Origin of the sequence: Devosia sediminis (assembly GCF_016411825.1) — a bacterium.
In the GTDB taxonomy this organism is placed as follows: Bacteria; Pseudomonadota; Alphaproteobacteria; order Rhizobiales; family Devosiaceae; genus Devosia; species Devosia sediminis.
The window spans coordinates 942,167-1,161,629 of sequence record NZ_JAEKMH010000001.1; the positions used below are offsets into that span (position 1 = coordinate 942,167).

At 63.2% G+C, this 219,463-nt stretch carries 239 protein-coding genes, 6 tRNA genes and 1 riboswitch (2 of these 246 cut by a window edge); of the genes, 157 read left to right on the forward strand and 88 right to left on the reverse strand.

The genetic code is table 11. The features are described from left to right. From JEQ47_RS04890 to JEQ47_RS04900, 3 genes are all read left to right on the forward strand, one after another. On the forward strand, window positions 1-404 hold the 3' portion of the coding sequence (locus tag JEQ47_RS04890; protein WP_198875252.1) for an alpha/beta fold hydrolase. 367 nt of this gene lie to the left of the window's left edge; 404 of the gene's 771 nt are visible here — the last part of the coding sequence; its start codon lies beyond the left edge, outside the window; its stop codon occupies window positions 402-404. 81 nt (window positions 405-485) lie between these two features. Beyond that, on the forward strand, window positions 486-1,319 hold the full coding sequence (gene cysE / locus JEQ47_RS04895) for a serine O-acetyltransferase (RefSeq protein ID WP_198875253.1): 834 nt from the start codon (window positions 486-488) through the stop codon (window positions 1,317-1,319). Between the two features lie 109 nt (window positions 1,320-1,428). Further along, window positions 1,429-1,647, forward strand: coding sequence for a DUF3126 family protein (locus JEQ47_RS04900; RefSeq protein WP_198875254.1), 219 nt, complete (start codon window positions 1,429-1,431; stop codon window positions 1,645-1,647). A 58-nt stretch (window positions 1,648-1,705) separates the two neighbouring features. Here the strand turns inward: JEQ47_RS04900 and JEQ47_RS04905 are convergent, their stop codons facing one another. Next, complete coding sequence (locus JEQ47_RS04905) at window positions 1,706-2,386, reverse strand: hypothetical protein (protein ID WP_198875255.1); 681 nt, start codon at window positions 2,384-2,386, stop codon at window positions 1,706-1,708. A 113-nt stretch (window positions 2,387-2,499) separates the two neighbouring features. Here JEQ47_RS04905 and JEQ47_RS04910 point away from each other — a divergent pair, with 113 nt between their 5' ends. Beyond that, complete coding sequence (locus JEQ47_RS04910; protein ID WP_198875256.1) at window positions 2,500-2,817, forward strand: DUF6949 family protein; 318 nt, start codon at window positions 2,500-2,502, stop codon at window positions 2,815-2,817. 103 nt (window positions 2,818-2,920) lie between these two features. On the opposite strand, the gene JEQ47_RS04915 is transcribed toward JEQ47_RS04910, so the two are convergent. The 3 genes from JEQ47_RS04915 to JEQ47_RS04925 form a co-directional block, all read right to left on the reverse strand. Next, window positions 2,921-3,544, reverse strand: a complete 624-nt coding sequence (locus tag JEQ47_RS04915; protein ID WP_236020646.1) for a transglutaminase-like cysteine peptidase — start codon at window positions 3,542-3,544, stop codon at window positions 2,921-2,923. 155 nt (window positions 3,545-3,699) lie between these two features. Next, complete coding sequence (locus tag JEQ47_RS04920) at window positions 3,700-4,329, reverse strand: PilZ domain-containing protein (RefSeq protein WP_198875257.1); 630 nt, start codon at window positions 4,327-4,329, stop codon at window positions 3,700-3,702. Window positions 4,330-4,438: 109 nt separating this feature from the next. Continuing rightward, window positions 4,439-5,083: a PAS domain-containing protein gene (locus tag JEQ47_RS04925; protein WP_198875258.1), complete on the reverse strand. Its 645-nt coding sequence runs from the start codon at window positions 5,081-5,083 to the stop codon at window positions 4,439-4,441. Window positions 5,084-5,268: 185 nt separating this feature from the next. Between JEQ47_RS04925 and JEQ47_RS04930 the strand changes: the two genes are divergently transcribed. Then, a complete protein-coding gene (locus tag JEQ47_RS04930) occupies window positions 5,269-6,003 on the forward strand; it encodes a rhomboid family intramembrane serine protease (RefSeq protein WP_198875259.1) in 735 nt (244 codons plus the stop codon). Here JEQ47_RS04930 and hisI read toward each other — a convergent pair. From hisI to folE, 3 genes are all read right to left on the reverse strand, one after another. Then, window positions 6,000-6,452 carry a phosphoribosyl-AMP cyclohydrolase gene (gene hisI / locus JEQ47_RS04935; protein WP_198875260.1) on the reverse strand — a complete coding sequence of 151 codons (453 nt, stop codon included), beginning with the start codon at window positions 6,450-6,452 and terminating at the stop codon, window positions 6,000-6,002. The genes JEQ47_RS04930 and hisI overlap by 4 nt on opposite strands. 83 nt (window positions 6,453-6,535) lie before the next feature. Next, window positions 6,536-7,372, reverse strand: a complete 837-nt coding sequence (locus tag JEQ47_RS04940; protein ID WP_198875261.1) for an AraC family transcriptional regulator — start codon at window positions 7,370-7,372, stop codon at window positions 6,536-6,538. A 184-nt stretch (window positions 7,373-7,556) separates the two neighbouring features. Further along, the gene (gene folE, locus JEQ47_RS04945) at window positions 7,557-8,180 is read right to left on the reverse strand and encodes a GTP cyclohydrolase I FolE (RefSeq protein WP_198875262.1); all 624 of its coding nucleotides are present in this window, start codon (window positions 8,178-8,180) and stop codon (window positions 7,557-7,559) included. A 152-nt stretch (window positions 8,181-8,332) separates the two neighbouring features. Here folE and JEQ47_RS04950 point away from each other — a divergent pair, with 152 nt between their 5' ends. From JEQ47_RS04950 to JEQ47_RS04985, 8 genes are all read left to right on the forward strand, one after another. After that, window positions 8,333-8,785 carry an iron-sulfur cluster assembly scaffold protein gene (locus JEQ47_RS04950; protein ID WP_198875263.1) on the forward strand — a complete coding sequence of 151 codons (453 nt, stop codon included), beginning with the start codon at window positions 8,333-8,335 and terminating at the stop codon, window positions 8,783-8,785. Beyond that, the gene (gene yidD / locus JEQ47_RS04955; RefSeq protein ID WP_198875732.1) at window positions 8,785-9,117 is read left to right on the forward strand and encodes a membrane protein insertion efficiency factor YidD; all 333 of its coding nucleotides are present in this window, start codon (window positions 8,785-8,787) and stop codon (window positions 9,115-9,117) included. Before JEQ47_RS04950 ends, yidD begins: the two co-directional genes overlap by 1 nt. Beyond that, window positions 9,104-9,505, forward strand: a complete 402-nt coding sequence (locus JEQ47_RS04960; RefSeq protein ID WP_198875264.1) for a GFA family protein — start codon at window positions 9,104-9,106, stop codon at window positions 9,503-9,505. The genes yidD and JEQ47_RS04960 overlap by 14 nt, the downstream gene beginning before the upstream one ends. A gap of 156 nt (window positions 9,506-9,661) precedes the next feature. After that, window positions 9,662-11,629: a threonine--tRNA ligase gene (gene thrS, locus JEQ47_RS04965; protein WP_198875265.1), complete on the forward strand. Its 1,968-nt coding sequence runs from the start codon at window positions 9,662-9,664 to the stop codon at window positions 11,627-11,629. Next, complete coding sequence (locus tag JEQ47_RS04970; RefSeq protein WP_198875266.1) at window positions 11,629-11,853, forward strand: hypothetical protein; 225 nt, start codon at window positions 11,629-11,631, stop codon at window positions 11,851-11,853. The genes thrS and JEQ47_RS04970 overlap by 1 nt, the downstream gene beginning before the upstream one ends. A gap of 14 nt (window positions 11,854-11,867) precedes the next feature. Beyond that, a complete protein-coding gene (gene arfB, locus JEQ47_RS04975; protein WP_198875267.1) occupies window positions 11,868-12,299 on the forward strand; it encodes an alternative ribosome rescue aminoacyl-tRNA hydrolase ArfB in 432 nt (143 codons plus the stop codon). Between the two features lie 114 nt (window positions 12,300-12,413). Next, a complete protein-coding gene (locus JEQ47_RS04980; protein ID WP_198875268.1) occupies window positions 12,414-13,757 on the forward strand; it encodes a UDP-glucose dehydrogenase family protein in 1,344 nt (447 codons plus the stop codon). A gap of 19 nt (window positions 13,758-13,776) precedes the next feature. Continuing rightward, the gene (locus JEQ47_RS04985) at window positions 13,777-14,781 is read left to right on the forward strand and encodes an NAD-dependent epimerase/dehydratase family protein (protein WP_198875269.1); all 1,005 of its coding nucleotides are present in this window, start codon (window positions 13,777-13,779) and stop codon (window positions 14,779-14,781) included. A 31-nt stretch (window positions 14,782-14,812) separates the two neighbouring features. Here the strand turns inward: JEQ47_RS04985 and JEQ47_RS04990 are convergent, their stop codons facing one another. Continuing rightward, on the reverse strand, window positions 14,813-16,627 hold the full coding sequence (locus JEQ47_RS04990; protein WP_198875270.1) for an aq_1923 C-terminal domain: 1,815 nt from the start codon (window positions 16,625-16,627) through the stop codon (window positions 14,813-14,815). A 150-nt stretch (window positions 16,628-16,777) separates the two neighbouring features. Next, window positions 16,778-17,746 (reverse strand): RgsD C-terminal domain-containing protein, encoded by a 969-nt coding sequence (locus JEQ47_RS04995; RefSeq protein ID WP_198875271.1) that lies wholly within the window; start codon window positions 17,744-17,746, stop codon window positions 16,778-16,780. Between the two features lie 189 nt (window positions 17,747-17,935). Here JEQ47_RS04995 and JEQ47_RS05000 point away from each other — a divergent pair, with 189 nt between their 5' ends. From JEQ47_RS05000 to JEQ47_RS05015, 4 genes are all read left to right on the forward strand, one after another. Next, a complete protein-coding gene (locus JEQ47_RS05000; protein ID WP_198875272.1) occupies window positions 17,936-18,523 on the forward strand; it encodes a nitroreductase family protein in 588 nt (195 codons plus the stop codon). 63 nt (window positions 18,524-18,586) lie between these two features. Further along, entirely contained in the window at window positions 18,587-19,384 is a 798-nt protein-coding gene (locus JEQ47_RS05005; RefSeq protein ID WP_198875273.1) for a lysozyme family protein, read from the forward strand. Between the two features lie 99 nt (window positions 19,385-19,483). Next, entirely contained in the window at window positions 19,484-19,627 is a 144-nt protein-coding gene (locus tag JEQ47_RS05010) for a hypothetical protein (RefSeq protein WP_198875274.1), read from the forward strand. A gap of 104 nt (window positions 19,628-19,731) precedes the next feature. Continuing rightward, complete coding sequence (locus JEQ47_RS05015) at window positions 19,732-20,931, forward strand: DUF2336 domain-containing protein (RefSeq protein ID WP_198875275.1); 1,200 nt, start codon at window positions 19,732-19,734, stop codon at window positions 20,929-20,931. On the opposite strand, the gene JEQ47_RS05020 is transcribed toward JEQ47_RS05015, so the two are convergent. Further along, window positions 20,928-21,689: an NAD kinase gene (locus JEQ47_RS05020; protein ID WP_198875276.1), complete on the reverse strand. Its 762-nt coding sequence runs from the start codon at window positions 21,687-21,689 to the stop codon at window positions 20,928-20,930. The two genes, JEQ47_RS05015 and JEQ47_RS05020, sit on opposite strands and share 4 nt — an antisense overlap. A 329-nt stretch (window positions 21,690-22,018) precedes the next feature. Here JEQ47_RS05020 and cysD point away from each other — a divergent pair, with 329 nt between their 5' ends. Both cysD and cysN read left to right on the forward strand, forming a co-directional pair. Beyond that, the gene (gene cysD / locus JEQ47_RS05025; RefSeq protein WP_198875277.1) at window positions 22,019-22,927 is read left to right on the forward strand and encodes a sulfate adenylyltransferase subunit CysD; all 909 of its coding nucleotides are present in this window, start codon (window positions 22,019-22,021) and stop codon (window positions 22,925-22,927) included. A 2-nt stretch (window positions 22,928-22,929) separates the two neighbouring features. Continuing rightward, window positions 22,930-24,816: a sulfate adenylyltransferase subunit CysN gene (gene cysN, locus JEQ47_RS05030; RefSeq protein WP_198875278.1), complete on the forward strand. Its 1,887-nt coding sequence runs from the start codon at window positions 22,930-22,932 to the stop codon at window positions 24,814-24,816. A gap of 9 nt (window positions 24,817-24,825) precedes the next feature. Here the strand turns inward: cysN and JEQ47_RS05035 are convergent, their stop codons facing one another. Continuing rightward, window positions 24,826-26,058, reverse strand: coding sequence for an ROK family protein (locus JEQ47_RS05035; RefSeq protein WP_198875279.1), 1,233 nt, complete (start codon window positions 26,056-26,058; stop codon window positions 24,826-24,828). A gap of 225 nt (window positions 26,059-26,283) precedes the next feature. On the opposite strand from JEQ47_RS05035, the gene xylF reads away from it, so the two are divergent. From xylF to JEQ47_RS05070, 8 genes are all read left to right on the forward strand, one after another. Further along, window positions 26,284-27,318: a D-xylose ABC transporter substrate-binding protein gene (gene xylF, locus JEQ47_RS05040; protein ID WP_198875280.1), complete on the forward strand. Its 1,035-nt coding sequence runs from the start codon at window positions 26,284-26,286 to the stop codon at window positions 27,316-27,318. A gap of 111 nt (window positions 27,319-27,429) precedes the next feature. Then, complete coding sequence (locus JEQ47_RS05045; RefSeq protein WP_198875281.1) at window positions 27,430-28,749, forward strand: sugar ABC transporter permease; 1,320 nt, start codon at window positions 27,430-27,432, stop codon at window positions 28,747-28,749. Window positions 28,750-28,759: 10 nt separating this feature from the next. Continuing rightward, a complete protein-coding gene (locus JEQ47_RS05050) occupies window positions 28,760-29,542 on the forward strand; it encodes an ATP-binding cassette domain-containing protein (RefSeq protein ID WP_198875282.1) in 783 nt (260 codons plus the stop codon). A gap of 48 nt (window positions 29,543-29,590) precedes the next feature. Then, complete coding sequence (locus tag JEQ47_RS05055; protein WP_198875283.1) at window positions 29,591-30,331, forward strand: DUF1345 domain-containing protein; 741 nt, start codon at window positions 29,591-29,593, stop codon at window positions 30,329-30,331. Window positions 30,332-30,403: 72 nt separating this feature from the next. Then, entirely contained in the window at window positions 30,404-30,598 is a 195-nt protein-coding gene (locus JEQ47_RS05060; protein ID WP_198875284.1) for a hypothetical protein, read from the forward strand. Window positions 30,599-30,621: 23 nt separating this feature from the next. Beyond that, a complete protein-coding gene (locus tag JEQ47_RS05065; RefSeq protein ID WP_198875285.1) occupies window positions 30,622-31,515 on the forward strand; it encodes an SPFH domain-containing protein in 894 nt (297 codons plus the stop codon). A gap of 62 nt (window positions 31,516-31,577) precedes the next feature. Beyond that, on the forward strand, window positions 31,578-31,709 hold the full coding sequence (locus tag JEQ47_RS20925; RefSeq protein WP_268905701.1) for a hypothetical protein: 132 nt from the start codon (window positions 31,578-31,580) through the stop codon (window positions 31,707-31,709). Window positions 31,710-31,781: 72 nt separating this feature from the next. Beyond that, window positions 31,782-32,909 (forward strand): S-(hydroxymethyl)glutathione dehydrogenase/class III alcohol dehydrogenase, encoded by a 1,128-nt coding sequence (locus tag JEQ47_RS05070; RefSeq protein WP_198875286.1) that lies wholly within the window; start codon window positions 31,782-31,784, stop codon window positions 32,907-32,909. A gap of 131 nt (window positions 32,910-33,040) precedes the next feature. Here the strand turns inward: JEQ47_RS05070 and JEQ47_RS05075 are convergent, their stop codons facing one another. After that, window positions 33,041-33,394, reverse strand: a complete 354-nt coding sequence (locus JEQ47_RS05075; protein ID WP_407931775.1) for a cupin domain-containing protein — start codon at window positions 33,392-33,394, stop codon at window positions 33,041-33,043. Window positions 33,395-33,519: 125 nt separating this feature from the next. On the opposite strand from JEQ47_RS05075, the gene JEQ47_RS05080 reads away from it, so the two are divergent. The 3 genes from JEQ47_RS05080 (at window position 33,520) to JEQ47_RS05090 (ending at window position 35,400) form a co-directional block, all read left to right on the forward strand. Next, window positions 33,520-33,981 carry an AAA family ATPase gene (locus tag JEQ47_RS05080; RefSeq protein ID WP_328768446.1) on the forward strand — a complete coding sequence of 154 codons (462 nt, stop codon included), beginning with the start codon at window positions 33,520-33,522 and terminating at the stop codon, window positions 33,979-33,981. Continuing rightward, on the forward strand, window positions 33,974-34,438 hold the full coding sequence (locus tag JEQ47_RS05085; protein WP_198875289.1) for a YaiI/YqxD family protein: 465 nt from the start codon (window positions 33,974-33,976) through the stop codon (window positions 34,436-34,438). Before JEQ47_RS05080 ends, JEQ47_RS05085 begins: the two co-directional genes overlap by 8 nt. Window positions 34,439-34,650: 212 nt before the next feature. Further along, window positions 34,651-35,400, forward strand: coding sequence for a polysaccharide deacetylase family protein (locus JEQ47_RS05090; protein WP_236020647.1), 750 nt, complete (start codon window positions 34,651-34,653; stop codon window positions 35,398-35,400). On the opposite strand, the gene JEQ47_RS05095 is transcribed toward JEQ47_RS05090, so the two are convergent. The 5 genes from JEQ47_RS05095 to JEQ47_RS05115 all read right to left on the reverse strand — a co-directional run bounded on the left by JEQ47_RS05095 (window position 35,386) and on the right by JEQ47_RS05115 (window position 38,652). Next, a complete protein-coding gene (locus JEQ47_RS05095; protein WP_198875290.1) occupies window positions 35,386-36,636 on the reverse strand; it encodes an FAD-binding protein in 1,251 nt (416 codons plus the stop codon). The genes JEQ47_RS05090 and JEQ47_RS05095 overlap by 15 nt on opposite strands. Then, window positions 36,633-37,025, reverse strand: a complete 393-nt coding sequence (locus JEQ47_RS05100) for a hypothetical protein (protein WP_198875291.1) — start codon at window positions 37,023-37,025, stop codon at window positions 36,633-36,635. The genes JEQ47_RS05095 and JEQ47_RS05100 overlap by 4 nt, the downstream gene beginning before the upstream one ends. Next, entirely contained in the window at window positions 37,022-37,780 is a 759-nt protein-coding gene (gene rlmB / locus JEQ47_RS05105; protein ID WP_198875292.1) for a 23S rRNA (guanosine(2251)-2'-O)-methyltransferase RlmB, read from the reverse strand. Before rlmB ends, JEQ47_RS05100 begins: the two co-directional genes overlap by 4 nt. A 51-nt stretch (window positions 37,781-37,831) precedes the next feature. Continuing rightward, on the reverse strand, window positions 37,832-38,419 hold the full coding sequence (locus tag JEQ47_RS05110; RefSeq protein WP_198875293.1) for a hypothetical protein: 588 nt from the start codon (window positions 38,417-38,419) through the stop codon (window positions 37,832-37,834). A gap of 148 nt (window positions 38,420-38,567) precedes the next feature. Beyond that, window positions 38,568-38,652: transfer RNA gene (locus JEQ47_RS05115), tRNA-Tyr, on the reverse strand. A 199-nt stretch (window positions 38,653-38,851) separates the two neighbouring features. Between JEQ47_RS05115 and JEQ47_RS05120 the strand changes: the two genes are divergently transcribed. Further along, window positions 38,852-38,925, forward strand: a tRNA-Gly gene (locus tag JEQ47_RS05120). Window positions 38,926-39,049: 124 nt separating this feature from the next. Continuing rightward, a complete protein-coding gene (locus JEQ47_RS05125; protein WP_198875294.1) occupies window positions 39,050-41,365 on the forward strand; it encodes an NADP-dependent malic enzyme in 2,316 nt (771 codons plus the stop codon). A gap of 61 nt (window positions 41,366-41,426) precedes the next feature. On the opposite strand, the gene JEQ47_RS05130 is transcribed toward JEQ47_RS05125, so the two are convergent. From JEQ47_RS05130 to ytfQ, 5 genes are all read right to left on the reverse strand, one after another. Continuing rightward, entirely contained in the window at window positions 41,427-42,155 is a 729-nt protein-coding gene (locus JEQ47_RS05130) for a FadR/GntR family transcriptional regulator (protein ID WP_198875295.1), read from the reverse strand. A gap of 65 nt (window positions 42,156-42,220) precedes the next feature. Continuing rightward, window positions 42,221-43,189 (reverse strand): galactofuranose ABC transporter, permease protein YjfF, encoded by a 969-nt coding sequence (yjfF, locus tag JEQ47_RS05135; protein ID WP_198875296.1) that lies wholly within the window; start codon window positions 43,187-43,189, stop codon window positions 42,221-42,223. Beyond that, window positions 43,186-44,184, reverse strand: a complete 999-nt coding sequence (locus tag JEQ47_RS05140; protein ID WP_198875297.1) for an ABC transporter permease — start codon at window positions 44,182-44,184, stop codon at window positions 43,186-43,188. The genes yjfF and JEQ47_RS05140 overlap by 4 nt, the downstream gene beginning before the upstream one ends. Next, window positions 44,181-45,698 (reverse strand): sugar ABC transporter ATP-binding protein, encoded by a 1,518-nt coding sequence (locus JEQ47_RS05145; RefSeq protein ID WP_198875298.1) that lies wholly within the window; start codon window positions 45,696-45,698, stop codon window positions 44,181-44,183. The genes JEQ47_RS05140 and JEQ47_RS05145 overlap by 4 nt, the downstream gene beginning before the upstream one ends. A 165-nt stretch (window positions 45,699-45,863) precedes the next feature. Beyond that, entirely contained in the window at window positions 45,864-46,835 is a 972-nt protein-coding gene (ytfQ, locus tag JEQ47_RS05150) for a galactofuranose ABC transporter, galactofuranose-binding protein YtfQ (protein ID WP_328768211.1), read from the reverse strand. Between the two features lie 253 nt (window positions 46,836-47,088). Here ytfQ and JEQ47_RS05155 point away from each other — a divergent pair. Continuing rightward, a tRNA-Trp gene (locus JEQ47_RS05155) sits at window positions 47,089-47,164 on the forward strand. A gap of 49 nt (window positions 47,165-47,213) precedes the next feature. Here JEQ47_RS05155 and JEQ47_RS05160 read toward each other — a convergent pair. Next, complete coding sequence (locus JEQ47_RS05160) at window positions 47,214-47,615, reverse strand: superinfection immunity protein (RefSeq protein ID WP_198875299.1); 402 nt, start codon at window positions 47,613-47,615, stop codon at window positions 47,214-47,216. A 304-nt stretch (window positions 47,616-47,919) separates the two neighbouring features. Beyond that, a complete protein-coding gene (locus tag JEQ47_RS05165; protein ID WP_198875300.1) occupies window positions 47,920-48,189 on the reverse strand; it encodes a hypothetical protein in 270 nt (89 codons plus the stop codon). A gap of 257 nt (window positions 48,190-48,446) precedes the next feature. Between JEQ47_RS05165 and secE the strand changes: the two genes are divergently transcribed. The 9 genes from secE to JEQ47_RS05210 all read left to right on the forward strand — a co-directional run bounded on the left by secE (window position 48,447) and on the right by JEQ47_RS05210 (window position 61,221). Continuing rightward, entirely contained in the window at window positions 48,447-48,641 is a 195-nt protein-coding gene (gene secE, locus JEQ47_RS05170) for a preprotein translocase subunit SecE (RefSeq protein WP_198875301.1), read from the forward strand. 40 nt (window positions 48,642-48,681) lie between these two features. After that, the gene (nusG, locus tag JEQ47_RS05175) at window positions 48,682-49,212 is read left to right on the forward strand and encodes a transcription termination/antitermination protein NusG (RefSeq protein ID WP_198875302.1); all 531 of its coding nucleotides are present in this window, start codon (window positions 48,682-48,684) and stop codon (window positions 49,210-49,212) included. A gap of 109 nt (window positions 49,213-49,321) precedes the next feature. Further along, the gene (gene rplK / locus JEQ47_RS05180; RefSeq protein ID WP_198875303.1) at window positions 49,322-49,750 is read left to right on the forward strand and encodes a 50S ribosomal protein L11; all 429 of its coding nucleotides are present in this window, start codon (window positions 49,322-49,324) and stop codon (window positions 49,748-49,750) included. Between the two features lie 5 nt (window positions 49,751-49,755). After that, entirely contained in the window at window positions 49,756-50,448 is a 693-nt protein-coding gene (gene rplA / locus JEQ47_RS05185) for a 50S ribosomal protein L1 (RefSeq protein ID WP_198875304.1), read from the forward strand. Between the two features lie 458 nt (window positions 50,449-50,906). Continuing rightward, complete coding sequence (rplJ, locus tag JEQ47_RS05190; RefSeq protein ID WP_198875305.1) at window positions 50,907-51,425, forward strand: 50S ribosomal protein L10; 519 nt, start codon at window positions 50,907-50,909, stop codon at window positions 51,423-51,425. Between the two features lie 57 nt (window positions 51,426-51,482). After that, entirely contained in the window at window positions 51,483-51,860 is a 378-nt protein-coding gene (gene rplL / locus JEQ47_RS05195) for a 50S ribosomal protein L7/L12 (RefSeq protein WP_198875306.1), read from the forward strand. Window positions 51,861-52,267: 407 nt separating this feature from the next. Beyond that, entirely contained in the window at window positions 52,268-56,407 is a 4,140-nt protein-coding gene (rpoB, locus tag JEQ47_RS05200; RefSeq protein WP_198875307.1) for a DNA-directed RNA polymerase subunit beta, read from the forward strand. A 75-nt stretch (window positions 56,408-56,482) separates the two neighbouring features. Continuing rightward, window positions 56,483-60,667: a DNA-directed RNA polymerase subunit beta' gene (gene rpoC, locus JEQ47_RS05205; protein ID WP_198875308.1), complete on the forward strand. Its 4,185-nt coding sequence runs from the start codon at window positions 56,483-56,485 to the stop codon at window positions 60,665-60,667. 110 nt (window positions 60,668-60,777) lie between these two features. Continuing rightward, window positions 60,778-61,221 (forward strand): YdeI/OmpD-associated family protein, encoded by a 444-nt coding sequence (locus tag JEQ47_RS05210; RefSeq protein ID WP_198875309.1) that lies wholly within the window; start codon window positions 60,778-60,780, stop codon window positions 61,219-61,221. Between the two features lie 3 nt (window positions 61,222-61,224). Here JEQ47_RS05210 and JEQ47_RS05215 read toward each other — a convergent pair whose 3' ends face one another. Both JEQ47_RS05215 and JEQ47_RS05220 read right to left on the reverse strand, forming a co-directional pair. After that, window positions 61,225-62,319 carry an NAD(P)-binding domain-containing protein gene (locus JEQ47_RS05215; RefSeq protein ID WP_210337936.1) on the reverse strand — a complete coding sequence of 365 codons (1,095 nt, stop codon included), beginning with the start codon at window positions 62,317-62,319 and terminating at the stop codon, window positions 61,225-61,227. A 99-nt stretch (window positions 62,320-62,418) separates the two neighbouring features. Further along, the gene (locus JEQ47_RS05220; protein WP_198875310.1) at window positions 62,419-63,261 is read right to left on the reverse strand and encodes an aldo/keto reductase; all 843 of its coding nucleotides are present in this window, start codon (window positions 63,259-63,261) and stop codon (window positions 62,419-62,421) included. Between the two features lie 527 nt (window positions 63,262-63,788). Between JEQ47_RS05220 and rpsL the strand changes: the two genes are divergently transcribed. From rpsL to JEQ47_RS05380, 32 genes are all read left to right on the forward strand, one after another. Further along, window positions 63,789-64,160 carry a 30S ribosomal protein S12 gene (gene rpsL, locus JEQ47_RS05225; RefSeq protein WP_035080811.1) on the forward strand — a complete coding sequence of 124 codons (372 nt, stop codon included), beginning with the start codon at window positions 63,789-63,791 and terminating at the stop codon, window positions 64,158-64,160. 14 nt (window positions 64,161-64,174) lie between these two features. Beyond that, window positions 64,175-64,645 carry a 30S ribosomal protein S7 gene (gene rpsG / locus JEQ47_RS05230; protein ID WP_086469620.1) on the forward strand — a complete coding sequence of 157 codons (471 nt, stop codon included), beginning with the start codon at window positions 64,175-64,177 and terminating at the stop codon, window positions 64,643-64,645. A gap of 12 nt (window positions 64,646-64,657) precedes the next feature. Then, a complete protein-coding gene (gene fusA / locus JEQ47_RS05235; RefSeq protein ID WP_198875311.1) occupies window positions 64,658-66,748 on the forward strand; it encodes an elongation factor G in 2,091 nt (696 codons plus the stop codon). Window positions 66,749-66,814: 66 nt separating this feature from the next. Further along, a complete protein-coding gene (gene tuf, locus JEQ47_RS05240) occupies window positions 66,815-68,005 on the forward strand; it encodes an elongation factor Tu (protein ID WP_198875312.1) in 1,191 nt (396 codons plus the stop codon). Between the two features lie 68 nt (window positions 68,006-68,073). Beyond that, window positions 68,074-68,382: a 30S ribosomal protein S10 gene (gene rpsJ, locus JEQ47_RS05245; protein ID WP_035080820.1), complete on the forward strand. Its 309-nt coding sequence runs from the start codon at window positions 68,074-68,076 to the stop codon at window positions 68,380-68,382. A gap of 91 nt (window positions 68,383-68,473) precedes the next feature. After that, window positions 68,474-69,169: a 50S ribosomal protein L3 gene (rplC, locus tag JEQ47_RS05250; protein ID WP_198875313.1), complete on the forward strand. Its 696-nt coding sequence runs from the start codon at window positions 68,474-68,476 to the stop codon at window positions 69,167-69,169. Then, window positions 69,170-69,790: a 50S ribosomal protein L4 gene (gene rplD, locus JEQ47_RS05255; protein WP_198875314.1), complete on the forward strand. Its 621-nt coding sequence runs from the start codon at window positions 69,170-69,172 to the stop codon at window positions 69,788-69,790. Beyond that, window positions 69,787-70,080: a 50S ribosomal protein L23 gene (locus JEQ47_RS05260; protein ID WP_198875315.1), complete on the forward strand. Its 294-nt coding sequence runs from the start codon at window positions 69,787-69,789 to the stop codon at window positions 70,078-70,080. Before rplD ends, JEQ47_RS05260 begins: the two co-directional genes overlap by 4 nt. An 18-nt stretch (window positions 70,081-70,098) precedes the next feature. Continuing rightward, a complete protein-coding gene (gene rplB / locus JEQ47_RS05265; RefSeq protein ID WP_198875316.1) occupies window positions 70,099-70,938 on the forward strand; it encodes a 50S ribosomal protein L2 in 840 nt (279 codons plus the stop codon). Window positions 70,939-70,941: 3 nt separating this feature from the next. Continuing rightward, window positions 70,942-71,220, forward strand: coding sequence for a 30S ribosomal protein S19 (gene rpsS, locus JEQ47_RS05270; protein ID WP_086469614.1), 279 nt, complete (start codon window positions 70,942-70,944; stop codon window positions 71,218-71,220). 3 nt (window positions 71,221-71,223) lie between these two features. Beyond that, window positions 71,224-71,604, forward strand: a complete 381-nt coding sequence (rplV, locus tag JEQ47_RS05275) for a 50S ribosomal protein L22 (RefSeq protein WP_046141106.1) — start codon at window positions 71,224-71,226, stop codon at window positions 71,602-71,604. Next, complete coding sequence (gene rpsC, locus JEQ47_RS05280) at window positions 71,604-72,344, forward strand: 30S ribosomal protein S3 (protein WP_198875317.1); 741 nt, start codon at window positions 71,604-71,606, stop codon at window positions 72,342-72,344. The genes rplV and rpsC overlap by 1 nt, the downstream gene beginning before the upstream one ends. Window positions 72,345-72,359: 15 nt before the next feature. Beyond that, window positions 72,360-72,773, forward strand: coding sequence for a 50S ribosomal protein L16 (rplP, locus tag JEQ47_RS05285; RefSeq protein WP_046104453.1), 414 nt, complete (start codon window positions 72,360-72,362; stop codon window positions 72,771-72,773). 11 nt (window positions 72,774-72,784) lie between these two features. Beyond that, window positions 72,785-72,979 (forward strand): 50S ribosomal protein L29, encoded by a 195-nt coding sequence (gene rpmC / locus JEQ47_RS05290; RefSeq protein WP_086469611.1) that lies wholly within the window; start codon window positions 72,785-72,787, stop codon window positions 72,977-72,979. Between the two features lie 11 nt (window positions 72,980-72,990). After that, a complete protein-coding gene (rpsQ, locus tag JEQ47_RS05295; RefSeq protein ID WP_046104451.1) occupies window positions 72,991-73,224 on the forward strand; it encodes a 30S ribosomal protein S17 in 234 nt (77 codons plus the stop codon). Window positions 73,225-73,288: 64 nt separating this feature from the next. Then, on the forward strand, window positions 73,289-73,657 hold the full coding sequence (gene rplN, locus JEQ47_RS05300) for a 50S ribosomal protein L14 (protein WP_086469610.1): 369 nt from the start codon (window positions 73,289-73,291) through the stop codon (window positions 73,655-73,657). After that, complete coding sequence (gene rplX, locus JEQ47_RS05305; protein ID WP_198875318.1) at window positions 73,657-73,968, forward strand: 50S ribosomal protein L24; 312 nt, start codon at window positions 73,657-73,659, stop codon at window positions 73,966-73,968. The genes rplN and rplX overlap by 1 nt, the downstream gene beginning before the upstream one ends. Beyond that, entirely contained in the window at window positions 73,961-74,518 is a 558-nt protein-coding gene (gene rplE, locus JEQ47_RS05310; protein WP_198875319.1) for a 50S ribosomal protein L5, read from the forward strand. The genes rplX and rplE overlap by 8 nt, the downstream gene beginning before the upstream one ends. A gap of 30 nt (window positions 74,519-74,548) precedes the next feature. Beyond that, window positions 74,549-74,854 carry a 30S ribosomal protein S14 gene (gene rpsN / locus JEQ47_RS05315; RefSeq protein WP_198875320.1) on the forward strand — a complete coding sequence of 102 codons (306 nt, stop codon included), beginning with the start codon at window positions 74,549-74,551 and terminating at the stop codon, window positions 74,852-74,854. Between the two features lie 13 nt (window positions 74,855-74,867). Further along, window positions 74,868-75,266 carry a 30S ribosomal protein S8 gene (gene rpsH / locus JEQ47_RS05320; protein WP_198875321.1) on the forward strand — a complete coding sequence of 133 codons (399 nt, stop codon included), beginning with the start codon at window positions 74,868-74,870 and terminating at the stop codon, window positions 75,264-75,266. A gap of 47 nt (window positions 75,267-75,313) precedes the next feature. Then, entirely contained in the window at window positions 75,314-75,847 is a 534-nt protein-coding gene (gene rplF, locus JEQ47_RS05325) for a 50S ribosomal protein L6 (protein WP_198875322.1), read from the forward strand. Window positions 75,848-75,859: 12 nt separating this feature from the next. Then, complete coding sequence (rplR, locus tag JEQ47_RS05330) at window positions 75,860-76,222, forward strand: 50S ribosomal protein L18 (RefSeq protein ID WP_198875323.1); 363 nt, start codon at window positions 75,860-75,862, stop codon at window positions 76,220-76,222. Window positions 76,223-76,241: 19 nt separating this feature from the next. Next, window positions 76,242-76,775: a 30S ribosomal protein S5 gene (gene rpsE / locus JEQ47_RS05335; RefSeq protein WP_198875324.1), complete on the forward strand. Its 534-nt coding sequence runs from the start codon at window positions 76,242-76,244 to the stop codon at window positions 76,773-76,775. Between the two features lie 21 nt (window positions 76,776-76,796). Beyond that, entirely contained in the window at window positions 76,797-76,985 is a 189-nt protein-coding gene (gene rpmD, locus JEQ47_RS05340; protein WP_198875325.1) for a 50S ribosomal protein L30, read from the forward strand. Window positions 76,986-76,998: 13 nt separating this feature from the next. After that, window positions 76,999-77,502: a 50S ribosomal protein L15 gene (gene rplO / locus JEQ47_RS05345; protein ID WP_198875326.1), complete on the forward strand. Its 504-nt coding sequence runs from the start codon at window positions 76,999-77,001 to the stop codon at window positions 77,500-77,502. A gap of 131 nt (window positions 77,503-77,633) precedes the next feature. Beyond that, the gene (secY, locus tag JEQ47_RS05350) at window positions 77,634-78,974 is read left to right on the forward strand and encodes a preprotein translocase subunit SecY (protein ID WP_198875327.1); all 1,341 of its coding nucleotides are present in this window, start codon (window positions 77,634-77,636) and stop codon (window positions 78,972-78,974) included. Next, the gene (locus tag JEQ47_RS05355) at window positions 78,971-79,540 is read left to right on the forward strand and encodes an adenylate kinase (RefSeq protein WP_198875328.1); all 570 of its coding nucleotides are present in this window, start codon (window positions 78,971-78,973) and stop codon (window positions 79,538-79,540) included. The genes secY and JEQ47_RS05355 overlap by 4 nt, the downstream gene beginning before the upstream one ends. A 172-nt stretch (window positions 79,541-79,712) precedes the next feature. Beyond that, window positions 79,713-80,081 (forward strand): 30S ribosomal protein S13, encoded by a 369-nt coding sequence (gene rpsM, locus JEQ47_RS05360; protein ID WP_198875329.1) that lies wholly within the window; start codon window positions 79,713-79,715, stop codon window positions 80,079-80,081. Between the two features lie 154 nt (window positions 80,082-80,235). Beyond that, window positions 80,236-80,628: a 30S ribosomal protein S11 gene (rpsK, locus tag JEQ47_RS05365; protein WP_086469598.1), complete on the forward strand. Its 393-nt coding sequence runs from the start codon at window positions 80,236-80,238 to the stop codon at window positions 80,626-80,628. 100 nt (window positions 80,629-80,728) lie between these two features. Further along, the gene (locus tag JEQ47_RS05370; RefSeq protein WP_198875330.1) at window positions 80,729-81,748 is read left to right on the forward strand and encodes a DNA-directed RNA polymerase subunit alpha; all 1,020 of its coding nucleotides are present in this window, start codon (window positions 80,729-80,731) and stop codon (window positions 81,746-81,748) included. Window positions 81,749-81,780: 32 nt separating this feature from the next. After that, a complete protein-coding gene (rplQ, locus tag JEQ47_RS05375) occupies window positions 81,781-82,203 on the forward strand; it encodes a 50S ribosomal protein L17 (protein WP_198875331.1) in 423 nt (140 codons plus the stop codon). 75 nt (window positions 82,204-82,278) lie between these two features. Continuing rightward, on the forward strand, window positions 82,279-83,310 hold the full coding sequence (locus JEQ47_RS05380) for an NAD-dependent epimerase/dehydratase family protein (RefSeq protein ID WP_198875332.1): 1,032 nt from the start codon (window positions 82,279-82,281) through the stop codon (window positions 83,308-83,310). Here JEQ47_RS05380 and JEQ47_RS20580 read toward each other — a convergent pair. From JEQ47_RS20580 to JEQ47_RS05390, 3 genes are all read right to left on the reverse strand, one after another. Then, on the reverse strand, window positions 83,291-83,452 hold the full coding sequence (locus tag JEQ47_RS20580; RefSeq protein WP_236020648.1) for a hypothetical protein: 162 nt from the start codon (window positions 83,450-83,452) through the stop codon (window positions 83,291-83,293). The genes JEQ47_RS05380 and JEQ47_RS20580 overlap by 20 nt on opposite strands. Further along, entirely contained in the window at window positions 83,449-83,835 is a 387-nt protein-coding gene (locus tag JEQ47_RS05385; protein ID WP_236020649.1) for an AAA family ATPase, read from the reverse strand. Before JEQ47_RS05385 ends, JEQ47_RS20580 begins: the two co-directional genes overlap by 4 nt. A 126-nt stretch (window positions 83,836-83,961) precedes the next feature. Next, entirely contained in the window at window positions 83,962-85,146 is a 1,185-nt protein-coding gene (locus JEQ47_RS05390) for a type III PLP-dependent enzyme domain-containing protein (protein WP_198875333.1), read from the reverse strand. Between the two features lie 261 nt (window positions 85,147-85,407). Between JEQ47_RS05390 and JEQ47_RS05395 the strand changes: the two genes are divergently transcribed. Continuing rightward, on the forward strand, window positions 85,408-86,817 hold the full coding sequence (locus tag JEQ47_RS05395; RefSeq protein WP_236020650.1) for a Do family serine endopeptidase: 1,410 nt from the start codon (window positions 85,408-85,410) through the stop codon (window positions 86,815-86,817). 16 nt (window positions 86,818-86,833) lie between these two features. Here JEQ47_RS05395 and JEQ47_RS05400 read toward each other — a convergent pair whose 3' ends face one another. Then, window positions 86,834-87,400: an HI_0983 family protein gene (locus JEQ47_RS05400; RefSeq protein WP_198875335.1), complete on the reverse strand. Its 567-nt coding sequence runs from the start codon at window positions 87,398-87,400 to the stop codon at window positions 86,834-86,836. A gap of 109 nt (window positions 87,401-87,509) precedes the next feature. On the opposite strand from JEQ47_RS05400, the gene JEQ47_RS05405 reads away from it, so the two are divergent. From JEQ47_RS05405 to JEQ47_RS05425, 5 genes are read left to right on the forward strand one after another with little or no spacing between them, the layout of a single operon-like run. Next, complete coding sequence (locus JEQ47_RS05405; protein ID WP_198875336.1) at window positions 87,510-88,823, forward strand: replication-associated recombination protein A; 1,314 nt, start codon at window positions 87,510-87,512, stop codon at window positions 88,821-88,823. Then, a complete protein-coding gene (gene crcB / locus JEQ47_RS05410; protein ID WP_198875337.1) occupies window positions 88,824-89,207 on the forward strand; it encodes a fluoride efflux transporter CrcB in 384 nt (127 codons plus the stop codon). Next, window positions 89,204-90,193, forward strand: coding sequence for an RluA family pseudouridine synthase (locus JEQ47_RS05415; protein ID WP_198875338.1), 990 nt, complete (start codon window positions 89,204-89,206; stop codon window positions 90,191-90,193). The genes crcB and JEQ47_RS05415 overlap by 4 nt, the downstream gene beginning before the upstream one ends. An 8-nt stretch (window positions 90,194-90,201) precedes the next feature. Continuing rightward, entirely contained in the window at window positions 90,202-90,864 is a 663-nt protein-coding gene (locus JEQ47_RS05420; protein WP_198875339.1) for an HAD-IA family hydrolase, read from the forward strand. Further along, complete coding sequence (locus JEQ47_RS05425; protein ID WP_198875340.1) at window positions 90,857-91,639, forward strand: ATP12 family chaperone protein; 783 nt, start codon at window positions 90,857-90,859, stop codon at window positions 91,637-91,639. Before JEQ47_RS05420 ends, JEQ47_RS05425 begins: the two co-directional genes overlap by 8 nt. A gap of 24 nt (window positions 91,640-91,663) precedes the next feature. Here JEQ47_RS05425 and folK read toward each other — a convergent pair whose 3' ends face one another. From folK to rimO, 10 genes are all read right to left on the reverse strand, one after another. After that, on the reverse strand, window positions 91,664-92,095 hold the full coding sequence (gene folK / locus JEQ47_RS05430) for a 2-amino-4-hydroxy-6-hydroxymethyldihydropteridine diphosphokinase (protein WP_198875341.1): 432 nt from the start codon (window positions 92,093-92,095) through the stop codon (window positions 91,664-91,666). Next, window positions 92,095-92,475 carry a dihydroneopterin aldolase gene (gene folB / locus JEQ47_RS05435; RefSeq protein ID WP_198875342.1) on the reverse strand — a complete coding sequence of 127 codons (381 nt, stop codon included), beginning with the start codon at window positions 92,473-92,475 and terminating at the stop codon, window positions 92,095-92,097. Before folB ends, folK begins: the two co-directional genes overlap by 1 nt. Before the next feature lie 95 nt (window positions 92,476-92,570). Further along, a complete protein-coding gene (gene folP, locus JEQ47_RS05440) occupies window positions 92,571-93,419 on the reverse strand; it encodes a dihydropteroate synthase (protein ID WP_198875343.1) in 849 nt (282 codons plus the stop codon). A gap of 251 nt (window positions 93,420-93,670) precedes the next feature. Beyond that, window positions 93,671-94,483, reverse strand: a complete 813-nt coding sequence (gene cysW, locus JEQ47_RS05445) for a sulfate ABC transporter permease subunit CysW (RefSeq protein ID WP_198875344.1) — start codon at window positions 94,481-94,483, stop codon at window positions 93,671-93,673. A 196-nt stretch (window positions 94,484-94,679) separates the two neighbouring features. Further along, on the reverse strand, window positions 94,680-95,513 hold the full coding sequence (cysT, locus tag JEQ47_RS05450; RefSeq protein ID WP_198875345.1) for a sulfate ABC transporter permease subunit CysT: 834 nt from the start codon (window positions 95,511-95,513) through the stop codon (window positions 94,680-94,682). A 185-nt stretch (window positions 95,514-95,698) separates the two neighbouring features. Beyond that, window positions 95,699-96,682 carry a sulfate ABC transporter substrate-binding protein gene (locus tag JEQ47_RS05455; protein ID WP_198875346.1) on the reverse strand — a complete coding sequence of 328 codons (984 nt, stop codon included), beginning with the start codon at window positions 96,680-96,682 and terminating at the stop codon, window positions 95,699-95,701. 203 nt (window positions 96,683-96,885) lie between these two features. Next, entirely contained in the window at window positions 96,886-97,137 is a 252-nt protein-coding gene (locus JEQ47_RS05460) for a GlsB/YeaQ/YmgE family stress response membrane protein (protein WP_198875347.1), read from the reverse strand. Window positions 97,138-97,308: 171 nt separating this feature from the next. Continuing rightward, window positions 97,309-99,078 carry an SLC13 family permease gene (locus tag JEQ47_RS05465; RefSeq protein WP_198875348.1) on the reverse strand — a complete coding sequence of 590 codons (1,770 nt, stop codon included), beginning with the start codon at window positions 99,076-99,078 and terminating at the stop codon, window positions 97,309-97,311. A gap of 107 nt (window positions 99,079-99,185) precedes the next feature. After that, complete coding sequence (locus tag JEQ47_RS05470) at window positions 99,186-99,419, reverse strand: DUF6894 family protein (RefSeq protein ID WP_198875349.1); 234 nt, start codon at window positions 99,417-99,419, stop codon at window positions 99,186-99,188. A gap of 80 nt (window positions 99,420-99,499) precedes the next feature. Next, a complete protein-coding gene (rimO, locus tag JEQ47_RS05475) occupies window positions 99,500-100,825 on the reverse strand; it encodes a 30S ribosomal protein S12 methylthiotransferase RimO (protein WP_198875350.1) in 1,326 nt (441 codons plus the stop codon). A gap of 248 nt (window positions 100,826-101,073) precedes the next feature. Between rimO and JEQ47_RS05480 the strand changes: the two genes are divergently transcribed. Further along, window positions 101,074-101,451: a DoxX family protein gene (locus tag JEQ47_RS05480; RefSeq protein WP_198875351.1), complete on the forward strand. Its 378-nt coding sequence runs from the start codon at window positions 101,074-101,076 to the stop codon at window positions 101,449-101,451. Between the two features lie 161 nt (window positions 101,452-101,612). On the opposite strand, the gene JEQ47_RS05485 is transcribed toward JEQ47_RS05480, so the two are convergent. Both JEQ47_RS05485 and lipB read right to left on the reverse strand, forming a co-directional pair. Further along, window positions 101,613-102,218, reverse strand: coding sequence for a DUF4282 domain-containing protein (locus tag JEQ47_RS05485; protein WP_198875352.1), 606 nt, complete (start codon window positions 102,216-102,218; stop codon window positions 101,613-101,615). Then, window positions 102,215-102,985, reverse strand: a complete 771-nt coding sequence (gene lipB, locus JEQ47_RS05490; RefSeq protein WP_198875353.1) for a lipoyl(octanoyl) transferase LipB — start codon at window positions 102,983-102,985, stop codon at window positions 102,215-102,217. Before lipB ends, JEQ47_RS05485 begins: the two co-directional genes overlap by 4 nt. A 75-nt stretch (window positions 102,986-103,060) precedes the next feature. Here lipB and JEQ47_RS05495 point away from each other — a divergent pair, with 75 nt between their 5' ends. Together JEQ47_RS05495 and JEQ47_RS05500 are read left to right on the forward strand one after the other, a co-directional pair. Beyond that, complete coding sequence (locus JEQ47_RS05495; RefSeq protein ID WP_198875354.1) at window positions 103,061-103,294, forward strand: FliM/FliN family flagellar motor switch protein; 234 nt, start codon at window positions 103,061-103,063, stop codon at window positions 103,292-103,294. A 348-nt stretch (window positions 103,295-103,642) separates the two neighbouring features. After that, window positions 103,643-103,727: transfer RNA gene (locus tag JEQ47_RS05500), tRNA-Leu, on the forward strand. Window positions 103,728-103,789: 62 nt separating this feature from the next. Here the strand turns inward: JEQ47_RS05500 and JEQ47_RS05505 are convergent. From JEQ47_RS05505 to JEQ47_RS05515, 3 genes are all read right to left on the reverse strand, one after another. Beyond that, complete coding sequence (locus JEQ47_RS05505; protein WP_198875355.1) at window positions 103,790-104,128, reverse strand: nuclear transport factor 2 family protein; 339 nt, start codon at window positions 104,126-104,128, stop codon at window positions 103,790-103,792. A gap of 69 nt (window positions 104,129-104,197) precedes the next feature. Further along, complete coding sequence (locus JEQ47_RS05510) at window positions 104,198-104,617, reverse strand: nitroreductase/quinone reductase family protein (protein WP_198875356.1); 420 nt, start codon at window positions 104,615-104,617, stop codon at window positions 104,198-104,200. 73 nt (window positions 104,618-104,690) lie between these two features. Beyond that, entirely contained in the window at window positions 104,691-105,227 is a 537-nt protein-coding gene (locus JEQ47_RS05515) for a GFA family protein (RefSeq protein WP_236020651.1), read from the reverse strand. Between the two features lie 334 nt (window positions 105,228-105,561). On the opposite strand from JEQ47_RS05515, the gene ugpB reads away from it, so the two are divergent. From ugpB to ugpC, 4 genes are all read left to right on the forward strand, one after another. Further along, the gene (gene ugpB, locus JEQ47_RS05520; RefSeq protein WP_198875358.1) at window positions 105,562-106,881 is read left to right on the forward strand and encodes a sn-glycerol-3-phosphate ABC transporter substrate-binding protein UgpB; all 1,320 of its coding nucleotides are present in this window, start codon (window positions 105,562-105,564) and stop codon (window positions 106,879-106,881) included. Window positions 106,882-106,975: 94 nt separating this feature from the next. Further along, entirely contained in the window at window positions 106,976-107,860 is an 885-nt protein-coding gene (gene ugpA / locus JEQ47_RS05525) for a sn-glycerol-3-phosphate ABC transporter permease UgpA (RefSeq protein WP_198875359.1), read from the forward strand. A gap of 12 nt (window positions 107,861-107,872) precedes the next feature. Continuing rightward, window positions 107,873-108,715, forward strand: a complete 843-nt coding sequence (gene ugpE, locus JEQ47_RS05530; protein ID WP_198875360.1) for a sn-glycerol-3-phosphate ABC transporter permease UgpE — start codon at window positions 107,873-107,875, stop codon at window positions 108,713-108,715. Between the two features lie 5 nt (window positions 108,716-108,720). Beyond that, window positions 108,721-109,764: a sn-glycerol-3-phosphate ABC transporter ATP-binding protein UgpC gene (ugpC, locus tag JEQ47_RS05535; protein ID WP_198875361.1), complete on the forward strand. Its 1,044-nt coding sequence runs from the start codon at window positions 108,721-108,723 to the stop codon at window positions 109,762-109,764. Window positions 109,765-109,996: 232 nt separating this feature from the next. Here the strand turns inward: ugpC and JEQ47_RS05540 are convergent, their stop codons facing one another. After that, window positions 109,997-110,347: an MmcQ/YjbR family DNA-binding protein gene (locus JEQ47_RS05540; RefSeq protein WP_198875362.1), complete on the reverse strand. Its 351-nt coding sequence runs from the start codon at window positions 110,345-110,347 to the stop codon at window positions 109,997-109,999. A gap of 116 nt (window positions 110,348-110,463) precedes the next feature. On the opposite strand from JEQ47_RS05540, the gene mgtE reads away from it, so the two are divergent. The 3 genes from mgtE (at window position 110,464) to JEQ47_RS05555 (ending at window position 113,355) form a co-directional block, all read left to right on the forward strand. After that, window positions 110,464-111,879, forward strand: coding sequence for a magnesium transporter (gene mgtE, locus JEQ47_RS05545; RefSeq protein ID WP_198875363.1), 1,416 nt, complete (start codon window positions 110,464-110,466; stop codon window positions 111,877-111,879). A gap of 376 nt (window positions 111,880-112,255) precedes the next feature. After that, entirely contained in the window at window positions 112,256-112,933 is a 678-nt protein-coding gene (locus JEQ47_RS05550) for a glutathione S-transferase family protein (protein ID WP_198875364.1), read from the forward strand. Next, complete coding sequence (locus JEQ47_RS05555; RefSeq protein ID WP_210337937.1) at window positions 112,930-113,355, forward strand: DUF1489 family protein; 426 nt, start codon at window positions 112,930-112,932, stop codon at window positions 113,353-113,355. The genes JEQ47_RS05550 and JEQ47_RS05555 overlap by 4 nt, the downstream gene beginning before the upstream one ends. 223 nt (window positions 113,356-113,578) lie before the next feature. Here the strand turns inward: JEQ47_RS05555 and uvrA are convergent, their stop codons facing one another. The 4 genes from uvrA to scpC form a co-directional block, all read right to left on the reverse strand. Next, window positions 113,579-116,473, reverse strand: coding sequence for an excinuclease ABC subunit UvrA (uvrA, locus tag JEQ47_RS05560; RefSeq protein ID WP_198875365.1), 2,895 nt, complete (start codon window positions 116,471-116,473; stop codon window positions 113,579-113,581). After that, complete coding sequence (locus JEQ47_RS05565) at window positions 116,470-116,664, reverse strand: hypothetical protein (protein WP_198875366.1); 195 nt, start codon at window positions 116,662-116,664, stop codon at window positions 116,470-116,472. The genes uvrA and JEQ47_RS05565 overlap by 4 nt, the downstream gene beginning before the upstream one ends. 22 nt (window positions 116,665-116,686) lie before the next feature. Beyond that, window positions 116,687-117,328, reverse strand: a complete 642-nt coding sequence (locus tag JEQ47_RS05570; RefSeq protein ID WP_198875367.1) for a LysE family translocator — start codon at window positions 117,326-117,328, stop codon at window positions 116,687-116,689. Between the two features lie 136 nt (window positions 117,329-117,464). Next, window positions 117,465-118,964, reverse strand: coding sequence for a succinyl-CoA:acetate CoA-transferase ScpC (gene scpC, locus JEQ47_RS05575; protein WP_198875368.1), 1,500 nt, complete (start codon window positions 118,962-118,964; stop codon window positions 117,465-117,467). Window positions 118,965-119,276: 312 nt separating this feature from the next. On the opposite strand from scpC, the gene ssb reads away from it, so the two are divergent. The 8 genes from ssb (at window position 119,277) to JEQ47_RS05615 (ending at window position 128,725) form a co-directional block, all read left to right on the forward strand. Beyond that, window positions 119,277-119,792: a single-stranded DNA-binding protein gene (gene ssb / locus JEQ47_RS05580; protein ID WP_198875369.1), complete on the forward strand. Its 516-nt coding sequence runs from the start codon at window positions 119,277-119,279 to the stop codon at window positions 119,790-119,792. Between the two features lie 144 nt (window positions 119,793-119,936). Beyond that, on the forward strand, window positions 119,937-121,139 hold the full coding sequence (locus JEQ47_RS21005; RefSeq protein WP_198875370.1) for a tyrosine-type recombinase/integrase: 1,203 nt from the start codon (window positions 119,937-119,939) through the stop codon (window positions 121,137-121,139). Continuing rightward, window positions 121,132-122,688 (forward strand): site-specific integrase, encoded by a 1,557-nt coding sequence (locus JEQ47_RS05590; RefSeq protein WP_328768266.1) that lies wholly within the window; start codon window positions 121,132-121,134, stop codon window positions 122,686-122,688. Before JEQ47_RS21005 ends, JEQ47_RS05590 begins: the two co-directional genes overlap by 8 nt. Next, window positions 122,685-124,619 (forward strand): hypothetical protein, encoded by a 1,935-nt coding sequence (locus JEQ47_RS05595; protein WP_198875372.1) that lies wholly within the window; start codon window positions 122,685-122,687, stop codon window positions 124,617-124,619. Before JEQ47_RS05590 ends, JEQ47_RS05595 begins: the two co-directional genes overlap by 4 nt. 73 nt (window positions 124,620-124,692) lie before the next feature. Continuing rightward, window positions 124,693-125,670 (forward strand): nucleotidyltransferase family protein, encoded by a 978-nt coding sequence (locus tag JEQ47_RS05600; protein ID WP_198875373.1) that lies wholly within the window; start codon window positions 124,693-124,695, stop codon window positions 125,668-125,670. Window positions 125,671-125,755: 85 nt separating this feature from the next. After that, window positions 125,756-126,268 (forward strand): hypothetical protein, encoded by a 513-nt coding sequence (locus JEQ47_RS05605; RefSeq protein ID WP_198875374.1) that lies wholly within the window; start codon window positions 125,756-125,758, stop codon window positions 126,266-126,268. Further along, complete coding sequence (locus JEQ47_RS05610) at window positions 126,265-126,705, forward strand: VPA1267 family protein (protein ID WP_198875375.1); 441 nt, start codon at window positions 126,265-126,267, stop codon at window positions 126,703-126,705. Before JEQ47_RS05605 ends, JEQ47_RS05610 begins: the two co-directional genes overlap by 4 nt. 127 nt (window positions 126,706-126,832) lie before the next feature. Then, a complete protein-coding gene (locus JEQ47_RS05615; protein ID WP_198875376.1) occupies window positions 126,833-128,725 on the forward strand; it encodes an AAA family ATPase in 1,893 nt (630 codons plus the stop codon). A gap of 225 nt (window positions 128,726-128,950) precedes the next feature. On the opposite strand, the gene JEQ47_RS05620 is transcribed toward JEQ47_RS05615, so the two are convergent. Beyond that, entirely contained in the window at window positions 128,951-129,907 is a 957-nt protein-coding gene (locus JEQ47_RS05620; RefSeq protein ID WP_198875377.1) for a GlxA family transcriptional regulator, read from the reverse strand. 82 nt (window positions 129,908-129,989) lie between these two features. Here JEQ47_RS05620 and JEQ47_RS05625 point away from each other — a divergent pair, with 82 nt between their 5' ends. Further along, window positions 129,990-130,658 (forward strand): DJ-1/PfpI family protein, encoded by a 669-nt coding sequence (locus JEQ47_RS05625; protein WP_198875378.1) that lies wholly within the window; start codon window positions 129,990-129,992, stop codon window positions 130,656-130,658. 58 nt (window positions 130,659-130,716) lie between these two features. Here the strand turns inward: JEQ47_RS05625 and JEQ47_RS05630 are convergent, their stop codons facing one another. The 4 genes from JEQ47_RS05630 to JEQ47_RS05645 all read right to left on the reverse strand — a co-directional run bounded on the left by JEQ47_RS05630 (window position 130,717) and on the right by JEQ47_RS05645 (window position 135,105). Then, entirely contained in the window at window positions 130,717-130,857 is a 141-nt protein-coding gene (locus JEQ47_RS05630) for a hypothetical protein (protein WP_198875379.1), read from the reverse strand. A gap of 165 nt (window positions 130,858-131,022) precedes the next feature. Continuing rightward, window positions 131,023-131,550, reverse strand: a complete 528-nt coding sequence (locus tag JEQ47_RS05635; protein ID WP_198875380.1) for a hypothetical protein — start codon at window positions 131,548-131,550, stop codon at window positions 131,023-131,025. 150 nt (window positions 131,551-131,700) lie between these two features. Further along, window positions 131,701-134,100 carry an efflux RND transporter permease subunit gene (locus JEQ47_RS05640; protein ID WP_198875381.1) on the reverse strand — a complete coding sequence of 800 codons (2,400 nt, stop codon included), beginning with the start codon at window positions 134,098-134,100 and terminating at the stop codon, window positions 131,701-131,703. Window positions 134,101-134,226: 126 nt separating this feature from the next. Further along, on the reverse strand, window positions 134,227-135,105 hold the full coding sequence (locus JEQ47_RS05645) for an NAD(P)H-binding protein (protein ID WP_198875382.1): 879 nt from the start codon (window positions 135,103-135,105) through the stop codon (window positions 134,227-134,229). Window positions 135,106-135,253: 148 nt separating this feature from the next. Here JEQ47_RS05645 and JEQ47_RS05650 point away from each other — a divergent pair, with 148 nt between their 5' ends. The 3 genes from JEQ47_RS05650 to JEQ47_RS05660 all read left to right on the forward strand — a co-directional run bounded on the left by JEQ47_RS05650 (window position 135,254) and on the right by JEQ47_RS05660 (window position 137,550). After that, window positions 135,254-135,661, forward strand: coding sequence for a winged helix-turn-helix transcriptional regulator (locus JEQ47_RS05650; protein ID WP_198875383.1), 408 nt, complete (start codon window positions 135,254-135,256; stop codon window positions 135,659-135,661). A 111-nt stretch (window positions 135,662-135,772) separates the two neighbouring features. After that, entirely contained in the window at window positions 135,773-136,330 is a 558-nt protein-coding gene (locus tag JEQ47_RS05655) for a winged helix-turn-helix domain-containing protein (RefSeq protein ID WP_236020652.1), read from the forward strand. Beyond that, window positions 136,327-137,550, forward strand: coding sequence for an MFS transporter (locus JEQ47_RS05660; RefSeq protein ID WP_198875385.1), 1,224 nt, complete (start codon window positions 136,327-136,329; stop codon window positions 137,548-137,550). Before JEQ47_RS05655 ends, JEQ47_RS05660 begins: the two co-directional genes overlap by 4 nt. Window positions 137,551-137,565: 15 nt before the next feature. On the opposite strand, the gene metE is transcribed toward JEQ47_RS05660, so the two are convergent. Next, on the reverse strand, window positions 137,566-139,818 hold the full coding sequence (gene metE, locus JEQ47_RS05665; protein WP_198875386.1) for a 5-methyltetrahydropteroyltriglutamate--homocysteine S-methyltransferase: 2,253 nt from the start codon (window positions 139,816-139,818) through the stop codon (window positions 137,566-137,568). A gap of 161 nt (window positions 139,819-139,979) precedes the next feature. Continuing rightward, window positions 139,980-140,162: riboswitch (cobalamin riboswitch) on the reverse strand. Between the two features lie 154 nt (window positions 140,163-140,316). Between metE and gyrA the strand changes: the two genes are divergently transcribed. Beyond that, complete coding sequence (gene gyrA / locus JEQ47_RS05670; RefSeq protein ID WP_328768272.1) at window positions 140,317-143,082, forward strand: DNA gyrase subunit A; 2,766 nt, start codon at window positions 140,317-140,319, stop codon at window positions 143,080-143,082. Window positions 143,083-143,116: 34 nt separating this feature from the next. Here the strand turns inward: gyrA and JEQ47_RS21255 are convergent, their stop codons facing one another. Beyond that, window positions 143,117-143,734: a DUF2441 domain-containing protein gene (locus tag JEQ47_RS21255; protein ID WP_503489107.1), complete on the reverse strand. Its 618-nt coding sequence runs from the start codon at window positions 143,732-143,734 to the stop codon at window positions 143,117-143,119. Between JEQ47_RS21255 and JEQ47_RS05675 the strand changes: the two genes are divergently transcribed. From JEQ47_RS05675 to JEQ47_RS05725, 11 genes are all read left to right on the forward strand, one after another. Further along, window positions 143,712-144,332 (forward strand): LysE family translocator, encoded by a 621-nt coding sequence (locus JEQ47_RS05675; protein ID WP_328768274.1) that lies wholly within the window; start codon window positions 143,712-143,714, stop codon window positions 144,330-144,332. The two genes, JEQ47_RS21255 and JEQ47_RS05675, sit on opposite strands and share 23 nt — an antisense overlap. Before the next feature lie 44 nt (window positions 144,333-144,376). Further along, window positions 144,377-144,763, forward strand: coding sequence for a tautomerase family protein (locus tag JEQ47_RS05680; protein WP_198875388.1), 387 nt, complete (start codon window positions 144,377-144,379; stop codon window positions 144,761-144,763). After that, window positions 144,753-145,970, forward strand: a complete 1,218-nt coding sequence (locus JEQ47_RS05685; RefSeq protein WP_198875389.1) for an MFS transporter — start codon at window positions 144,753-144,755, stop codon at window positions 145,968-145,970. The genes JEQ47_RS05680 and JEQ47_RS05685 overlap by 11 nt, the downstream gene beginning before the upstream one ends. Window positions 145,971-146,005: 35 nt before the next feature. Further along, the gene (coaD, locus tag JEQ47_RS05690) at window positions 146,006-146,500 is read left to right on the forward strand and encodes a pantetheine-phosphate adenylyltransferase (RefSeq protein ID WP_198875390.1); all 495 of its coding nucleotides are present in this window, start codon (window positions 146,006-146,008) and stop codon (window positions 146,498-146,500) included. Then, complete coding sequence (locus tag JEQ47_RS05695; protein ID WP_198875391.1) at window positions 146,497-147,081, forward strand: peptidylprolyl isomerase; 585 nt, start codon at window positions 146,497-146,499, stop codon at window positions 147,079-147,081. Before coaD ends, JEQ47_RS05695 begins: the two co-directional genes overlap by 4 nt. A gap of 194 nt (window positions 147,082-147,275) precedes the next feature. Continuing rightward, window positions 147,276-147,785: a peptidylprolyl isomerase gene (locus JEQ47_RS05700; RefSeq protein WP_198875392.1), complete on the forward strand. Its 510-nt coding sequence runs from the start codon at window positions 147,276-147,278 to the stop codon at window positions 147,783-147,785. Window positions 147,786-147,891: 106 nt separating this feature from the next. Beyond that, window positions 147,892-148,164 (forward strand): hypothetical protein, encoded by a 273-nt coding sequence (locus tag JEQ47_RS05705; protein ID WP_198875393.1) that lies wholly within the window; start codon window positions 147,892-147,894, stop codon window positions 148,162-148,164. Further along, window positions 148,165-148,587: a hypothetical protein gene (locus JEQ47_RS05710; protein ID WP_198875394.1), complete on the forward strand. Its 423-nt coding sequence runs from the start codon at window positions 148,165-148,167 to the stop codon at window positions 148,585-148,587. It abuts the gene before it with no gap. 102 nt (window positions 148,588-148,689) lie between these two features. Then, window positions 148,690-149,139 (forward strand): DMT family transporter, encoded by a 450-nt coding sequence (locus JEQ47_RS05715; protein ID WP_198875395.1) that lies wholly within the window; start codon window positions 148,690-148,692, stop codon window positions 149,137-149,139. 58 nt (window positions 149,140-149,197) lie between these two features. Then, window positions 149,198-150,277 carry a tRNA preQ1(34) S-adenosylmethionine ribosyltransferase-isomerase QueA gene (gene queA, locus JEQ47_RS05720; protein ID WP_198875396.1) on the forward strand — a complete coding sequence of 360 codons (1,080 nt, stop codon included), beginning with the start codon at window positions 149,198-149,200 and terminating at the stop codon, window positions 150,275-150,277. Beyond that, the gene (locus tag JEQ47_RS05725; RefSeq protein WP_198875397.1) at window positions 150,274-150,906 is read left to right on the forward strand and encodes an exopolysaccharide biosynthesis protein; all 633 of its coding nucleotides are present in this window, start codon (window positions 150,274-150,276) and stop codon (window positions 150,904-150,906) included. Before queA ends, JEQ47_RS05725 begins: the two co-directional genes overlap by 4 nt. Here JEQ47_RS05725 and JEQ47_RS05730 read toward each other — a convergent pair. Beyond that, entirely contained in the window at window positions 150,903-151,334 is a 432-nt protein-coding gene (locus JEQ47_RS05730; protein ID WP_198875398.1) for a hypothetical protein, read from the reverse strand. The genes JEQ47_RS05725 and JEQ47_RS05730 overlap by 4 nt on opposite strands. Before the next feature lie 144 nt (window positions 151,335-151,478). On the opposite strand from JEQ47_RS05730, the gene JEQ47_RS05735 reads away from it, so the two are divergent. From JEQ47_RS05735 to map, 4 genes are all read left to right on the forward strand, one after another. Continuing rightward, a complete protein-coding gene (locus tag JEQ47_RS05735) occupies window positions 151,479-152,270 on the forward strand; it encodes a mechanosensitive ion channel family protein (protein ID WP_198875399.1) in 792 nt (263 codons plus the stop codon). A 55-nt stretch (window positions 152,271-152,325) separates the two neighbouring features. After that, the gene (gene tgt / locus JEQ47_RS05740) at window positions 152,326-153,453 is read left to right on the forward strand and encodes a tRNA guanosine(34) transglycosylase Tgt (RefSeq protein ID WP_198875400.1); all 1,128 of its coding nucleotides are present in this window, start codon (window positions 152,326-152,328) and stop codon (window positions 153,451-153,453) included. A gap of 86 nt (window positions 153,454-153,539) precedes the next feature. After that, window positions 153,540-155,180 carry a glucose-6-phosphate isomerase gene (pgi, locus tag JEQ47_RS05745; RefSeq protein ID WP_198875401.1) on the forward strand — a complete coding sequence of 547 codons (1,641 nt, stop codon included), beginning with the start codon at window positions 153,540-153,542 and terminating at the stop codon, window positions 155,178-155,180. A 3-nt stretch (window positions 155,181-155,183) separates the two neighbouring features. Next, entirely contained in the window at window positions 155,184-155,939 is a 756-nt protein-coding gene (gene map, locus JEQ47_RS05750) for a type I methionyl aminopeptidase (RefSeq protein ID WP_198875402.1), read from the forward strand. On the opposite strand, the gene JEQ47_RS05755 is transcribed toward map, so the two are convergent. From JEQ47_RS05755 to JEQ47_RS05770, 4 genes are all read right to left on the reverse strand, one after another. Then, the gene (locus JEQ47_RS05755) at window positions 155,936-156,463 is read right to left on the reverse strand and encodes a hypothetical protein (RefSeq protein WP_198875403.1); all 528 of its coding nucleotides are present in this window, start codon (window positions 156,461-156,463) and stop codon (window positions 155,936-155,938) included. The genes map and JEQ47_RS05755 overlap by 4 nt on opposite strands. 51 nt (window positions 156,464-156,514) lie before the next feature. Next, complete coding sequence (locus JEQ47_RS05760; RefSeq protein WP_198875404.1) at window positions 156,515-156,688, reverse strand: hypothetical protein; 174 nt, start codon at window positions 156,686-156,688, stop codon at window positions 156,515-156,517. A gap of 78 nt (window positions 156,689-156,766) precedes the next feature. After that, window positions 156,767-156,841 (reverse strand) — tRNA-Lys (locus JEQ47_RS05765). A gap of 58 nt (window positions 156,842-156,899) precedes the next feature. Then, the gene (locus JEQ47_RS05770) at window positions 156,900-157,694 is read right to left on the reverse strand and encodes a coiled-coil domain-containing protein (RefSeq protein WP_198875405.1); all 795 of its coding nucleotides are present in this window, start codon (window positions 157,692-157,694) and stop codon (window positions 156,900-156,902) included. Between the two features lie 135 nt (window positions 157,695-157,829). On the opposite strand from JEQ47_RS05770, the gene glmU reads away from it, so the two are divergent. Together glmU and glmS are read left to right on the forward strand one after the other, a co-directional pair. Continuing rightward, window positions 157,830-159,179, forward strand: a complete 1,350-nt coding sequence (gene glmU, locus JEQ47_RS05775) for a bifunctional UDP-N-acetylglucosamine diphosphorylase/glucosamine-1-phosphate N-acetyltransferase GlmU (RefSeq protein ID WP_198875406.1) — start codon at window positions 157,830-157,832, stop codon at window positions 159,177-159,179. A gap of 1 nt (window position 159,180) precedes the next feature. Next, window positions 159,181-161,007 (forward strand): glutamine--fructose-6-phosphate transaminase (isomerizing), encoded by a 1,827-nt coding sequence (glmS, locus tag JEQ47_RS05780; RefSeq protein WP_198875407.1) that lies wholly within the window; start codon window positions 159,181-159,183, stop codon window positions 161,005-161,007. Window positions 161,008-161,131: 124 nt separating this feature from the next. Here glmS and recG read toward each other — a convergent pair whose 3' ends face one another. After that, window positions 161,132-163,240, reverse strand: a complete 2,109-nt coding sequence (gene recG, locus JEQ47_RS05785) for an ATP-dependent DNA helicase RecG (RefSeq protein WP_198875408.1) — start codon at window positions 163,238-163,240, stop codon at window positions 161,132-161,134. Window positions 163,241-163,387: 147 nt separating this feature from the next. On the opposite strand from recG, the gene JEQ47_RS05790 reads away from it, so the two are divergent. The 4 genes from JEQ47_RS05790 (at window position 163,388) to JEQ47_RS05805 (ending at window position 168,459) form a co-directional block, all read left to right on the forward strand. Continuing rightward, on the forward strand, window positions 163,388-163,546 hold the full coding sequence (locus JEQ47_RS05790) for a hypothetical protein (RefSeq protein WP_198875409.1): 159 nt from the start codon (window positions 163,388-163,390) through the stop codon (window positions 163,544-163,546). Window positions 163,547-163,766: 220 nt separating this feature from the next. Further along, window positions 163,767-164,057 (forward strand): FAD assembly factor SdhE, encoded by a 291-nt coding sequence (locus JEQ47_RS05795; RefSeq protein ID WP_198875410.1) that lies wholly within the window; start codon window positions 163,767-163,769, stop codon window positions 164,055-164,057. Beyond that, window positions 164,054-167,539, forward strand: coding sequence for a transcription-repair coupling factor (gene mfd / locus JEQ47_RS05800; protein WP_198875411.1), 3,486 nt, complete (start codon window positions 164,054-164,056; stop codon window positions 167,537-167,539). Before JEQ47_RS05795 ends, mfd begins: the two co-directional genes overlap by 4 nt. Before the next feature lie 146 nt (window positions 167,540-167,685). Continuing rightward, window positions 167,686-168,459 carry an invasion associated locus B family protein gene (locus tag JEQ47_RS05805; protein WP_198875412.1) on the forward strand — a complete coding sequence of 258 codons (774 nt, stop codon included), beginning with the start codon at window positions 167,686-167,688 and terminating at the stop codon, window positions 168,457-168,459. 65 nt (window positions 168,460-168,524) lie between these two features. Here JEQ47_RS05805 and JEQ47_RS05810 read toward each other — a convergent pair whose 3' ends face one another. The 3 genes from JEQ47_RS05810 to JEQ47_RS05820 are packed head-to-tail and all read right to left on the reverse strand — an operon-like array spanning window position 168,525 to window position 170,604. After that, on the reverse strand, window positions 168,525-169,682 hold the full coding sequence (locus JEQ47_RS05810) for an FAD-dependent monooxygenase (RefSeq protein ID WP_198875413.1): 1,158 nt from the start codon (window positions 169,680-169,682) through the stop codon (window positions 168,525-168,527). Continuing rightward, window positions 169,679-170,152 carry a DUF6691 family protein gene (locus tag JEQ47_RS05815; protein ID WP_198875414.1) on the reverse strand — a complete coding sequence of 158 codons (474 nt, stop codon included), beginning with the start codon at window positions 170,150-170,152 and terminating at the stop codon, window positions 169,679-169,681. The genes JEQ47_RS05810 and JEQ47_RS05815 overlap by 4 nt, the downstream gene beginning before the upstream one ends. After that, window positions 170,152-170,604, reverse strand: coding sequence for a YeeE/YedE family protein (locus tag JEQ47_RS05820; RefSeq protein WP_198875415.1), 453 nt, complete (start codon window positions 170,602-170,604; stop codon window positions 170,152-170,154). The genes JEQ47_RS05815 and JEQ47_RS05820 overlap by 1 nt, the downstream gene beginning before the upstream one ends. Window positions 170,605-170,790: 186 nt before the next feature. On the opposite strand from JEQ47_RS05820, the gene JEQ47_RS05825 reads away from it, so the two are divergent. From JEQ47_RS05825 to JEQ47_RS05865, 9 genes are all read left to right on the forward strand, one after another. After that, entirely contained in the window at window positions 170,791-171,729 is a 939-nt protein-coding gene (locus JEQ47_RS05825) for a TerC family protein (protein WP_198875416.1), read from the forward strand. Further along, the gene (locus JEQ47_RS05830; RefSeq protein ID WP_198875417.1) at window positions 171,726-172,697 is read left to right on the forward strand and encodes a quinone oxidoreductase family protein; all 972 of its coding nucleotides are present in this window, start codon (window positions 171,726-171,728) and stop codon (window positions 172,695-172,697) included. The genes JEQ47_RS05825 and JEQ47_RS05830 overlap by 4 nt, the downstream gene beginning before the upstream one ends. Window positions 172,698-172,816: 119 nt before the next feature. After that, window positions 172,817-172,906, forward strand: a tRNA-Ser gene (locus JEQ47_RS05835). Window positions 172,907-173,164: 258 nt separating this feature from the next. Further along, the gene (locus tag JEQ47_RS05840) at window positions 173,165-174,346 is read left to right on the forward strand and encodes a sialidase family protein (protein WP_198875418.1); all 1,182 of its coding nucleotides are present in this window, start codon (window positions 173,165-173,167) and stop codon (window positions 174,344-174,346) included. Between the two features lie 154 nt (window positions 174,347-174,500). Then, window positions 174,501-174,737: a hypothetical protein gene (locus JEQ47_RS05845; RefSeq protein ID WP_198875419.1), complete on the forward strand. Its 237-nt coding sequence runs from the start codon at window positions 174,501-174,503 to the stop codon at window positions 174,735-174,737. 290 nt (window positions 174,738-175,027) lie between these two features. Continuing rightward, window positions 175,028-175,204, forward strand: coding sequence for a hypothetical protein (locus JEQ47_RS05850; protein WP_170926370.1), 177 nt, complete (start codon window positions 175,028-175,030; stop codon window positions 175,202-175,204). Between the two features lie 131 nt (window positions 175,205-175,335). After that, complete coding sequence (locus tag JEQ47_RS05855) at window positions 175,336-175,998, forward strand: 5-oxoprolinase subunit B family protein (protein WP_198875420.1); 663 nt, start codon at window positions 175,336-175,338, stop codon at window positions 175,996-175,998. Further along, entirely contained in the window at window positions 175,995-176,894 is a 900-nt protein-coding gene (locus JEQ47_RS05860; protein WP_198875421.1) for a 5-oxoprolinase subunit C family protein, read from the forward strand. Before JEQ47_RS05855 ends, JEQ47_RS05860 begins: the two co-directional genes overlap by 4 nt. Next, window positions 176,891-177,661, forward strand: a complete 771-nt coding sequence (locus JEQ47_RS05865; RefSeq protein WP_198875422.1) for a LamB/YcsF family protein — start codon at window positions 176,891-176,893, stop codon at window positions 177,659-177,661. Before JEQ47_RS05860 ends, JEQ47_RS05865 begins: the two co-directional genes overlap by 4 nt. A gap of 168 nt (window positions 177,662-177,829) precedes the next feature. Here JEQ47_RS05865 and JEQ47_RS05870 read toward each other — a convergent pair whose 3' ends face one another. The 5 genes from JEQ47_RS05870 to JEQ47_RS05890 form a co-directional block, all read right to left on the reverse strand. Continuing rightward, window positions 177,830-178,585, reverse strand: a complete 756-nt coding sequence (locus JEQ47_RS05870) for an ABC transporter ATP-binding protein (RefSeq protein ID WP_236020653.1) — start codon at window positions 178,583-178,585, stop codon at window positions 177,830-177,832. 14 nt (window positions 178,586-178,599) lie between these two features. Then, window positions 178,600-179,364: an ABC transporter ATP-binding protein gene (locus tag JEQ47_RS05875; RefSeq protein ID WP_198875424.1), complete on the reverse strand. Its 765-nt coding sequence runs from the start codon at window positions 179,362-179,364 to the stop codon at window positions 178,600-178,602. Window positions 179,365-179,375: 11 nt separating this feature from the next. Then, a complete protein-coding gene (locus JEQ47_RS05880; RefSeq protein ID WP_236020654.1) occupies window positions 179,376-180,515 on the reverse strand; it encodes a branched-chain amino acid ABC transporter permease in 1,140 nt (379 codons plus the stop codon). A 1-nt stretch (window position 180,516) separates the two neighbouring features. Continuing rightward, the gene (locus JEQ47_RS05885; RefSeq protein ID WP_198875425.1) at window positions 180,517-181,548 is read right to left on the reverse strand and encodes a branched-chain amino acid ABC transporter permease; all 1,032 of its coding nucleotides are present in this window, start codon (window positions 181,546-181,548) and stop codon (window positions 180,517-180,519) included. Window positions 181,549-181,689: 141 nt separating this feature from the next. Next, the gene (locus JEQ47_RS05890; RefSeq protein WP_198875426.1) at window positions 181,690-183,048 is read right to left on the reverse strand and encodes a substrate-binding protein; all 1,359 of its coding nucleotides are present in this window, start codon (window positions 183,046-183,048) and stop codon (window positions 181,690-181,692) included. A 192-nt stretch (window positions 183,049-183,240) separates the two neighbouring features. Here JEQ47_RS05890 and JEQ47_RS05895 point away from each other — a divergent pair, with 192 nt between their 5' ends. From JEQ47_RS05895 to JEQ47_RS05910, 4 genes are all read left to right on the forward strand, one after another. Continuing rightward, entirely contained in the window at window positions 183,241-184,863 is a 1,623-nt protein-coding gene (locus JEQ47_RS05895; protein WP_198875427.1) for a helix-turn-helix domain-containing protein, read from the forward strand. Window positions 184,864-184,982: 119 nt separating this feature from the next. Beyond that, on the forward strand, window positions 184,983-185,366 hold the full coding sequence (locus tag JEQ47_RS05900; RefSeq protein WP_198875428.1) for a response regulator transcription factor: 384 nt from the start codon (window positions 184,983-184,985) through the stop codon (window positions 185,364-185,366). Then, the gene (locus tag JEQ47_RS05905) at window positions 185,350-185,583 is read left to right on the forward strand and encodes a hypothetical protein (RefSeq protein ID WP_198875429.1); all 234 of its coding nucleotides are present in this window, start codon (window positions 185,350-185,352) and stop codon (window positions 185,581-185,583) included. Before JEQ47_RS05900 ends, JEQ47_RS05905 begins: the two co-directional genes overlap by 17 nt. Further along, a complete protein-coding gene (locus JEQ47_RS05910; protein WP_198875430.1) occupies window positions 185,583-188,300 on the forward strand; it encodes a sensor histidine kinase in 2,718 nt (905 codons plus the stop codon). Before JEQ47_RS05905 ends, JEQ47_RS05910 begins: the two co-directional genes overlap by 1 nt. A 2-nt stretch (window positions 188,301-188,302) precedes the next feature. Here JEQ47_RS05910 and JEQ47_RS05915 read toward each other — a convergent pair whose 3' ends face one another. Both JEQ47_RS05915 and JEQ47_RS05920 read right to left on the reverse strand, forming a co-directional pair. Beyond that, window positions 188,303-189,121 carry an ion channel gene (locus JEQ47_RS05915; protein WP_198875431.1) on the reverse strand — a complete coding sequence of 273 codons (819 nt, stop codon included), beginning with the start codon at window positions 189,119-189,121 and terminating at the stop codon, window positions 188,303-188,305. An 80-nt stretch (window positions 189,122-189,201) separates the two neighbouring features. After that, window positions 189,202-190,020, reverse strand: a complete 819-nt coding sequence (locus JEQ47_RS05920; protein ID WP_198875432.1) for a FecR family protein — start codon at window positions 190,018-190,020, stop codon at window positions 189,202-189,204. Window positions 190,021-190,214: 194 nt separating this feature from the next. On the opposite strand from JEQ47_RS05920, the gene JEQ47_RS05925 reads away from it, so the two are divergent. The 4 genes from JEQ47_RS05925 (at window position 190,215) to JEQ47_RS05940 (ending at window position 193,804) form a co-directional block, all read left to right on the forward strand. Then, window positions 190,215-190,958, forward strand: a complete 744-nt coding sequence (locus tag JEQ47_RS05925) for a glycosyltransferase family 2 protein (protein WP_198875433.1) — start codon at window positions 190,215-190,217, stop codon at window positions 190,956-190,958. A gap of 78 nt (window positions 190,959-191,036) precedes the next feature. Continuing rightward, the gene (fliK, locus tag JEQ47_RS05930) at window positions 191,037-192,917 is read left to right on the forward strand and encodes a flagellar hook-length control protein FliK (protein WP_198875434.1); all 1,881 of its coding nucleotides are present in this window, start codon (window positions 191,037-191,039) and stop codon (window positions 192,915-192,917) included. Beyond that, window positions 192,914-193,186, forward strand: a complete 273-nt coding sequence (locus JEQ47_RS05935) for an EscU/YscU/HrcU family type III secretion system export apparatus switch protein (RefSeq protein ID WP_198875435.1) — start codon at window positions 192,914-192,916, stop codon at window positions 193,184-193,186. Before fliK ends, JEQ47_RS05935 begins: the two co-directional genes overlap by 4 nt. Before the next feature lie 57 nt (window positions 193,187-193,243). Further along, entirely contained in the window at window positions 193,244-193,804 is a 561-nt protein-coding gene (locus tag JEQ47_RS05940; protein ID WP_236020655.1) for a DUF2076 domain-containing protein, read from the forward strand. On the opposite strand, the gene JEQ47_RS05945 is transcribed toward JEQ47_RS05940, so the two are convergent. After that, the gene (locus JEQ47_RS05945; protein WP_198875436.1) at window positions 193,801-194,274 is read right to left on the reverse strand and encodes a cell wall hydrolase; all 474 of its coding nucleotides are present in this window, start codon (window positions 194,272-194,274) and stop codon (window positions 193,801-193,803) included. The two genes, JEQ47_RS05940 and JEQ47_RS05945, sit on opposite strands and share 4 nt — an antisense overlap. A 92-nt stretch (window positions 194,275-194,366) precedes the next feature. Beyond that, window positions 194,367-194,687, reverse strand: coding sequence for a hypothetical protein (locus JEQ47_RS05950; protein WP_198875437.1), 321 nt, complete (start codon window positions 194,685-194,687; stop codon window positions 194,367-194,369). Window positions 194,688-194,816: 129 nt separating this feature from the next. Between JEQ47_RS05950 and JEQ47_RS05955 the strand changes: the two genes are divergently transcribed. Further along, window positions 194,817-195,149 (forward strand): hypothetical protein, encoded by a 333-nt coding sequence (locus JEQ47_RS05955; protein WP_198875438.1) that lies wholly within the window; start codon window positions 194,817-194,819, stop codon window positions 195,147-195,149. Here JEQ47_RS05955 and JEQ47_RS05960 read toward each other — a convergent pair whose 3' ends face one another. After that, on the reverse strand, window positions 195,150-195,743 hold the full coding sequence (locus tag JEQ47_RS05960; RefSeq protein ID WP_198875439.1) for a 5'-methylthioadenosine/S-adenosylhomocysteine nucleosidase: 594 nt from the start codon (window positions 195,741-195,743) through the stop codon (window positions 195,150-195,152). 118 nt (window positions 195,744-195,861) lie between these two features. Here JEQ47_RS05960 and JEQ47_RS05965 point away from each other — a divergent pair, with 118 nt between their 5' ends. Beyond that, the gene (locus JEQ47_RS05965) at window positions 195,862-196,152 is read left to right on the forward strand and encodes a hypothetical protein (RefSeq protein WP_198875440.1); all 291 of its coding nucleotides are present in this window, start codon (window positions 195,862-195,864) and stop codon (window positions 196,150-196,152) included. Window positions 196,153-196,182: 30 nt separating this feature from the next. Here the strand turns inward: JEQ47_RS05965 and JEQ47_RS05970 are convergent, their stop codons facing one another. Beyond that, the gene (locus JEQ47_RS05970; RefSeq protein ID WP_198875441.1) at window positions 196,183-196,353 is read right to left on the reverse strand and encodes a DUF2934 domain-containing protein; all 171 of its coding nucleotides are present in this window, start codon (window positions 196,351-196,353) and stop codon (window positions 196,183-196,185) included. A 129-nt stretch (window positions 196,354-196,482) separates the two neighbouring features. On the opposite strand from JEQ47_RS05970, the gene JEQ47_RS05975 reads away from it, so the two are divergent. The 3 genes from JEQ47_RS05975 to JEQ47_RS05985 all read left to right on the forward strand — a co-directional run bounded on the left by JEQ47_RS05975 (window position 196,483) and on the right by JEQ47_RS05985 (window position 198,759). Further along, entirely contained in the window at window positions 196,483-196,866 is a 384-nt protein-coding gene (locus JEQ47_RS05975; protein ID WP_198875442.1) for a VOC family protein, read from the forward strand. 66 nt (window positions 196,867-196,932) lie between these two features. Next, a complete protein-coding gene (locus JEQ47_RS05980) occupies window positions 196,933-197,310 on the forward strand; it encodes a nuclear transport factor 2 family protein (RefSeq protein ID WP_198875443.1) in 378 nt (125 codons plus the stop codon). 96 nt (window positions 197,311-197,406) lie between these two features. Beyond that, window positions 197,407-198,759, forward strand: a complete 1,353-nt coding sequence (locus tag JEQ47_RS05985; RefSeq protein WP_198875444.1) for an MFS transporter — start codon at window positions 197,407-197,409, stop codon at window positions 198,757-198,759. 8 nt (window positions 198,760-198,767) lie between these two features. On the opposite strand, the gene JEQ47_RS05990 is transcribed toward JEQ47_RS05985, so the two are convergent. Further along, window positions 198,768-199,991, reverse strand: coding sequence for an MFS transporter (locus JEQ47_RS05990; RefSeq protein WP_198875445.1), 1,224 nt, complete (start codon window positions 199,989-199,991; stop codon window positions 198,768-198,770). A gap of 224 nt (window positions 199,992-200,215) precedes the next feature. Between JEQ47_RS05990 and JEQ47_RS05995 the strand changes: the two genes are divergently transcribed. Together JEQ47_RS05995 and JEQ47_RS06000 are read left to right on the forward strand one after the other, a co-directional pair. Then, complete coding sequence (locus JEQ47_RS05995) at window positions 200,216-200,848, forward strand: VWA domain-containing protein (RefSeq protein ID WP_328768303.1); 633 nt, start codon at window positions 200,216-200,218, stop codon at window positions 200,846-200,848. Further along, complete coding sequence (locus JEQ47_RS06000; protein WP_198875447.1) at window positions 200,845-201,546, forward strand: DnaJ domain-containing protein; 702 nt, start codon at window positions 200,845-200,847, stop codon at window positions 201,544-201,546. Before JEQ47_RS05995 ends, JEQ47_RS06000 begins: the two co-directional genes overlap by 4 nt. A gap of 8 nt (window positions 201,547-201,554) precedes the next feature. Here the strand turns inward: JEQ47_RS06000 and JEQ47_RS06005 are convergent, their stop codons facing one another. Then, window positions 201,555-201,965, reverse strand: coding sequence for a VOC family protein (locus JEQ47_RS06005; RefSeq protein ID WP_198875448.1), 411 nt, complete (start codon window positions 201,963-201,965; stop codon window positions 201,555-201,557). A gap of 71 nt (window positions 201,966-202,036) precedes the next feature. On the opposite strand from JEQ47_RS06005, the gene JEQ47_RS06010 reads away from it, so the two are divergent. Then, complete coding sequence (locus JEQ47_RS06010) at window positions 202,037-202,411, forward strand: GFA family protein (protein WP_198875449.1); 375 nt, start codon at window positions 202,037-202,039, stop codon at window positions 202,409-202,411. A 503-nt stretch (window positions 202,412-202,914) separates the two neighbouring features. Next, the gene (locus JEQ47_RS06015; protein ID WP_198875450.1) at window positions 202,915-204,357 is read left to right on the forward strand and encodes an SNIPE associated domain-containing protein; all 1,443 of its coding nucleotides are present in this window, start codon (window positions 202,915-202,917) and stop codon (window positions 204,355-204,357) included. Window positions 204,358-204,681: 324 nt separating this feature from the next. On the opposite strand, the gene JEQ47_RS06020 is transcribed toward JEQ47_RS06015, so the two are convergent. Next, entirely contained in the window at window positions 204,682-205,866 is a 1,185-nt protein-coding gene (locus JEQ47_RS06020; protein ID WP_198875451.1) for an MFS transporter, read from the reverse strand. Then, entirely contained in the window at window positions 205,863-206,822 is a 960-nt protein-coding gene (locus JEQ47_RS06025; protein ID WP_198875452.1) for a phosphotransferase family protein, read from the reverse strand. The genes JEQ47_RS06020 and JEQ47_RS06025 overlap by 4 nt, the downstream gene beginning before the upstream one ends. A gap of 159 nt (window positions 206,823-206,981) precedes the next feature. On the opposite strand from JEQ47_RS06025, the gene JEQ47_RS06030 reads away from it, so the two are divergent. The 4 genes from JEQ47_RS06030 (at window position 206,982) to JEQ47_RS06045 (ending at window position 209,181) form a co-directional block, all read left to right on the forward strand. After that, window positions 206,982-207,368, forward strand: coding sequence for an NADH:ubiquinone oxidoreductase subunit NDUFA12 (locus JEQ47_RS06030; RefSeq protein ID WP_198875740.1), 387 nt, complete (start codon window positions 206,982-206,984; stop codon window positions 207,366-207,368). A 10-nt stretch (window positions 207,369-207,378) separates the two neighbouring features. Next, window positions 207,379-207,801, forward strand: coding sequence for a DUF2155 domain-containing protein (locus JEQ47_RS06035; protein WP_407931771.1), 423 nt, complete (start codon window positions 207,379-207,381; stop codon window positions 207,799-207,801). A gap of 82 nt (window positions 207,802-207,883) precedes the next feature. Continuing rightward, window positions 207,884-208,669: an SDR family NAD(P)-dependent oxidoreductase gene (locus JEQ47_RS06040; protein WP_198875453.1), complete on the forward strand. Its 786-nt coding sequence runs from the start codon at window positions 207,884-207,886 to the stop codon at window positions 208,667-208,669. A gap of 14 nt (window positions 208,670-208,683) precedes the next feature. Beyond that, entirely contained in the window at window positions 208,684-209,181 is a 498-nt protein-coding gene (locus JEQ47_RS06045; RefSeq protein ID WP_198875454.1) for a GyrI-like domain-containing protein, read from the forward strand. A gap of 154 nt (window positions 209,182-209,335) precedes the next feature. Here the strand turns inward: JEQ47_RS06045 and JEQ47_RS06050 are convergent, their stop codons facing one another. The 6 genes from JEQ47_RS06050 to JEQ47_RS06075 all read right to left on the reverse strand — a co-directional run bounded on the left by JEQ47_RS06050 (window position 209,336) and on the right by JEQ47_RS06075 (window position 214,186). Continuing rightward, window positions 209,336-210,112 carry an APH(3') family aminoglycoside O-phosphotransferase gene (locus JEQ47_RS06050; protein WP_198875455.1) on the reverse strand — a complete coding sequence of 259 codons (777 nt, stop codon included), beginning with the start codon at window positions 210,110-210,112 and terminating at the stop codon, window positions 209,336-209,338. Continuing rightward, window positions 210,109-210,741: a leucyl/phenylalanyl-tRNA--protein transferase gene (gene aat, locus JEQ47_RS06055; RefSeq protein ID WP_198875456.1), complete on the reverse strand. Its 633-nt coding sequence runs from the start codon at window positions 210,739-210,741 to the stop codon at window positions 210,109-210,111. The genes JEQ47_RS06050 and aat overlap by 4 nt, the downstream gene beginning before the upstream one ends. 152 nt (window positions 210,742-210,893) lie before the next feature. Beyond that, a complete protein-coding gene (gene accC, locus JEQ47_RS06060) occupies window positions 210,894-212,240 on the reverse strand; it encodes an acetyl-CoA carboxylase biotin carboxylase subunit (RefSeq protein ID WP_198875457.1) in 1,347 nt (448 codons plus the stop codon). A gap of 10 nt (window positions 212,241-212,250) precedes the next feature. After that, the gene (accB, locus tag JEQ47_RS06065) at window positions 212,251-212,748 is read right to left on the reverse strand and encodes an acetyl-CoA carboxylase biotin carboxyl carrier protein (protein ID WP_198875458.1); all 498 of its coding nucleotides are present in this window, start codon (window positions 212,746-212,748) and stop codon (window positions 212,251-212,253) included. Between the two features lie 33 nt (window positions 212,749-212,781). Continuing rightward, complete coding sequence (gene aroQ, locus JEQ47_RS06070) at window positions 212,782-213,219, reverse strand: type II 3-dehydroquinate dehydratase (protein WP_198875459.1); 438 nt, start codon at window positions 213,217-213,219, stop codon at window positions 212,782-212,784. 94 nt (window positions 213,220-213,313) lie between these two features. Next, entirely contained in the window at window positions 213,314-214,186 is an 873-nt protein-coding gene (locus JEQ47_RS06075) for a DsbA family protein (RefSeq protein ID WP_198875460.1), read from the reverse strand. A gap of 149 nt (window positions 214,187-214,335) precedes the next feature. On the opposite strand from JEQ47_RS06075, the gene JEQ47_RS06080 reads away from it, so the two are divergent. Together JEQ47_RS06080 and JEQ47_RS06085 are read left to right on the forward strand one after the other, a co-directional pair. Beyond that, window positions 214,336-215,511 (forward strand): pyridoxal phosphate-dependent aminotransferase, encoded by a 1,176-nt coding sequence (locus JEQ47_RS06080; protein WP_198875461.1) that lies wholly within the window; start codon window positions 214,336-214,338, stop codon window positions 215,509-215,511. Beyond that, window positions 215,512-216,012: a GNAT family N-acetyltransferase gene (locus tag JEQ47_RS06085; RefSeq protein ID WP_198875462.1), complete on the forward strand. Its 501-nt coding sequence runs from the start codon at window positions 215,512-215,514 to the stop codon at window positions 216,010-216,012. A gap of 169 nt (window positions 216,013-216,181) precedes the next feature. Here the strand turns inward: JEQ47_RS06085 and JEQ47_RS06090 are convergent, their stop codons facing one another. Further along, entirely contained in the window at window positions 216,182-218,854 is a 2,673-nt protein-coding gene (locus tag JEQ47_RS06090) for an Rne/Rng family ribonuclease (RefSeq protein ID WP_198875463.1), read from the reverse strand. Between the two features lie 567 nt (window positions 218,855-219,421). Between JEQ47_RS06090 and JEQ47_RS06095 the strand changes: the two genes are divergently transcribed. Further along, window positions 219,422-219,463, forward strand: the 5' portion of a protein-coding gene (locus JEQ47_RS06095; protein WP_198875464.1) for an N-acetylmuramoyl-L-alanine amidase. The gene runs 1,182 nt beyond the window's last position; the window shows 42 of its 1,224 coding nt (coding positions 1-42); it begins with the start codon at window positions 219,422-219,424; the stop codon falls past the right edge of the window.

Here is a 219,463-nt window from a genome sequence, read left to right on the forward strand (position 1 = left end):
GCATGGGGATGAACCTCATCAATGGCCTGACCGACGGCAACGACATCATCGCCGGGCTGCGAGCGCCGTCGCTCGAGGATCTCAAGCATCCCACGGCGCGGCAGTTCCGGATATTTGCCGAACACACCGGATCGGATCGGGAGGCCCTGGCGGCGTGCATGGAAACCTCGCGGCAGCCGATGCCTCGGGCCGATGCGCGGCGGGTCGAGGTGCCGGTCCTGGTGGCTGTCGGGGAGGCCGATGTGATGGCCGGCCCGCCGGAGCCGCTGGCCGAACTGCTGCCGCAGGGCGAGGCCGTGGTGATCCCGAAACGCGATCACATGCGCGCGACCGGGGACAAGGTATTCAAGGCCGCAGCGTTGGAGTTCTTGAGCAAGACTTACTCCAGTGGGTCGAACTCGTGAACCAATCGGCTCGCTTTGGCTTTGAAAGCGGAAACAAAGTGGCTTATATCGTCACTTATCGATGAAGCGGAGTGTCGCGCGATGAGCGGGAATATCAAGAAGTCGGCGCAGATCCAGGCCGTCGATCCCGTTTGGGAAGCCGTCCGCGCCGGTGCCCAGCAGATTCTCGACGGCGAGCCGTCGCTCGCCAACCTGGTGCTGTCGACGATTCTCAATCACGACACGTTCGAGGAAGCGCTGGCGCATCGCATTGCCGCGCGTCTGGACCACGAAGACGTGTCGGCCGACATGATCCGGCAGGGCTTTGCCGAGACTCTGCGCGACAACCCGGAAATCGGCGACGCGGCGCGGGCAGACCTCGCGGCCACGCTGGAACGCGATCCGGCCTGCCACCGGGCCATCGAACCGTTGCTCTATTTCAAGGGCTACCAGGCTATCCAGACGCATCGTTTTGCCCACGCCATGCAGCGTGCCGGGCGTCGCGATTTCGCGCTCTACCTGCAGAGCCGATCCAGCCAGGTGTTCCAGGTCGACATCAATCCGGCCGTCGTCATGGGCAGGGGCATCATGCTCGACCATGGCACCGGGCTGGTAATTGGCGAAACGGCCGTTGTTGGCGACAATGTCTCGCTGCTGCAAAACGTAACCCTTGGCGGCACGGGCAAGGCCGACCAGGACCGCCACCCCAAGATCGGCAATGGCGTGCTGATCGGTGCCGGCGCCAAGGTCTTGGGCAATATCCGGATCGGCGATTGCTCGCGTATCGGCGCCGGTTCGGTCGTGCTCAAGGAAGTGCCGCCGCGGGTAACGGTGGCGGGCGTGCCTGCCAAGATCATCGGCGAGGCCGGGTGTGCCCAGCCAGCGCTGGTGATGGACCAGATGATCCTGGTTTACGACCGCGACAGCGAAAGCTGAGGCAAGACCCGCGCATGGGTTGTTCCCGCTAATTTGGGCGGGGCAGGGGTTGCCAGCAGCGGACCAAGGACTATTTTGCCGCTCAACGCAATCAGCAGGATGAGTTCTCGTGAACCACCCCGAAATTATCAAGCTGCAGAAGTTCCTGCAGCGCACTTTCAACAATCGCAATATCGACGTGCGCCCCCGCGCCAAGCTCAATGACTCGGTGGAAGTGTTCATTGGCGAAGAGTCGATCGGCCTGATCCATGTCGACGATGAGGACGGCGACAAGTCCTACATGTTCTCGATGTCGATCCTCGACATCGACCTCGACGATATCGACTGATCTCTGATCCGGCGCGCTTCCAAACGGCAAAACCGCACACACTTTTGCTGGGAGTGCTCTATAGCGCGCCGATCTGGCCCAGCCAAAGGGCCAGTTCTTCATCAAAGCGCTTCCAGTGGGCCAGTGCTTCGGCATCAAAGCCCAGAACCACCGCCAAGCCATTGGCAAGATGGATCGTGCGCAGGCACTTGTCCTTGCGCGTTTCCTGTGGCGCTGCGGCGCATTTGGCAACGAAGGGAGCGGGCGAGAGCGGATCGTACCAGACCGTTTCGCCTGCATAGCCCTCGGTGGCGACCAGGGGTTTGCCCACCAGCCCCGGAATGCCGCCGACCGTGCCATCCACGAACTGATGCAGATATACCCCGTCGAGCAACGTGCTGCTGGCGCGTGCGCCGGTGCGCGAGAGCAGTGTCACGTCCACCGGAACCGGTGGCTCAAGCGGATCGAGCGCGAGCTGGAATGACAGGTCCACCTGGCTGGCAAAGCCGGGCTTGATATCTTCCCCGAAGCGGAACCAGTTCGCTGGAATGGACAAGTCCCGGCCAGCTACGGTTTGGGTGACCCGATCGGCATCGGAAAGTTGGGGCAGCGCCGGGCGCGCACTGCGGGTCGCCCGATCGACCATATAGGCCGCACCCACCGCCACGAGCAGCACGAGAACGGCGATGCCGGCCAGGTTGTAGACCAGGTGGTCGCGGCCGGGTTCGGTGCCCTCGGCGGGCGTTGTGGAAGCCGACATGCCGAAATTAACCAGTTTTCTTGGCAAGGGGTGACAGCCATTAGGGCAATCAATATGATTAACAAAAGGTAAAGAATTGATCAGCGCGCGCTAAGAGACGGGGACGGCGAAGCATGACCAGGGAAATCTTGCTTGCGGCTTTCATTATCGGCGTCGGCCTGTGCATGGCGGGCGCCGGTACGCACCTCTACCAGTGGATCACCAAGCAGCAGGCCGCCCTGCGCATGGATGGCAGCACCTATCTCGCATCACTCGGCAACCTGGCGATGAGCTTCGTCTGCGGCCCCTATATCCTGCTGCAGGTAGGCTGGAAGCACGAGGACGATGGCACGATCTCGATGACCTCGGTGCTGCTGTCGGCGCTGGTTTCGTTTGGCTGGGCCTTCATCACCGGCCTCTTGTTCCTCAGCGCCTACGTGACGCTGCGCTGATTGCTGGAAATAGATGCAGAAAAGCCGGCTTCGCTTGCGCGGAGCCGGCTTTTCTCTTCAGACCCCTATCAGGGATAGGCTTGGGGCGGGGTCCGGAAACTGGTCAGCTTGCGGCAGCCACGACGATGACGCGGTCATCGATCATGTCGACCCACTGGCCGGAATGGGCCTGGGACTGGCGCTTGATGAACTTGTAGGGGGTCTCGTTCCAGAGGCGGATCGAACCGTCCTGGTTGTCGAGGACGAGATCGCCGCGATCGGTGCGGGCCATGAGCACAGCGTGACCGTTGCCATTGGCTTCCTTGACAACCGCGATCATCAGCGTCGAAGGATGCCAGCCCGAATTGATGAGGTCGCGGCGCTTGGCGAGGGCAAAGTCCTCGCAGTCGCCATAGCCGTTGGGGTAGGTCCAGAACTCGGCGACCTTGTAGAGATCCTGGTCGGTAACCGGGACAACGTTCTGATTATAATAGGCATTTACTGAGACGAGCTGCTGCCAGCTTGCTTCGTCCAACGCCATGGCCGGCACGACGCGGTCATTGGCGCGGCACTCGGACGGGTGGGCATTGCAGAATTCCAGGTGGCCCACCGGAATGGAGGTGGCGGCGACCGAGGTCTGGATAAAAGCGACGTTGGTGAGATCGAGTGCGGCGGCGGGGGCGGCGGAAGCCATTGCGATTGCTGCGAAAAACAGCCCCGCGAGCAGCCCCTTCTTGTTGAATGACATGGTGTAGTCTCCCTGATGGAGACCACACTAGGGGCGGCCGATTGCCCCGATCCGAAAACTAAGACGCAGTTTTTATGCGTGTTTTATCGGTGCTTTTCAGGGGGCGTTTACCATGCTGCCGCGGCCGAATTTGCTGACGGACTGTTAGCGCCAACTCAGTTCATGCGAAGGTTCTGCTGCACCACGGTGAGCATTTCCTGGGCGGCGGCAAATTCGACCGCGACGCCATTCTGGAAATGACGGACGACGCGGGCGCGCATCCGCCCCAGCGTGATCGGCGTGCCCATGGCGGGACGGACGTCGAGCTCGACGGCGGCACCCGAGAGCGAGATGTCGATAATCTTGCAATTGTAGCGCCGGCCATCGTCGAGCACGACGGTGGAATGGCGGATGTCCGGAACGACGCGCTCGTGGCGGCGATCCTCGGGCAGGTTGAGCAGGTCCTTGTTGGCCAGCCAGGTGAGCTGGGCCGCCATCTTGTCGCGCTTGCGCGGGGAGGCGGCGATATCCATGACGAAGCCGCCATCGACCTGCGAGAGGATGGTGCCCTCGATGCGGCCCAGATGATCGAGATAGGCAATGATGCGCTCGCCGATGATTCCCGGGACTGGGGCGATGACAACAGCATCGCCGGGCGACATGGAGAGCACCTGGCACGGGAATTCGCGGCGGTCGGCGAGCATATAGCGGCCGAGAATCGACACGTTTACACGCTGGAAACGCCGGTCGGCTGTACCATTGGGCAGCCCGCGGACGGCCTGTGTCGAGATGTCGTCACTGAGCATGCGTCAACCTGTTCCACGCACTGGGGAAATCCACAGCAACGTTAGCTGGTCTTGGTTAACGCATGATGAGGCCGGCGGCCCCGACAAGCCTAAAATGCAGGCGTCGTCGTTAGTTGCGGCCGCCGTCGATGACAGCCAGGTGCGCATAGCGGCGCGCGGTCCGGCCATAGACGGTGGTCGGCAGGCCCGCAGGCGAAGCCGGCGCGAAATCGACGTCGTTGACGACGCTGGCCAGCACTTCGCGGGTGGTTTCCTCGGCAGAGATTTCGTCGGGCCAGATCAGACGCAGGCCGGTGATCCGCTGTTCGAGCACCGGCTGAACGCCCAGCCAGTAGGGCTCGTCCAGCGCCGACATGGCGCCGAGGATACGCGTATGGGTGGAGCCGTTGTGACGCAGCGGCATCAGAATGGTCTCGAAGGTGACCTTGGTCTGGAGCGCGGTGGTGCCCTGGAACGTTACCAGCGCAACGGCATGGTCCTCGGTGACGGCGCGGAGCAGGGTCTCCATGGCGTCGCTGTCGCGGTCGTGCCAGAGCGCCGAGAAGGAGCGGCCCTTCAGTTCGCGGCAATAGCTGGTGCAGAGGTGCGAGCCGGCGAGGCGGAAGGAGAATTTGTCGTCGCCGTCGAGCTCGAGGATGAAGGTATTGGCCAGGGCTTCGCGGATGCGGGTCGGGTCGATGTCGCGGCGATCGGGCGCGCTGCGGGAGCCACGAATCGTGTTCCAATAGCCATAAAGGGTCTTCGTGCTCGGCATCTGCATCGTTCGGGGTCCGCATCTGGAATCGAGTAGGGGTCCCGCGATGGGGCCCGCCGCGTCCTGACAATTGCAAAATGCGGGCGCAAACACCCGCTTAAAGAAGAGTTAAGGTTAACGCCTGTGGCCAAATGTGGAAAAGCTGACGCAGGTCCATGCCGGGCCGAGGATTGGGGTCGATAGACATGACGGAAGTGCCTCAAACGCCCGATCTGCCGGAGCCTCCGAAGCGGGAGCCGATCCTGCTGCTGCCGGTTCCGATCATGGCGCTGGCCGGCGTGCTGGTGACCATTCACCTGGCGTCAACCCTGATCCTTAACCCGGACGCCCAGTATGAGCTGCTGTTCTGGTTCGCGTTCCTGCCGTACCGGATCGTGGTGGCGGGTGTGGATCCGAGCCTTGCCGTACCCCTGATCTGGACGCCGTTCTCGCATGCCTTCCTGCACGCGGGCTGGGACCATCTGCTGGTCAATCTGGCCTGGATGGTGATTTTCGCGACCCCGGTCGTGCGCCGCTATGGGGGCGGGCCGATGCTGGCGCTGTTTCTGCTCTCGGCGGCCGGTGGCGCGGCGATGTTCGCGGCAACCACGCTCCATAGCGAAATCTACCTGATCGGCGCCTCGGGCGGGGTGGCGGGGCTCACGGGCGCGGCAATCCGCTTCATCTTCCAGCCGGTGCTTATCGGCCAGAACCCGGAAACCGGCGAGCGAATCGTGCTCGGGCGGCGCCTGGCCAGCATCGGCCAAGTGTTCGCCAATCCACGCTCGCGCTGGTTCACGCTGATCTGGCTGGTGCTCAATGCCGCCGTGCCGCTGGTGCCGCTGCTGACCGGCTCTGACCTTGCCATTGCCTGGCAGGCGCATCTGGGCGGCTTTGCCACCGGCTTCCTCTTGGTGGGGCTATTCGAACGGAAGGTTTAGTGGCCGTAGACGGCCTTGGGGTCGAAGAGACGGGGCAGGCCGGTATCTTCGAGGCTGGCTTGACCGTTCTCGACGACCACACGTCGATAGAAGCAGGATTTGCGTCCTGTGTGACAGGCGGCGCCGCGGCCGGTCTGCCGGACGGTCATGACGATGCAGTCCTGGTCGCAATCGGTGCGCAACTCGACCACTTCCTGCAATTCGCCCGAGGTTTCGCCCTTCTTCCAGATGGCCTTGCGAGAGCGCGACCAGTAATGCGCGATGCCGGTTTCGAGCGTCAGCGACAGGGTTTCGGCATTCATATGCGCGACCATCAGTACCGTATCGGTCTCAGCCTCGAGGGTTACGACGGTGATGAGTCCGTGGGCGTCGAAGCGCGGCGCAAAGGCGGTACCTTCCTCGACGGTGTCGTGGTCCAGCGCTTTGGGATCGGCAAAGGTGAGGGGCATGGAAGGGCCTGCGGTCTTGGAACTGGTCATCCATAGGCCGGGAGGGCCACCCGGACAAGCCGGGCGGCGAATGTCGCGAGAGGTCAGGGCGCGAGGCCGTACCAGATCTCGATATCTCCGGTGCCGGTGCGGCCATCGAAGCGCGGGCCATAGTATTCGATGAAGCTATGGACAGCTTCGCTCGGCTCGTAGCCTTTGGCGGTCAGCCACTGCTCGGCGGCGCCGATGGTCTGGCGGATGGCGGACACGTGGCCCGCATGGGTGAAGCGAGCCCAGCGCAGGGGAGGCACCGTCACCGCCGTGAGTTCAGGTGGGACGTCGATGCCGGCGCGGGTTTCCACGGCGACGAAGTAGTCGAACATGCCATCGGCGGTAATCTCGCCGACAAGGCCATAGGCGGCGCCTTCGATGGCGCCATCGACATTGCCGATATAGGGCTGGAAACGGCGCCATTGCTCGGGAATGCCGACAGGCATGCTCATCTTGTGTCGCTCGGCAATGCCGGCGAAGTGCAGTGCCGGCCGGTTTTCGAAGCGGGGCGGCGCTACGGTGGCGGAGGTTTCGGTGTCCATTCTGAGAGGCTCCACGAGGTCTAGTCCTTCGAGACTGCGCCGATCACGGACCATTTGCGGGGTTAGCCCGAAATGATCGCGAAAGGCGCGGGTGAATGCCTCATGCGAGCCGTAGCCGCTCTCCAACGCCACCGAGAGAATGTCGGGGGCGCCGCCGGCGAGGAGGCGTGCCGCCTCGCTCAAGCGTCTCGCCCGCAGGTATCCGGTCACGGAATGACCGGTGACGAGCGGGAAAATGCGGGAAAGGTAGCTCTTGGACCGGCCGGTCACCGAGGAAAGTTCTTCGAGGTCCAGCGGCTCGCGCGAGCGGCTTTCAAGGACCCAGAGCATTTCAGCGATGACAGACATGACACGAACCCGCGTTGAGGCAGGTAGTCTATGTCATGTTCGCGACGAGCGCATTTGATCGCGCTTGTCATAGGCAGGACGGTTGTGTTCAGCCCGCTAGGCACCGGAAAGGTGGATTGCCCGGTCGAGCCGGGCAATGACGGCGAGGAGAATTCGGCGCGCCGCTTGACGCCGGGAGTTCCGCCTAGCGATGGCCCACCATGGCGAAGAAACGGTCCTGTTCGACGCGGTCTTCGGCGAATACGCCGGTGAAGCGGTGGGTGACGGTCTTGACGTCGTGGGCGCGCACGCCGCGCATGGTCATGCACATATGCTCGGCTTCCAGCATCACGGCGGCGCCGCGGGGGCCGAGGTTTTCGTTGATGGCGTCGATGATCTGCGCCGTCATGGTTTCCTGGGTCTGGAGACGCCGAGCAAAGACCTCCACGAGACGGGCGAGCTTGGAGAGGCCGACGACGCCATCATGAGGCAGATAGGCAATATGGGCCTGGCCAAAGAAAGGCACCATGTGGTGCTCGCAGTGAGCATAGAAAGGAATGCCTTTTACAAGGACCAGGTCGTCATAGCCGCCGACTTCCTTGAAGGTCTTGGACAAGACCTCGCCAGCGTCCTGGCCGTAGCCGGCGAAAAGCTCGCCATAGGCCTTGGCAACGCGTGCGGGCGTTTCCAGCAGCCCTTCGCGGGCCGGATCGTCGCCGGCCCAGGCAATCAGCGTGCGGACGGCGGCCTCGGCCTCTTCCCGGCTCGGGCGGGTCACGGGGGCGCTGGCGACAGGTGGTGTCGTCAGTGACTTAACGCGTGCATCCATTTGGGTCCGGCTCCTTGCATGGCGACAACCATCATATACGCGACGAACGGCGCGTCAGATTTCGACAGGAGCACAAACTCCTGACAGTCGGATGGAGACCTCCTATATAGAAGCGGAACGAGACCGGAACAAGAAACAGATTTGTCGCGATCATGGACCTGAGCGATCTCTATTCCGAAAAGATCCTGGACCTGGCGGGAAATGCCCGGCAGCCGCCCAGGCTCGCCGCGCCAGATGCGACGGCTCGCAAAGTCAGCCGGGTCTGCGGTTCGGTCATCGAGGTGGATGTCGTCGTGCGCGACGGGATCATCGCCGGCTATGGCCATGACCTTTCAGCCTGCGCGTTGGGCCAGACGTCGGCGGCGGTAGTGGCGCGGGAGATTGTCGGCACGCCGATCGCGGAGTTGATGGGCGTCAGGCAGGCCATGCACGACATGCTCAAAGCCAATGGTGCGCCTCCGACGGGGAAGTGGAGCGACTTGCGCTATCTCGAGCCGGTGCGGGATTATCCCAATCGGCATGTATCGACGCTGCTGGTCTTCGATGCCGTGGCGGCGGCGCTCGAAAAGCTCGAGTCTTCTCAACCGGTTGCAGCGTCGCGGTGATGCAGAGAGTCATCGACGTCCTGTGGAAGGCGATCGACCTGCCGTTCAAGGTGGCAGCGATTTTCCTCATTACGCTCTATCGCTACACGCTCTCGGCTTTTACCGGCCGAAGCTGCCGGCATCTGCCGACATGTTCGGAATTCACGCGCGATTCGATCTGGAGGTTCGGCTTCTGGCCGGGCGGCTGGATGGGCCTGGCGCGGATCTGGCGGTGCCGTCCCGGCGGTACGCATGGCTATGACCCGGTGCCGGAAGCGTTGCCGGCCGAAGGGCGTTGGTATCTGCCCTGGCGCTATGGCCGGTGGAGGGGAGACGTGCATGACCACGCTTAAGGGAAGCTGCCTCTGCGGCGCGGTGGCCTACGAGGTCGAGGACGACTTTGCGGCCGCATTCTACTGCCATTGCTCGCGCTGCCGGCGGGCGACGGGCTCGGCCTTCAAGCCGATGGCCTCGATCAAGACCGGCAAGCTGGCGCTGACTGAGGGCAGGGAGCAGGTGCTGATTTACGGGACGCCGCCGGGCTCGCATGACGTGCATTGCGGTCGCTGCGGCTCGTTCCTGTATTCGGTGATTGCGGAAAACGGCAACACGCATGTGGCGATGGGGACGCTCATCGATAGCCCTTCGGTGCGGCCCTCGTTCCACATGTTCGTGGCTTCCAAGGCGGACTGGTACGAGATCAACGACGACCTGCCTCAGTATGAGGGTCTGCCCGGCTGAAGGCCGCCGACCAACCACTGTCTGTCACCCCAGCCTACGGCGGACTGACCGCCGAGTTTTTGAGGGGTTTGGCTGGCACAGCCGAGAAATCATGATAGACAGACCGCCTCATTTGCATTTGCGCGAATGCGAAACCTCAATTTCTGGAGACTCAAAATGTCGATCAAGGTGACGTTCCCCGATGGTGCTGCTCGCGACTATTCGCGCGGCACTACCGGCACCGAGATCGTGGAGGGCATCTCCAAGTCGCTGGCCAAGAAGACGGTGGCGATGAAGTGGAACGGCGTGCTGTCGGACCTGTCCGATGCGCTGGAGGCCGACGGTTCGATCGAATTCGTGACGCGCGACAGCGGCTCGAAGGACGTGCTGGAGCTGATCCGGCACGATGCCGCACACGTGCTGGCCGAGGCGGTGCAGGAACTCTGGCCCGACACGCAGGTGACGATCGGCCCGGTGATCGAGAACGGCTTTTATTACGACTTCTATCGTGAAGCCGGCCCGTTCACGGAAGAAGAGCTGCGCGTCATCGAAAAGAAGATGAGCGAAATCGTCGAGCGCGGCGCTGCCTTCACCAAGGAAGTGTGGAGCCGCGACCAGGCCAAGGATTTCTTCCGGGCCAAGGGTGAGGACTTCAAGGTCGAACTGGTGGACGCCATTCCGGCCGACCAGTCGCTCAAAATGTACAAGCAGGGCCAGTGGATCGACCTTTGCCGCGGCCCGCATATGCGGACGGTCAAGGATGTCGGCCAGGCCTTCAAGCTGACCAAGGTGGCGGGCGCCTATTGGCGCGGCGACAGCAATCGCGAAGTGCTGAGCCGCATCTACGGCACGGCCTTTGCCACCAAGGAAGAGCTCGACGCCTATCTCACGATGATGGAAGAGGCGGAAAAGCGCGACCATCGCAAGATTGGCCGCGAGATGGACCTGTTCCACATGCAGGAAGAAGCCCCGGGCCAGGTGTTCTGGCATCCCAAGGGCTGGAGCATCTATGTCGCGCTGCAGGACTATATGCGCCGCAAGCAGCGCGCCGATGGCTATGTCGAGGTGAACACGCCGCAGGTGGTCAGCCGCAAGCTTTGGGAAGCGTCCGGCCACTGGGACAACTACCAGGAAAACATGTTCATCGTCGAAGTGGACGAGGAGCATGCCAAGACCAAGACGGTCAACGCGCTCAAGCCGATGAACTGCCCCTGCCATGTGCAGGTGTTCAACCACGGCCTCAAATCCTATCGCGATCTGCCGCTCCGCATGGCCGAGTTCGGCTCCTGCAACCGCTACGAACCCTCAGGCGCGTTGCACGGGATCATGCGCGTGCGTGGTTTTACCCAGGACGACGCGCATATCTTCTGCACGGAAGACCAGATCGAAGCCGAAACCAAGAAGTTCATCGACCTGCTGGCCAGCGTCTATGCCGACCTTGGCTTCGAGGGCTGGCGCATCAAGCTTTCCACGCGTCCGGAGAAGCGTATCGGCTCTGAGGAAAGCTGGGATCGGGCAGAGGCTGCGCTCGGGAATGCCTGTAACGCGGCTGGTCACGACTATGTCGTCTTCCCTGGCGAGGGCGCCTTCTATGGTCCCAAGCTGGAATTCGTGCTGACCGATGCGATCGGCCGCGACTGGCAGTGCGGGACGCTGCAGGTCGATCCGAACCTGCCCGAACGGCTGGATGCGGAATATGTGGGCGCCGACGGCGGCAAGCACCGGCCGATCATGCTGCATCGTGCGGTGCTCGGCAGTTTCGAGCGCTTTATCGGTATCCTGATCGAAAACAGCTCGGGCAAGCTGCCGATGTGGCTGGCGCCGACGCAGGTCGTGGTCACGACGATTGTTTCGGAAGCCGACGAGTATGCCGAAAAGCTGGTGAGCCAGCTCAAGGCTGCCGGCATCCGCGCCGAGATCGACACCAGGAACGAGAAGATCAACTACAAGGTGCGCGAGCACTCTGTCGGCAAGGTGCCGCTGTTGTTCGTGGTGGGCAAGCGCGAGGCCGAAGAGGGGAATGTGTCGGTGCGCCGTCTGGGCACCGAAGGCCAGCAGGTTCGTCCATTCATGGACGCCCTTGTCGACCTCATCGCCGAGGCCACGCCGCCGGACCTCAAAACCGTAGCCGGCAAGGCTGCCTGATGCCGCAGCGTCCGTCCAATCGCGAGATGAAGGCTCTTTATCATCTGGGCGAGGACAATGTCCTCGGCCCGGATGACTTCAAGGATGTCGGCGAAAAGACCTTTGCCGGCATGCTGAAGAAGAAGTGGATCGAAGAGGCCGGGCCCGGAAAATACCGGACCACGGAAAAAGGCCGCATCATCCACGACGAGGAAGTGTACTTCACCGGCCGCTCGAAGCGCTGACCGGGGAGGGTGGCATGGCTGATCCCATCCAGATCACCCGAACCGTCGCGATCGACCCTGCCGAACTCGAGGAAAGCTTCGTGCGTGGTTCGGGGCCGGGGGGGCAGAACGTCAACAAGGTCGCGAGCGCGGTGCAACTGCGCTTCGATCTTCTCAATTCCCCGAACATTCCCGAGCCGATGAAGCGGCGGGTCGCCGCGCTGGCCGGCAGCCGCATGACCAAAGAGGGGGTTATCGTCATCACCTCCAATTCCCATCGCGACCAGCCGCTGAACCGGGCGGAGGCCCAGGCGCGGCTGGTGGCGCTGCTGCGCGAGGGCGCGCATGTGCCCAAGCCGCGGGTGGCCACGCGGCCGACGCTGGCTTCCAAGAAGCGCCGGCTCGACGGAAAATCGGTTCGATCCGAAGTCAAGCGGATGCGCGAAAGGCCGGGCGGCGAGGACTGAGCGCGCCGTATTCATTCAACGGTTTTTGCAAGCCGCTAGGGTAGGACTTGCAGGCGGCCGAAGATCGACGACATTTGGCCAGGTGAGTGACGCGCGGAAACGGGGACCGGTCCGGTGAAGATTGCAGTTGTGGGTGCGGGTTATGTGGGCCTGGTAACGGGCGTGTGCCTCGCCGATTTCGGGCATGAAGTCGTCTGCATCGACAAGGACGAGGGCCGGATTGCGGCGCTGCGGCGTGGCGAGGTGCCGATCTTCGAGCCGGGCCTGGTTGAATTGGTAAAATCCAATGTCGAGGGCGGACGGCTGTCGTTTGCCAGTGCACTCGGCCCGGCGGTCGCGGCGGCCGATGTGGTGTTCATCGCCGTGGGCACGCCAAGCCGGCGGGGCGACGGCCATGCCGACCTGACTCACGTGCATGCGGCGGCCCGTGAGATCGCAGGAGCCGTATCGGGCTTCACCGTCGTCGCCACCAAGTCGACGGCGCCGGTGGGGACGGGGGACGAGGTGGCGCGCATCATCGGCACGGTCAATCCGGGCGCCGATGTCGCGGTGGTGTCCAATCCCGAATTCCTGCGCGAAGGCGCCGCCATCGAGGACTTCAAGCGGCCCGATCGCATCGTCATCGGTACGGATGACGATCGCGCACGGCAGGTGATGACCGAGGTCTATCGCCCGCTCTACCTCAACCAGGCGCCGCTCTTGTTCACCGACCGACGGACGGCGGAGCTGACCAAGTATGCCGCCAATGCGTTTCTGGCGATGAAGATCACCTTCATCAACGAGATCGCGGACCTTTGCGAGGCGACGGGCGCCAATGTCCAGGAGGTGGCGCGCGGCATCGGCCTCGACAACCGCATCGGCGCCAAATTCCTGCATGCCGGGCCGGGTTATGGCGGATCGTGCTTTCCCAAGGACACTACGGCTCTCGTCAAGATCGGGCAGGATTTCGGCAGCCCGATGCGGCTGGTGGAAACCACCATCGCAATCAACGACCAGCGCAAGCGGGCCATGGCGCGCAAGGTCATCGCCGCCTGCGGGGGTGATGTGCGGGGCCGGACGATCGGTGTGCTCGGACTGACGTTCAAGCCCAACACCGACGACATGCGCGAGGCGCCGTCGCTCGATATCATCCGCGGTCTGCAGGACCGGGGGGCGCGGATCGTGGCTTTCGATCCGCAGGGCATGACCGCGGCGAGCGCGCTGCTGGAGGATGTCCGCTTTGCCGAGAATGCCTATGACGTCGCGGTGGGCGCGGATGCTGTGGTGCTGATCACCGAGTGGAACGAGTTCCGCTCGCTCGACCTCGCGCGGCTCAAGACGCTGATGGCGGCCCCGCTGTTTGTCGACCTGCGCAATGTCTACCGGCCGCACGAAATGCGGCGGCAAGGCTTCAACTATGTCAGTATCGGACGATCCGGCGCGGGCCAGGGCGACCTGGCCAGCGATGCGGCGGAATGAGACAGCGGAGCAGGTCGTCTTGACTGTGTTGGTGACCGGCGCGGCCGGCTTTATCGGTTTTCACCTCAGCCGGGCGCTGCTCGAGGCGGGCCATGACGTGGTCGGGCTCGATGCACTGACCCACTATTACGACCCGGCGCTGAAGCAGACGCGGCTGGATATCCTCAGGCGCTATCCGAACTTTGCCTTCAGCGTGGCTGATCTGGCCGAGGCGGGACAAGCCGAGGCAGTGGTGGGTGCGGCAGGGGCCGACGTGGTGTTCCACATGGCCGCGCAGCCGGGCGTGCGCTACAGCATCGAGAACCCGCAGAGCTATATCCAGTCCAATATCGTGGGTACGGCCAACCTGCTCGAGGCTCTGCGCCGCCACCCGCCGCGGCACCTGATCTTTGCCTCGAGCAGTTCGGTCTATGGCGGCAATGCCAATATGCCCTATGCCGAGACGGACCGGGCGGATTCGCCGCTGTCGCTCTATGCCGCGACCAAGAAGGCGGGGGAGGCGCTGGTTCATTCCTATGCGCATCTGTGGTCGATACCCTCGACCTGCGTGCGCTTTTTCACCGTCTATGGTCCCTATGGGCGGCCGGACATGGCGCTGTTGAAGTTTGCGCGGGCGATCGTCGCTGGCGAGCCCATCGACATCTATGGCCAGGGCCGGATGCGCCGCGACTTTACCTATGTGGACGACCTGATCGTGGTGCTGGTGGCGCTGATGGACCGGATCCCGGTCATGGGCCAGCCGGTGGAGGGCGACAGCCTGTCGGCAGCGGCGCCGTTTCGTGCCCTCAATATCGGCGGGGGCAGGCCCGTAGAACTGATGGATTTCGTCGCCTCGCTCGAACGGGCGCTGGGCCGGAAGGCGAGGCTCAACATGCTGCCGATGCAGCCGGGTGACGTGGTCGCCACGGAGGCGGATACACGGTTGCTGCGGTCGCTTGTCGGAGAACTGCCGAAAACGCCGCTCGACATCGGCATAGACCGGTTCGTCGACTGGTTCCGGGACTATGCCGGACCGGCGAAATGAAAAGGGCCGCCCCGGGGGGCGGCCCTTTTGCCTACTTGGCTTCGGCGCTCACATTGACCTTGCCCAGGAGACTGGTCGGGTCCTGCTCGGCGGCCATGAAGTCCTCCATGGTGAGGCCCGGCTCGGTCTTGGCCTCGATGCCGATGGCCAAGGTCTTGGCATTGCCCGAGACAAAGGCGTTGATGGCCTCACCGAGCTTTGCGGCATCGGCGGCACCGGCCATCATGCTGATGACGGTGCCTTGGGCGAGACCGGCAAAGACCGGCCGCAGCGAAGCGGGATCGGCGCCCTGTTCGGCGGCCACCATGGCTATGATGATGTCCGAAAGGCCCGCATCGGTGACGTTAAGATCGAGGTCACGCACCGCCAGGCCCATGCCGGCCACCAGCGCGGTGTCCATGTCGAGCGCGAACAGGTCTTCGGTGGCATTGGTGATGGTGCCGGCCAGCATCACCGTCGCGAGGTCGACGCCGGTCATGGAGACTTCCTCGACAGCGATGGTGCTGGTGGCTTCATCCCATGCGGCCGCCATGCGGAAGCCCGCGTCGATGTCCGTGATGCCGAGGGCCAGGAGCTGCTCGAAGGTCTCATCGCCGCTGTCGGCGGGGATTTCTGCCTGAATGTTGGCGGCGGAGACATCGAAGTCGGTGGGAATGCCGCTGAGATATTCGGTCAGCGTCAGGTCGAACGCGCCGACCTTGGCCTGAAGACGGCTGTCGGGGGCATCTGGATCGGGCACGTCGATATCAAGGCCGGTGAGCGAGATGCCTTCCATTTCGGGAAGGAGGGCGCGAGCATTGGCCTCGAACCAGGCCTCGTCCACCTCGTCGGGGGCCGTCTCGAGCGTGGCGATGGTCGAGGTCAGGTCCATCGGCTTGATGGTGAAGTTTTCCAGCGTCACGAAGCCATCGTCTTCGACATCGACGGTGAAGCCGTCCATGGAAATGGCCGGGTAGACGCCCGGGCTCATGGCGCCCATGGTCATGGCTTCGACGGCAAAGGTCATGGCGCGGCCGTCTTCGTCGACGCCGTCGCAGGCGAAGCCGTCAAACGCGACTTCCGAGGTCTCGAAGGCAGTCAGGATGTCGGCATACATCTTGAGGAAGCGGCCGGTCAGGGCCGGGTCCGTCATTTCCGGATCGTCTTCCACGGCCTGGGCAATGGCCATCATTTCGCCGAATGAGGTTTTGAGCGGGCGCGCCTTGAATTCGGCTCCGGTGACGCCGCCAATGGTGCAGGAGACGTCTTCAGCTTCCATGCTGCCGCCCTCGGAGACGAGGTCGGTATAGATGACTTCGAGTTCGGTCTGGCCGCCGTGATCGACGAGACCATAGACGCCGAGCAGCCCACCGATATCGAGGTTGGATGCGGACATGGCGCCGAAATCAACGGCTGCGTCGTCGGCCGCAAGATTGATGCTGCCCAGGCTAACGCCTGCCGCCTTGCCATCAACGACATTGTCGAGCACGAGATCGGAGAAGGTCACCGTCGCTTCCTGCGGGCCGTCAGCGGTTTCGGAGCTGACGCTGACGATGATCTCGGGCACGGAAATGCTGGTGGCATCCAGCTCGGCGAGGCTGGCGGCGTGGTCGACGATATTGCCGCTCAGGATTTCGGTCAGCACCTCGTTGGAAAGGCTGGAATCCACGGCGTCGATGGTGGGAATCGAAATCGAATATTCGAACTCGGGGGTGGCTGCGGTGCTGGACGTCGCGGCCGGCTTGGTCTTTTCCTTGGCAATGACTGCGGTGGCGGGCAGAGCCGTGCCGAGGAGGCAAAGGGTTGCGATCGCCGACAGGTGCCGGCGGCTATTGTTGCGGAACAACATGGTTTTCTCCCGTTCCATGCCTGGTGGCATCCGGGCCTGAGCCCAGGATCATTCAAGTGGAACAAGTACAGGCCCGCGCCCGATTGTGCAATTCACAGGGGGCCTGTCTGGCAGGCGCGGCGGCGAAAGGGATGTTGTCGGATGGCCGGCGCTTATGCGCGGGCGGCGTCAGTACACCGTGGTCAGGACTTCGATTTCGCGCGGGCTGCCGGGCTGGACCTGAATTTCTCGGTTGTAGACCTGGTCGCCCAGCTTGGCGAGGACGAGATATTCCCCTTCGGAGAGCACCGTCGAGGGGAAGGCGCCGCGTTCGGCAAAGATCGTGGCGCCGTCGCCGGTCTTGACGGTCCATTCGACGTCGGCAATGGCCTCTCCGCCCTCCTCGGACACCAGCTTGAAGGAAACTTCGGCGGCGTGGTGATAGAGCGTCGCATCGGTCAACTGGCCGGCCTCGACCCGCAAATCGGCGCGCACGACGGCGTTGATCGGCCCGAAGCGGGAGACGATGTGATAGGTGCCGGCATTGAGCGTGACGATCTCGTTGGGCGGCAGGCTGTCGGCAACGAGGGCGCGATCGGCTTCCGGGCCGGCGGTGTAGATGTCGAAGTGAAGGAGCGCGGGCGAGATCGGAATATCTCCGGTGACCGCTGAATTGAGCCGCAGAGCGCCGGCGTCGAGCACGACATCGTGGGTGTTGGGGCCAGGAACGACGCTAAGAGGTTCGCTCACCTGGGCGCGACCGTAGGCCGCGTGAACGACATAACTGCCCGGCGCCAATTCCAGCGCGGCGGTGCCGGCATCGGCCTTGGCGATCAGGGCCATCTCGCCGGTGGCGTCAGGCTCGTCGTCGAAGATGCGCCAGACCACGCCTTCGGGAATGGTCGACCCATCCTGGGTGATACGGGCGGTCAGCGTCACCGGCTGCGGCACATCGGTCAAGGCGGCAATGGCATCGGTCGCGGCCGTCGGCTCGGCGGGGGTGGCGGCGGGCGTGGTTGCGGCATCGCGATCCGGCCGGGGCCGGGGCAAAGGCGGGATTTCCGCGCTGTCCTGGGCATAGGTGGCGGCCGTGGGCAGGACCGTCACGAAGGCGGCCAGAAGGCTCATGAGGATCGCAATATGCCTGGCCGAACGCATGGGGTCTCCGGGTGCCACATCGGTATTCACGACCCGACTCTCCGGTGCAAGTAGGTCATGATTGGGGAAAAGCTGTGTCACAACGGACGCGGTTTTGAAACCGCCCGGCACCTGAACCCAGCATTTTTTGCCGCCGGAACTGGCTTCGGTCGCGAGCGGAGATTAAACGGGTGGGCAAAGGAGTGCCATATGCCTGCCAATCCAGCCCTGCGCGATTACCTGCTCACGCGTCGTTCGGTGGGTCCCGCCTTTCTCAAGGAACCGGGGCCGAATGCCGAGGAGCTGCAGACCATCCTCACCATCGCCACCCGCGTGCCGGATCATGGGAAGCTGACGCCATGGCGGCTGGTGGTGATTGAGGGCGAGGCACGCCACCTCGCTGGAGAGGCGCTGGCCTCCATCGCCGCGCGTAAAAATCCCGCGCTCGACGCGGCAGGTCTCGATATCGAGCGGCAGCGGTTTCTGCCCGTGCCGCTGACCATCGGGGTCATTTCCGCGCCCAAGCCCAGCGAGAAGGCGCCGGAGATCGAACAGGTCCTGTCGGCCGGCAATGTCGCCTTCAACCTAGTGCATGCCGCGCATGCACTGGGCTTTGCGGCGAGCTGGGTGACGCGCTGGTACAGCTTCGATGCCGAAGCCGCCGCCATGCTGGGCGCCGGGCCGGGTGAACGCTTCGTCGGCTTCGTGCATATCGGGACGCCCGCCATCGTGCCCGAGGACCGGCCGCGGCCCGATCTGGACGCGGTGGTGTCGCGCTGGGCGCCCACGCAAGGTTGATAGAGCGCTGCGTCGCCAAAGTGTTAAGATTCGGGAATTGATTCTCTATGCGGAAGGCCCCGCATGGGTGTGCAGCCCGTTTCCATATCGCAGAGCCTGGCCAATGCCCTGACCGCCGCGGGTAACCGCAGCGGGGTGGATTTCGGCTATCTGCTGCAGACGGCGATCCGCGAAAGCAGCCTCAACCCGGAAGCGCGCGCCAGCACGTCCTCGGCGGTCGGGCTGTTCCAGTTCCTCGAAGGCACCTGGCTGCAGGTGATGAAGGAGGAGGGGCCGCGGCTGGGCTACCAGTCCTACGCGGATCAGATTTCACGCACCGGGGACGGCGACTATGTGGTCACCGATCCGGGCAAGCGCTCGCAGATCCTGGCGCTGCGCGAGAACCCCGAGATCGCGTCCGACCTTGCCGCGGCGTTTACGCGGTCCAATGGCGAATACCTGCGCTCGGTGTTCGGGCGGATGCCTAGTGCCGGCGAACTTTATATCGCGCATTTCCTGGGGGCGCAGGGCGCCGAGAAGATGTTCCGGGCCGGGCTCGACAATCCCGACCAACTCGCGGTGGGGCTGTTTCCGCGCCAGGCCAATGCCAACCGAGCCATCTTCTATGACCGCGAGGGGCAGGCCCGCACGATCCGGCAGGTCTATCAGGTGCTGGTCGCCAAGCATGAGGGCGGCAACCCCGCCTTTTCGGCGCAGCAGATGACGGGCGAGTCCGTGACCCCCGAGCCGGTGCCGGTGGTGCCGTCGCGCTTTTCCGAGGAGAACATGTCGTTTACCGGACTTTTCCGCACCGAACCGGAACCAGCGGCCGAGGACGCACAGCCGGGCAGCGCGTTCTTCACGCAGCTTTATGCCCAATAGCGGCCGGATTGATAAAATGCGGAGCTATTGACTGGCACAGGCGTTAACTTTTGGACGGCAGAGTGTTGCCATCTCGCGCGGATAGCGCCGGAGGAACAAATGCAGCGTATCGACACAATCAAACACCGCACCATCTCCGTGCCACGCGGATGGTATGTGCTGGGTCTGGCGGCGCTGTCCTGGGCCCTGGTGATTGCCGGTGGAACCGCTGTCACTTCGAGTGTGACCCTGCTGCTGGGCTAGAATGTGGCGAACGCCAATCCTTACCGCCCTGCCTCCCCGTTATGGTGAACCGTTCCTTAAGCACTGACCAATAGGGTGATTTCCGCCAGTGTGCGGAGATAGTCATGATTGAGTACAGCGCGTTTTCCAAGCTTTCGCAATCGAGCGACAGCGATGCGCGTGGACATGCGGCGCATCTGGCGGCACTGGCCTACCTCCAGCACAAGGGGCCGGCCGACGAACAGGCGGCGCTCTATGCGGCGCTGATCTCATTTCTCGACGACCCGTCCATAAAGGTGCGAGCGGCGCTGGCCTATGGTCTGCTGCATTCGGCGGAAGCGCCGCGCCCGGTCATTCTGTCGCTGCTGCGGGACAGTCCGATCATTGCGCGGGCCGTGCTGCAGTATTCGCCTGTCCTCGTCGATGCGGACATGGTGCCGCTGGCTCGCAATGCGGACAGTGCAACGCTGATCGCCATTGCCCAGCGTGCCAGCCTTTCGCCGCGGCTTGCGGAAATCCTGATCGGCCGCGGCGATCGCAGCCTGACGCTGCGCGTGCTGCAGCGGCCGGGGCAGGTGCTTGGCGAACAAATTCTGCTGCAACTGGCGCAGGAGCAGGGCGAGGACGCGCAGATACGGGGGGCGCTGCTGGCGCTCGATACCCTGCCGGACCGGGCCAGGCTGCACCTTGTCAGCCTCGCCACCGAGGCCCTGCGCTTGTGCCGCCTGGTCAAGGGCGCGCTGGCGCCGGACCGGCTGGAGCGGCTGCTGCGGGATGGCAAGGATTCGGCGCTGGCGACGATCGGCGAGACCGCCTCGGACGCGCAGCGCGACAAGTTCGTCGAGGACCTGGTCGGCTCGGACCGCATGAACATGCGCATCCTGCTCCATTCCATCGCCACCGGGCGGGTCATGTTTTTCTCGGCGTGTCTCGCCAACCTGTCGGGCAGCTCGCGGGACAAGGTGCTGGGCCTGCTCGAACATGGCAGCCGTGCTGCCATCGGCGCGCTGATGGTGCGCTGCCGGATCGAGCCTGCCCTGGGACGCCTACTGGTGCGGATGGTGCTGCATGCGCGCAGTGCCGACCTGCTCGACGACCTAGCAGCCCGGCACTATGTGGTTACGGCGCTGACCGAGGAACTGCTTGCCGAATATGACGGCGACATTCCCGCCGAGCTCGAAGAGGCCTTTGCCTATCTGGGCGAACAGAATGTGCGGCTTGCCCGCAAGGCGGCGCGGGGCGTGCTTTCCGCCTTTGCCGCGTCCAGCACGGCGAGCCTTGCCCTGCCGTCACCAGCGCCGCAACTGGAATTGCCGGCGGCCTAGAAGCGAAACTGCTCGCTCAGCACCCGCTCCTCGAGCGTGGTGCCCGGATCGAACAGCAGGGTGACGCCGTGGCTGCGGTCCTCGGTAACGGTGACTTCCAGCACATCCTTGAATTCCACATTGTCGGCCACTGCACTCACCGGGCGCTTTTCCGCTTCCCGGGTGACGAACTTGACGGCTGCCCGATTGGACAGGATGGCGCCGCGCCAGCGGCGGGGGCGGAAGGGGGAGATCGGCGTCAGGGCCAGCAGCGGCGCCTCGATGGGCAGGATGGGGCCGTGTGCGGAGAGATTATAGGCGGTTGAACCGGCCGGCGTCGCGAGCAGCGCGCCGTCGCAGATCAGTTCATCGAGCCGGACTTCGCCATCGACGATGATCTGCAGCTTGGCCGCCTGATAGGTCGAGCGGAACAGCGAGACTTCGTTGATGGCGAGCGCCGTGCGCGTCTGGCCCGAGGCGTCGAGCACCGTCATGGCCAAGGGGTAGATGACCGTGCGCTGGCTGGCCTGCAAGCGGTCGATGAGGCGCGCTTCGCTATAGGGGTTCATCAGGAACCCGACGGAGCCGAAATTCATGCCATAGACCGGCTTGCCGGTGCCAAGGACACGATGCAGCGTCTGCAGCATCAAGCCGTCGCCGCCCAGGGCAATGACCGCATCGGCCGTGTCCAGATCCGCTTCCCCGTAGAGCCGGCGCAGCCGCGCCGCTGCGTCCTGGGCCGCCGGAGTTTCGTTGGTCACGACGCAGATAGTGTTCATGCGGCCCGGTCCTTGCGACTGACATGTCGGCCGCCTGCGTAACACGGGACGGAATGGCTCGCCAGCGCGGCGGCTCCCCGGCAGCCGGCGCCGTGAGGGGAAGAGGCGGGAACTTTTTTTCTCCCGGATACCGCAGTCGCGCATCGGTCGAACCGGCTGAAGCGGGCTTGATGGTGCGGTTTCATAGCCAGCGTTCCTGCGAAGGCAAATTTGCCTCAACTGCCCGTATTGCCGGGCTTTTTCGCGGTTTCCGGCTTGCTGGAGCGGGGTGAGGAAAGGTACGAAATGGCCCTGTTGCCACGCGTGTGGCCCTATGCCGGATCGGGACCTTGAACCAAAGTCGATTGACGCATCTGCAAGCACTCGAAGCTGAGAGCATCGAGATCCTGCGCGAAGTAGCGGCCAGCTTCGAGCGGCCGGTGATGATGTATTCCATCGGCAAGGATTCGAGCGTGCTGCTGCATCTGGCGCGCAAGGCGTTCTTTCCCAGCAAGATCCCGTTTCCGCTGCTGCATGTGGACACCACGTTCAAGTTCAAGGAAATGATCGCTTTCCGCGACAAGACGGCGGCGGATTATGGCTTCGACCTGATCAGCCACACCAATCCCGATGGCGTGCGGGACAATATCAACCCGTTCACGCATGGCTCGTCGCGCTATACCGACATCATGAAAACCCAGGCGCTGCGACAGGCGCTCAATGCCGGTCGCTATGACGCGGCCATTGGCGGCGCCCGTCGGGACGAGGAAAAGTCGCGCGCCAAGGAGCGCGTCTTCTCGCATCGCAATGCGGCCCATGCCTGGGACCCGAAGAACCAGCGCCCCGAACTCTGGCGCACGTTTAATGCCCGCCTCAATCCGGGCGAGAGCATGCGCGTGTTTCCGATTTCCAATTGGACCGAGCTCGACGTCTGGACCTATATCTATTCGGAAGGCATTCCGATCGTGCCGCTCTATTTTGCCAAGCCGCGTGCGGTGGTGGAGCGCTCGGGCACGCTGATCATGGTCGACGACGAGCGGTTGCCACTCAATCCCGGCGAAACGCCGCGAGAGGAAACGGTGCGGTTCCGTACCCTCGGTTGCTACCCGCTGACCGGGGCCATCCGGTCCAATGCGGCCGACCTGCCGTCGATCATCATGGAAATGCAGGCCAGCCGCACCTCGGAGCGGGAAGGCCGGCTCATCGATTCCGACTCCGTCGGCTCGATGGAGAAGAAGAAGCAGGAAGGCTATTTCTGAGAATGTCGCTCGCCATGGCCACTCCCGATACCGATCTCGACCTCTGGCTGGCACAGCAGACCGACAAGTCGCTGTTGCGCTTCCTCACCTGCGGCAGCGTCGATGATGGCAAATCGACCCTGATCGGACGGCTGCTCTATGACAGCCAGCTCATCCTCGACGACCAGTTGGCGAGCCTGCGCAAGGAAAGCCACAATCGCACCGTGGGCGACGAGGGGATCGACTTCTCGCTGCTCGTCGATGGGCTGGTTGCCGAGCGCGAGCAGGGCATCACCATCGACGTCGCCTACCGGTTCTTTTCCACCGACAAGCGCAAGTTCATCGTCGCCGATACGCCGGGCCACGAGCAGTATACGCGCAACATGGCCACCGGCGCCTCCAATGCCGACCTCGCCCTGTTGCTGATCGACGCGCGCAAAGGCGTGCTCACCCAGACGAGGCGGCACAGCTTCATTCTCTCGCTGATCGGGGTGAAGCATGTGGTGCTTGTCATCAACAAGATTGACCTTGTCGACTACGATCAGGCGACTTTCGATCGCATCGTTGCCGAGTATAAGGCGTTCGCTGCGCCGCTGGGCTTCCAGACGCTCAGCGCCGTGCCGGTTTCGGCCCTGCGCGGCGACAATATCCTGACGCCGAGCGACAAGACGCCCTGGTTCAACGGCACGCCGCTCATGCCCTATCTCGAGAGCATCGACGTGGCGGAGGACCGGACGGCACAGAAGTTCCGCTTCCCGGTGCAGTGGGTCAACCGCCCGAACCTCGATTTCCGCGGCTTCTCTGGAACGGTCGCGTCCGGGTCGGTATCGGTAGGCGACGAGGTGCTGATCGCCTCCTCGCGCAAGCCGGCCGTCATCAACCGCATCGTCACCATGGACGGCGACCTGCCGCGCGCCATTGCCGGTCAGGCCGTGACACTGGTGCTGGACCGTGAAGTCGACATTTCCCGCGGCGATGTGCTGAGCCATCCGGGCCACACGCCCGAATATTCGAACCAGTTCCAGGCGCGGCTGATCTGGATGAACGAGGAGCCGGCCTATCCTGGGCGATCTTATCTCCTCAAGATCGGTTCGCAGACCGTTCCGGCGGCCATTACCGACCTCAAATTTCGCACCAATGTAAACACGCTGGATCAGACCGCGGCGACCAAGGTCGACCTCAACGAGGTCGCGACAGTCACCATCGCCACCGACAAGCCGCTGGCCTTCGACCCCTATGCGAGCAATCCGCTGACCGGCGGGTTCATCCTCATCGATCGGCTGTCCAACGCCACACTGGGTGCGGGCACGATCGATTTCGGGCTGCGGCGCGCGCAGAACCTCACCTACCAATCCTTCGACGTGAACCGCGCCGTGCGCGCGCAGATGAAGGGGCAGACGCCTCGCATCGTCTGGTTCACCGGCCTGTCCGGCTCTGGCAAATCTTCGGTCGCCAATATTCTCGAAAAGCGGCTGACCGCTGAGGGCCGCCACGCCTATATCCTGGATGGCGACAATGTCCGGCACGGACTGAACAAGGACCTCGGCTTCACCGAAGCAGCGCGCGTGGAAAACATCCGCCGCGTGGCCGAAGTGGCCCGGCTGATGGCAGATGCGGGATTGATCGTCCTGGTCTCGTTCATCTCGCCCTTCGAGAAGGAGCGGCGGCTGGCGCGCGAAATCGCCGGGGACATCGACTTTACCGAGGTCTATGTCGATACGCCCATCGAGGTGTGCGAGCGGCGCGATCCGAAAGGCCTCTACAGGCGGGCACGTGCCGGCGAGATCAAGAACTTCACCGGGATCGACTCGCCATTCGAAGCGCCGAGCAATCCAGAGCTGGTGCTGCACGGCGCCGACGCGGAGCCGGCGGCCCTGGCCGACGAGCTGCACGCCTTCCTCAAGCTCTAGCGTCCGGCGTCACACCCGGACTTCGGAGGGGAGGGCCGCGATGTCGGTGTCATCGACTGCGGCCAGCGTCTTCATCAGCAGGCCCCGGAAGATAGGCTCCTTCTCGTCGAGATGAGCGGAGATGACGGGAAGGCCATTGATGCTGCAGACGAGGGAGGCCGTGAGCGCGGCCTCGATTTCTCCCCGCATGAACGACAGGGCGCGCGCGCCTGGGCCCACCAGCAGAATGTGGGACGGGTCGAACATGGCCAGCATGCGGCTGAGGCCAAAGCCGAGCGCACGTCCGGCCAGGTTGAAGCCATGGGTGGCGGCGCGGTCGCCCTGTTCGGCGCGCTGGATCAGCGAGTCATATTGCTGGGTTGGGACGGCCGGGGCAGGGGTGGCCGTCTCGGGCACGGAATAGCTGGTGCGCAGCACGCCATAATCGGCGGCATAGGCCTCAATACAGCCGCGCATGCCGCAGCGGCAGAGCGCCCCGTTGGGAATGTGGTTCATATGCCCGAATTCGGTGGCGCCGCCTTCGCTCCTGCCCATGATCTGGCCATGCAGGCTGAGCCCCATGGCGACGGTCGAGCCGATGAACACCGTCGCGACGCTGGCGTCATGCAGGTTCGGATCGAGCCAGCGGGTGCCTTCGGCGAGCAATCGGCCGCGCTTGTGCACGGCGACGGCGACGCCGGCCTCGGCCGCGATCTCGGTGGCAAACGGTGAACCAGCCAGATGGGCGATCGGCGACCATTTCAAACCACTGCCGTCGCGATCCAGAATGCCCTGAACGGAAATGGCGATGCGACGGATCAGTGGCGCGGCGACCGGGTTGCGCTGGCGCAGTGCGGAAAGATGTTCGAGCAGGAATGCCGTCGGTGAGGCCGCTGCAAAAGTCTGCGGTGTGACGGCCGTCTCGATGCGATCGACGAGCACGCCCGCATAGTCGACCAGCGACGCGCGCAGGCGATTCACGTCGAGCTCGAACAGGACCACATAGGCGGCCTGGCGCCGGAAGCCGACAAGGGTGGCAGGACGTCCGCGCATACGTCCGTCGGCCGGGCCGGGCGTGGAAAGCTCCTCCACCACCCGCTGGTTGAGCAGATCCTGCATGATGGCGGTGACACTGGCATGGCTCAGCCCGGTAAGGCCGGCCAAGACGGTGCGCGACTGCGGCCCGCCGGAGCGGAGGGCAGCCAGAAGCAGCCCGCGGTTCTCCCGCCGGACGCTATCGCTGTCGCTGACCTTCCGCGTCAAGCACGCACCTCCAACCCCAGGCCCTAATCAGCACTCAATCGGCTGGATCGCAACCGGTGATTATCTTCGGGCTCCGAAATTGACGTTGACATGCCGCGTTCACACATGCGAGAGCTTTTTTCGAGCAGTAAAAATAATGCTCAAGGCGCAGGGAGGCGGCGCCTGGTTGGGGTTATGCCGCCAACTTGCATGGCGGGCAGCATGCTGCCCTTTGGGAGGACATCTATGAACAAGTTTGCAGCGATTCTGCTCGCATCGACGGTCCTTTGTGGAACCGCGATCGCGCAGGACCAGATCGTGGTCGGCGTTTCCTGGAACAACTTCCAGGAAGAGCGCTGGAAAACCGACGAAGCCGCCATCAAGGCCGCACTCGAAGCCGCTGGCGCCCAGTACATCTCGGCCGACGCCCAGTCGTCCGCATCCAAGCAGTTGACCGACATCGAAAGCCTGATCAGCCAGGGTGCCGATGCGATCATCGTGCTGGCCCAGGACAGCGACGCCATCGGTCCCGCCGTGGCCGCCGCCGTTGCCGAAGGTATCCCGGTGGTTGGCTATGACCGCCTGATCGAGAACCCCGATGCCTTCTACCTGACCTTCGACAACAAGGAAGTCGGCCGCATGCAGGCCCGCGGCGTGTTCGAAGTGCAGCCGGAAGGCAACTACGTCTTCATCAAGGGCAATTCGGCTGATCCGAATGCGGACTTCCTGTTCGCCGGCCAGATGGAAGTGCTGCAGGAAGCCGTGGATTCGGGCGCCATCGTCAATGTCGGCGAAGCCTATACCGACAACTGGAACCCGGAAGTCGCCCAGGCGAACATGGAACAGTTCCTGACCGCCAACAATAATGAAGTCGACGCCGTCGTCGCCTCCAATGACGGCACTGCCGGCGGCGCCATCGCTGCCCTCAGCGCCCAGGGTCTCGCCGGTTCGGTACCGGTGTCCGGCCAGGACGGCGATCACGCCGCCCTCAACCGCATCGCGCTCGGCACCCAGACGGTGTCGGTGTGGAAGGATGCGCGCGAACTGGGCAAGAAGGCCGCCGAAATCGCGGTCGAACTCGCTGGCGGGACGGCGCTCGATGCCGTGACCGGGGCGACCAAGTTCGCCGACGGCCCGAACGGCGTCGAAATGAACGCCGTGCTGCTGGCTCCCGTGCCGATCACCAAGGACAACCTCAACCTCGTCATCGACGCGGGCTGGGTAGCCAAGGACGTGGTCTGCCAGGGCGTCGCCGCCGGTTCGGTGGCTGCGTGTAACTGAGGCCAAACTGGCTTAGACTGGTAAGGGGTGCCGCGGCGTCATGCGCTGCGGCACACCCATACCGGATCGCGCCCCGGTCCGCCGGAGCGCTGCTTCCCCAGGGAGAAACTGATGGCCGACCAGCGCGCCATGTCCAGCACCACGCATCATAGTCAGATGGTGCAGAATCCGCTCCAGCGCTTTCTTCTGGCGACGGAGATCGATACCCGCCTTCTGGGGATGATCGGCGCGCTCGCCACTATCTGGATCGGCTTCAACTTCTTTTCGGGCGGGCTGTTCCTGACCCCCCGCAATCTCTGGAACCTGTCGGTGCAGACCGCATCGGTCGCCGTCATGGTCACCGGCATGGTGCTGGTCATCGTCACCCGCAATATCGACCTTTCCGTCGGCTCGATCCTCGGGCTGGTCGGTATGGTCATGGGCGTGATGCAGACGCAGATCCTGCCGGTGCAACTGGGCCTGGGGCTCGGCCATCCGGCCATCTGGATCCTGTCGCTGGCAACCGGCCTCATCGTGGGCACGGGCATCGGTGCCCTCCAGGGCGGGATCATCGCCTATCTCAAGGTGCCGGCCTTTATCGTGACGCTGGGTGGTTATCTCGTCTGGCGCGGCGCCGCCTGGTGGGTCACTGCCGGACGCACCGTGGCCCCCATGGATACCAAGTTCCAGCTCATGGGGGGCGGCCCGGCTGGCTCCATCGGCAGCCTGTGGAGCTGGGTCGTCTGCGTGATCGCCTGCGCCGCCATCGTCGTCGGCCTCTACTTCGGGCGGCGGCAACGCCAGCGCTTCAATTTTCCGCAACGTCCGGTCTGGGCCGAGGTGTCGCTGGCGCTGATCGGCTGCGGCGCGACGATCGCTGCCGTCTGGGTGGCGAACGCCTATCCCTGGCCGACGCGGATCGCCGAGAATTACGCCGCGGCCAGCGGCATCCCGGTGCCCGAGGGCGGGCTGTTCATTTCGCACGGCATTGCCATTCCGGTGCTGATCGCGGTCGGCGTGGGCGTGGTGATGACCTTCCTCGCCACCCGCACGCGGTTCGGCCGCTATGTTTATGCCGTGGGTGGCAATCCCGAAGCGGCGGAACTTGCGGGCATCAATACCCGCTGGGTGACGGTCAAGATATTCATGCTGATGGGCGCGCTCTGCGCAATTGCAGCGGCGATCTCGTCGGCCCGCCTTAATGCCGCGACCAATGCACTGGGCACGCTGGACGAGCTCTATGTCATCGCTGCGGCGGTGATCGGCGGCACCTCGCTTGCCGGTGGTGTCGGCACCATCGCGGGCGCGCTGCTCGGAGCGCTGGTCATGCAGTCGCTCCAGTCGGGCATGGTGCTGATGGGCATCGACAGCCCGCTGCAATCCATCGTGGTTGGTATCGTCCTGGTTTTCGCGGTGTGGCTCGACACGCTCTACCGCCGGAACAAGCATTAGGAGTTGCGTTATGCTGGATACCGGCACGCCACTGGTCGAAATGACCGACATCTCGATCTCGTTCGGCGGCATCCGCGCCGTCGACCATGCCTCGATCGACCTGCATAGCGGGGAAGTGGTCGGCCTTTTGGGCCACAATGGCGCGGGCAAGTCGACGCTGATCAAGATCCTCTCCGGCGCCTACAAGCGCGATGCCGGCGAAATCCGCATCAATGGCGAGACGGCTGTCATCAACAATCCGCGCGACGCCAAGGGCTATGGCATCGAGACGATTTACCAGCAGCTCGCCGTGGCCGACAATGTGGACGCCGCGGCCAACCTGTTCCTCGGGCGGGAAATGGTGACGTCGCTGGGCACGCTCGACGACGCGGCCATGGAGTCCAAGGCGCGCGAAGTGATGGGCCGGCTCAACCCGAATTTCCGCCGTTTCAAGGAGCCAGTGAAGGCGTTGTCGGGCGGCCAGCGCCAGTCCGTCGCCATTGCCCGGGCGATACTCTTCAATGCGCGCATCTTGGTCATGGACGAGCCGACTGCCGCGCTGGGCCCCCAGGAAACGGCGCAGGTGGGCGAGCTGATCAAGCAGCTCAAGTCCGAGGGCATCGGCATTTTCCTCATCAGCCACGATATCCACGACGTGTTCGACCTGGCTGACCGGGTCGTGGTGATGAAGAACGGCAAGGTGGTGGGCGAGGCCCGGACCTCAGATGTCACCAAGGACGAAGTGCTGGGCATGATCATCATGGGCAAGGTGCCGCCGGGCGCCACGCCGGGGCCGGGAGCCATTGCGGGCTGACGGCGTTGAGGGGGTGCCGGCACGCTGCCGGCATCCGGAAGCGTCAACATGCCCAAAACCGTATCCCGACCCGCCCGTGGTCAGCCTCCGCGCCGCAAGACCAATGCCAAGCAACCTGCACGCCAGGAGCATGGACCGGCTCTGAAGCGGCTCATGCCGCGCCATGCGCCATTCTATTTCGGCCTCGCCATCGGCGTGGTGACCTTTCTGGCTGCGCTGTGGCTGATGCCGCAGCATTCCATAGGCCTGGGTGCGACCGGTCTCTTCGTCGGTTTCCTGCTGCTGACACTGCTCAAGCTTCCCTATCTCACCGCTGACTATCTGCGCGAGAACGCGCGGGACGAGGATACGCCCGCGGGCGGCATCTTCCTCATCGTGCTGATCGTGGTAACCGCCTCGGTGGTCTCGCTGTTTCTCGCGCTGATGGGTGGCGAAAGCCCCGACCCCTGGGCCGTGGCGATCAGCGTCGTCTCGGTGCTGCTGGGGTGGTTCACGGTGCAGGCCATGGGCGCGCTGCATTATGCCTATGAGTTCTACCAGGTGGATGCCGCCGCCGAGGGCGCGGCTGTCGAGGGTGGCCTCGACTTCCAGGGCGACGAAGACCCCGATGGCTACGACTTCATGTACTTCTCCTATACGGTCGGAACCTCAGTCGCGACGTCGGATACCAAGGTGGAAAGCCACAAGATGCGCCGGCTGGTCATGGTGCATCTGATCTTTTCGCACCTGTTCAACACCATCATCCTGGCGGCTGCCGTCAACGTCATGCTGAGCCTGGGCGGCTCCTGAGCCGCCGGCAGATTCAGGTTGCGTCCGGTGCAATCAAAGTGATATCACTTTGATATCGCAGTGGAGGCGCGGATGGAAAACGAGCAGAAGCCGGTCAGCCAGTTGGTGGCGCAGGGATGGGAGATCATCGACAGTTCCTCCTGCGTCGATTCCATGGGTCGAATGGTGCATTCGGTGCTGTTGCGCCGCCATCGCCAGCACAGGTTCGTCACCATCAGCCGCAAGTTGCTTGGCGGTGGCGTCACCGTCGAAGAACGCGACGTCTAGGCACTGAGGGAAGGGAGATCATCGTGGAACAGGTTCAGATTCCCCGCACCGGGGAAAAGCTCATCGCTCGCAGCAGCGGCGTGCCAATGCTCATCGTGGTTGCCGGGCTCATCCTTGCGGCGGTGGCCATATTCTTCGTCGGCGTCAGCGGCGAGGCCAAGGTGCTGCTGGTGCTCAGCTCGATCGGCATCCTCGTGGTCGCCGTGCTGATCGCCTGCGGCTTCTACAATCTGCAGCCCAATCAGGCCGCAGCGATCACGCTCTTCGGCGCCTATATCGGCACCGACCGTAACCCTGGTCTCGGCTGGGTGCTGCCCTGGTATGGACGCACCAAGATCAGCCTGCGTGTCCGCAACGTCACCAGCGAAACGCTCAAGGTCAACGACAAGCGCGGCAACCCAATAGAGATCGCCGTCAACGTGGTCTGGCGGGTGCAGGATTCGGCGCAGGCGCTGTTCGACGTCGACAATTACACGGCTTTTGCCGGCATCCAGATCGAGACCAGCCTCCGCGAGGTGGCGCGGCAATATTCCTACGACCACTCAGAGGACGAGGAACCGACACTGCGCGACGACGCCGAGCTGATCGGCGAGCGGCTGCGCGCGGACCTTTCCGCCCGAGTCGCCGTGGCTGGCATCCAGGTCGACGAGGTCCACCTGATGCACCTGGCCTATGCGCCCGAAATTGCCGGTTCGATGCTCAAGCGCCAGCAGGCCGAGGCTGTCATCGCGGCGCGCCAGAAGATCGTGGCGGGTGCGGTGGGCATGGTGGAAATGGCTCTCAACCAGCTCAGTGCCCGCGACGTGGTGGACCTGGACGAAGAGCGCAAGGCCGCGATGGTCTCGAACCTGTTGGTGGTGCTCTGTGCCGACCGCGAGGCGCAGCCCGTGGTCAATGCCGGCACGCTCTATACCTGATCGTGGCTTCACCCGGTAAACGCGCATTCCTGTTTCGCACGGCGCCCGAGCTTTTGGACGCCGTGGAACGTCTCGCCGCGTCGGAGTTCCGCAGCGTCAATGCGGAGATGGAAGTGCTGGTGCGCGAGGCGTTGGCGCGGCGCGGCATCAAGGTGGCCAAGCCGCCAAAGGATGGCACCGTCTCGGACGATTGAACGGGCGGCGGCGTTGTCCCTCCCGCCCGGCTGTGCGAGTGTCCCCCGGATTCGTTGCCTGGAGTATGTCGCATGAAAACCCGTGCCGCCGTTGCTTTCGCCGCTGGAAAGCCGTTGGAAATCGTCGAAGTCGATCTCGAAGGCCCCAGGGACGGCGAGGTTCTCATCGAGATCAAGGCGACGGGCCTCTGCCATACCGACGATTTTACCCTATCCGGTGCGGATCCCGAGGGCCTCTTTCCCTCGATCCTCGGCCATGAAGGCGCGGGCGTGGTGGTGGATGTCGGCCCCGGCGTCACCAGCCTCAAGAAGGGTGACCATGTCATCCCGCTCTACACGCCGGAATGCCGCGAGTGCTACGCCTGTCGGTCGGGCAAGACCAATCTTTGCACCGCCATCCGCGCCACGCAGGGGCAGGGCGTGATGCCGGATGGCACGTCGCGCTTCTCGTTCGAGGGCAAGCCGATCTTCCACTACATGGGCTGCTCGACCTTCTCCAACTACACAGTCATGCCTGAGATTGCGGTGGCCAAAATCGACCCCGCAGCCGCCTTCGACAAGATCTGCTATGTCGGCTGCGGCGTCACCACGGGCATCGGCGCGGTGATCAATACGGCCAAGGTGGAGATCGGCGCGACGGCCGTGGTCTTCGGCCTCGGCGGCATCGGCCTCAATGTCATTCAGGGCCTGCGCCTGGCGGGCGCCGACATGATCATCGGCGTCGATATCAACAACAGCAAGAAGGAGTGGGGCGAGCGCTTCGGCATGACCCATTTCGTCAACCCTACCGAAATCGGCGAGGATGTGGTTCCCCATATCGTCAATCTGACCAAGCGCCGGGGCGATCTGATCGGCGGCGCCGATTATACCTTCGACTGCACTGGTAGCACCAAGGTTATGCGTCAGGCGCTTGAATGCAGCCATCGCGGGTGGGGCAAGTCGGTGGTGATCGGCGTGGCCGGAGCGGGGCAGGAGATTTCCACCCGGCCGTTTCAGCTCGTCACCGGACGCACATGGATGGGCACGGCCTTCGGTGGCGCCAAGGGCCGCACCGATGTGCCAAAGATCGTCGACTGGTATCTCGACGGCAAGATCGAGATCGATCCGATGATCACCCATACCCTGCGCCTCGAGGACATCAACAAGGGCTTCGACATGATGCACAAGGGTGAGAGCATCCGCAGCGTCGTGGTCTACTGAACCATTAGATAGAGGTGCCCATGATCGGACTGATGATGAATTCGCCGCACAGACGTTTGCTGGCTTTGGCATCTGTCCTCGCGCTCACCGTTGGCGTGGGTCTTGCCTTGGCTACCGGGGTGCTGGGCTGATCATTCCAGCCACTCCGTGCTGAACTGACTGGCCTCGTGGATGTCGATCTGTTCGAGCGTCCCGGGGCCAAGATTCTCGAACTTGTGGGCAACATTGGCGGGGCAGGTGATGATCTGCCCCGCGCTTGCCTCGAACCGGTCCTCGCCGACCGTGAACAGAGCGCGCCCCTTGCGGATGATGAAGGTTTCGGCGTAGGGATGCCTATGCAGCCGCGGCCCTCCGCCCGGCTTGTCGGTGTGGACGAAGATCACGCTGACATTGGCGCCCAAATGGCGGCCCTCGATTTCCCCGCGCCAGACGCCCGCGTCATCCGACGCCCCTGACCATTGCGCGCGGTCCACCAATTTCCCCACCATTTGCCTTCTCCTCACCGCAGCACCATGCTGCCTGCACAAGGACGAACCATGCCCCTGCATTCCGACAAACTTTTTGTTCTCTCCGGCGCTCCGGGCGCAGGCAAGACGACGCCGCTCGCGGCATCCGGGTGGGCAGGGAAGCGGCGCGTGCCGTGATCCAGGTGCAGACGGCCATTGATGGGCCGGCGCTGCAATGGCGGGACCCGGCGCGATTTGCGGAACTGATGCTGGACCGGGATATCCAGACCCACGAGATGCTGGCGGCGACGGGGGAGGTGGCGCTGTGCGATCGCGGCCTTCCGGACCTGATCGCCTATGGTCGCATCATGAACCTCGCCGAAACCGCCCATTTCGAGCGAGCCGCCCGGCTCTACCGCTACAATGCCACGGTGTTCCTCGCGCCGCCGTGGCGCGAAATCCATGTCGAGGATGCCGAGCGCATCGAGGGCTGGGAGCATGCGCAGCGGATCTATCCGGGGCTGCGTGACGCCTATGTGGAAATGGGCTATCGCGTGGTGGAACTGCCCAAGGCGCCGGTGGACCAGCGCCTGGCCTTTGTGATGGACGCCATATCGCATGCCTGACCCGCAAATCTTCGTCGATGCCGATGCCTGCCCGGTCAAGGAGGAGGCGAAGAAGGTGGCCGAGCGGTTGGGCCTTGTCATCACCTTTGTCAGCAATGGCGGGGTGCGGCCGTCGCGCGATCCGATGGTGCGGGTTGTGGTTGTGCCGGCCGGGGCCGATGCGGCGGATGACTGGATCGTCGACCAGGCGGCGGCGAATGACATCGTTCTCACCGCTGACATTCCGCTGGCGAGCCGATCCATTGACAAGGGCTGCCATGTGCTGGGCTTTACCGGGAAACTCTTCACGACGGCATCGATCGGCATGGCGCTGGCCATGCGCGATCTCAAGCAGCACCTGCGCGAGACCGGCGAGATCCAGGGCTACAACCCTGGCTTCCGGCCAGCGGACCGATCGGCTTTCCTGAGCGCCCTAGACACCCTCGGGCGGAAGGCTAAAGCATTGGCCGGTAAGTAGTTCTTAAGAGTTTCCAAGGGGAATATTAACCATAATCGCAAATTGTGAGTGGGCGTTGATTTGGCGTCAGGGGTGCTCACTTGCGGTTGTTGCGTACGCTATTTGCAGTGGGCCTCGTCACGGCCGGGCTGGCCGGTTGTGCCAAGCCGATCCGTCACACGGACACTGTCGCCGGCTTGTCTCCGCGGGCGGACAATGTGGTGACAGCCAGCATGGCGCAGACCCCGTCGGCGCGGCTCGATCAATCCATGCCCAACCGCATCCTGTCGTCGACAAACCTGGCTGGGCGTACGCTGGAAGTCGCATCGACGGCGGACATCATCCTCCGCCCGGGCGAAGTCATCCTGACCTTTGACGATGGCCCGCGGCCGGGCAAGACCCCCGCTATTCTCGATACGCTGGATCGCTATGGGGTGCGGGCGACGTTCCTGATGCTCGGCTCGGCTGCAAAGGCCCACCCGCTGCTCGCCCAGGAGGTCGCGCAGCGCGGCCACACGGTGGGCAGCCATACCTATGACCATACCGATCTCGGCAACCTGTCGCGGCAGGCGGCCCTCAACGAAATCGCGCGGGGCGAAGCCGCCGTCGCCGATGCGCTGGCCAACGAACAGTTATCGCCTTTCTTCCGCTTTCCCTATCTGTCACAGACCGGTTACCTGAGGACCACACTGCTGCAGGGCGACATGGTGGTGCTCGATGTCGATATCGACAGCAAGGACTATTACAAGGACAGCATCGAGGTGATCACTGCGCGCACGCTCGACCGGCTGGAAGCGCGGGGCAGCGGCATCATTCTCTTTCACGACATTCACCAGCGCACGGTCGACATGCTGCCCGGCTTCCTTGCCGAGCTCGACGCGCGTGGGTACTCGGTGGTGCGTCTCGTACCGAAGTCGCCCGGTGTTTTCGGCCGCAGCGTGATCACGGCCGAGACCGGCCTGCCGGGATCAGTCGAACAGTAGTTTCGTAACGAAGTCGTTGCGGAATTTCCCTGCCGGATCGAGGCGGTCGGCCAGGTCGCGGAAGGCGTCCATCTGCTTGTAGTGCGGCCGGATGCCGGACGGGGGCAGGGTGAAGACCTTGGCCCAGTGCGGGCGCGGGTTGAATGGCGCCAGCGCGGCTTCGACGACTTTTACCGCGGCAATGGTCGCGTCCCATTCGGGCTTCCAGGTGAAGTGAAAGCCGACCGTGTCCCCACCGTAAGCCGAGCTCAGCCAGAGCTTATCCGCGGCTACGGTGCGAACTTCAGAAATCATCAGGGCGGACGAGAACTGGTCCTGCACCCTGAAAAGCGCTGCGATGGCGGCTGGGGCATCGGCGCGCGCGACGAACAATTCCGACTGCAACTCGGCACCGGCCGAGGCCGTGTTGCCGATGGAAAAATGGAAGAGCCGTTCGTGCCAGGGCCCGGCAACGCCCATCTGTCCGGTGCAGACAGTGCCGTCGAGACCCGGAATGGGGTGGCAGGGGCCGGTTGCAGCTGTGGCGCCCAGGATGTCCTCGACCGGATCGTCGCCGCCGGCAAGGGCCTTGACCCAGACCTGGTCGACCGCCTCGCCCTGCCAGCGGGTGAAGAGGCTGACGCTGTAGGCGCGGCTCATCACGGCGTCGAAATTGTCGATGAGGGCAGGGACGGGCAGGCCAAGATAGACATTCTGCCGGATGTCATAGTCGGGCAGCAGGTCAAGCGTGAGTTCGACCATGACGCCAAGGGCGCCGAGATTGACGACCGCGCCATCAAAGTCAGTGTCGCCGCGCCGCAGCGTCAGAAGCTCGCCGCTGCCGGTGACGAAGGCAATGGCGCTGACGGCGGCGGACAGATTCTGATTGGCATCGCCCGACCCGTGGGTGGCCGTGGCGACGGCGCCCGCGAGGGTGATGCTGGGCAGCGAAGCCACGTTGCCCAGAGCAAAGCCGGCGGCATGCAACACGGGCGCGACATCGGCATAGGTTGCTCCGCCATCGACGGTGACCGTGCCTGCTGCGGCATCGATGTCGATCCGGCGCGGCAGGTGCGCCAGCGAGATCAGGGTCTCGTCGGTATCGGCTATGCGGTTGAACGAATGCCCGGAGCCGAGAACGCGCACCTTGCGGGCGGCACGAACGAGGTCCTGGACCTCGGCGACAGATCGGGGGCGCGCCAGCGACCGGGCCGCGAAGGTGATGTTTCCGGCCCAGTTGCGCAGCGTTTCGGTCATTCTTCCTCGTCGTCCTCGACGTCGGTCAGGTAAACGGAAATCTCGATGTCGATACCGTATCCGGCAATAGCGGCAACGGCATGAGCGGGCAGGCGAGCCGACATCGCCTCGCCCTCATGCGGATAATCGAAGGCGATGTCGAGCACGGCCTTGCCGATGCGGCGGTCGTCCAGCATGGCGGCAAGGGCCGGGCCCGAGCGCTCCGCCAGATCGAGGACGGCGCGCACGGGATTGTCCACCGGCACGTCGACCTGCGCATAGAAACTGTTGTCGGCATCTTCCGGCTCGTAGCGGACACTGAGCTGCTTCAGCGCAACATCGAGATCGGCTTGTGGGACGGTTACGCCGGCGAGGCGCAGCGCCATGGCGAAGGGCTCGAACGTGCTCATGCGGTGCGTCCGGCGGTGGCCGCGAACAGGGCGATGGCCGCGGCATTGGAGACGTTGAGTGACTTGATCGGGCCGGGCATGTCTAGGCGCACCATCTCGTCACAGAGTTCGCGGGTGCGCTGGCGCAGACCCTTGCCCTCGGCGCCCATGACCACGGCCATGGGGCGCGCATCGGTGCGTGGACGAAGCGGCGCTTCGGCCTCGGAGTCGAAGCCCAGGACCAGGAGACCGCGCTGCTTGAGCTTTTCCAGCGTGTCACCGAGGTTGCGGACCTCGATCATCGGCACAAGGTCAAGCGCGCCGGAGGCGGCCTTGGCCATGACGCCGGTTTCGCGCGGCGAGTGGCGGGCTGTAGTGATGACGGCATCGGCGCCAAAGGCGCAGGCAGTGCGCAGAATGGCGCCGACATTGTGCGGATCGGTCAACTGGTCGAGCACGACGACCAGCTTGAGATCCTTGATGTCGTCGAGCCCGAAGCGGCTGACCGGATCGACCTCGAGGGCCGCGCCCTGATGGACGGCTTCGCCGCCCAGAAGGCGGTCGAGTTCCTTGGGATTGGTCTCGGTGACCTTGACCTTACCGAATTCGGCGCCGGTTTCCTTGAGCCGGTTGAGGGCATTGGGGGTGACCAGCAGCTCCTTCTTGAGGCGCTGAGGATTGTCCAGCGCGGCGCGCACGGTGTGCAGGCCATAAAGATAGACCGGACCGGTATCGGGATCGTATTTGGGCTTGGGCGGAAACTTGTTGCGGCTCATGGCGGAGCGGTATCGGGTTTCCGATGTTTCCGCAAGGATAGCCCGATACGCTCAGTTGGCGAACGGGTCCTCATCGGGGCGCGCCTTCTTCTTCTTGCCGGCAAACGGGTCGGCTGCGGGCGCGGCAACCTGCTCTTCCTGGCAATCGAGCATGGCATTGGTGGCGCGGGCGCTGCCGGAGAGGCTGAGCTTGGCGATGGACTGGCCGTCGTAGAACAGCGTCACCGCATTCTTGCGCACGAACTCATCGAAGAACTCGATGTCGGAGCCGAAGACATAGAGAAAATTGACGTCGCCACCCATGTTGACGCCGGTGGCGCCCGCCGTCCATTCCGGCTCGCGGTCGAATTGCAGGGCCACGTCGTATTCGCCACCATCTTCGATGGATGCCCAGCGGTCATTGCCGAACATGATGTACCAGCGATCGTCATCGGCCGACATGTCGAGGCCAATGCGCATTACGGTGCCATCGTCATATTCGTTGAGCGCGAAGCAGGAATTGTCGAGCGTCGGGTCAACGGCAATCAGCCAATCGCCGACCTGGCCCCAATCGGTCGTGTCTTGCGCGGCAACCGGGGCGGCCAGCAGGGCGGCAGCCATGGCCAGGCTCAAGGCTCGTGAGATTTTCTGTTTTGCCATCGTTGCATCCCCCAAAGACCAATTCGCTCAAGTGGATATGAAGCAGACCGGAAGCGCGGAGTCGAGAGGGCAGTACCGGTGCTACGGGGGCCAAAAATGCACGAACCCGCAGATTTGATCGGGCAGGCGCCGCGATGTCGGGGCAGGGTGGTGGAGGGGACTGGATTCGAACCAGTGTAGCCTGAGGCGTCAGATTTACAGTCTGATGGATTTAACCACTCTCCCACCCCTCCACATTTCCGGGCAGGACACGAAGCGCTCTCGCGTTTCGTCGGGGCGGTTTATGGTGGGCTGTCGCAAAGGTGTCAACACCCTTGCGCTACTCTCCCGCAAGAAATTGGCCCGACAGGCTTATTGTGGAAAGCGCGGCACCCACACCCTTGCCAGCGCAGGCCGGTTCGCGCTAATCCCTGCCTTGGCCTTCAAGCCCTTGCGGGTATAGCTCAATGGTAGAGCAGCAGCCTTCCAAGCTGAATACGCGGGTTCGATTCCCGCTACCCGCTCCAAAACTCCCCTCATGAATATGCCCTGACCGTCCCGCTATGGCGGGACATCGCCGGCTTCTGGCTGCCGATATCGACCAAAGTATTGCTTTTGCGCAGACCGCTGCCCTGATCTTTGGGGGAACAGATGGGCTTGCGGCGAAAAGTGCCGCCCTGGCATGGCCCGAGCGAGGAGAGAACAGTGTCTGACACACCCAGCCTGCGCGACGCCGCGCTGCATTTCCACGAATATCCGCGCCCCGGTAAGCTGGAGATCGTGGCCACCAAGCCGCTGGCCAATACGCGCGACCTGTCTCTGGCCTATTCGCCCGGCGTCGCCATTCCCTGCGAGGAAATCGCCGCCAATCCGGCCGATGCCTATAAATACACGTCCAAGGGAAACCTCGTGGCCGTGATCTCCAACGGCACGGCCGTGCTGGGCCTTGGCAATATCGGCGCGCTGGCTTCGAAGCCGGTGATGGAAGGCAAGGCGGTGTTGTTCAAGAAGTTCGCGGGCATCGATTCCATCGATCTCGAAATCAACGAGCAGGACCCCAAGCGCTTCATCGAGATCGTGGCGCCGCTCGAACCCAGCTTCGGCGGTATCAACCTCGAGGACATCAAGGCGCCCGAATGCTTCGAAATCGAGGAAGCGCTGCGCGAGCGCATGAACATCCCGGTGTTCCATGACGACCAGCACGGCACGGCCATCATCGTGGCGGCGGCGGTCATCAATGCCATGCGGCTGGTGAAGAAGGATATCGGCCAGGTCAAGATCGTGACCTCGGGCGCCGGAGCGGCGGCCATTGCCTGCATGAACATGCTGATCGCGGTCGGTGCAAAGCGGGAAAACATCTGGATCGCCGACAGCAAGGGCCTCGTCACCAAGAAGCGCGACAACAGCGTCGATCGCTGGCGCGGCGCCTTTGCGCAAGATACGGACGCCACCGAACTGGCCGACGTGATGGCTGGCGCCGACATCTATGTCGGCCTCTCCAAAGCCGGGGCGCTGAAGCCGGAAATGATGCGGGACATGGCGGAGAACCCGCTGATCCTGGCGCTTTCCAACCCGATCCCGGAAATCATGCCGGAACTGGCCAAGGCCACGCGGGCGGACGCGCTGGTCTGCACCGGGCGGTCGGATTATGCCAACCAGGTCAACAATGTCCTCTGCTTCCCGTTCCTGTTCCGGGGTGCGCTCGATTGCGGCGCTACTATCATCAACGAGGAGATGAAGGCGGCGGCGGCGCATGCCATTGCAAAGCTCGCGCATGAACCCGGCCTCGAGGCCACTGCGCATGGTGTGCCGGCGATCTTCGGGCCGGATTACCTGATCCCCAATCCGTTCGACCAGCGCTTGATCCTGCGGATAGCCCCGGCTGTCGCCAAGGCGGCGATGGATTCGGGCGTTGCCAAGCGGCCGATCGAGGATTTCGACGCCTATCGCGACCAGTTGCGCCGCTTCGTCTTCCGTTCGGGCCTCGTGATGAAGCCGATGATCGAGCAGGCCCAGGCGACCGACAAGCGCATTGCCTTTGCCGACGGCGAGGACGAGCGCGTGCTGCGCGCCGCACAAGTGATCCTCGAGGACGGCATCGGCAAGCCGATCCTGATCGGGCGCCCGCTGGTGATTGAGAGCCGGCTCGAACGCTTCGGCCTCACCATCCGTCCGGGCAGGGATTTCGAGGTCATAAATCCGGAAGACGATCCGCGCTATCGCGATTACGTGGACGAGTTCCACGCGCTGGTGGGCCGCAAGGGCGTAACCCCCGATACCGCGCGTACCATCGTGCGCACCAATACCACGGTCATCGGGGCACTGGGCGTGCGGCGTGGCGATGCCGATGCGCTGATCTGCGGGCTGCAGGGCCGCTTCATCAAGCATGCCCGCGATATCCATTCGATCATCGGCGTGGCGCCGGGAGCGCAGCAGCTCTCGGCACTGTCAATGCTGATCCTCAATCGCGGCGTGTTCTTCCTGGCCGATACCTATGCCAATATCGACCCCAGCGAGGACGAGCTGGTTTCCATTGCGCTCCAGGCGCGGGACCACCTCAAGCGCTTCAATATCGACGCCAAGGCCGCGCTGCTGAGCTATTCCAACTTCGGCTCCCGCGATGGAGACACGTCGATCAAAATGCGGGCCGTGTTCGAAAAGCTGCAGAGGCTGGCGCCGGATCTGGTGGTCGAGGGCGAAATGCAGGGCGACCTGGCGGTCAATGCCGAGCTGCGCGAGCGCTATATCCCCGACTCCGTGCTCAAGGGCGAAGCCAACCTGCTGATCTTCCCCAATCTCGAAGCTGCAAACCTGTCCATGACGCTGCTCAAGGAACTCAACAACGGCCTTCATATCGGGCCGATCCTGATGGGTACGGCCAAGCCGGCGCATATTCTGGCGCCGACCGTCACCAGCCGTGGCATCGTCAACATGGCGGCAATCGCGGCCACCGAGGCGGCAGGGTAGGGCCGGAAGTGGGCGGAGCAGGAGGCGCGCCGTCCCCGGCCTTTGCCGACAGGTGTGCGCGCTAGACTGCCTGGCTTTCGTCGAGCAGCCGGATGCTTTCATAGAGTTTTGCCGCCGCTTCCGGGGTGCCGCTCTCGATGGCGGCGGTGAGGTCGATGAAACGACCGGCCAGGGCGGTGCGATAGGCCTCCGCACCCATGGTGCGGTCGCGGGTCAGAGCCAGGGCCAGGGTCAGTTCGATCACGCCGAGGATCGAACGGAGCAGCGGGTCGCGACCGCTCTCGGCGATGACGCCATGGACTTCGAGGCAGGCGAGCCCGAACTGCTCGATGCTGTCGCCGGCCGTTTCCATCTGGTGGCACCAGTATTTGAGCAGGCGCACGTGCTCGGCGGTGCGATGGCGGGTGGCCAGGGCAATCATCGGCGTTTCGAGCGCCGCCCGGACGCGAAAGAGGCTCTCGTAGAGGCCGGGATCGGGCGCGGCGTGGTAGTGCCAGGCCAGGACCTGCGGATCAAAGAAATTCCAGCGGCTCTTGGGCGAGACACGGGTGCCGACCTTGGGCCGCGCTTCCACGAGCCCCTTGGCCTCAAGCGTTTTCAGCGCCTCTCGCAGGACAGTGCGGGAGACGCCGTATTTTTCCATCATCACCGCGTCGCTGGCCAGCACCGAACCGATGGGAAATTCACCGGTAACAATGGCATGACCGATTTCGTTGATGACGAAATTGTGGAAGTTGCGTGCAGCGCGCCGCCCGGACAGTGAGCGGATGAGGCCGCCGGTTTCTATCATGGTGGCGCTTTCTCAGCGCACGGGGTGGGGCGACAAGCCGCCCACACCCTCCGTAGACCAGACATCTAGGACGCTTTCTCTCCCTGTGCCGAGGCTGCGAAGATCAGCCGCTGCAGGACAATGAACAGGAACAAGAGCGCGCCGATGACGATCTTGGTCCACCAGCTCGACAGCGTCCCGTCGAAGATGATGTAGGTCTGCACCAGCCCGAGCAGCATGACGCCGATGAATGTGCCCAGGACAAAGCCGTAGCCGCCCGTCAGCAAGGTGCCGCCAATGACCACGGCGCTGATGGCATCGAGCTCGACACCCACTGCGGCCAGTGGATAGCCGGCCGATGTATAGAGCGAGAAGACGATTCCCGCCAAGGCGGCCAAGACCGAGGAGAGGGTGTAGACGGCGACGGTGGTGCGGGCCACGGGCACACCCATCAGCGAAGCCGAAACCGGATTGCCGCCCAGCGCATAGACATAAGAGCCGAACTTGGTGCGGTGTGCCACGAGCGCCCCGACGATGAAGACCGCGACCATGAGCAGGCCGATGAAACTGAGGCGTCCGCCGCCAGGCAGGCGGATGATGAGCTGGGAAATCCAGTCGTAGAATTCGTGATTGATGGGCACAGAATCCTGGGTGATGACCGAGGCGCCGCCGCGGGCGAGGAACATGCCGGCCAGAGTGACAATGAAGGCGGGCACTTGCAGGTAGTGGATGGCGAGGCCCATGACGCCGCCGAAAATCGCGGCAATGGAAAGCGCCAGGGCGAAGGCCGTGAGCGGATGCCAGCCGGCCCAGGAAATGAGCACGGCCACCAGCACGCCGGTGAAGCCGATCACTGCGCCGACCGAGAGGTCGATGCCGCCCGAGAGGATGACGAAGGTCATGCCGACGGCGGTGATGCCGAGAAATGCGTTGTCGGTCAGGAAGTTGCCCAGCACACGGGTGGAGAACATGGCCGGGAACTGCAAGACGGCCAGCGCATAGGCGATGGCGAAGATGACCGCGGTGGCCAGGAGGGGACGCAGGCTGCGGCTCATGAACGGGCCTCCCGGGCCGAGGTGCGCACCGGCACGATCCGGCTGGCCAGCGGCGACTGGATGATCAGCACCAGGAAAATCAGCGCCGCCTTGACGATGAGGTTGAATTCGGGCGGGAAGCCCGAGACGAGGATGCCGGTGTTCATGGCCTGGATGATGAGGGCGCCGACCACTGCCAGGGGTACGGAGAAGCGGCCGCCGAGCAGTGACGTGCCGCCGATGACCACCGCCAGGATGGCGTCGAGTTCGAGCCACAGGCCGGCATTGTTGGCATCGGCACCCCGGATGTCGCCGGCGACGATGAGGCCGGCGACCGCGGCGCAGAGGCCCGAAAGACCGTAGACAAGGAACAGCAGCATGCGGCTGCGGATGCCGGCGAGGCTCGCCGCCGCGCGATTGACGCCGACTGCCTCGATGAAGAGGCCGATCGCGGTGCGACGCACCAGCAGGGTGACCAGTATCATAAGGACGAGCGCTATCACCGCCGCCATGGGCAGGCCGAGGAAGGAGCCGGTGCCGATAAAGATCAACAGCGGATCGGTGAAGGTGACGATAAAGCCCTCGGTGATGAGCTGTGCGATGCCACGCCCGGCGACCATCAGCACCAGCGTGGCGACGATGGGCTGGATATCGAGTACGGCGACGAGGAAGCCGTTCCAGAGGCCGCAGACGAGGCCGACCGCGAGCGCGGCAGCGACGGCGACAGGTGCTGGATAACCGGCCACCACCATTGTCGCGGCCACCGCGCCCGCCATGGCCATCACCGCGCCGACCGAGAGGTCGACGCCTTTGGTGGCGATGACGCCCACCATGCCGATGGCGAGGATGGCCACCGGCGCGCCCCGGTTGAGGACATCGATGAGGCTGCCAAAGAGGCGACCGTCCTGCCAGGTGATGCGGAAGAAGTTGGGGAAGAGCAGCCAGTTGACCAGCAGCACGCCCACCAGGGCGAGCAGTTGTGGATTGGCCAGCCGAGTGAGAATGCGCCGCATCATGTCGACGGGCCCTCGCGATGGTTGGCGATCGCCTGGACGATGACGCCGGGATTGATGTTTTCGCCCGAGAGTTCGGCCACCATTTCGCGGTCGCGCATCACCACGATGCGCGAGGAATAGGCGACGACTTCGTCGAGTTCGGAAGAAATGACGACCAGGGCCAGGCCCTCGTCGCGCAGCCGGTTGATCGTGCGGACGATTTCGGCATGGGCGCCGACGTCGATGCCGCGGGTCGGCTCGTCAAGGATAAGAAATGCAGGGTCGGTCGCCAGCCAGCGCGACAGAATAACCTTCTGCTGGTTGCCACCGGACAGCAGCTTGATGGGCATGTCGAGCGAGGCGGCGCGTATATCCATGCTTTCGCCGAAGCGGCCGGCGATTTCCATCTGCTCGTCGCGGTTGAGGGCGCTGAACCAGCCCAGCTTACCCTGGAGGGCGATGATAATGTTCTCGCGCACGCTGAGGTCGCCGAAAATGCCTTCGGCCTTGCGATCCTCTGGACAGAAGCCGAAGCCGTGTCCGATGGCGTCGGTGGGGCGCGCGATGCTGGCCGGTTTGCCGGCGACCTTTACGGTGCCTTCGTCGGCGGCATCGGCGCCGAACATGATACGGGCCATTTCGGTGCGGCCCGAACCCAGCAGGCCCGCAACGCCGATGACCTCCCCCTTGTGGATGGTGAGATTGAACGGATGCACGCTGCGCTTACGGCCATAATTGGCAAAGTCGAGCAGGACTTCGCCCATAGGACGCGCGTCCTCGACGCCGGTGGCGCCGGAGAAAGCGACGTCCTTGCCCAGCATCAGGCGGACGACGTCCGTGCGGGTCATGTCGTCGAGGGCGCGGGTTTCCACCAGCTTGCCGTTGCGCAGGATGGTCACCCGGTCGGCGATGGCGAACACCTGGTCGAGGAAATGGGTGATGAAGACGATGGCAAGCCCATGGGCCTTGAGATCGCGAATAATCTCGAAGAGGCGTTCGACCTCGTTGCGGTCGAGGCTGGCGGTGGGTTCGTCGAGGATGAGCACCTTGCCCGACAGTTCGACGGCGCGGGCAATGGCGACGATCTGCTGGACGGCCACCGAATGGGCGCCGAGTTCGCTCGATGGATCGATGTCGAGCCCGTAGCGCTTGAGAATGAGACGGGCGTCCGCCTCCATCTTGCGGCGCCTGACGAGGCCGAAGCGGGTCGGCTGGTGGCCGAGAAAGAGGTTTTCCGCCACGGAGCGGTTGGGCAGGAGGTTGACCTCCTGGTAGACGGTGCCGATGCCGTGAGCCTGGGCCTGCTGGGGATTGTCGAGATGCACCTGCGCACCGGCCGCAAGGACCGTGCCGCCATCAGGCTGGTAGGCGCCGGTCAGGATCTTGATCAGTGTCGACTTGCCGGCGCCATTTTCGCCGAGCAGGGCGTGGACTTCCCCGGCACGCAGGCCGAAATCGACAGCGTCCAACGCCACGTGGTTGCCGAAAATCTTGACGATGCCGCGCGCTTCGAGCGCGTATTCACTGCTGCTCATTGCCCTCTCCCCCCAGGGTACCCCCACCCTTGGTCCCTCCCCACAAGGGGGAGGGAGACGATGAACACAAAGCTGCGGTCTTTCGCCTCCCTCCCTTGGATGGGGAGGGAATGAGGGTGGGGTGGGGCCACACTAACCGGCCCCACCCCCAAACACCTATGGTCTTTAGTAGCCGAGGCCCTTGCGGCGTTCGTACTCACCGGCCGGATCGTCAGCAGCGGTATAGAGCTTGGATTCGGTGATGATGAACTTTTCCGGCTCGGTACCATTGGCCCAGTAGGCGGCCAGGGCGTCGAAGGCGGGGCCGGCCATGTTCGGGGTCAGTTCGACCGTGGCATTGGCTTCGCCGGCGGCGATGGCGGTGAAGATATCCGGAACGGCGTCGATGGAGACGACCAGGATATCCTCGCCCGGCTTGAGGCCGGCATCCTTGATGGCCTGGATGGCTCCGACGGCCATGTCGTCATTGTGGGCATAGACGGCGCAGATGTCGGCGCCGCCATTGGACGACTTGAGGAAAGCCTCCATGACTTCCTTGCCCTTGGAGCGGGTGAAGTCGCCGGTCTGGCTCTGGGTGATGGTGATGTTGGCGGCCGAGGCGATGCCTTCCTCGAAACCCTGCTTGCGGTTGATGGCCGGGCTGGAGCCCACGGTGCCCTGCAGTTCGACGACGTTGCACTCTTCGCCGGCCACTTCGTTGACCAGCCATTCGCCGGCTACGCGGCCTTCGAGCACCTGGTCGGAGGCGACCGAAGTCAGGTACAGGTCTTCGGGGGCGTCGATGCCGCGGTCGAGCAGGATCACCGGGATCTCGGCTTCCTTGGCTTCGGTCAGCACGTCGTCCCAACCGGTGGCGACAACCGGGGCGATGAGGATGGCGTCAACGCCCTGGGCGATGAAGCCGCGGATGGCCTTGATCTGGTTTTCCTGCTTCTGCTGGGCGTCGGCGAACTTGAGGTCGATGCCGCGTTCCTCAGCCTGCAGCTTGGTCACGGACGTTTCGGCGGCGCGCCAGCCCGATTCCGAGCCGATCTGCGAGAAGCCGATGACCTTGCCGGTCAGATCCTGTGCCAGGGCACCGGAAGACAAGGCGGTAACGAGGCCTGCCGCGAGGGCAAGCTTGGTGATGATGCTCACGATGGTATCCTCCCAATGTCCGCCCGGCGTATGCGCTTCAGGCGGTGAGAGGACGCTATATAAAGTACTATTATATGTAAAGTCGGAAAGTGCGGGGCCGGAATGTTTGCGCGGTGACGCTAACATGGTGAGCAAATTCAATGGGTTAGGAGAAAAGCGTTGGCGGCGGGGAAGACGCGACACCCTTTCCACCGTCCGTACAATGAGCCTCTTGCATCATGCCGGCTTTGCGATTAGACACAGCCTCGCCTGAAGGGGTTTAGCTCAGTTGGTAGAGCATCGGTCTCCAAAACCGAGGGTCGTGGGTTCGAGTCCCCCAGCCCCTGCCAGGCACTAAAATGGGATCGTCGAGCAGAGCTCCGATCAGTACAATACCAATCACGCTGCCTTTTGAGACAGGAAACGATCGATGATCGGGTCCCGCAGCCGGTGGTATTCGTCCTTGTCGATACCGCCTCGCTCGTAGACTTCCTTGAGCCGCGTCAGCATGAGCAGGACTTCCTCGTTGGAAGTGGTGGCCTGGCTCGGGGCGGGAGGAGGGACGGCTTCGGTGCGCAGGTCGATCTTGACCTTGGGCGTGAGGTCACCGCCGGCCACGCAGGCCCAGATCAACGACGCTACCCAGCCCAGGAAACTCCAGCCCAGTACGAGGTTGAGCGCGAAGATGGCCCAGCGATTCCGATGCCTGCGGCGGAATGCGATTATGGAGGGCACAAAGTAGAGGACGATCAGTGCCACGAAGAAAAATAAGGAGAGAATGCCAAAAATCGAAGTTGCCATAGATGGGCCTGCGTCCAAATGTGCCGGAGAACTGCTATGGGCAGGGTAGGTGGCTGCGGCTGAAACAATCGTAAATAGTTGAAGCAGAGAGATTTTTTCCTTACCGGCGCGTAAACGGATGCATCCGCCAGGTTGCGGGCAAAAAGACAAAAGGTTGGGGAAATAGGCCAGCCCCCGGTAGGGGTTGGGGAGTGCATGGGAACCGGGGACTGACGTTGGAGGTCGCAGGAGGCTAAGCCTGCGTTGTATCAACGACCGGGGCGGACAATGGTTGCTTGCGCGGGGAAGTAATTGTCGATCGCGACTATTCAGCCGCAGCGGGCAGGGCGCTGGCCAGGTGGCGCGCCTTGAGCTTGTTGAGCTGGTGCGCGGCGTGGGCGAGCAGGGCTGTGCGAGCCTGCTCGTGCGGGACGAGGCCGCAGTCGCTCTTCACCGGGAGGTTGAGACCATATTCGGTGACATTGCCCATGAATGCTTCGCGAATGCGGACGCGAACGGTACCGGTGAGGCGACCCTTGATGGTCCGGTGCGGACCAAAGTGCAGCAGCTGACAGCCGATAATCTCGAACGACATAGCCCCCTCCAAGAGCGCGCCGCCACATTCCGGGCACAATTCATCCAACGACATGGCCGCAAGACGCGCAAGAGAAATCGCTCGGGTTTTACACTTATACTTTACAGAAGGGTGAAATCGGCGGGTGCGGCGGGGTGAACGATTCTCCCCTGGCCCTGTTGCAATCCGTTTCCAAAGCCTCTAGATAGCCCGCTCTAGCCGTGCGGGATTCCTGCGCGGCCTTTGGTTTTGCACCAAGATATACGAGTTGAACGCCCATGGCCCGTACGAACCCCGTCCAGTTTCTCCAGCAGGTTCGCTCGGAAGTCAGCAAGGTCACCTGGCCCGGCCGCAATGAGGTGGTGATTTCCACCATCATGGTGCTGGTGCTGGTCATCCTCGCCAGCTTGTTCTTCCTCACTGCGGACCAGGTCATTTCCTGGCTCGTGTCCTTGATGCTGTCGATCCGCTAAGCGGATCCGTTATTAGATACAAGTGGAGCGGCGACCCTTTATGGCCAAGCGCTGGTACATCGTTCAGGCTTACTCGAATTTCGAGCGCAAGGTGGCGGAAGACATCCGCCTCAAGGTTGCGCAGAAGAAGCTCGAGCACCTGTTTGAAGACGTGATCGTGCCGACCGAGAAGGTCGTGGAGATCCGTCGCGGCCGCAAGGTGGACACCGAGCGCAAGTTCTTCCCGGGCTATGTCCTGGTGAAGATGGACATGACCGACGAGGCATTCCATCTCATCAAGAACACACCCAAGGTCACCGGTTTCCTCGGCGCGGACAACAAGCCGATGCCGATTTCGGAGCGTGAGGCCATGTCGATCCTGCAGCAGGTGCAGGAAGGCGTGGACCATCCCAAGCCCTCCGTCAGCTTCGAAGTGGGCGAAAACGTGCGTGTTTCGGACGGTCCCTTCGCCAGCTTCAACGGCGTCGTCGAAGAGGTGGACGAAGAACGCTCCCGCCTCAAGGTCGAGGTCTCGATTTTCGGGCGTCCCACTCCGGTGGAGCTCGAATACGGTCAGGTCGAAAAGGTCTGACCAAGGCGCCCGGGCAACCGGGCGAAACCCGTGGAAGGGGATGGCGCTTTGCCGGCGCCAGGAAACCGCACCACGGCTCAACTGCCTTAGGGCAAACAGAGGATAGAAAATGGCAAAGAAAGTCACTGGCTACGTCAAGCTGCAGGTTCCTGCCGGCTCGGCTACCCCGTCGCCCCCGATCGGCCCGGCCCTCGGTCAGCGCGGTCTGAACATCATGGAATTCTGCAAGGCGTTCAACGCCGCCACGCAGGAAATGGAAAAGGGTTCGCCCATTCCGGTCGTGATCACCGCCTATGCCGACAAGAGCTTCACTTTCGAGATGAAGCAGCCGCCGGTTACCTACTTCATCAAGAAGGCCGTCAACCTCAAGTCCGGCTCCAAGCTTCCGGGCAAGGAATCGGCCGGCACCATCACGACGGCCCAGCTGCGTGAAATCGCCGAGAAGAAGATGAAGGATCTCAACGCTGACGATATCGACGCCGCCGTGTCGATGATCGCCGGTTCCGCCCGTTCCATGGGCATCCAGGTCGAGGGCTGAGAATTATGGCAAAGATCGCAAAGAAGGTCGCCAAGGCCCGTGAAGGCATCGACCGCAACAAGCTCTACGGCCTCGAAGACGCCGTGAAGATGGTCAAGGCCCGCGCCTCCGCCAAGTTCGACGAAACCGTCGAAATCGCGATGAACCTGGGCGTCGACCCGCGTCACGCCGACCAGATGGTCCGCGGCGTGGTCAACCTGCCCAACGGCACCGGCAAGACCGTTCGCGTCGCCGTGTTCGCCCGTGGCGCCAAGGCCGACGAAGCCAAGGCCGCCGGTGCTGACATCGTCGGCGCCGAAGACCTGCTGGAAGTGATCCAGGGCGGCAAGATCGATTTCGATCGTTGCATTGCCACCCCGGACATGATGCCGCTGGTCGGTCGCCTCGGTAAGGTCCTGGGCCCGCGCAACCTGATGCCGAACCCCAAGGTCGGCACCGTGACCATGGACGTCAAGGGTGCCGTCGGTGCTGCCAAGGGCGGCGCCGTGGAATACCGCGTCGAGAAGGCCGGTATCATCCATGCCGGTATCGGCAAGGTGTCGTTCTCGGAAGAAGCGCTGCTGCAGAACATCAAGGCCTTCACCGACGCCGTCGTGAAGTCCAAGCCTGCCGGCGCCAAGGGCACCTACGTCAAGAAGGTCGCCGTTTCCTCGACCATGGGCCCCGGCGTCCATGTCGAGCCGGGTACCGCGCTTTAAGAGCAGAGCGCAAGCTCTGCGCGCACCGTGTGCCGCCCCGGGCTTGACCCGGGGGCCAATCACAGTTAGGTGCCGCGTTTAAAGTGGCCCTCGGATCAAGTCCGAGGGCGGCACGGTGAGTGATGATAGATCGCGCACCACGAATTCCGGACGGCCATGGCCGCCCGGTGTTTCAACCGGAAGTGGAGTGATCCGCTCGAGGTTGGAAAAGTCCTGTCCGAGACTGCCGGCCGGCGTCATGCCGTTAATTCCATCCGGAGCCAGCAATAGACGGGGTGAGACCCAATTCCGGGCCGAAAGGCTCACACGGGTTGCGGTTCGAACCTAAGCCAGTTGCCCCATGCGGGCACTCGGTTGGCAGGCACTAACCGTTGTTCCCCGGCCCGAACAGGGCAGGGGGCAGCAATTGGCAATGGTCCCTTGGCGGATGCCTCGGGGCTTATTTGTGGAGACTAGCTTTGGAAAGAGCGGAAAAGAGTGCAGTCATTGCCTCGCTCCAGGAAGCCCTCGCGGGCGCTGGATCGATCGTGGTTGCGCACAATACCGGCCTGACCGTCGCTGCGTTCACCGACCTGCGCGTGCAGGTCAAGAAGGCTGGCGGCAAGGTCAAGGTCGCAAAGAACCGCCTTGCCAAGCTCGCTCTGAAGGAAACCGATGTCGCTGACATTTCGGGCCTGTTCACCGGCCCGACCGTCATCGCCTATGCGGAAGATCCCGTCGCTGCGCCCAAGATCGCAGCGGCCTTCGCCGAGAAGAACCAGAAGTTCGTGATTCTCGGTGGTGCCATGGGTTCGACCGCTCTGGACGCCAATGGCGTCAAGGCGCTGGCGACCATGCCGTCGCTCGACGAACTGCGCGCCAAGCTCGCAGGCCTCGTCAAGCAGCCGGCACAGAACATCGCTTCCATCCTCGTGCAGCCGGGTGCGGGCATTGCTCGCGTCCTCAAGGCTCACGCGGAAAAGAGCGAAGCGGCGTAAGGCCGTTCCAAACTACCTCAACATTCGAAACCGAACCCAAACTGGAAAGAGTATAAAATGGCTGATCTCGCCAAACTCGTTGATGACCTCTCGGCCCTGACCGTTCTGGAAGCTTCCGAGCTGAGCAAGCTGCTGGAAGAAAAGTGGGGCGTCTCCGCCGCTGCTCCGGTTGCCGTCGCTGCCGCTGGCGGCGCTGCTGCCCCGGCCGCTGCTGCTGAAGAAAAGACTGAATTCGACGTGATCCTGGCCGCCTTCGGCGACAACAAGATCAACGTCATCAAGGAAGTCCGCGCCATCACCGGCCTCGGCCTCGGCGAAGCCAAGGCCCTGGTTGAAGGTGCTCCGAAGGCCGTCAAGGAAGGTGTCAACAAGGCTGAAGCCGAAGACATCAAGAAGAAGCTGGAAGACGCCGGCGCCAAGGTCGAACTCAAGTAAGTTCGACTTCGGTCTTGATTTTTGCGGGATGGCGCTTTATGTGCCATCTCGCTTTTCCGTTTCTGACGGAATGATTCGCCAGGGCCGATTGGATGGGTCCAGGCCCCAATTTGCGGAAATATATGACGATTTTGGATGTCGCGGGCAGTTCGAAGCCTCTGATGACCTCGCCGTGGGCTGTCCCTCGTGCGGGGCTTTAGTCGCTGATCACGTGTCTGTGAACCTGCTCATGGGGCTGTGAGCGGGTTCGTGTCGGCATCTGCAAAAGCCCCCTGAATTGACTACCAGGCATATATCCCGAGCGCCGACGGCTGATAGTCGGGTCTTTGGATATCTGCCTCCGAGACAAGCAAAAATGGAGCGCCGGCCGCAGGGCAGAGGCGCGACAACCAGAAACAGGAGCTTTCATGGCTACCACGTTCAACGGCCGCCGCAAGGTTCGCAAGTCCTTCGGTTCCATCCGCGAAGTCACGGAGCTGCCCAACCTCATCGAAGTCCAGAAGGCTTCGTATGATCAGTTCCTCCAGGTCGACGAGCCCAAGGGCGGTCGTCCGGAAGAAGGGCTGCAGTCCGTGTTCCGCTCGGTTTTCCCGATCACCGACTTCTCGAATACCGCCAGCCTCGAATTCGTGCGCTACGAATTCGAACAGCCCAAGTATGACATCGACGAGTGCCGTGCGCGCGACATGACGTTCGCTGCCCCGCTCAAGGTGACGCTGCGCCTGATCGTGTTCGAAGTGGACGAAGAAACCGGCGCCCGCTCGGTCAAGGACATCAAGGAGCAGGACGTCTATATGGGCGACATGCCCTTCATGACGCCCAATGGCACCTTTGTCGTCAACGGCACCGAGCGCGTCATCGTTTCGCAGATGCACCGTTCGCCCGGCGTGTTCTTCGACCACGACAAGGGTAAGACCCACTCGTCCGGCAAGCTGCTGTTCGCCGGCCGCATCATTCCCTATCGCGGTTCCTGGCTCGACATCGAATTCGACGCCAAGGACATCGTCTATGCGCGTATCGACCGTCGCCGCAAGATTCCGGTCACCTCGCTGCTCAAGGCGCTGGGCATGGATGCCGAGGAGATCCTCGACACCTATTACACCAAGCTGGAATACGAAAAGACCGAGAAGGGCTGGCGCGTTCCGTACGATGCCGAGAAGTGGAAGGGCGCCAAGCCGAGCCACGACCTGATCGACGCCAAGACTGGCGACGTCGTCCATGAAGGCGGCAAGAAGCTGTCGGCCCGCCAGGCCAAGAAGCTTGCCGAAAACGGCCTGACGCACCTGCTGGCGGTCGATGAAGACCTCTATGGCATGTATATCGCCGAAGACCTGGTGAACCTCCAGACGGGCGAAATCTATGCCGAAGCCGGCGACGAGCTCGACGAGAAGCTGCTGACGAACCTCGTCGGCAAGGGCTTTGACGAGCTGCCGATCCTCGACATCGACCACATCACCATCGGCGCCTATATCCGCAATACGCTGGCCGTGGACAAGAACGAGAGCCGTGAAGACGCCCTGTTCGACATCTACCGCGTCATGCGTCCGGGCGAGCCGCCGACCGTCGAAACCGCCGAAGCCATGTTCCAGTCGCTGTTCTTCGACAGCGAACGCTATGACCTGTCGGCCGTTGGCCGCGTCAAGATGAACATGCGCCTCGAGCTCGATGCGCCCGACACCATGCGCACCCTGCGCAAGGAAGACATCGTCGAAGTCGTCCGCACCCTGGTCGACCTGCGCGATGGCCGGGGCGAAATCGACGACATTGACAACCTGGGCAACCGCCGCGTCCGTTCTGTCGGCGAACTCATGGAAAACTCCTATCGCCTTGGCCTGCTCCGCATGGAACGCGCCATCAAGGAGCGCATGAGCTCGGTCGAAATTGACACGGTCATGCCGCAGGACCTGATCAACGCCAAGCCGGCCGCGGCCGCGGTGCGTGAATTCTTCGGTTCCAGCCAGCTTTCGCAGTTCATGGACCAGACCAACCCGCTCTCGGAAGTGGCGCACAAGCGTCGTCTTTCCGCGCTCGGGCCGGGCGGTCTCACCCGCGAACGCGCCGGTTTCGAAGTGCGCGACGTGCACCCGACCCATTATGGCCGTATCTGCCCGATCGAAACGCCGGAAGGCCCAAATATCGGTCTGATCAACAACCTGGCCACCTATGCCCGCGTCAACAAGTACGGCTTCATCGAGACTCCGTACCGCAAGATCGTCGACGGCAAGCTGACCGACGAGGTCGTCTACCTCTCGGCCATGGAAGAGGCGAAGCACTACGTCGCCCAGGCGAACGTGCAATTTGCCAAGACCCTGGAACTGCAGGACGACCTGGTCGTGGCGCGCCATGCCGGCGACAACGGCCTGACGCCCAAGGAAAACGTCGACCTGATGGACGTTTCCCCCAAGCAGATGGTGTCGGTTGCCGCTTCGCTGATCCCGTTCCTCGAAAACGACGACGCCAACCGCGCCCTGATGGGCTCGAACATGCAGAAGCAGGCTGTGCCGCTGCTGCGTGCCGAGGCTCCGTTTGTCGGCACCGGCATGGAGCCCGTCGTGGCCCGTGACTCGGGCGCCGCCATCGTGGCCAAGCGCACCGGTATCGTCGACCAGGTGGACGCCACCCGTATCGTTATTCGCGCAACGGAAGAAACCGATGCGTCGAAGTCGGGCGTCGACATCTACAACCTGATGAAGTTCCAGCGATCGAACCAGTCGACCTGTATCAACCAGCGTCCGCTGGTGGTGGTGGGCGACCACATCAATGCCGGCGACATCATCGCCGACGGCCCGTCGACCGAACTGGGTGATCTCGCCCTTGGCCGCAACGTGCTCGTCGCCTTCATGCCCTGGAACGGCTACAACTTCGAAGACTCCATCCTCCTGAGCGAAAAGATCGCGATGCAGGACGTCTTCACCTCGATCCACATCGAGGAATATGAAGTCATGGCCCGCGACACCAAGCTTGGTCCCGAGGAAATCACCCGCGACATTCCGAACGTTTCGGAAGAAGCGCTGAAGAACCTCGACGAAGCCGGTATCGTTCACATCGGTGCTGAAGTTCAGCCGGGCGACATTCTTGTCGGCAAGATCACCCCCAAGGGTGAATCGCCGATGACCCCGGAAGAAAAGCTTCTCCGCGCCATCTTCGGTGAAAAGGCTTCGGACGTCCGTGACACCTCGCTGCGCGTGCCCCCGGGCGACGCCGGCACCGTCGTGGAAGTGCGCGTCTTCAACCGTCATGGCATCGACAAGGACGAGCGCGCCATGGCCATCGAGCGCGAGGAAATCGAGCGCCTGGCCAAGGACCGCGATGACGAACAGTCGATCCTCGACCGCAACGTCTATGCCCGTCTCAAGGAAATGCTGTTCGGCAAGGCCGCGACCGCAGGTCCCAAGGGCTATGTCGTCGGCACCAAGCTCAATGACTCGATCTTCGAAGGCCAGCCGCGCTCCAAGTGGTGGCAGTTTGCCGTCGAAGACGACAAGGTCATGACCGAGATGGAAGCTCTCCATGCTCAGTATGAAGAGAGCCGTCGTCTGCTCGAGCAGCGCTTCATCGACAAGGTGGACAAGCTGCAGCGCGGTGACGAATTGCCGCCGGGCGTGATGAAGATGGTCAAGGTCTTCATCGCCACCAAGCGCAAGATCCAGCCGGGCGACAAGATGGCCGGCCGTCACGGTAACAAGGGCGTGGTTTCGCGCATCGTGCCGGTCGAAGACATGCCGTATCTCGAAGACGGCACGTCGGTGGACATCGTGCTCAACCCGCTCGGCGTGCCCTCGCGCATGAACGTCGGCCAGATCCTCGAAACGCACCTGGGCTGGGCTTGCGCCGGCATGGGCAAGAAGATCGACGAGATGGTCCGCGCTTACCATGCCAAGGGCGACCTCAAGCCGCTCCGCACGGAAATCCAGACGCTGTTCGCCAATGACGAGACCATCACCGATCTCGACGATGACGGCATGATCCGCCTGGGCGAGCACCTGTCGAAGGGTGTTCCGATCGCGACGCCGGTGTTCGACGGCGCCAAGGAAGCGGACATCGTCACCATGCTCGAGCGGGCAGGGCTGAAGTCCTCGGGCCAGTCGACCGTGTTCGACGGCCGTACCGGCGAACAGTTCGACCGCCAGGTGACCGTGGGCTACATCTACATGCTCAAGCTCGATCACCTCGTGGACAACAAGATCCACGCGCGCTCGATCGGCCCGTACTCGCTCGTTACCCAGCAGCCGCTGGGCGGCAAGGCGCAGTTCGGCGGCCAGCGCTTCGGCGAGATGGAAGTGTGGGCCCTCGAAGCGTATGGCGCCGCCTATACGCTGCAGGAAATGCTCACCATCAAGTCGGACGACGTGGCGGGCCGTACGAAGGTCTACGAGGCCATCGTGCGCGGCGACGATACTTTCGAAGCGGGTATCCCGGAAAGCTTCAACGTTCTGGTCAAGGAAATCCGGTCGCTCGGTCTCAATGTCGAACTCGACATGCGGGAAGAGCCGGAAGCCAGCCAGGCCGAAGCGGAGCTCGCACCTCCTCAGGAAGCGGCGGAATAATCCGGCACTTCCTACCCCCATTCACTTCCTGAGGGAGCGGGCGCTGCCCCTCCCGACGGAAAGAGGAGAGAATTGATGAACCATCATTCCCACGTCATGGACCCGTTCAACCCGGCCGTCCCCGTGCAGACTTTCGATCAGATGAAGATCTCGATCGCGAGCCCCGAGAAGATCCTTTCGTGGTCCTACGGCGAGATCAAGAAGCCCGAGACCATCAACTACCGCACGTTCAAGCCCGAGCGTGACGGCCTGTTCTGCGCGCGTATCTTTGGCCCCGTGAAGGACTACGAATGTCTTTGCGGCAAGTACAAGCGCATGAAGTTCAAGGGCGTCATCTGCGAAAAGTGCGGTGTGGAAGTCACCCTGAGCCGCGTTCGCCGCGAGCGCATGGGTCATATCGAACTGGCCGCTCCGGTCGCTCACATCTGGTTCCTGAAGTCGCTGCCGAGCCGCATCGCCCTGCTGCTCGACATGACGCTCAAGGATATCGAGCGCATCCTCTACTTCGAGAACTACGTCGTTCTCGATCCCGGCCTCACGCCCTTCACCCAGCATGAACTGCTGACCGAAGAGCAGTTCCTGGATGCCCAGGACGAGTATGGTGCCGACAGCTTCACCGCCAAGATCGGCGCCGAAGCCATCCGCGAAATCCTGCTCGCGCTCGATCTGGAAAAGATCGCGGCGGACCTGCGCGTGGAAATTGCCGAGTCCACCACGGAACTTAAGCCCAAGAAGCTCGCCAAGCGCTTGAAGATCGTCGAGCAGTTCATCGTCTCGGGCAACAAGCCCGAATGGATGATCATGACCGTCATTCCGGTGATCCCGCCGGAACTGCGTCCGCTCGTTCCGCTCGATGGCGGCCGTTTCGCGACGTCCGATCTCAATGACCTCTACCGTCGCGTGATCAACCGCAACAACCGCCTGAAGCGCCTGATCGAACTGCGCGCGCCTGACATCATCATCCGCAACGAAAAGCGCATGCTGCAGGAAGCCGTCGACGCGCTGTTCGACAACGGCCGCCGTGGCCGCACCATTACCGGTGCCAACAAGCGTCCGCTGAAGTCGCTCTCCGACATGCTCAAGGGCAAGCAGGGCCGCTTCCGCCAGAACCTGCTTGGCAAGCGCGTCGACTATTCGGGCCGTTCGGTGATCACCGTGGGTCCGAACCTCAAGCTCCACCAGTGCGGTCTTCCCAAGAAGATGGCGCTCGAGCTGTTCAAGCCGTTCATCTACTCGCGCCTCGAAGCCAAGGGCTTCAGCTCGACGGTGAAGCAGGCCAAGAAGCTGGTCGAGAAGGAAAAGCCGGAAGTCTGGGATATCCTGGACGAGGTGATCCGCGAGCATCCGGTGCTGCTCAACCGCGCTCCGACGCTCCACCGCCTCGGCATCCAGGCTTTCGAGCCCATGCTGATTGAAGGCAAGGCCATCCGCCTGCATCCGCTCGTCTGCTCGGCCTTTAACGCCGACTTCGACGGTGACCAGATGGCCGTGCACGTTCCGCTGTCGCTCGAAGCGCAGCTGGAAGCGCGCGTGCTGATGATGTCGACCAACAACATCCTGCATCCGGCGAACGGCCAGCCGATCATCGTGCCGTCGCAGGACATCGTGCTGGGCCTCTACTATCTCTCCCTCATGAACGAGGGCGAGCCGGGCCAGGGCATGGCGTTCGGTTCCTATGCGGAACTCGAGCACGCGCTCGACAACAAGGTCGTCACGCTGCACACCAAGATCAAGGCACGCGTTCCCGCCTGGGATGCGGATGGCAAGCAGACCACCGAGATCGTGGAAACGACCCCGGGCCGCATGCTGATCGGCCAGATCCTGCCGCTCAATCCGGCCGTGCCGTTCGCGACCGCGAACCAGCTCATGACCAAGAAGATGATCTCCAAGATGATCGACACCGTGTATCGCGGTTGCGGCCAGAAGGAGACGGTCATTTTCTGTGACCGCGTCATGCAGCTCGGTTTCAAGAACGCCTGTGACGCCGGCATCTCGTTCGGCAAGGACGACATGGTTATCCCGGCGTCCAAGTACACGATCGTGGAAGAGACCCGGAAGCTGGTCGAGGAATTCGAGCAGCAGTACAATGACGGCCTGATCACCCAGGGCGAAAAGTACAACAAGGTCGTCGACGCCTGGGCCAAGTGCGGTGACGCCGTTGCCGAGAAGATGATGGACGCCATCCGTACCGTCCAGATCGATCAGGAGACCGGTCGTCAGAAGCCGATCAACTCGGTCTACATGATGAGCCACTCCGGTGCTCGCGGTTCGCCGGCCCAGATGAAGCAGCTCGCCGGTATGCGCGGCCTGATGGCCAAGCCCGACGGATCGATCATCGAGACGCCGATCACCGCGAACTTCAAGGAAGGCCTCAACGTTCTCGAGTACTTCAACTCGACCCACGGCGCCCGCAAGGGTCTCGCCGACACCGCGCTCAAGACCGCGAACTCGGGTTACCTGACCCGTCGTCTCGTGGACGTGGCGCAGGACGCGATCATCGTCGAGGTCGATTGCGGTACCGATCGTGGGCTCACCATGGAAGCGATCGTCGATGCCGGCCAGGTTGTGGCCTCGCTCGGCCAGCGTATCCTGGGCCGTACCACTGCGGACGATGTGTTCCATCCGATCTCGGGTGACCTCATCGCTCCCAAGGGCACGCTGCTCGAGGAAAAGCATGTCGACGTGATCGAAGAGGCCCGCATCCAGTCGGTCCGCATTCGTTCGCCGCTGACCTGCGACATGCGCCAGGGCTGCTGCGCCGCCTGCTACGGCCGTGACCTTGCTCGCGGTACCCCGGTCAATATCGGTGAAGCGGTCGGCGTCATCGCCGCCCAGTCCATCGGTGAACCCGGTACCCAGCTCACCATGCGTACCTTCCACATCGGCGGTACGGCACAGGTGGTCGACAGCTCGTTCCTGGAATCGGGCGCCGAAGGCAAGATCGAGGTTCGCAACTCGAACCTGGCTACCGTCGAAGGCGGCAAGCAGGTCGTCATGGCCCGTAACGTCGCTCTCGCCGTGGTCGATGCCGATGGCAAGGAACGCGTGATTCACAAGGTGACCTACGGCTCCAAACTCCTGGTCAAGGAAGGCGACATGGTCCGCCGTGGTCAGCGCCTGGCCGAATGGGATCCGTACACCCGTCCGATCCTGGCCGAAGTCGAAGGCGAAGTGCTGTTCGAAGACCTCGTGGATGGTGCTTCCGTTGCGGAAAACACCGACGAAGCGACCGGCTTCACCAAGCGCGTGGTCATCGACTGGCGCGGCAACCAGCGTGGTGAAGGCCTCAAGCCCGCGCTCGCCATTGCCCGCGGCGGCGCCGTGGCCAAGGTGGAACGTGGTGGCGACGCCCGTTACCTGCTCTCGGTCGACGCGGTTATCGCGGTCGAGCCGGGCGAGAAGGTTGCTCCGGGTGACGTCCTGGCCCGTATTCCGCTGGAATCGGCCAAGACCAAGGACATCACCGGCGGTCTGCCGCGTGTGGCCGAGCTGTTCGAAGCCCGCCGTCCGAAGGATCACGCCATCATCGCCGAGATCGATGGTACTATCCGCTTCGGCCGCGACTACAAGAACAAGCGTCGCGTCATCATCGAGCCGACCGAGGAGGGTGCCGATCCGGTCGAGTACCTGATCCCGAAGGGCAAGCCGTTCCATCTCCAGGAAGGCGACACCATCGAGAAGGGTGAATATATCCTCGACGGCAACCCGGCGCCGCATGACATTCTGGCCATCAAGGGCGTGGAAGAGCTTGCTCGTTACCTCGTCAACGAAATCCAGGAAGTCTACCGCCTGCAGGGCGTGTTGATTAACGACAAGCACATCGAAGTGATCGTTCGCCAGATGCTGCAGAAGGTCGAGATCGTGGAACCCGGTGACTCCGGCCTGCTCAAGGACGAGCAGCTCGACAAGCTGGACTTCGACGAACTCAACGACCAGCTCGTGGCCGAAGGCAAGAAGCCGGCGACCGCCAATCCGGTGCTGCTCGGCATCACCAAGGCATCGCTGCAGACCCGTTCCTTCGTGTCGGCTGCCTCGTTCCAGGAAACCACCCGCGTTCTCACCGAAGCGGCGGTTTCCGGCAAGGCCGACCTGCTCGAAGGTCTCAAGGAAAACGTCATCGTCGGCCGCCTCATCCCGGCCGGTACCGGTGCCGGTATCTCCCAGGCCAAGCAGATCGCCGCCAAGCGCGACGATCTCATCCTGGAAGAACGCCGCCGCCAAGCCGAGACGGTGCAGCTCTCGGCGCCGGCCGCCGAGTAAGCGTTCGCACATGCGTATTGGGGAAGGGGCCTTCGGGCCCCTTTTTCTTTGCCTTGTCGATAGGTGGCCACGCGGTTCGTCGCTAAGGTGAGTTGATTGAGGAGGCTGCCATGAAGTTCACCACCACCATTTTTCTCGATGGCAACAATACCGGTATCGAGGTGCCGCCGGAGGTGGTGGAGCAATTGGGTGGCGGCAAGCGTCCGGCGGTTCATGTCACGGTGGCCGGCTTTTCCTATCGATCGACCGTGGCGCCGATGGGCGGCAGATATCTCATTCCGCTCAGCGCCGCGCGGCGGGCCGAAGCCGGCGTGAAGGGAGGGGATCAAGTCGAGGTGGAGCTGACGCTCGACGCGACGCCGCGGGAGGTCGAGGTGCCGCCGGACCTTGCCGCGGCCCTGGCGGAAGATCCGAAGGCGAAGGCGTTCTTCGAGGCGCTTTCCTATAGCAACCAGCTCAAGCACGTGCTTTCGGTCACCGACGCGAAGACCCACGAGACGCGGCAGAAGCGGATCATCAAGGCGATGGAAACGCTGGCTGTCGGCAAGAAGTAGGGGCTAGCTCGCCAATCCCAGGAAGCTCGTGAGCTCCCTTGCCGCAGCAGCGCCGGCACGATTGGCACCGATGGTCGAGGCCGAAGGGCCGTAGCCAACCAGATGCACGCGCGGATCCTTGGCCACCTGCGTGGCGAGGCGTCCGGTCATGACGATGCCGCCGCTGTCCTCGCGAAGCTGCAGCGGGGCGAGGTGATCGAGCGCGCTGCGAAATCCGGTGCACCAGAGGATCACATCCACGGCCAGTTCCGTGCCGTCCTCCCAGCGCACGCCGGCGGTGGTGATTTCGGAGAACATCGGCAGGCGCTCAAGCGCGCCGCGTTTGCGCATCGCCTCGACGGCCGGGGTGACCGGCAGGCCGGTGACCGAGACGACAGCGCGCGGCGGCAGGCCGGCGCGCACCCGCTCCTCCACCATGGCGACTGCCGCCCGACCGGCTTCCTCGTCGAATGGTCCTTCGCGCCAGCGGGGTGGGGTGCGGGTGACCCAGGTCGTCTGTGTGACCTGGGAGATCTGGTCGAGCAACTGGATGGCAGAGATGCCGCCGCCGACGATAAGAACATGCTTGCCGGCGAAATCATCCGCGCTTCGGAAATCGCGGGTGTGCAGGGTCTGGCCTGAGAATGTGTCCGCTCCCGGATAGGTAGGGATGTAGGGATTTTCCCAAGTGCCGGTGGCATTGATGATGGCGCGGGCCGAAAACAATCCTCGGTCGGATTCCACGCGCAGTCGCTCGCCGCGATCGCACACGACGTTGACGGCTGCCGGGCGCAGGACCTCAAGCCCGAAGTGATCTTCATAGGCCGCGAAGTAATGCGGCACGGCGACCGAGGCGCGCACGGTTTCGTCGGTGCCGGCATAGTCGGCAAAGCCGAGACCGGGCAGATCGTGCACGCGATTGACGGTGCTGAGGGTGAGGGAGGGCCAACGATACTGCCAGGCGCCGCCTGGGCTGGGCGCACGATCGAGGACGATGAAGTCCTTGCCCGGCTGCAGGCCCAGCTTTTTCAGGTGATAGGCCGAACTCAATCCAGCCTGGCCTGCGCCGATGACGACGATGTCGAGTTTGAGCGCGGCGCGCAGGGCAGGGGTGGGCAAGGTTGATAGGCTCCGGATCGGTTTCGGACCATATCACAGGACAAAAGGAAACCGACCCGGCTTGAGCGCGGGTCGGCGGAGCGGTACGGCGAGGGCAGGTTAGAACAGCTCGTTATTGTCGTTGGGCTGGGGCAGGGTCTTGCCATCGCGGCGATCGAGGCCGTCGATGCGGGTGATGTCGTCGCTCTCGATCGTGAAGTCCCAGACGTCGAAATTCTCGACGGCGCGCTCCGGCTTGCTGCTCTTGGGCAGCACGATGAGGTTCTGCTGGAGATGCCAGCGGATCATCACCTGGGCCGGCGACTTGCCATATTTCTCGCCCAGCTCCACCAGCAGCGGATTGTCGAGGAGCTTGGAGTCCTTGCCGCCGAGCGGGCTGTAGCACTCGATCTGGATGTCCTTGTCGCGATGGAATTCGCGGATGTCGCGCTGCTGCCAGGCCGGGTGCAGCTCGAGCTGGTTGACGGCCGGGACCACCCCGGTCTCGTCGATGATGCGCTTGAGGTGTTCGGGCAGGAAGTTGGACACGCCGATGGATTTCACCTTGCCCTGGTTCCTGGCCTCGATCAGCGCCTTCCAGGTATCGACGTAGCGATCGTGGGCCGGGGCGGGCCAGTGGATCAGGAAGAGATCGAGATGGTCGAGCCCGAGGCGCTCAAGGGATTGGTCGAGCGAGCGCAGGGCACTGTCATAGCCCTGATGGCTGTTGCGCAGCTTGGAGGTGACGAAAAGCTGGTCACGCGAGACCGAAGCGTCCTTTATGGCTCGGCCCACACCCGCCTCGTTGTCATAGCCCTGCGCGGTATCGATATGGCGGTATCCGGCATCGATGGCGGCGCCGACAACGCGCGGAGCATCGGCCTCGTCCAGCCGCCAGACGCCGAAGCCGAGCTGGGGAATCGTCTTGCCGTCATTAAGGGGGATGGTGGGATAGTCAGTCATCGAATGCACCTCTTTGGATCTCGTGCCCCAACGATGCGAGTTCGCGTCTGGCTCCACACCGGGACCCATTGCACCAAGAAAATCCGAGTGAGGCGAACGGATTTTTCACTATCCGTCCAGTTTGTCGTCCGGTATCGGAAGGGGTGATCCCTCCAGAACGCAAGGCTCTCCTTCGGATTTTTCACGAAAGAATCCTTGACGGGGCGAGTCATCGGCTCTAAACAGCGCCTACCTTAGCGGTCGGTCGTGATTGTCACACCGGGTCCCTGCCACCTCGCGCGGGAATCCAGGACGATCAAACACACTGTCGGGTAGTTAGACGAAGCAAATCCTTGTGCGCATGACTGCTGCCGAAAGGCGGGTGGTCCGCTGCAATTGGGGCGCTGCCGAATCCTCCGGGATATCGGGCATGCGCCGCTTTGGTTTGCTTGTGTAGACCGCACTGCGCGCCTCAAGGGGCGTGAATTTAGTACTGGAGCCGGACGCATGGCGGATGGCTCCGAATTTTGGACGATGGAAAGAGCGCAATGCCCACCATTAATCAGCTGATCCGCAAGCCACGCGCCAGCAAGCCAAAGCGGAACAAGGTTCCGGCCATGGAAGCCAACCCGCAGAAGCGCGGCGTTTGCTCCCGTGTGTACACCACGACCCCCAAGAAGCCGAACTCGGCTCTGCGCAAGGTTGCCAAGGTTCGCCTGACCAACCAGCGCGAAGTGATTTCGTACATCCCGGGCGAAGGTCACAATCTGCAGGAGCACTCCGTTGTGCTCATCCGCGGCGGTCGCGTGCGCGATCTGCCGGGCGTTCGCTACCACGTGCTCCGCGGTGTCCTCGACACGCAGAGCGTGAAGGACCGCAAGCAGCGCCGGTCCAAGTATGGCGCGAAGCGTCCGAAGTAAGGAGATATTGAGCGATGTCCCGTCGTCACCGCGCCGAGAAGCGTGAAGTCATCCCTGATCCCAAGTTCGGCGATCTGGTCGTTTCCAAGTTCATGAATTCGCTCATGAAGGACGGCAAGAAGTCGGCTGCCGAGTCGATCGTCTATGGTGCTTTCGACATCGTCGAGACCAAGACCAAGCAGGACCCGATCACCGTTTTCCACGGCGCCCTGGACAATATCCGTCCCGCCGTCGAAGTGCGTTCGCGCCGCGTTGGTGGTGCGACCTACCAGGTTCCGGTGGAAGTCCGTGCCGACCGTCAGCAGGCCCTGGCCATCCGCTGGCTCATCGAATCCGCCCGCAAGCGCGGCGAGAACACCATGCGTGAGCGCCTCTCGGGCGAACTCATGGACGCGATGAATGGCCGTGGTCAGGCCGTCAAGAAGCGCGAAGATACGCACCGTATGGCTGATGCCAACCGTGCCTTCTCGCACTACCGCTGGTAGTAGGAGCGCCCCATGGCACGCGAATACCCGATCAATCTCTATCGTAACTTCGGCATCATGGCTCACATCGATGCTGGCAAGACGACCACGACCGAACGCATCCTCTACTACACCGGCAAGTCCCATAAGATCGGCGAAGTCCATGACGGCGCCGCTACCATGGACTGGATGGAGCAGGAGCAGGAACGCGGCATCACCATTACGTCGGCCGCTACGACCACGTTCTGGAAGGACCGCAACGGTACCCAGCACCGCTTCAACATCATCGACACGCCCGGCCACGTGGACTTCACCATCGAAGTCGAGCGTTCGCTCCGCGTGCTCGACGGTGCCGTCGCGCTGCTCGACGCCAATGCCGGCGTCGAACCGCAGACCGAAACCGTCTGGCGCCAGGCCGACAAGTACCACGTTCCGCGTCTGATCTTCGTCAACAAGATGGACAAGATCGGTGCGGACTTCTACCGCTGCGTCGAAATGATCGGCACGCGTCTGGGCGCCAAGGCAGTCCCGGTGCAGCTTCCGATCGGCGCCGAGAACGAGTTCAAGGGCGTCGTCGATCTCATCGAGATGAACGCCATTGTCTGGCGTAACGAAGAGCTGGGCGCCCAGTGGGATGTCGTCGAGATCCCGGCCGACCTCAAGGACAAGGCCGCGAAGTATCGCGAAGCCATGATCGAGGCCGCCGTCGAAATGGACGACGCCGCCATGGAAGCCTATCTCGAAGGCGAAATGCCGAACAACGACACCATTCGTCGTCTGCTCCGCAAGGGCGTCATCGAGACCAAGTTCTTCCTGATCTTTGCCGGCTCGGCCTTCAAGAACAAGGGCGTGCAGCCCCTGCTCGACGGCGTGATCGACTTCCTGCCGTCGCCGATCGACGTGCCCGCCATCCAGGGTATCGACGCCAAGACCGAAGAAGTCATCGAGCGTCATGCCGACGACAACGAGCCGCTCTCGATGCTGGCCTTCAAGATCGCCAACGACCCGCACATGGGCTCGCTGACCTTCTGCCGCATCTATTCGGGTCACCTCGAAGCCGGTGCGCAGCTGGAAAACACCGTGAAGGGCAAGCGCGAACGCGTCGGCCGCATGTTCCAGATGCACGCCAACAGCCGCGAGCAGATCACGGAAGCCTATGCTGGTGACATCGTCGCCATCGTCGGTCTCAAGGACACCACCACCGGTGACACCCTGTGCCCGTCGAACTCGCAGGTCATCCTCGAGCGCATGATCTTCCCGGAACCGGTCATCGACATCTCCGTCGAGCCGAAGTCCAAGGCCGACCAGGAAAAGATGGGCCTTGCCCTCAACCGCCTGGCCGCCGAAGATCCGTCGTTCCGCGTCAAGACCGACGAAGAATCGGGCCAGACCATCATCTCGGGCATGGGTGAACTTCACCTCGACATCATCGTCGACCGCATGCGCCGCGAGTTCAAGGTCGAGGCCAATGTCGGCCAGCCGCAGGTTGCTTACCGTGAAACCATCACGCGTAAGACCGAGAAGGACTACACCCACAAGAAGCAGTCGGGTGGTTCGGGTCAGTTCGCCCGCATCAAGTTCACTGTCGAGCCGGGTGAAGTCGGCAAGGGCCTCGAATTCGTCAACGCCATCGTTGGCGGTGCCGTGCCGCGTGAATACGTTCCCGGCGTCCAGAAGGGTCTGGAATCGGTCATGGGCGCAGGCCCGCTGATCGGCTTCCCGGTCGTCGACGTGAAGGTCACCCTCACCGACGGTGCCTACCACGACGTGGACTCCTCGGTCCTGGCGTTCGAAATCGCAGCCCGCGCGGGTTTCCGCGAAGCCCTGCGTGAAGCCGGTCCGAAGATCCTCGAACCGATCATGAAGGTTGAAGTTACGACGCCGGATGAGTACATGGGCGACGTCATCGGTGATTTGAATTCCCGTCGTGGGCAGATCCAGGGCACTGAAAGCCGTGGTGTGGTCCAGGTCGTGAACGCATTTGTGCCGCTTGCCAACATGTTTGGTTATGTGAATTCGCTCCGGTCGATGAGCCAGGGTCGCGCGAACTATTCGATGGTGATGGATCACTACGAGCAGGTTCCGCAGGCTGTCGCCGACGAAGTCCAGGCCAAGTACGCCTAAAAACAGCGCAAGCTACTAAACTCAACTGAATGTCGGCGATTGCGCTGACGAATTTGGAGAAAAGCGATGGCGAAGGAAAAATTTGCCCGTAACAAGCCGCACTGTAACATCGGCACCATCGGTCACGTCGACCATGGCAAGACCTCGCTGACCGCAGCGATCACCAAGGTCCTGGCCGAGACCGGCGGCGCCACCTTCAAGGCGTACGACCAGATCGACGCCGCTCCGGAAGAGAAGGCCCGCGGCATCACCATCAACACCGCTCACGTCGAGTACGAGACCACCAACCGTCACTACGCTCACGTCGACTGCCCCGGCCACGCCGACTATGTGAAGAACATGATCACCGGTGCTGCCCAGATGGACGGCGCGATCCTGGTCGTGTCGGCTGCCGACGGCCCGATGCCGCAGACCCGCGAGCACATCCTGCTCGCCCGTCAGGTCGGCGTGCCGGCCCTGGTGGTCTTCCTGAACAAGTGCGACATGGTCGACGATCCGGAACTGCTCGAGCTCGTCGAGCTCGAAGTCCGCGAACTGCTGTCCTCGTACGAATTCCCCGGCGATGATATCCCGATCATCAAGGGCTCGGCTCTGGCCGCCCTCGAGAACTCGGACCAGAAGCTCGGCCACGACGCCGTTCTCGAGCTGATGGCTGCCGTCGACTCGTACATCCCGCAGCCGGAACGTCCGGTTGACCAGCCGTTCCTGATGCCGATCGAAGACGTGTTCTCGATCTCGGGTCGTGGTACCGTGGTGACCGGTCGCGTCGAACGCGGCATCGTCAAAGTTGGCGAAGAAGTCGAAATCGTCGGCATCAAGGCCACCCAGAAGACCACCGTGACCGGTGTCGAAATGTTCCGCAAGCTGCTCGACTCGGGTGAAGCTGGCGACAACATCGGCGCCCTGATCCGCGGCATCGACCGCACTCAGGTTGAGCGCGGCCAGGTTCTCTGCAAGCCCGGTTCCGTGACCCCGCACACCGACTTCGTTGCTGAGGCCTATATCCTCACCAAGGAAGAAGGCGGCCGTCACACTCCGTTCTTCGGCAACTACCGTCCGCAGTTCTACTTCCGCACCACCGACGTGACCGGCATCGTGACCCTGCCGGAAGGCACCGAGATGGTTATGCCGGGCGACAACATCAACATGAACGTTCAGCTCATCGTTCCGATCGCCATGGAAGAGAAGCTCCGCTTCGCTATCCGTGAAGGTGGCCGCACCGTCGGCGCCGGCGTCGTTGCGAAGATCCTGAAGTAAGCTTCTTGGAAATATCGCGGCGCGCGGCTAAACGCGCGCCGCGAACCTTTTAATTCAGGATTGTGAAGATGAACGGTCAGAATATCCGCATCCGCCTCAAGGCGTTTGACCACCGCGTGCTCGACACCTCGACCCGCGAGATCGTCAATACCGCCAAGCGCACGGGTGCCCAGGTTCGCGGTCCGATCCCGCTGCCGACCCGCATCGACAAGTTCACCGTGAACCGCTCGCCCCATATCGACAAGAAGGCGCGTGAGCAGTTCGAGATCCGGACCCACAAGCGTCTTCTGGACATCGTGGACCCGACTCCCCAGACGGTCGATGCACTCATGAAGCTCGATCTCGCCGCCGGCGTCGACGTCGAAATCAAGCTCTAAGACTACCGACTACAAAGATATTCCGCGCCTGCCGCTAAATGGGTCCTCTGAAGTCATGACCCGGCAGAGCGCCAACAAGAAGGTAAAACCGATGCGTTCTGGATTGATCGCACAGAAGCTGGGGATGACCCGCATCTTCACCGAGGACGGCAACCACGTCCCCGTGACGGTGCTGAGCCTGCAGAATTGCCAGGTCGTGGGCCAGCGCACCGTCGAAAAGGACGGTTATGTCGCCCTGCAGCTGGGTGCCGGCCAGGCTAAGGCCAAGAATGTCTCCAAGGCAGAACGCGGCCAGTATGCCGTTGCCAAGGTCGAACCGAAGCGTCACGTGGCCGAGTTCCGCGTGGATGCCGACAACCTCATCGAGGTTGGCGCTACGCTCAAGGCCGACCACTTCACTGATGGCCAGCTCGTCGACGTGACCGGCACCTCCATCGGTAAGGGCTTTGCCGGTGGTATGAAGCGCTGGAACTTCGGTGGTCTGCGCGCCTCGCACGGTGTGTCCGTGTCGCACCGCTCGATCGGTTCTACCGGTGGCCGTCAGGACCCGGGCAAGACCTTCAAGAACAAGAAGATGCCGGGCCACATGGGCGATCGTCGCATCACCACGCAGAACGTCAAGGTCGTCAAGACCGACGTGGAGCGTGGCCTGATCATGATCCAGGGTTCGGTCCCGGGCGCCAAGGGCGCCTGGATCATGATCAAGGACGCCGTCAAGAAGCCGGCTCCCGCGAACGCTGCCTTCCCGGGCTCGTTCGAGGCCGCTGCTGCGGGAGAAGCGAAGTAAATGGAACTCAAGGTAACCACTCTCGAGGGTAAGGCCGCCGGTTCGGTCGATCTCAAGGACGAAGTCTTCGGTCTCGAAGTCCGTCCTGACATCCTGCACCGCATGGTCCGCTACCAGCAGCTCAAGGCCATGGCCGGCACGCATGACGTGAAGAACCGGTCGGAAGGCGCGCGCACGGGCAAGAAGTTCGTGAAGCAGAAGGGTTCGGGCGGCGCCCGTCACGGCGATCGCAAGGCTCCCCAGTTCCGTGGCGGTGGCCGTGCATTCGGTCCGACCCCGCGCAGCCACGCCATCGACCTTCCCAAGAAGGTTCGTGTCCTGGCCCTCAAGCATGCGCTGTCGTCCAAGGCCAAGGCCGGTTCGCTGATCGTCATCGACAGCGTTGCCCAGAAGGAAGCCAAGACGGCTGCCCTGCGCACCACCTTCGGCAAGCTCGAATGGGCAAGCGCGCTGATCATCGATGGCGCGAATGTCGACCAGAACTTTGCTCTGGCCGCCCGCAACATCCCGAATATCGACGTGCTGCCGATCCAGGGCATTAACGTTGTTTCGATCCTGAAGCGCGACAAGCTGGTGCTGACCAAGGCAGCGCTCGAAGCGCTCGAAGCGAGGTTCGCATGAACAAGCTTGCCGCATACGACATCGTCCGTAACCCCGTCGTGACCGAAAAGTCGACGATGGCTTCGGAATACAACCAGGTCGTTTTCGACGTGGCGATCGATGCCAGCAAGACCGAGATCAAGGCCGCCGTCGAGCAGCTCTTCTCGGTCAAGGTCAAGGCAGTGAACACCCTGGTCCGCAAGGGCAAGGTGAAGCGCTTCCGTGGCAAGGTTGGCGTTCGCAACGACGTCAAGAAGGCCATCGTGACCCTCGTCGACGGCCAGTCGATCGATATTTCGACCGGCCTCTAAGGGATAAGAGACAGCAAAATGGCTCTAAAGACTTACAACCCCACCTCCGAAGGCCGTCGTACCCTTATTACGACCGATCGTTCGGAACTGTGGAAGGGCGCCCCGGTCAAGGCTCTGACCGAAGGCCTCAACAAGAAGGGCGGCCGCAACAATACCGGTCGCATCACCGCTTTCCATCGCGGCGGCGGTCACAAGCGCAGCTACCGCATGGTCGACTTCAAGCGCGTGAAGTTCGATGCAGTCGGCACCGTGGAACGGCTCGAATACGATCCGAACCGCACCGCCTGGATCGCTCTGATCAAGTACGAAGACGGCGAACTGGCCTATATCGTTGCCCCGCAGCGTCTGGCTGCCGGCGACAAGGTCATCTCCTCGCTCAACGGCGCGGACGTGAAGCCGGGCAATGCCATGCCGCTCGAACGCATGCCGGTCGGTACGATCGTGCACAATATCGAGCTCAAGCCCCGCAAGGGCGGCCAGGTTGCCCGTTCGGCTGGTGCCTATGCCCAGTATGTCGGTCGTGACCAGGGTTGGGCCATTCTGCGCCTCAACTCGGGCGAACAGCGCCGTGTTCATGGTTCGTGCCTCGCCACCGTCGGTGCCGTGTCGAACCAGGACCACGCCAACACCTCGCTCGGCAAGGCCGGTCGCAACCGCTGGCTCGGCCGCAAGCCGGTCAACCGCGGTGTGACCATGAACCCGGTCGACCACCCGCATGGTGGTGGTGAAGGCCGTACCTCCGGTGGCCGTCACCCGGTTTCCCCGTGGGGCAAGCCGACCAAGGGCAAGCGTACGCGCAGCAACAAGGCTACGGACCAGTTCATCGTTCGCAGCCGTCACGTGAAGAAGGGCAGGTAAGTCATGACCCGTTCGATTTGGAAGGGCCCGTTTGTCGACGGCTACCTGCTCAAGAAGGCCGAGAAGGCTCAGTCGTCTGGCCGCAACGATGTGGTCAAGATCTGGTCCCGCCGCTCGACCATTCTGCCGCAGTTCGTTGGCATCACCTTTGGTGTCCACAACGGTCAGAAGCACGTTCCGGTGTCCGTCACCGAGGACATGATCGGCCACAAGTTCGGTGAGTTCGCGCCGACCCGTACCTACTACGGTCACGCGGCCGACAAGAAGGCCAAGAGGAAGTAAGAGATGAGCAAGCCAAAGACTGAGCGCGCTCTCAAGGATAACGAGGCAAAGGCTGTCCTGCGCATGCTGCGCATCAGCCCTCAGAAGCTGAACCTCGTCGCGCAGTTGATCCGTGGCAAGAAGGTCGAGAAGGCTCTGGCCGACCTCGAGTTCAGCCACAAGCGCATCTCCGGCCAGGTGAAGAAGGTGCTCGAGAGTGCCATCGCCAACGCCGAAAACAACCACGGCCTGGACACCGACGCCCTCGTCGTTGCCGAAGCCTATGTGGGCAATTCGCTGGTGATGAAGCGCTTCACCGCACGCGGCCGTGGTCGTTCGGCCCGCGTCGAGAAGCCATTCTCGCACCTGACGATCGTTGTCCGGCAAGTTGAGGAGGCCGCATAATGGGCCAGAAAATCAATCCGATCGGCTTCCGTCTGGGCATCAACCGGACCTGGGACAGCCGCTGGTTCGCCAACAAGGGCGAATATGGTTCGCTGCTTCAGGAAGACCTGAAGATCCGCACCATGCTGATGGAAGATCTGAAGGCCGCTGCGGTCTCCAAGATCGTCATCGAGCGTCCGCACCGCAAGTGCCGCGTGTCGATCCACACTGCCCGTCCGGGCATCGTGATCGGCAAGAAGGGCGCCGACATCGACAAGATCCGCGCCAAGGTGAAGAAGTTCACCGACAGCGAAGTGCACATCAACATCGTTGAAGTGCGCAAGCCGGAAACCGATGCGACGCTGGTTGCCCAGGGCATTGCCCAGCAGCTCGAACGCCGCGTGGCCTTCCGCCGCGCCATGAAGCGTGCCGTGCAGACCGCAATCCGCATGGGCGCCGGTGGTATCCGCGTCAACGTGGGTGGCCGTCTGGGTGGTGCCGACATCGCTCGTACCGAATGGTACCGCGAAGGCCGCGTGCCGCTGCACACCCTGCGTGCCGACATCGACTACGGTACCGCCGAAGCCGAAACCACGTATGGCATCATCGGTATCAAGGTCTGGGTCTTCAAGGGCGAAGTCCTCGAGCATGATCCCTCGGCTCACGAGCGTCGCGCCACCGAAGGTGGTAGCGAAGGTGGCCAGCGTAGCGAGCGCGAACCGCGCCGTGAACGCGGCGACCGCGATCGCGAACGCGCATAAGAAGGTTAGTTCATTATGCTGCAACCAAAGAGAACCAAGTTCCGTAAGGCTCACAAGGGCCGCATCCATGGTCTGGCCAAGGGTGGTACCGATCTGGCCTTCGGCCAGTACGCTCTCAAGGCCACCGAGCCCGAGCGTGTTACCGCCCGCCAGATCGAGGCTGCCCGCCGTGCGATCACTCGCGAAATGAAGCGTCAGGGCCGCGTCTGGATCCGAATTTTCCCGGATCTTCCCGTTTCCAAGAAGCCGACCGAAGTCCGTATGGGTAAGGGCAAGGGCTCGGTGGAATACTGGGCAGCGCGCGTAAAGCCCGGCCGCATCGTTTTTGAGATTGACGGCGTACCCGAAGACGTTGCAAAGGAGGCGCTTCGCCTCGGAGCAATGAAGTTGCCGATCACCACGCGTATCGTCACGCGTATTGCCGACTAAGGAACACGAGCATGAAAGCCAGTGATGTGCGGGCCAAGACCGCAGACGAACTGAAAGATCAGCTCGTCGACCTGAAGAAAGAACAGTTCAACCTGCGTTTCCAGCGCGCTACCCAGCAGTTGGAAAAGCCGGCCCGTGTGAAGGAAGTCCGTCGCGATATCGCGCGGATCAAGACCGTCCTCGGCCAAAAGAACGCAGCTAAGTAAGGAATAGATCCATGCCAAAGCGCGTTCTGCAGGGGACTGTGGTCTCCGACGCCAATGACAAGACCATCGTGGTTCGTGTCGAGCGCCGTTTTACTCACCCGCTTCTGAAGAAGACCGTTCGTCGTTCGAAGAAGTACCACGCCCACGATGAGAACAACGTGGCCAAGGTCGGTCAGACCGTGTGGATCGAGGAAACTGCGCCGATCTCCAAGAACAAGCGCTGGGCGCTTGTTCCGTCCGCGTAAGAGAAACAATTCAGGTCGGCGCGCCGGATGACGGTGCAGCCGATAAACTAGAAGGCATCCAGTCATGATCCAGATGCAGTCCAACCTCGACGTCGCCGACAATTCCGGCGCCAAGCGAGTCATGTGCATCAAGGTGCTGGGCGGTTCGCATCGCAAGTACGCCTCGGTCGGCGACATTATCGTCGTTTCGGTCAAGGACGCTATTCCGCGCGGCCGCGTCAAGAAGGGCCAGGTGATGAAGGCCGTGGTGGTTCGCACCGCAACCGACATCCGCCGTCCCGACGGCACCGTCATCCGTTTCGACAAGAACGCCGCCGTTCTTCTGAACAATCAGAAGGAACCGATCGGCACCCGTATCTTCGGACCGGTTCCGCGCGAGCTCCGCGCCAAGAACCACATGAAGATCATCTCGCTTGCCCCAGAGGTGCTGTAATGGCCTCCAAGATTAAGAAGGGCGACAAGGTCGTCGTCCTGGCCGGCAAGGACAAGGGCAAGACCGGTCAGGTCCTGTCCGTCATCCCGTCCGAAACCAAGGCACTGGTCCAGGGTATCAACCTGGTGAAGCGCCACCAGAAGCAGACCGCTTCGACCGATGCCGGCATCTTCACCAAGGAAGCGCCGATCCATCTTTCGAACCTGGCGGTCGCCGACAAGGATGGCAAGCCCACCCGCGTCGGTTTCCAGATCAAGGACGGCGTGAAGACCCGCGTCGCCAAGACCACCGGAGATCAGATCGATGGCTGAGACCGCTTACATTCCGCGTCTCCGGACCGAATACGACAACACGATCAAGGCTGCACTGCGTGAGCAGTTCAACTACCAGAACGTCATGGAGCTGCCACGCCTTGACAAGATCGTGCTGAACATGGGCGTGGGCGAAGCCGTCAACGATACCAAGAAGGTGAAGTCGGCCGCCGACGAGCTGCAGAAGATCGCCGGCCAGAAGCCGGTCATCACCCATGCGCGCAAGTCGATCGCAGGCTTCAAGGTCCGCGAGCACATGCCGCTGGGCGTCAAGGTCACCCTGCGCAAGACCCGTATGTACGAATTCCTGGATCGCCTGGTGACCATCGCACTGCCGCGCGTCCGCGACTTCCGTGGCCTTAACCCGAACGCGTTCGACGGCCGTGGCAACTATGCCATGGGCCTCAAGGAACACATCGTTTTCCCCGAAATCAACTACGATCAGATCGATCAGGTTTGGGGCATGGACATCGTGATCTGCACGACGGCCAAGACCGACGATGAAGCCCGCGCGCTTCTCAAGGCTTTCAACTTCCCGTTCCGCCAGTAAGCGGGCAGGGAAGGGATAAAGGATCAGGACATGGCAAAGACCAGCTCCATCGAAAAGAACAAGAAGCGCGCCGCTCTGGCTCAGCAGTACGCCGAAAAGCGCGCTGCGCTGAAGGCGACGATCAAGAACCAGGACACTCCCATCGAGGAGCGTTTCAAGGCCAGCCTCAAGCTGGCTGAACTGCCGCGCAATTCGGCCAAGATCCGCATTCGCAACCGTTGCGAAGTGTCGGGCCGCCCGCGTGGTTACTATCGCAAGCTCAAGATGAGCCGTATCGCCCTGCGTCAGCTGGGCAACCTGGGCCAGATCCCGGGTCTGGTGAAGTCGAGCTGGTAAGGAGAAACATCAGATGAGCTTTTCCGATCCCATCGGCGATATGCTGACCCGCATCCGCAACGCTCAGGAGCGTCGCAAGAATTCCGTCACGACTCCGGCATCGACCCTGCGTGGTCGCGTGCTGGATGTTCTCCAGTCCGAGGGTTTCATCCGCGGCTACTCGGAGACCAAGTTCGAGAACGGTGCCGCCGAGTACGAGATTGAACTCAAGTACTCGGACAATGAAGGCGTCATCCGCACGATCGAGCGCGTTTCGCGTCCCGGCCGTCGCGTCTACGCATCCGTCAAGAATATCCCGCAGGTTGCCAATGGCCTGGGTGTCTCGATCCTCTCCACCCCCAAGGGTGTGATGGCCGACCACGAAGCCAAGGCCGCCAATGTGGGTGGCGAGGTACTCTGCCGCGTCTTCTAAGCCATTCGGCTTGGAGGATCGGCAAGACGATTACTCAAGGATAGAATATGTCACGTACTGGCAAGAAACCGGTGGCCCCGGTTAACGGCGTCACCGTTACGATCAATGGTCGTAACGTCACCGCCAAGGGCCCGAAGGGCGAGCTCGGTCTCACCCTGATGGACATCGTCAATGTCGAGCAGGGTTCGGACGGCCTCGTCGTCTCCCCGGCCAACGAAACCCGCGAGGCTCGCGCTGCCTGGGGCACCACCCGCGCGCTGATCCAGAACATGGTCACTGGCGTGAGCGCCGGCTTCGAAAAGAAGCTCGCCATCCAGGGCGTCGGTTACCGCGCCGCCATGCAGGGCAAGGATGTCAAGCTGTCCCTCGGTTTCAGCCACGAAGTGGTCTATGAGGCGCCCAAGGGTATCACCCTGGCCGTCCCGGCTCCGACGGAAATCGTCGTCACCGGCATCGACAAGCAGCAGGTGGGTCAGGTTGCGGCCGAGATCCGCGGCTGGCGTCCCCCCGAGCCCTACAAGGGCAAGGGCGTGCGTTACGCCGGCGAGCAGGTCTTCCGCAAAGAAGGCAAGAAGAAGTAAGGAGCGCCACCGATGGCAATTTCTGCAAAAGGTGCGGAACGCCGCAAGGCTCGTGTCCGCAAGGCGCTCAAGGCTCGTGCCTTTGGTCGCGCCCGTCTCAGCGTGTTCCGCTCGGACAAGAATATCTACGCCCAGATCATCGACGACACCACTGGTCGTACGCTGGCTGCCGCTTCGACCCTCGAAAAGGACGTGCGCGGTTCGATCAAGAATGGCGGCAATGCCGAGGCGGCTGTGGCCGTTGGCAAGCTGATCGCCGAACGTGGTGTGAAGGCGGGCGTCGCCGAGGTCATCTTCGACCGCGGCTCCTACATCTATCATGGCCGTGTTAAGGCCCTTGCAGACGCTGCCCGTGAGGGCGGCCTGCAGTTCTGACAACGGCGAGGAAAACATTATGAGCAGAGACGTTCAGGAACGCGAAAGCGAGTTCGTCGATCGCCTGGTCCACATCAACCGTGTGGCCAAGGTTGTGAAGGGCGGCAAGCGCTTTGGTTTCGCTGCCCTCGTCGTTGTCGGTGACCAGAAGGGTCGCGTCGGTTTCGGTCACGGCAAGGCCCGTGAAGTTCCCGAGGCAATCCGCAAGGCTACCGAGCAGGCCAAGCGCCAGATGATCCGCGTGCCGCTGCGCGACGCCCGTACGCTGCATCACGACATTACCGGCCGCCACGGCGCCGGCAAGGTCGTGCTGCGTGCAGCCGTTCCGGGTACCGGCATCATCGCCGGTGGTCCGATGCGCGCCGTGTTCGAAACTCTTGGCATCAACGACATCGTTGCCAAGTCGACCGGCACCTCGAACCCGTACAACATGGTTCGCGCCACGTTTGACGCCCTCAAGCGCGTTGACAGCCCCCGTTCGGTGGCGTCGCGTCGCGGCCTCAAGGTTTCGGAACTCCAGGCTCGCCGCGGCGAGACTGCAGTCGAAGCCTGATAGGGCAGGTGGAGAAGTACAATGGCTAAAGACAAGACCATCGTCGTCCAGCAGATCGGTTCGCCGATCCGCCGTGAAAAGAGCCAGCGCGCGACCCTTATCGGTCTCGGGCTCAACAAGATGAACAAGCAGCGTGAGCTGGTTGATACGCCCGAAGTTCGCGGCATGATCAACAAGATCCCGCACCTCGTCCGCGTCGTCGGCGAGTAAGGAAGGTCGGATCATGACTCGTTTGAACGAACTTCGCGATAATGCTGGTGCCAACAAGGTCCGCGTCCGCGTCGGCCGTGGTATCGGTTCGGGCGTCGGCAAGACCGGTGGCCGCGGTGGCAAGGGCCAGACGGCCCGCGCCGGTGTCGCGATAAACGGCTTCGAAGGCGGCCAGATGCCGCTTCACATGCGTATGCCGAAGCGTGGCTTCAACGCCTGGAACCCGAAGGACTTCAATGAAGTCCGCATCGACCGCATCCAGGCCTACATCGACAGCGGCAAGCTCGACATCAAGGGTGTCGTGGATGCTGCTGCCCTGGTCGCCGCCGGCGTGATCCGTCGTCCCAAGGACGGCGTGCGCCTGATCGGCTCCGAGGGTTTCTCGGCCAAGAAGGTCACCTTCAAGGTCGACTACGCCACCAAGGGTGCTGCTGCTGCCATCGAGGCGGCCGGCGGCAAGCTCGATCTGATCCCGGTCAAAGAGACCTGGAAGAAGACCCCCTACGCTGGCAAGTAATCTTGCCGTTGCGCACCCGGTCGCGAGGCCGGGTGCGCGCTTTTGGTTTGTTGCGTCTGGCCGGCACATATCCCATATATGCGTCTCCAGCGCTCCGAGCGCACCTGGCATCTAAGCCGTAGGAGCGGTATATGGCGTCCGCAGCCGAACAGCTGGCACGTAATCTCAGTTTCTCGACCTTTTCGAAGGCCAAGGCCCTTCAGCAGCGCATCTGGTTCACACTCGGAGCGCTGCTTGTTTATCGTTTGGGCACATTCATTCCGGTTCCCGGCATCGATCCCGATGCGTTCCGCGCGACTTTCGAACAGTCGCAGCAGGGCATCATCGGCATGTTCAACATGTTCTCCGGCGGTGCCGTCGAGCGCATGGCGATCTTCGCGCTGAACCTTATTCCCTACATCACCGCGTCCATCGTGGTGCAGGTGGTCTCGACCGCGTCGCCGCGCCTGGAAGCCCTCCGCAAGGAAGGCGGCGAGGCCGGCCGTCGCAAGATCAGCCAGTATACCCGCTACCTGGCGGTCGTGTTCTGCGTCATCCAGGCCTATGGCATTGCCGTGGGCCTTGAGGGCAGCCAGGGCGTCGTGCTGAATCCAGGCTGGTTTTTCCGCATCTCGACCGTGATCACCCTCGTGGGTGGCACGATGTTCCTGATGTGGCTGGGCGAGCAGATCACCGCACGCGGCGTCGGCAATGGCATTTCGCTGATCATCTTCGCCGGCATCGTGGCGAACCTGCCCGCGACCGTGGCGCAGACGCTGGAACTGGCCCGTACCGGCGCCATTCCGGCCTTTGCAGGCCTCGGCATGCTGGTGCTGGCCCTGGTGGTGATCGCGGTCATCGTGTTCTTCGAACGCGCCCAGCGCCGGCTGCTGATCCAGTATCCAAAGCGCCAGGTGGGCAACAAGATGTTCCAGGGTGACACGTCGCATCTGCCATTGAAGCTCAACACCGCAGGCGTCATCCCGGTGATCTTCGGCTCCTCGCTGCTGCTGCTGCCTGCCACGATCGCGTCTTTCGCCGCCCAGGGCAATGCCCCGGCCTGGCTGACGACGGTGACGGCGCTGCTGGGCCGGGGGCAGCCGCTCTATCTGGCGCTGTTCGCCTTCTTCATCATCTTCTTCGCCTTCTTCTACACGGCCATCGTGTTCAACCCGACCGAGACTGCTGACAATCTGAAGCGCTCCGGCGGCTTCATCCCGGGCATTCGGCCGGGTGAGCGTACTGCCCAGCACATCGACTACGTGCTGACCCGCATCACCGTTGTCGGTGCGATCTACCTGACGGTCGTGGCGCTGATCCCGGAAGTGCTGTTCAGCCAGTTGGCGGTCAGCCAGTTCATCGGCGGCACCTCGCTGCTGATCATGGTGACGGTGACGCTCGACACGATCACGCAGATCCAGAGCCATCTCGTGGCTCAGCAATATGAAGGACTGCTCAAGAAGTCCCGTCTTGGAGGAGGCAAGCGTCGATGAGGTTGATCCTGCTGGGGCCCCCGGGGGCAGGAAAAGGAACTCAGGCTAAAATTCTGGTGGACGACTACGGTATCCCCCAGCTCTCTACCGGCGACATCCTGCGCGCCGCGATTGCCGCCAAGACCCCGCTCGGGGTCGAGGCCAAGGCGATCGTCGACCGTGGGGACCTGGTGTCCGACGCCATCGTCAACGGCATCGTGTCGGAGCGTCTCGACGCCGAAGACTGCAAGCCCGGGTTCATCCTCGATGGTTTCCCGCGCACGATCGCCCAGGCTGAAGCGTTGGATCGCATGCTGGCAGAAAAGGGCATTGCCCTCGACGCCGTCATCGAGATCAAGGCAGATGCCGATGAACTGGTTCGCCGGGTCATCCAGCGTGGCAAGGAATCGGGTGGCGCCCGCGCCGACGACAACGAGGAAGTGCTGCGCAAGCGCCTCGGTGTCTATTCCGAGCAAACCGCGCCATTGGTTGCGTACTACTCGGGCAGGGGGCTCCTGAAGCCCGTCGACGGGATGGCGCCCGTTACCGAGGTTACGGCTGCCATCAAGGCCGCCCTCGGCAAGTAATGCGGGGCGGGATCGGCTGTTGACTCGGCCCGGTCTTGTCCTTAAAGAACCGCACCAGACTCATGGATCATTGGGCTGGATTCGGTTTTCCCTTAGTTGGGGGTCGAAATCCGGTCCCTTGTTGTTTAAAGGCACCCGCCGCGATGGCGCGTGTGAATGAAGGAGAGCAGACGTGGCTCGTATTGCTGGCGTCAACATCCCGACGAATAAGCGCGTGGTCATCGCGCTGCAGTATATTCACGGGATCGGCGAGAAGTTCGCCCATGATATCACGACCAAGGTCGGTATTCCGGCCGAGCGCCGGGTCAACGAACTGACCGACGCCGAAGTCATCCAGATCCGTGAAGCCATCGACCGCGACTATGTCGTGGAAGGCGATCTTCGCCGTAACGTGGCGATGAACATCAAGCGCCTGATGGATCTGGGCAACTACCGTGGCCTGCGTCACCGTCGTGGCCTGCCGGTCCGCGGTCAGCGCACCCACACCAATGCCCGCACCCGCAAGGGTCCGGCCAAGCCGATCGCCGGCAAGAAGAAGTAATCTGCTCCCGCCAGTGCGGGAACAGCAATTTGAATTGGATGTGGCGGGGCAAGCCTTTCGGTGGCTCGGTAGAGCTGGCCGGAATGACTTGAACCGCTTCTTCCGTGGTGGAGCTGCTGGTACTACGGCAGCGCCGATACCCTAGAGGATAGTAATGGCTAAGGCTGAAGTCGCACGCGTTCGTCGTAAGGAACGCAAGAATATCACTTCCGGCGTCGCACACGTGAACGCCTCCTTCAACAACACGATGATCACCATCGCCGACATGCAGGGCAACACCATTTCGTGGTCGTCCTCGGGCGTGATGGGCTTCAAGGGCTCGCGCAAGTCGACCCCGTATGCTGCCCAGGTTGCTGCTGAAGATGCTGCCAAGAAGGCCCAGGAACACGGCATGAAGACCCTCGAGGTCGAAGTTCGTGGCCCCGGTTCGGGCCGTGAATCGGCTCTGCGCGCCCTGCAGGCTGCTGGCTTCAACGTCACCTCGATCCGTGACGTCACGTCGATCCCGCACAATGGCTGCCGTCCGCGCAAGCGGCGCCGCGTCTAACAAGACGATTGGTTCACTCCCGACCGATTGGATGGGTCGGGAGTCCTATTGTGTTTGCGGCGGAGCGGCCGCATGGCCGCTAAATTGAAAGGACAATACCGTGACGATCCAGAGGAACTGGCAGGAACTGATCAAGCCGACCAAGCTGGACATTGTTTCGGGCAGCGACAACGCGCGCGTGGCCTCGGTTGTTGCCGAGCCGCTTGAGCGCGGATACGGGCTTACCCTGGGCAATGCCCTGCGTCGCGTGCTGCTGTCGTCGCTTCAGGGCGCGGCAGTGACCGCGATCCAGATTGACGGCATCCTGCACGAATTCTCCTCGCTGCCCGGCGTGCGCGAGGACATCACCGATCTCGTTCTCAACGTCAAGGAAATCGCCCTGAAGATGGGTGGCGAAGGCCCGAAGCGCCTGACCCTCACCAAGCAGGGCCCGGCTGCCGTCACCGCTGGTGACATCAAGGTTTCCGGCGATATCGAAGTGCTGAACCCCGAGCTGGTCATCTGCCACCTTGACGACGGCGCCGAGATCAACATCGAGTTCACCGTCGACACCGGCAAGGGTTATGTCCCGGCCGAGAAGAACCGTCCCGAAGACGCCCCGATCGGCTACATCCCGGTCGATGCGCTGTTCTCGCCGGTCCGCCGCGTGAGCTACAAGGTCGATGCCACCCGTGCAGGCGAAAGCCTCGACAAGGACAAGCTGACGCTCAGCGTCGAGACCAATGGCGCGATCTCGCCGGAAGATGCTGTGGCCTATGCCGCCCGCATCCTCCAGGATCAGCTCTCGGTCTTCGTCAACTTCGAAGAGCCCACCAAGGAGAAGGCCCAGGACGCTGTTCCGGAACTTGCCTTCAACCCGGCGCTGCTCAAGAAGGTCGACGAGCTCGAACTGTCGGTGCGTTCGGCCAACTGCCTCAAGAACGACAACATCGTCTATATCGGCGACCTGATCCAGAAGACGGAAGCCGAGATGCTGCGGACTCCGAATTTCGGCCGCAAGTCGCTCAATGAAATCAAGGAAGTCCTGGCACAGATGGGGCTTCATCTCGGAATGGACGTCAACAACTGGCCCCCCGAGAATATCGATGACCTCGCCAAGCGCTACGAAGATCATTACTGATCCGGCGCTGCCCAGACTTTAGGAGATAACCCATGCGCCACGCTTCCCGAGGCCGCAAGTTCAGCCGTACCGCTTCTCACCGCAAGGCCATGTTCGCGAACATGTCCGCCGCGCTGATCAAGCACGAACAGATCGTCACCACGCTTCCCAAGGCAAAGGACCTCCGTCCGATCGTCGAGAAGCTCATCACCCTGGGCAAGCGCGGCGACCTGCATGCCCGCCGCCAGGCCATCGCCCAGATCCGCGATGAAGCCCAGGTTGCCAAGCTCTTCGCCGTGCTCGGCCCGCGCTATGCCGAACGCCAGGGCGGTTACATCCGCATCCTCAAGGCCGGCTTCCGCTACGGCGACAATGCCCCGCTGGCCGTGATCGAGTTCGTCGATCGCGATGTCGATGCCAAGGGCCAGGATTCTGGTCCGGTCTTCACCCAGGACGACGAAGCCGAAGCGGCGTAAGTCTTGCCGGCAGCACGATTTTGATTGGAGGCGGTCACGGGTTTCGTGGCCGCCTCTTTCGCTTTGGGGGAAGCAATGGATCGTATTCTCGTTACCGGCGCGTCCGGCTTCGTGGCTAAGCATGTGATTGGTGAGCTGCTGCGCGCCGGCTATGGCGTGCGCGGCACTGTACGAGGGCAGGGCAAGGTACCGGGCGTATGGGCCGCTGTGGCTGCCCTGGCGCCCGGATTTGAGGGGCAGCTCGAACTGGTCGAAGCCGACCTGCTCGACGATCGTGGCTGGGCAGAGGCCATGGATGGCATCTCGGCGGTGATGCATGTGGCAGCGACGATCGTCGCGGTCGAGCCGAAGGACCCGGACCTTGTTGTCCGCCCCGCGGTTGACGGGACCGAGCGGGTGCTGCGCTTTGCCCGCGCGGCCGGCATAGAGCGTGTGGTGATGACGTCTTCTATCGCCACGGTCGGCTACGGGCTGGGCCACGAAAGGGGCGTGCGACGCTATAGCGAGACCGATTTCACCAATCTCGAGGGTATGCGGCGGAGCTGGGCCTATTGCATCGGCAAGACCAGGGCCGAACGTGCCGCCTGGGATTTTGCCAAGGCCAATGGCATGGCGCTGACCACGATCCATCCCGGCGCCATTCTGGGGCCGGCAACGGACCCCGAAACCTCGATATCGCTCGGTCTCGTGACCGGACTCCTCGATGGCTCGACGCCGGCAATGGCACGCATTGGCTTTGCCATCAGCGATGTGCGGGACGTGGCGGCCATGCATGTGGCAGCTCTCAGGACGCCTGAGAGTGCCGGCCAGCGCTATCTCTGCACCGGTCCCTATATGACTTTTGGGCAGGTCGCGGATGTGCTGCGCGCGGCCTATCCCGATCATGCAGTGACCACGAAAGTGGTGCCGGACTGGATCATCCGCATTATTTCGATGCTGGGTGGGCCAACGCGGCAGATCATCAACGATGTGGGCAACGAAAAGCACTTCGACGGAAGCAAGGGCGAGGCTCTGCTCGGACGGCCGTATCGCAGCAACCGGGAAGCCATCCTCAGCGCCGCCGAAAGCGGTATCCGCTTCGGTCTGGTCAAGCCGAAGGCAAAGTGAGGCCCCAGGCGGCATAGAGCGCGTCCAGTTCGCGTCGATTATTGACCAGAACATGCGGCAGGCCCGAGGCGCGGGCGATCTGCTGGTATTTGCCGATTGAGTTGCGCGTGTGCCAGAGCCAGTGGATCATCTTGAGGTTCACCGGTCCTGGCCGCCCTCGAGCGCACCGGCCCGTGTCTTCTGAAACAACGTGCGGGTGAAATAGCGGCGGTAGCGGGTAACGAGGCTGTCGGTGAGGACGATGATGCCTGTGGCCCGGGCGAGGCGCTGCGGCATGAGGCGCGAATAGGAGCCGTCGATGATCCAGGCATCTGTCGTGATAGCGTCGTCATGCAGGGCGGCGAATTCCGCCTCGGGGCGAACCTCCCAATTGGTGTTCGGCAGGTGCTGGAGCTGGTCGAGATGAACGGCCGGAACGCCGAGCCTGGCTGAAAGAGCCACGGTCAGCGTCGACTTGCCGGAATTGCTGAGGCCCAGGACCATGATCCGGCGGCCGAGGGCTGGGAGAGGTGGGATGTCGGTCATGCGCAAACAGTACCCCCACCCTTGATCCCTCCCCACAAGGGGGAGGGAGACGAAGTACACAGGCTCCTCGGTCTTGCGCCTCCCTCCCCTTGATGGGGAGGGAATGAGGGTGGGGTGGCGTGCGGCTTACTCCGCCGGGGCCATGTCCTTGCCGGTATAGACTTCCTCGACCCAATACTGGTCGCGGCGGTCGAAGCCGTTAAAGGGCGTGAGCGAAGCCTGGGTATAGGCGCCCATGAGGCCGAATTCGATCCAGTCGTCCTCGTCGATATCGGCCGGCAGGGTGAAGACCTGGGGCAGCACGTCATAGCTGTCGCAGGTGGGACCCCAGATGGTGAATTCGGAGAATTCCTCGCCATTGTCATGCACGCGCGGGCCGCGCCAGACGCGGACCGGCGGGGTGAAGTGCATGAACTTGACTTCCATCAGGGAGCCATAGGCGCCGTCATTGACATAGACCGACTGGCCGCCGCGCTGATGCTTTACGCGCAGCAGCAGTGAGGTCGAGGAGGTCACCAGCGCCCGGCCGGGCTCGATGATGAGCTCGGGCTTGTTCTTGTCGCCGAAATGGTCGGAAACGGCCTGCGAAATGGTCTCGAAGTAATAGTCCATCGGCGGCGCTTCGCTGGTCGGGTAGGGGGCCGGATAGCCGCCGCCGATATTGAGGCGCTTCAATTCGATGCCGCTTTCCTCGACGATGCGCGAGGCGGCCGCGATGTGGCGCTCATAGGCATAGGCGTCTTCGCATTGCGAACCGACATGGAAGCAGAGGCTGGGCGTATAGCCCATCTTCTCGACGGCGGTGACGATTTCTGCCGCGCCCTGTTCCATGACGCCGAACTTGATGCCGAAGTCATAGCTCTTCAGCGCTTTGCCGGCCTTGAAGCGCGTGGTCACTTCCACGTCGCGCGATGGCGACACCACCGCGGCGAGCTGGTCGAGCTGCTGCGGATGGTCGATGGTGAAGGAGCGGACGCCGAATTCTTCATAGGCGCGCTCGATCTCGCGCTTGCTCTTGATCGGGTTGTTGTAGTGCATCACGGCGCCCGGCGCGTAGTCGCGCACCAGTTCCATCTCGGTGTTCGAGGCCACGTCGAAGGCCTTGAGGCCCTCGGCATGGAGCTGTGCAATGATGTGCGGCGACGGGTTACACTTGACAGCATAGGTCAGAAGCCCGTCAAAGCCCTTCTTGAAGACCTTGATCGCCCTGTGAAACTCCCTCTCGGAGAAGAGGAAGGACGGAAAGTCGGGTGCTTCAGCGGCAATCAATGCCGAGGTATTGGCATAGACGGTCTTCGGCTCGTCAGTCATTGGACAACAGGCCTTTCAGGGCTGGAGAAAATGGTGAAAACGAGCGCTGCATATAGGGCTGTGCAACCCCTCACGCAAACGTTTATTTCGGTTGCAAACCAACAATCTGGACGCGTCATTTTCATGACAGAATCCGGGCGTTGTCGTTGACCGGCGTCAGCGCCGTCTGCTGTCTCGCACATCGATTCCGAAGGTCTCTTCATGTCTTTGCGTACGTTGGCTTTTTCGCTCGTTGCTCTGCTTATTCTAGGAGGCGGCGGCATGCTGGCGTTGAGCCCCTGGAACGGGACGCCGCCCGCACTGGCGCAGGCCGAACCGGCAGCAGTCCCGGAGCTACAACGCGCGGTGCCCCGGAGCGATGCAGAGATCACCCTCAGCTTTGCGCCCATCGTGCAGGCGGTGTCGCCATCTGTGGTCAATGTCTATGCGACGCGCGTCGAACAACAGGCGGCCTCGCCCTTCGCCAACGATCCGTTTTTCTCCCGCTTTTTCGGCGAGCAGTATTTCCAGAGCCGTCCGCGTCAGTCGCAGTCGCTGGGCTCAGGCGTGATCGTCGATGCCGCTGGCGTCATTCTCACCAACCGCCATGTGATCGAGGGAGCGACGGATGTCCGCATCGCCCTCAGCGACGGTCGGGAATTCGCGGTCGACATCGTCATCGAGGATGCCGATACCGACCTTGCCGTGCTGCGGGTGCGCGACGCCGAAGGGGTTGAATTTGCCGCCATGCAGTTTGCCGACAGCGACAATCTGCTCGTGGGCGACCTGGTGCTGGCCATCGGCAATCCGTTCGGCGTCGGGCAAACCGTCACCAGCGGCATCGTCTCGGCCCTGGCCCGTACCGGGGTGGAGGCGACCGACTACGAGTTCTTCATCCAGACCGATGCTGCCATCAATCCGGGTAATTCGGGCGGGGCGCTCGTCGACATGGCCGGACGGCTCGTGGGAATCAATACTGCCATCTATTCGCAGACTGGCGGCTCGGTGGGCATAGGTTTTGCCATTCCCGCCAACATGGCCCGGCTGGTGGCCGAGGCCGGCGTCACCGGCGGCGCAATCGTGCGGCCGTGGTTTGGGGCAAAGATGCAGGCGGTGAATTCCGACATTGCCGCGAGCCTGGGCATGACGGCGCCGCATGGGGCGCTCATTACCGAAACCGCGCCCGGCGGGCCGGCTGAGCGCGCCGGCTTCCAGTCCGGCGACGTAATCCTCTCCATCGATGGCTATAGAGTGGACGATCCCAGTGCCTTCAATTTCCGCCTGGCCACGCGGGCCGTGGGCGAGACGGCACAATTGGAGCGGCTGCGCGGTGGGGCTACGGACACCATTACCCTTGCCGTCGAGACGGCGCCGCAGCCGGCAGAGAATGCGACCGTGACCATCGAGGGCAATTCCCGCTTTGCCGGCGTTACGGTGCGGCAGCTCGATCCGGCTTTGGCCGAGAGCAAGGGCCTGCCCTATGACGCGACCGGGGTCATCGTCACCGCCATCGAGCCTGGCTCGGAGGCAGAGGCCATGGGCCTCAATATCGACGACGTCATCCTCCAGCTCAACGACACGGTCATCGCCGACGCCCAGAAGTTCCTTCAGACTGCGTCGCAGCGCGTCCGCACCTGGCAGATCATCCTGCAGCGCGACGGAAGGGTGAGCCGGGCGATCGTCAGCGGCTAGGGGCGTGCCACAGGGGTCACTCGATGACGATGCCCGGAACCTCCATGAAAGCCAGGGCCTCGATGGCGGGCTGGCGCATGCTCTTGAGGTTGGTCAGGAAATCGGTGACCTCGTCATCATATCCGCGCCGGCTGATGCCGAACATGGCGAGTCCGGAATCGGTGGGCACATACCGATAGGCGTTCCATTCGACGATGAGCATCTCTCCGTCGTCGCTACTGAGCACGAAATCCAGGATCACTTCGCCGGTGCCCGTGTTCCTGATGACTTCGAAATTGACGACCGGGTCATTGGCCCGGCGCTGTTCGAGGGACTGGACCATGGCATTGGCCGCCACATCGGGCGTGGGACCATCGGTCATGAGGTCGATCATGAACATTTGCTGGTAGGCTTCGACGGCCTGTCCGGCGGGCAGATATTCCTGCTTGTAGTCAGTATCGGTGGGGTGGCTGGTCCAAACGAGATCGAAGCTGACGCCTTCGAACTCAATCGGACCCGGGATGCCGATGGCATCGTCCTGTGCCAGAGGCGAAACCAGGCCAAGAATGGACACGGCCAAAGCGGCCAGCGCGCTGCGGATCATCGATTTGCCCTCGATACACTGGGTCGTTTTGGTGCTAGTGCTAAGTACCATGTTCGCACCGGCCTCGTCCGCGTCAACCCTCCCACAAACCTGAAGTCCATTTCCCTACATGGCTGACCTTTTTTCCGCCGACCCGAGCGAAACCGACAAGGCCCGTCCGCTGGCCGATCAGTTGCGGCCGAAAACCCTCGACGAGGTGATCGGCCAGCAGCATCTGCTTGGCGAGGGCGGCACGTTGCGGCGCATGCTGGCCTCGGGACGGCTCGGATCGCTGATCCTCTGGGGACCGCCGGGCACCGGCAAGACCACGGTAGCGCGGCTGCTTGCCGACCAGATCGATTTCCGCTTCGAGCAGATATCGGCGATCTTTTCGGGCGTGGCCGATCTCAAGAAAGTCTTCGAGAAGGCGCGGTTCGAGCGCCTGTCCGGTCATCGTACGTTGCTCTTCGTCGACGAGATACACCGCTTCAATCGCGCCCAGCAGGATAGTTTCCTGCCGGTCATGGAAGACGGTACGGTGGTGCTGGTGGGCGCCACCACGGAAAATCCCAGTTTCGAGCTCAACGCGGCGCTGCTGTCCCGCAGCCAGGTGCTGCGATTTGAATCGCTCGGCCGGGACGATCTGGAAAAGCTGCTGGAGCGGGCGGAGACTCTGCTCGGGTCCCGCCTGCCGCTGGATGACGCTGCCCGCGAAACGCTGCTCGGCCTCGCCGATGGCGACGGGCGAGCGCTGCTCGGCCTCGTGGAAGAGATTTTAGCTTCAGTCGGTCCCCAGGAGACCGTTGATGCTAACAGTCTGTTAACCATCGTCCAGCGCCGGGCGCCGATCTACGACAAGGCACAGGACGGGCACTACAACCTGATTTCAGCCCTGCACAAGACCATTCGCGGCTCCGATCCCGACGCGGCGCTCTACTATTTCGCGCGCATGTTGGATGCCGGCGAGGATCCGCTGTTCCTGGCTAGACGGTTGATTCGCATGGCCTCCGAAGACATCGGCCTGGCCGATCCGCAGGCGCTCGTCCTCGCCGTGGCGGCACGCGATGCTTATCAGATGCTGGGGTCGCCCGAGGGCGAACTGTCGCTGGCCCAGGTGGTCGTCTATCTGGCCCTCGCGCCCAAGTCGAACGCCGTCTACACCGCCTACAAGGGTGCGGTTTCCGTCGCAAAATCAACCGGTTCGCCCATGCCTCCCATGGTGATCCTTAACGCCCCGACCAAGATGATGAAGGGCGAAGGTTATGGCGAAGGCTATATCTACGACCACGACACGCCGGAGGCCTTTTCGGGGCAGGAATACTTCCCAGAAAAAATCGGACGACAGGAATTCTACCAGCCGGTGGAGCGCGGGTTCGAGCGCGATCTCAGGAAACGCATGGACTATTTCGGTAGATTGCGGGCCGCCAAGCGGGGAGAAGGCTAGGTGCAAGCCCTTGTTCTCGTTGGACTTGGCGGCGCAATCGGCTCCATGGCTCGCTACGGCATGAGTGTGCTGATCGGCCGGTTCTGGAGCGGATCCTTTCCGCTGGCGACGCTCCTGGTCAACATCACCGGGTCGATGGCCATGGGCCTGCTGATAGGATTCCTGGTGCGGACCTTGCCAGCATCGGGACCCGATATCCGCCTTTTCGTGGGGATTGGCGTCCTGGGTGGGTTCACCACCTTCTCCTCGTTTTCGCTCGATACCATATCCATGATCGAGCGCGGTGAGCTGGGGCAGGCGGCGCTCTATGTCGGCTTGTCGGTTGTGGTTTGCCTCGCGGGCCTATATTGCGGGCTCCTGATGACGAGAGGCGGCATGGCATGAGCGGCGTTCAACACAGAGAAGTCACGGCGGACGACGACGGCATGCGCCTCGACCGCTGGTTTGCGCGGCATTTTCCGCAGGTCGGTTTTGCCCGGCTGCAGAAGCTGATCCGCAATGGCGAAGTCCGCCTCGACAAAGCCAAGGTCGAAACCAGCACGCGTGTGTCCGAGGGGCAGATCGTCCGCATCCCGCCGGTCGACGACCCGGATACCGTTCGCGCGTTCAAGGTGAATCCGGAGGAAGTGCGGTTCCTCAAGGACCTGATCCTTTACGAGGACGATGATCTCTACGTCTTCAACAAGCCCCATGGCTTGGCCGTACAGGGTGGCAGCGGTACGGTGCGGCATATGGATGGGCTTCTCAAGAACTTGCCCAACAAGGCCGGCGAGGCACCGCGCCTGGTGCATCGGCTCGACCGGGATACGTCGGGCTGTCTCGTTGTTGCCAAGACCGCGGCGGCGGCCAAGCATTTCGGCTCAGTCTTCCGCTCCCGCTCGGCGCGGAAGATCTACTGGGCGGTGGTGGCCGGCAATCCGACGCCGCGGCAAGGCGAGATTTCGTGCTTTCTCGCCAAGCAGGCTACCACGGATGGCGAGCAGATGGTCGTGGTGCGCAACGGCGCGCCGGGGGCGGTGCATTCGTCGAGCTATTATTCGACCACCGACACCGCGAGCCGGCGCTTTGCCTGGGTGACGCTGAAGCCGGTGACCGGCCGCACGCACCAGTTGCGCGTGCACATGGCCCAGCTCGGCACCCCGATCATCGGCGATCCGCGCTATTTCAACATCGAGAACTGGATGCCGGCGCCGGGCCTGGGCGAGGGGCTGCACCTCCATGCCCGCCGCATCGTGCTGCCGCTGCGGAACGGCAAAAAGATAGACATTTCAGCACCTTTGCCGCCGCATATGCGAGAAAGCTTCGAGGCGCTCGGGTTTGACGCCGATCGCTACGATGCGCAGAAGGCCGATCCGGAGGAGGGCGCGTGAGGCTGGTCATGTTCGACATGGACGGCACGCTGATCGATACCGAGGCGCTGATTGCCGAACACATGGCGACGACCTTCGCCGAGGCTGGATTACCGGTGCCGACGCCAGCGCAATCGCGCCGGGTCATCGGGTTGTCGCTGCCGCGGGCGATGCAGCAATTGCTGGGATCGGAAGACCTTGATCTGGCGAATGAATTGGCTGAACGCTACCGGGCGTATTACCGCGCGTCGCTGGTGGCCGCCGAGGGGCGGGAGGGGCTGTTCCCCGGTGCCCGCGAGGCGCTGGAGCAGTTGCAAGGCCAGCCCGAGACCATTCTGGGCATTGCAACCGGCAAGGGCCTGTCGGGCGTGCACCGGTTGACCGAACTCCATGGCGTTGCCGGATTTTTCTCGACCTTGCAAACGCCGGACCATAATCCGTCCAAGCCCGATCCGGGTATGATGCTGCGCGCCATGGGCGAGACCGGTGTCGACAAGGATCAGACTGTCATCATCGGCGACACCACGTTCGACATGCTGATGGGCAAGGCCGCTGGCACCAAAACCATTGGCGTGACATGGGGTTACCACGACGCCGAAGAGTTACGCGAAGCCGGCGCCGATATCCTGATCGATGATTATTCCCAGCTTTGCGGGGCCATCGACACTGTCCTGGAGACCCGATATGCGTGACCAGCTTGAAGAAGCCCACAAGCATCGCGACGATGGCTATGGCCGGGCGCAGCACCTGAACCAGGTGGAATTGCCCAAGCGTTTTTACACCGAAGTGGACGTGGCGCGGGGAGAGGATGGCTACTCCATTACTCTCGACGGGCGCCAGTTGAAGACGCCGGGCAAGAAAATTGCCGTTGTTCTTCCGGTACTTGGCGTCGCTCAGGCAATGGCGAAGGAATGGGCGGCGCAGGATAAGGTGATCGATCCGGCGACCATGCCGATGACGCGGCTGATCAATTCGGCGCTGGAAAGCGGCGAGAAGACAGCGCCGGCCTTCCGCGCTGAGGTGGGCAAATTCGCCGGCAACGATCTGCTGCTCTATCGTGCTGATTCTCCTCATGAATTGGTGGAGGAGCAGGAGCGGGTCTGGGACGGTGTGCTGGTGAAGCTGGCACGAAAGTTCGACGTGGCCTTTCAGCCGACAGTCGGAATCATCCATCAGCCGCAACCGGTTAGCACGCTGGAAAAGCTCGATGCGGCATTGGACGGGCAGGGGCTGCTGAGCCTGACTGCGCTGGTGTCGATCACGGGCCTGACCGGCTCCGGCCTCTTGGCAATTGCCCTGTTGCATCAATTGGTTACGCCGGACGAGGTGTGGACGGCGGCGCATGTCGACGAGGATCACCAGATCCGCCTGTGGGGCGAGGATGAAGAGGCCTCGGAGCGCCGGGCCAAGCGGCGGATCGAGTTCGATACGGCGGTGTCGGTGGTCGACGCGCTGAACCGGACCTAGTCCTGGAGGCCTCGGATGAACAGCTTATGAACGGCTGACGATCCAGTCTGCGGTTTCCGGAGAAATCTCGCGCAGTGGCTCGAGGACGAAGTCGCGTTCATGGGCGAAGCGATGCGGCAGGATCAGCTTGGTCGTGTCCATTTCCACCCGCTCATAGGCAATGAGGTCGATGTCGATGAGACGCGGACCCCAGACCTCGTGCCTGATACGGCCCATGTCGCGCTCGATATCGAGACAGGCATGGAGCAGGTCGACGGGCGGCAGGTCGGTTTCGATTGTTGCGGCCATGTTGGCGAAGTCGGGCTGGTCGATCTTGCCCCAGGCTTTCGTGCGGATAACCGAAGACTGGGCCGTGACGGCAATGGCGGGATGCGCGTCCAGGCGCCTGATCGCTTCGGCGAGCTGAACGGCGGGATCGCCGATATTGGCGCCGAGAGAAAGCCAGGCCGTCGGCATCAGACGGGGCGCACGCGATGCAGTTCGATGGCGGCCTCGCCATGGACCATGGCAATGGGCGCCTCGGGCTTGCGGATGCGGATGATGATCCAGCCGATCTCGGGGAACACTTCAAAGAGGCCCGTGACGATATTCTGGGCCAGGGCCTCGATGAGTTTCGTACGCTTCCCTTCGAAGTTGGCTTTCACCACTTCATAGATATCCGCATAGGAGAGGGTGTGGCCCAGTTCGTCGGTAGTTCCGGGGGCCGTGAGATCGACACCGCACTGGATGTCGATGAAAAAGCGCTGGCCGAGGCGGGCCTCCTCGGAAAAAACGCCGTGATAGCCGTAAAAGCCCAGATCGTTGAGGATGATGCGGTCGCCGGTGAAGGGAAGCATGTAAAACTCTTGGCTCTGCGTTTGGTGATCGTCCGACACCCCCACCCTCGGTCCCTCCCCACAAGGAGGGAGGCGCAGGGGCGATGCCCTCAATGCTAAGTTGGACTGTACAGTGTTGCTTCGGCGACGCGAAGGGCGTCGCTGAGGGGGCGGACGTCGTGGACGCGGAAGATGTGGCCGCCGCGCTCGTAGGCCTGCACATTGGTGGCAATTGTACCGGAGAGGCGCTCACCGGGTTGGTTGTCGAGCAACTTGCCGATCATGGATTTTCGCGAGGTGCCGACCAGGATGGCGTTTCCCGGGAAAGCCTGAGTCAGTTCAGGCAGTTGGCGGAGAATGCTGTAGTTCTGATTCAGCGTCTTGGTGAAGCCGAAGCCAGGGTCGAGAATGATGCAGGTGGGGTCGAGCCCGGCGCCATGGGCGGTGGCCAAGGTGGTCCGGAACCAGGCGATCATTTCGGGCATGGGATCAGTCTCGGCGGTCCACAGGCGATCCCAATGCATTGCGATGACCGGCGCCTGCATGATGGCCGCTATCTCGACCATTTCGGCGGCGCCTTGCAGGCCCTTGACGTCGTTGATGATGTCGGCGCCGGCTTCCAGGGCCTGATGGGCAACCAGGGGCTTCATCGTGTCGATGGAAATTGGAGTGGTGATGCCGGCGGCCCGGATGGCGTCGATGACCGGAATGACGCGGTCGAGTTCGACCTGGACGGGGACGGGCTCGGAGCCGGGCCGGGTGCTTTCGCCGCCGATATCAATGATGTCGGCGCCTTCCGCCAGCATCTGGCGCGTATGGGCGAGGGCGGCGTCCACTGCGTCGTGGGTGCCGCCGTCGGAAAAACTGTCCGGCGTGACGTTCAGAATGCCCATGACGAGCGCGCGGCGGCCAAGAGTGAGTGGCGGACGGTGGCGGAGCGGGATAGTGTGGGTGGTGTGGGGCATGCGGGCTGGCGATCCGGCTTGGCTATCATCCCAGGCGTTGCCCTCGGGCTTGACCCGAGGGTCTGCACTTGTGTTGGCACTTAGGAAGTATAGAGCCCTCGGGTCAAGCCCGAGGGTGACGAGTAGTGGGTTGGGGAGGTCCTTCACGCACCCCCACCTAGCTCTGCTACGGCCCGATGGGCCTAGCGTCGCTACCTCCCCCGTCAAGGGGGAGGTGGGCAGGGGCCGGGACGCTGCAGCGCGCGGAGGGTTCAGCCGTGCCGCCGGCTTTCGAGGATGGACTTGAGGAGCAGCGTGAGGACGGCGATCAGCGTCAAGGTGGAGGCGGCGGCGAAGGCGCCGGTGACGTTGAAGTCGTTGAAAAGCAGGTTGATCTGGAGGGGCAGGGTATTGGTCTGGCCGCGGATGGCGCCGGAGACCACAGAGACGGCGCCGAATTCGCCCATGACCCGGGCATTGGTGAGCACTGCGCCGTAGGCCATGGCCCAGGAAATGTTGGGCAGGGTGACAAACCAGAACATCTGCCAGCCATTGGCGCCGAGGGACAGCGCGGCCTCCTCGTCCTCGGTGCCCTGCTGGCTCATCAGCGGAATCAGTTCGCGCGCCGCGAACGGGGCGGTCACGAAAAGGCTGACCAGTACAATGGCGAGCGGAGTGAACATAACCTGGATGCCGAGGCCCTGCAGTGTCGGGCCGAGCAGGCCCTGGCCGCCATAGAGGAAGAGGTACACCACGCCGGCGACGATGGGGCTCATCGAGGCCGGAAGTTCGATGAGGCTGATCAGCAACTGACGGCCACGGAAGCGGAAGCGCGTCACGAGCCAGGCCAGGGAGGCGCCGACGACGATATTGATCGGGACGACGATGATCGCCGTCATCACCGTCAGCCAGATGGCGTGGAGGGTGTTGGGCTCAAGGATGTTGGCGAAATAGACGGCCATGCCTTCACGCAGGGCGAAGCTGAAGATCAGCGCCAGCGGGGTGACGAGGATCAGCCCGGCCAGGATGAAGGCGAGTACGATGAGAGCAATGGCGCCGGGGGAGTGGGGGGCGTGCGTGGTCATAACAGGGGCCCCCACGTCCGCCCTGCGTTGGATTGTTGCGCAACCGGATCGAAGTGCCGCAAGGCGAGAAGGGTACCCCCACCCTTGATCCCTCCCCACAAGGGGGAGGGAGACGATGAACACGGCCGCTCCAGTCTTGTGCATCCCTCCCCTTGATGGGGAGGGAATGAGGGTGGGGTGTTGAAGGCCCGAACCATCACGTGCTCCTCTCCGCATAGCGCGTCTGGTGGGCGGAGAGGGCGTTGGTGGCGAGGAGGGTGAGGAAGGCAACGAGGAGGAGGACAAAGGCGAGGGCGGCGGCGCCTTCGTAGCTGTATTCCTCGAGGCGAATGAAGATCAGCAGCGAAACGATTTCGGTCAGGCCCGGCAGATTGCCCGCAATGAAGACGACGGCGCCGAACTCCCCCAGCGAGCGGGCGAAGCTGAGCACGCAGCCGCCGATAAAGGCGGGCATGATGGTGGGCCAGATGATGCGGGCAAAGATCTGCCAGCGGCTGGCGCCGAGTGTCCGCGCCGCAGCCTCCAGGCTCTCGTCGACCTCTTCGAGTACTGGCTGGACGGCGCGGACCACAAAGGGAATAGACGTGAAGGTCATCGCGGCGACAATTCCGATCTGGGTGTAGTTGACCTTGATGCCGTTGGGCTCGAGGAACTGGCCATACCAGCCGGTATTGGCAAAGAGGGTGACGAGAACGAGGCCGGCGACCGCCGTGGGCAGGGCGAAGGGAAGATCGACCAAGGCATCGAGGATTCGGCGGCCGGGAAAGCGATAGCGCGTGAGCACCCAGGCCAGCAGCAGGCCGATGATGCCGTTGAGAATCGTGGCGTAGAAAGCAGAACTGAAGGTGACGCGATAGGCCGCGAGCGCCCGGTTGGAGGTGACGATGCGCCAGAATTCGGGGAAGCCCATGCCGGCGAGCTTGAGCAGCATGGCCGCGATCGGCAACACGATGATGAGCGAGATGTAGAAGAGCGAGATGCCCATGGTGAGCCCGAAGCCGGGAAGCAGGTGTTTGCTGCGAGTGGGCATGGGGCGTCGATATCCTCGGATCGTCGATGGTACCGCTTAAAGTAAAGAGCCCCCGGGTCAAGCCCGGGGGTGACGTATGTGTATGGTTGAGGGGTCAAGGACAGATATGCACCCCCACCTAGCTTCGCTACGGCCGAGGCCTAGCTTCGCTACCTCCCCCGTCAGAGGGGGAGGTGAAGAGGGCATCACTGATTGACGAAAACCTTGTCGAGCAGGCCGCCTTCGGCGAAGTGGTCGGCGGCGATGGTGTCCCAGCCGCCAAAGGCTTCCTCGGCGGTGACGAGGCGGATTTCGGGGAAGGTTTCGGCGTGGGCGGCGGCGACCGTCTCGTCATTGGGACGGTGGAAGTTGGCGGCGGCCACTTCCTGACCCTCGGGCGTGAAAAGGAAGTCGAGATAGGCCTTGGCGAGGTCACGGCTGCCGCGCGCATCCACGACCTTGTCGACGATGGCCACCGGGAATTCCGAAAGGAAGCTCACCGACGGGGTGACCGGCTGGTAGTTGTCGGTGCCGAGCTGATTGGCAACGGCCAGGGTTTCGGCCTCGAAGGTGATCAGCACGTCACCCAGTTGGCGCTCGGTGAAAGCAGTGGTGGCGGCGCGGCCGCCGGTTTCGAAAACCGGGACATTGGCGAAGAGCTTGGTGAGGAAAGCTTCGATCTGCGCTTCGTCGCCGGCATATTCCTCGGTCGCCCAGGCGCGGGCGGCGAGGTAGGTGTAGCGGCCATTGCCCGAGGTCTTGGGGTTCGGGAAAATCACCTGCACGCCCTCTTCGGCCAAATCGCCCCAATCCTCGATGCCCTTGGGATTGCCAGCGCGGACGAGGAAGGAGGGGAAGGAGTAGAAGGGCGAGGCATTATTGGGGAACTGGGTGGTCCAGTCCTCGGAGACGAAGCCGCCTTCGACGAGCTTTTGGATGTCGGTCACCTGGTTGAAGGTGGCGACGTCGGCCTGGAGACCTTCGAGAATGGCGCGGGCCTGGGCCGAGGAGCCGGCATGGGACTGGTTGACAGTGACGGTTGCGCCGGTCGCCGCATAGGCGGCGTTCTCCGCCTCGAACAGCTCGCGGGCAATGTCATAGGAGGCGTTGAGAATGTCTGTGGGCTGAGCCAGAGCAGGCGTTGCAGCGAGCACGAGGGTCGCGGCGGCGGTGGCGAGAAGCTTGTTCATGGTGACGCAAAATCCATCGGATGAAGTCGAACTGACGATGGTGATGCGCCGGGTTGGCGGCGGACGTAAAGCGCTAAACGCCTCTAGCGGATGAGTAATTTACGGCACATGGGTGCGCGGCAAAGTCGTTTCGCGGCGCGCGGCTTTCGCGCCAATTCCTTTCGGAGGCGTGCCGGCCGCGGTGGCCGCGGCCGGCGCGCAGTCTAGCGGCGGATCATGCGGGCAATGGCAATAAGAATACAGGCACCGATAAAGCCGGCGACCAGATAACCCAGCCAACCGCCAAAGGAGACGCCCAGCAGCCCAAAGATCAGGCTGGCGACGATGGCACCGACAATGCCCAGAATGATGTTCATCAGAACACCCGTGCCGGACTTCATGAACATGCTGGCAAGCCAGCCGGCCATGCCGCCGATAATGATGGCGGCGATAAATCCAACTCCGTCAAAACCCATTTGCTTCCTCCTCGCAGGTGAGTCCCTGCACAGGAGAGCGTGGCAGAGTGGACGGAAAAGGCAAGAAGCGTTCGGGGGATGGTGGATGGGGAAAGCCATTGGAGCGCAGCTCTCATGGCCTTCTTCTCTCAAATCTCTCCGCTGGAGAGATTTGTCCGCTAAGCGGAGCGTTCAGAAGGGCCACACAATCATCAGGGCGGGAACGCCGACAAGGACGACAATGATGGATAGCGGCAGGCCGAGGCGCCAATAATCGCCGAAGCGGTAGCCGCCGGGCGCCATCACCAGAGTGTTGCACTGGTGGCCGATGGGCGTGAGGAAATCGCAGCCGGCGCCGATGGCCACGGCCATGAGGAAGGCTTCGGGGCTATAGCCGAGGCCGGTGGCAAAGGCGGCGGCGATGGGTGCCATGACCAGCACGGTGGCGGCATTGTTGAGAAAAGGCGTGACCGCCATGGCCGCGACCATGATGAGGGCAAGGGCGCCCCAGCCGGGCAAGGTGGCGGCGGTGGCGGTGAGCCAGGCGGCCACGAGATCGGTACCGCCGGTGGCCTGCAGGCTCTCGGACACCGGGATCAGGCAGGCCAGCATGATGAGAATCGGCCCATCCACCTGGTTGTAGACCTCGCGCAGGGGTAGCGCACCGGTGAGGACCATCAACGCGGCGGCGGCGAAAAAGGCGGGGGCTACTGGCACGATGCCGAAGGCTGTGGCAGCCATGGCGGCGAGGAGAATGCCGAGCGGCAGGAGGCCATTGCGGACGCTGCCGAGCCTTAGGCCGCGCTCGACCAGCGGCAGGCAATCCCATTCGCGCAGCAGCTCGGGGATGCGCTTGAGGTGGCCCTGGAGCAGGATGACGTCGCCGTTCTGGAAGCGGATCTGGCCCAGGCGCTCGGTGAAGCGCTGATCGCGGCGGGAAATGGCGAGCAGGTTGAGCCCGGTGCGATCGAAAAGGGTCAGTTCCTGGGCGTTGGCGCCGATCAGCCCCGAGCTTTCGCCGATGATGGCCTCGATGACGCCGACATCGGCGCTGTCGCGCGTGGCGACGCCGCGGCGCTCGGAAAAGGAAAGGCCGACCTGGCTGACCATCTTGTCGAGGGCCTCGGGATCGCCTTCGACCAGAAGCACGTCGCCGGCGCGCAGCTTGGCATCGGGCAGCGGGGTGCGGCGCTGACCGCTCGACCCGACAATGCCGGTGACCATGGCCGCGCCGTCTGCAGCGGCATGGAGTTCGCCCAGCGTCTTGCCGATGGCGGGGCTGTCGGCAAGGACGCGGGCCTCGGTCGTGTAATTCTTGATCTCGATGGCCCGGTCCATGCCGTGGTCTTCGCGCCGGCGCTCGGGCAGCAGGCGGTAGAACAGCGCCAGGAAGACGACGCCGACCAGCGCCAGGATGGCGCCGACGGGGGTGAAGTCGAACATGGTGAAGGCGGTGCCGGTCAGTTCCTGGCGGACGCCTGACACGATGATGTTGGGCGAGGTGCCGATCTGGGTCATCAACCCGCCCAGCAGCGAGCCGAAGGCCATGGGCATGAGGAACATGGAGGGCGAGACATTGGAGCGGCGCGCCATTTGGAAGGCGATGGGCATCATGATGGCGAGGGCGCCGATATTCTTGACGAAGGCGGAGAGCACGGTGACCGTGCCCACCAGCACGATCAGTTGCAGGCGCGGGGCGTCGAGCCCGGGGAGGAAGCGACGGATGGCGGTTTCCATGATGCCGGAGCGGGCCACGGCGGCGCTGACCACCAGGGCGCTGCCGACAATGATGACGATGTCGTTGGAAAAGCCGGAAAATGCCGCTTCGGGCGGGACAACTCCGATCAGGAGAGCGACGAGGAGGGCACATACGGCCACCAGATCGTAGCGCCAGCGCCCCAGGATAAAGGCCACCATCATGCCCGCAATGACCAGGAAAGCGAGCAGTTGCGGGGTGGTCATGGCTTCTCCGTGGCCGTGGATATTCAGAATTCAGACGCGCGAGACTAGCCGCATCGCAGAGGAGAAAACACCCGCGATGCGTCAGCAGTTGGGGAAATCACGAGGGGTCAGTGCGTGGCGCCGGAGTCCCGGATGGCGTAGGGAACGCGGGCAACGAGCTGACGGCCCGAATCCTCGATCTCGAAGCAGCCGCTGGTCGGTTCATCGGCCAGGGCGACGGCGCCGCGGGCGGCGTAGCTGGCTTCTTCGAGCGCGGTGTTGAGCGAGGGCAGGATGATCCCGTCGATGTCGATTTCGAGATCGCCGGATGCATCGCGGTGGTTGAAGAAATAGCGTTCCATTTGCAGCCTCCAGTATTTGGAAGCACGAACGGACAAATCGGGCGCCGCGTTCCTTGGCACCCGATCACATTTGTTAATGGTTACTTAACAGCAGGGACGGCGAAGAGGTCGTATTCGTCATTGTCGGTGACGGTCACCGAGACGATGTCGCCAATCTTGATGCCGTGGGCCTGGTCGACGATGACCTGGCCGTCGATTTCCGGCGCGTCCCACTTGGAACGGGCAATGACCCGGTTTTCCTCTGGGCGGATGTCGTCGACGATGACGTCGATGGTGCGGCCGACCTTTTTCTGGAGCTGCTGGAACGACACGTTCTGCGCCACTTCCATGAGCTGGGCAAAGCGCTCTTCCTTGACCTCGTCGGGAACGACGCCGTCGAGTTCATTGGCGGTGGCGCCGGTGACGGGCTCGTATTTGAAGCAGCCGGCGCGATCGATCTCGGCTTCCTCGATGAAATCGAGCAGCATTTCGAAATCTTCCTCCGTCTCGCCGGGGAAGCCGACGATGAAGTTGGAGCGCACGGTGAGGTCCGGGACCTGGCGCTTCCAGTCGAGGATGCGGTTGAGCGTCTTTTCCTGATGCGCGGGGCGGCGCATGGCCTTGAGCACGTTCGGAGACGCGTGCTGGAAGGGAATGTCGAGATAGGGCAGGACGAGGCCCTCGGCCATCAGCTCCATCACTGGATCGACATGCGGGTAGGGGTAGACATAGTGCAGGCGCACCCAGGCGCCGAGCTCGCCCAGTTCCTTGGCGAGATCGTAGAACTTGGCCTTCACTTCGCGGCCGCGATACTTCGAAGTCGCATATTTGAGGTCGAGACCGTAGGCGCTGGTATCCTGCGAGATGACCAGCAATTCCTTGACGCCGGAGCGGATAAGGCCCTCGGCTTCCGACAGGATGCCGGCGGCGGGCCGGCTGGCGAGATCGCCGCGGATCTGCGGAATGATGCAGAAGGAGCAGCGGTTGTTGCAGCCTTCGGAAATCTTGAGGTAGGCGTAGTGGCGCGGGGTGAGCTTGAGGCCGCTTTCGGGCACGAGGTCCACAAAGCGGTTCGGCACAGGCGGCAGGTGCTCGTGCACGGCCGAGACCACGCTCTCATACTGATGCGGGCCGGTGATGGCGAGAACGCTCGGATGGGTCTCGCGGATCAGGCCTTCCTCGACGCCCAGACAACCGGTGACGATGACGCGACCGTTTTCATTGAGCGCTTCGCCGATGGCCTCGAGGCTTTCCTGCTTGGCGCTGTCGAGGAAGCCGCAGGTGTTGACGAGCACGACATCGGCACCGGCATAATCGCGCGAGAAGGAATAGCCCTGGGCCCGCAGGGTGGTCATGATGCGCTCGCTGTCGACGAGTGCCTTGGGGCAGCCGAGGCTGACGAGACCGATTTTGGGCGCCTGATTCATGCGCGTGCAGTGTCCGGGGTGCTGAATTGGATGGCGCGTCATACAGACAATTGCACGGTTACGCAATGTGACTGTCCGGCGACTGGGGCGGGGCAGACCTTCCCTGGGCGCGGAACACGCGAACTTGAACGTGCATAAGTTTGAACAGTGCGTGCGCAGTTGGTGCGATTATGGTGACAGTGGCGGTGCAGTAAGAGACAGGCCCCAATTCACCCGCGCCAGACCGGTGCACCTTCCAGGAGCATTTAATGTTCGATCGTCTCTCCGCCTACGCGCCGCAGGCCCTCGCCGTGCTGCGCATCGTCACCGCCTTGCTTTTTCTCGCTCACGGCACTCAGAAGCTGTTCGGTTTCCCTGTTCCTGCGCAGGGGCCAGCTGAAGGTCTTATGCTCGCTGCCGCCATCATTGAAATCGTGACCGGCATCCTGATCGCCATCGGCTTCTTCACCCGTCCTGCCGCGTTCATTGCGTCCGGCACCATGGCTGTTGCCTATTGGATGGTCCATGTCGGCATGGGCGGCTTCTGGCCCGTGGGCAACGGCGGCGATGCTGCCGTGCTGTTCTGCTTCGTGTTCCTTTACCTGGTGTTTGCCGGTCCGGGCGCCTGGAGCGTGAACAAGAAGTAGGAGCGGGGGTTGGGTGCTGAGCGACTGATATCCAGCGCGTTGGCACCCCCACCTAGCTTTGCTACGGCCCCCCGGGCCTAGCTGCGCTACCTCCCCCGTCAAGGGGGAGGTGACGAAGGAGCCGAAAGAAAAGGCCGCTCTGTGGAGCGGCCTTTGTCGTTTCAGATCACCGTTTTTGGCGGGGTGCGGCGGGCGGTGCGGCGGGGTTTGCTGTGGGTTTCGCCCGGGGCGGTGGCCGGTTCGCGCTTGGTCGGCACGCTGGCGGCGGCTGTGACCGGCGACGACTTGGCCGGTGGGACCGGCGGGACGGGTGGCACCGGGGGTACGGGCGGGGTGGGCGTGAGAGTAGGGACGGGCTCGGTCGCCGGGGTGATGTATTCGTCGGCTTCGGCGAAATCGCGCTCTTCGCCTTCTTCTGCGAGATCACGGATGGCGTCGCGGACCTCGTCGAGCAGCGAGGCCGAATAGCGCGAGCGCTGCACGGTTTCGCCGGTATTCTCGTGGCTCTTGAACCAGACGAGCAGCGCTTCGGAGCCGATGCGCAGCGCGACGAGGGACAACAGGCCAAAGACCACGATTTCCAGGAGGCCCCAGAGGCCGTCGCCAAAGCTCATGCCGAAGCGGAAGAAGAAGTGATTGACGGCCCAGAGCAGGATCGCGGCGAGGCCGAGCGCGTAGAGAATCGGGACCAGCTTCGGGGACAGGATGGAATCGAGCCGGAACAGGGTCTGGCGGGTCAGCAGGCGCTTCAGATCATCCAAAGTCATTTGGGTCTCCTCGAATCCGGTTGCTGGGGTGCAAATTGGTCGCCGGGCGCATGGATGGCAAGGCTTGTGGGGCCGAAAATGGCCTCGAAGCGCGCACGCAGGATCGAATCGACCTCAGGCAGAGTGACCAGAAGGCCCAGATCCTCGAAGGAGGTGACGCCCTGATCGGTGATGCCGCATGGGACAATGCCGTCGTAATGCGAAAGGTTCGGCGTGACATTGAGCGAAATGCCGTGGAAGGTGATCCACTTGCGGACACGCACGCCGATGGCGGCGATCTTGTCCTCGCGGGCAAGCCCCTTGTTCGGGCGCGGCACCCAGACCCCGACTCGGCCCTCGCGGCGCTCGCCCCTGATATTATGCGCCTCGAGCGTGTCGATGACCCACTGCTCGAGCCCCTGAACCAGGCACCTGACGTCGCGTCCCCGCCGCGTGAGATCGAGCATGACATAGGCCACGCGCTGGCCCGGGCCATGATAGGTGTATTGGCCGCCTCGTCCGGCCGGAAAGACCGGGAAACGCGGATTGAGCAGATCCTCGGGGCGAGCCGACGTGCCCGACGTATAAAGCGGTGGGTGTTCGAGTAGCCACACAGCCTCGGGCGCCGTGCCGGCGGCGATGGCAGCGACGCGCTCGTCCATCATGCGGAGGGCCAGCTCGTAGTCGAGCGGCGCATCGAAAATCCGCCATTCCACCGTCTCGCCATCGGTGCGATGCAATTTTGCATCGATCTGGCACGCTTCGTTTGCGTTCGTTAACACTTCCATAACCAGCTCTGGCAGACTTTGAGGGGACGCGAATCCGTGGCGCTGCGGCGCCGGGCCCGGGACCCATCCTTATCTATGAACACCCTGGACAATATTGAAGTCGATATCACGGTCGAGCTGGGCGCGACCACCATACCGATCCACCATATGCTGCGCATGGGCCGCGGCGCGGTGATCGAACTGGACGCCACCGAGCACGACCCGCTGCGCATCTATGCCAACAACACGCTGATCGCCAAGGGCGAGGTCAATGTGGAAGAGGGGCATCTGCGCGTCTTCGTGACCGAAAAAGTCCTGCGCGTCGGCTGATGCATCGAAACGCGTGATCGTCCGTTATCCCGCCAGATCGGGAGACCCATGATGATCAAGAAATTCGCTACCCTCTTTGTCCTGTGCCTTGCCCTTGGCGCGCCGCTCGCGGCCTGCGATGTCGCGCCGGATCTCGACGACGCCGAAGTGGAAGTCGACGACTGAGGCCCCCAACAGCCCTCAGAGCCCGCGGATTTCGCGGGCTTTTTCGTATCGCGGGGCAGAGGATGCATGGGGCTGTGAAAAACCCACAAACAATATCCGCCTTTGTGCTTGTGGTTCTGAAACAGCTTTGCTACATCCCCACTCGCTTCGGGGGCTTAGCCACTGAGGCTTCTACCACACTGTGCGGTCGTGGCGGAATTGGTAGACGCGCAGCGTTGAGGTCGCTGTGCCGCGAGGCGTGGAAGTTCGAGTCTTCTCGACCGCACCAGTCACTTCAAGTGACGAAACAAGAAGCTGCCGCAAGGCGGCTTTTTTGTTGCCTCAATGGCTTCAGAGCGGCGTCTGCTGATGCTGAGCGAGTTTCAGTTCGCCATCCAGCACGAGATAAGTCGACGAGCAGAGGGCGCGATAAGGTTTGCCGCCGTCGCGCATGGCTTCGGCCTTGTAGGCAATCACGATGGCAATGGTATCGCCGGGCGTCGTCAGCCTGGTCTCGCTGATCTCGACGCTGGCCCAGCGCGGAGCCTGCTCAATGGTTTGCAGTACCTGCTCGCGGTCAAGGATGCCCATCGGGCCAAAAGCCATCACGCATTGGTCCGCGAGGCGGGCCCTGTAGGCGTCAACGCCGTCGAGCCAGAGGCTCCGTTCGATGTTCCAGACTTCGTGCATCATACCCTCCGGCGCCGTTGAGGAGGTAACTGTTCGGGCGCCGAAGGGTTCAGTCTTTCTGCCGGGAGATCAGGCCGGCAGCAGTTCGATGACCGGAATGGTCCGGTCGGTCTTTTTCTCGTAGTCGGCAAATTGCGGGAAGAGATCGGCCTGGCGTGCATAGACGCGGTCCCGCTCGTCGCCCTCGACGATGCGGGCAGTGACCGGCACGCGGGAGATGGTCGTGCCATCGCCCACCGACACGGCGGCGTCGGGATTGGCCTTGAGATTGTGGAACCAGTCGGGGTTGTTCGCATGGCCACCCTTGGAGGCGAAGATGAACCATGAACCGCCGTCGCCGGGCAGATACATGAGCGGCAGGGTGCGTTCGATACCGGTCCTGGCGCCGCGCGAATGCAGCAGCAGCACCGGAGCATTCTTGAAATAGCCGCCGGGCTTGCCCTTGGTGGCCTCGAAATCGGCGATCACCTGCTCATTGAAGTCGGACATTGCTGGTTTCCCTGTTGGTACTGACATCTCGACGCCGAATATGGGGCGGACGGGGCCGGCTGCCTAGGGTGGCTCAGGCGCTGATCTTCTGCGTCACCGCAACCTTGGGCACCTTGAAGCCCATGGCGATCCAGGCCCAGAGCAGTTTGGCGTAAAAGCCGGCCGTGGTCATGGCACCGGCGGGCAGCGATGCGTCGAGGACGGTGCCTTCGGCAACATCGGCGGTCTGGGTGCGAATCTGCATGGCTGGTCGCGCAGGGTCGGGCCAGAGGGAGGCGAACATGCTGAGCCAGTGGGCGCCCTCGAACTCGGTGAAGACAGGGGTGTTGCAGCAGGTGGTGAGCACGCGGCGGGTTGGTGCCTTGTCGCTGAGACGGAACTCGGCCAGGGCCGAAGTGCCATCGGGGAAGGTCACGCGGTCCTTGCGATAGAGAATATAGGGCACGCCGCCGCTGGCGCTGGTCAGGGGCCGCGATGGCGGCAGGGCGCCAAGCCGCTGGGCGGCACTGCGGCAGGACTTGCAGTGGCATTCCGCGGTGATGAACGGCGCGCCCGTCACCTCGACACGGAATTTGCCGCAAGCGCAGGCAAGCGTCGTCGTTTCGGGCATCGATCGGTCCTCCATCAGTTTCCCAATAGCCTGTCGACGAACGGAATTCGAGCTTTTCGACATGGCCATGACGCTTATCGCGCGGCGTTCATTCGAACCGTCCAGACATCGTTGTGAACCGTCATCCAACGGTCATGGAACCTTCAAGTGAACGTCAAGCAAGCTCACTAGAGGGGGCGGGCAGGGCGATGCTCCTCGTGAGCGGGAACCCTGTGCGCCGGGCCTTTCGGTTTGTTTCGGATGGTTTCGAACGCCTCAGGGCGGCGCTCACAAAACATGGTCTGGCAGGAACCGGCGTCCGTTTGCGGGCGAACCGGTCCGTTGGGAGACAAGCATGACAATTCTGAACCGCATGGGCCTTGCTGCCCTTTCGCTGGCCCTGACCACTTCGGTCGCTTTTGCGCAGACCGAAGTCACCTGGTGGCACGCCATGGGTGGCGAGCTGGGCACCAAGCTCGAGGAAATCGTGGCCGGCTACAATGCCAGCCAGTCCGACTATGTCGTGACCCCGGTCTACAAGGGATCCTATGCCGAAACGATGACTGCCGCGATCGCCGCCTTCCGCGCCGGCGAGCAGCCCGACATCGTGCAGGTGTTTGAAGTGGGTACCGGCACGATGATGGCCGCAAAGGGCGCCGTCTACCCGGTCTACCAGCTCATGGCCGACATGGGCGCCGACTTCGACCCGGCCGACTACCTGCCGACCGTCGTGGGCTACTACACCGATACCGAGGGCAACATGCTCTCGATGCCGTTCAATTCCTCGACCCCGATCTTCTACTACAACAAGACCGCGTTCGAGAAAGCCGGCCTCGACCCCAACACCCCGCCGGCCACCTGGGAAGACCTGGAAGCCTATTCCAAGCAGATCATCGAGAGCGGCGCGGCCACCTGCGGCTTCACCACCGGCTGGATCTCCTGGGCACAGCTCGAAAACCTCTCGGCCTGGCACAACCAGCCGATCGGCACCAAGGAAAACGGCTTTGGCGGCTTTGACGCCGAGCTGACCGTCAACGGCCCGCTGCAGGTCAAGCACTGGGAAAACCTCAAGCGCTGGCAGGATGAAGGCATCTTCCAGTATGGCGGCCCGGGTGGCGGCGCCGATGCCCCGGCCAAGTTCTATACGGGCGAATGCGCCATGTACATGAACTCCTCGGCCTCGCGCGCCGGCGTGCTCGAAAACGCCGCCGACTTCGAAGTCGGCTTCGGCATGCTGCCGCACTATGCCGATACTCCGGCTCAGAACTCCATCATCGGCGGCGCGACCCTCTGGGTGCTGCAGGGCTCGGAAGAGGCCGAGTACAAGGGTGTCGCCGACTTCTTCACCTACCTGTCCTCGCCGGAAGTCCAGGCCGACTGGCATCAGTATTCGGGCTACCTGCCGATCACCCAGGCCGCCTATGACCTGGGCATCGAACAGGGCTATTACGAAGCCAATCCGGGTTCGGACGTGGCCATCAAGCAGATGACCCTCAACCCCCCGACGGAAAACTCCAAGGGCCTGCGCTTCGGCAATTACGTCCAGATCCGCGACGTGATCGACCAGGAATTCCAGGCCTTGCTGTCGGGTGACAAGGATGCCCAGCAGGCCCTCGACGACCTCGTCAGCCGCGGCAACCAGCTGCTGCGCGATTTCGAAGCCGCCAACCAGTAAGGCGCCTCACACTGCCGGGCGGTGGCGGCGTGATGCTGCCCCGCCCATTCGTCTTTTTCGGGGCGCCTGACGGCGTTCCCCGCGGATCGGGTCGATGGATACCAAACGCACAGTCTTTCCCTCGCAGGGGCTGCCTTATCTCCTGGTGGCACCGCAGATCATCATCACGCTGATCTTCTTCATCTGGCCCGCCGGCCAGGCCGTCAAATCCTCGTTCGAGCGCGAAGATCCGTTCGGGCTCGCCACGAGCTTTGTCGGCCTCTCGCACTATGTGCGGCTGTTCCAGGATCCGGCCTACCTCGCCTCCATCGGCCGTACGGCGGTATTCGCGCTGGCCGTGACGGTCATCTCGATGGGTCTGGCGCTGATCCTCGCCGTGGCGGTCAACCGGCTCATCCGCTCGGCGACGACCTATTCGACGCTGCTGCTCTGGCCCTATGCCGTCTCACCCGTGGTGGCGGGGATCCTCTGGTGGTTTCTGTTCAATTCCTCCACCGGCATCCTGCCCTACATGCTGAGCTTTTTCGGGGTCGACTGGAACCACCAGCTCAACGGCACGCACGCGATGATCCTCATCATCGTGGCGGCGAGCTGGAAGCAGATTTCCTATAATTTCCTGTTTTTCCTCGCGGGGATGCAGTCGGTTCCTCAATCACTGAACGAAGCGGCGGCGATCGACGGGGCAGGGCCGTTCAAGCGGTTCTGGACCATTGTCTTCCCCCTTCTGTCGCCGACCACCTTCTTCCTGCTGATCGTCAATCTCAACTACACCATGTTCGACACATTCGGCGTCATCGACGCAACGACGACGGGCGGGCCCAACCAGGCCACGAATATCCTCGTCTACAAGGTCTATACCGATGGCTATATCGGCCTGAACCTGGGATCGAGCTCGGCCCAGTCCGTCATCCTGATGCTCTTCGTCATCGCTCTCACCGTCATCCAGTTCCGCTACGTGGAACGCCGGGTGCAGTACTAGGAGGGCGCGCATATGGTCGAAAATCGCCCCTGGCTGACCTTCTTCACCCACGCCGTGCTGGTCATCGGCGTCATCATCGTGGTGTTCCCCGTCTATGTGGCGCTGATCGCCTCGACCCATGGTCCCTTCGCCATGGGCTCTGGCCGGATGCCGCTGCTGCCCGGCGACCAGTTGTGGAACAATGTGGTCGAGGTCCTGACCGAGACGCGCCGTGGCGCCGCGCCCTTCTGGCTGATGGCGTGGAACTCGCTGTGGATGGCCGTCATCATCACCGCCGGCAAGATCGTCATTTCGATCCTTTCGGCTTTCGCCATCGTCTATTTCCGCTTTCCCGGGCGGGTGCTGGCCTTCTGGATCATCTTCATCACCCTGATGCTGCCGGTCGAGGTGCGCATCATCCCCACTTTCGCCGTGGTGGCGAACCTGGGACTGCTGAACTCCTATCTGGGCCTCACCATTCCGCTGATCGCTTCGGCAACGGCAACCTTCCTGTTCCGGCAGTTCTTCATGACCGTTCCGGACGAATTGATGGAAGCGGCGCGCGTCGATGGAGCGGGGCCGATGAAGTTCTTCCGCGATATCCTGCTTCCCTTGAGCCGCACCAATATCGCTGCGCTCTGCGTCATCCTCTTCATCTTCGGGTGGATGCAGTACCTGTGGCCGATGCTAGTGACCACCGACCCCAATTATTACACGCTGATGATGGGCGTGAAGCGCATGGCGGCCGTCCAGGATGCGGACCCGCAATGGAACATCATCATGGCGGCCGTGGTCATGGCCATGTTGCCCCCCGTCCTCATCGTCATCTTCATGCAGCGCCTGTTCGTCAAAGGCCTGGTCGAAACGGAGAAATAAGAACAATGGCAAGCATCGACATCAAAGGCGTGCGCAAGGTCTATCCGGGCAATGTCAAGGCTATCCACGCGCTCGACCTCAGCATCGAGGACGGCGAAATGGTCGTGCTGGTCGGCCCCTCGGGCTGTGGCAAGTCCACGCTGCTGCGCATGATCGCGGGGCTCGAGACCATTACCGACGGCACGATTTCCATTGGCAGCGACGTGGTCAACCGCAAGGAGCCGGCCGAGCGCGACATCGCCATGGTGTTCCAGAACTATGCGCTCTACCCGCATATGAGCGTGCGGCAAAACCTGGAATATGGCCTCAAGAACCGAGGCACACCGCGCGACGAGATCGACCGGCGGGTGACCGAGGCGGCGCGGATACTGGAGATCACGCCCTTCCTGGAGCGCAAACCACGCCAGCTTTCGGGCGGACAGCGGCAGCGCGTGGCCATGGGTCGCGCCATCGTGCGCCAACCCAAGGCGTTCCTGTTCGACGAGCCATTGTCGAATCTCGACGCCAAGCTGCGCGGGCAGATGCGCATCGAAATCCGCCGGCTGCAGCGCAACCTCAAGACCACCAGCGTCTATGTGACCCACGACCAGCTCGAAGCCATGACGCTGGCCGACCGGCTGGTGGTCATGAATGGCGGGCGGATCGAGCAGGTGGGCAAGCCGATCGACCTCTATGACCGGCCTGCCTCGCTGTTCGTAGCAGGGTTCATCGGTTCGCCGCCGATGAACCTGATCCCGGTGGAACAGTTGCGCGCGCTGGCGGGCGCGGCAATGCCGGTGCTTCCTGAGGGCACCGATATCCTGGGCATCCGGCCCGATGGTATAATGGTCGGCGGCAGCGGCGGCATCCCATTGTCGGGCGTGGTGGAGCTGATCGAACCGGTCGGTGGCGAAAGCCACCTCTATGTGCGGGTCGAAGGGATCGACCAAGTGCTGATCCTGGTGCTGCAGGGACGCGCCGAAGTGGCCGAGACCGAACGCGTGGACTTCGTGCTGCCGGTCGCTGCGCTACACGGGTTCAATCGAGAGAGCGGGAAACGAGTGGAGTAAGTCACCCCACCGAGCTCTGCTACGGCCCTGACGGGCCTAGCGACGCTACCTCCCCTTCGTATGGGGAGGTGATGAAGAACATTTCAACCTGCGCTGCGCCGCCCTCGGGCTTGACCCGGGGGCCACTGCCCGGTGGCACAATGACGGTGTGGTGACTCCCAAGCAGGCCCTCGGATCAAGTCCGAGGGCGGCACGGTGGCTGGGGCAGGGCCGGGATCACGCTGGCCGAGTTTCAGCCCTTCTTCAGCTTTTCCGGGGCCTTGAACGTCCAGGCGTCGTGGAGGCGCAGGGAGAGTTCCTCGTCGCTGATGCGGTCGAGGCGGATGAGCATGGCGTCGTGGCCGACATAGTGTTCGGTCTCGAAATAGAGATCGGGTGAAATCTCCATCAGCAGCACCTTCTGGTCGACCGGGCATTGCAGCACGGCCGTGCTTTCATCGAGCAAGCGAATGAAGGCGACACCGCCGACCTTGAGGGCGGGTGTATTGAAGCTGGTGCTGCGCTCGACCTCGGCGAGGCTGCGCGCCTCGGCCAGCTTGGCGAGGCGCTCGAAGGCGGATTCAAGGCTGGGACTGGACTGCATGGGTGACGCTCCGCAGTTGCACGAAAAAGCAGTGCGGCAAGTCTGGCGCAAGCCTTGCCGATTGGCTACATGCTTGTCCTGCCCCTGAAACCCCGCAGACACGCAAAGGGCTCCCGATGAGCGACGATTTTGATCTGCCGCCCGGCCCTGATGCCGGGACTGACAGCAACATGTTCCGCGATGCGGAAGGCCATATCAGTCCGCTCTGGCTGGAGCGGCTGCGCGCCTACCTGGAAGCCGGACGCCATGACGATGTCGCCATGGTCATGGCGCCGCTGCACCATTCCGATGTCGGCGACGTGCTCGAGCAGCTCGACGCCGAAGAGCGGGTGGCGCTGGTGCAGGCGCTGGGCGACAAGTTCGACTTTTCCGCGCTGACCGAGGTCGACGAGAGCATCCGCCTCGAGATCATGGAAGCCCTGCCCAATGCCGACATTGCGCGCGGCGTGGCGGAACTGGACAATGACGACGCCGTCTTCCTGCTCGAGGACCTCGAACAGCAGGACCGGGACGAAATTCTCGACGCGCTGCCGACCTTCGAGCGGCTGGCACTGAAGCGTAGCCTCGATTTTCCCGAGGAATCGGCCGGCCGCCGGATGCAGACTGACTTCATTGCCATTCCGCCGTTCTGGACGGTGGGACAGGTGATCGACTACCTGCGCAAGGAAAAGGACCTGCCGGACGAATTCTACCAGCTCTATGTGGTGGATGCCGCCTACAAGGTGCAGGGAACGCTGCCGCTCGACAAATTCCTGCGCGCGCAACGCGCCACCAAGATCGACGCGATCATGAATACCAGCTTCGAGCTGGTGAAGGCCGAGGAAGACCAGGAAGAAGCCGCCCGCACCTTCGAGCGCTATGACCTCGTGGAAGTGGGCGTGGTGGACGAGAGCGGACGCCTGGTCGGCGTGCTGACCATCGACGACATCGTCGACGTCATCCATGAGGAAGCCGACGAGGACATCAAGCTCCTGGCGGGCGTCGGCGACGAGGACGTGTCGGATACGACCGTGGATACGGTCAAGAGCCGCGTGCCCTGGCTGGTGGTGAACCTTTTTACCGCCGTGATGGTGAGCTTCGTGATCGGCCTGTTTGGCGCCACGATCGACCAGATGGTGGCGCTGGCTGTGCTGATGCCCATTGTCGCCTCGATGGGCGGCAATGCCGGGGCGCAGACCATGACCGTGACGGTGCGCGCGCTGGCCATGCGCGAGCTGGATGGCGGGCGCCTGAGGCGCCTCATTCGCCGCGAAATGGTGGTGGGCGTGGTCAATGGCGTCATCTTCGCCATTCTGATCGGCATCGTCACCGCGCTGCGCTATGGCGACTACCAATTGGGAATCGTCATCGGTCTCGCCATGGTGATCAACATGATCGTGGCCGGCACGTTCGGAATTCTGGTGCCGCTGACGCTGGACCGGCTCAAGGCCGACCCGGCCATCGCCTCCGCCGTGTTTGTCACCACCATCACCGATGTGATTGGCTTCTTTGCGTTTCTTGGAATTGCAGGATTGTGGTTCGGGCTGTTCTGACCGGTCCAAGCCGCTCTGCGAGGCTGTGGAGTGTTGCATTCTGGTCGCTTGCAAGCGTTAAGGCGCACGGCTAACCATTCGTTACCGGCTGGAACGACCCGATTAGTGGAGCGTTCAAGAGTCCGGTGTGAATGGCTGACAAGGAGCGATCTATGCGCAGTCAAACCAAGACCATTGCCTGGCAGACGATGAGCTGGGCGCTGGTATGCCTCGTTTCCATGGGGCTGGTTTTCTCCGTGGTTGCTAGCGTCTGAGATTGGTGGCCGGATTGCCCGAAAGGGTCCGGCAGAAGACGCTGGAGTTCTTCACTGCAAAAGGTTTAAACGAAGGGCGCCCGGCCACTGGGCGCCCTTCAGTTTTGAGGTGAGGATTTTCCATGAAGCTCCTGATCGGGAATCGGAATTATTCCACATGGTCGCTGCGGCCCTGGCTGGTGTTGCGGCACTTCGAGATTCCGTTCGAGGATGAAGTGCTGCAGCTTTCGGGGGCCGGCTGGCGCGAGACGCTGGCCGCCCGCTCACCCACCGGCAAGGTGCCCGTCCTGCTGGACGGCGACCTCGTCGTGCCCGAGACCATCGCCATCATCGAGTATCTGGCCGACCTTTATCCTGAAAAGCCGATCTGGCCGGCCGATCGCGCCGACCGGGCGCGGGCGCGGGCGGCTGCAGCGGAAATGCACTCGGCCTTCATGGGCCTCCGGAGCAATGCGCCGATGAACCTGCGCGCGTCCCATCCGGGCAAGGTGAACCTCGACGCGGTGCGCAAGGACCTGCACCGGGTGGAAGTGCTGTGGGGCGATCTGCTGGCGCGTTCGGGCGGACCCTATCTGTTCGGCGCCTTCACGGCCGCCGACGCCATGTTCGCGCCGCTGGCGACGCGCCTGCGGACCTATGACCTGCCGGTATCGGACGTGGCAGGACGCTATGTCGAGGCGATCTATGCGCTGCCCGCCTTCCAGGACTGGCTGGCCCAGGCCCTGCAGGAGCCATGGGTGGTAGACGACGACGAGATCGACGTGATCCAGGGCCGGGTCGCGCCGGGGACGATTGCATGATCCATATGGTCAAGCTCTGCGTCGGCGTCGCCAGCGTGGAGGAACTGGAAAGCTATCGGGACGAGCGCGCCCATTGGTGGGACGCCGACTATGGCGAGGACGTGCATGTGCACCGCACCCGCATGATGCCCAAACGCGGCGCCGAAATGGAAGGCGTGTCGTCGATCTACTGGGTGATGTCGGGGACGGTGTGCTGCCGGCAGCGCATCCTGCGGCTGGCGCCCTATACCGATGCCGAGGGCAAGGATTACTGCGATATCATCATGGCGCCCGATATCGTCAGGACCGTGCCCTATCCCAAGCGGCCATTTCAGGGCTGGCGCTACCTGCGAGTGGAAGATGCGCCGCCGGACATGGAGGCGGGCGGCAATGACAATTCGGCAGAGATCGCAGCCGAGCTGGCGCGGATGGGGCTGATTTAAGGGGGCGTTGAACGCTCCTGCACCCACAGGCCGTCACCCTCGGGCTTGACCCGAGGGCACTGTACTTACCGAAAGTGCGTCTAGTGTAGAGCCCTCGGGTCAAGCCCGAGGGTGACGATCAGTGGCGGGACAGCGCCGGTGCACTTGCGAGAGACCCCGTACCCCTCATCCGCCCTTCGGGCACCTTCTCCCGCAAGGGGAGAAGGGGAGCCGGTGGTAGGGTTTACTCCGCTGCCCTTGTCGCGAAATGTGGGCGGCGGTCCATGACTTCCTTGAGGTAGGTGCCGGTGTGGGAGCGCTTGTTGGCGGCCACATCCTCGGGTGTGCCGACGGCAACGATCTCGCCGCCGCCATCGCCGCCTTCGGGACCGAGATCGATGATCCAGTCGGCGGTCTTGATGACTTCGAGATTGTGCTCGATGACGATGACGGTATTGCCGCCATCGACCAGTTCATGGAGCACTTCCAAGAGTTTGGCGACGTCGTGGAAGTGCAGACCCGTGGTGGGCTCGTCGAGCATGTAGAGGGTGCGGCCGGTGGCGCGCTTGCTTAGTTCCTTGCTGAGCTTGACGCGCTGGGCCTCGCCGCCTGACAGGGTCGTGGCGGGCTGGCCGACCTTCACATAGCCGAGGCCGACGCGCTGCAGCGTCGCGAACTTGTCGCGGATGACGGGGACGGCCGAGAAGAACTCGACGCCCTCGTCGATTGTCATGTCGAGGACGTCGGAGATCGACTTACCCTTGAACTGGACTTCCAGCGTCTCGCGATTGTAGCGCTTGCCCTTGCAGACGTCGCAGGTGACGTAAACGTCTGGCAGGAAGTGCATCTCGATCTTGAGGACGCCGTCGCCTTCGCATTTCTCGCAGCGGCCACCCTTGACGTTGAAGCTGAAGCGGCCGGGCCCATAGCCGCGGGTCTTGGCTTCGGGCAGGCCGGCGAACCATTCGCGCAGGGGCGTGAAGGCGCCGGTATAGGTGGCCGGATTGGACCGCGGGGTGCGGCCGATCGGCGACTGGTCGATGTCGATGACCTTGTCGAGATATTCGAGGCCTGTCAGCGATTCATGCGGGGCCGGGACGACGCGGGCGCCGTTGAGACGGCGGGCGATGGCCTGGTACATGGTGTCGATCATCAGGGTCGACTTACCGCCGCCGGACACGCCGGTGATAGCGACGAACATGCCCAAGGGCACATCGACCGAGACGTTCTTGAGATTGTTGCCGGTCGCGCCCTTCACCGAAAGGGCCTTACCCTTCTTGCCCTCGCGGCGCTCGGGCGGCACGGGGATACCCATGCGGCCGGAAAGGTACTTGCCGGTGAGGCTATCGGGATGATCGAGAATGTCCTGCGGCGTGCCTTCGGCGACGATGCGGCCACCGTTGACGCCGGCACCGGGCCCGATGTCGAGCACATAGTCGGCGGTGAGGATGGCATCTTCGTCATGCTCGACGACGATGACGGTGTTGCCGAGGTCGCGCAGGCGCTGCAGGGTTTCAAGCAGGCGGGAATTGTCGCGCTGGTGGAGGCCGATGGACGGCTCGTCAAGCACATAGAGCACGCCCGTGAGACCCGAGCCGATCTGTGAGGCGAGACGGATACGCTGCGATTCACCGCCCGACAGGGTGCCGGAATTGCGCGACATGGAGAGGTATTCGAGACCCACGTCGTTGAGGAATTTCAGGCGCTCGCGGATTTCCTTGAGGATGCGCTCGCCGATCTGCGACTGCGTGGCGTTGAGCTTGTCGGAGAGGTCGATGAACCACTTCGACGCCACCTTGATCGACATGTCGCTGACCTGGCCGATATGGAGGCCATCGATCTTGACCGCCAGGGTCTCGGGCTTGAGACGATAGCCGCTGCAGGCTACGCACGGCCTGGCCGACATGTACTTTTCGATCTCTTCGCGCATGCCGGCGCTTTCGGTTTCCTTGTAGCGGCGCTCAAGGTTGCCGATGACGCCTTCGAAGGGCTTGGTTGTCTTGTACTGGCGCAGGCCATCGTCATAGACGAAGTTGATCGGCGTCTTGTCGGTGCCATAGAGCACGGCATGCTGGACGTCGAAGGGCAGCTCGTTCCAGGCGGTGCCGGTGGAGGCACCGAAATGCTTCACCACGGCCTGGAGGGTCTGCTGGTAATAGGGCGCGGAGGTCTTGCTCCAAGGCAGGATGGCGCCATCGCGCAGCGACATGGTCGGATCGGGGACGATCTGGTCGGGATCGATCTTCTGCTCGGTGCCCAGGCCATCGCAGACCGGGCAGGCGCCGAAGGGATTGTTGAACGAGAACAGGCGCGGCTCGATCTCGGCAATGGTGAAGCCGGAGACCGGGCAGGCGAACTTTTCAGAGAAAGTGATCTGGCGGGCGGTGCCGTCCTCGTTCTTCTCATCGGCGAACTCGACCAGGGCAATGCCCTCGGCCAGCTTCAGGGCCGTCTCAAAACTCTCGGCGAGGCGGCCGGAGATTTCCTTGGAAACGACCAGACGATCGACCACGACTTCGATGTCGTGCTTGAACTTCTTGTCGAGGGCGGGCGCATCTTCGATCTCGTGGTATTCGCCGTCGATCTTGACGCGCTGGAAGCCCTTGCGCATCAGGTCGGCCAGTTCCTTCTTGAACTCGCCTTTGCGGCCGCGTGCGATGGGGGCGAGGAGGTAGAGGCGGGTGCCCTCGGGTAGCTCCAGCGTGCGGTCGACCATCTGCGACACGGTCTGCGATTCAATCGGCAGGCCGGTGGCGGGGGAATAGGGAATGCCGACGCGAGCATAGAGCAGGCGCAGGTAGTCGTAGATTTCGGTGACGGTGCCGACGGTCGAGCGCGGATTGCGCGACGTGGTCTTCTGCTCAATGGAAATAGCGGGCGAGAGTCCTTCGATGTGCTCGACATCGGGCTTCTGCATCATCTCGAGGAACTGGCGCGCATAGGCAGAGAGCGACTCCACATAGCGGCGCTGGCCTTCGGCATAGATGGTGTCGAAGGCGAGGGAGGATTTGCCGGAGCCGGAAAGGCCGGTCATGACGATCAGGCTGTCGCGCGGCAGCCTGACGTCGATGCCCTTGAGATTGTGCTCGCGGGCGCCACGCACGACGATTTCACGATTGAGACTGGGCGTAGGCTTCATAGTTCACGTCCGTGGCAAGTCGCGCCGATAGGCGGCACAGCAGCAATGAGGTCGAGGAGGGCTGGAAAGCCCATGAAATAAGTCTCGCGCGCCGCGGTTGCAAGCCATGGCGGCGCATGGCTGGATAGCGTCGCCGTCACCTTAGCGTGTCCCGCCGACTTGGCAAAAGCAGCTTTGTCCTTCGTGAACATCTGCAGAACACCTCGGATTCGGTCAAGTGGCGGGCGTGGCGAGCGTATGCCAGGCGGTGACGGCGGCGGCCAGGAGGAACAATGCACCAGCGCCGCGACTGATCCAGATGGTGGCCGAGGGGTGATCGACCAGCGCATCGCGACCACGACCGGCAGCGAGCGCCAGGCCGCCATAGACGGCGCCCTGGGTAAGGACAGTGATGGCACCGAGCGCCAGGGCCTGGGTCCAGGCGGGACCGAATTCGGGCCGCACGAACTGGGGAAACACCGCCAGCACGAACATGTAGGCCTTGGGATTGAGCAGGCAGGTGATGAGACCCTGTCGGAAGGCGGCGGCCTCGGTGCGTGTGGTGGCAAGGCCGATGCCGTCCACCGTGATGGTGCTGCGGACCAGCGTGTAGCCGATCCAGGCCATATAAGCGGCGCCCGTGATCATCATGGACTGCACCAGCAGGGTGGGGAGCTGGGTCAGAACGCCGACTGCCAGCGTGCCGACAAGGCTGTGGACAGCGCCGCCCAGCATCACGCCGGCCAGCGCTGCCATGCCCATGCGGCGTCCGCCGGTCAGCGTATTGGCGAGCACGAAGAACATGTCCATGCCCGGCACGACGACGATGCCGAAGACGAGGACGGTGTAGAGCCAGAGGGCCTGGGTATAGTCCATGGTGATTTCCCGGGTGTCGGGAAGGGCATGGGGCAGGGCTGCTGACAGGGGGAGTCAGGAGCGGAACGCGATACACAAAGAGTCTGAGGTCCCGGCCCGGCTTTCCCCCTGAAGAAGGGGAAGAGAAGATGACGGATCAGACCCTCATGCTGCCGGTGGCCTTTCTGCGGATATGCCAGGAGAAGGCTTCTTCGAGCAGGTGCGGGGTGTGGCCGCCGCGGGCACATGCGCGGGTAAAATAGTCGTCGAGCTGGGCCCGATAGGAAGGGTGAACGCAATTGTCGATGATGAGGCGGGCGCGCTCGCGCGGGGCGAGCTCGCGCAGATCGGCCAGACCGACTTCGGTGACAAGAATATCCACGTCGTGCTCGGTGTGGTCGACATGGCTGACCATCGGGACGACCGAGGAAATGGCCCCATCCTTGGCCAGGGACTTGGTGACGAAGATGGAGAGCGAGGCATTGCGGGCGAAGTCGCCCGAGCCGCCAATGCCGTTCATCATCATGGTGCCATCGACATGGGTGGAATTGACGTTGCCATAGATGTCGAATTCGAGCGCGGTGTTGATGCCGATGATCCCGAGGCGCCGGATGATCTCGGGGTGGTTGGAAATCTCCTGCGGGCGCAGCACCAGCTTGTCCTTGTAGCGTTCGAAATTGCCAAAGACCCGCTCGGCGCAGGGCGCGCTGAGGGTGATCGAGGAGGCCGAGGCAAAGGTGAGCTTGCCGGCATCGAAAAGATCGAAGGCGGAGTCCTGGAGCACTTCGGAATAAAGGCGCAGGTGGTGGAAGGGGCCATCGGCCAGGCCGCGCAACACGGAATTGGCGATGGTGCCGATGCCTGCCTGGAGCGGCTGCAGCGTGAGATTGAGCCGGCCTTGCGCGACTTCGCTTTCAAGGAAGGCGATGAGGTGATGGGCTATGGCATCGGTTTCGCCATCGGCGGGAAGAATGGTCGAGGCGCTGTCGATCTCGTTGGTGATGACGATGGCGGCGATCTTTTCGGGCGGGATCTGCACATAGCGCGTGCCGACACGGCTGTCGCAGGCCATGAGCGGGATCGGGGCGCGGGTGGGGCGCTTGCTGGGAATGTAGATGTCGTGGAGGCCATCGAGACCGAGCGGCTGGGAGAGATTGATCTCGACGATGACCTTTTGCGCCAGAATGGCGAAGCTGGCGGAATTGCCGATGGAGGTCGTGGGGATGATGCCGCCATCCTCGGTGATGGCGGCGGCCTCGATGATGGCATAGTCGATGGGACCGAGCTGGCGCGAGCGCAGATGTTCCACCGTTTCGCTCAGGTGCTGATCGATGAACATGACCTCGCCGCGGTTGATCGCCTTGCGCAGGGTGGGATCGGCCTGAAAGGGCATCCGGCGGGCCAGCACATGCGCCTCCGTCAGCATGCGATCGATGTCGTGGCCGAGCGAGGCGCCGGTGATCAGGGTAATGCGGAAGGGGTCGGTGGCCGCGCGTTCGGCCATGGCCACCGGCACGGCCTTGGCGTCGCCGGCCTTGGTGAAGCCGCTCATGCCCACCACCATGCCATCTTTGATCAGCGCGGCGGCCGCTGCCGGCGTAGTGACTCGGTCGAGCAAAGCAGGGTGGCGAATGCGGGCACTGAGATCGGTGTTCATGTCGGCTTCCGTGAAAAGACGCTGTGGCCATAAGGGATGGTCACACCTCGCGCTTTGACACCGATCAAGGAAAGTTTGTTGACACCTCCATCGTGAGAACATAAAGAGAACATCAGGAGGCGCCTGGCTCGTGAGGGAGACGGGTCGCGGCGCGAAGATTGTGCGAAAGCGGTAATTTTACCGGTACCGCGGGCCGGAAAGGTCTATGGTGCAGGCCATGGCGGGCGGGCGCATGGGCCCGGTTTCCCGCGACAGACACGAGAGCGTCCCGGACCCCATGCAGGCCGGGACTGAATTGGAAGGATATGCGCCATGGCTGGCAGCGTGAACAAGGTCATCCTGGTCGGTAACCTCGGTAACGACCCGGAAGTGCGGAACCTGCCGAGCGGCGGCAAGGTGGTCAATCTCAGCGTCGCGACGTCGGAACGCTGGCGCGACCGCAATAGCGGTGAGCAGCGCGAAAAGACCGAATGGCACCGCGTGGTGATCTTCTCGGAAGGCCTGGCGCGCGTCGCGGAGCAGTATCTGCGCAAGGGCAGCAAGGTTTATATCGAAGGCCAGTTGCAGACCCGCAAATGGCAGGACCAGTCCGGCGCGGACAAGTATTCCACCGAGGTGGTCTTGCAGAACTTCAATTCCTCCATGGTGCTGCTCGACGGCCGTGGCGAAGGCGCTGGTGATAGCGGCGGCTATGGTGGCGGTGGCGGCGATACCGGATTCCGTGGCGTGCGCGACAATTCTGGCAATGGCGGCGGTGGCGGACGGCGGCCGTCGTCCAATGCGCCGGCCTTCGAGCCGGGCGGCATGGATGACGACATCCCGTTCTAGACCCGGGTAGTTTTCGGTTTGTAAAGATAAAGGGAGAAATCCCTTGTTAATCAAGAAGTAAAGGGGCTGCTGACGCGGCCCCTTTTCGCAATTACGGTGCGAGACAGAGGCGGGTACTTACGAATGTAAAGAAACGAGGGCTAAGTGACTGCTGCAGAAGCGATTCCACGTTTACATCGGGTTAAAAGGATCACTTACCCATCAAACGGGGAGAGATCAGTTCTTATCGAGGGACCACCCTGCGGCATCGGCCATGAAGCGTCCAGCCTCTACGTGGTGGCGTGTCTTCGCGCCGCAGGTCAGTCGCCCAACTCGATGTACCAGCAGCTTCTTGCGGTTTCGTTGCTTCTGGACTGGGCTTCCCATAGTGGGATCAATGTTGAGCAGCGCACCGGATCCTGCAATCTCTTCACGCGCGCTGAGGTGCTCTCGCTGAAGGACGCACTGCGAACTGATATGCGCCCTGACCGTCGGGGTCATGTTGTGTCGCCGAGCCATTTCGTCGCCCGATGCCTAGCGGTGAAGGACTACGTGGTCTGGCATACCGAGAATGCAATTTTTCGGATGCGTTCTGACGATGTGCGTCGAACACAATCATCGCAGATCTTGGACAACTTCATCGCCATGATCACGACAGGCCTGCCCACTGCGCAATCTGGCGAAAGGGAGGGCCTGGACGAGGAAGTGCAAGAGCTTTTCCTCCAAGCAATTCATCCGGAGAGCCCCCTGAATCCATTCCAAGAACAGCATCGAGTGCGCAACTACGCACTGCTGCTGCTGTATTGGGAGAAAGGCTCTCGCAGAGGCGAAAACCTAAAGATCAAGGTGAGCGACCTCTACTTGGTGGGTGACAATCCCAAAGCTCAAGTTCGTGCCCATCATGATGATCCGCTGGACACTCGCAGGATCGAGCCTCGGGTGAAAACCAACGAGCGAGATTTGGATATCAGTGAGAAGCTTCGGGCCGCGATCGAGGCTTGGCTGGGAGCAAGAACCAAGTACCCTCGCTCCAAGAAATGTCCTTACCTTTTCATCTCTCGGACTGGTTCGCCGCTTGCTGCGGACACCGTCAACGACATGTTCCGACTGCTTCGCAGTCGAGTAAAGGGCCTTCCTGCAGATCTCGTAACGCACCACCTCCGACATTCGGCAAACGACCGTTTCAGTGACTACGCTGAGGCTGCTGGTATGGACGAAGCCGAAGAGCGGTTGGTGCGCAACTACATGTTCGGCTGGAACAAGAACTCGTCGCAGGGCGAACGATACAGTCGACGTAGCACCCGTAAAAAGGCCCAGAAGGCCGCTCTAGCCATGCAGAGTAAACTGGTTGAGGGCGGCAATGCCTGAGTTGAATCCCAATCTGAGGAATGACCGTTCATTTCCCGGTCAAGGAATATTCCGAGATCAGGCAGGCTTGGAAGTAGATGGCAGGGGCCTGATTTGGCGTCTGAATAGCCCCCGCGTGGCCCTCAGACTAAATTGGTCGTTGATGCCCAGCCTTCCAGACGGCGTATTGGTTGCCACAACAGCCTTCATGCGCAACGTCATCGAGACGCAGAACGCGCAATCGGCTCACAATACGTTCTCCCACTTGAAAGAGGTACTCAAAAGCGATGTGTTCGCCGCCGCCTTCATCGAAGGTATGCCAGGCTTCGGCACGTTCCAGGAGTATTTGAATACCGTAGAAAATTCCTGGCGTGCCCATTACGCCCGGCAATGGTTCGAATGGTGTTCAACGATGGGCTACCCGGATTTTTCGGCCGAAGTCGCGCTTGAGATTTCTAGGTTGCGGGTTGGAGGCAACGAGAAGGGAAGAGCTGTCCTCTCAGCGGATCCCCAAGCAGGGCCGCTACTGGATCAAGAGGTCAGCAGTCTCATCAATGCTCTTCGGGCATCAGGCGATCTCTTGTCTTTACAAGAGCGGGCGTTGATCTGGCTGTGCCTCGCGCTTGGGCCTAATCCGATGCAAATCGCCCATCTGCGGGAAGAGGACGTCAAGATCATTAACGATGATGATCGACCCGCCTTCTTCCATTTGTCCGTGCCGCGAATGAAGAAGCGCGAAGCAGAAATGCGAAGCAGCTTCCGAACAAGAGCTCTGACTTGGGAAATTGGGTCGATCCTAATCGATCTAATGGAGGAAAATGCCAAACGGCGGTCCGATGCCAAAATCCCCGATCGGCTAGGCCATATCTTTCCATTGTTCCCTAGGGACTCGATACGCGCATCTGCACTTGGAACGCCGTTGGAGGAACTCGCCCTTCATCACAGTTCGCCCGATATCGGCAAAATGCTCTCTGAGGCAATTGATCGCCTCGCAGTGCCTTCTCGAACTGCCGGAGAGCGTCTACGGGTGACTTGCCGTCGCCTACGGTACACGTTCGCAACTCGTTTGGTCAGGGAAGGCGTCACCAAGCGCGAGGTGGCCGATCTTCTCGATCATACGGACTTGCAGAACGTCCAAGTCTACTTCGACATCAAGTCGGACATCGTTCAGAAGCTCGACAAGGCCATCGCAATGGCAGTGGCGCCAATAGCCCAGGCCTTCATGGGCCAAATCGTATTGGACGACGGCTATGCGGTGCGGTCTGGCGACCCTGACGCTAAAATTGCAGTAGTAGACGAGATCAACGGTGCCATCAAAGAGGTCGGCACCTGTGGCGAATTCTCGTTCTGCAGATTGTCGGCACCGGTGGCCTGCTACACGTGTGCCAAGTTCCAGCCTTGGGTGGAAGCACCGCATCATCTGCTTCTCGATGACCTCCTCAAGGAGCGCGAGCGGAAGCGAGAGGCTGGCCTGGATGGGCGCATGGTGACGCTCATGGACAATACGATCTTGGCCATCGCCGACGTCATTCAACGCATCGACGCCCGCCAGGGAGTTCAGACCCCATGAATGTGATCATCCTTCCTTCGGCTCGTGAACGGGATGCAGATGCAAATTTATCTGCATTTGTTGCAAAAGGCCGGGCCAGCAAAGCATTCGGCGTGGTGGACTTCGATGCCGATGTTTGGTGCGATGTTCAGTTGTCGAAGGCCAAACGCATCACCGCCGGCAACACTGGGCCCAAACAGTTGCACTTCCTTGTAGGTACTGGCGCCAGGGGAGCTGAGGACAAAGGAGCCCTGGCTAAGCCACTTAACGACTTCGTCAAGGCACTGCTTCGGCTAAGAGAAGAGGCCCGTCCTCAGCACATCGAAAATCATCGTGTCATGCTCCGTGCAGTGAGGCATCTGCATGCCATTATGGAAGAGCTGAACTACGACCCCTGTCGACTCCTGCCACGCCACTTTGACGCCGCGGCACGTAGAGCAGTGGCGATGGAGACCCCGAGCACCGCCTACGCAACGGGCAAGTTCTTGGCAGAGATCGTCGGCTGGATAAACCAACATGGCGTGGGCCGGATTCGCATCGAGTGGCGAAATGTCATCCCTCGCCCCTCCAACGATGATCGCATCAGCGAAGACGCTGCCAAACGTCGCACGGACAAGATGCCCAGTCCTGCTGCGCTTGAGGCATTGCCCAAGATCGCACAGTTGATGAACAGCACCACCCTGCCTGCTGACTTGATCCGCATGAGAACCGTTGAGCTTCTGGTCTGCGGAGGATGGCGTATCAACGAACTGCTGACAATTCCTGCAGATTGCGAAGTGGAGGAGGGCAACGTTGGCGATGAGGATTACCGTTACGGGATCCGTTACTTTGCTGAAAAAGGTTATGGTCCGGATATCAAATGGATTTCGACGCCTCTGATCTCGGTCGCCAAGCGGGCTATTTCTGACATTCGTCGCTTAACTCAGGATGTCCGCGAGGATGCGAAATTCATCTTCGAGAACCCAGGCAAGCACCCGATGCCCGTCCTTCAGGGTGATGCGGACGAATTGATCCAAGTTGCTGACATGGCGGCGGCTTTCAATACCACTGGCCCCATCATGACAGGCATCTGCAAGACCCGCCAAGTTAACCTGCCGGCCAGGGGAAAGATCCGCAGGGGTGATCTTGCATGTGCCTTGCTCGCTGACGTGCCGGTCGTACCCGCGGCATTCCCGCTAAAGCTTCATCAGTTCATGTTCCTCATTCGCGAGAACGAAATGCATGCTCGGCGGGGAGCTGTACCGGGCACGGTCCGCACCGTGGTCTGGGAGATGATCAGCGACTTCATCACCGGCGCCGAAGGGGTCCAAAACGTTTTCCAGCGCTATGGCTTCTCGGAGCCGGACGGGACTTTGATCACGGTAAAAAGCCATGCGTTCAGGCACTGGCTGAACACCTTGGCGCAGGAAGGCGGCATGAGCCAAGAGCTGATCGCGCGATGGTCTGGCCGCAAAGACATGAACCAGAATTCTTTCTATGACCATGTCAGTGGCGCAGATCTGGCAAAGAAGGTCCGCGGCATGATTGAGAGTGGCGGTCTCATCGGACAGGTCGCCAAGGTGCGTGAAACTCTTCCTCCCATCGAGAGAGATGCGTTCCTGGCGACGCAGATTTCGACGGGTCATGTCACGGACATTGGTATCTGCGCCCATGACTGGCAGTTGGCCCCATGTCCGGTGCACGGCGACTGTGCCACCTGTGGCGAGCACATTATCGACAAGAACAATGCCGACCAGCGAGCGGCAGCCGAACGGCAGCTAGAGCAGGTGGAGTCTATGCTGGCCATTGCAGAAGCCGAGGCAGTAGATGGGACCTTGGGCGCTCCTCGTTGGGTGGAAGCTCACCGAAGAAAGCGTATCGGACTGCTGGAAGTGATTGCCGTTCACAATGACATCGCAATCGCCGATGGGACGTTCGTGCATCTGGGTAGTAAGGGCTCGGACGGTCGTTAACCAAGAGAGTAGGACAGCACTTGATATCTTGCTGTTCCACCCAAATCTGGATGATCAGCGAAGGGTGGACCAAATGGAAATCAGGCCATTTTCATACGAGCAATCCGAACTTGTCCATGCGGCCGTTCCTTTATGGCGAGAGAGGGCACGACTGCTGCTGGCAGACGCAAATCTCCATGGGGGTATGCGCTGGAAATCGGTTCGAGATCGTGAATATCTAATCCACTACTGGACGGATCGGGCCACTGGCCAGAAGAAATCAAAGTCCTTTGGACGACGTTCAGAAGCCAGTGAGGCGACGCTAGCGACCTTTATCAACAAGCGAGCTGATCTCAGTGAGCGCTTTGCTCGATTAGATTGCAGCACCTCTTCTTGGGCTGAGAGCGCACGCGGAATCGGAGCCAGAAGGCTGTCGTCATTCGTCTCGAACCTTTACCGCGAGTTCCATGTATCGAACATCGTCGGGGTGCAGCTCGTCGACCGCGATTCGTCGTTGGCGCAATCGGTTCACTTGGGATCCAACCTGACCGGGGTGCCCCCGTTTGACCCCTTTGACGTGGGGAGGGGTGCAACCGTCCTGTTTGTTCCCCCAGGCGTTGAAATCGACGAGGTCGCCAAAGCGGTGCTGCGCACCGATCGTAGATTGGAGAGATCGGGTCACGCTATCATCGGGGATGATGGTACTCGCGCTGCGGCTGTATTGGTCGAAGTCCCCCATCTGGTGGGTTGGGCTGTCCAACATGGTGGTGAGGATCTAGGGGCAGCCTTGTTCCAGTGTCTTGGTGCGGGCTCAATCGATGCCGTGCTTCCAGATGCCAACTGGTTGCCTTTGTCCGTCAGCGCGTTGCAGCCGGCAGCAAGTGTGATGATTGCTTTCGCTGCCCAGAGCGCGATGCATGGCCAGCGGCTCGCGGCTATCGAAGACTACACCGTCCATATGGCGCGGTTGCTGTTGGATCGCGAAGATCCGTTGATATTCCCGGCACTTGACGCAGTGCCAGAATTGCTGGAGCAGGTTCAGGCTGGGGGCTATGATGGCCTCAGGATCTAGAGCAACTCATCGCTCCCCGAACTCGATCAAACCCACCTTAAGAAATTCCCGGTACCAAGTGCCTGGGGCACGAAGGGCGGCAGGGATGGTCGAGAATAGCAAACCAAGCGGAAAGGCCGTGGCGCGAGGGAACAAGCGCATGTCTTCCGCGGATGTTGAAAAGGTTCGCAAGATCGTAAGCGAATGGGCGTCCGAGCCGATGAGCTGGGACCTCATCCGCGAAAAGGTTTTGATCGAAGTTCAAATCCCAAGCAAGAGCGCAAGCAGAAATGGTTCTGCTGTTGAACCCTGGACGCGTCAGGCCCTTTCGGGTCATGCAGAGATCAAGAACGCATTCCAGAAGCGCAAGAACGAACTTGCTGCCGAGCGTCGTCGGAACGAAAAGAACCCTGCTCGAAACAACGACCCTGAGGTGGTCCTCCTCAGGCGCGAACGAGATGCCCTACGTATAAAGTTAGCCGACGCCGAAGCCAAGCTCGCCCACTACGAAGAGCTATTCCAACGCACCGTGTACAACCGGTTTGAGCGTGAAAACAACGCGCCCGACTTACTGAAGCCGTTGCCCAAAAAGTTTGACCGCCAGGGCCGCGACAAATGAGCGGCAAATCCGGCGTCGAGATCGGCGTCGAGAACGTTGCTCGGCTCCAGGCTTATCTCGATGGATTGGCCGCCGTCGGGGAGCCCCTGCCCATGCGGGCTGGCAAGCCCAACATGTCGGCGATCGCCTTGGCATGCGGGTTCGACCGGCAGGTCCTTTACAAGAACCCGGCTGCCGTGGCGCTGATCGACGAGATCGTGGCCCGTGCGCCGGCGAGGGAGCCCGAAGCCGACACCGATCCGGAGGAGAAGCCGCGGTCCGACCGGCGCGACCAGCGCATCATGCAGCTCGAGCAGCAGTTGGCCGCCGCTCGGGCTGAGAACGCCGGCTTGCGGGAACGGCTACGTCGCCTCCAGCACATCGAAGAGCATGTCACCGAAACAGGCCGCAGGATAGCGAACCCGGCCCTCCCTTCCTTTGGAGGGACCGGGGAATGACCTTCCTTCGGAGCCGACCTGCGAACAGCAGCACCGCCACGCGCAGTGGAAGGCAAGGGGTTACACGGTCCGGGCGCAGCCCGGAGTGGTGCGGGCCCCCCTTGCCGGAACGAGCATGGTGGTAGCCTTGCATCGTAGTCGGGAAAGAGCCACCGACGTCATCGTCCGTCACTTGGCGACCAACCCATCCTTCGCCGGCATCGGCTTCGCCAAGGCGGCCAAGCTCGGCGAGGCGTTCGGATCCGATCTGGCTCGTGTCCTCGCCGATGGCGATGTCCAGCAATTCGTACCGATCGTCGGCCGAGAGGTCGCCGAGGGATTGATTGTTGCCTGGCGCGAGCACCTTGCCCGGGGCGACACGGTGGTCTGGCTCGGCGAGCATGGCCTCGACCCGCGCTTCGCCGGCAAGATCGTCGACTTCTGGGGTGAGGAGGCGCCGCAGCGCCTCAACGAGAACCCATACATCCTCCTGGCCTTCACCGGCTTCGCGAAGGTCGATGCCGCGGCCAGATCGCTCGGCATTGCCGCTTCGGATCCGCGGCGCTTGATCGCTGGCGCAGAAGCGGCGCTCTACGCCGGCTTGGATGACCGGCACACCTGGATGAGCAACGATGACCTGGTGGCCGGCATTCGCCGGCTTCTGGCCTGCGACGCCCAAGCCGCAGCCAATGCCATTGCGCTCGCGATCGAGGATAATGCAATTGAAGCCTGCGGCGAGGGTTGGCAGGCGGCCGGTCCAGCCATGATGGAACAGTTCGTTGCCCGGCGCCTGGAGCAGATGGTCAAGCCTCCAATGATGGAAGACCTGATAGCCCGTGAGGTCGGCGCCGACGAGGTGACTGCGGCCCTCGAGGATTGGTGTCGGCGCGAGGATCTTGTCCTTGATGACGAGCAGCGCCAGGCTGTCGAGATCGGTGTGCGCGAACGCTTCGGCATCATGACGGGTGGCGCCGGCGTGGGCAAGACCACCGTGCTCAAGGCACTGGTGGCCCTGTGCGAGCAGTTCGGCCGATCCGTCCACATGGCAGCGCTGGCGGGCAGGGCGGCCGTTCGCATGTCGCAAGCCACTGGAAGACCTGCGTCGACCATCGCGGCCTTCCTCAAGGCCGTGGCGGCCCATAAGATCGCCCTGGGGCCCGAGAGCCTCGTCGTCTTCGACGAGAGCTCCATGCTCGACCTGCCGACCTTCTACAAGATCCTGCGCGTGCTGCCAGATGGCTGTCGCCTCATGCTCGTCGGCGATCCCGGCCAGCTCCCGCCTATCGGCTTCGGGCTGACCTTTCACGTCCTTGCCGAAGCCGGCATCTTCCCCATGGTCGAGTTGCAGAAGGTCTATCGCCAGACCGGTGTCAGCGGTATTCCCGCCGTGTCGCGCTCGATCCGTAACGGCATCGTTCCCGATCTCGGTCGGTTCGAAGGCAAGACCGCTGGCGTCTCCTTCGTGCCCTGCGGTGCTGAAGCCATGGCCGATGCCATCGTTGATGTCGCAGCCGAGCTCGGCAATATTGGCGACGAAGTTCGCATGCTCTCGGCGGTGAAGGCGGGGCCGGCTGGGATCCTGGCGTTGAACCAGCGCTTCCATCGCATCATGGCCGCCGGACGGGGAGTCTGGATGGGCTATGCCGTCGGCGAGCCGGTGATGTTCCTGAAGAATGACTACCAGCGCGGTCTGCGGAACGGCTCGCTGGGCAAGGTGCTGGCCCATGACGAGGGGCTGGTCTGCGACTTCGATGGTCAGGAGCATCGCTTCAGTCAACAGGACCTTTCGGACCTGATGTTGGCCTATGCCATGACGGTCCACAAGAGCCAGGGGTCGCAGTTCAAACGGGTCATCGTGCCCGTCCAGCGTAGCCGAATCCTTGATCGCACCCTGATCTACACCGCCGTAACGAGGGCGACCGATCAGGTGGTGCTCATTGGGGATACCAAGGGTCTCAGGATGGCCATTACCGACCCACCTTCGGCATCCCGGCGTAAGACAGGGATGTTGGCTCAATTCAGCCGTTTCGAAAGGTCTTGAACTTCTAGGAAGGTTCGCCGACAATTAGCTCCAGACGTCGGTGCCCCGACAACCCTTGATGCTATTTTTACATCGACCTTAACGCGCGGCTAAATCGTTAAAGATTACAAGTCACTAACACACACATTGCGCTATGTACCCGGGTCAACCCTTCTGAACGGGCAGGACACAAAGGGCGGCCGGTGGCCGCTCTTCTTGTTTTGGGGGGCCGAACCTTGCGGCTGACTACGCGGCAAACCGCTCGCGATAGGCCTGGGGACTGACGCCGACGCGGCGCAGGAAGGCGCGGCGCAAGGTTTCCTCGCTGCCGAAACCGCAGCGGCTGGCAACGCGTGCCACCGACAGGCTCTGCTCGAGCAGGCGCCTCGCGGTTTCGATGCGCAGGTCTTCGACGGCCCGGGCCGGGGTGCGGCCGGTTTCGGCGCGATAGCGGCGGGAAAAATTGCGCTCGCTCATGCCGGCGCGATCGGCGAGTTCGGGCAGAGCCAAAGGCCGGTCGAGATTTTCCATGATCCAGCCATGGAGAGCGTCGAAGCGACCGCCTTGATCCTGGAGGGTGAGCGCAGCGCTGAACTGCGACTGGCCGCCGGGGCGCTTGAGGAAGACGACCAACTGGCGGGCGACCGACAAGGCCAGGTCGCGCCCGAGATCGGCCTCGACCAAGGCCAATGCCAGGTCGATGCCGGCGGTGACACCGGCCGAGGTCCAGTACTTGCCATCGGCAATGAAGATCGGGTCGGGATCGAGTTTGACGGCCGGGAAGCGGGCGGCGAATTCGGCGCAGCGCCACCAGTGGGTGACGGCGCGGCGGCCATCGAGGAGACCAGTGGACGCCAGGAGAAAGGCGCCGCTGCACACCGAGGTGGCGCGCCGGGCACTGCTGGCGCGGGCCTTGATCCAGCCGACCAGGGCGATGTCGTCGCAGGCGTCATAAACGCCCCAGCCGCCTGAAATCACCAGCGTATCGAGCAGCAGGTCGTCGGGCGGGAGCGGCGCGGCTTCGAGGGCGAGGCCCGACGAGGTGACGAGGCGCGGCGTGGCGGCCACGACCACCGGCTCATAGGGGGCGGGCAAGCCCATGGAACGGGCCATGTCATTGGCCGAGGCAAAGACCTGCAAGGGCCCGGCGACGTCGAGCAACTGGCAGGCGGGAAAACCGAGAACTTCAATGCGGCGAGGCATTTGGCGAGAACCGTGGGGACTATGGCAATTCAGCCAGGAGGCTGGCGCATAGGATCGGCTCGGTCAACCCAGTGGAGGCAGCATGACCATCAGCATCGGACTTCTGGTTTTTCCCAATGTGCAGCAACTCGACCTGACCGGACCCTATGAAGTGTTCGCCTCGGCGCCCGGCGTCACGGTGCACCTGATCTGGAAGGATCTCGCGCCCATACGCAGCGCTACCGGCCTCATGCTGGCGCCGACCATGCTGCTGGCGGATTGCCCGCAACTGGACGTGATCTGCGTACCGGGTGGCGCGGGCGTCAATGCGCTGCTGACCGACGCGGTGGTGCTCGACTTCCTGCGGCACCAGGCGGCAGAAGCACGCTTCGTCACTTCTGTTTGCACCGGGTCGCTTGTGCTGGGTATGGCGGGACTGCTGGAGGGGCGGCGGGCGAGTTCGCATTGGAATGCCGTGGATCTGCTGCCGCGGCTTGGCGCCATTCCGACCGAGGGCCGCGTGGTGCGGGACGGCAATGTCATCACGGCGGGTGGCGTGACCTCTGGGATCGACTTCGGGCTGACCGTGCTGGCTGAACTGGTGGGCGAGGACGTGGCGCGGCGGGTGCAACTGTCGCTCGAATATGCGCCGGAACCGCCCTTCGACAGCGGTACGCCGGATCGCGCGCCTGCGGAGCTGGTGGCGCAGGCGCGGGCAGGCATGGCGGCATCGCGCGCGGAGCGGGAGCGGTTGCTGCCTCCGGTGTCGTAAAGAGGCCGGCCGGGTGGATGTGGTCAACCGGCTTGTCGGATGGGGTCGGGGGCGGCAACTAAGCCTGCTCGCCCTCAAAAAGTATCTGACCGGGTTCGTCCCACAGCATCACGGCTTCATGCGCTGCGAGTGCCAGTAAAATCCAAAGGGCAAGACTGCTTGCGATGGCGAAGAGCCATCCTTTTGCACGGTAGGTCATGGCGCGACCCTGCCACCTGCACGGTAAACAGGTCTAGCCTGATCACATGGACGTCAGTGGAGATCGGGAGCCAGCATTTCGGGCAATTGGCGATCTGTGCCGCCGGCCACCCCATAAGCAAAGGGCAGCCCGGAGGCTGCCCTTTTCGAAGAGGGAATGCGATGTTCAGCGCGAGAAGGGCACTTCGGCGCGGAGGCTGTCACCAGATTCGACATAGACGACCTCGAAGGTGACGTGAATGTCTTCGGGATTGAGCTGGATCTGGGCAGCGATGTTGAGGTCCTTGCCCTCTTCGTCCTGATCGCGTTCGCGCAGGTTGAAGATGAGGCCCGAGCCGCGCTTCTGACCTACGGCAATACCAGTGAAGGTGGCGTTGGAGGTCATGGCAGCCTCAAAGCGCCTGTTGGCCTCGACATAGGCCAGTGTGCCGGCGACGGACAGGTTGGTGCCGGCCAGGGCGCAGCGGCCGTTGTAGTTGACCTTGTCCTGGTTGCCCTGAGTCAGCGTCAGGCGGCAGACCACGGTCTCTTCGCTGGCGCCATAGAGGACGCCGCGGCCGCGCCATTCCCCGATATAGGACTGTAGCAAGGCGACGTCGGCTGGTGCCGCAACCGCCGGAGTGACGCCGGCAATGGCGGAAAACAGGAGACCTGCCAGCGCCGCGGCACGGGTCAGGGATCCGAAAGTGGTCATGGCAGGAAGCCCTCCAAAAAGCGAAACAAGCCCCCCGGCCGTTCAGCGAATCATCGATAGCAAATTTGCCAGCGTTTTGCGCGTCGGCTCGCCAGAATTTGCTTTGCGCGAGCGATCATCCGCCGACCGTGTGCGGCGCGCCACAGACCGTCAGGCTCCGCCCGCCGCGCCCGGAGCAGCCGGCGGCGTCGCCCCGGTCGTATGGGTGTCGGCGGTCGGGTCGTCCGGGGTAGGGTCGTTGTCGACCATGCGCACGCCGATCCTGCCCAAGGGATGGAAGAATTTCCCGCCGGCCGCCAGCAAAGCGGGAAGGATGAAGAGGTCGCCGACCACGGCAAAGGCCAGGGTGGACACGAAAAGCGTGCCGAACAGGGCCACCTGCGGCAGCTCGGAGAAGGTGACGATGATGACGCCCGAGCAGAGGATGATGGTGGTGGCGACGATGGCGCCGCCGATGCGATCGAGCGTGTGCTTGACCGCATCGAGATGGGCCATGCCCTCGTCTCGCCGGGAATGGAGATAGTGCGAGAGGAAATGCACCGTATCGTCCACGGCAATGCCGAAAGCGATGGTGAGGGCGATGACCGTGGTCAGTTGCAGGCCGGCGCCGGTGAAATAGAGCCAGGCAATGGTCGCCAGAACCGGAAACAGGTTGGGGATGGCGGAGGCCAGTGCCACCCGGAAGGACTGGAAGGCAAAGCCGATCAGCGCGATGTTGACGAGCACCGAAAGGGTGAGGTCGAGCTGCAGGCCGCGCACAATGTCGTCGGTGGCGAAGGTGGTGAGGATGCGGAAGCCGCCGATCTCGGCATCGGTGATGCCGGCGGTTGCGAGCTCGGCATCGAGATCGGCCACCAATTGCTTGAGCACCTCGGAATCGATGATGGTGGGCATGAAGCCGGTCACCAGGGCCTGCGAACCGTCGTCTGTAACGAAACGCTGACGCATGAAGGGGCCGACGGCGTCGAACACCTCCTGGCGGGTGAAGCCACTGTCGGTGTAGTTGGTCATGCTCGCGGCGGAGATGACCTTGTTTTCCCCGAGGTGGCTTTCGACGATGCGGTGGACGGTCGCCACCTTTTCGAAATCGACCGGCGCGATGTTGGGGTCGTTGCCCATGAGGGGCACGCGCACATAGAGCGGGGCGACGCCGCCGACACCCTCGTCGATGCTCTCGGCGGCCGTCAGCGCGGTGGATTCGCGGGCGACAAAATCCTCGAAGGAGAAATGCGGCTTGATCAGCCCATAGGGGATGAGCAGCGCGAAGGTGACGACGATCGCCAGGATCGAGATCGGGCGGCCGAAGCGGCTGGCGAGGAACCAGCTCAGCGGCAGGGGCGCGGTCAGCACGACGCTGGACTTGGGCGGCGCCTTGAAGCCGAGCCGAAGCGCGAATTTCAGCAGCAACGGCAGGAAGGTCATCAGGCAGACAAAGAGCAGGAACGTCCCTAGCGCGCCCGCCATGGAGAATTCTCGGATGCCCTGGCCCGGGGTCAGCGCCAGCGAGGCGAAGCTGACGAACGTCGTGAGCATGGTGAGCGCAGCGGCGGGCCCGACGAGCTTGACGGTGGCGTCCACCGCCTTGTTGGGCTCCATGCCGTCGCGCCAGAACGCCAGCCAGTTGAAGACGAAGAACATGGACTCGGCGAAGGAGATCACCAGAACCAGCGTCGTGACGATGATGGTGAGGAAGGAGAATGATCCGAAGAACATCAGGATCATGCCCATGGACCACATGACCGCGAGGAACGGCGTGGCTGCGACGATGATGGCGCCAAAGAAGGACCGGAGGGCAAAGAGGGCAATGATGGCGCCGAGCCCGAAACCCCAGACGGTGAACTTGATCTGGTCGTCGACCGCGGCGTTGAGCATTTCCGAGGTCCAGACCGGCGGGCCGGTCAACTCAGTGCTGAAGCCTGCATCCTTATAAAAGGAAATGGTTTCGCGCAGGCTTTCGATCATCGCCTTGGCGCCGCGCTCCTTCACCAGTTCCTGGTTTGGGAACATGATGAGCACCACGCCGGTGAGATCGGGCGTGATGAGATTGCGCATCATGGGATCGTTCTGCTGCAGATCCATGAGGCTCATGGCGACTTCGTCGGCCGTTAGCATGCCCTCGGGAACCGCGGGCGCGGAGCCGCCGCCTTCGGTGGGCTTGCGGAGGGTGAAGGGCGACATGGTGCCGACCGCGAACTCATTGAGCTCGAGATCAAAGGCCAGGTTGCGCACCTGCTCGATGACATCAGGGTCCACGAGATTGGGCGCGTTCACGAGAACATAGATATCGTTCTCGAAGGTCCCGAAGGTTTCCGACAGGTGCTCGTAGGCGTCGTAATACTGGCCCGAATGCGCATAAACGCGCAGCAGGTCGCCATCGACATTGGCCTTGGGGATCTGGGTGAAGGCGAAAATGGTGAAGACCAGTACGGCCAGCGCCGTCAGTCGCGGGAAGCGAAGGGTGGTCAGGCCGATATATTCGAGACCAAAACCGATCGAGCGCTTGTAGAGGACGCTTTCGTAAATACGCTTGAAGACAGAACCCGCAGACACCAGAACCCGACTCCCCCTTGGGCGGCATAGAGCGCTTTTTCTACGGGTTTGATGCGAATGCGTCCAGCATGTGCCGGTATGCCGGGCGGTCACAATGCGACCCGCCCGGAGGCGGGTCGCATGAGGTCAGGCGCCGAGGGCGGCGGCATTGGCCTTGAGGAAATCGGAGAAGGCCTGCGGCTTGCGACCGGAATAGCGCTCCACCACATCGGTGACGATGGCATGCTGGCCAGCAGCGGCATCCAGATCGAAGGCGACCAGGAGGGCAGCGTAGGGGCCGGGCAGGCCGGCGGCTTCAAGGCCAGCCTGCAATTCCGGGCCCGTGAGGCCAATGCGCGTGACCGGCTTGCCGGTCAGCTCGGTGTAAAGCGCAGCGACCTCTTCCTGGGTGATGGGAGCAGGGCCGGTCACCTCGACAATTTCCTTGCCGGTGGCCGAAAGCAGCGCGCCAGCGGCGGTGCGGGCGGTATCCAGGCGCGTCACATAGTTGCGGCCGCCGCCATTGGTGGCGTCGAAGAGCTTGCCGCTGGCAAGGGCGGCACCAGCGCCGACAATCGCCATATCGGCATAGATGTGATCGCGCAGTAGGGTGAAATCGAGACCCGAAGCGGCGATCGCCTGTTCGGTCCAGTAGTGATCGGAAATGCCGCCGGCATCGGCATTGGGGCGGGCGGCGGGGGCGGAAGTATAGGCGATGTATTTGACACCGGCGGCCTTGGCGGCGGCGACGGCGCCGATCTGCTGCTGGGCGCGATTGGGCGCAAGGCCGCTGATCAGCAGCACGCGGTCGACGCCGGCAAAGGCGCTGGCGAGGCTGGAATCATCGTCAAAATCGAGATGGCGGACGTCGACGCCCCGGGCGGCGAAGTCTGACAGTTTGGCAGTATCGCGGGTGCCGGCGACGATTTTGGTGGCGCCGCGCGCCAGCAGTTCGTCGACCGCCAGACGGCCAAGCTGGCCGCCGGCCCCGGTGACGAGCAGGGTTTGATCCTTGAATTGAGTCATGTCGAATGCTCCTGAGTTGGGACCTGACCTCTCTTGAAGCTTTTGCCGGTGGAGAGTAAGTATCCGAAAGAGAGTGCCTATCTAGTCGCGCCTGATGAGGCTGAAAAGGAGGCACTTTTTCGGCCGAAGATTACCTGAAGGTAAGTGCATGCAGCAGGGAAGCGATATTGCGGGTGAGTTCGTGGAGCGTTGGAACGCAGCGGCCGAGGTCGAACAGACGGGCACCTGCCCGGTGCGGGACGTGCTCGACAAGATCGGCGACAAGTGGAGCATGCTGATCGTTATGTACCTGGCGGCCGCCCCAAAGCGCTTCAATCAGTTGCATCGCGAGATCCCCGATATTTCCCAGAAGATGCTGACCCAGACCTTGCGCGACCTGCAGCGGGACGGGCTCGTGTCGCGACACGTGTTCGACACCAAGCCGCCCTCGGTGGAATACCGCCTCACGGGGCTTGGCCAATCGCTGATCGTGCCCTTCGGATACCTGATCGAGTGGGCAAACAAGAGCATTCCCGAGATCGTGGAAGCGCGCGCCTGCTTCGATGAGATTGCCTGATTGCAAATAAATCTTTGCAAAGAGGTGTTTGCAATGTAACCTCCGCAGCAGAGATGTGGAGGCAGGCGCATGGCAGAGCGGCGAACAATCAGTCGGATAGAGCCCGATGCCATGGCATTGCGAGCGCTGGCACATCCGGTGCGGATGCGCATGTTGGGCCTGCTGCGGATCGAGGGCCCGGCCACGGCTAGCGGTCTTGCCGAGCGGCTCGGGCTCAACAGCGGGGCCACCAGCTATCACCTGAGGCAGCTGGCGCGGCACGGCTTCATCGTCGAGGACGAGGAGCGGGGCAATGCGCGCGACCGCTGGTGGAAGTCGGCGCATGAGTCGACGGTGTTCCATTCCGACAACAGTGACGACGACGCCCTCGACGCGGGGATCGCCTTTGCCGAAGCGGCCCTGCAGAACCAGATCGGGCAGATGAAAGCGGCGCTGGCGCAGTATGGCTCGCTGTCGGCGGAATGGCGCGACGCCTCGACATTGAGCGATCTCATCATTCCGCTGACCGCTACGGACGCCAAGGCGCTGATCGAGCGCCTCAACCGGGTGATTGCCGACGCAATGGAGCAGGCGCCAAAGCTCGGTGGACCCTATCCGCCCGATGTCGAGCCCTTCACCGTGATGCTGCATGCTTTTCCCCGCCCATCCGAAGAGGGGAATGAGCAATGAGCCGCCATGCGCCACTCGTCGGGCTGGCCACGGCCACGGTGATGTCGGTTGGCGGCACGCGGCTCTCGGCCATTGCGATTCCGTGGCTGGTGCTGACGCTGACCGGCAGCCCGGTTCTCACAGGGCTCGTGGGGTTTGCGGAACTCCTGCCCTACGTGCTGGCCAAGGCGTTGGGCGGGCCACTGATCGACCGGCTGGGGGCAAGGCGCATCGCCATCTGGTGTGACTGGCTGTCGGCACTGGCCGTGGTCCTGGTGCCGGTGCTGTTCTGGATGGGCTGGCTGTCGGTGTGGGCACTGCTGCCGGCGGTGGCCCTGATCGGCGTGTTGCGGGCGCCGTCGGACGTAGCCAAACAGGCGCTGGTGCCGACTCTGGCAAAGCTGGGCGACCTGCCGCTCGAGCGGGTAACCGGGGTCATGGGGGCGAGCGACCGGCTCGCGGGGACGCTAGGAGCCGCTGCCGGCGCTGCCCTCATCGGGGTGATCGGACCGGGTCCGGCGCTGCTGGTCAATGCCGTCGGATTCGGTCTCTCCGGCCTTTTCGTGGCGCTGTTCGTGCCAAAGGCAGCAGCGTCGGAGCATCACGGGCAACGGGGTCGCTATCGCGATGACTTCACGGCCGGCTGGGCGGTGCTGCGCGGCGACCCGGTTCTGGTGAGCCTCGTGGTGATGATCGCCTTCACCAATTGCTTCGACCAGGCCTATGCCATGGTGCTGCTGCCGGTCTGGGTGAAATCCTCCGGCCTCGACGTGGCCTGGGTCGGCATTCTGCTCGCGACGTTTTCTGGAGCGGCGATTGCCGGGGCGATGGTGGCCGCGGCCATCGGCAACCGGCTGCCGCGGCTTCTGGTCTATACGCTGGGGTTCATGTTTGCCGGGCCGGTGCCGATGATGCTGCTGGCCTCGGGCGTGCCGCTTCCGGTGGTGCTCGGAGTGCTGCTGGTCAGCGGCTTTGCCGCCGGTTTCATCAACCCGATCATCGGGGCGATCCTGTTTGAGCGCATTCCCGGGCCGATGGTGGGGCGGGTCATTGCCCTCGTGGGCGCGCTGGCCTGGACGCTGATGCCGTTTGGCGGGCTCTATGCCGGGTTCCTCACGGAAAACCTCGGGATCCAGGCGGCACTGGCGATAACCGGATGCCTTTACCTTGCGGCAACGCTGGCGCCAATCGTGGTGCCGAGTTTCCGGCAGATGAACCGGCCCCGGCAGGCGAGCGCCTGACGGAGCCGGATGCGGTCAGCCGCGCAGGATGCGCGCGGTTTCGACCAAATGGCCGAGCGATGCCTTCACCTCTGGCCAGTTGCGGGTCTTGAGACCGCAATCGGGATTGACCCAGAGCTGGGCCGCAGGGATGCCCTCGGCCGCCTTGCGCATCAGGGCGACCATGTCGTCGCGCGACGGTATTCGAGGCGAATGAATGTCCCAGACGCCGGGGCCGATCTCGTTGGGATATTTTAAATCGCGGAAGGCTTCGAGCAGTTCCATGTCGGAGCGCGAGGTTTCGATCGAGATCACGTCGGCATCCATTTCGGCGATGGCGGGCATGATGTCGTTGAACTCGGCGTAGCACATATGGGTGTGGATCTGGGTGTCGTCGGCAACGCCCGAGGCGGAGAGCCGGAAACAGTCCACCGCCCAGCGCAGGTAGCTCTCCCAATCGGCCTGGCGCAGCGGCAGGCCCTCCCGCAGGGCGGGTTCGTCGATCTGGATGATGCCGATACCGGCCGCTTCGAGATCGAGCACTTCGTCGCGGATAGCGAGGCCGATCTGGCGGCAGGTTTGCGAGCGGGGCTGGTCGACGCGGACAAAACTCCATTGCAGGATGGTGACCGGGCCGGTGAGCATGCCTTTCATGTGGCGGTCGGTGAGGGAGGCCGCATAGGCGGACCAGCGCACGGTCATTGGGGCAGGGCGGCTCACATCGCCATAGATGACGGGCGGCTTGACGCAGCGGGAGCCGTAGGACTGGACCCAGCCGTTTTTGGTGAAGGCGAAGCCATCGAGTTGCTCGCCAAAATACTCCACCATGTCGTTGCGCTCGAATTCGCCATGCACCAACACGTCGAGGCCCAGTTCTTCCTGGATGCGGATGGCGCTTTCGGTCTCCCGTTCGAGGAAGGCGTCGTAGCCGGCGGCGTCGAGGAGGCCCTTCTTGTGCGCGGCGCGGGCCTCGCGCACCGCGCTGGTCTGCGGGAAGGAGCCGATGGTCGTCGTCGGATAGGCCGGCAGTTTGAAACGGGCGCGTTGCCGGTCGCGACGGGCGGGGAAGGGGGAGTGCCGGTCGAGCGGGATGGCCTCGGTGGCGCGGGACTTTACCGCGGGCTTGTGAATGCGCGGCGAGGCCTTGTGGGTTGCCATGGCGGCGGCAGAGGCCTCGAAGGCAGGTTTGGCGGCGCCGCGCCCCCGCTTCTGCGCCAGGGACAGAGCGGCGACTTCGTCGAGCTTCTGCCGGGCAAAGGCGAGCCAGGATTTCAGTTCAACATCGAGGGCGGTTTCGGCATCGAGATCGACCGGACTGTGCAGCAGCGAGCAGGACGGGGCGAGCTCGAGCCGGTCGGGGCCGACCTTGTCCCAGGCGCGGGCGACGAGGCCAAACGCCCGGTCGAGATCGGTACGCCAGATGTTGCGGCCATCGACTACGCCGACCGAGAGCACCTTGTTTTTGGGAAGGGCGGCAAACACCGCATCGAGCTGGTCCGGAGCGCGGACGAGATCGATATGGAGGCCGGCGACCGCCAGGCCGGCAGCCAACTCGGTATTGTCCAGCAACGAACCGAAATAGGTGGCGAGCAGCAGGCTGGGGCCGGCTTTGCCGAGGACGTCATAGGCGTTCCGGAATGCCGCCTTCTGCTTTTCGGTGAGGTCGAGGACCAGGATGGGTTCATCCACCTGAACCCATTGTGCGCCGGCGCCGGCGAGGCGGGCGAGGAGATCGGCATAGACCGGGATCAGAGCGTCGATGAGGTCGAGCGGGTCGAGTTCGGCGTCCTTGGCCTTGGCGAGACTGAGGAAGGTCACTGGGCCGAGGATGACGGGGCGGGTCTCGATGCCGAGCGCTTTCGCCTCCCGATACTGCGAAAGGGGTTTTGCGGCGTCGAGCGCGAAGGCCTGGCCGGCATGCAGTTCGGGGACGATGTAGTGGTAATTGGTGTCGAACCACTTGGTCATCTCCATGGCCGGGGCGTCGGCGGTGCCGCGGGCCATGGCGAAATAGAGCTGGTCAGGATCGTCTATTCCCGCAAAGCGAGGGGGAATGGCGCCTGTTAGCACCGATGTATCAAGGACGTGGTCGTAGAGCGAAAAATCGTTGGAGGGGATGACGTCGATGCCGGCGTCGCGCTGCAGCGTCCAGTGGCGGGCACGGAGATCGGCGGCAGTGGTGTGCAGCGCGGCGGCGTCGGTCGCGCCTTTCCAGAAACTCTCCTGAGCTTTCTTGAGCTCGCGATGAAGGCCGATGCGGGGGAAGCCGAGATTGGCTGAACGGGTCATGATTTTTCCAATGCGAATGGGCCCGGCGCTCAGGCGAGCGCAGGCGAAGAAGCTCAAATGGGGGTAGGGCCGGCCGGAGCCGGATCAGCGACGCATTCGGAAATCGAGACGAGGGGTCGTCATGGGTCAGTCCTCTTGCCGATCCACCCGATCAGCGCGAAGTGAGTGTCAATTCCAGGGTAGGTCTCCTGGCTTGCGGATCGAACCGGGTGTCCGCCTTCCCAGCCGCAAGGGCCAGTGGACTGTTGAACACCCGTCTCCGCCGACAGTTGCGGGGGCAGCTCCGGACTTGAGACCGGATTCCCTGTTATCCCCTCGCGGGGACCCTGGACAACTTACCATCGGCAATCGGGCAGGAGGTGTCAACATGAGATATAAAGAATTCTTTATATCTACGTCCGGGCGGCGTCTCTCCACAGCTCAAACGGCCCGGAAATTGGCAATCCGGCGCGGAATCGCCTATCTAACGGACAACTGGAACCAACGTAGAATCACAACGTGACAGATACGCCCGAAGATGTGAGCGGCGGCAGCCTTCCGCCCTCCGACATCGCCCCGATCTACATCACCGATGAAATGCGCAAGAGCTATCTCGATTACGCCATGAGCGTGATCGTGAGCCGCGCGCTTCCGGATGTGCGGGATGGCCTCAAGCCGGTGCACCGGCGCATCCTGTTCTCGATGAGCGAGAACGGCTACGAATACAACAAGCCCTTCCGCAAATCGGCCCGTGTGGTCGGCGACGTGATCGGTAAGTATCACCCGCATGGCGACAGCGCCGTCTACATGGCCTTGGTGCGCATGGCCCAGGATTTTTCCATGGGCGAAATGCTGGCCGAGGGCCAGGGCAATTTCGGTTCGGTGGACGGCGATATGCCGGCGGCCATGCGATATACCGAAGTGCGCATGCAGAAGATCACGAATTCCCTGCTCGATGACCTCGACAAGGACACAGTGGATTTCCGCGACAACTACGACGGCTCGGAACGCGAGCCGACCGTATTGCCGGCGCGCTTCCCCAACATGCTGGTCAATGGCGGCGGCGGCATTGCCGTGGGCATGGCCACCAATATCCCGACGCACAACCTGGCCGAGACGATCAATGCCGCCCTGGCTGTGCTCGACAATCCGTCGATCACGACCGAAGAGCTGCTGGAACACCTGCCGGGTCCGGATTTTCCGACCGGCGGCATCATTCTCGGTCGTGCGGGCATCCGCCAGGCCTATGAGACGGGCCGCGGCTCGATCATCGTGCGCGGGCGCTCGACCATCGAGGAAGTGCGTAAGGAACGCGAAGCCATTGTCATCACCGAGATTCCGTATCAGGTGAACAAGGCAACGATGGTGGAGCGTATTGCCGAGTTGGTGCGCGAAAAGCGGATCGAAGGCGTGGCAGACCTCCGGGACGAATCCAGCCGCGAAGGCATGCGCGTGGTGGTCGAGGTGAAGCGCGATGCGCTGCCCGATGTCGTGCTCAACCAGCTCTACCGGTTCACGGCGCTGCAAAGCTCGTTCGGCTGCAATTTCGTGGCGCTCAATGGCGGCAAGCCGGAGCTGATGAATCTCAAGCAGATTCTGGACGCCTTCATCGCCTTCCGCGAGGAAGTGGTGACCCGGCGCGCCCGTTTCCTGCTCAACAAGGCCCGCGACCGCGCCCATATCCTGGTTGGTCTGGCCGTCGCCGTGGCCAATATCGATGAAGTCATCGCGCTGATCCGCACCGCGCCCGATCCGGCGACGGCGCGCGAGCAGTTGATGACCCGCCGCTGGCCGGCCGCCGATGTGGAGCCGCTGATCCGGCTGATCGACGATCCACGCCACAGGATCAACGAGGATGGCACGTTCAACCTTTCGGAAGAGCAGGCCCGCGCCATTCTCGAACTGCGCCTGGCGCGCCTGACCGCGCTCGGCCGCGACGAAATCGGCGACGAACTCAACGGCCTGGGCACGGAAATCGAGGATTATCTAGATATCCTCAGGAGCCGCGAACGCGTGCGCACCATCATCCGCGAGGAGCTGGTGGAGATCCGCGAGCAGTTCGGTTCGCCGCGTCGCACCGAGATCAGCGATCACGTCGCCGATTTCGATGACGAGGACCTGATCGCCCGCGAGGACATGGTCGTGACCGTGAGCCACGCCGGCTACATCAAGCGCGTGCCTCTCTCGGCCTATCGGGCGCAGAACCGCGGCGGCAAAGGTCGCACGGGGATGTCGACGCGCGAGGAAGATTTCGTGGCGCGGCTCTTCGTGGCCAATACGCATACGCCGGTGCTGTTCTTCACCAGCCGCGGCATTGCCTACAAGCTCAAGGTCTGGCGGCTTCCCCTGTCCGCGGCCAACGCCAAAGGCAAGGCGCTGATCAATATCCTGCCGCTCGAACAGGGCGAACGCATCACCTCGATCATGCCGCTGCCTGAGGACGAAACCTCCTGGGGCAATCTCGACATCATGTTCGCCACGACGCGCGGCACGGTGCGCCGCAACTCGCTGGCCGACTTCGTGGAAGTGCGCCAGAACGGCAAGATCGCCATGAAGCTGGACGAGGGCGACGAGATCGTCGGGGTCGAGACCTGCACGACCAGCAATGACGTGCTGATGACCACTGCGCTGGGCCAGGCCATCCGCTTCCGCGTCGACGATGTCCGTCTGTTCAAGGGCCGCGATTCAATGGGCGTGCGCGGCATCCAGCTTGCCGACAAGGACGTGGTCATCTCGATGGCCATCATCAACCACGCGGACGCCACGGCGGAAGAACGGGCCGCCTATCTCAAGATGAGCCGCGCCCTGCGTGGCGAAGAGGAGGGCGAAGATGCCGCCTCGGACGAGGGCGAAGTGGTGGCCGGTGCGCTGCCGCAGGATCGCTATGCGCTGATGAGCGCGACCGAGCAATTCATCCTGACCATTTCCGAGAACGGGTATGGCAAGCGGACGTCGAGCCACGAGTACCGGATCACCGGTCGCGGCGGCAAGGGTATCGTGGCCATGGCGGTCAACAAGCGCAACGGCAACCTGGTGGCCAGCTTCCCGGTGGAAGAGGAAGACCAGATCATGCTGATCAGCGATGGCGGCCAGACCATCCGCCTGCCTGTCGGCGGCGACAAGCCGATCGGCATCAAGGGTCGCTCGACCCAGGGCGTCATCGTGTTCGACACGGCCGAGGACGAGAAGGTGGTTTCGGTGGAGCGCATCAGCGAACCGGAAGGCGAGGAGGGGAATCTCCCCGAGGCGCCTGAGGCGGCACCGGATGGGCCGGCCGAGGAATAGGAAAGGGGCGCTTCGGCGCCCTTTTTTGTTCCCTTCAAATTGGGGATACGTCCTTAATGACTGTCACGCTCCCACCTACTAGCAACTCCACCATTCCGCTCGGTTCACGGGTCCAATAATCCAACGCCCAATCGGACATGTAGTCGACATAAGCCTCAGTTCGGCCTGATGTCGAAATAGAGTCGAAGTTTGCGCGGAAAATTGTTGTGCCAACTGATGTGGACTTCACGAAGTACACACGACCGCTGCCACCACGGAAGCGCGCGCGAAACATAAGCGCGTCCTCGAGCGTCTCGCAGGCGAAGACACTTTCGAGCCTGGACGGAACGTGGGGAGCCACGGCTTTCCGGGCCGTCTCTAGTGCCAGTTCAATTAATAACTCTGTGAACGCAGGTTCTTGAGGGTACGGTCCACCAGGTCGGAACCGTCGATATTGTTGTCCGAAATTGCCAGGGTGAATGATGTCGCCGATATTGTGCGGAGTTAAGCTAACTCTGAACATCACCTGCCACCCTCTGGCTCCTACGGTGCACCGATATTGCCGAGGATTCATCTTGCCGCCCAGAAAGAATTCTCGCCTTGTTTTTTCCGGCAGCCGGTGGCTTGCTCGCTCCAGGAGGAGTCTCGCCGTGTTCGACCTCAACGTTCTCATCCCCTATCTCGGGGCATGTTTCCTGCTGGCCATCGTGCCGGGGCCGACGGTGACTGTCATTGTCGCCAATTCGCTGGCGCGGGGGACCGGGGCGGGGCTGGCCATCGTGGCGGGAACGCAGGCCGGGTTCCTGGTGATGACGCTGGTCGTGGCGCTGGGCATGCAGGCGCTGGTGGCGTTCATGGGTGCGGCATTCGACTGGATCAAGCTTGTCGGAGCCGCCTACCTCATCTGGCTCGGCTTCAAGATGTTGCGCAGCGATGGCGATCTCGGCGCGGTGGAGGCCGAGCGCGGCAAGTCCAACATGCGGACGGCGCTGGAGGGATTCCTGGTCATTCTCTCCAATCCGAAGGCGCTGATCTTTCTCGGGGCCTTCCTGCCGCAGTTCGTCGACGTCAGCCAGCCGACCTTTCCGCAGGTCATGGTGCTGGGCCTCTTCTTCATGCTGGTGGCCGGATCGACCGACGCAATCTATGCACTGGTGGCGGGTCGGGCGCGCGGACTGCTCAGCGCCGCGCGCGTGCGAATGGTGTCGCGGCTTTCGGGCGTCATCCTGATGTTTGGTGGGGTGTGGCTGGCATTGCAGAAACGGGCCTGACAACTCCGATCCGGCTTCACTTTCACGATCAAGGATTTCCTCCAATGCCTTCTACCAGAATCGAAACCCGCCGCGGCTGGCTCGGCGACCGGCGTCGCGACTTCGTCGAGGCGGTGCAGGCTGCTCTCGTCGAGGGCATCCTCATTCCCGAGCAGGACCGCTGCGTGCGGCTGCTGGAATTTGACGAGGATGCCATCATCACCTCGCCACACGCGGGCCTGCGCTATACGGTCATCGAGATCAGCCTGTTTACCGGTCGCAGCATCGACGCCAAGCGGCGTCTCTACGCAGCCATGACTCGGAAACTGGCGCCTTTCGGACTGGAACCACATGAGATCAAGCTGATCCTCCACGAAGTACCCCGCGAAAACTGGGGCCTGCGTGGCCTGCCGGCCAGCGAAATCGAGCTGGGGTTCAGGGTTGACGTCTGACGCGGCAGCGCCAAGCTACAAGGCTTTATTGGGGCTCAAACCGGCGCGTCGCCTGGCGCTGGCAAGCGTACCCGCAGACTTCTCCGACTGGCTCGATTATGCGGCTGTCATCGCACTGGTGGTGTTCGCCTGGGGCGAGGGGCCCTATGTGATGGCGCTGCTGGCGCTGGCCCTGAGCCTGCCATACGTCGTAGTCGGGCCGTTCCTGGCCGTTATCGTCGACCATGCTCCGATCCGCACCGTGCTGGTGATCAGCAATCTCGGACGCGGCCTTGCGACGCTGGCCTTCGCCTTTGTCGACCAGACTTTCGTGCTGCTGGCGCTGGTCTTTTTGCGGGGTTGCATCGACTCGGCTTTCACGCCGGCGCGACAGGCCGCGATCCAGGCGACGACGCCTGAGGCGCTGCGCGGCCATGCGAACGGGTTGCACCAGGCCATCAACCAGACCTCGAAGATCGCCGGCCCGGCTATCGGCGGCCTGCTGCTGGCCGTATGGCAGCCACAGCAGGTGTTTCTGTTCAACGCGGTGCTTTCGGGCGTGGCCATGCTGTTGGCGGCGACGGTGATCGTGCCAACGAGACCGGTTTCCGATGCGCCAAAGGGCAAGTTTCTCACCGAGTCGCTCAAGGGCATCGCGGAATTCCGGCGCAGCACGAAGCTGCTGATTGCGCTGATCTTTTCGTCCTGTGCCTATTTCGCCTTCTTTCTCTATGACGCGTTGATCGCGCTGCTGGCGGACGGGTTCGGATTTGATGCCACCGTGTTCGGCTTTTCCATTGCCGCTTCGGGCTTTGGTGGGCTGATCGGGGCGCTGGTGGCGGGGCGGGTAGCTGAGAGGCGGCCGATCCTCACCATGTCGCTGGCGGCCATGGTGTCCGGGACGACGACGGCGCTGCTGGCTAGTGCTGCGCTTTTGGGCTGGCCGGTGCAGGTCGCCGCGTTCCTCCTGGTGCTCGGTTTCATGGGTGGGGCGACAGCGTTCATGCTGGTGCCGTATCGGACCATCGTGCAACGCGAGGCGCCGCCGGACCGGATCGCGCGTGTCTTTGCGACCGGCGAGGCCGTCATCGTCGGCTCGATGCTGTCGGCGCCGCTGATCGGCAGCGTGATCGCCAGCCAGTGGGGAACACCCGCGGCCTTTCTGGCGGGTGGCGTGATGCTGGTGCTGCTGGGGGTGGTCACGCTTGCCTCGGTGCTGCGACCATGACAAAACCGCAGTAAAGACAACAGGGAAGGGCGGAGATGAACGGTCTGGTTGGGTTCTATCCCGGGTCATTCGATCCATTGACCAACGGGCACCTGGACGTGATCGAACGGGCCTGCAAGCTGGTCGATACGCTGGTGGTTGCCGTGGGCATCAGCGCCACCAAGAAGAATCCGCTTTTTACCCACGAAGACCGCGTCGCCATCCTCGAACAGGTGCTGCCGCCGATCGGCACACGAACCAACACGACGTTCAAGATCGTCGATTTTTCCGGGCTGATGGTGAATGCGGCGCGCGACAATGGCGCCAAGCTGATCATCCGCGGCCTGCGCGACACTACGGACTACAATTACGAAATGCAGATGGTGGGGATGAACGCCCAGATGGCGCCCGACCTGCAGACCGTTTTCCTGCCCTCGAGCCCGCCGGTGCGGCATATCTCGGCCACATTGGTGCGCCAGATCGCTGAGATGGGTGGGGATATTTCCGCCTTCGTTCCTCCAATCGTCCTCAAGGCACTCAAGTCCAAATGACCAAGCTTTTCCGCACTGCCGTCGCCGCCCTGTCGCTGGGCGTGGCCCTCGTTGCCGCTCCGGCTTTTGCCCAATCGGGCGCGCCGCACCTGATCCTGACGCTCGAGGACGGCGTGGTGGACATCGAACTGCTGCCCGATCTCGCCCCCAAGCACGTGGAGCGTATCGTGGCGCTGACCGAGGCAGGTGAATATGACGGCGTGGTGTTCCACCGCGTGATCGATGGCTTCATGGCGCAGACCGGCGACGTGGCCAACGGCGATTCCGACGATGCCGGCTACAACCTGCAAATGGCCGGCACTGGCGGCTCGGACCTGCCGGATGTGGAAGCCGAGTTCAACTCGGAGAGCTTCCAGCGCGGGATCGTGGGCGCGGCGCGCTCGCAGGACCCGAACTCGTTCAACTCGCAGTTCTTCATCACCTTCGCCGATGCCAGTTTCCTCGACGGCCAGTACACGGTGTTCGGCAAGGTCGTTTCCGGCATGGAAGCCGTCGATGCGCTGGAAAAGGGCCCGCAGGACCAGAATGGCGCCGTGGCCAATCCGGACAAGATCGTTTCGGCTGTGATTGAGTATAAGTAAGCTTGTCACACACGCTGTGCCGCCCTCGGGCTTGACCCGAGGCCACTATCCACCGCGCCAATGTGCCCGCTGAAACTGGCCCTCGGGTTAAGCCCGAGGACGGAATGGCGGTCGTTTAGGGATCGTGTTCGCCTTGCGCACCGCGCGCAATGGAATTACATCCCGGCCACACTCTGAAACGAAAGAGACTTTCCATGGCTTATGCAGATCCGGAAAACACGCTGATCGTCGAGACCACCAAGGGCACGTTCGTTATTGCCATGAAGCCCGACGTGGCGCCCGGCCATGTCGAGCACATCAAGAAGCTGGCTCGCGAAGGCGCCTATGACGGCGTGGTGTTCCACCGCGTGATCGAGGGCTTCATGGCCCAGACCGGCGACGTCAAGTTCGGCAATTCCAACCTGACCGAATTCAATCCACGCATGGCCGGCACCGGCGGCTCGAAGTATCCGAACCTCAAGCAGGAATTCAACGCCGAACCGCACAAGCGCGGCACGGCCTCGATGGCTCGCGCCCAGGACCCGAACAGCGCCAATTCGCAGTTCTTCATCTGCTTTGCCGATGCGCCCTTCCTCAACCGGCAGTATACTGTCTGGGGTGAAGTCATCGAAGGCATGGAAAATGTCGATCAGATCAAGCGCGGTGAGCCGGTCGTCGATCCGGACAAGATGGTTTCCGTCAAGGTCGCGGCCGACGTCGCGTAAGCTCGGCGGGGCGGCACTCGTCGCCATATCCATGGCTCTCGCTTCGCCCGTTGTGGCAAGCGGGGGCCTTTTTTGTGAGGGCGATGGCGGATCGATCGACATCGCCATGGGACGCCTTGTCGTGCTGCAGGTGCTTGGCGCCTCAGCCGAGATCGACGGCAAGACCTACTCGACGGGACCGGAGCGCGGCGAGGGCACGCCCTTCACGGTCGGCCAGGCATTTGCCGAGGGCGACCACGTGATGGTGGATTTCGTGGACCCCAATTTCGAGGACATCCTCGTCAGCCTGCGCGCGATCTGGAACAAGGAAACCGAGACCTATGCCGGTGTCCTCAGCACCCCGACCGCCAATGTCGGCGTCACCTGCATGGAGGGCTGAATGCGCCCCGTCCTGATCGGATTTGTCGTCGTGGCTGGCATGGCTGCCGCCCCGGCGACGGCGCTCGACACGGTGCGCTGCGCGGATGCGGATGGGGAAATCACCTTCACCTATGTGACCGGTCCGGCGCTGGTGCAGCCGGTGCTTGGCGTCGAGATGCAGATGACCGATGATTTCGGCATTTCCACCGATCCTGACCATCCCGACCACGACGGCGAATATGTCTCGCGCGGCTTTATCGGCGAGGATGTCGAGGGCGGGGATGTGTCCTGGAGGGATGAGGATGGGCGGGAACACCTGGCCATGAGTTTCCGTATCGGCCGCGTTTATGAGGCGCAGCGGGCACAGGTCGGCGGCGTGGTGGCCGTGGCGGGTGGCGGGCTCTGGACGGTGACCTGCACGTCGAGCGACCTCGGCATGTAGCAAGACCGGGTTGACGGGGCAGGGGCCAGCTTGTCTGGTCGGGGCCTCAAGCGGACCTGCCAAACTGAGTCCGCCCCTCACATCAGGTCTTTGATTTTGAAAATGGATACAGTTCTCTGGGCGCTCATGGGCGTCATCGCCGGTGCCTGCATCGCTGCACAGGCGCCGATCAATGCGAGCCTCGGCAAGGCGCTGGAAGTGCCGGTCGCGGCAGCGGCGGTTTCGTTCCTGGCCGGTGGCGTGGTGCTCTGGGCGCTGGCCTTCATCTTCAGCCATCTCAGCCAGACGCCGATCAATTTCGGCGCGCCGGCGCCCTGGACCTTCGTGGCCGGCGGATTGCTGGGGGCATTCTATGTGTTTTCCAACATCACGCTCACGCCGATCATGGGTGCGGCGGCGGTGATGGCGCTGTCGGTGACCGGGCAACTGGTGGGCGGCCTTTTCCTCGACAAGATCGGCTTTATGGGCATGGCGGTACGCGAAATCTCCATGGGGCGGATCGCCGGGGCGGGGCTGCTGGTGATCGGCGCGGTGATGATCCGGGTGCTCTAGCAACCCGGAGCGGATTGCCGACGTTTGCGCGAAGCCAAAGCCATGCTAACGAGCCGCCATGCGCGTATCTGAATTCGACTTCGACCTGCCCGAGAGCCACATCGCCCTGCATCCCGCGGAGCCGCGCGACAGCGCGCGGCTGTTGGTGGTGCGTCCGGGCGAGCCCCTCGCCGACCAGCATATTCCCGATCTCAAGACCTTGCTGCGGCCCGGAGATGTGCTGGTGGTCAACGACACGCGGGTGCTTCCGGCCGAACTCAAGGGCGTGCGGGTGCGTGGCGAGGTGCGCGCCAATGTGTCGTTCAATCTGCACAAAAGGGTCGACGCGCATACCTGGCGGGCCTTTGCGCGGCCGGCCAAGAAGCTGGCGCTGCTGGACCGGCTTGAGCTGGGCAATGGCGAAGCCGAACCGCTGGTCGCGCGGATTGCCGGCAAGGGCGAAACCGGCGAAGTGACGCTGGAATTCGAGCTGGGCGGGGCACAGCTCGACGAAGCCATCAAGTCGCACGGGGCCATGCCGCTGCCGCCCTATATCGGGGCCAAGCGAGGAGTGGAGGAGCGCGACAAGGTCGACTACCAGACCGTCTATGCGGCCGAAGACGGCGCGGTGGCGGCGCCGACGGCGGGCCTGCACTTTACCGAAAAGCTGCTGCAGGACCTTTCCGACATGGGCGTCACCATGGAGCGAGTGACCCTGCATGTGGGGGCCGGGACCTTCTTGCCGATGAAGGCCGACGATACCGACGACCACGTGATGCATTCGGAATGGGGCGAAATCGACCAGGCAACGGTGGAGCGCATCAATGCGCGGCGTCGAGCCGGCGGGCGGGTCATTGCGGTGGGTACGACCAGCCTGAGGCTGCTCGAGACTGCGTCGCGCGCGACCGGCGAACTCAAACCCTTCGTGGGCGACACGGACATATTCATTACGCCCGGCTTTCACTTCCGCACGGTGGACGTGCTGATGACCAACTTCCATCTGCCCAAATCGACCCTCTTCATGCTGGTCAGCGCCTTTTCGGGACTGGAGCAGATGAAGCGCGCCTATGCGCATGCCATCGCCTATGGCTACCGGTTCTATTCCTATGGCGACAGCTCGCTGCTGCACCGCGCGCCGCATCCCGAGGATGACGTGTGAACCGGCGCGGCGCGCCGATCACACGCTACACCCACCGCATAGCGTCTGCCCTCCGCCGCGCCGCGGAGGAGGACCAGTCGCATATGACGCTGACCCGGCTCGTGGACGTGCTGGGGGCGCGCGCCCATCGCGTGCTGCTGCTCGTCGTGTCGCTGTTCAACATGATCCCCGGACCGCCGGGATATGGCGGCACAATAGCCTTCACCACCTGTGCCATTGCCGTCGCCATGCTGATGGACCGGCCGATCCGGTTTCCCGGGATCATTGGCAGGCGAAAGCTACCGCTCGACCTGATGATCAAGGCCAGCGACAAGATTGTGCAGGTCGCGGCGATCCTTGCCCGTTTCTCGCGGCCGCGGCTGCGCTGGCTGACCGCAGCGGCGGCGAACACGCCCTACGGAATGCTGGTGATCGCGGTGAGCCTAGTCATGGCGCTGCCGGTGCCCTTCATCAATGCCATCCCCAATGTTGGCCTCTGCATCATCGCCTTTTCCATGCTGAACCGCGACGGCGTCGGGGTAATCGTGGGCCTCGTGGCGACGGCGATCGGCCTCGTGATCGCCGCCGCGATCCTGTTCGGGGCGTTCCACCTGGGGACTGCGGCGCTTGGCATGGTCCGCCAGGCCTAGAGGCCGGCCGCGTCGTGGCTCAGGGTGCCACTGAAGCCGCAGGCGGCGCCATGATAGGGCAGGCAGCCCTCTTTTTCTTCGACTGTCAGGGTGCCATCGGCGTTGAAGGTCAATGCGATCTCGCAGACTTTCGCATTGACCGGAGAGGGTTCGGCCGCGCTGTCATACTCCTCATTCTCCACGGACAGGATGCCGCCGTCGCTGGTCAGGTCGAGTTCGCCTTCCACGCCGCCGGCGCATCCGCCACCCTGATCGGAGATCGGCACGACGGTTTCGAGCGCGGCACTGTAGGTATCTCCCTCGATGTGGGTCAGGTCGAGCGTGATGTCGCCTTCGCCCTGGCCCGACCAGAGGCCCTCATGATCCTGCGCCATGGCGGGTGCGGCAAGAACGGCAAAGGCGGCGAGCGCCAGGATACGACGGGACATCGGGGACTCCTCTCGTTGGGTTTGCAGGACCATGGGGTCGGCAAACCTTGACCTTTTTATGGACCGCACTGCTGACAGGCTCCACCGTCGTGCAACCAATCCCAAGGCGATGGCTTACTCAGGTGTATCGCATGGGAGAAAGCCTTGACTGATAATGCCATTTTCGGAGTTTCGACCGCCTGGCTGCTGGCCACCGCATGGTCGGTGCTGGTCGCCTTGATCGTGCTGGCCGTGGGCTGGTTGATCGCGCGCTATGTGTCGCGAGCCGTGTCCACTTTCATTGCCACTCGGGTCAAGGACAGCGCCATCATCGCGCCACTGGTCGGCCAGGTCGTGCGCTATGGCGTCCTGGTCGTGGCCATCATCGTGGTCTTGGGCCAGTTCGGCGTGCAGACCGCTTCGATCCTCGCCGTGCTCGGCGCAGCCGGCCTTGCCATCGCGCTGGCGCTGCAGGGAACGCTCTCCAATATCGCCGCTGGCATCATGCTGCTGTTCCTCCGGCCCTTCGACAAGGGCGACTACATCGACGCCGACGGGATCGTCGGCACTGTGGTGGAAGTCGGTCTCTTTGCCACGCAGATGCGAACCATCGATGGGGTGTTTCTGCTGGCGCCCAATTCGAAGCTCTCCAACGCCAAGATCATCAACTACAGCCGTGAGCCGGACCGTTATGTCGAGGTCAAGTTCAACGTGCCGCGCAATGCGAACCTGGACCTGGTGCGCGCAGAACTGAATGGGGCTATGCGGACCGACTATTCGGATCCGCAGGCGAAATCCGAAGTGCTGGTCGATACGCTGGGCGATTCCACGCTGACGCTGGTGGCGCGGGTGCCGGTGCGCAGCCAGGACTGGTGGCGAGCCCGATCCGAGGTGCAGGAGCGGGTAAAAAACGTGCTCGATAGCAACAACAATTTCGCCAAGCCGGCACAGACCTGACCGGGGCGCGGGCTCTGCATTGTCGTGGGCACGACAATTGGCTAGAACCCGCGCCATGAAACAGGTCACCTTCTCCCTCCTGGCTACCGACGGCATGGCCCGTCGCGGCCGCATCGACACGCCGCGCGGCGAGATCAACACGCCAGCCTTCATGCCTGTCGGGACCGCCGGCACCGTCAAGGCGATGTATCCCGAGCAGGTGCGCGAGACCGGCGCCGATATCCTGCTCGGCAACACCTACCATTTGATGCTGCGGCCGGGTGCCGAGCGGGTGGCCTCGCTGGGCGGGCTCCATGATTTCATGGACTGGCAGCGGCCGATCCTGACCGATAGCGGCGGCTTCCAGGTGATGTCGCTGGCCAAGCTCCGGAAACTCACCGAGAAGGGCGTGACCTTCAAGTCGCATATCGACGGCTCGAGCTATGAGCTGACGCCGGAGCGTTCGATCGAAATCCAGACATTGCTCGACAGCGACATCATCATGCAGCTCGACGAGTGCATCGCCCTGCCGGCAGAGCGCAAGGAAATGGAACGGGCCATGGAACTGTCGATCCGCTGGGCGGACCGCTCCAAGACCGCGTTCAACAACCAGCAGAACCGGGCCTTGTTCGGCATCGTGCAGGGTGGCGACGACGCCGAACTGCGCCGGCGCTCGGCGGACGGGCTCAAAAGCATCGGCTTTGATGGTTATTCGATCGGCGGCCTTGCGGTGGGCGAGCCGCAGGAGGTGATGTTCCGGGTGCTTTCCGACATCACCCCGGAACTGCCGACCGACAAGCCGCGCTACCTGATGGGCGTGGGCAAGCCGGACGACATCCTGGGCGGGATCGAGCGCGGCGTCGATATGTTCGACTGCGTGCATCCGACGCGTGCCGGGCGGCACGGCCATGCCTATACGCGCTTCGGCGTGATCAACCTCAAGAATGCCCGGCACAAGGACGATCACCGGCCGCTGGACGAGGCCTCGCCCAACCCCAATTGCAGGCGCTGGAGCCGGGCCTATCTGCACCATCTGGTTCGCACTGAAGAGATTTTGGGCGCCATGGTGCTATCGCAGATCAACCTGGCCTATTATCAGGAACTGACTGCGGGAACGCGGGCGGCGATCGAGGCCGGGCGGCTGAGTGATTTCGCGGCGGAAACGCGGGCGGCATGGGCTGCCGGCGACCTGCCGGTGCTTTGAGCGAGCAGAAATAACGGAGGTTCCCGCTTTCGCGGGAATGATGCGGTGGGTAGAAATCTATCCGCGCAAATGCATGGGACAAGCGAATGGCCAAGGGCGAACGGGGCGATGTGCTCAATCCACTGATGAAGCAGCGCAAGCGGCTTGATGACCTGACGATGCGGGAGATGTTCGCGCTCGACCCGAACCGCTTCCAGCGCTTCTCCGCGACCGGAGCCGACATCCTCCTCGACTATTCCAAGAACCGCATCGACGAAGACGCCATGGCGGCACTGTTCGAACTGGCGCGCGCGGCCGGCGTAGAGGAGCGTCGCAGCCAGATGTGCGAGGGCGAGCACATCAACATCACCGAAGACCGCGCCGTCATGCACATGGCGCTGCGCTACCAGGGCGACAAGCCGGTGGAGGTCGACGGCAAGGATGTCATGCCTGACGTGCGCGGCGTGCTCAAAGCCATCGAAGCCTATACCAATGCCATCCGGTCGGGCGAAATCCGCGGCCATGGCGGCGGGCAGTTCACCGATGTGGTCAATATCGGCATCGGCGGCTCGGATCTCGGTCCGGCCATGGTGACACTGGCGCTGGAGCCCTATACCCGCGCCGATCTGCGCGCGCATTACGTGTCCAATGTCGATGGCGCGCATATCCACGATGTGCTGAAGCGGCTCGATCCAAAGAAGACGCTGTTCATCGTCGCCTCGAAGACCTTCACGACCGACGAGACCATGACCAACGCCAATTCGGCGCGGGACTGGATTGCCGATACGCTGGGCGAAGACGCGGTGCCGAACCACTTCGCGGCGGTGTCGACCAATATCCCTGCCTGCGCAAAGTTCGGCATCCGCGAGGATCGCATCTTCGGCTTCTGGGACTGGGTGGGCGGTCGTTATTCGGTGTGGTCTGCCATCGGCCTGCCCATCGCGCTGGCCGTGGGCTACGACAATTTCGCGAAGTTTTTGGCCGGCGCCGATGCCATGGACCGGCATTTCCTCGAAACACCGCTGGAGCGCAACCTGCCGGTGATCATGGCGCTGATCGGCGTCTGGTATCGCAATGCATGGGGGTTCTCGACCCATGCGGTGTTGCCGTATGACCAGCGTCTTTCCCGCTTTGCCGCCTATCTGCAGCAGCAGGACATGGAATCGAACGGAAAGTCGGTGACGCTGTCGGGCAAGAAGGTGGACTGGCCGACCGGGCCGATCGTCTGGGGCGAGCCGGGGACCAATGGCCAGCACGCCTTCTACCAGCTCATCCACCAGGGCACCGATGTGATCCCCTGCGACTTCCTGATTGCGGCGCGGCCGCATGAAAACCTGCCGCCGCACCATGACAAGCTGGTGGCCAATGTCCTGGCGCAATCAGAAGCGCTGATGCTGGGCAAGACCAAGGACGAGGTCGTGGCCGAGCTCAAGGCGCAGGGCCTCGACAAGGACCAGATCAAGGCGCTGGCACCGCATAAGGTGTTCCCGGGCAATCGCCCCAGCAATACGCTGTTCTACAAGCAGCTGACGCCGGAAGTGCTGGGCTCGCTGATCGCGCTCTACGAGCACAAGGTGTTCGTGCAGGGCGTGATCTGGAACGTCAATTCCTACGATCAGTGGGGCGTGGAATTGGGCAAGCAGCTCGCCAAGGCGCTGCTGCCCAAGGTGAAGGGCGAGCAGAGCGGCGAGGGGCACGACGCATCGACGCAGGGCCTGCTCGGCTACTATCTCGCCAACAAGGGCTGACGTTTGATTATTACCACTGACGAGCAGCTCGAGAAGCTCAAGACCATCGGGCGCATCTGCGCCCAGGCCCGAGAACTGATGGCCGACGCCATGCGTCCGGGCATGACGACACTGGAACTGGATGAGATCGGCGCGAAATTCCTGGCTCAACACGGCGCGATTTCGGCGCCGGTGCTGACCTATGACTTTCCGGGCGCCACCTGCATTTCCGTCAACGAGGAAATCGCGCACGGTATCCCGGGTGACCGGGTGCTGAAGGAAGGCGACCTCGTCAATATCGATGTGTCCGCGGAGCTCAATGGCGTCTTCGCCGATTGCGGCGCGTCCTACATTCTGGGCAAGGGCGACAGGCGGCTGGAAGCGCTGTGCCGGGACGGAAAGAAGGCCATGTGGGCCGGCATCAATGCGGTCAAGGCCGGGGCGCCGCTGGCCGATATCGGCGCGGCCATCGGCAAGGTCGCCAAGAAGGGCGGCTATACGCTGATCCGGAACCTCGCGAGCCATGGCGTGGGCGACAGCCTGCACGATGATCCAGGTGAAATCCCGACATGGCCGGACCGGTCGGAACGGCGGAAGATCCAGAACGGCCTCGTCTTCACCATCGAGCCATTCCTGTCGCTGGGCGGGCAGATGGCCGAGCAGATGTATGAGGACGACGAATGGACGCTGACTGCCGAACCGCTGGCCCCAACCGTGCAGTATGAGCACACCGTGGTGGCAACGCCGCGCGGCGCGGTTGTGGTGACGCTGGCGGGCTAGAGCCACACCAGCAGCAGCGGGCCGAGGATGATGAGGCCGACGCCGACGGCGAAGCGCAGGTTGCCGAGGCGTCGCAGGGCCGGGACGCTGAGAAGCGTCGAAAGCACCAGGAAGCCGATCAGGCCGATGATAGCGGGCAGCAGCGGATTGAGGTTCAGCGCCGTGTTTTCGGTGAGCTGGAGGTAGATCATGTGACCACCGGCAAAGCCGAGCAGGGCCATGATCACAACGGTGACGGCCTTGGCGGTGATCAGCAGGGCCATGTCGATCGTGGTGCTGGTGAGCAGCAGGGCGATGCCCGATGCGGTGACATGGACGGCGGCGAGGGTGGCGAAAACTCCGGTCCCCACCAAAAGGGGCACGAGCTCGGGCGGCGCATTGAGCGGCAGCGAGCCGACCATGGGCAGATTGGCGCCATATTGCGCCAGCAGCAGGATGGAATAGAGCATGACCAGGGTGCTGCCGGCGAAGACCAGCAGCGTCACGGCCAGGACCTTCAAGAGGTCGGTGGTTTCCGAAGACATCTATACCCCCAATGCATTCGCCTTGCCGATATTACGGCATGGCACTGATTCTCAAACGCGATTGCGACGGGGATTGGCGCTGAGGCGGGTTTGCGTGGCCGGCTGTCCGGGACGGACGAGACGGGCTATGCGGATCGGCTTGCGGAATTCCTCGGACAATTCGCCCGCATCGGCGCGGTAGTCGAGTTCGGCATAGGGATCGGGATCGACAAAGGTCTGGGTCATGGCGGGAGCGGTGCAAAAGCCTTGGGGCAATGTGCCCGGCCAATGGGGCAGTGTCACGACACACGGGAGGAGAGAGAGTGGTACGCCGGGTGGGGTTCGAACCCACGACCATTCGATTAAAAGTCGAATGCTCTACCACTGAGCTACCGGCGCCTAGGGGGATGGCGCGGAAAATAGCCAGACTTGCCCCCGAGTCAACCGTAATTGGACACTATTGCCCAGTGGTCAGCGGGGTTCCCGAATAGGGCATGGGAATGCAGGCGATCGAGACGCGCTCGAAGCGCTGGCAGAGGGCCCGGGCCTCGGACAGATCGGCAATGGGTCCGACGACAATGCGCTTGTCGTCGCCATTGGCTTCGTCGACGACCAGCGGCGCGAGGCCGAACAGCAGGGGGCCGAGCTTCAGCGTCAAATCGCTCCAGAGCGCTCCGGTTTCCTCGAAAGGCACGGCGGCGCCGACGGCGATGCCATAGGCGCTTTCGTTGGGCGCGACCATGGCGACCTGGGGCGCCACGATTTCGGGCAGCGGCTGATCGGCCGGCTCGCTGGTTGCGGCCTGCGGCAGGTTGGACTGACGCACGGCCACGGAGCCGCCATCGGCATCGAAGGTCAGGGTTTCATTGGCGCCGATGGAGGAGGTAAAGGTCGAGCGGTCGACGAGGGCGCCATCGGGCATGGTCTCGAGCAGGCGCGGCACGCTGACCTCGAGCGCGCCGACCCGGCGGGTGACCTCGTTGCTGGAGCGCTCCTGCATGGTGAAGCGGGTGACCAGCAATTCGTTCTCGCGCTTGAGCCGCGTGGTTTCCTCACGCAGATCGGCAACCTGGAGGCGAAGCGTCTCGATCGAGGCGCCGGCGACGCGCGGCTGATGCAGGCCGCCAAGGATGCTCTGGGGCACGAGCAGGGAGATATTGGACCCGAACACGGCGAGGGCCACACAGACCAGCGCGACAATGCCCCAGACGGTGACGTCCGATTGCCGGAACTGTTCGGATGCTTTAGCCAAAGTAAAACCTCTGGAACCCCCGAATCGCCGGGTGTATCGGGGCAAGAGTGGTCCCTTTGTTATTGGTTCGCCAACTCCTGGCTGCCATAAAACTGTGTAAATGCCGGGCGACAATAAGCCGGCTTGGAGAGCGTCATGACGGAACTGCTTTCGATCATTCTGGCGGCCGGCGAAGGCACGCGGATGAAGTCCGCCTTACCCAAGGTGCTGCACCCGGTGGGCGGCCTGCCGGTGGTGAGCCACGTGCTGCGCACCGTGCAGAGCTTTGGCTCGCAGGTCGCCGTGGTGATCGGGCCCAGCCACGAGGCTGTGGAAGCTGCGGTGACCCGCTTCGAAGCCAGCGCGCAGATTTCCAAGCAGGTCGACCGGCTCGGGACCGCCCATGCGGTGCAGCAGGCGCGCGCCGCCTATGATGCTGCACCGGGCCACGTGCTGGTGCTTTATGCGGACACGCCGCTGGTCACGGCAGGGACGATCAGCCAGATCGTCGAGAAGCTCGACGCGGGCGCGGACATGGTGGTGGTCGGCTTCCGGCCCGACAATCCCACCGGCTACGGACGGCTGCTGACCGATGGCGGGCGGGTGCGCGCCATCCGTGAGCACAAGGATGCCAGCGACGAAGAGCGACTGATCGATCTCTGCAATTCGGGGATCATCGGTTTCCGCGGCGATACGCTGCGCGGCGTGATCGACCGGATCGGCAACCAGAATTCCAAGGGCGAATACTACCTCACCGATGCCGTCGAACTGGCCAATGGCGACGGCAAGCGCGTCGATTTCATCGAGGCCGATGCGCGTGAGCTGGTGGGCGTCGACAACCGCGAGAAGCTGGCCGAGGCCGAGGCGACGTTCCAGGCGTTCAAGCGCAAGGAGGCCATGGACAATGGCGTGACCCTGCGCGATCCGCACAGCGTGTGGTTTTCCTGGGATACGGAACTGGGCCGTGACGTGACCGTGTTTCCCAACGTGGTATTCGGGCCAGGGGTCCGGATTGCCGACAATGTGGAAATCCGGGCGTTTTGCGACATCGAGGACGCTGTCATCGGCGAGGGCGCCAGCATCGGCCCGTTTGCCCGCATTCGCGGCGGCGCCGAGCTTGGGCGCGATGTGCATCTGGGCAATTTCGTCGAGGTCAAGAAGAGTAAGATCGGCGCCGGCACCAAGGCCGGGCACCTGAGCTATCTGGGTGATGCGGAGATCGGCAGCAAGACCAATATCGGCGCGGGAACCATCACCTGTAACTATGATGGAACAAATAAAGATAAAACGGTCATCGGCGATAGTGTATTTATCGGCTCGAATGCGTCATTGGTGGCGCCGGTGACGATCGGGGATCGGGCTTATACTGCATCCGGCAGCGTCATTACCGAGGATGTGCCGGCAGATGCGCTGGCCCTTGGGCGGGCGCGGCAGGTGAACAAGCCTGGATATGCTCCCCAGCTCAGGGAACGAGCGCTGGCCAAGAAGGCCGCGAAAGGAAAGTAACATGTGTGGTATCGTTGGGATTGTTGGCGATGCTCCCGTAGCCGGGCGTCTGGTCGATGCGCTGAAGCGCCTCGAATATCGCGGCTATGACAGCGCCGGCGTGGCGACGCTGGAAAGCGGCGCGATTGCACGGCGCCGCGCCGAGGGCAAGCTCGGCAATCTCGCCGGCAAGCTGGGCATGGAACCGCTGGGCGGGCATATCGGCATCGGCCATACCCGCTGGGCGACGCATGGCGCCCCCACCGAGAACAATGCCCATCCGCACGCCACCGAGCGTGTCGCCGTGGTCCATAACGGCATCATCGAGAATTTCCGCGAGCTGCTGGCCGACCTCAAGCAGGACGGCTACCTGCCCCAGACCCAGACCGACACGGAATCGGTGGCGCTGTGGGCCACGCGCGAACTGGACAATGGTGCCGATCCGGAACTGGCCGTCGCGCGCACGCTGAAAAAGCTCAAGGGTGCCTTTGCGCTCGCCTTCATGTTCAAGGGCGAGAACGGGCTGCTGATCGCCGCGCGCCATGGTGCACCGCTGGCCGTCGGCTATGGCACCACCGAAATGTACCTGGGCTCCGACGCCATGGCACTGGCGCCCTTCACCTCGCGCCTGACCTATCTCGAGGATGGCGACTGGGCGGTGATCACCCCGAATGGGGTGACCATCCGTGATGGCAAGGATGTCATCGTGCAGCGCGAGCAGATGGTCTCGCAGGCTTCGGCGCTGATGGTGGACAAGGGCAACCACCGCCATTTCATGGCCAAGGAAATCTATGAGCAGCCAGAAACCATCTCGCATACGCTGAGCCACTATGTGGACATGGGCGCCGAGAAGGTGGCTATCCGCGAAACGTTGCCCTTTGACTTCGCTGACCTCTCGCGCCTCACCATGAGCGCCTGCGGCACTGCGTATTATGCTGGCGCCGTCGCCAAATACTGGTTCGAGCGCTATGCGCGCCTGCCTGTCGACATCGATGTGGCGAGCGAATTCCGCTATCGCGAGCCTCCCATGGAGCGCGGCGGGCTGTCGCTGTTCATCTCGCAGTCCGGCGAAACGGCCGACACGCTGGCGGCGCTGCGCTATTGCGCCGGGCAGGGGCAGCACGTGGCCAGCCTCGTCAACACAATGGAATCCACCATTGCCCGGGAATCGGGCGTGGTGTTCCCGATCCTCTGCGGGCCGGAAATCGGCGTCGCCTCGACCAAGGCGCTGACGGCGCAGTTGACGGCACTGGCGAGCCTTGCCATCGCGGCGGGCCGGGCGCGCGGCGCGATCAGCGCCGAGCAGGAGGCCGAGCTGGTGCAGTCGTTGATCGCATTGCCGTCGGCCGTGTCGGCGGCGCTAGGTGCCGAAGCGCAGATCATGGACATTTCCAAGCGCCTCTCGAAGGCGAAGGACGTGCTCTACCTGGGACGCGGGGCGATGTTCCCCGTAGCGATGGAAGGTGCGCTGAAGCTCAAGGAAATCAGCTATATCCACGCCGAAGGTTATGCGGCAGGTGAGCTCAAGCATGGTCCAATCGCGCTGGTCGACGAGGCCATGCCGGTGATCGTCGTCGCGCCTTCGGACGAGCTGGTCGACAAGACCCTCTCCAATATGCAGGAAGTGGCGGCGCGCGGTGGCAAGATCATCCTGATCACCGATGCCGAGGGTGCCGAAACGGCCGGTCACGGCGTGGCGGACATCATCGAAATCCCGCATGTCCACAGCTTCGTTGCGCCGATCCTCGCGACCATTCCGGTGCAGCTCCTGGCTTATCATACGGCCGTGTTCATGGGCACGGACGTGGATCAGCCGCGTAACCTGGCGAAATCGGTGACGGTGGAATAGGGCCTACTCCGCCTTATCCCATCCTTCGTCATTGCCGGGCTTGTCCCGGCAATCCATCTTGGCCGGGCATGGACCACCGTGACGAGCCCGGTGGTGACGATGAAAGGGTCGCTTCAGGTCGTTGTTACCCCGCCCGGATGAGCGGGATCGCCAGGTCTTTCCGGAACAGGTAGAGCAGGGCACGGGCGGCGTCGCCTTCGGGGCCGGTGAGGCCGGGATTGCGCTGCATCAGCGCCTTGGCGTCGTCATGGGCAAATTCGAGCAGGTGGCGGTGAACGTCGGGCACGGCGAGACGGTAGCCGGGCATGCCTGACTGGCGCGTGCCCAGTACGTCGCCCTGACCGCGCAGTTCGAGGTCACGCTCGGCGATCTCGAAACCGTCCTCGGTGGACTTGATCGTGTCGAGACGGGCCCTGGCGGTCTCCGATAGCGGATCCTTGTAGAGCAGGAGGCAGGCCGAGCGCTGCGATCCGCGACCGACACGGCCGCGAAGCTGATGGAGCTGAGCGAGGCCGAACCGCTCGGCATGCTCGATGATCATAATCGTGGCATTGGGTACGTCGACGCCGACTTCGATGACGGTGGTCGCCGCCAGCAGTTTGATCTCGTTGGCCTTGAAGCGGGCCATGACGTCCTGCTTGGCGGCGGCGGACATGCGGCCATGGACGAGGGCGACCTGATCGCCGAAGACTTTTTGCAGTTCGGCGAAGCGATCCTCGGCGGAGACGACTTCCAGAGTTTCGCTTTCCTCGACCAGCGGACAGACCCAATAAGCCTGGGCGCCCTCGGCGAGGCGGGACTGCAGGCGAGAGACGACCCTTGGATAATCGCCGACGGACATGACGGCCGTGTCGATGGGCTGACGGCCACGCGGCTTTTCCCGCAGCACGCTGACGGCCATGTCGCCGAAATGGGTGAGCACCAGGGTGCGCGGGATGGGCGTGGCGGTCATCACCAGAAGGTCGGTGTGACGGCCCTTGTCGGAGAGTGCGAGGCGCTGATGCACGCCGAAGCGGTGTTGTTCATCGACGACGGTCAGCCCGAGATCCTTGAACTGGATGTCGGACTGGAAGAGGGCATGGGTGCCCACAACGATGGAAATCGATCCATCGGCGAGGCCGGCAAGGATGGCCCGGCGTTCAGCGGCGGGCATCTTGCCGGTGAGCAGTGCGCAGGTGAGGCCGGCGCCCTCGCAGAGCGGCTGGATGGTGCGGAAATGCTGGGAGGCGAGGAGCTCGGTGGGCGCCATCAGGGTAGACTGGGCGCCGCTCTCGGCCATGGCGGCCATGGCCATCAGGGCGACGACGGTCTTGCCGGAGCCGACATCGCCCTGAAGCAGGCGGGACATGCGCTCGGGTGCGCGAAGATCGGCGAAAATCTCCTCAAGCGCCTGTTGCTGTCCGGCAGTGAGCTCGAACGGAAGCTGGGCGCCGACTCGGGAGGTCAGGTGGTCGCCGAATTGCCTGGCAATGCCGCGGGCAGAGACCATGCTGGAACGCACCAGTTGCAGCGTGATCTGGCCAGCCAGGTATTCGTCATAGGCGAGGCGCTGGCGGGCAGGGGACCAGAGCTGAGCGTCGTCGGGGTTTTCGGGCAGGTGAACCGTGCGCATGGCGGCGGCGAAAGTCGGCCACTTGCGGTTGGCCAGGGTTTCGGGGGCCATCCATTCGGGCAGGTCGGGCACAGCGTCCACGGCCTGGCGGACCAGCTTGGCGAGCGCGCGCGAGGAGAGGCCGTTGGTCAGCGGATAGACCGGCTCGACAAGGGGCAGGGTGCCGAACTTGTCGGGCTCGACGACATAGTCCGGATGCGTGATCTGCTTTTCGCCGTTGAAGAAGCCGATCTGGCCCGAGACGTAGCGCTCCTCGCCGACTGGCAGGGCCTTTTCGACCCACCCGCCCTGGGCGCGGAAATAGACGAGGCTGATCTCGCCGGTTTCATCATGGGCGAAGACGCGGTGCGGAATGTGCGGCTTGCCGCGCGGCGGCGGCTGGTGGCGGTCGATATGGAGACGCAGGGTCACGACCTGGTTGAGATAGGCCTCGGCAATGCCGACCTGGCGGCGCCGGTCGACCACACCTGAGGGCATGTGCATGAGCACATCGAGGACGATGGCTTCCTGGCCTTCGGGGGCGCCGAAATAGCGGGTGAGAAGGGCAGCCAGCTTGTCGCCTACGCCCTTGATGGCGTGGAGCGACGCGAAAAGCGGTTGCAGTGTCTCAGGGCGGCTCATTGGCCCGCCTCCGCACCGGCTGGACCAGCGGCGAAATTCACCACGATTGCAGGAGCCCGTACAACTCCTGATACCCGCTGCGCAGGAAACTGAGCAGTCTCCGAAACCGTGACTGGGGAAAGTTCAAATGGAGTTCGGAGTGTTGAATTGTTCCACCAAAAAGAGTGCTTCGATGTCGACGAGGAGGTCGACCTTCCAAACAACGCAAACCGGGGACATTGCCTCGTGCTCATCCTGGCGCTGGCCGTGTCCGGCTGGGGCCTGCTCATCGGCCTTGCCCTGCTGATCTGGCAATTGCTGACCTGACCATGCGCCAGACCATCGACACCCGTGCCGGAGCAGGCAGAGAGTGGGACTTTCTCGGGCTTGGCACGGGGCAAAGGCGGTTCTCCTCAGAGATCGAATAGTGGGCGCTCGTACCGGGGCGCACCTGCTACCGACTGCCGCTCAGTGCATCGGCGGCAGTGGTGACAAGGCGTGTGAACACGCGTAATAGACATGTCCAAATCGAGAACAAATTGCAATCATGGGTGTCGAAATGGCGGCCGGTGAAGACATTTCTATTCGTCGCAAGCGGCTGCGCTACCGCGCCTGGCACCGCGGCACCAAGGAGATGGACCTGATCCTGGGGCCATTTGCCGACGCCAATGTCGAAGGCTATGGCCAGGCGGAACTGGATCGGCTCGAAGCCCTTATGAACGAGGAAGACCCACCGCTCCTCAAATGGGTGATGGGACAGGAAGAGCCGCCGGCCAATGTGGACCGGGACTTTCTTGCGCTCGTCATCGCCGACCATCAGGCCCGTATCGAAAAATGAACGAACTTTCCGGGATTTCACCGCTGCGCACGATTTCCAATGTGCCGGACGGGATGCAGCCTATGGTGCTGGCGCGCCTGGTCGAGCAGCGGCTCAAGGAAGCGCCCGACGACCCGGCGAGCATTGTCTTCGTGGCGCGCGACGGGCGGCGCATGCAGCGCATGGCCGAAGTGCTGGGCGCAATGCTGCCCGGGCATGCCATCCTGACGCTGCCGGCATGGGACTGCTTGCCCTATGACCGGGTTTCGCCCAATACCGTGACGATTGCCGCGCGCATGAATGCGCTGGCGGCGCTGACCAGCGGCGCAAAGGGTGCGGTGGTGCTGACCGCCGTCAATGCGCTGATCCAGAAGCTGCCGCCCCGTGACCTGGTCGAATCGATGAGTTTTTCGGCCGTGGTGGGCCGCGTCGTGGACAGCGACAAACTGGTCGCCTGGGCGGCGAACAACGGCTATCTGCGCGTGCCGACGGTGCGGGAGAGCGGTGAATTCGCGGTGCGCGGCGGGCTGGTCGACCTGTTCCCGGCCAGCGCGGAAGCGCCGCTGCGCTTCGACTTCTTCGGCAGCCAGCTCGAATCGATCCGGAGCTTTGATCCCGACAGCCAGCGCACCACCGGCACGCTCAAGCGCGTCGACCTGACGCCGATGAGTGAAGTGGTGCTCAACGAAGAGACCATCCGCCGCTTCCGGCAGAATTACACCGCCAGCTTTGGCGGCAATACCGTCGACGACACGCTCTATGCGACAGTGAGCGGTGGATCGCGTTATTCGGGCACCGAGCACTGGCTGCCGTTTTTCTACGACCACATGGACCGGTTGGCCGACTATGTCGGTGACGCGCCCTTCGTCTTCGACGACCAGGTGGCCGAGGCCTATGTCGAGCGCGCCACGCAGATCCGTGACTATTACGATGCTCGCGAGGCGGCGCGGGTTGCGCCCAAAGTGGCTGGCGCCGGAGCCCCCTACAAGCCGATAAAGCCTGAACTGCTCTACGATCTGGACGTGGCGCCCGCGGCGCTGGCCGGGGCATCGGTGGTGCAATTCTCGCCTTTCCTGTCGCCGCAGACGGCACGGGGCGACGATGCGGGCGGGCATATCGCGCCGAGCTTTGCGGCCGAGCGCGTGGCGTCCGACGTCAATCTGTTCCAGGCAGTGGTGGATCGGCTGCTGGCCGAACGCCGCAACGGAAGGCGGGTGATCATCGCCTGCTGGAGCGCGGGCACGCGCGACCGCATGGCGCAGGTGCTCAAGGATCATGGCCTGACCAATCCGCGCCTGGCGGAAAACTGGCGCGATGCTGAAACCACCAGTGCAGCGACCACCTCGCTCGTGGTGCTGCCGCTCGAAACCGGCTTCGAGACCAAAGACCTGCTGGTTCTCAGCGAACAGGATATCCTCGGCGAACGCATTCTCCGGCCGCAGCGCAAGAAGAAGGCTTCGGACGCACTGACCGAGGCGGCGAGCCTCAATGCTGGCGACCTGGTCGTGCATGTCGACCATGGTATCGGCCGCTTCATCGGCCTCAAGGTGATCGAGGCGGGCGGCGCCCCACATGAATGTGTCGAGCTGCAATATGCCGGCGACACCAAGCTCTACCTGCCGGTCGAAAATATCGAGCTGCTGACGCGCTATGGATCGGATGATTCCTCGGTCAGCCTCGACAAGCTGGGCGGCGTCGCCTGGCAGGCCAAGAAGGGCAAGCTCAAGAAGCGCATCCGCGAAATGGCGGAGCAGCTCATCAAGCTGGCAGCCCAGCGGCTGCTGGTGAAGGCCGACGTGGTCGACATCAATGCCGGCGCCTATGACGAGTTCGCGGCGCGCTTCCCCTATGAGGAAACCGAGGATCAGCTCGCTGCCATCGAAGCGGTGTTCGACGACATTTCTTCGGGCAAGGTGATGGATCGGCTGGTCTGCGGCGACGTCGGTTTCGGAAAGACCGAGGTGGCGCTGCGCGCCGCCTTCGCCGTGGCCCTCTCCGGCAAGCAGGTGGCGGTGGTGGTGCCGACGACGCTGCTCGCTCGCCAGCACTTCAAGACGTTTTCGGAGCGCTTCCAGGGCCTTCCTGTCCGCGTGCGCCACGCCTCGCGCATGGTGCCCGCGGCGGAGCTCAAGGCGACCAAGGAAGGGCTGGCCGACGGGCAGGTGGACATCGTGGTCGGCACGCATGCGCTGCTGTCCAAGACCATCAGCTTCAAGGACCTGGGCCTGCTCATCATCGACGAGGAGCAGCATTTCGGCGTGGGCCACAAGGAGCGCCTGAAGGAGCTCAAGGCCAATGTGCATGTGCTGACGCTGACGGCGACGCCGATTCCACGCACGTTGCAACTGGCCCTGACCGGGGTGCGCGACCTCAGCCTTCTGGCGACGCCGCCGGTGGATCGCCTGGCCATCCGCACGTTCATCTCGCCCTTCGATCCGCTCTCCATCCGCGAGGCGCTGCTGCGCGAAAAGTATCGCGGCGGACAAAGCTTCTATGTCGTGCCCAAGATCAAGGATCAGCCCGATATTGCCGAGTTCCTGCGCCAGCAGGTGCCGGAAGTGTCCTTCGTGATTGCCAATGGCCAGATGCCGCCGGGTGAGCTCGACGACATCATGAATGCCTTCTACGACAACAAGTTCGATGTGCTGCTGGCGACGACGATCGTCGAATCGGGCCTCGACATTCCCAACGCCAATACGCTGATCGTGCATCGGGCCGACAATTTCGGCCTGGCGCAGCTCTACCAGATCCGCGGCCGCATCGGCCGGGCCAAGCAGCGTGCCTATGCGCTGTTCACCGTGCCGCCCGATCGCAAGCTGACCGATACGGCGGAGCGGCGGCTGGGGGTGCTGCAATCGCTTGAGAGCCTGGGCGCCGGCTTCCAACTGGCGAGCCACGACCTCGACATCAGAGGCGCGGGGAACCTCCTCGGCGACGAGCAGTCGGGCCACATCCGCGAAGTGGGCTACGAGCTCTATCAGGCGATGCTGGAAGAGGCTGTCGCCTCGCTCAAGTCGGGTGAGGAAGAATACGAAGACCGCAATGAGTGGAGCCCGCAGATATCGCTGGGCATGCCGGTGATGATTCCCGAGCATTACGTGCCGGACCTGCAGCTCAGGATGCAGCTTTATCGCAAGCTGGGCGACCTGACGGAAATTCGCGACATCGATGCGGCGGGCGCCGAGCTGATCGACCGCTTCGGCCCGCTGCCCGAAGAAGTGGAAGCACTGCTCAAGGTGATCCTCGTCAAATCGCTCTGCCGGCAGGCCAATGTCGAAAAGGTCGATGCCGGCCCCAAGGGTGCGGTGATCACGCTGCGCAACAACGAGTTTCCGAACCCGGCGGGCCTTGTGCGGATGGTCAGCGATCTCTCCAACCAGGTGCGCATCAAGCCCGATCAGAAACTCGTGTTCGCGCGCAACTGGCCGACGTCGGAACAGCGCCTGAAAGGCGCTGCCGCGATCCTCTCAAAATTGGCGAAACTGGCGGAAACCGGGGCCTGAGCGTGCCCCGGTTACCACGCAGCACCATAATGTTTTGGCAAGGCGCATCGGTCATGTTATTGCCCGATTTGCGCCCTTGAAGGGCAGTTCAAGTTTCATGGCGGCCGCTGGGCCGTCCGGACCGCCAAGGAAGGCAAGGATATTCTATGACTTTCAGGAAACCCCTCGTCGCCGGAATCGCGGTGGCCGCTCTTATGCTGTCTCCCCTTTCGGCATTTGCGCAGGATGCTGCCCCCGCTGAGGCGCCTGCTGCGGACGCGCCTGCCGCAGAGACGCCCGCGACCGACGCCGCTCCTGCCGAAGGCGCAGCGGTGGACGAGATCGCGGCTGCCGTCGATGGCCTGGCATCGCAGAACTGGCTCAAGGTATGCGACCCGCTGCCCGATGGTCAGAAGGCCTGCCTGATGCGCCAGGTGCTGCTGGCCAACGGCCAGTTCCTCGGCTCGTTCCTGCTGCGCGACGATCCGGGCCAGGAAAGCCGCCTGCTGGCCGTCGCCTCCGTGCCGCTCGGGGTGCTGCTGCCGTTCGGCCTGACCTGGCAGATCGACAATGCCAAGCCGATCCGCGTGCCCTACATGCTGTGCGACACCCAGTCGTGCTCCACCCAGCTCGTGATCAACGAGCAGTATGTCGATTCGCTCAAGCGCGGCGGCAAGCTGACGCTGACCGCCAAGAATCGCCAGAACGAAGATCTCGCCATCGAGATCGACCTGGCTGGCTTCACCGCCACCTATGACAGCGATTCCGCGCTGACCTTCGAACAGCTGCAGCAGCAGGAATCGGGTCAGAATGCCCTCGAGCAGGTTCTGCAGGATCGCGCCGAACAGCTTCGCCAGGAATTGTCGGGTGAAGGCGCGGCTCCGGCCGAAGGTGCGCCGGCCGCCGAAGCTCCGGCTGCGGACGCGCCGGCCGCGCAGTAATCAGGCTTAGTCAAGAATGACGACGGGCGCAGGAGACTGCGCCCGTTTTATTTTGGGCGCGACGCCTAGCGCTCGCCCATGCCGATGGCAAAGGCCTGACGGCGAAGCGGTGGCAGCAGTTTCAGCGCCCAGAGGCCGCCCGCGCGGAGGGCTTGGCTGGGCAGCATGTCGGCGAGGAGCGAGCGGAACAGCGTGTCGACCATGCCGCCCGTGCGAGCCAGGTCGCCGGCGCGGCGCGCGGCATAATCGAGGCTGGCGGCGATACCCCATTCGGGATCACCTTGATCCACCGCCTGGAGGGCTGCCAGCAGATCGCTGACGTCGCGCAGGCCGAGATTGAGCCCCTGTGCGCCGATCGGTGGGAAGGCATGAGCGGATTCGCCCACCAAAGCCACGCCGTCGCGTCCGGCCTTGTCGACCGTCAGGGTCGAGAGCGGAAAGACGAAGCTGGGCGAGGCCAGGGTCATCGTGCCGAAGAGGCGCTGCGAGCGCTCATGCAGCGAGACCAGCAGGGCTTCGGGCCCGCCAGCCTGGATGCCGCGCAGCTTCGCCTGCTCGTCAATCCAAACGAGGTTGGCGCGATTGCCGCCGGCCGGGACCAGAGTGAAGGGGCCATGCGGATAATGGAACTCGATGGATGTGCCGCCGATGGGGCGGCCGAGGTCGAGATCGCAGACCAGCGCAGCCTCGGCGAACTGATGCTCGCGCGCAGCAATGCCGGCCGCAGTGCGGATCAGGGATTTCTTGCCATCGGCGCCGACAATGAGCGGAGCGCGAAGCGTCGACCCGTCGCCAAGGGTGACGACGCCGAGGGCACCGTCGCGTTGCCATGCGGTAACGGCTTGGTTGCGGGTTTCAAGCCCGTGCGGGGGCGCGGCCTGCTGGAAGCGGGCGAGCAGGGCGGCATTGCCAAAATTCCAGCCGAAGGCGGATAGCCCCACTTCCTCCGCGTCGAACAGCGTTTCGGGCGCGCGGATGAGACGGGGAGTGGCGTCGATGATGCGGATGGCCGTCAGGGCATGGCCCAGCTCTCTCGGCGCGTCGATCAGCCCGGCGCTGCGCAGGAAATCCACGCTGGGCATCATGAGCGCCGAGGTGCGGCGGTCGGGCGGGGCGGGGGGCGCGAGGTGAATGACCTGGTGCCCGGCGCGCGCCAGCCCTACCGCTGCAGCAACGCCCGCAAGGCCACCGCCCACGACGATGATATCGGCATCCTGGGTCATCGGGCTGCATCCGCAAGGCGGCGGACGTGGCCGCTGGGTACGATGAGGCTGCCAGCCAGAGATCCCGCGAGCATGGCGGCGAGGAAGAGCCACAGACCATCGGGCTGGAAGGCGATGAGCGAAATGGCCGGGCCGGGGCAGATGCCCGACATGCCCCAGCCAAGGCCGAAGAGGGCCGCACCACCGATGAGGCGCCGGTCGATTTTCGTATATTCCGGTGAGTGGAAGCTGGTGTCGAAGAGGGGGGCGGAACGGGCCTTGCCGATACGCACCGCGATGAACATAACGGCTATGGCGGGCACGATGACGAAGGCCAGGCTGGCGTCCCAACCCCCGGTTGGGATGGCGGTGACATCTAGGAAGCGCAGGACTTTGAGCGGATCGACCATCTGCGAGACGTAGAGGCCGGCGCCGAACAGGGCGCCGCTGAGCGCCGCGGTGGCGAGATAGGGCAGGCGGGCAATGGGCATCAGACTATCCCCGTGACGGCGACGGTGAGAATGGCGACCGAGAAGAAGACCGCCACGGCGACCAGCGAACGCAAAGACAGGCGGGCAAGGCCGCAGACGCCGTGTCCCGACGTGCAGCCATTGCCAATGCGGGTACCGATGCCGGTGAGCAGGCCTGCGGCAATCAGCCAGACCGGCACGGGCACGGACCATGCGGCGGGCGGCGGCACGAGTTCGGCCGGTACCACGCCGCCCACCCCCAGTTGCGGAAAGGCCCGGGCAGCGAGGAAGGTCGCGGCGACAAGGCAAACCAGAAAGACCAGGCGCCAGAGCACGGTCTGCGCTGGCGGCAGCAACTGGCCGAAGATACCCGAAATGCCGGCGATGCGGCCATTGCCGAGCCAGAGCACAGCGGCGGCCAGCCCGATCAATGTGCCGCCAAGGGCAGCGGTCAGGGGAGTGAAGGATTCCATCAGACGCCTCGCAAGCAGGTCGGGAACTGGAGACTAGCATCCCGCATTGCGGCGATACCAGCAGACGGAAAGAAGCGACATTCCGTTTGATGCCGCAGGAACGCAAAATATGCGTTTGCGCCCCTTCACCGCACGAGAACCTGTCCCTAGATTGTCGCAACACCCTGACTCGCAACGGAGCTTGTGATGCTTGAACTGCTGGCTGATCCCAATGTCTGGGTCGCCTTTGCCACGCTGACGGTCATGGAGATCGTGCTGGGCATCGACAATATCGTATTCATCTCCGTGCTGGTGTCGCGCCTACCGCGCGAACAGGCCGAATTCGCCCGCAAGCTGGGTATCGGCCTGGCGCTGGTGTTCCGCATCGTGCTGCTGTTCCTGATCAGCTGGATCGTCAGCCTCAAGGAGCCGCTATTCTCGGCCTTCGGGCACGACTTCTCGTGGAAGGACATCATCCTGATCGCGGGTGGCGGCTTCCTCATCTACAAAGCCACGCACGAAATGCACGCGGCCATCGAAGACACGCACGAGGTCAGCCTCAAGGATGCGGCCAGCGCAACGCTGCAGGCCATCCTGGTGCAGATCGTGGTCATCGATATGGTGTTTTCCATCGACTCGATCATCACCGCCGTCGGCATGGTGCCGGCCGATCAGGTCGCGGTGATGGTGGCGGCCGTGCTGGTGGCCGTGGGCGTGATGTTCGTCGCCTCGGGCCCGATCGCGCGGTTCGTGGCGGAGCACCCCACCACCAAGATGCTGGCGCTGGCCTTCCTGCTGCTGATCGGCGTGACGCTGGTGGCCGACGGCCTCGGCTTCCACATTCCCAAGGGTTACATCTATTCGGCCATGGCCTTCTCGGTGCTGGTCGAGGCGGTGAACATCTTCGCCAAGAGCCGCAAGGGCGGCGCCAAGGCGAAGGCCGAATTCACGCCCTTTACCGGCGACACCGGCTCGGTGTCTTCGGGTGAGGCGCTGGCCGCCCTGGGATCGCGGCCGGCGGCCGTGACAGCGGCGCCCAAGCCAGCGGCGCCAGCCACCACCAGGCCGCGCACCAAGGCCAGCCCGGCCAGCAAGGCTCAGTCGCGTCCGAAATCGGCGCCGCGCAAGCCCAAGGCACCCAAGTGACGCGCGTCGTCGCCGTCCATGAATTCGGCGGGCCGGACGTCCTGTCCGTCGAAGACCATGACGTGGGGCAACCCGGGCCGGGACAGGCCCGGGTGAAGCAGAGCGCCATCGGCCTCAATTTCATCGACACCTATCAACGCAGCGGGCTCTACAAATTGCCGCTACCCTTCGTGGGTGGAAACGAGGCCGCCGGCGTGGTCACGGCGGTGGGCGAGGGTGTGAGCGGGATCAAGGTCGGCGACCGCGTCTGCTATCAGGGCACGCCGGGCGCCTATGCCGAGGAACGGCTGGCGCCGGCGGAAAAGCTGGTGCCCATTCCCGACGGAATCGACGACCGCACTGCCGCGGCCATCCTGCTCAAGGGACTGACCGCCTACTATCTGCTGTTCAAGACTTGGCCAGTGCAAGCCGGCGAAACCATTCTGTGGCACGCCGCCGCGGGTGGCACCGGGCTCATCGCCACGCAATGGGCGCGGGCGCTGGGGGCCACAGTCATCGGCACGGCGGGCGGGCCTGAGAAGGTGAGAAAAGCGCTCGACCATGGCTGTCACCACGTCATCGACTACAAGGCGGAAGATTTTCCGGCGCTGGTGAAAGAATTCACCGGGGGCAGGGGCGTTGACGTCGTCTATGACGGTGTGGGCAAGGCAACGTTCGAGGGTTCGCTCGACTGCCTCAGGCCACGCGGCCTCCTGGCCAGCTTCGGCAATGCCTCGGGCGTCGTCAGCGTGCCGGACCTCGGCGTGCTGGCGCGCAAGGGTTCGCTCTACGTGACACGACCGACGGGCACGCATTATTTCGCGCGGCGTGAAGACCTGCTCGAGGGCGCCAGGGCGCTGTTCGATGCGGTGCTTTCGGGCGCCATCAAGGTGGAGATCGGCCGAACCTACCCGCTGGCCGAAGTGGCCGAAGCGCATCGGGCGCTGGAAGCGCGGGAGACCACGGGTTCGGTGGTGCTGCTTCCGTAGGGGATAGCAAAACGGTCCCGTCCTTGGGCCGAGCCTGCGGCTTGGTGGGTGAGGACAATGAAGCGGCACGGCCGAGTCCTCTAGACACATTTCTCCCGCGCCGCTAAAGGGGCGGCTACGGGTAGGTGGCAGAGCGGTTGATTGCTCCGGTCTTGAAAACCGGCGAAGGTGCAAGCCTTCCGGGGGTTCGAATCCCTCCCTACCCGCCAATCCTCCATCGATTGCACATCGTATCGTCCCGCCTGAGACGGCGGGCGGTGGCATCCCCGTCTCCAGGGCCTCCCTTTTCCATAAGCCGATCCGCTGATTTTCCGCCAGTTCGCCGCGATGGCGGCAGATCGTCCATCGCCTTCGAACTGATTGTATCAGTGGTTGAATCGCTTAATGGATATCCCTAAACTCCTCTCTCGGGAGGAGAGATGCGGATAATTTGCGAGCCCTCCCTGCCACACAGAAGGAGGACTAGGATGCACAGAATTGGATTGTCACTCGCGGCCGCCGTCGTCGTAGGAGTCGGTGGCTCTCACGCGCAGGAGCTGTCGACCACCATTCCGTTCGAGATGGCGGGAGAGGTTCTCAACTTCGCTGACACCGACGCCCTTGGGCTGGAGGTTGCCGAGGGCACCGAGACGATCACGATTTTCGCCCCGGAAGAAGGCGGCCAGCAGTTTGCCCATGGCGTCGTGCTCCTGCCGTTCAAGGACAAGCTCTATGCACAATGGCAGAGCTCGGCCAAGGACGAGGATGGTCCCGATACGACGGTGAGATATGCGGTGAGCGAGGACGGCACGACCTGGTCGGAGCCGATGTCGCTCACTGAAGAATGGGACGAAGGCTACAAGTCGTCCGGCGGGTTGTGGTCCGACGGGGAAACGCTTGTCGCTTATTTCAATGTCTGGCCGGCCGACGCGACACCGCGTGGCGGGCATGTCGAATATGTCACCAGCACCGATGGCGAGACCTGGACGGAGCCGCAGCCGGTGCTGATGGCCGATGGCAGCCCACTGATGGGCATTTTTGAACAGGATCCGCGTGCTCTGGAATCGGGACGCATCATCAATTTCGCGCATTTCCAGCCGGGGCTGATCGCAACTCCGATTTATACCGATGACCCGCTCGGCGTTTCCGGCTGGACCAAGGGCGCATTCAACAATCTGCCAACCAGCAATTCCGAAATCAGCCGGGAGCTCGAGCCCAGTTCATTCGTGCGGAGCGACGACAGGCTGGTGGCCATTTTCCGCGACCAGGGGAATAGCTTCTACAAGATTGCTTCCCTGAGCGATGACGAAGGCGAGACCTGGTCCGACCCAGTGCTGACCAACATGCCGGATTCCCGCACCAAGCAGAGTGCCGGCAACCTTCCCGACGGAACCGTCTATTCAGTCGGCAATCCGCATCCGAACAAGGCCCGCATGCCGCTGGCCGTGGTGCTCAGCGCCGACGGCTACATGTTCGACCGGGCATTCCTGCTGCGCGCCGCCAGCGACATGCAGCCGCTGCGTTTCGAAGGCCAGTACAAGCGCCCCAGCTATTCCTATCCCAAGTCGATCGTCTGGGGTGACCACCTCTATGTGAGCTATGCGACCAACAAGGAAGACGTGGAGCTGACCCGCGTGCCGCTGGCCTCGCTTGAGGCTCCGGCCGAATAGCGCCTGCCGCGACTGTCCCCAGGCCCACCGCCACGGCGGTGGGCTTTTGCATTTGGGGGCGACACGGCAAGGCCCGGCTTGGCAAGGCCGGTGGAAATCTACTAGAGCAGGTCCGACCGGTCCTGACCGCCCACAGCCAGCGAAAGAAACAGCCATGAGCCGCAAGGAATTCGACGCTTCGCGCATGCGGCGCATGAAACGGGTGGCGGGACGGCATGGGCTGACCATCCTGACGGCCGAGAAGATCAAGGTGTTGGGGCAGGCCGGCGGGCACCAGGTGCGCGACGACGAGACGTTCAAAATTGTCTATGGCGATGTGCCCAAGCCGTTTTCCGCCTCGCTCGACGATGTCGAAATCTGGCTCGAGGCGCTGGACAACGAATCGGAATAGGCGACGGGGTCGGCATCGATCCGAGCAACCTGTTGCCCGATCAACCGTTTCCGGGCTGTACGACGTTTGTGTGAAAGCGCGCGAAGCGTAAGCGAGGCTGACCTGCCCGGCAAGCCGGGTTGAGAGGACCTTCAAGCCATATCCGTTATTCAAGCGGTAATGGAATCGACGCACACTCAGCTTCGTAGGCTCGTCTGGAGCCGGTCTGGTTCCAGACTATTGTGGTTGCGGGCTTCTGCGGAAACCCTTCCTACTTCCGCATCCCGCTTCAGTGTGGAGGCGCGTTCCTCATGTTTACCTTGATCAACGCCGACGCCGAAGAAGATGACGCCGAAATCACCGACCCCCAGGAAATCGCTGAACTGTTTGCGGCCATCGCCGCCGTGGCCATCGAGGCTATCGGTGCCGGTCAGGCCCGCACGCTGTTCGAAGCGGTTGTGGAGCAGGAGGGTCGCGACCCCAACTGAGCCCGGAAGTCCCCGACCTGACCATTATCGAGCCGTTCCAGCATCCTGTCCGCAATTGCGGATGACAGCACCTTGACGGAACGCGGTGCGCTCTGACTCACTGCGTTCCCAAGGGAAGACACTGGATTGCCATGAGCGGATTTGACAGCGCCACGCCGCGCAGAGCTGAGATTTTGCCCCTGGGTGACTGCGCGCTGCTGGTGCGGTTCGGGGAGAGGCTCGACGACGCTGCCAACCAGGCGGCGCTGGTCCTGGCGGACCGGCTGGCCGGAGCAGGCATTATGGGGATCAAGGAAATCGTGCCGAGCCTGGTCTCGGTGCTGGTGCGATATGCGCCCGAGATGATCGGACCCAATCGGCTGGCCGGTGAAATAGCGCTGCTGCTCGGGGCCAAGGCAGCCGAACGGCAGGCTCCCATCCATGACATCGAAGTGCGGTTCGACGGCCCGGACGTGGCCGAAGTCGCGGCCGCGCTCGGTCTCGGGGTCGATGACTTTATTTTGCGCCACAACGCAGCGCCGCTGCGGGTGCTGACGACCGGGTTTGCGCCCGGCTTTGTGTATTGCGGATTGCACGAGGAGGCGCTGGTGCTGCCGCGGCGGACCAGCGTGTGGCCGATGGTGCCGGCGGGTAGTGTGTTGTTCGCGGCCGGGCAGACGGCGATCGTGGCCACCGACATTCCTACCGGATGGCATGTCATCGGGCAGACCGCGTTCCGTAATTTTCGCCCCGATGCCGATCCGCCGACGCTGCTGCGGGCAGGCGATCTCATCCGTTTTACGAGTGTGCCGTGAGCGCCCGGTTGCGCATCCTGCGAGCAGGGCCGCTGACGACCATCCAGGATGGCGGGCGCGAAGGATTGCTGGTGCATGGCATCAGCGCCTCGGGACCTATGGATCGCAGCAGTTTTGACCGGGCGGGCCGGCTTGCGGGAGCCAGTGCCGAGGCCGGGGTCGAATTCACCCAGGCGGGAATCGATGTGGCGGTCGAGGCGGGCACGCTGCGTCTCGGCTGGGCCGGAGGGGCATTTGTGATATCCGTGAACGGCGTGGCGCAGGACTGGCCGGGGAGCGCGGAACTGCATGCCGGGGACCGGCTATCAATCACGCCGGGTGCCTGGGGCAATTATGGGTACCTGCGGTTCGGCCCGGGCCTCGACCTGCCGCTGGTGATGGGGAGCCAGTCGACCAGTACGCGTGCGCGGCTGGGTGGCGTAGACGGGCGGGCCTTGGTGGCAGGCGATGTGCTGAAGCTGGTCGGGCAAGGTAAGGCGCCCGAGGCGGTGGAGGCAGCACACCGACAGGATGGGCCTATTCGCTTCATCTGGGGCATTCACGCACGCCATTTCACCCAAAACGTACGCGAAAAATTCGTAACCGCTGTGTTCCGGATCAGTCCGATGATGGACCGGATGGGCGTGCGGATTGTCGACGAGAACAGGGTTTTCGAGGAGGCCAGCATTCTGTCGCTGGTGTCCGACCCCATTCTGCCGGGAGACATCCAGATCCTCGGCGATGGCACGCCGATCGTGCTGATGCGCGACCACCAGCCGACTGGTGGCTATCCGCGAATCGGCACCATCATCACCGCCGATCTCGACCGGCTTTCGCAGATGCGACCAGGCCAAACAGTTGCCTTTGCACCCGTTAGCGTGGAGCATGCCCAGCACCTGTTGCGGAGCAGTGCATGACCAGCATCGATCTCAATGCCGACCTCGGCGAGGGCATGGGAACGGACGATGACCTGTTGGCCATCGTGTCCAGCGCCTCGATTGCCTGCGGCGGACATGCCGGCGACGCGGCGACGATCCGGCGCATTCTCAAGATCTGCAAAGCACGCGGTGTGCGTGCCGGGGCTCACCCAGGCTACAGTGATCCCAAACGCTTCGGACGGTTCCGCCTGGTCATGCCGCTCGAACAATTGCTGGGGCAGATCCGCAGCCAGCTTTTCCTTGTGCGCCATATCGCAGACGAGGTCGATGTGCCGCTGTCCTATGTGAAACTGCATGGCGCACTGGCCAACCAGACAGCCGAGGAGCTGGCTTTCGCCGTCGGCATTTTTGCCTCGATCCAGGCCATGGATCCAAAAATCGCAGTGCTGGCGCTCGACAACAGCCAGCAGGTGAGGGCCGCCAAGGCCGTCGGCCTGCCGCTGATCCGCGAGGCCTATGCCGATCGTGCCTATACGGCCGAGGGCCTGCTGGTGTCGCGGACGGAAACGGGAGCGGTCATTCATGACCCCGAAGCGGTGATCGAGCGCTGCCTGCGGCTGGCCAAGACGGGCGAAATCGTCGCGGTGGATGGGACGGTGCTGAAATCCTCGGCGCGATCGATATGCCTCCATGGCGACACGCCGGGAGCGGTGGACCTCGCCCGAGAGGTCAGGGATGCGCTCGAGGGCGAGGGCATCACCATTGCGCCGGCGGAGCCGGAAGAGGACTTACCCTGGGACCTCTGAAGGGGGAGAGGTGAAATCGGCGACATGCCTTGAATTTCAGAGGACCCAGGGTAGCTTGGCCACACCACCGGCTGTCATCCCGGCGAAAGCCGGGATCCATCTTGTGATCTCAGGATGGGCCCCGGCTTTCGCCGGGGTGACAATCCGGGGGTGGGAAGAGTTACGAAGCTAGATCGCCAGGTATTCCTGGCGGAGTTCGGCATTGTCCAAGACTTCCTTGGCGGTGCCGGCGAAGGCGACTTCGCCGGTGTCGAGGATGACGGCGCGGTCAGCCAGTTTCAGCGCCGCCACGGCGTTTTGCTCCACGATGATGGTGGTGATGCCGAGCGGCTTGATCGAATGCAGGATGCGCTCGATCTCCTGCACGATGACAGGCGCCAGACCTTCATACGGCTCGTCGAGCAGCAGGAGTTTCAGATCGCGGGCGAGGGCGCGGGCAATGGCCAGCATCTGCTGCTCGCCGCCGGAAAGGGTCACGCCTTCCTGCTTGCGGCGTTCGGCGAGGCGCGGAAAGCTCTCGTAGATCTGCTCAAGGCTCCAGCCATTGCCAGGCGAGACTTTTGCGAGGGTGATGTTTTCCTCGACGGTCAGGCCCTGGATGATGCGGCGATCCTCCGGGACAAGCTGGATGCCGGATCGGGCAGCTTCAAAACTCTTCATCTTGTGGATGGGCTGATCGTCGAGCCAAATTTCGCCCTGGCGCATCTGCGGATTGTCGACGCGGGCGATGGTCCGGAGTGTCGAGGTCTTGCCAGCGCCGTTGCGGCCGAGAAGTGCGAGGATTTCGCCCCGGCGGATGTCGAGCGACACGCCTTGCACGATATAGCTTTCGCCATAGTAGGCATGCATATCCCGGACCGAGAAGAAGGGGCGGGTGGTTTCGTGTGTCGCGGCCTGGCTGCCGGCGGCGGTATCAGTTTGCATGGCAACAGAACTCATCAGTGAGTCCCCCCGAGATAGGCTTCCTGCACCTTGGGATTGCCGCGGACCTCGTCCGGGGTGCCGTCGGCGATGATACGTCCCTGTGCGAGCACGGAAATCTTGTCGGCCAGCGAGAACACGACATGCATGTCGTGCTCGATGATGACCTTGGTCATGCCGCGGCTCTTGATCTTCTTGAGAAGCTCGATGGTGGTGTTGGTGTCATGGCGGCTCATGCCGGCCGTGGGTTCGTCCAGCAGCAACAGCCGCGGGTGCTGGATGAGGCACATGGCCAGTTCCATGCGGCGCTTGTCGCCGCGGCTGAGGCTGGCCGCCTGCATGTCCTTGCGGTTGAGCATGCCCACATCCTCGAGCATGTGCTCGGCTTCCTGGCGGATGCCTGTTTCGCTATCGAGCGAGCGCAGCATGTTGAGGGTGAAGGTGCCGTCGCGCTTGGCGAAGGCCGGGATCATGACGTTGTGCAGCACCGAGAGATCGGCAAAGATTTCCGGTGTCTGGAAGACGCGGGCAATGCCGAGCTGGTTGATCTGGTAGGGCTTGCGGCCGGTGAGGATCGCGCCGTCAAAAACCACCTGACCACTGGTCGGCGCAAGCTTGCCGATGATGACGTTGAGCAGGGTCGATTTGCCCGCGCCGTTGGGGCCGATGATCGCATGGGTCTGGCCTTCTTCGACCTGGAGGTCGATATCGGCCAGGGCATGCAGGCCGCCGAAGCGCTTGTGGACGTCCGCGACGTGCAGGACAACGTTGGAATTTGCCATTTCGCCTGTCCTTATTCAGCCGGCTGCGTTTGGGTCTTGGCCGCCGGGGTGCCGGAGCGGCGGACGGCGGCGGCGATGCGCCGGACGCCTTCCATGATGCCGCCGGGCAGGAAGATCACGATGATCACGAACAGCAGCCCGAGGGTCAGGTGCCAGCCATCACCCACGAACTTGCTGGTGACGGTGACCATGAAGTCGGCCATGCCATCAGGCAGGAAGCTCCAGAAGCGGGCGAGGATGTTGTCGTTGAGCGCCGAGAGGATGTTCTCGAAGTATTTGATGATCCAGGCGCCGATGACGGGCCCGACCAGAGTACCGACGCCGCCGAGGATGGTCATCAGCACGACTTCGCCCGAAGCGGTCCACTGCATGCGCTCGGCACCGGCCAACGGATCGGTGACGGCCAGGAGGGCACCGGCAAGGCCGGCATACATGCCCGAGATGACGAAGGCCGAGAGGGCATAGGGTCTTGTGTTGAAGCCGGTGAACTGCATGCGCGTCTGGTTGGACTTGATCGATTTCAGCATCATGCCGAAAGGCGAGCCGGTGATGCGCTGGGCAAAGAAGAAAGCCAGGATCAGGAAGCCGGCGCAGAAGTAGAAGCCGGCATAGCCCGAGAGCTGCTGGCCGAAGAGCGTCGGCACAGGCTGGCCGACAAAGGTCTGGCCGATGGCGGCGTCCAGCACGCGCGGATCGTTGAGCGTGAGCTGGAGGCCGGTCTCGCCATTGGTGATGGGCGTCAGTACCGAATAGGCGAGGTTATAGCTCATCTGGGCGAAGGCCAGGGTGAGGATGGAGAAGTATATGCCGGAGCGCCGGAGGCAGAGGAAGCCGATGACCAGCGCGAAGAGGGCCGAGACGATTACCGCGAAGACCATTGCCGGGATGGCGTCGAGGGTCAGCAGCTTGAACGACCAGACGGCGGTGTAGGAACCGACGCCGAAGAAGGCGGCGTGGCCAAAACTGAGGTAACCGGTCAGGCCGAAGAGGATGTTAAAGCCGACGGCGAAGATGCCGTAGATCATGAAGCGTTGCAGCAGGTCCGGGTAGCCCGCGCCGAAGGGCGCCAGCCAGATCGGCATGGCCAGAACGACGATGGTGAAGCCGAGGAAAAGAAGCAGGTCGTTGCGGGACATGAACGTAGTGGGCATGTCAGCTCTCCATCACGCCGCGGCGGCCAAGTAGGCCACGGGGGCGAACGAGTAGAATGACCACGGCAACTAGGTAGATGATGATCTGGTCGATGCCGGGAACGATGGCCTTCACCTGCGTCATCGAGGCGAAGGACTGGAGAATGCCGAGCAGGAACCCGGCAGCCACGGCGCCGGGCAGGGAGCCCATGCCGCCCACGACCACGACCACGAAGGAAAGGACCAGGAAGTCCATACCCAGGTGATAGTTGGGCGGGAGCAGGGGCGTGTACATGACGCCGGCCATGCCCGCGACCACGGCGGCAAGGCCGAACATCACGGTGAAGCGCCGGTCGATGTTGATGCCGAGGAGGCCCACCGTTTCACGGTCCGCCATGCCGGCGCGGACGACCATGCCGAAAGTGGTGAACTGGAGGAAGGCGAAGACGCCGGCAATGACTACTGCCGAGAAGACGAAGTAAATCAGGCGCCAGAGCGGATAGGTGATGACATTGGCCTGCATGCCGAGGAAAGCGCCGATATCGGCGGCCCCACGTAGGTCGGTCGGCATGGGTTGGGGAATGGGGTTGGGTCCGAAGATCGACTTGATGACTTCCTGCGCCACGATGGCAAGGCCGAAGGTCACGAGGATCTGCTCGGCATGGGGGCGCTTGTAGAAGTGCTTGATGATGCCGCGCTCGAGCGCAATGCCGACCAGGAGCATGATCGGAATGGTGATCAGGATCGAGAACGGCACTGAATAGTTCACCAGCACCGCACCGAAGTCGCCCAGCCAGGCCTGTACCAACGGCTCGCGTACTTCCAGCGGCGATCCCCAGGGGGAGAGCTTTGTCGGGTCGATGGTGACGGTTTCCATGGTGAGGAACATGCGCACGGTGACGGCGCAGAAGGCCCCGAGCATGAACAGGGCACCGTGGGCGAAATTGACGACGCCCAGCGTGCCGAACACCAGGGTCAGCCCCAGGGCGATCAGCGCATAGGCAGCGCCTTTATCGAGCCCGTTGAGGAATTGCAGAAAGATGACTTCGAACATTTGATGCTCCGTTCTTCACCTCTCCCTTTGGGGGGAGGTCGGCGCGAAAGCGCCGGGCGAGGGGGCCTCCTGCAAGGAAAGGCCCCCTCACCCCAACCCTCTCGCCTGGGGGAGAGGGGGCGGTTCAGCGTGCGTCGTGACTCAAGCGCACATCGGGGCCGGTTCGGCCGGGCCGAGGTCGCCGCCGAAGATCGACGGATCGTAGGCCACGGTTTCGCGGTCGATTTCCTGCACCACGTTGAGCACGTCGTATTCGCTGGTCGGGCTTTCATTGCCCTGCACAACGAGAACCGACTTGATGCACTGGTGATCTTCGGCGCGGTAGAGCGTCTTGCCGTTGCCCATGCCGTCGAACTCGTGACCTTCCAGCGCCTTGATGACTTCGGGCGGGTAGAAGGTGCCGGCGCGTTCGCAGGCATCTGCGTAAAGCAGAGCCTGGACATAGGCGGTGTGGGCGGCCTGCGACGGCGGCGAGCCATAGGCGGCGCCGAACGATTTCGTGAAGGCAATGGAGCCCGGATCCTGGAGGTTCCAGTGCCAGTTGGAGGTGCCGAAGATACCCTTGACGCTTTCGCCGGCACCCTTGGCCATGAGCTCGGAGATGAGCGGGGTGACGATCTGGAAGTCCTTGCCGTTGGCCTGGCGGTCACGCATGCCGAACTGCACGGCCTGGGTGAGCGAATTCACCATGTCGAGGCCGTAGTGGTTGAGGATCAGCACGTCGGCGCCGGAATTGAGGATCGGCGTCAAGTACTGCGAGTAGTCGGTGGCGCCGAGCGGGGTGCGCACGGCGGCAACGGTTTCCCAACCGAGGGCTTCGGTCGCCGCCTTGATCGATTCTTCCTGGGTCCAGCCCCAGGTGTAGTCGGCGGTGAGGTGATAGGCGCGGCGATCATTGCCATAGGACTGGCCGAGCACCGGCGCGAGGCCGATACCGGACTGGTAGGCATTGAAGAAGTGGCGGAAGCCGTAGCGGCGCTTGTCCTTGCCCGTGGTGTCGTTGGAATGGGTGAGGCCCGCCATGAAGATGACGCCCATTTCCTGGCAGAGACCCTGCACAGCGATGGCTTCGCCAGAGGACGAACCGCCGGTGATCATGATGGCGCCATCGCGCTCGATCATGCGGGTGGCGCCGGCGCGGGCCACGTCGGACTTGGTCTGGCTGTCGGACGAGACGTAGACGACCTTCTTGCCCAGGATGCCGTTACCCTTGAGGGCGGACGGGGCGAGGACGTTGAGCAGGCCGCCGTCGCCTTCACCATTGAGGTGGGCGATCGCCAGTTCATAAGCCTTCTGCTCGTCGGCGCCTTCTTCGGCATAGGTGCCGGTCAGGGGCAGGTTGAGGCCAAAGGTGACAGTGTCCCCAGTGGGATTGTTGCAGAACTCCTGCGCCCAGGCGCCCTTGGTGAACATCATGGGCGCAACGCCCGTGCCGATAATGCCGGCCATGCCGGTCTGCAGAACCCTGCGGCGGGTGAGCCCGCGCGTCAAAAGTGTCATTGATCTCCTCCTTGAGGCGCGGGGCGACCGATACATTGCCGGTCACTCACCACGCCTGCCCAGTATTCGACACATTTGAAAATGACGGCAATAGGCCGTTGTAAACACTGGCGTAATTTGTCGATTGTTGATCTGCGCCCTATCGCTTATTGTAAATTCGTTGACAGGCGACGCGTCGAGGAGGGGAGACCCATGCGTGCACCGATCGGTTTTCGGATCAGCAACAGACGGAAATCCCTAAGGATTTCGCAGGCGGCGCTGGCCCGCCTCGTCGGTATATCGCCGAGCTACCTGAACCTCATCGAGAACAACAAACGCGACATCGGCGGGGCGCTCCTGCAGCGCGTGGCGCTGCATCTGGACATCGGCATCGACGATCTCACTGGCAATGCCGAACAGAAGCTGCTGCAGGACCTGGAAGAGGCCTATGCCGATCCGATGGTCGAGTCGTTGCCCTTCCAGGCCGACGAGCGGCGCCAGATGGTGGCACAGTATCCCGCCAGCGCCGCCGCCATGGCACGGCTGCATCGCGCCTATGCCGACGCCGTGGCCAATGCCGATGCCTATGCCGACCGGCTGCGGTCCGATCCCATGCTGGGGCAGATGCTGCACCAGATTCTCTCCGGTATCACCGCCGTGCGTTCGAGCGCTGAAATCCTCGAGGACGTGCCTGACCTCGATGACAGCGAGAAGCAGAAATTCGTCGGCGCCATCGGTCGCGAGGCGCGGGTGTTGAGCGATGTGGTGCGCAGCCTCATCGGGCAGTTCGAAAGCACCAGCCAGACCGCCAGCCGCATGTCGGCGCTGCGCGAAATCGACGATCTCATCATCGAGCACCGCAACTACTTTCCCGAACTGGAAGGGACAGCGGTGCAGATCCGGGCGGAAGTCGAGCGGCAGGGCCGGTTCGACCTCGCGACCCTGACCCAGTATCTCGAGGAGCGGTTCGGCGTGACCGTGCGGATCGGCGGGCGACCCGACCTGCCGGATTTTCCGGGGCAGTACCGGTTTCAGCGCGACGAGCGGGTGATGTGGTTCCAGGGCACCACGACGCAGGCGACACGGCTGTTCCAGATGGCACGGCTGCTTGGCGAGCTGACGGCGCCAGACGTGCTGCGGCAGACGCTTGATGGCGCGGTGCTCACCTCGCCGACAGCGCGCCGGCTGGCGGCGCGCGCCATGGGATCCTACCTCGCCGGGGCGATGGTCTTTCCCTATTCGCAATTCCTGGCCCAGGCCGAGGCATCGGCATACGACATCGACCAGTTGCGCCAGGCCTTCAACGGCAGCGTCGAGCAGGTGGCGCATCGCCTCGTGTCGCTGCGCAGGCCGGGCGAGGAGGGTATTCCCTTCGGCTTCCTGCGCTCAGACCCCGCAGGACGGCTGACCAAGCATTTTCCACTGCCGGGCCTCCTGCTGCCCAATGCCGGCCATGCCTGCCCGCTTTGGGCGATCTATGGCGCGTTCCGGCAGCCGGACACGCTGTTGCGCCAGGTGGTGCGGTTCTCGGACGGGTCGCGCTACCTCTTCCTGGCAAGGACACTGCAGCACCGGCCGAACTCCTATCGCGACCAGCCGACGGTGATTTCGGTGATGCTGGCCTGCGACGTGCTCCACGCCGATCGCACCGTCTATGGCGCGGGGCTCAATCTCTCGGACCAGAGCGCCGACGTGCCTGTGGGGCCCAGCTGCCGGTTGTGCCCGCGACGGGATTGTTCGGCACGCCAGGAGGAGATGCTGGGGCCTGGCGGACAGCGTTCGGTGACGCGCCTGCCGTTGATCCCGCAAGAATTCGGCCTTGGCGAAAACGGCTGATTGCACTCGGTCCTGGTCTTGTCGCGTTTTCCGAGCCGCAAGACCGTTGCCACTTTTGCTGGAAAACGCTCTAGTGGGAAAGTTCGCGGTGGGGAGACCGCGAACTATTGGGGGGAAATTTGGCCGTCGATGTTTTGATCGCCGAAGATGAGCCAAGCATTCTGGAGTCGCTGGACTTCATCCTGCGCCGCGCAGGATGGAGCATCGATTCAGCGACCGATGGCGAGGCCGTGCTGGAAAAAGTGCGGCGCAGCCGGCCGCGGGTGCTGGTGCTCGATGTGATGCTGCCGCGGCGCAGCGGCTTTGACGTGCTCAAGACGCTGCGCGCCGATGGCGAAACCAAGGACCTGCCGGTGCTGATCCTGACCGCCAAGGGCCAGCAGCAGGATCGGCGCATCGCCGAGGAGCTGGGCGCTGACGGGTTCGTCACAAAGCCCTATTCCAATGCCGAGGTGGTGGGAGCAGTGCGGCAACTGCTGGGTGAAGATGGCGGACCGGCGTAGGGTCGTCGGCGGCATGCTGGTGCTGACGGTGGCGGGTTTCCTGCTGCTGGTGCCACCGCTGGTGCAGCTCTTCAACCACCCGGTGATGTTCCTCGGCGTGCCCCAAATCGTGGTGTATCTGTTCGGGGTCTGGCTGGCGCTGATCCTCGGGACCGTGGCGCTGACCCGACACCTCCAGGCGGACCAGATCGACCCCGCCGAAGACGGTGACACCTGATGCTGTCCGCCGATTTCGTCATCGCCACGTCAGTCGCCTATGTTGGCCTCCTGTTCGTGCTCGCTTATTTCGGCGATCGGCGGGCGCGGCGCAACAAGCGCAGCTGGCTGCACTCGCCGGCTGTCTACACCCTCTCCATTTCGGTCTATTGCACCAGTTGGACCTTCTACGGCGCCGTGGGCAATGCGGCGCGTAGCGGCCTTGAGTTCCTCACTATCTATCTCGGGCCGACCTTGGTCTTCGTGGGCTGGTATTTCTTGCTCAGGAGACTGGTGCGCATCAGCCACCTGCACCGCATCACCTCGGTGGCGGATCTCTTGTCGTCGCGCTTCGGCAAATCGAGCCGGTTGGGCGTGCTCGTGACCTGCATCGCGGTGATCGGCATTGCGCCCTATATCGCGCTGCAGCTCAAGGCCGTGACATCGTCCATCCAGGCTGTGGCTGGTGCATCAGAATTCGGGCGGGGAAGCCTGACAGGCATTGACGATGTGGGCCTGGCGCTTGGCGTGGCGGCAGCCATGGCGCTGTTCACGATCCTCTTCGGAACGCGCCACGTCGATGCCAAGGAGCAGCATCACGGCGTGGTCGCGGCCATTGCTTTCGAGGCGGTGGTAAAGCTGGCGGCGCTGGTCGCGGTGGGGGTGTTCGTCGTCTATATCGGCGGCGGGCTCGAGGCGATCTTCACCCGGGCCAGCGACATGGGCATCGTGGTGGATACATCGGTGGCCTTTGACAGCCGCTGGATAACCACGCTGGTGCTCTCCATTGCCGCGATCGTCTGCCTGCCGCGCCAGTTCCAGGTGACTGTGGTGGAGAATTCCGACGAGAACCACCTTCGCGTCGCCGGCTGGGCTTTTCCCGCCTACATGATGGCGATGAGCATCTTCATCCTGCCCATCGCCGTCTACGGGCTGACGGTGATGCCGGCTGGATCGAACCCCGACATGTTCGCGCTGACCCTGCCGTTGGCGGCCGGGCAAAACGGGCTGGCGCTGTTTGCCTTTATCGGGGGCTTTTCGTCAGCGACATCGATGATTATCCTCGAATCCATCGCGCTCTCGATCATGGTCTCGAACCACATCATCATGCCGCTGGTGCTGCGCTTCAGTACCTCGGAATTGTCGGCGGACGGGCAAGGGGTGAGCCGGCTGCTCCTGGTGGCGCGGCGCTTTTCCATCGTGCTGATCCTGTCACTGGGATTTTTCTACTTCTTCTTCACACGCGATTCCGACGCGCTGGCACCGATCGGGCTGATCTCCTTCACCGCCATCGCGCAGTTCTTTCCAGCGCTGCTGGCCGCCATTTTCTGGAAGGATGCCTCGCTCAAGGCGGTAACTGCTGCGATCCTCGCCGGCTTTGCCGTCTGGGCATGGTGCTGCTTCCTGCCCTCGTTCGAGTCGGTGTCGGAATCGGTAGCGACGCTGTTACAGTTCGGCCCCTGGGGCATCGGTTGGCTGCGACCGGAAGCAATGTTCGGGCTGGAGGGCTGGGACCCGCTTACCCACGCGGCGTTCTGGAGCCTTTCCATCAACGTGGTCATCCTGACCATCGGCTCGCTGCTGACCAATCCGTCGGCGCTGGAGCGCATCCAGGCGACGGCCTTCGTGGACGTCTTCCGCCGCAGTGGGTTGCCGCAGGGCAATTTTGTGCGTGGCTCGGCGACCGCCAATGACCTGTTTTTCGTGGCCGAGCGCGTGCTGGGCGAGAAGCGGGCTGCGGCCTTGTTCGAAACGGCGGCGCGGGAGCGGGGGGTCGATCCGGCGGTGTTGGAGCCGACGCCCGATTTCATCGCCCGCCTGGAGCGCGAGCTTGCCGGTTCCATCGGCGCGGCTTCGGCGCATGTGATGCTCTCGAAGGTGGTGGCTGGCGGCGACGTGTCGCTGGAGGAAATGATGCAGATGGCCGACGAGACGCAGCAGGCCATCGAATATTCGCAGGAGCTGGAGCGGACCTCGGCCGAGCTGCGGCTGACGGCGCGTAAGCTCGAGGACGCCAATGCGCAACTGCGCGAACTCGACAGCCAGAAGGATGAATTCCTGAGCCAGGTGAGCCACGAAGTGCGCACGCCGATGACCTCCATCCGATCGTTCTCGGAAATCCTCATGGAGCCCGGTGATCTCAATGACAGCCAGCGGCGGCGGTTCGTCTCGACCATCCACCAGGAGAGCCTGCGGCTGACAAAGCTGCTCGACGAAATCCTCGACCTCAGCGCCCTCGAGCGTGGCGAGCGGAACTGGCGCAATGTGCCTGTGGATGCCGAGGCGGCGCTGGACCAGGCGATTGCCGTCTGTGACGCGCTGCTGCGGCAGAGGGGCATGCGCGTGGAGTTCGGCGAGCGGGCGCGGGCCACGATGGTGGAGGGTGACGGCGACCGGCTGTGCCAGGTGTTCATCAACCTCATCTCCAATGCGGTCAAATACAACGATGCCGACAATCCGGTGGTGAAAATCACCTCGGGAGTGAAGTCGGGCCAGTTCGTAGTCGATGTCGCGGACAATGGCCCAGGCATTTCCAAGGGCGACCGGAAGCTGATCTTCGAGAAGTTCTGGCGGGGCGTGGAGGGCGGCGGCGACCAGGGTGGGGCAGGCCTCGGCCTCGCCATCAGCCGGCAGATCGTGGCCCGGATGAACGGTTCGCTGGAGCTCGTGCCGGGCCCGCTGCCGGGCGCCTGTTTCCGGGTGCGGCTGCCGGTGGTCAAGCAGGTCGCGCCGGCTTAGCTTCAGCCCTCGCCTTCATCGGGAATGTTGAGCAGGTGGCCGCAGGCCTTGCAGTGGACGGCGTCGTGGTCATGACGAGTGAGCCCGCATTGTGGGCAAGGGAAATGCACCTTGATCGGGCGGAAGACGAGCTGCGCCAGACGGACGAACAGCGAAATGCCGATGATCATCACCACCACCGACGTCAGCTTGCCAAAGGTGCCCGGCAGCACGATGTCGCCAAAGCCGGTGGTCGTCATGGTGGTGACGGTGAAGTAGAGCGCGTCGACATAGCCCTCGATGCCGGCGTCGCGATCGATGAAGGCGGTATAGATGAAACCCGAGACGACGAAGATGAAGACCAGGAGATTGATCGTCGCCTGGATCGTCTCGCGATAGGCTTTGAGGCCCCACTTGTTGAGATTGTGCCAGACGAGGCTGCTGCGGCTGAGGGTCCAGAGCCGGAGGATGCGCAGGAAGCCGAGGTTGAAGAACCAGGTAGGCAGCAAGAGCGTGATCAGGATGAAGATGTCGACGATAACAGGCATCTGGCCGAGCCAGCGCAACGGATGGTTCGAGGCGAGGCCCCGGGCAGCCAGATCGAGTGCCAGGATGGCTGCGATCGAATAGTCGATCCACAGGAAAACCTCGTCGTCCCGCAGGATCGGCGTGGCGATGAAGAAGGCGATGATCGCCAGATCGACGATGAGGATGAACGACTGGAAGCGCAGGGCGGCCGGCGTCTGACCGTGATAGAGGACGCGCAAATGCGACCGGAGCCGACCGAAGCCGCTCAGATCCTCGCCTTCAGGTGCTGCATCAGGTTTGCTGGTGTCGGCCACGCGTATTCAACACCATTGGGGCCAGCGCGGTTGCATTGCCATGCGACGCCTCGGCATGTGCAGACGCCCTGATGCGGACATCAGGGCACACGCCTTTGCGGGAGGGGCACGGGCTGCGCCTGGGGCAAAGGCTGAGGCGTTGGCTCGGCCAGTGGTAGTTCCGGAGGCTGAGGCGAGGGACGGACCTGCGGGCTGCCGGTCTCGGTCGTGGTGACCGAGGCGCCGCCTGTCGTATCGGGGGATGCCGTCAGGCAGGCCTGGGCGCCCGGGACCCGGAAGTCGGGCAGGAAGGCAGCCTGGATATTGGGCAGGGGAAACTTGGCCGCGGCGGGAGGATGGCGCTCATCGCTGCGCCCATAGAGATCGGCAAGGCCACCGCCAGTGACCGCGATGTCGCAGCGGTCTTCCAGATCGACACAGACGCCGTCATAGCATTGGGTGAGGGCGCCTTCGAAGAGCATGGTGAAGGTCTGTCCGCCCCCAACGGTCAGATCGAATTTCGTGCCGCGCACCGCGATCGACGCCGTGGGTGTATGGATGGAATAGACCGGCTTCGGGCTGTTGCCGGAAATGAAACGGAACGTGCCGCCCAGGGCGTTGACCGCGAAGCGATCGGCACCGCTGCCGGTGAGCAGATAGGTCTCGATCTTGAGCCGGCTGCCGGGCCCCACGACCAGTCGCGTCTGGTCGTCGAACAGCAGTTGCACATGTCCCGAGGGACCTGTCGTGACCGTGTCACCCACCGAGACGTCCGACCCCACCACCAGGACGAGTTCGGCCGCGCCGCTTTGGGACGAGGCATCAGGCCTGACCCCGACGGCCGTCCCCTCGGCGTCGGCGAGGGCCGGTGCAGCGAGGACCAGGCAAGCAATGGCGGCAATGGCTGAGTGGTTCATCATGATGAATACCGTGCAACTTCGCCGCTGAACCGGAGCTGAACCGACTTCTACTTCCTGGATCGTAGCAGAGACTAAGGAGAAGTGGAACGGATGGAGTGCCGATCCGCACACATCCATGGAGGTTGCCGCAAGGGGCGCGGCGCGCTATGTGCTGCTCAACAAACAACCGGCGAAGTGCCGGGCAAGGGGACCCAATGAAGCTCGCCTTCGTCATTCCCGCCTATAATGAAGAAGCGCTGATCGGCAAATGCCTGGAATCGGTGCTGGCGGAAATCAAGCGCTCCGGCCGGGATGCCGACGTCATCGTCGTCAATAATGCCTCCAAGGACCGTACCGGCGAAATCGCCCGCAGTTTTGCCGGCGTACGCGTGGTGGACGAGCCCAAGAAGGGCCTGGTGAATGCGCGCGATGCGGGCTTTGCCGCCAGCGAGGGCTATGATCTCGTTGCCAATATCGACAGCGACACGATCGTGCCCGAGGGCTGGCTCGATACGGTGTTCAGCGAATTCGCCAAGGACGACAAGCTGGTCTGCCTGAGCGGGCCCTATATCTATTACGACATGGCCTGGCACAATCGGGCGCTGATCGGACTGTTCTATGGGCTGACTTATCTCATCTATCTCCTCAACCGCTTTGCGCTGCGGGTTGGGTCGGTGGTGCAGGGCGGCAATTTCGTCTTCAAGCGCGCGGCCTGGGCGGCGGTCGGCGGATATGACCGGTCGATCGAGTTTTTCGGCGAAGACACCGACGTGGCGGTGCGTCTCTCCAAGGTGGGCGGGGTCAAATGGACCTTTGCCCTCAAGATGAAGACATCCGGACGCCGGCTCGAGAGCGAGGGCGTGTTCCGCACGGCGGGTACCTATACGCTCAACTTCTTTTGGGTGACATTCCGTGGCAAGCCCAAGACCAAGGCCTATAACGACATCCGCAAGCAGTAAGCGGTTCGGGCTGGCGCGACCAAGGCGTTGCGCTAAAGTCGGACCGAGCCACATGCCGTGGCCGGAGTCGGCTGGCCGATGAGCATAACGTCTCAACTCCCGCCTATTTCCCTGGCCCAGGCCAGTGCGGGCCTGCGCGCCCTGGCACAAGCTGCCGGGCAGACGGTCGAGGCGCGGGTGCTGAGCCTGAATGTCAATGGCACGACGCAGGTGCAGATCGGGCGGCAGGTGATGAGCCTGACGCTGCCCGAACGGCAGCCGGTCGGGGCGACGCTGACCCTTTCGGTACAACAGTCCGACGGGCAGTTGCGGCTGGCGCTGGTCAGCGTGCGGCTGCCCGATCTGCCGTCCATCCCCCAGCCTCAGAACTTGGCACCCGCGACATCGGTGCAACTGTCGGCTGCGGCGCTGGCAAGCAGCGCGAGTGCGCCATCGGTGAACCCGGCTCCGGCAGCCAATGGCGCACCCCCTCCGCCTGTGAGCGGGCAGACTGTGACGTCAGGCCCGACGCCAGCGGGACAAGTGGCAGCTTCCGTCGACGCGCCGCCAGGCGTGTCGTCAGCGTCACCTGCAAACCCAGCGCCTTTGCCTGCGGCTTCCGCCGTTCCAACCGCGAGTACTAGACCGGGTGCAGCTCCAGCCGTGCCGGTGACCGGAGCCGGGGCACCGGCCGTTGCACCGGCCACTACAGGGCAGACGGGAACGAACATCCAGGCGCAGGCAAATGTGGGGTCGCCATCGGCTGCCGCTGCTGCGCCCACACCGATCCCCGCTGCACCTAGTCCGAGTGTACCAGCCGGCGCGGCGCCCGGCCTGGTTATGGTCGAGGGCGCAGCCGCGCGACCGGGCATTCCCTATGCCGTGGCGGCGCCTGCGACCGTCCCCCTGCCGACGGCAGGCAATCGCAGCACTGCTGCGCCGACCTTGCCGCCCGTGGGGCAGGCATTGTCGGCGAGCATGGTGGGGCAGCATGCGGCATCACCCAATATGGGGGGCGGCGTGATTTCGGCATCGGTAACCCCGCAGGCACCGGTCGCGACCGCTCCGGCGACGAGTCCGCAGGCGGCGCTGGCCCAGATGGTGCAACAGGCTCTGCCGCGGCAGGACAGCATTCTGGGGCTCACCCGCGCGCTGACGGCGATTGCCGGCAAGGTGGCGCTGCCCGAGCCTGTGGCCAAGGCCGCCCAGCAGGTGCTGGCAGCGCGGCTGCTACTCGACGGTGGCAAACTGGGCGGCGCGGCGCTCAAGGTGGCCATCCAGCAGTCGGGCGTATTCCAGGAGGCCATGCTGGCTTCCGGTCAGGCGGCGGGTGGCGAACTCAAAGGCGCGTTGTTAACGCTGCGCCAGGGGCTGGGGGCTTGGCTCGGCAACCAGGCGCCGGTGGCGCAGGTGGGTACGGTGCCACCGCCGATCCGGGGCCACGTGCCGCGGGCGCGGGCGGGCGAGGGCGCGCCGCCGGACATGCCGGACGATCCCATAGAGGCAGGTAAAGTGCTGCTGGAGCGAACCGAGGCGGCGCTGTCCCGACTGCGGCTGCATCAGAACGCCTCGCTGCCCGACCCCAATCCGGCGCGGCAGGATGCGCAGTGGAGCATGGACCTGCCCGTCATCGTGGCCGGGCAGAACCAGATCCTGCACCTGCAGATCCAGCGCGACGCGGAGCAGGAGGCCGAGCGCAGCGAGGAGCGGAGCTGGCAGGTGCGCTTTGCCATCAACCTGGCTGAACGCGGCGAGGTCGGGGCGCAAATTTCACTGCGGGCGAAAAATACCAGCGTGCTGCTCTGGGCCGACCAGGTGTCTACGGCACAGTCATTGGGTGTGGCAGTCGAAGAGTTGCGCGAGGAGCTGGCGGGTGTCGGCCTCGTGCCCGGTGCCATCGTGGTGCGGGCAGGGGTGCCGGCGGAGGAACCGGTGCACCCACCGGGGTTGGGCGGTCATGTGGTGGATGCGACGCGATGAGTGACGACGAAATCCGCGAGCGGGCGTTAGCCGTCGCGCTGCATTACGAAAAAGGCTCGAAGGAAGCGCCGCGCGTCGTTGCCAAGGGCAGGGGCCTCGTGGCGGAGCGGATTATTGCCCTTGCCGAGGAGAACGGCGTCGTCATCGAAACCAATCCGCTCCTTGCCGAAGCACTGAGCGGGGTGGAGCTCGATGACACTATTCCGCACGAACTCTACGACGCCATCGCCGTTGTGATTGGCTATGTGCTGCAGCAAACGCGGCGTTGAGACTTGTGGGCCGGGCCAACGTTACCCATGTCTTGATGACGAAAAGGGAGATTGGCCATGTTGAGACATGAGGACGAGACCGCGATCGAGGACCTGTTCGAGCGCCTGCGGCGCGTCGAGGGCAAGAGCGGGCCACGCGATGCCGACGCCGAGGCCCTGATCCGCCAGCGTCTCTCGGAAAATCCGGCGGCGGCCTATTACATGGCGCAGGCCATCATCGTGCAGGAAGCGGCGCTGCGCGAACAGCAGGCGCGGCTGGAAGAACTGGAAGCCCGCGCCGAACGCGGGCGCTCCGGTTTCCTGGGCGGCATTTTTGGCGACGACGAACCACAACGGCAGCCGCGTCAGCCGGTGGAACCTCAGCGCAATGCCGGACCCTGGGGGCGCCAGGAGCGCCAGGACGGTGGCGGCTTCCTCGCGGGCGCAGCACAGACGGCGCTTGGCGTGACGGGCGGCCTGCTGCTCGGCTCGGCCATTGCCGGAATGTTTTCAGGTTCCGCTGCGGCAGAGGAGCATGCGCCCGAAGAACCAGCCGATGAGCCGGTAGCCGATGAAGGTTTCGATGGTGGCGGCGATGACTGGGGTGGTGGCGGCTTCGATATCGGCGGCGAGTTCTAGCGCACCGTCCGCTTTTCGTAGAACTCGTTGCCGCCGGCTTCGAGCACATAGAACATGTTGTTGTAGGGGAATCGCAGACCGGCCGTGTGGAAATGCTGTGCATTCTGCACGCCGGGATGGCGCGAGCCCCTCAGCACCTGATCGGCAACCTGTGAGGCCAGAACGGCGCCGCTATCGGTCATTGGGCGGCTGAGCACGCCCTGGGCGAACTGGTTTTTCTGGCCAACGACGCCACACACCGTTTTGGGATAGCGCGGGTCATTGTAGCGGTTCATCACCACCGTGCCGACTGCCAGCATGCCCTCGGCGCTGGATCGGTTGGATTCGAAATACATGGCGCGCATCATGCATTCCTTCTCGCTCATCTGGTTCATGGCGAAATTGATGCCCATGAAGCTGCAGCCGCCCAGGCCCGTCGCGACGACGGCCAAGGCGGCAACGCGCAGAAGCGTGGAAGAAATGGCGCGCATGTCGATACTCCGGACTGTGACCAAAAGGCCGCTTGGTCCGAAAATGCGCGCTCAGGCTTAAGGAAAGCCTCAGCCGGACGGTGAATAAAGCGTTAGCGCCGCTGCAGCAGCCGGGCAAGCAGCAGGCCGGTGCCGACGACGGCAATCAGCGGCAGCGGATCGCGCCGCACCATCTCCGCACCACGCCGCGCCTGCGACCCTGCAAGTTCAGCGAGCTGGACGGCCTGCCGACCTGCGTCCTGACCGAAATCGCTGAGCTGGCCGCTCCAGTCGTGCGCGCTATGGCCGACCTGGTGCGAGACGCCGCGCCCCATGCGGGCAATATCCCGGCGCAAAGCGTGAATCTGCTCAGCGAGGGTTGCTGGCCGGCTGGGTCGCAGGCCAAGCTGAGAGAGGACGGTGTCGAGGGACATGGGACGCTCCGTGGACAGATTGCACAATCGGCGGGAAGTCCTCATAAACGAGATCGGGGGCAATGCGGTTCCGCCCCCCTTGACCTCATCTGGGCTGCGTTCCATCTAGAACCAAAGGACGGAGTCCCCATGAGCAAAAGCGCAGACCGGCTGAACAGGTTGTTTGACCGACTGGAACGGAGCGTTCCGGGCCTGGCCGCTGGCTGGCTGGCGCGCGTGCGCCGCCCGGAAGCGCGCTGGATCCGCATCCCGCTCGGCGTGCTGCTGGTCTTGGGCGGAATTTTCAGCTTCCTGCCAGTGCTCGGCATCTGGATGTTGCCGCTGGGCCTGTTGCTGCTCGCGCTCGACCTCATTTTTCTGCAGGGACCGGTCAACCTGGCGGTGCTCCGCGGCGGCCGCTGGTGGACACGCTGGCAGCGCTCGCGCCGCGACAAGAAGCGGGCCCGCGAACAGCAGAAATAGTCAGGTTACTCTGGCGTGGTGGGCTTCCACCAGGTCCACCGCAGCGGCCAGCTTTTCATCGATGATGTGCAGATAGCGCGTCCAGTCGGCCATCTCCGTCAGCTCTGCCTTGCCATCGGAAATGCCCCGCAGGGCCAGGAGCGGCACGCCGAACGCCTGGCAGGCGCGCAATACCGCGAAGGTTTCCATATCCACCATGTCTTCGACGATGGCCGCGTAGGCGACGCCCGAAACGACGTTGGCGCCGGTGGAGAGGGTTGCTGGCGTGAGGCCCGGCACCAGGGGCGCCAGAGGCAGGGTCGCGGGAAGGTCGGTGAGCGGGGTGATGCCGCGCGGAAAGCCGAGAGCCGAGGCGTCCATGTCGCGATAGCTTACCGATTTGGCCTGATAGACCGCGCATTGCTCCAACCTTGCCGAGCCGGCCGAGCCCAGCGACACGACGAGTGTCGGGAGGTCATGCTGTCGCGCAGCCAGAGCGCGCGTCGCGTTGACGGCAGCTTCCACAGGACCAATGCCGATCATCACCGGCTCGATGCGGGCGCGCAGGTGCGGGCCGAATTCGGCATCGGCAGCCATCAGATAGAGAATGGTCATGACGCGACCCTAGCATTCGTGATCGGCCGGCCAAGCGGAATTTTCGGTTCGGTAACCAAGTGACCCCTAGGGTAAGGGCTTGCTGCGGCAGGATGCGCGCGGCCAAGGGTTCGCAAGAATGCGTTTTGCAGTCATCAGGGATACACGCGAGTGGAGTGAGCCGCAGTCGAGGGTGCCCCAGTCGGGCCATACGATCGACGCGGTCGAGGTCGAGAACGAAGCGCGGCGGCGCAAAAGCCTGTTACGCTTGGACGAGTGGCAGTTGCGGCAATTCGTGACCGACCGTCCGATGCCGGAGCATGTCACGCAGATGTGCCGGCAAATCGACCTGGCCGCCGCGGCGCTGTCTCGGCTCTCGCCCATCCCCGCAGACTTTGCCGACGATCTCTACTGGCCGCGCATGTGGTAGGCGCGACCAGCGGAAGCGGGACTGGCCGGTTCAGGCGGCCTTCCTGACGCGGGCCGTGCGTTTGCGCGGTGGCTTGATGGCCTTGGCGGCTTCGGTGGTGATCTCGTGGACGGCCCTGAACCAATAGGACTGGTCCTGCCCGTGGGGGCGGCCGTCAGCCTCCCACAATGCATAGGCGCGACGCTGTATATCTTCGTGCATAGCTGGATTCCTTGAAAGGGAGGCAAGTTCGAGCCTGCGCGCTTATGGTTGAGACATGGTAAAGGCTTTGGCTGTCGAAAACGGCCGTGCTCGCTCGTCGTTTCCGTATCGAGTCCCTGGAGCGCCGACATGTCGCTGTCGCATTTTGAAGTCGTCACCCTGCTAGTTTCCGACATCGCCGCGACGCGCGCCTTTTACGAGAAGGTGTTTGCCGTCGACGTCGTCTATGCGGATGATGTGTCGGCGGTCTTCGCCTTCGAGGGCACCATGGTGAACCTCTTGGCCGAAAGCGAAGCGCCCGGCCTTGTCGCACCACTGCCGGTTGGCGGCAGTGGGAGCAGGGCGCTCTTCACGATAAAGGTGGATGATGTGGACGCCGCATGCGCCCGGCTCGAGGGGTTTGGCGTCACCCTGCTCAACGGACCCATCGACCGGCCTTGGGGACGGCGGACCGCAGCATTTGCCGATCCGGCCGGGCATGTGTGGGAACTGGCGCAGGTTATCGACGCCTGAACTGGATAGGTGTGTCGAACTCTGCCCGTGTCAGACGTCGCGTTGGCGTGACGCCAGGAGGACAGCATGACGAGCGATGAGAAAGCCATTCGGCAGGTGATCGAGGATTGGGCCGCTGCAGTGCGGGCGCTCGAGATGGACGCCATTCTCGCCAACCACACGGCAGACATGGTGATGTTCGACGTGCCCGAGCCGCTGCAAAGCCTCGGCATGGCGGCCTACAAGCAGACCTGGGACCTGTTCTTCCAGTATTCGAAGGGTGGCCCTACCGCTTTCAACATCCGTGAAATGCAGGTGACGGCGGGCGACACGGTCGCCTTCGTCACCGCTATCCTGACCATAGAGGGCGGACCGCTGCGCCTGACCGTTGGCCTGCGCAAGGAAAGCGGTCGCTGGCTGATCGCCCATGAACACCACAGCTATGCCGCCAAGATGGGTGAATAGTCACTGACACGACCTGTCAGCGCCGCCCGATAATCGTTGAGCAAGAGGCGGCGCGCGCTTAGTGTCGCCGCCGGCCGCAAGAACTGGATTTTGGATATGACCCCGTTTCATCTGATCCTGGCGAACAATCTTGTCGCCAATGTCACTAACTTCACCGTGTGGTTTGCCGTCACCTTCTGGGTGTTCCTCGAAACCAATTCGGTCTTTGCCACCGGCATGATCGCGGGCATCTACCTGATCTTCACGGCCTCGTTCGGTATCTGGTTCGGCTCGATCGTCGACCACAATTCCAAGACGCTTGCCATGGTCGGGTCGAGTGTGGTGTCCGGCATCCTCTATGCGGTGGGACTCGCCATGGTGCTGCTCGAGCCGGAAGGCGCGTTCACCAATCCCTATGGCCCCTACTTGTGGTCGTTCATTCTGGTGGTGATGCTGGGCGTGATCGCGGGCAATATCCGCTCGATCGCGCTGCCCACGCTGGTCACCATCCTCATTCCGGAAGACCGGCGCGACAAGGCCAACGGGCTGGTGGGCATGGTGAGCGGCATCGGCTTTTTGACCACGTCGGTGATCTCGGGTTTTCTCGTGGCCTATACGGGCATGCTCGGTGTCATGGTGCTGGCGCTGGCAGCCACGGCGCTTGTCCTGGTGCATATGATGTTCGTCAAGGTCGACGAAGGCCGGGTGGAGCCGAGTGCGGACACACCGGCCGAGCCCAAGCGCGTGGATCTTGCCGGGACCATCAAGGTAATCGCCGCGGTGCCTGGACTGTTCGCGCTGATCTTCTTTGCCTGCTTCAACAATTTCCTCGGCGGCGTCTTCATGGCGCTGCTCGACGCCTATGGGCTGTCGCTGGTGCCGGTCGAGGTCTGGGGCCTGACCTTCGGCGTCTTGTCGCTTGGCTTCATCCTCAGCGGTATCATCATTTCCAAGACCGGCCTGGGCAAGAACCCGTTGCGGACACTGCTGATGGTCAATGTCATCACCTGGTCGGTGTGCTGCGTCTTCACCATCCAGCCCTCGTTCTGGCTCTTGGTAGGCGGGTGTTTTGTCTGGATGTTCCTCGGGCCCTTCGCCGAGGCGGCCGAGCACACGACACTGCAGAAGGTGGTACCGCTGGAGCGCCAGGGCCGGGTGTTCGGCTTTGCCCAGTCCATCGAACAGTCAGCGTCGCCGCTGACGGCCTTCCTGATCGGGCCGCTGACGCAGTTCGTGGTCATCCCCTTCATGACCGACGGAGCCGGAGCCGACGCGATCGGGGGCTGGTTCGGCACAGGTCCGGACCGCGGCATGGCGCTGGTGTTCACGATCGCCGGCCTGATTGGCCTCCTGGTCACCATCATCGCCTTCAACTCCCGCTACTACCGCGAGCTGTCAGCGGCCTATGCGGCGGGCAAGGATGATGACGGGGAAGATGGCGGGGCGGCCGCTGTGGCCACCCCGGCCTGAAGCGAGCGCTACGCCGGCAGCGCGTCTGTCGGCGTGGTCTCTTCCCGCTTGGGCGGGAAGGCCAGGGCCAGCATGGCGGCTCCCAGGCCTACGGCAGCCGAGGCCACATAGAGCCAGTGGTAATCGCCGAACGTATCGAATAGATAGCCGCCGCCGACCGGACCGAAAGCCATGCCGAGCGAGGAGGTCATGGTGATGCCGCCCAGGACAGTACCCAGCACGCCGGGGCCGAAATAGTCGCGGGCCAGCACCGAATAGAGCGGCATGACGCCGCCATAGACCAGACCCAAGACGACGGCCAGCAGGTAGAAGTGGGTCAGCTCGGTGACGTAAATGTAGCTATAGATGCCCACGGCCTGGAGCAGCAGGCCGAGCACGATGACGCGCTTGACGCCGATGCGGTCGGCCATGACACCGAAGATGACGCGGCCGAAGAGGCCGGCAAAACCCTCGACGCTGTAGATGCTGGCCGCCGCGAGCGCCGAGGCGCCGCAGAGCATGGCATAGCTCACGGTGTGGAAGATCGGGCCGGAATGGGCACCGCAGCAGAGGAAGAACACCGCCGCGAGGACGATGAACTGCGGCGTGCGGAAAATGGCGCCGATGCTGGTGGGCGGTTTTTCGGCCGGGACGACGTCGCTGGCCGGGGTCGGGCTTTCCGCCAGGGCCTGCGGCGCGCGGCGGATAAGGAAGGCGGCTGGAACGATGAGCACGGTCGCGGCGATGGCTGTCATCATCATCGAGGTGCGCCAGCCATAGGTCTGGATCAGCACGGTGGCCAGGGGCGTGATGGTCATCGGCGCGACGCCGCCACCCAGTGACACCAGCGACACGGCGAGGCTGCGATGCTTGTCGAACCAGCCCAGCGTCGTGGCGATGAGCGGTGCGAAGAAGGCGCCGCCCGATGCGCCGACCAGCCCACCATAGGCGATCTGAAACACGAGCAGGTTGCTGGCGCGGCTGGCGATGAAGAGCCCGAGGCCGAGCATGATGGCCGCCACAAGGACCACCGGACGGGCGCCGATGCGATCGGTCAGCGTGCCCCAGAAGAAGCCGGCAATGCCCATGACGATGAAGCCAACCGTCATGGCGCCGGAAATGCCGGCGCGGGTCCAGCCGGTTTCGTCGGCAATGGGTTGGAGATAAACGGGCAGGGCGAACATGGCGCCCATTGCGAGACAGGTGATCACGGCCCCCGCCGCAACAATCACCCAGCCATAGTGTCGTTCCATTTTGGAAGGTCCCTCCTTGCAAGGAATTCTCCACAGCGACGGATGGAGCGCCTCCCGTTCGACAGGCGCAAGCGAAATTTACCGCCCTCAGGCCGCTCCGACTTGCCGCTGGTGCCGCGGGGCCACATATTCCCCCTATGAGCGAGAAAAATCCGACGCGGCGGGGAGACTCCATCGCCCCCGCGGGAAAGGTCCGCAGCGACGTCGCGGACTTTGTACGAAAGGTGGGCCAGTTGGCGCGGCCCAATGCCGGCGAGGACGGACGCCTGCTGTTTGCCATGGACGCGACGATGAGCCGGCAGCCCACCTGGGACATGGCCGTGTCGTTGCAGGCGGGCATGTTCGAGGCGATCCCCAAGGACGCGGCGCTGCAGGTGCAGCTCATCTATTTCCGTGGTCTTGGCGAATGCCGGGCTTCGAAATGGGTGGTGGATGCCAAGGCGCTGGGCCGGATGATGAGCACGATTGCCTGCCAGGGCGGCAATACGCAGATCGGGCGGGTGCTCAACCATGCGCGGGATGAGCACAGGCAGCGCCGCATCCATGCATTGGTCTATGTGGGCGACGCCATCGAGGAGAATGTCGACGCGCTCTGCGCAAAGGCGGGCGAACTGGGGCTGATGGGCCTGCCGCTCTTCGTGTTCCAGGAGGGGCGCGACCCACGTGTCGAAGCCGCGTTCAAGGAGTTTGCGCGTCTTTCCAAGGGCGCCTATGCCCGGTTCAACAGTGGCGCGCCGCAGCAACTGGCGGACCTGCTCAAGGCCGTGGCGGCCTATGCCAGCGGCGGTCGGGCCCAACTCAAGCTACAGCCGAGCGGCGCGGCGCGGGCCCTGCTGACGCAGATCGAGGGACGATGAGCTGGATTTTTCTCGGCGCGCTGGGGCTGATGGGCGTGCTCTGGCTGGTCTTCGCGCTGCGCAACATGGACCGGCGGCTGCTGATGCGCGGCCTGCGCTGGATCGTGGGTGGCGGCGCGGCCGTCATTGCGGTGGCAGCTTTGCTGCTGCGGCGCATCGACATTGCTATGATCGTCGGCGCCGTGGCCGCTTCTGTGTTGCTGCGCGGCCGGTTGGGGCAGTTTTCATTCGACAGCGTTGGCGGCGCGCCAGCCAATGTCTCCAAGGTGCAGAGCCGGTTCCTGGCCATGGAGCTCGATCATGATACGGGCGAACTCAGCGGGCGGGTGCTCGATGGGCAGTTTGCCGGCTGGGACCTGATGGACCTCGGCGAGGGCGAAACGCGGGCGCTGATCGAGGAGATCGGCCACGATGCGGAGAGCGTCAACCTGCTGGAGAGCTGGCTCGACACCAACAGGGCCGGCTGGCGCGAATATTTCGCCGAGCAGGAGGCGGGCGGTGCGAGCGCTGGCAGCGGGTCAGGCCGTGACCCGGTGGCAGAGGCCTATGCCGTGCTCGGCCTCAAGCCTGGAGCGAGCCACGAGGAGATCAAGGCGGCGCATCGCGAGCTGATGAAGGGCGTGCACCCCGATCGGGGCGGCTCGGAATTTCTGGCCGCCAAGATCAACGAGGCGCGCGACCTCTTATTGGGGCGGTGACGCCGGCTTCAGTGCACGCCGATATTGATCATCCAGCGGGTGCCGAACTTGTCGATCAGCATGCCGAACGTGTCGCCCCAGGGCGCCTTGACCAGCGGCTCAATGATGGTTGCGCCCTCGGTGAGCCCATTCCAGTATCCAGTGAGCAGCGCTTCCTCGTCGCCGCTCAATGACACGGTGATGTTGCTGGCGTCGGCCAACTCCATGGTTTTGGGGGTGTCCGAGGCCATGATCGTCATGCCATTGGGGATGTTGATCTGGCCGTGCATGACGAGGTCGTTTTCGGACGGGTCACGCGCGGCGCCATTGTCGCCGAAGGACATGATCTGCAGGTCGCCACCGAAGATGCCGTGATAGAAGCTCAGGGCGTCGCGGGCTTCGGTGCGAAAGCCGATATAGGGATTGAGGCGTGCGGTCATGGGGGTTGCTCCCTTTGGTTGCCGGCGCGGCCAGTTTACGCTCAGCGCGTGACAGTTGATAGGAGGCGCGAATGGCTGATGTGAGCGGCGGATGCCTGTGCGGCAAGGTGCGGCTGGTGGCCGAGGGCGAGCCGCTGCGGGTGGGCATCTGCCATTGCATGGATTGCCGCAAGCACCACGGCGCGCTGTTCTTCGCTGCGGCGATCTTTCCGCGGGACGCGGTGCGGATCGAGGGCGAGGTGCGCGACTTTCGCGGGCGCTGCTTCTGCCCCGAATGCGGCTCGTCGGTCTTTGCCGTCAGTGGCGACGAAATCGAGGTGCATCTGGGCGCGCTCGATGCACCGGACCAGTTCGTTCCGGGTTACGAATGCTGGACGCTGCGGCGCGAGGCGTTTTTGCCGGAATTCGTGGGGCTGACGCACTATGAGCGGGACCGAGAGGCGTGAGAGGCTGACGGTTCGGCCCCGTTGGCAAGGGCGTGCGGAAGCGCCGCCGGGATTGTCTCCCTGCGGATGGCGCTCGACCTTTGCCGGTGTTGCGGCATGGGGCGAAGTTCACTTCGGTGCCGGTCGTCCGGCGGAAGATAGAGGTGAAGCAAGCTTCGCCCCATGCTGACGGAGACTCTTCGGGAAGGACCGTCCGTGGCTTAATCCCGTGCCAAACGCTGGAGCCTCGCTCCGGACCGGGGGATCAGATCGATCCCGGATCATCCTTGTCCGAAGGATCACGGGCGACCCCGCAATCATCCGACATCCCCACACCGACCGTTCGTCGCGACCGCGCAGCTTGTGCGGAGATGGGTGGGAGAATGGGGGAGGATTTGGGGGCGGGGATGAGATTTTCGAGCGCGTCGCTCCGGCGAGCTTTTGAGATGCTTGCTCACAACCAGGACAAATCCTGTCGACACATTGCGTCCGGCAAGTAAACTCTCCTTTGGGGGGAGTGGGCGATGACTGAAAATCAATGGATATTAGTGGCGAGCCTCAGTTGCATTGTGCTGGCCTTTGCCATTCTGATGTACGTGATCATCCGGGATCGCGCCCAGGCTCGGCGAGCAATAGAGACCGAAACCAAGAAGCGAATCGCGGTGGAGCGGCGCTTCTCGGTTGTCGTTGACGCCGACGCCGAAGCGCAGAAGATCATTGACCTAGCTAACCAACGGGCACAAGCACGGGAGGAGAAAGCCGCATCGGAAGTCGCTTCTGCGACCGCTCAGACGGAAGCATTGGCCGCCACTCTGTCCGAGCTTCAGCGATCATACTCTGAAAAGAAGACTATCTTTGACAGGCTCGCTAAGGAGGTAGCGATCTTTGACGACCGATTGGCGTTTGCGGAAATGGGGGTCTACGAACCCCATTTTGATTTTGATACGAGTGAAGAGTTCAAGGTCGCGATCAATCGTGTGCGGGATCATCAGAAGCTGATGGTATCCGGAAAGACCGCAGCGGTATGCCACATCCCTTGGACAGTGGATGGCAGTATTGCAAAAGGTCGAACGATGACCGAGCGCAATATCAGGCTAACTCTCCGGGCATTTAATGGGGAATGTGATGCTGCCATCGCCAACGTGCGGTGGAACAATGCGAACGCCATGGAAAAGCGCATAGAGAACGCTCGTACGCAGATCGACAAGCACAATGCATCGAACCATGTTGCAATTACCGAGCCCTACTTCCGGCTGAAGCTAGAGGAGCTTCGCCTGACACATGAGTTGCGCGAAAAGGTCAAGCAGGAGCGGGAGGAGAGAGCGGAAGACGCGAGGGCAGCCCGAGAAGAACAGAAGCTTTTGAGGGAAATGGAGCGCGCTGAAGAAGAGGAGGCGCGCTACCAGCGACTGTTGCAGAAGGCCCGCCAAGAGGCTGCTAGTGTGGATGGTCCTAAGTTGGAGGCGTACTCCCAGCAAATTGCAATACTGGAGCGGGACCTTGCCGAGGCCCATGCGAAGGCCGAGCGTGCGCGGGCCATGGCCGAGATGACGAAGACGGGGTACGTCTATGTCATTTCTAATATTGGTTCTTTCGGCCCTGATTTCGTGAAGATTGGCCTAACTCGGCGACTTGAGCCAGCCGATCGGATACGTGAACTTGGCGACGCCAGCGTGCCGTTCCTCTTCGACACTCACGCTATGATTTATAGCGACGAGGCGCCGGCGCTGGAACGAGCGTTGCACAACACGTTTGCGGCTAGGCGCGTCAACGCCACAAACTTCCGCAAGGAGTTTTTTCGGGTGTCCATTGATGAGGTGGAAGCTGCGGTTAAGCAACTTGCTCCGGGGGCGGCTTTCTTTAAAGACGTCGAGGCGCAAGAGTATCGAGAGACAATGGCGATCCGAAATGCCAATTTGGTGCAGCAGCAATTGATCGATGAGCTATCGTTTCCGTCGGCTATATAGCCAGAATCCACTTCTCTACGTTGGCGCCTAATACGGGTTTTCGTACTTTGGTGTTGCCAATAATGCTGACATACGGCGATCAACTACATCCAATCGTCGTTCCAAGTGTTGCTCTCTGAACAAGTGCCATCCCTTCTTGCGAGCTTATGCCCGAAGCGCGTCAAAGAGGGGACGGGCTGATTGGGACGGGCTGAGGGCAGTGGGGGCCTGTCGATCTTCAGGGCTCCAACGCCGCGCATGGCGGTGACGGCAGCGCTTCTCGCTGACGTGGGTAGCGGGGGGTCTACTGATGGCACCAACCTGAGGCTTCCATGGATGGGTTATCTAATCGATCGCCCGCAGCCCGCGTCTTTGCCCGCGGTACACCCAGATGGCCATAGGCAGCATGACGAGGCCGGCCCAGCCGTAGGCGGGGAGGATGCCGATGCGGTCGGCGAGGAGGCCGAAGGCGAGGGTGCCCAGGATGCCCGAGACGTTTTCGGCCATGACCAAAGCCGATGTGGTGGTGGCGCGACTGCGGCCTTCCATGACGCGGTGGAAGCGCGCTTCGGCTAGGACGCTGACCGGGGCCATAACCACATAGGCGGCGCAGAGCAGCAGCACGAACCAGGGCGTGGTGCCGAGGGACGAAGCCACCAGGAGGGCGCCACCGAGCAGCGGCAGCAGCCAGGCGAGCCACGGCCGGCCGGCGAGGCGATGGGCAAAGATGCTGGATACGGCGAAGACGAATTCGACGCCTGCGCCGGTGAGGCCCCAGGCCCAGACGGGCAGGGACACCGCAAGGTAGTAGAGCTGGTCGAACTCCTCGATCAGCTCGAAGACCACGAGGCCGACGGCGATATAGGTGGTGACGAAGCGCAGGTCGGCGTGGTGGCAGAACTCGTTGGCGGCGTCGACGAAGTGGGACAGGTAGCCGGAAGGGGTTTCCTCCGGCTCCTCTGCTGCCTTGATCCGCCTGACGTCGCGGAGGCCGAGGGCCAGCAGCGCAGCGAGGACCAGCGGCGGGATGGAGAGCCATAGACCCCAATCAAAACTGAACCAGGCGACGAAGCCGCCCAGGAGCGTGCCGCAGCCGATGCCCAGTTCCTCGGCGGCATTGTCGCGGCCGAGGACCTTGTCGAAATCCTCGCTGCGACCCTCATGCGCCATCCGCTCATAGAGCAGGGATTCGCGGGAGCCCGATTGCAGCGCCTGGGCGAGGCTCCAGAACAGGAAGCCGGCGGCGTAGAGCCAGAAATTGCCGGCTGCGACGGTCCAGAACAGGAAGGTCAGGCATTTGAACAGGGGCGCGGCGACCAAGAGCCAGCGCCGGTCGAAGTGATCGGACAGGGCGCCGGACGGCATTTCCAGCACGATGGCGGCGGCTGACCAGAGGGCGAACAGGAGGCCGATCTCGGTGATCGAGAGACCCTGGAGCTCGAACAGTGCCGTATAGAAGGCATAGGCGAGAATGAAATCGAAGAGGAAGACATAGGCGTAGTAGAGCCCGAGGAAACGGCGGAGGCTCACGGCGCCGCGTCCAGGACCCGGGTGAGCAGCGCCGCGAGGCGGTTGCGCGTGGCCGGGTCAGAGGGCGCGGAATTGCCGTTGAAGACCATGCCATGCTCGGACATGAAGTTGAGAAGGAATTCAGCCACGTAGAAGGAAAACACGCCATCCTGCGGCAAGTGCATCCGGGCGAGCCACGGTTCGATGTAGTCGGCCGGGCCACCAAAGGCGAGGAGGGCAGCCCTGGTCAGGGCGGCGGCATAGCGCGGGTCGCCGAAGCAGAGGTCGTCCACATCGACAATGCCGGAAAATCGGCCTGTGTCGGCGACGATGACATTCTTGGTGGTGGTGTCGTGGAGGAAGGGCGTCGCGGCGATGGCGTCGAGCGCCGGGCGGTGGTGCTCGAAACGCGCGATGACGGGGGCGGCAATGCTGGGCGGAAAGAGACCGTTGGCGGCGATGCGGCGCGTGGACCGGTCGATGCCGGCCGCGATGACGTCGCCCCAGGTCCGGTGGGGTGCTGCCTCAGGGCGCGCCGCAAAGCCGAATGTCTGGCCGGGGCCCAGACGGGCCGTGGCCAGTTGTGCGTCGGCAACGGACTGGGCGATGGCGGTCCGTTGTGGCGCGGTCAGGCTCATCATGACATGGCCGAGATCGGTACCTTCGAGGCGGGTCATAATGACATAGGGCAGGTCAGCATCGGTGCCGTCGGCGAGGATGGCGGGCAGGGGGACGCCCAGCGGCGTGAGGCGGCGCCAGAGGGCGAGGCCTTCGGCCATGGACCCGGCCTGGTTGGGCAGGCCGATGCGCACGACCACGTTGTCCGGCCCGTGAAGCACGTCATAGACGTAAAAGGCCATCCCCGTCGTGAAGCGGCGCGCCTCTGCCGTGTTCCAGCCGAAGCGCTCGCGGACGATGGCCAGCACGGTGGCCTCGGTCGGAATTGCGGGGGTTGCGGTGGACTTCGGGCCGGACATGGGCGCATCTGAACCCAGGCCCGCGACGTTGTCGAGAAGGCGCCATCAGGGCGCCCACTTTTCCCGATCATGCTCTAGGCTCACCTGCCTTCGCGTGCTAAACCGCCAAGGCAAATCGACCGCCTATCAATTCGGAATCGTCCCGTGGCCAAATCCGGTATCAAGCAGTTCCTGACCGAAATCTTCGCCTGGTGGGGCGGCAATACCTGGGGCACGCGCCTCTGGATCCGCCGCTTCGGCGACTATGTCGGCTCGGACGAGTTCGGCAACCGCTATTACCAGGACCGCAAGGCCAATCGCCGCTACGTGACCTATGCCGGTGGCTATGCCGATGCCTCGGCGATTCCGCCGGGCTGGCACGGCTGGATGCACCACCGGTCCGACGTGGTACCGGCCAATGCCAAGTATGAACCGCGCGCCTGGGAAAAGCCGCACCAGCCGAACCTGACCGGTACGGCCGCGGCGTACCGTCCCGACGGGAGCCTGCTCAACAAGGGCGAGCGTCCGCGCGTCACCGGCGACTACCAGGCCTGGTCGCCCGAATAAGGGACCGGTCTTGCAAAATACCTGCAAAACCATTCTGCGGCCGCTGCTGACAGCGGCCGTTTTGACCTTGCCCGTGATGGCGCCCGTGCAGGCACAGCCCATGGCCAATCCGGTTGCGACGTTTGCCGGGCTCGACAAGATTACCGGGCGCATTACCCGCTTCGACGTCTATATCGACGAGACCGTGCTGTTCGGCGCGCTCGAACTGACGCCGCGCGCCTGCTACGACCGGCCGAGCAGCGATACGCTGCAGCGCACCTCGGCCTTTCTCGAGGTCGATCAGCGCAGCCTCGACGGGACAACCGAGCGCATCTTTACCGGCTGGATGTTTGCCGACAGCCCGGCGCTCAATGCGGTCGACCACGCCGTCTATGACGTGTGGCTGATCGAGTGCAAAACCTCCACCAACGTGCCGCCGCCAGACCAGCGCTGATTTTTTTCTCCTGAGCGTGTTCAATCCGCCGGCCCTCCTTCGTCGAGAGGGAAAGGCGTGGTGGCGCGCAGGGGAGGACAGCATGTTGCTCAAGGACAAGGTGGCCGTGGTCTATGGGGGTAGCGGCGCGGTGGGAAGCACGGTCGCGCGGGCCTTTGCGCGGGAAGGGGCCATCGTGCACCTGGCAGCCCGCCGGCTGGAACCGCTCGAGGCCGTGGCGCGCTCCATCCGGGAAAGCGGCGGAACCGCCTATGCCGCCAAGGCCGATGCCTTGAGCCCGGATTCGGTCTCGGCGCATCTGGAGCAGGTGGTCAGCCAGAGCGGCCCGGTGAAGATCGCCTTCAGCGCCATCGACTGGGGCGACTCGCAGGGCAGGAGCCTCGTCGACCACAATTTCGAAACGTTCATGAGACCGGTGCAGAACGGGCTCAAATCCTGGTTCAACGTTGGGACAGCCTCGGCCCGGCATATGGGCGAGAATGGCGGCGGGGTCATTCTCGGCTACACGGCAAATGCCGCGCGGCAGGCTTATGGGAATATGGGCGGCTTTGGTGTTGCCTCCGCCGCCGTCGAACACTTCCTCCGGCATCTGGCGGTCGAGAACGGACCCAAGGGCGTCCGCTGCTGCTGGGTGCGCTCGCCGGGGTCGCCGGATACGCCGGGGATCAAGGAAGTGTGGACCATTCACGCCAAGGAGCGCGGCATGACATTCGAGGAGATGCATGCCGAATTCGCCAAGGATACGCCGTTGCGGCACATCGCATCGCTGCGTCAATGCGCCGATGCCGCGGTGCTGCTCGCCAGCGACCTGGCGTCGAGCATGACCGCGACGCTGGCCAATACGACCGGCGGCGGACAAGTCGACTGAACGAGGAGGACAAGATGCTGACACTGCCCAAGACCGAGAAGCGCAAGGCGCAGCCCTATATCTACGTGCCGTTCACCGTGACCATGCGGCAGATGCAGAAGCCGGCGCGGGAGGGCTTCCCGCTGGTTTTCGCGCATCTGGAAAAGCATGGACTCAAACCGGTGGGCGCGGCCTTCTACAACTATCGCCGGATCAACATGTCGGAGACCCTCGATGTCGAGGCGGGCATCGCGGTCGAGAAGCTCGGGCCCGAAGAGGGCAAGGTGAAGAACGGCACCTTGCCCGCAGGAAAATTCATCGGCCTGAGCTGGACCGGGCATCCGGACAAGCTGATCACCGTGACCGGCATGCTGATCGGCTGGGTGCGGCAGTCCGGGCAGCAGCTCGACGTGGATGAAAAAGCCGATGGCGATCACTTCGCTTGCCGGCTGGAAATCTACGACACCGATCCGGAGGAAGAGCCGGATATGGAAAAGTGGGTGACGACGCTGGCGTTCAAGCTGCGGGAGTGAGGGTAGGCGCGATCTGCTCGCATGCTCTGCGCTGCCCTCGGGCTTGACCCGAGGGCCTTTCGTCACCGGCACAATCCCAGCGATGTGCGCCTTGAAACTGGCCCTCGGGTCAAGCCCGAGGGCGGCTCGGTGGCGGTGATGGGCCAAGGCGCCTTCAGAACATCTCGTCCAGGGCGCAATAGTAGCTATACCTGGCCTCGTCCCATTCGGCGCCGTAGCGGGCCAGGAATGGGGCTACGTGTTCGCGGCCGATATTGTATTCGATACTGCGACAGGCCAGAGCCAGGTCCTGCCAGACATCGGCAAGGCCCAGGCGGCCGCAATCGACGAGACCAGAAAAGCGGCCATCCAGCGCCAGGACATTGGGCGTGGAGGCGTCGCCATGGGTGACGATGCGCTGACCCTCGGCCGGGCGGTTGGCATGCAGCCAGTCGAGCACCTGGCGACCAGTCCACCCCGATCGTTCGTCGTCGAAGTCGGTTTCGTCGACCATACCAGCAACGAGCCGCGCTTCTGCGGCGGCGAGCCGGGCATCGAGGCTGTGGTCGAACGGACAATTGGCGGTGTCCAGCGCGTGGATGCGCTTGAGACCTTGGACATAGGCGCGGATGACGGTGTCGGGCTCGTCCCCATAATGGGTCAGGTCCTCGCCGGGCACGGCGCTCATCAGCAGCCAGACACGGTCGGCCGACTGCTCGGTGTCGATGACGCGCGGCGCCTTGAAGCCCATGCGGGTGAGCCAGTTGAGACGCTCGATCTCGCCGGGCAGTTCGGCCAGCGGGTGTATAGGCTCGGACTTGAGGAATACGGAATTGCCTTCGCTGAGCACGATGCGCCAGATGGCGGCGCCGGATTCACCGATGCTGACCGGCGTCCAGTCGAGATCGCGCAGCGGCGAGAAGCTTTCGGGCAGGATTTCGGGCTTGATCATTTGCGGTCCCAGGCGTGCCAGTCAGCGTCCTGCGCCGTGGCGCGGACGAGGCGATCTTCGTAATCGGCACGGGTAATTTCGATACCACCGAGCGAAGCGAGGTGTTCGGTGAGGAATTGGGTGTCGAGCAATTCGAAGCCGCCCGCATTAAGCCGGTCGACCAAATGGGCCATGGCCATTTTCGACGCGTCGGTGCGGCGGTGGAACATGGACTCGCCAAAGAAGGCGGCGCCGATGGCAAGACCATAGAGCCCGCCGATCAGGTCGTCGCCGTCCCAGACTTCCACGGTGTGTGCCACACCGCGGGCAAAGAGCTCACCATAGACCGATCGGATCGTGGCGTTGATCCAGGTCGTGTCTCGGTCCTCGCCGACCGTCGCGCACCCTTCGATGACGCCATCCCAGTCGGTGTCGACGCGAATGTCCCAGCCGGATTTGCGCATGGTTTTGCGCAGGCTCTTGCTGGCGTGAAAGCCATCGAGCGGAATGATGCCGCGCATGTCAGGGCTGACCCAGAAGATGTCGGTATCCGTCGCGTCCTCGGCCATCGGAAAAATGCCGGCGCGATAGGCACGCACGATCAGCTCGGGCGTCAATTCGATGGCAAAGGGATCGGTGCGGCGGGCCATGGGTCTAATCTAGTGGCAACTGGGCCGAAACCAACCCCCACCCGGCCTCCCCCTGACGAAGGGGGAGGGGCGCATCGGGTTTGCCTCGATGCCTTCGTACCTCACCGGACGGCTCCTCCCCCTTCTTCAGGGGGAGGTTGGGTGGGGGTGGCTTACGCCTTGTTGTTGGCGAGGAAATTTTCCAGCCAGTGGATGTCGTAATTGCCGTTGAGAATGTCCGGCTGCTTGAGCAGGCGCTGGAACAGCGGCAGCGTGGTCTTGACGCCATCGATGACGAATTCGTCCACGGCGCGGCTGAGGCGCTTCAGACACTCTTCGCGGGTGCGGCCATAGACGATCAGCTTGCCGATCAACGAGTCGTAGTAAGGCGGGATCTTGTAGCCCTGATAGACCGCCGAATCGACGCGGATGCCGACGCCGCCGGCGGGGTGGTAGAAGGTGATGGTGCCGGGCGAGGGCGCAAAGGTCTGCGGATCCTCGGCATTGATGCGCACTTCGATGGCATGGCCATAGAACTGCACCTGGTCCTGCGTCATCGACAGCTTTTCGCCCGAAGCGACCTTGATCTGCTCATAGACGATGTCGATGCCGGTGATGCGCTCGGTCACCGGATGCTCCACTTGAAGGCGGGTGTTCATTTCGATGAAATAGAACTCGCCGTTTTCGTAGAGGAATTCGATCGTGCCGGCGCCGGAATATTTCAGCTTGCGCATGGCGGCGGCGCAGATTTCGCCGATCTTGTCGCGTTCCTGCGGGGAAATGGTCGGACCACCGGCCTCTTCCCATACCTTCTGGTGCCGGCGCTGCAGCGAGCAATCGCGCACGCCGAGATGCACGGCATTGCCCTGGCCATCGCCGAGCACCTGCACCTCGATGTGGCGCGGCTTACCGAGATACTTTTCCATATAGACGGAATCATTGCCGAAGGCGGCCTTGGCTTCGGTACGGGCCGTGGACCAGGCTTCGAGCAGGTCCCTTTCGGTCTTGGCGACCTTCATGCCACGGCCACCGCCGCCAGCAGTCGCCTTGATCAGCACCGGATAGCCGATGGATGCGGCGGTCTTCTTGGCGTCTTCCTCGGTCTCGACGGCGCCAGCAGAGCCGGGGACGACGGGAATGCCCAATTCGACGGCCGTCTTCTTGGCCGTGATCTTGTCGCCCATGATCTCGATATGGTGCGCCGAGGGGCCGATGAAGGTGACGTTGTGTTCCGTCAGGATCTTGGCGAAGCGGGCGTTTTCCGAAAGGAAGCCATAGCCCGGATGCACGGCGTCAGCGCCGGTGATCTCGCAGGCCGCCATGATCGAGGGGATGTTGAGATAGCTGTCGCGCGCGGCATTGGGGCCGATGCAGACACTTTCGTCGGCGAGGCGGACATGCATGGCATTGGCGTCGGCCGTGGAATGCACGGCCACTGTTGCGATGCCCATTTCCTTGCACGCACGCAGGATGCGCAGGGCAATTTCGCCGCGGTTGGCGATGAGAACCTTCTGGAACATGGTCGCCCCCTTACTCGATGACGACGAGCGGCTCGCCATATTCGACCGGCTGGGCGTCGTCCACGAGAATGCGGGTGACGGTGCCGGAGCGGTGCGCGGGGATCTGGTTCATGGTCTTCATCGCCTCGATGATGAGGACGGTCTGACCTTCGGTCACCTTGGTGCCGACATCAGCGAAAGCCGGCTTGCCCGGCTCAGGGGAGCGGTAGGCGGTGCCGACCATGGGAGAGGTCAGGGTGCCGGGATTGGAGGCAAGATCCTCGGCCTTGGCGGGCGCAGCGGCAGGAACCGAACCGGCCGGTGCGCTCGGGGCAGCAGCGGGAGCAGGTGCCGGAGCGGCCATATACTGCATGGGAGCGGGCGCATAGGCCGGCGCCTCGACGGGGTAGGAACGCGTGACGCGGACCCGCAGGTCGTCCTGCTCGATTTCGATCTCGGCAAGGTTTTCCTTGTTGAGCAGTTCGGCGATGGCGCGGATCAGGTCCTGATCCACTGATGACTTGGTCATTCTGTCGGTCTCCCGGCTTCTCGCGTCGAAGCGTTATTTGAGTTTTTCGGCCATGGCCACGAGGGCCAGCTTATATCCAAGCGAGCCGAAGCCGCAAATGACGCCGAATGCGACCGACGACACATAGGAATGGTGCCGGAACGCTTCACGCTGGTGGATATTGGTGAGGTGGACTTCGGCCACGGGCAGGCTCACGGCCCTGAGGGCATCGTGGATGGCGACCGAGGTGTGGGAATAGGCAGCCGGATTGATCAGGATGCCATCGGCGGTCTTGCGGGCATCCTGGATCCAGGTGACCAGCTCGCCTTCATGGTTGGACTGGCGGAAATCGAGGCTGAGCCCCAGTTCGTCCGCCGCCGCCTTGCACAGGTTCTCGACATCCTTGAGGGTTTCCGACCCATAAGTGCCCGGCTCGCGCGTGCCGAGCAGGTTGAGGTTCGGGCCATTGAGGACGAGAACGCGTTTGGTCATGATCCAAGCCTTGTGCACCGGCGCTTTTGACCGGCGCAAGGGCGGTTACACGAAATGCACTAAAAAGCAAACAAGGCAGAAGCAAGCCCTGGCATCAGCTGCACTGGCTCTGGCCGCAGGCGCGCATGTCGGCGATGCGGGCGCGCAGTTCGTCGACGCCGATGGCACCAGGAATGATTTCGTTACCGATGATGTAGGTCGGGGTGCCGGTAATGCCCAGCGCCTGGGCGATTTCGTAGGAGCCCTGAATGGTCTGGGCGACCGTGGGGTCGTTCATCTGGGCTTCCAGTTCGGCGGGCGAAAGACCAAGCGACTGGGCGGCGGCAAGGGCCACGTCCTTGTCGACCTTGCCCCGGCTGGTGAACAGCGCCTGATGGAAATCCCAGTAGTCGGCGTCGCTGGCGCCGACGAGCACGCCGACGCGGGCGGCGTCGATGGATTCGTTGGAGAGGATGGGGAATTCCTTGAGGACGACCTTGAGGTTCGGATCCTCGGCGAGCAGCGCTGCCATGTCGGGCAGGGCCGCACGGCAATAGCCGCAATTGTAGTCGAAGAATTCCACCAGGGTCACATCGCCATCGGGATTGCCCAGAATAATCTGGTCGGGCGCGTTGAAGATGCGGTCCTTGAATTCGGCCATGGCCGTTTCGGTGCGGGCCGTTTCCTCCTGCCGCAGGGTCACTTCGAGCGCCGAGGACACGCGCTGGAGCACTTTGGGGTCGCTGAGCAGGTATTGCTCGATCATGGGATTGAGCACGGCCGGATCGATGGCAGCGGTTTCGACAGGAGCGGGGCTGACCGAAGCACTGACGGCAGCGAGAGCGGCTTGTTCCGAAAGGACCTGCTCGACAATGGCGCGGACTGCGACAGCGTCGGTCTGGGGCTCCGGCTGGTTGAGCAGGGAATATCCCAGGGCGCCGGCAAGCAGGCCGGCAGTGGCGGCCAGGACGATGGAAAGGCGATTCATGAGGCGCTCCAGGCGAGTCAGTGCGAACTTTCTAGCAGACCGCGCCAGAAACACGCAGTGCGTTGTCGTGTGCGGAATGTCAGCGCCATCAATTGTGGTTGAGAAGCGGGGCGGAAGCGCGCTAGTCGGAAAGCCAGGCCGGAGGCAACATGACCGACAATTCGAGCGCGCTTTCCAACCGATGGACCGATGGCATCAGGCCATTCCTCGCCATGGACATCCTCAAGCGGGCGCGCGAACTGGAGGGCGAGGGGCGCAGCGTCGCGCATCTGGAACTCGGCGAGCCGGGTGCGGCGCCGGCGCCACGCGTGCTGGAGGCAGTGGCCAGGGCCCTGCCGGAGCCGCAGGGTTATACAAATGCCAAGGGTCTCACGAGCCTGAGACAGGGCCTGGCCTCCTATTATGAACGACAGCACGGCGTCAGCGTCGACCCGGACCTGATCATGGCGACGATGGGGTCGTCCTCGGGCTTCATCCTGGCCTTTCACGCGGCATTCAAGCCGGGCGCACGCATCGCGGTGACGCGGCCCGGATATCCGGCCTATCTCAATACGCTCGCCGGACTGGGATTCAATCCAGTGGAAATTCCGGTCTCGGCCGGCAATGGCTGGCGCCTGACGGGCGCCGATATCGAGCAGGCGTTCTGGAAGATGCCGTTCGACGGTCTGCTGTTTGCCAGCCCGGCCAATCCGACCGGCGCGTCGCTGAATCGCGCCGGGCTGCAGGACGTCGTGGCCACTTGCAAGCGGCTGGGGATCCAGCTCATTTCCGACGAAATCTATCACGGGCTCGACTATTCGGGACCTTCGGTGAGCGCGCTGGAACTGACGCGCGATGCGATCGTCATCAACAGTTTTTCCAAATATTACTGCATGACCGGCTGGCGCATCGGCTGGATGGTGCTGCCAGAAAGCCTGATCCGGCGGGCCGAAATCCTGCAGCAGAACCTCTTCATTTCGGCGCCGACGCTGAGCCAGATCGGTGCCACCGTGGCGTTGGGCGAGCGTGACTATGCCGAAGAGCAGAAGGCGGCCTATGCGCGCAACCGGACGCTGCTTGGCCAGGGCCTGCGCGAACTTGGCTTCGACCTGCCTGATGATGGCGACGGGGCATTCTACGCCTATGCGGGGATCGGCAGGTTTTCCAATGACGCGCTGGATTTCTGCCTCACCATGCTCGACAGGGCCGGGGTGGCCGCGACGCCGGGCGTGGATTTCGACCGCATCGACGGCAATGGCTTCGTACGGTTCAGCTATGCCGGGACGGAACGTTCGATGGAGCAGGCGCTGGAGCGAATGCGCATGTTCCTGAAAGCGGGTGGATAGATGAGCAGCATTCCGACGCTGCAGACGGAGCGGCTGGTGCTGCGGGCGCCTGTCATGGCCGATTATCCGGCCTATGCCGATTTCATGGCCTCGGAACGATCGCGGATGATGGGCGGCCCGCACCTGCGTTGGGCGGCCTGGGGGATGTTCTGCAGCGACGTTGCCATGTGGGAACTCTATGGCCACGGGGCGCTGATGATCGATCTGCGGGAAACCGGGGAGTGTGTCGGGCAGGTGGGCATCAATCACGGACCGATGTTCCCGGAAAAGGAACTGGGCTGGATGCTCTACGAGGGTTTCGAGGGCAGGGGTTTTGCGACGGAAGCCGGCCGGGCGTTGCAGGACTGGGCGTTCGAGACGCTGAGGCTGGAAACGCTGGTGAGCTATTTCGATCCGGCCAACGAGAAGTCCATGGCTGTGTCGGCGCGGCTGGGTGGCGTGCGCGACCACAGCGCGACGCCGCAGGATGAGGGGGACGTGGTGTTCCGGTATTTTGCCTAGCTTAAGAACCCCCACCCTTGGTCCCTCCCCACAAGGGGGAGGGAGACGATGAACACTGGCGACCGATGCCTGCGCCTCCCTCCCCTCAATGGGGAGGGAAGGAGGGTGGGGTGGCCCTTCTGAATTTGTGACATGAAAAAGGGCGACCCGAGGGCCGCCCTTGCTGTTTCTAGCCGAGGCCGAGGCGGCGCTGCCACCAGCCGGCCTTTTTCTTGGGCGGCTCGGGCTCGCCTTCGGCGGGCGCGACAGGCTCCTCGGCAGCGGCCGGGCTCGATGTCACCACCACGCCTTCGGGCGGCAGCTCCTTCTTCACGCGCCGCGAACGCGCCGGCTTTTCGTCCTCGGTCGCAGCGGCAACCGGCTCTGCGGCCGGAGCTTCCGCCGGCGCCGCCTTGGCCTTGCGGGCGCGCGGCGCCTTGGCCGGGGCAGTCTCGGTCAGAGCCACATCGGCGGCGGCCTCGGCGGTTTCTGCCTTGGGCTTGCGGGCGCGCGGCTTGCGCTTGGGCTTCTCGTCGTCGGCGGTTTCAGCAGACGCATCGGCGGTTGCCTCGACCGGCGTGGTTTCGGCGGGCGCCGATTCCTCGGTTTCGGTGACCTTCTTGCGGCGGCTGCGGCGCGGCTTTTCAGCCGGCGCTTCCTCGGCGGCAGCTTCGGCCGGGGCCTCGGCATTCACCTCGACATGGTCGACGACGGCGTCGGCCGGTGCGGAGACAGCGGCCTCGGCAGTGTCGCTGCCGCCTTCGCCGTTCTCGCGACGGTTGCGACGGCCACCACGGCGGCCACGGCGGCGGCGGCGGCGGCCTTCGCCATCGCTGTCGCCATCGGCCCGCGCGACGGCGCTCTCATCGCTATCGGCATCTTCGCCTTCGGCATCGCCATCGGCGTCCGGTTCGCTGCCGGCTTCGGCAACCTGCTGGTTCGGATGATCCCCGCCACGACCACCGCGACGGCGGCGACGGCGGCGGCGGCGGCCATTGCCGTCCCCTTCACCCTGCTGCTCGGACGAGCGGGCTTCGGTTTCTTCAACCTCTTCGGCTTCCGCCTCGTCTTCTTCCTCGACCGCGTCCTCGATGACGGCGCTGTCGACGCGCACATGGGCGGCGGCGCGCTGATCGGCATAGGCGGACACGCGGGTCTCGCCCTTTTCGATGGCGAACTGGTGCCCGGTCATCTTGCCATCGGCAGTGATGGTGATGGAGAGGTTGTTCCGCACTTCGAGCTGCGAAAGGGTGTCGCGCTTGTAATTGAGGATATAGAGCGCGACTTCGACGGGCACGCGGACATTGATCGACTGGCCCTGCTTGCGCAGGACGTGATCCTCGATGTGGCGCATGATCATCAGCGCCAGCGATTCAGTCGAGCGCACGAGGCCGGTGCCGTCGCAGATCGGGCACTTGTGGGTGGACGATTCCACCACGCCGAAGCGGATGCGCTGGCGGCTCATTTCCATGAGGCCGAAATGGGAGATGCGGCCCACCTGGATGCGGGCGCGGTCGTCCTTGAGGCAATCCTTGAGCTTGCGCTCGACGGCCCGGTTGGAGCGGTTCTCCATCATGTCGATGAAGTCGATGACGATGAGACCGGCCAGGTCGCGCAGGCGGAGCTGGCGGGCCACTTCCTCGGCCGCTTCCAGATTGGTCTGGAGGGCGGTGTCCTCGATATTGTGCTCCTTGGTGGAGCGGCCCGAGTTCACGTCGATGGAAACGAGCGCTTCGGTCGGGTTGATGACGATATAGCCGCCGGAGGGCAGGGTGACCGTGGGCGAGAACATCTGGTCGAGCTGGTTCTCGACGCCGAACTTGGAGAAGAGCGGCTGCTCTTCGCCATAGGGCTTCACGTTCTTGGCGTGGGACGGCATGATCATCTTCATGAAGTCCTTTGCCTCGCGGTAGGCATTGTCGCCTGCCACCAGAACTTCATCGATGTCCTTGTTGTAGAGATCGCGGATGGTGCGCTTGATCAGCGAGCCTTCCTCGTAGACGAGGCACGGCGCCGAGCTTTCCAGCGTCAGCGTGCGCACGCTTTCCCACAGGCGCATCAGATATTCAAAGTCGCGCTTCACCTCGGCCTTGGTGCGCGAAGCACCGGCCGTGCGCAGGATCACGCCCATGCCCTGCGGCACTTCGAGATCGGCGGTGATTTCCTTGAGGCGCTTGCGGTCGGCCGCATTGGTGATCTTGCGCGAGATGCCGCCGCCACGGGCGGTATTGGGCATCAGAACCGAGTAGCGACCGGCGAGCGAGAGATAGGTGGTAAGGGCTGCGCCCTTGTTGCCGCGCTCTTCCTTGACCACCTGCACCAGCATCACCTGGCGGCGCTTGATGACTTCCTGGATCTTGTACTGGTGACGGCGCTGCTGGCTGGAGCGGCGACGCTCCGGCACTTCCTCGAGCGCGTCCGCCCCGCCGATCGATTCGACCGGTTCGCTGTTGGCGGGGGCTTGCTCGATATGGCTGGCATCGCCGGGTTCCTGCGGATCGGCTTCGGCGTCCGGCTCGGTCACGCCTTCGGGCACCGAGACGGTGTCTTCGGCTTCCTCGTGGTGATCGTCTTCCGTTTCCTCATCGCGCAGCAGCGCTTCGCGGTCGGCAACGGGGATCTGGTAGTAGTCGGGATGGATTTCCGAAAAGGCGAGGAAGCCGTGGCGATTGCCGCCATATTCGACAAAGGCGGCCTGCAGGCTGGGTTCAACCCGCGTCACCTTGGCGAGGTAGATATTTCCCCGCAACTGGCGGCGTGCCGCCGATTCGAAATCGAACTCCTCGAGCCGGTTACCTGATGTAACGACAATCCGTGTTTCTTCCGGGTGGATGGCATCCACCAGCATTCTCTTGGTCGCCATATTGAGCTCCGCGCACCCGCGCGCCGACAAGGGGACGCCGGGAGGCCGGCATCCTGGTCATGGCGCATTGCGGGGCGAATAGGTTTGATGTTGGGCGGCGCGAACCTCTCACGTTCAGCGCCATGGTGTTTTCGGTCAGGGCCGGCATTGAGGGCGAAGCAAAGCGGCAATCGGTAGTCTCGATCGCGTCGCGCTCTGTTCGCCAGCGGGCCATATGACCTCTTCCTATTGGGTGTCAGGCCAAGCGCCTGGCACCGTCCGGCCCGGTTGGGCCGAAATTCGTTCATGCAGGAGGTTGAAACCGCAACTTCCGCTCCGGGCCATAGAGGGTGTCGTCAACACCCCGAAAACGACCGCGGAACATACGCACCTGCACTCTAAGCGTGTAGAAAAGTTGCGCCGGAATGGCAACAGGAAAGTCAAATTGGTCTCGCTGGGGCGGTTTTCCAGGTTCATTCCTTGGCCCGTGGCGCAAATCATCGCATAAGGCCATATCTGCCGAAGAATCGCCGTAACTGCGCGGCAACTAGCGGCCCGGATTTTTGGGAGCCGGTCGACGTCTTGACCATGCGATTTCTGATACGCCTCGCCTTGGGCGCGCTGGCCATG

Coding starts and splice junctions, on each gene's coding strand:
- aat (WP_198875456.1), bottom strand. CDS start 210,741: ATGGCCCGCCGCACCGATCCCTTTGCCATCGAATTGACGCCCGAGCTG.
- JEQ47_RS06040 (WP_198875453.1), top strand. CDS start 207,884: ATGTTGCTCAAGGACAAGGTGGCCGTGGTCTATGGGGGTAGCGGCGCG.
- rplP (WP_046104453.1), top strand. CDS start 72,360: ATGCTGCAACCAAAGAGAACCAAGTTCCGTAAGGCTCACAAGGGCCGC.
- JEQ47_RS05070 (WP_198875286.1), top strand. CDS start 31,782: ATGAAAACCCGTGCCGCCGTTGCTTTCGCCGCTGGAAAGCCGTTGGAA.
- yjfF (WP_198875296.1), bottom strand. CDS start 43,189: ATGAGCCGCAGCCTGCGTCCCCTCCTGGCCACCGCGGTCATCTTCGCC.
- JEQ47_RS05100 (WP_198875291.1), bottom strand. CDS start 37,025: ATGAGCACGTTCGAGCCCTTCGCCATGGCGCTGCGCCTCGCCGGCGTA.
- cysE (WP_198875253.1), top strand. CDS start 486: ATGAGCGGGAATATCAAGAAGTCGGCGCAGATCCAGGCCGTCGATCCC.
- JEQ47_RS05760 (WP_198875404.1), bottom strand. CDS start 156,688: ATGACCCAGACCTTTGTCGATCCCGATCCCTATGCCGAACTCGACTAC.
- JEQ47_RS04910 (WP_198875256.1), top strand. CDS start 2,500: ATGACCAGGGAAATCTTGCTTGCGGCTTTCATTATCGGCGTCGGCCTG.
- tuf (WP_198875312.1), top strand. CDS start 66,815: ATGGCGAAGGAAAAATTTGCCCGTAACAAGCCGCACTGTAACATCGGC.
- folK (WP_198875341.1), bottom strand. CDS start 92,095: ATGCCGACGGCCTGGCTTTCTCTCGGCGCCAATATCGGCGATCCCGCC.
- JEQ47_RS05595 (WP_198875372.1), top strand. CDS start 122,685: ATGAATGTGATCATCCTTCCTTCGGCTCGTGAACGGGATGCAGATGCA.
- JEQ47_RS05415 (WP_198875338.1), top strand. CDS start 89,204: ATGAGCGGCGTTCAACACAGAGAAGTCACGGCGGACGACGACGGCATG.
- JEQ47_RS05455 (WP_198875346.1), bottom strand. CDS start 96,682: ATGAACAAGCTTCTCGCCACCGCCGCCGCGACCCTCGTGCTCGCTGCA.
- rpsQ (WP_046104451.1), top strand. CDS start 72,991: ATGCCAAAGCGCGTTCTGCAGGGGACTGTGGTCTCCGACGCCAATGAC.
- JEQ47_RS04920 (WP_198875257.1), bottom strand. CDS start 4,329: ATGCTCAGTGACGACATCTCGACACAGGCCGTCCGCGGGCTGCCCAAT.
- JEQ47_RS05480 (WP_198875351.1), top strand. CDS start 101,074: ATGTTCGATCGTCTCTCCGCCTACGCGCCGCAGGCCCTCGCCGTGCTG.
- rplA (WP_198875304.1), top strand. CDS start 49,756: ATGGCAAAGATCGCAAAGAAGGTCGCCAAGGCCCGTGAAGGCATCGAC.
- JEQ47_RS05815 (WP_198875414.1), bottom strand. CDS start 170,152: ATGCCCATTGCCCGCCTGCCCTATCTCGCCACCGCGGCGCTCAGCGGC.
- JEQ47_RS05865 (WP_198875422.1), top strand. CDS start 176,891: ATGACCAGCATCGATCTCAATGCCGACCTCGGCGAGGGCATGGGAACG.
- JEQ47_RS05125 (WP_198875294.1), top strand. CDS start 39,050: ATGGGCTTGCGGCGAAAAGTGCCGCCCTGGCATGGCCCGAGCGAGGAG.
- JEQ47_RS05630 (WP_198875379.1), bottom strand. CDS start 130,857: ATGACCTACCGTGCAAAAGGATGGCTCTTCGCCATCGCAAGCAGTCTT.
- rplD (WP_198875314.1), top strand. CDS start 69,170: ATGGAACTCAAGGTAACCACTCTCGAGGGTAAGGCCGCCGGTTCGGTC.
- JEQ47_RS05420 (WP_198875339.1), top strand. CDS start 90,202: ATGTTCGACATGGACGGCACGCTGATCGATACCGAGGCGCTGATTGCC.
- JEQ47_RS05810 (WP_198875413.1), bottom strand. CDS start 169,682: ATGACCCAGGATGCCGATATCATCGTCGTGGGCGGTGGCCTTGCGGGC.
- JEQ47_RS05875 (WP_198875424.1), bottom strand. CDS start 179,364: ATGGCAAATTCCAACGTTGTCCTGCACGTCGCGGACGTCCACAAGCGC.
- rpsH (WP_198875321.1), top strand. CDS start 74,868: ATGAGCTTTTCCGATCCCATCGGCGATATGCTGACCCGCATCCGCAAC.
- rpsK (WP_086469598.1), top strand. CDS start 80,236: ATGGCTAAGGCTGAAGTCGCACGCGTTCGTCGTAAGGAACGCAAGAAT.
- folB (WP_198875342.1), bottom strand. CDS start 92,475: ATGCTTCCCTTCACCGGCGACCGCATCATCCTCAACGATCTGGGCTTT.
- JEQ47_RS05755 (WP_198875403.1), bottom strand. CDS start 156,463: ATGTCTTCGGAAACCACCGACCTCTTGAAGGTCCTGGCCGTGACGCTG.
- JEQ47_RS05700 (WP_198875392.1), top strand. CDS start 147,276: ATGGCTTATGCAGATCCGGAAAACACGCTGATCGTCGAGACCACCAAG.
- JEQ47_RS05000 (WP_198875272.1), top strand. CDS start 17,936: ATGCCTGCCAATCCAGCCCTGCGCGATTACCTGCTCACGCGTCGTTCG.
- rpoB (WP_198875307.1), top strand. CDS start 52,268: ATGGCTACCACGTTCAACGGCCGCCGCAAGGTTCGCAAGTCCTTCGGT.
- JEQ47_RS04930 (WP_198875259.1), top strand. CDS start 5,269: ATGACGGAAGTGCCTCAAACGCCCGATCTGCCGGAGCCTCCGAAGCGG.
- JEQ47_RS06005 (WP_198875448.1), bottom strand. CDS start 201,965: ATGACCGCACGCCTCAATCCCTATATCGGCTTTCGCACCGAAGCCCGC.
- JEQ47_RS05165 (WP_198875300.1), bottom strand. CDS start 48,189: ATGTCGTTCGAGATTATCGGCTGTCAGCTGCTGCACTTTGGTCCGCAC.
- JEQ47_RS05485 (WP_198875352.1), bottom strand. CDS start 102,218: ATGACTTTGGATGATCTGAAGCGCCTGCTGACCCGCCAGACCCTGTTC.
- secY (WP_198875327.1), top strand. CDS start 77,634: ATGGCGTCCGCAGCCGAACAGCTGGCACGTAATCTCAGTTTCTCGACC.
- rplK (WP_198875303.1), top strand. CDS start 49,322: ATGGCAAAGAAAGTCACTGGCTACGTCAAGCTGCAGGTTCCTGCCGGC.
- JEQ47_RS05010 (WP_198875274.1), top strand. CDS start 19,484: ATGCAGCGTATCGACACAATCAAACACCGCACCATCTCCGTGCCACGC.
- JEQ47_RS06000 (WP_198875447.1), top strand. CDS start 200,845: ATGAGCTGGATTTTTCTCGGCGCGCTGGGGCTGATGGGCGTGCTCTGG.
- accB (WP_198875458.1), bottom strand. CDS start 212,748: ATGACCAAGTCATCAGTGGATCAGGACCTGATCCGCGCCATCGCCGAA.
- JEQ47_RS05610 (WP_198875375.1), top strand. CDS start 126,265: ATGAGCGGCAAATCCGGCGTCGAGATCGGCGTCGAGAACGTTGCTCGG.
- JEQ47_RS05895 (WP_198875427.1), top strand. CDS start 183,241: ATGCGTGCACCGATCGGTTTTCGGATCAGCAACAGACGGAAATCCCTA.
- JEQ47_RS05795 (WP_198875410.1), top strand. CDS start 163,767: ATGGGTGTCGAAATGGCGGCCGGTGAAGACATTTCTATTCGTCGCAAG.
- JEQ47_RS06090 (WP_198875463.1), bottom strand. CDS start 218,854: ATGGCGACCAAGAGAATGCTGGTGGATGCCATCCACCCGGAAGAAACA.
- JEQ47_RS05980 (WP_198875443.1), top strand. CDS start 196,933: ATGACGAGCGATGAGAAAGCCATTCGGCAGGTGATCGAGGATTGGGCC.
- rlmB (WP_198875292.1), bottom strand. CDS start 37,780: ATGAGCCGCAACAAGTTTCCGCCCAAGCCCAAATACGATCCCGATACC.
- scpC (WP_198875368.1), bottom strand. CDS start 118,964: ATGAACACCGATCTCAGTGCCCGCATTCGCCACCCTGCTTTGCTCGAC.
- JEQ47_RS05550 (WP_198875364.1), top strand. CDS start 112,256: ATGAAGCTCCTGATCGGGAATCGGAATTATTCCACATGGTCGCTGCGG.
- mgtE (WP_198875363.1), top strand. CDS start 110,464: ATGAGCGACGATTTTGATCTGCCGCCCGGCCCTGATGCCGGGACTGAC.
- rpsN (WP_198875320.1), top strand. CDS start 74,549: ATGGCAAAGACCAGCTCCATCGAAAAGAACAAGAAGCGCGCCGCTCTG.
- lipB (WP_198875353.1), bottom strand. CDS start 102,985: ATGGAAGTGTTAACGAACGCAAACGAAGCGTGCCAGATCGATGCAAAA.
- JEQ47_RS05095 (WP_198875290.1), bottom strand. CDS start 36,636: ATGACCGAAACGCTGCGCAACTGGGCCGGAAACATCACCTTCGCGGCC.
- JEQ47_RS05140 (WP_198875297.1), bottom strand. CDS start 44,184: ATGATGCGGCGCATTCTCACTCGGCTGGCCAATCCACAACTGCTCGCC.
- metE (WP_198875386.1), bottom strand. CDS start 139,818: ATGACCCGTTCAGCCAATCTCGGCTTCCCCCGCATCGGCCTTCATCGC.
- yidD (WP_198875732.1), top strand. CDS start 8,785: ATGCAGAGAGTCATCGACGTCCTGTGGAAGGCGATCGACCTGCCGTTC.
- JEQ47_RS05660 (WP_198875385.1), top strand. CDS start 136,327: ATGAGCCGCCATGCGCCACTCGTCGGGCTGGCCACGGCCACGGTGATG.
- JEQ47_RS05940 (WP_236020655.1), top strand. CDS start 193,244: ATGTTGAGACATGAGGACGAGACCGCGATCGAGGACCTGTTCGAGCGC.
- JEQ47_RS05355 (WP_198875328.1), top strand. CDS start 78,971: ATGAGGTTGATCCTGCTGGGGCCCCCGGGGGCAGGAAAAGGAACTCAG.
- JEQ47_RS05465 (WP_198875348.1), bottom strand. CDS start 99,078: ATGACCACCCCGCAACTGCTCGCTTTCCTGGTCATTGCGGGCATGATG.
- rpsL (WP_035080811.1), top strand. CDS start 63,789: ATGCCCACCATTAATCAGCTGATCCGCAAGCCACGCGCCAGCAAGCCA.
- JEQ47_RS06025 (WP_198875452.1), bottom strand. CDS start 206,822: ATGTCCGGCCCGAAGTCCACCGCAACCCCCGCAATTCCGACCGAGGCC.
- JEQ47_RS05210 (WP_198875309.1), top strand. CDS start 60,778: ATGAAGTTCACCACCACCATTTTTCTCGATGGCAACAATACCGGTATC.
- rpoC (WP_198875308.1), top strand. CDS start 56,483: ATGAACCATCATTCCCACGTCATGGACCCGTTCAACCCGGCCGTCCCC.
- JEQ47_RS05905 (WP_198875429.1), top strand. CDS start 185,350: ATGGCGGACCGGCGTAGGGTCGTCGGCGGCATGCTGGTGCTGACGGTG.
- JEQ47_RS05710 (WP_198875394.1), top strand. CDS start 148,165: ATGCGCCCCGTCCTGATCGGATTTGTCGTCGTGGCTGGCATGGCTGCC.
- JEQ47_RS05470 (WP_198875349.1), bottom strand. CDS start 99,419: ATGGAACGCTATTTCTTCAACCACCGCGATGCATCCGGCGATCTCGAA.
- rplL (WP_198875306.1), top strand. CDS start 51,483: ATGGCTGATCTCGCCAAACTCGTTGATGACCTCTCGGCCCTGACCGTT.
- folE (WP_198875262.1), bottom strand. CDS start 8,180: ATGGATGCACGCGTTAAGTCACTGACGACACCACCTGTCGCCAGCGCC.
- JEQ47_RS06015 (WP_198875450.1), top strand. CDS start 202,915: ATGACTGAAAATCAATGGATATTAGTGGCGAGCCTCAGTTGCATTGTG.
- JEQ47_RS06045 (WP_198875454.1), top strand. CDS start 208,684: ATGCTGACACTGCCCAAGACCGAGAAGCGCAAGGCGCAGCCCTATATC.
- JEQ47_RS05845 (WP_198875419.1), top strand. CDS start 174,501: ATGAGCCGCAAGGAATTCGACGCTTCGCGCATGCGGCGCATGAAACGG.
- ugpA (WP_198875359.1), top strand. CDS start 106,976: ATGGATACCAAACGCACAGTCTTTCCCTCGCAGGGGCTGCCTTATCTC.
- JEQ47_RS05565 (WP_198875366.1), bottom strand. CDS start 116,664: ATGTTCACGAAGGACAAAGCTGCTTTTGCCAAGTCGGCGGGACACGCT.
- JEQ47_RS05570 (WP_198875367.1), bottom strand. CDS start 117,328: ATGGACTATACCCAGGCCCTCTGGCTCTACACCGTCCTCGTCTTCGGC.
- nusG (WP_198875302.1), top strand. CDS start 48,682: ATGGCCAAGCGCTGGTACATCGTTCAGGCTTACTCGAATTTCGAGCGC.
- rplC (WP_198875313.1), top strand. CDS start 68,474: ATGCGTTCTGGATTGATCGCACAGAAGCTGGGGATGACCCGCATCTTC.
- JEQ47_RS05540 (WP_198875362.1), bottom strand. CDS start 110,347: ATGCAGTCCAGTCCCAGCCTTGAATCCGCCTTCGAGCGCCTCGCCAAG.
- JEQ47_RS05985 (WP_198875444.1), top strand. CDS start 197,407: ATGACCCCGTTTCATCTGATCCTGGCGAACAATCTTGTCGCCAATGTC.
- JEQ47_RS05380 (WP_198875332.1), top strand. CDS start 82,279: ATGGATCGTATTCTCGTTACCGGCGCGTCCGGCTTCGTGGCTAAGCAT.
- JEQ47_RS05220 (WP_198875310.1), bottom strand. CDS start 63,261: ATGACTGACTATCCCACCATCCCCCTTAATGACGGCAAGACGATTCCC.
- JEQ47_RS05160 (WP_198875299.1), bottom strand. CDS start 47,615: ATGGCAACTTCGATTTTTGGCATTCTCTCCTTATTTTTCTTCGTGGCA.
- JEQ47_RS05260 (WP_198875315.1), top strand. CDS start 69,787: ATGAACAAGCTTGCCGCATACGACATCGTCCGTAACCCCGTCGTGACC.
- ugpE (WP_198875360.1), top strand. CDS start 107,873: ATGGTCGAAAATCGCCCCTGGCTGACCTTCTTCACCCACGCCGTGCTG.
- JEQ47_RS05850 (WP_170926370.1), top strand. CDS start 175,028: ATGTTTACCTTGATCAACGCCGACGCCGAAGAAGATGACGCCGAAATC.
- rplO (WP_198875326.1), top strand. CDS start 76,999: ATGACTCGTTTGAACGAACTTCGCGATAATGCTGGTGCCAACAAGGTC.
- rpsE (WP_198875324.1), top strand. CDS start 76,242: ATGAGCAGAGACGTTCAGGAACGCGAAAGCGAGTTCGTCGATCGCCTG.
- JEQ47_RS05515 (WP_236020651.1), bottom strand. CDS start 105,227: ATGCCCGAAACGACGACGCTTGCCTGCGCTTGCGGCAAATTCCGTGTC.
- JEQ47_RS04960 (WP_198875264.1), top strand. CDS start 9,104: ATGACCACGCTTAAGGGAAGCTGCCTCTGCGGCGCGGTGGCCTACGAG.
- JEQ47_RS04915 (WP_236020646.1), bottom strand. CDS start 3,544: ATGTCATTCAACAAGAAGGGGCTGCTCGCGGGGCTGTTTTTCGCAGCA.
- JEQ47_RS05090 (WP_236020647.1), top strand. CDS start 34,651: ATGGCGCAGACCCCGTCGGCGCGGCTCGATCAATCCATGCCCAACCGC.
- JEQ47_RS05910 (WP_198875430.1), top strand. CDS start 185,583: ATGCTGTCCGCCGATTTCGTCATCGCCACGTCAGTCGCCTATGTTGGC.
- cysW (WP_198875344.1), bottom strand. CDS start 94,483: ATGACCACGCACGCCCCCCACTCCCCCGGCGCCATTGCTCTCATCGTA.
- JEQ47_RS05005 (WP_198875273.1), top strand. CDS start 18,587: ATGGGTGTGCAGCCCGTTTCCATATCGCAGAGCCTGGCCAATGCCCTG.
- JEQ47_RS05855 (WP_198875420.1), top strand. CDS start 175,336: ATGAGCGGATTTGACAGCGCCACGCCGCGCAGAGCTGAGATTTTGCCC.
- JEQ47_RS05820 (WP_198875415.1), bottom strand. CDS start 170,604: ATGGAATCCTTCACTCCCCTGACCGCTGCCCTTGGCGGCACATTGATC.
- thrS (WP_198875265.1), top strand. CDS start 9,662: ATGTCGATCAAGGTGACGTTCCCCGATGGTGCTGCTCGCGACTATTCG.
- JEQ47_RS05825 (WP_198875416.1), top strand. CDS start 170,791: ATGCTTGAACTGCTGGCTGATCCCAATGTCTGGGTCGCCTTTGCCACG.
- JEQ47_RS05945 (WP_198875436.1), bottom strand. CDS start 194,274: ATGCGCGCCATTTCTTCCACGCTTCTGCGCGTTGCCGCCTTGGCCGTC.
- JEQ47_RS05605 (WP_198875374.1), top strand. CDS start 125,756: ATGGTCGAGAATAGCAAACCAAGCGGAAAGGCCGTGGCGCGAGGGAAC.
- JEQ47_RS05935 (WP_198875435.1), top strand. CDS start 192,914: ATGAGTGACGACGAAATCCGCGAGCGGGCGTTAGCCGTCGCGCTGCAT.
- JEQ47_RS05385 (WP_236020649.1), bottom strand. CDS start 83,835: ATGACCGACATCCCACCTCTCCCAGCCCTCGGCCGCCGGATCATGGTC.
- JEQ47_RS05130 (WP_198875295.1), bottom strand. CDS start 42,155: ATGATAGAAACCGGCGGCCTCATCCGCTCACTGTCCGGGCGGCGCGCT.
- JEQ47_RS04925 (WP_198875258.1), bottom strand. CDS start 5,083: ATGCCGAGCACGAAGACCCTTTATGGCTATTGGAACACGATTCGTGGC.
- JEQ47_RS05395 (WP_236020650.1), top strand. CDS start 85,408: ATGCTGGCGTTGAGCCCCTGGAACGGGACGCCGCCCGCACTGGCGCAG.
- JEQ47_RS06010 (WP_198875449.1), top strand. CDS start 202,037: ATGGCTGATGTGAGCGGCGGATGCCTGTGCGGCAAGGTGCGGCTGGTG.
- aroQ (WP_198875459.1), bottom strand. CDS start 213,219: ATGACCAAACGCGTTCTCGTCCTCAATGGCCCGAACCTCAACCTGCTC.
- JEQ47_RS06085 (WP_198875462.1), top strand. CDS start 215,512: ATGAGCAGCATTCCGACGCTGCAGACGGAGCGGCTGGTGCTGCGGGCG.
- JEQ47_RS05050 (WP_198875282.1), top strand. CDS start 28,760: ATGCTGGATACCGGCACGCCACTGGTCGAAATGACCGACATCTCGATC.
- rplE (WP_198875319.1), top strand. CDS start 73,961: ATGGCTGAGACCGCTTACATTCCGCGTCTCCGGACCGAATACGACAAC.
- JEQ47_RS05060 (WP_198875284.1), top strand. CDS start 30,404: ATGGAAAACGAGCAGAAGCCGGTCAGCCAGTTGGTGGCGCAGGGATGG.
- JEQ47_RS05110 (WP_198875293.1), bottom strand. CDS start 38,419: ATGGCAAAACAGAAAATCTCACGAGCCTTGAGCCTGGCCATGGCTGCC.
- JEQ47_RS04905 (WP_198875255.1), bottom strand. CDS start 2,386: ATGTCGGCTTCCACAACGCCCGCCGAGGGCACCGAACCCGGCCGCGAC.
- JEQ47_RS04990 (WP_198875270.1), bottom strand. CDS start 16,627: ATGGAACGGGAGAAAACCATGTTGTTCCGCAACAATAGCCGCCGGCAC.
- JEQ47_RS05870 (WP_236020653.1), bottom strand. CDS start 178,585: ATGCAAACTGATACCGCCGCCGGCAGCCAGGCCGCGACACACGAAACC.
- JEQ47_RS05390 (WP_198875333.1), bottom strand. CDS start 85,146: ATGACTGACGAGCCGAAGACCGTCTATGCCAATACCTCGGCATTGATT.
- JEQ47_RS05950 (WP_198875437.1), bottom strand. CDS start 194,687: ATGTCCCTCGACACCGTCCTCTCTCAGCTTGGCCTGCGACCCAGCCGG.
- JEQ47_RS05655 (WP_236020652.1), top strand. CDS start 135,773: ATGGCATTGCGAGCGCTGGCACATCCGGTGCGGATGCGCATGTTGGGC.
- pgi (WP_198875401.1), top strand. CDS start 153,540: ATGGCCAAGGGCGAACGGGGCGATGTGCTCAATCCACTGATGAAGCAG.
- JEQ47_RS05405 (WP_198875336.1), top strand. CDS start 87,510: ATGGCTGACCTTTTTTCCGCCGACCCGAGCGAAACCGACAAGGCCCGT.
- rplF (WP_198875322.1), top strand. CDS start 75,314: ATGTCACGTACTGGCAAGAAACCGGTGGCCCCGGTTAACGGCGTCACC.
- JEQ47_RS21255 (WP_503489107.1), bottom strand. CDS start 143,734: ATGAGAACGTTGAGGTCGAACACGGCGAGACTCCTCCTGGAGCGAGCA.
- JEQ47_RS05965 (WP_198875440.1), top strand. CDS start 195,862: ATGCGTTTTGCAGTCATCAGGGATACACGCGAGTGGAGTGAGCCGCAG.
- JEQ47_RS05425 (WP_198875340.1), top strand. CDS start 90,857: ATGCGTGACCAGCTTGAAGAAGCCCACAAGCATCGCGACGATGGCTAT.
- arfB (WP_198875267.1), top strand. CDS start 11,868: ATGGCTGATCCCATCCAGATCACCCGAACCGTCGCGATCGACCCTGCC.
- JEQ47_RS05880 (WP_236020654.1), bottom strand. CDS start 180,515: ATGCCCACTACGTTCATGTCCCGCAACGACCTGCTTCTTTTCCTCGGC.
- rpmC (WP_086469611.1), top strand. CDS start 72,785: ATGAAAGCCAGTGATGTGCGGGCCAAGACCGCAGACGAACTGAAAGAT.
- JEQ47_RS05680 (WP_198875388.1), top strand. CDS start 144,377: ATGCCTTCTACCAGAATCGAAACCCGCCGCGGCTGGCTCGGCGACCGG.
- JEQ47_RS05045 (WP_198875281.1), top strand. CDS start 27,430: ATGGCCGACCAGCGCGCCATGTCCAGCACCACGCATCATAGTCAGATG.
- rpsG (WP_086469620.1), top strand. CDS start 64,175: ATGTCCCGTCGTCACCGCGCCGAGAAGCGTGAAGTCATCCCTGATCCC.
- coaD (WP_198875390.1), top strand. CDS start 146,006: ATGAACGGTCTGGTTGGGTTCTATCCCGGGTCATTCGATCCATTGACC.
- JEQ47_RS05650 (WP_198875383.1), top strand. CDS start 135,254: ATGCAGCAGGGAAGCGATATTGCGGGTGAGTTCGTGGAGCGTTGGAAC.
- JEQ47_RS05055 (WP_198875283.1), top strand. CDS start 29,591: ATGCCCAAAACCGTATCCCGACCCGCCCGTGGTCAGCCTCCGCGCCGC.
- JEQ47_RS05085 (WP_198875289.1), top strand. CDS start 33,974: ATGCCTGACCCGCAAATCTTCGTCGATGCCGATGCCTGCCCGGTCAAG.
- JEQ47_RS05645 (WP_198875382.1), bottom strand. CDS start 135,105: ATGACTCAATTCAAGGATCAAACCCTGCTCGTCACCGGGGCCGGCGGC.
- JEQ47_RS05925 (WP_198875433.1), top strand. CDS start 190,215: ATGAAGCTCGCCTTCGTCATTCCCGCCTATAATGAAGAAGCGCTGATC.
- rplQ (WP_198875331.1), top strand. CDS start 81,781: ATGCGCCACGCTTCCCGAGGCCGCAAGTTCAGCCGTACCGCTTCTCAC.
- JEQ47_RS05960 (WP_198875439.1), bottom strand. CDS start 195,743: ATGACCATTCTCTATCTGATGGCTGCCGATGCCGAATTCGGCCCGCAC.
- cysN (WP_198875278.1), top strand. CDS start 22,930: ATGTCGCTCGCCATGGCCACTCCCGATACCGATCTCGACCTCTGGCTG.
- JEQ47_RS05145 (WP_198875298.1), bottom strand. CDS start 45,698: ATGAGCAGCAGTGAATACGCGCTCGAAGCGCGCGGCATCGTCAAGATT.
- JEQ47_RS05600 (WP_198875373.1), top strand. CDS start 124,693: ATGGAAATCAGGCCATTTTCATACGAGCAATCCGAACTTGTCCATGCG.
- uvrA (WP_198875365.1), bottom strand. CDS start 116,473: ATGAAGCCTACGCCCAGTCTCAATCGTGAAATCGTCGTGCGTGGCGCC.
- ssb (WP_198875369.1), top strand. CDS start 119,277: ATGGCTGGCAGCGTGAACAAGGTCATCCTGGTCGGTAACCTCGGTAAC.
- rpmD (WP_198875325.1), top strand. CDS start 76,797: ATGGCTAAAGACAAGACCATCGTCGTCCAGCAGATCGGTTCGCCGATC.
- JEQ47_RS05015 (WP_198875275.1), top strand. CDS start 19,732: ATGATTGAGTACAGCGCGTTTTCCAAGCTTTCGCAATCGAGCGACAGC.
- JEQ47_RS05705 (WP_198875393.1), top strand. CDS start 147,892: ATGGGACGCCTTGTCGTGCTGCAGGTGCTTGGCGCCTCAGCCGAGATC.
- rpsS (WP_086469614.1), top strand. CDS start 70,942: ATGACCCGTTCGATTTGGAAGGGCCCGTTTGTCGACGGCTACCTGCTC.
- cysT (WP_198875345.1), bottom strand. CDS start 95,513: ATGCCCACTCGCAGCAAACACCTGCTTCCCGGCTTCGGGCTCACCATG.
- JEQ47_RS05400 (WP_198875335.1), bottom strand. CDS start 87,400: ATGATCCGCAGCGCGCTGGCCGCTTTGGCCGTGTCCATTCTTGGCCTG.
- JEQ47_RS04950 (WP_198875263.1), top strand. CDS start 8,333: ATGGACCTGAGCGATCTCTATTCCGAAAAGATCCTGGACCTGGCGGGA.
- recG (WP_198875408.1), bottom strand. CDS start 163,240: ATGAGCCGCCCTGAGACACTGCAACCGCTTTTCGCGTCGCTCCACGCC.
- JEQ47_RS05495 (WP_198875354.1), top strand. CDS start 103,061: ATGAACACCCTGGACAATATTGAAGTCGATATCACGGTCGAGCTGGGC.
- rpsC (WP_198875317.1), top strand. CDS start 71,604: ATGGGCCAGAAAATCAATCCGATCGGCTTCCGTCTGGGCATCAACCGG.
- fliK (WP_198875434.1), top strand. CDS start 191,037: ATGAGCATAACGTCTCAACTCCCGCCTATTTCCCTGGCCCAGGCCAGT.
- JEQ47_RS05590 (WP_328768266.1), top strand. CDS start 121,132: ATGCCTGAGTTGAATCCCAATCTGAGGAATGACCGTTCATTTCCCGGT.
- JEQ47_RS05555 (WP_210337937.1), top strand. CDS start 112,930: ATGATCCATATGGTCAAGCTCTGCGTCGGCGTCGCCAGCGTGGAGGAA.
- rplN (WP_086469610.1), top strand. CDS start 73,289: ATGATCCAGATGCAGTCCAACCTCGACGTCGCCGACAATTCCGGCGCC.
- JEQ47_RS05020 (WP_198875276.1), bottom strand. CDS start 21,689: ATGAACACTATCTGCGTCGTGACCAACGAAACTCCGGCGGCCCAGGAC.
- JEQ47_RS04970 (WP_198875266.1), top strand. CDS start 11,629: ATGCCGCAGCGTCCGTCCAATCGCGAGATGAAGGCTCTTTATCATCTG.
- accC (WP_198875457.1), bottom strand. CDS start 212,240: ATGTTCCAGAAGGTTCTCATCGCCAACCGCGGCGAAATTGCCCTGCGC.
- xylF (WP_198875280.1), top strand. CDS start 26,284: ATGAACAAGTTTGCAGCGATTCTGCTCGCATCGACGGTCCTTTGTGGA.
- JEQ47_RS06050 (WP_198875455.1), bottom strand. CDS start 210,112: ATGATCAAGCCCGAAATCCTGCCCGAAAGCTTCTCGCCGCTGCGCGAT.
- JEQ47_RS05840 (WP_198875418.1), top strand. CDS start 173,165: ATGCACAGAATTGGATTGTCACTCGCGGCCGCCGTCGTCGTAGGAGTC.
- glmU (WP_198875406.1), top strand. CDS start 157,830: ATGACGGAACTGCTTTCGATCATTCTGGCGGCCGGCGAAGGCACGCGG.
- secE (WP_198875301.1), top strand. CDS start 48,447: ATGGCCCGTACGAACCCCGTCCAGTTTCTCCAGCAGGTTCGCTCGGAA.
- JEQ47_RS05505 (WP_198875355.1), bottom strand. CDS start 104,128: ATGCACGAAGTCTGGAACATCGAACGGAGCCTCTGGCTCGACGGCGTT.
- folP (WP_198875343.1), bottom strand. CDS start 93,419: ATGCCCCACACCACCCACACTATCCCGCTCCGCCACCGTCCGCCACTC.
- rplX (WP_198875318.1), top strand. CDS start 73,657: ATGGCCTCCAAGATTAAGAAGGGCGACAAGGTCGTCGTCCTGGCCGGC.
- mfd (WP_198875411.1), top strand. CDS start 164,054: ATGAACGAACTTTCCGGGATTTCACCGCTGCGCACGATTTCCAATGTG.
- queA (WP_198875396.1), top strand. CDS start 149,198: ATGCGCGTATCTGAATTCGACTTCGACCTGCCCGAGAGCCACATCGCC.
- JEQ47_RS05715 (WP_198875395.1), top strand. CDS start 148,690: ATGGATACAGTTCTCTGGGCGCTCATGGGCGTCATCGCCGGTGCCTGC.
- JEQ47_RS04940 (WP_198875261.1), bottom strand. CDS start 7,372: ATGTCTGTCATCGCTGAAATGCTCTGGGTCCTTGAAAGCCGCTCGCGC.
- glmS (WP_198875407.1), top strand. CDS start 159,181: ATGTGTGGTATCGTTGGGATTGTTGGCGATGCTCCCGTAGCCGGGCGT.
- JEQ47_RS05955 (WP_198875438.1), top strand. CDS start 194,817: ATGAGCAAAAGCGCAGACCGGCTGAACAGGTTGTTTGACCGACTGGAA.
- JEQ47_RS04995 (WP_198875271.1), bottom strand. CDS start 17,746: ATGCGTTCGGCCAGGCATATTGCGATCCTCATGAGCCTTCTGGCCGCC.
- JEQ47_RS05885 (WP_198875425.1), bottom strand. CDS start 181,548: ATGTTCGAAGTCATCTTTCTGCAATTCCTCAACGGGCTCGATAAAGGC.
- JEQ47_RS05635 (WP_198875380.1), bottom strand. CDS start 131,550: ATGACCACTTTCGGATCCCTGACCCGTGCCGCGGCGCTGGCAGGTCTC.
- rplB (WP_198875316.1), top strand. CDS start 70,099: ATGGCTCTAAAGACTTACAACCCCACCTCCGAAGGCCGTCGTACCCTT.
- rplV (WP_046141106.1), top strand. CDS start 71,224: ATGAGCAAGCCAAAGACTGAGCGCGCTCTCAAGGATAACGAGGCAAAG.
- JEQ47_RS05805 (WP_198875412.1), top strand. CDS start 167,686: ATGACTTTCAGGAAACCCCTCGTCGCCGGAATCGCGGTGGCCGCTCTT.
- JEQ47_RS05620 (WP_198875377.1), bottom strand. CDS start 129,907: ATGCCTCGCCGCATTGAAGTTCTCGGTTTTCCCGCCTGCCAGTTGCTC.
- JEQ47_RS05975 (WP_198875442.1), top strand. CDS start 196,483: ATGTCGCTGTCGCATTTTGAAGTCGTCACCCTGCTAGTTTCCGACATC.
- ugpB (WP_198875358.1), top strand. CDS start 105,562: ATGACAATTCTGAACCGCATGGGCCTTGCTGCCCTTTCGCTGGCCCTG.
- ugpC (WP_198875361.1), top strand. CDS start 108,721: ATGGCAAGCATCGACATCAAAGGCGTGCGCAAGGTCTATCCGGGCAAT.
- fusA (WP_198875311.1), top strand. CDS start 64,658: ATGGCACGCGAATACCCGATCAATCTCTATCGTAACTTCGGCATCATG.
- rpsJ (WP_035080820.1), top strand. CDS start 68,074: ATGAACGGTCAGAATATCCGCATCCGCCTCAAGGCGTTTGACCACCGC.
- rplR (WP_198875323.1), top strand. CDS start 75,860: ATGGCAATTTCTGCAAAAGGTGCGGAACGCCGCAAGGCTCGTGTCCGC.
- JEQ47_RS06075 (WP_198875460.1), bottom strand. CDS start 214,186: ATGAATCGCCTTTCCATCGTCCTGGCCGCCACTGCCGGCCTGCTTGCC.
- JEQ47_RS05920 (WP_198875432.1), bottom strand. CDS start 190,020: ATGATGAACCACTCAGCCATTGCCGCCATTGCTTGCCTGGTCCTCGCT.
- JEQ47_RS05970 (WP_198875441.1), bottom strand. CDS start 196,353: ATGCACGAAGATATACAGCGTCGCGCCTATGCATTGTGGGAGGCTGAC.
- JEQ47_RS05510 (WP_198875356.1), bottom strand. CDS start 104,617: ATGTCCGACTTCAATGAGCAGGTGATCGCCGATTTCGAGGCCACCAAG.
- JEQ47_RS06080 (WP_198875461.1), top strand. CDS start 214,336: ATGACCGACAATTCGAGCGCGCTTTCCAACCGATGGACCGATGGCATC.
- JEQ47_RS05625 (WP_198875378.1), top strand. CDS start 129,990: ATGACCATCAGCATCGGACTTCTGGTTTTTCCCAATGTGCAGCAACTC.
- tgt (WP_198875400.1), top strand. CDS start 152,326: ATGAAACAGGTCACCTTCTCCCTCCTGGCTACCGACGGCATGGCCCGT.
- hisI (WP_198875260.1), bottom strand. CDS start 6,452: ATGCCCCTCACCTTTGCCGATCCCAAAGCGCTGGACCACGACACCGTC.
- JEQ47_RS05730 (WP_198875398.1), bottom strand. CDS start 151,334: ATGTCCCGTCGTATCCTGGCGCTCGCCGCCTTTGCCGTTCTTGCCGCA.
- JEQ47_RS05890 (WP_198875426.1), bottom strand. CDS start 183,048: ATGACACTTTTGACGCGCGGGCTCACCCGCCGCAGGGTTCTGCAGACC.
- JEQ47_RS05460 (WP_198875347.1), bottom strand. CDS start 97,137: ATGGGTTTTGACGGAGTTGGATTTATCGCCGCCATCATTATCGGCGGC.
- JEQ47_RS05990 (WP_198875445.1), bottom strand. CDS start 199,991: ATGGAACGACACTATGGCTGGGTGATTGTTGCGGCGGGGGCCGTGATC.
- JEQ47_RS05695 (WP_198875391.1), top strand. CDS start 146,497: ATGACCAAGCTTTTCCGCACTGCCGTCGCCGCCCTGTCGCTGGGCGTG.
- rimO (WP_198875350.1), bottom strand. CDS start 100,825: ATGAATCAGGCGCCCAAAATCGGTCTCGTCAGCCTCGGCTGCCCCAAG.